Source organism: Pseudomonas uvaldensis (genome assembly GCF_021271205.1).
GTDB classification, from domain to species: domain Bacteria; phylum Pseudomonadota; class Gammaproteobacteria; order Pseudomonadales; family Pseudomonadaceae; genus Aquipseudomonas; species Aquipseudomonas uvaldensis.
In genome coordinates, this window is sequence record NZ_JAIWKS010000005.1 from 341,553 (window position 1) to 552,539 (window position 210,987).

A 210,987-nucleotide genomic window follows, 5' to 3' on the forward strand; every position below is an offset into this window, starting at 1 on the left:
GCGTCGAACGCAAGGCGCTGCACGCCTTCGACCAGGTGGCCGAGGACTGGGACCTGAACGACGGTATCTGGCGCGAACTGCTGGGCTGGGCCGCCAAGGTGCATGAAGTGGGCCTGGACATTGCCCACTATCATTATCACAAGCACGGCGCCTACCTGATCGAACACTCCGACCTGGCGGGTTTTTCCCGGGAAGACCAGCAAATGCTCGCCCTGCTGGTGCGTGGCCACCGGCGCAATATTCCCAAGGACAAGTTCACTGAGTTCGGCGATGACGGCATCAAGCTGATTCGCCTGTGCGTGTTGCTGCGTTTCGCAATCCTGTTCCACCACATCCGCGGCACCCAGGAAATGCCCCAGGTAGCTCTGCACGCCGACGGCGATCAACTGGATGTGATGTTTCCCGACGGCTGGCTGGAAGAAAACCAACTGACCCAGGCCGACTTCGCCCTGGAAGCGGAATGGCTGGCTCGTGTCGGGATCGTGCTGAATATCCACTGATCAGGCGGCGGTGAGAGTCTCCTGTGGCGAGGGAGCAGAGCCTGCCCCCTCCCGCAAACCTCTAGCGAACCGGCAGCACCGGGCTGCTCAAGCGCTCCAGCAAGGTCGCCTGGGCGCTGCGTGGGTTCTGGTTGCCTGTCGGCGTGTTACGGATGTAGCGGCCGTCCGATTGCAGGCTCCAACTGTGGGTATTGTCGGTGAGGTAGCTTTCCAGCTCTTTCTTCACCCGCAGGATCAGTTTCTTGCCCTCTACCGGGAAGCAGGTCTCGACGCGCTTGTCGAGGTTGCGCTCCATCCAGTCGGCGCTGGACAGGAACATCTGCTCCTCGCCACCATTCAGGAAGTAGAACACCCGCGTGTGTTCCAGGAAGCGGCCAATGATCGAGCGCACGTGGATGTTATGGGAAACCCCGGGGATGCCCGGGCGCAGGCAGCACATGCCACGCACCACCAGGTCGATGCGCACGCCCGACTGACTGGCCTTGTACAACGCACGGATGATTTTCGGATCGGTCAGCGAGTTGAACTTGGCAATGATGTGCGCCGGCTTGCCATCCAGGGCGAACTGGGTTTCCCGGGTGATCATGTCGAGCATGCCCTTTTTCAGGGTGAACGGCGCATGCATCAGTTTCTTCATGCGCAAGGTCTTGCCCATGCCGATCAACTGGCTGAACAGTTTGCCGACGTCTTCGCACAAGGCATCGTCGGACGTCAGCAGGCTGTAGTCGGTGTATAGACGGGCGTTGGCCGCGTGGTAGTTGCCGGTGCCCAGGTGGGCGTAACGCACAATCTCACCGGCCTCGCGCCGCAGGATGAGCATCATCTTGGCGTGGGTCTTGAAGCCGACCACGCCATAGATCACCACCGCGCCGGCCGCTTGCAGACGGCTGGCCAGTTGCAGGTTGGACTCTTCATCGAAGCGCGCCCGCAATTCGATCACCGCCGTGACCTCCTTGCCGTTTCGCGCCGCATCCACCAAGGCATCGACGATTTCCGAGTTGGCGCCGCTGCGGTACAGGGTCTGGCGCACCGCCAGGACGTGCGGGTCCTTGGCGGCCTGGCGCAGCAGGTCGACTACCGGAGTGAACGACTCGAACGGGTGCAACAGCAGGATGTCCTGCTTGCTGATCACGCTGAAAATGTTCTCGCTGTTTTGCAGCAATTTCGGGATCTGTGGCGTGAACGGCGAATATTGCAGTTCCGGATGACTGTCCAGGCCGGTGATGCTGAACAGACGGGTGAGGTTGACCGGGCCATTGACCTGGTACAGCTCGGTCTCATGCAGGTTGAACTGCTTGAGCAGGTAATCGGACAGATGTTTCGGGCAGGTGTCGGCCACTTCCAGGCGCACCGCATCGCCATAGCGCCGGGAGAACAGCTCACCGCGCAGGGCGCGGGCCAGGTCCTCGACGTCCTCGGTGTCCACCGACAGGTCGGCGTTACGCGTCAGGCGGAATTGGTAGCAACCCTTCACTTTCATGCCTTGGAACAGGTCATCGGCGTGGGCATGGATCATCGACGACAGGAATACATAGTTGTCGCCAGGGCCGCCGACGTCCTCCGGCACACGGATGATGCGCGGCAACAGGCGTGGCGCGGGGATGATCGCCAGACCGGAATCGCGACCGAAGGCATCGATGCCCTCCAGCTCGACGATGAAGTTCAGGCTCTTGTTGACCAGCAACGGAAACGGGTGAGTCGGGTCAAGGCCGATCGGCGTGATGATAGGCGCAATCTCGTCACGGAAATAGCGGCGCACCCAGGCCTTGAGCTTGGTGGTCCAATAGCGGCGACGAATGAAGCGCACCTGATGCTTTTCCAGCTCCGGCAACAGAATGTCGTTGAGGATCGCATACTGGCGGTCGACCTGGTCGTGAACCAGTTCGCTGATGCGCGCCAGGGCCTGATGGGGTTGCAGGCCGTCGGCGCCGGCCTGTTCGCGGGCGAAGGTGATCTGCTTCTTCAGGCCGGCGACGCGAATCTCGAAGAACTCATCGAGGTTGCTGGAAAAGATCAGCAGGAACTTCAGCCGCTCCAACAACGGATAAGACTCGTCCAGCGCCTGTTCCAGCACGCGGATGTTGAATTGCAGTTGCGACAACTCGCGATGGATGTACAGGCTGCTGTCATCCAGGTTGGGGATCGCAATCGCCGGAACCGGGGCTGGCTCGGTAGCCACCGGGGGAGCAGGCTCCAGCTCCGGTGGCGTCTCGTCGATTTGCTCGACCACGGGTTGAGCGTCTTTTACGGCAACTTCAGTGAGTCCTTCGGTATTCATCGCAAGTTCCTGGGAGGCTATTTCTGCTCTCGTAGCAATTGGGCAGCGCGCACGGCGAAGTAAGTCAGGATGCCATCAGCGCCGGCGCGTTTAAAAGCGGTCAAGGATTCGAGAATCACCCCTTCGCTCAACCAGCCGTTCTGGATCGCCGCCATGTGCATGGCGTACTCGCCGCTGACCTGGTAGACAAAGGTCGGCACTTTGAATTCGTCTTTGACCCGGCAGAGAATGTCGAGGTACGGCATGCCCGGCTTGACCATCACCATGTCGGCCCCTTCCGACAAGTCCGCCGCCACTTCGTGCAAGGCTTCCTGGCTGTTGGCAGGGTCCATCTGATAGGAGGCCTTGTTGGCCTTGCCCAGGTTCAGGGCCGAACCGACGGCATCGCGGAACGGACCGTAATAGGCGCTGGCGTACTTGGCCGAATAGGCCATGATCCGCACATTGACGTGACCCGCCACTTCAAGAGCTTCGCGGATCGCCTGGATGCGACCGTCCATCATGTCCGACGGCGCCACTACCTGGGCGCCGGCCTCGGCGTGGGACAGCGCCTGCTTGACCAGCGCATCGACCGTGACGTCGTTCTGCACATAGCCCTCTTCATCGAGGATGCCGTCCTGTCCGTGGGTGGTGAACGGATCCAGCGCAACGTCGGTGATTACACCCAACTCAGGGAAACGCTCGCGCAAGGCGCGGGTCGCTCGCTGGGCGATGCCCTCTGGATTCCAGGCTTCGGCGGCGTCCAGGGATTTGAGCGCCGGCGGCGTTACCGGGAACAACGCCAGCGCCGGAATCCCCAGCTCAACCCATTTGGCGGCTTCTTCGAGCAACAGATCGATGGTCAGGCGCTCCACGCCGGGCATCGACGTCACTGCTTCGCGACGGTTTTCACCGTCCAACACGAACACCGGCAGGATCAGGTCATTGGTGGTCAACACGTTTTCACGCACGAGCCGACGAGAGAACTCATCACGACGATTGCGACGCAGGCGGGTGGCGGGGAAAAGACGGTTGGCGGGGGTAAAGCTCACGGCAGACTCCTGAGCCCGCGCTGACGGGCAAGCGTGACAGTTATAAGCGGTCATTATGACGAACACATTACAGAAGTGTTGCGCCCGAGCGGCAATGTTCTGGACCTGTGACCCGTCGTCGCAGTTATTGTCGTTGTAGGAATTGTTCACGTCGAGACACATTTCGATACTTTCCTGAATGTGTCTGAAGGGTTAGGCTGCGCGTTCATTTCGCCAGCACCCAGACAATGCTCCAACAATTTCTACATGACTTCGGCTACCTGGCCCTGTTTATCGGCACGTTCTTCGAGGGTGAAACCATCCTCGTGCTCGCAGGCTTCCTGGCGTTCCGTGGCTACATGGACATCAACCTGGTGGTCGTCGTTGCATTCTGCGGCAGCTACGCGGGCGATCAGCTGTGGTATTTCCTGGGACGCAAGCATGGGCGCAAGCTACTGGCTCGCAAGCCCCGCTGGCAGTTGATGGGTGACCGCGCACTGGAGCACATTCGTCGGCATCCGGACATCTGGGTTCTGAGCTTTCGCTTCGTCTACGGCCTGCGCACGGTGATGCCGGTGGCTATCGGCCTCTCGGGCTATCCGCCGGGCCGCTACCTCTTGCTCAACGGCATTGGCGCAGCCATCTGGGCCACCGCGCTGGCCGCGGCGGCGTACCACTTCGGAGCCGCGCTCGAGACCATTCTGCCCAGCATCAAGAAATATGAACTGTGGGTGCTCGGCAGCCTGCTGGTGTTGGGTTTTGGACTGTGGCTGCGCCGCCGGCTAAAGAATGCCCGACTGGCCAGGAAAGTCCTCGAGGCCGAGCGGCTGGAGCAAGCCAGGTCGGGCGAACCTACGACACCCAGCGAGTGAGCCGGTTGCGGCAGCAATACAAGCCAATCCCGCTGAGCAGGCTGTAACAACGTACCCCGGCCCAGGCTATGGCGCTGAGCTGAGCGCTGGCCGGCCATAATCCGACCAGGGGCGCCAGCCATACCAAGGGCAGGTTCGAGGCCAACCGCAACAGCTCCAACCGCAACGCCCAAGGTCGATTCTCCAGGGCGACGCCCAGCACGAACACCCCGAACGCCACCGCCCCCCACCCCAACATCAAGGCGGCGACCGGCAAGCTGCTCTCCAGATTCATCAAATAACTGCCCAGCGCAATGTAGGCACAGAATTGCAGCGCCACGTACCACTGCTGGCGTACGTCCAGCGGCACCTCGAACTTGCGAAACCGGCTCAGGTCCGGTTTGTTCAGAGGATACTTCGCAGCGACGTCCGCCGGCCGCCAACCGGTGGGCATGAACCAGATCCGTAGCTTGTCCCACCACCGTTCGGCCCGCCGGGCGTCGGCCCACAGTTGGGCGTAGAACTGCAGGTTGGCCCACAAGGGATTCCAGCTGGCCAACGGTGTGGTCACGCCAAAAATCACCGGTTCATTCTCGTCTTCCTCCTGGAAGGTGCCGAACAGACGGTCCCAAATAATGAACACCCCTCCGTAGTTGCGATCCATATAGAGAAGGTTCTGCGCATGGTGGGCACGATGATTGGACGGCGTAACGAAGCACCACTCCAGCCAACCGAGCTTGGGAATGTGCTGGGTATGGACCCAGAACTGATACAGCAGATTCAGCGCCGCGACGCTGACGAACACCACCAGCGGGACACCCGACACGGCCAGTGGCAGGTAGAAAATCCAACTCAACAGGAACCCTGTACTGGTCTGGCGCAATGCGGTGGAGAGGTTGTAGTCCTCACTCTGGTGATGCACCGAATGGGCGGCCCAGAGAATGTTGCGTTCATGCCCCATGCGATGCAGCCAGTAGTAACAGAAGTCGTAGAACACAAAAGCCAGAACCCAGACCCAGGCCCGGTCGGCGGGCAATCGGAAAACGGCCAGGTGCTCCAGGGCGAAGGCATAGGTCACCAGGCCTACGCCCTTGGTCAACAACCCGGTGGTAGTAGACAGCACGCCGGTGCTGAGGCTGTTGATCGCATCAGCCACGCGGTAATGGCTGACACCACGCCAGCGATCGGCCAACAGTTCGACGGCAATCAACACGAAGAAGAACGGCACGGCATACAGAATGAAATTCATGATGCGACCCAGTCATGCGAGGCAGGGAGATAGTCGGCAGATTAGGTGTAGCGGCCCGATAACCCTATGGCAACGAGTGACAAATTAGTGGACATTTAACGCCATGAATCTGGAGAAAAGCCCATGAGCAAAAAAGTTGCAGTGATCCTTTCCGGCTGTGGCGTGTACGACGGCGCCGAGATCCATGAAAGCGTGATCACCTTGCTACGCCTCGACCAACGCGGCGCGCAGGTGCAGTGCTTTGCACCCAACATCGCCCAATTGCATGTGATCAATCACCTGACCGGTGAAGAGATGCCCGAAAGCCGAAACGTGCTGGTGGAGTCGGCCCGGATTGCCCGAGGCAACGTGAAGGATTTGCGCGAGGCCAGGGCCGAGGACTTCGATGCCTTGATCGTGCCCGGAGGCTTCGGGTCGGCGAAGAACCTGTCCAATTTTGCCGTCGAAGGCGCAGGCTGCACCGTCCAGCCAGAAGTCCTGGCGCTGGCCGAGGCCTTCGCCGAGGCCGGCAAACCAGTGGGGCTGATCTGTATTTCCCCTGCCCTGGCAGCGAAGATCTATGGTCCAGGCGTGATCTGCACCATCGGCACCGATACCGACACAGCCGCCGCGGTGACCAGAATGGGCGGCACCCATACAGATTGCCCAGTGACAGACATCGTCGAGGACACCGCTCGCAAACTGGTCAGCACCCCGGCCTACATGCTGGCGCAAAACATCAGCGAAGCGGCATCGGGCATCAACAAGCTGGTGGACCGTGTGCTGGAGCTGACCCACGAGAACGACGCCTGATACCGTCGCGTTCTCTGTGGGAGCGGGCTTGCTCGCTCCCACAAAGGTGATCAGAAAACCTGAGCCCGCCGCTTCTCCGCCACCCAGCTGCGCCCGTACAGCACCACAATCGCCACGATCGCGACCACCTGGGCCGCCAGCGAATAAGCGTCGGCGTGGATGCCCAACCAATCGAAATCGAAGAACGGCACCGGACGGGTCCCGAAGATCCCCGCCTCCTGCAATGCCTTCACGCCATGGCCGGCGAATACCACCGACAGCGCACACAGCAATGCCGCGTTGATGCTGAAGAACAGCGCCAATGGCAGACGCGCCGAACCGCGCAGGATCACCCAGGCCAACCCGACCAGCAGCACCAGCGCCGTCGCGCCTCCGGCCAGCACGGCGTTATGCCCGGCGGGGCCGGCCTGCAGCCATAGGGTTTCATAGAACAGGATCACTTCGAACAGCTCGCGGTAGACTGAGAAGAACGCCAGGACAGCGAAACCGAAGCGGCCACCACCGCCCACCAGGCTGCTCTTGATGTAGTCCTGCCAGGCCGCGGCGTGACGCCGGTCGTGCATCCAGACACCCAGCCACAACACCATCACACTGGCGAACAGCGCCGTTGCGCCTTCGAGCAGCTCACGCTGGGCACCGCTGACATCGATTACATAGGCAGCCAAGCCCCAGGTCGCCAGACCGGCGAGCAACGCCAGCCCCCAACCGACGTTGACGCTGCGAACCGCCGATTGCTGGCCGGTGTTGCGCAGGAATGCCAGGATGGCCGCCAGTACCAGAATCGCTTCCAGCCCCTCACGCAACAGGATCAGCAGGCCGGAAATGTAGCTCAGCGACCAGCTCAGGCCATCGCCGCCCAGCAAGCCCGCGGATTCCTCCAGCTTGGCCTTCGCCGCCGCCAGGCGCTGTTCGGCCTGCTCCACCGGCAGGCCGTCCTGCAAGGACTGACGGTAGGCCATCAAGGCTTTTTCCGTATCCTTGCGCACGTTTGCATCCACGTTATCCAGCGAGCTCTCCACCAGCTCGAAACCTTCCAGATAGGCGGCTACCGACAGGTCGTAGGCCTGGTCATGCTCACCGGCACGGTAGGCCGCGATGCTTTTATCCAAGGTGGCGGCAGTGTAGTCGAGCAATTGCGCCGGGCCGCGCTGGACCTGGGGCGGCTGGGCACGCTGGGCGCGGAAGGTGGCCGCAGCGGCTGGGCCTTGCGTCGCGAGGACTTCGGCCGGCGTCTGGCGAGCCAGGTCGGCGAGATTGAAGGTCTGCTCGCCCTTCGCGGCGGCCGGATCGGCACTGAAGCTGGCAATGTAGGTCGCCAGGTCCCAGCGCTGACGGTCGTCGAGCTGGTCGGCGAACGCCGGCATGTCGGTGCCTTCGACGCCCAGGCCGAGGGTGCTGTAGATGGCGTAGAGGCTCAGGTTGTCCAGGCGTTTGCTGTCGCGCAGGTTGGCGGGCGGCGGCTCCAGGCCGACACCGGCGGGGCCATCGCCAGCGCCGCTGTCGCCATGGCAAACCGAGCAGTTCTGAGCGTACAGCGGTGCCCCGCGCGCGGGGTCCGGGGTGATGACCGGTGCCTGGCTGACCTCATAGGCCACCGCCAGCCGGGCCCCCATCTGGCGGGCCATTCGGGCCACCTCGGCGCCATCCTGGCGTTGGCTGATCGCGTTACGCAGGGCGCCGATGCCCTGTGTCAGCTCGGCCTTTTCCGGCTTGGCCGGCAGCGCAACGACCAGCCCCTCCAGCACTTGGATGAATTCCAGTTGTTCGCGGTATTCGGACTCGTCGATGACCTTCCCCGCTTCCACCGTCGCCGGGTAATCCGCACCGATGTAGTCCAGCAGATGCAGCGCCTGTGGGGCGCCTTCAAGGGTGTCGGCCAGCAAATGGGGGCTACACAGGGCCAGCAATGGCAGTGCAAGCCAGCCCAGAAAACGAAGCGGGGCAATCATCAACAATTCTCAGTTGGAAATAAGAAGTAACACATTGTTCACGTCCACAGCCTTCGACTCAAGCGCCGATATGCATCGCTGATGCTTTTTCATCGGATCTTCATGCTTTGGAAGTGATGTCACAAAAACGGCATTTAGGAATTGAAAAGCCATTACATAGCCAACGGCCATGTTTATAATCCCGCCGCCTTCTCGATGTCCGAGGCAAAAAAAGCTCCTCCGAATGCGAGGAACCGACAGCGTTCCGACGCATGTCCGTGGATCGCCCCAGCCCGACCCGCACACCCGGCTGATACCTCAGGGAAGAATGTTTATGGCCTCCCGTGCCGTTTTCTCGGTCGCTCTCGGTGCGATCACCTTGCTGTCAGGCTGTTCGGTTTTCCGTAATTACGACAGCGAACTGGCCCAGACCAACCAACAGCTCGCCTCTGGCAACGTCGATGCGGCCCTGACCCTGCTGGAAAAAAACAACAGCAAGGACAAGGACCTGTTGTACTTCTTCGAAAAAGGCGAGTTGCTGCGCGCCAAGGGCGATCTGTCCGGCAGCCAGGCGGCCTGGACCAGCGCCGACCAGCAGGTCGGCCAATGGGAAGATGCGGTCAAGCTCGACACCGCCAAGTACGTGGCGCAATTCGGTAGCTTCCTGGTCAACGACAAGGTCCGGCGCTACGAAGGGTATGACTACGAAAAGGTCATGCTGACCACGCAGATGGCCCTGAACCTGCTGGCCGTGAATGACTTTGACGGCGCTCGGACCCAAATCAAGAAGACCCACGAACGCGAAGCGGTGATCGCCGATCTGCGGGACAAGCAGTACCTCAAGCGCGAAGAAGAGGCCGAGCAGCAAGGGGTCAGGACCGAGTACAAGGACCTGCAGGGCTATCCGGTGGCCAGTCTCGACGCCCCGGAAGTGGTCGGCCTCAAGAACAGCTATCAGAGCGCATTCAGCCATTATCTGGCCGGTTTCGTCTATGAGGCCCTGGGCGAGAAAAACCTGGCCGCACCGGGTTATCGCAAAGCCGCCGAGCTGCGTCCCAACACCCCGCTGCTGGAACAGGCATTGCTCAACCTCGACAAGCCTGCCGCAAAGAACGATGACAGCGACGTCCTGATCGTGGTGCAAAGTGGCCTGGCGCCGTCCCGTGATTCGATCCGCATCCCCCTGCCCCTGCCCATCAGCGGCAATGTCGTCATCACGCCATTGTCGTTCCCGGTGATCAAGCCCGACACGTCCACAGCTGCCTTCGCCCAGATCGGTGTCGACGGCCGGCAACTGGACCTGACCCAGCTCAACAGCACCACCGCCATGTCCCGCCGCGCCCTGCGCGATGACATGCCGGGCATCATCCTGCGCACCACCGTGCGGGCCATCACCCGTGGCGTGGCGCAAAAGCAGATCAACGAAACCAATCCGCTGGCCGGGCTGGCCGTGGGCCTCACCTCGGCCGTGCTCGAAGGTGCCGACACCCGTACCTGGCGCACCTTGCCGGACTACACCCAGGTGGTCCGCCTGCGCCTGAAGAAAGGCGAGCATGAAATCACCCTGCCAAGCGCGATAGGCGGCTCCGTGGTCAAGGTGGTCGTCGATCAGCGTTACCAGGTGGTCAGCCTGCGGGCCGTGGGCAATCAGGTCTTCGCCGGTGGCCTGGCCGCCCGGGTGATCCCGAGCGCCAACCCGACCGCCATCGCCAGCCTCAAGCAACCTTAAGAACGGAGTCTTGCTCACATGCGTTTAAAACTGATCGCCGTCGGCGCCCTGGCCTTGCTGGCCGGCTGCGCCACCCCGCCGCCACCGGAACCGGGCAGCGCTGCCAGCAAGGTCGTGGCCATGGGCAAAACCAAGAACATCGTGGTGGGCGCCATGCGCGTGGCGCGGGAAAACGGCTACATGACCGTCAACGTGCAGCTGAGTAATACCAGCTACAACAACAAGACGATGTACTACCGCTTCGCCTGGCTGGGACCTGAAGGTTTCCCTATCGCCGAGGAAGAAACCTGGAAAAGCCTGACGCTCTATGGCGAACAGACCAGCTTCCTGCCGGCCATCGCTCCGACACCCAAGGCCGTGGATTTCCGGTTGGAAATCAACACGCCTTGAGGGCAAGCCTGACTGGCACCGCGCACCGTTCCCTTTTTCAGTTTTGAGAGGCCCCACATGTTTCTACGCATTTCATCCCTCGCCCTCGCTGCCCTGCTGGTCAGCGGCTGCGCCAACAACTCCCCGGTATTGGGCAACAAGAACATCACCTACGGCGACACCAAGGCCGTGGAAACCGTGACCAACGAGTTCGGTTCCACCGACCTGCAGATGATCGCCGAATCCATGACCCGCTCCCTGGCCCAGTCCGGCATCCTGCAGGGCCGTCCCGTGGTCCAGGTTTATGATGTGAAGAACAAGACCAGCGAGTACATCGATACCCGCGAGATCACCACCAGCATCAAGACCCAGTTGATGAAGACCGGCGCGGCGCGCTTTGCCAGCGACAACAATGCCATGGACAGCCAGGTCGACCAGCTCAAGCTGCAGAACCAGAGCGGCCTGTACAAGAAGAGTACCGTGGCCAAGACCGGCAACATGATCGCCGCCAAGTACCGTCTCGAAGGCTCCATCAGTTCGATCGTCAAGCGCAGCAGCGACTACAAGGACGTCTTCTACAAATTCAGCCTGCAACTGATCGACGTCGAGAGCGGTCTGGCCGAGTGGATGGACGAGAAAGAAATCCGCAAGACCACGGAGCGCTGAGCCATGCGCACATGGATAGGCATCATGGCCCTGGCCTGTGCGTTCGGCGCGCAGGCGGCCCCGAAAGTCGCCGTCACCGACCTGGCGTATCAGGAGCGGGTGGAAGAATACATCCATACGGTTTCGGCCCAGAGCAACTTCCAGGCGGGCGCCTACAGCGCCAGTGCATCGTCGAGCTACGACGAGATGGAAGCCACCAGCAGCTATATCGAGCAGGGTGAACTGCGCAAGTTCACCGGTGACATCAAGGGTGAGATCCTGCGCAGCGGGATGTTCCAGCTGGTGCAAGGCACGCCCTACACCGCGTCGTCCAAGGGCGATGTCTATGACGTGATCAAGCGCATCAAGGCCGGCCACTTCAAGGGCGCCGACTACGTGCTCTTCGGCACCGTGTCGGACATCGACTTCACCCGCGACGTCAACGAACTGGCCAACACCGACAGCTACTCGGCGGTACTCGCCCTGACCCTGGTGGCCGACTTCAGCCTGATCAACACCAGGACCTTCGAGATCACCTCGGCGTTCACCGCCATGGGGGAAGGCCAGGACACCAAGCTGTTGAACCACCGGGACGTGCGCATCAGCCTGAATCGCCCACGGGTCGTGCGCGAGGTGTCCAAGGCGCTGGGCGAAGATGTGGCGCGGCAGATGAGCGAACAGCTCGGTGGCCCGAGCTACCAGCAACCCGGCGAGCCGGTGCAGCGCAATAACCTGCCCAGGGATAGCGCGCCGGTGATCCTGCGCTGAAGGTTCAGCGATCCCTTGTGGCGAGGGTATGTATCCCCTCGCCACAGGTTTCGTTCGGCTTTACACCGCCGCCTTGCGGATCGTCGCCAGCAAACCCGCCGCGCCGATGAACAACCCTGCAAAGGTCCGGTTCATCCGCCGTTGCTGCTTGGGCGTACGCAACAGGCGCAGAACCTTCGATGCCAGCCCGGTGTAGCCGGCCATGACGACAAGGTCGACGCAGATCATGGTCACGCCCAGGATCAGGTACTGCTTGACCAGGGGCGCATGAGGGTCGATGAACTGCGGCAGCACCGCCAACATGAAGACCAGGGCCTTGGGGTTGCTGATGTTGACCAGGAAACCGCGGAACACCAGCGCCATGGGGTTGCCGATAGGCCGCACCGCCGCGTCGTCGCTGATGTCGCCGGGGATGGCCCGCCACTGTTTGATGCCCAGGTAGACCAGGTAGGCAACGCCAAACCACTTGATGGCATAGAACGCCGTAGCCGACGCGGTGAGGATCGCGCCAACACCCGCGGCGACGATCACGATCTGCAAGGCCAGGCCCAATTGCAGGCCCAGGGCGTTCCAGTAGCCGCGCCAGAAACCGTACTGTAGACCGCTGGACATCGATGCAATGGCACCGGCGCCCGGCGACAGGCTGATCACCCAGCAAGCGGCGAAAAACGCCAGCCATGTTTCCAGCAGCATTGCACACCTCGGCTCAGATTCGTCTAAACGACTAAGCTAATGCGCCGGCGGGCAGTTGACCACCGCTTTTTATCACTCGGGGGGCTACTCGAGGAACCCGCCGACCGGAAACGCCTCGCTGCCACGCCAGCGACGGACCGAACGCTGGAAAAACAGGCTGTTGGGCACCTGGATCATGGAACTGCCGGTGCCGAGTTCCTCGGGCTCGATCAAGGTGGTGTACAGCAAGTTGATCGCCACCACCCGGCCCTTGATACCGGGTTTGTCGGTGGCCTCCACCAGCTCGACCACATCCCCCAGGCGAAACGGACCGACGGTGTAGATCAAGACAGCGCACAGCAGATTGGACAGCACGCTCCAAATGGCGAAGAACGCCACCGCCGCCACGGCGACAAACCCCGACAACGCCGTCCACAACACCGTGGCGGAGACGCCCAGGCGTTCGAGCACCACGAGCATCGCACTGCCCATGATCAACCAGCGCAGCACGCCGCGCAGGATGATCACCAGTTGCGGCGGAATGGGATAACGCTCGCCAAGGCCCGTGAGGGCACGCGCCACGAAACGCTGTGCGACGTAACCGGCCAGCAGGATCAACAGCACTTGTACGCCGAGCCAGATCGGCTCGATCCACATCACGGGTATGGGCATGGTCAACGCTTCCATCAGGAAAGCGCCTCCAGCTCCGCCTGCAGGGTTTCCAGCAACTCCAGGGCTTGCATCCACGCCTCCTCAAGCTCCGCTTCACGAATCTTCAACCGGGCCTGTTCGGCCAACAGATCGCGCAACTCATCCTTGCGCGCCGCTTCGTAGAGACCACTGTCGCCCAGGCTGGTTTCGATCTTCTGCAGTTTCTCGTGCACCTTGCCCAGCTCGGCCTCGAGCTTATCGGCCTCGCGCTTATGGGGCGCCAACTGTTGACGCAGCGCCGCCGCGGCCTGGCGCTGGGCTTTCTTGTCAGTCTTGTCCGGGTTCACCGGCGTGGTGCTGACCGGCGCGTTGCGCTGGCGGTATTCCACCAGCCAGCGCGCATAGTCTTCCAGGTCACCGTCGAATTCCTCGACCTTGCCATCGGCCACCAGGAAGAAATTATCCGTGGTGCTCTTGAGCAAATGCCGGTCGTGGGACACCACCAATACTGCACCGCTGAATTCCTGCAACGCCATGGTCAAGGCCAGGCGCATTTCCAGGTCCAGGTGGTTGGTCGGTTCGTCGAGCAACAACAGGTTCGGTCGTCCCCAGGCGATCAGCGCCAATGCCAGGCGGGCTTTTTCACCCCCGGAAAAATTCAGTACCGGCTCGTCGATGCGGCCACCCCGGAAGTCGAACCCACCGAGGAAATCACGCAAGGTCTGCTCGCGCTCGGTCGGTGCCAGGCGCTGCAAATGCAGCAAGGGGCTGGCCTTGGCATCGAGGGAGTCCAGCTGATGCTGGGCAAAGTAGCCAACCACGGTGTTCTCGCCACGGGTCAGGCGTCCGGCCAGGGGCTGAAGCTCGCCGGAGAGGTTCTTGATCAGGGTCGACTTACCGGCACCGTTGGGGCCCAGCAACCCGATCCGTGCACCCGGCGTCAGTTGCAATTTGACTTTCTCCAGCACGGTCTTGTCGCCATAGCCCAGGCGTGCGTCGGACAGGTCGATCAGCGGACTGGAAATCTTGGTGGATTCGCGGAACACGAAATCGAACGGTGAATCGACGTGGGCCGCGGAAAGCTCTTCCATGCGCTCCAACGCCTTGATCCGGCTCTGGGCCTGACGGGCCTTGGTGGCCTGGGCCTTGAAGCGGGCGATGTAACTTTCCATGTGCGCACGCTGCGCCTGCTGCTTTTCGTAGGCCTGCTGTTGCTGGGCCAGTCGCTCGGCACGGGCGCGCTCGAAAGCGGTGTAGCCGCCGCGATACAAGACCAGCTTGCGTTGGTCGACATGGGCCACATGATCCACCACGGCATCGAGGAAGTCGCGGTCGTGGGAAATCAGCAACAGCGTGCCCGGATAACTCTTGAGCCAGTCCTCGAGCCAGATGATGGCGTCGAGGTCCAGGTGGTTCGTCGGCTCGTCGAGCAACAGCAGATCCGAAGGGCACATCAAGGCCTGTGCCAGGTTCAGGCGCATCCGCCAGCCACCGGAAAAATCGCCGACCTGACGGTCCATCTGTTCGTTGGTAAAGCCCAGTCCCGCCAGCAATTTGCGCGCACGGGCGTCGGCGGTGTAGCCGTCGGCAGTGTCGAGCTCGGAATGCAGACGAGCCAGCGCGGCGCCGTCGTGGGCCGCTTCGGCGGCGGCCAGGTCCCGCTGGACCTGGCGAAGGCGCACGTCGCCATCGAGCACGTAATCCACCGCCAGCCGTTCGAGGGTATCGACCTCCTGGCGCATGTGGGCGATGCGCCAGTCGGCCGGCAGCGAGCAATCACCGGAGTCCGGGTGCAACTCGCCTCGCAACAAGGCGAACAGGCTCGATTTGCCGGCGCCGTTGGCACCGATGAGGCCAGCTTTGTGGCCGGCGTGCAGGGTCAGCTCGGCGTCTTCTAGCAGACGTTGCGGGCCACGCTGTAAAGTCAGGTTCTGAAGTCGGATCATAATGGCGGCGGAGTCTACCAGCTTCGCTCGCAACTGGCGCGAGTAGCACGATGTCCTCTGACCTGTGGAGTTTTTCCCTCGATCTCTATGCCAGGCCTGGTGTAGAGCAGGCATGCCTGACCCTGCAAAAAGCCGGTGCGAGCGTCTGCCTGCTGCTGTGTGGTTTATGGCTGGCGCAACGCGGTGTGGCTTGCAACGAACGAAGGCTGCTGCAACTTCAACAACTGGCCGACACCTGGGACATGGAAGTCATACAGCCTTTGCGGGCCCTTCGCACCCAATGGAAAGACCGTGCCCAGCAAGACACCGAACTCGATAATCTGCGCGAAGAAATCAAGAAGCTGGAGCTGGAGGCTGAACGGCAGCTATTGAAACGACTGGAAGCGGCGACCACGGATTGGCCTGGAGGACGACCGGTCGACGCCGAGCAATGGCTGCAAGGGTGGGTGGCGAGTACCGACCCATCACACGGCGACGCGCTGCATCTGTTGCGCGTCGCCGTGTCGGAGCCTGCGGTTTAAAACCTTAGGAAGCGCTGGTTGGGGTGCTGGTGGCCGGCGTCGTGGCGACAGTCGGGTTCACCGCCGGAGCAGGTGTGCTGGCGGATGGAGCGGGCGATGCAGCGGGTGCCGGCGACGGTGCCGCAGGCTTGGCCGCAGCGGTCGTTGGTTTTGCGGTGGCGGGTTTCTTCACAGCCGGTTTCGCGGCTGGCTTGGCGGCAGGCTTGGCAGCGGCCGGCTTCGCAGCAGCAGGCTTGGCAGCAGGTTTAGCCGCCGTTTTTGCAGGCGCTTTTGCAGTGGTCGGCTTGGCCGTCGATTTGGCAGCAGGCTTGGCTACGGCTGGCTTGGCTACGGCAGGTTTAGCCACAGCAGGTTTGGCAGCCGCTGTTTTTGCCGCCGCTGGCTTGGCGGCAGTTTTGGCAGCAACGGGTTTCGCGGCCGCTTTGACAGCTGGCTTGGCCGTGGTGGTTTTTGCTGCAGCAGGTTTGGCAGCAGCCACTTTGGCGGCAGGCTTGGCAGCGGGTTTAGCAGCCGGTTTGGCGACCGCTTTCACGGCCGGTTTTTTCGCAGCCGGTTTAGCTGCGCTGGCCGCGACAGGTTTTGCCACTGCCGGTTTGGCAGCAGGCTTGCTCGCTGCTTTGGCTGGCGCTTTCGCGGCAGGTTTGGCCGGTGTTTTAACCGCAGCAGGTTTAGCGGCCGGCTTTTTGGCCGATACAGCGACAGGCTTGGCAGCACGAAGGGTCAGTGCCTTGCCGGCAGCCTCTTGCACGCGACCGACACCCTGGGCCAGCTTCAGGCTTTCCTGGGCATCACGCTTGAGTTGCAAGATGTAGGCACGGGTTTCGGACTGACGATCCTTCAAGGCATCGAGCAGGTTTTCGAGTTCTTTGACGGCGTCCTTGGCCTTGGCCTGCGCCTTGGCCTTGCCGGCGGTGGCTGCTTCTTGCAGTTTGGTGCGGGACTTGTGCAGTTTTTCCTGCGCTTTGCCGCGTTGTTTTTCCAGTTTGGCGAGCAGTTTTTCAGCATCAGCCAGGGCTTGGGAGCAGGCATTTTCCAAATGCTCGAGCAGGCTGCCCGAGAGTTGTTGGAGCAAGTGCAACGGAGTATTTACAGGCTTCTTGGGGGCCGACATGGTTTACCTCCTGACTGACGTGAGTGCGGCTCATACTAGACCTCTGCTGCAACCGCCGCTAGGGCATGTTGACAGTACACAGGACGTTGCGTTGCAAGGGACGAAAAATCTTCTGAGCCACTGCCGGTACGATCCACTTGCACCGACATTCGCACTGGCATAATCCCTCGATTCGAGGCCGGAGAAAGTACACATGTTGCGTCACCTGTTTTTATGCTTGTGCATGGTCTGCACCACGACCCAGGCCGCCGATAAAACCAGCGCAAGCGATGCTCACGACCTGGCCTACAGCTTGGGCGCGAGCCTGGGTGAGCGTCTTCGCCAGGACGTACCCGATTTGCAGATCCAGGCGTTGGTGGAAGGTTTGCAGCATGCCTATCAGGGCAAGCCATTGGCCCTCAAGGATGAACGCATCGAACAGATCCTCGCCGAACACCAGGCACAACTGAGTCCTCAGTCGACGACACCGCAGGTCGAGGTCGCGCTGAAGACGGAACAGAAGTTTCTCAACGAAGAGAAGAACCGACCAGGCGTACAGCAATTGGCCGACGGCATCCTGCTGACCGAACTCAAGCCAGGCAACGGAGCAAAAGCCGGCCCTCACGGCAAGGTCCAGGTGTTGTACACGGGGCGGCTGCCCGACGGCACGGTATTCGATTCCAACCGCCAGGCTCAGTGGTTCAACCTCGACAGCGTGATCGACGGCTGGCGCAGTGCATTACCGCAAATGCCGGTAGGCGCGAAATGGCGATTGGTGATTCCTTCGACCCTGGCCTATGGCGCCGAAGGTGCCGGGGATGTGATCCCGCCGTTCACGCCACTGGTGTTTGAAATCGAGTTGCTGGGTGCGACGATCTGACGTTGGCGAAAACGAAAAACGGTGCGCAATGCGCACCGTTTTTTTATCGCCGCAGGGCTTTCAAGCCTGGACCGCGGCCTCTTCCTTATGGGCGTTGTGCAGCACTTCGATCAGGCAGTCTTCCAGCTCGAAACGTTCATGCAGCAGGCCACCCAATTCCTTGAATTTTTCCGCTACGCACTTGCCTTCATCGCACAGGTCATTGAAGGCCAGCAGCTTTTCGGTAATGACGTCGATGCGCGGATAGATCTGATCGGCGAGCTCCAGGCCACGTTTGTCGTTGAAGGCCTTGGCTTCGCTCGTCAGTTGTTCGTAGATCTCGAAATGGCCAGCGGAGACGTAGTCAACCAGCACACCGCAAAACTCTTGCAGCGGCTTGCGGCTTTCTCCCAGCGCCTCGGGCTTGTCGCCGAGCGCATCATAGGCCCGAACCAGTTCGTGACGCTCCTGCAACCAGCGGTCGATCAGCAGATGCACCCCACCCCAGCGTTCCTGAGCATTCTGACAACTTTCGAGCATGGCGATTTCTTCCCTTGTGAGTCATGCCCCTCGCAGCCTGCGTACACCTGACTCATGGCAAGCCGGACACAACATGATCGAACGGCACGATTCCAATGATACGTGCGGGCCAGATTATGCCCGCACGACAGCTGCTTCAAGGTACGCAGGAGATAAAGTTCATACAAGTGTTTAATCCCCGATCCGGGCCCATTGCGACGTCTTGCCGCCGAGCGGTCGGATCAGTGCATTCCAGACAAGGCGAAGTAGCAAGTAGGTCATGACGATGGACACGGCGAGAAAAAACAGCAGGCTCCATTCGGGAACGCTCAAGTCGAACAGTGTCCAGGTGATGCTTGCACAGTCGACCGCACCGTCGATGACGCGATGCACGGCGCTCCACCATGAATTCGATCCCTCCGTGCGGCTGAAGCAATCAGGCAGTAGCTCAGCCGAATGACTTTGCACCAGCACCTGGTGCCACGCCAATGTCATCGCCCCGGACACGAGAACCAGCCCCATGGCCCCGTAGATAATGCTGCCCGTTTGACCCGGACCGTGCACACAGGCCGTCAGGCAGTTTCCCAGGAACAACATCAGGCACAACCGCTGCAGGACACACAGGCTGCAAGGCGCCAGGCCGACCGCATATTCCAGATAGCTGGCGATGCCCAGGGCCAGGGCCGCAGCGATGGAAGCCATGAAAAACAAGAAGCGTGAGCAGGCCAAAGACATGGCGGTTCCGTAACAAAAAAGACAGGTAGTTACGGTAGAGGAAAGCCCTCGGGCCTTTCAAGGCAGGCCCGCGCAGACACTTCACCAAGGGTGTAGGGAATTCCCGACAGACGCGAGAGGATTCAGCGCAATCCTCTGTAGGACTTTGCTTAGAACACCCTTCGAGCCTTGAACCGGACCATTATTGGCAGCCAACCCCATGGTAACGCCCCACATTTGATTGCCGGCACTGTCCGCCCCGTCCTATCAGCCGGGCAAGGCCTGGGACGACGGCAATGGCGCAGCGAGCAGCCGTTCATCCAGCAAGCCCAGGCCCTCCTGGAACAACTGGTTGCTGCGCTCGGCATCCCCCAACTGCGCCAGCAGTCGCGCCAGTTCGGCACAGGCCTCCGGGTTGCGCTGGATCCGCAGGCTGCTTTCGAGATAATCCCTTGCCTTGCCCCACAAGCTGTTCTGCAGGCACAGGCGTCCCAGTGTCAGCAGAAGGCTGGAATCGGCCGGATGATCCTTGAGCCAGCCCTCGGCCGCCTGCAACTGCCGGATCGGGTCCTGGCCACGGACCAGTCCATACAGACGCGCCAAGTGGCTGTCATAGTGACGCTTGAGTGCCGTGCGCAACACTTCTTCAGCCTCGCCCTGGGCACCCAACTGTCGCAGTTGCTCGGCATAGGCCGCGATCAATGCCGACTCCTGGCGCTGCGCGGCGGTCAGCTGCTGCCAGGCACGGTTGAGCGATTGCAGGCCCATGCTGCCGTCTTCTTCGCGATGCGCCGCCAGGGAAAGATTTTCGCCCCAGGCCCGACGTTCCAGCTCCGCGAGTTCGGCCGCAGGCAAGACTTTGTCCTTGCGCAGCTCCGGCAACAGGCGAACCACCGCCGACCAGTCACCGCGCTGTTGATGCAGGCGCTGCAACTGGCGCAAGGTCTGGGCGTTGTGGGGATGACGATCGTGCATCGCTTGCAACGTGACCAGGGCTCCGTCGGTGTCGCCGCGATCCATCTGCAACTGAGCGTGAGTCAGCGCAATGGCGAGTTCGGCCTGGGGCTGACGCTCCAGGGCACGTTCGAGCAGGCTGTCGCTCTGCTCGTACAGTCCTTGTTCATTGGCCGCGCGAGCCGCGCCGAGGTAATACAGCAAGGGCTGGCGCTCGGCTTCGGCGGCACGATGCAAATGTCGCTGGGCACTGGCCCAACGCCCTTCGGCCAGGTCCAACTGACCGTGTTCGATCGCCACCTGCACACGACGACTGCGGTTACGCCGTGACCAAGGGTTGACCACGCCGCTGGACGTGGTCACCAGCCCGATCAACGCGCGCACGCACCACCACAGCAACCAGAGCACCATCACCAATGCCAGGGTGACCCACAGGCCGGCTTCGTAACGGAAGTTCTTGTAGGCCACCAGCACGTAACCCGAATGCTCGGCGATCGCGACGCCCAGCAAGGCGGCGGCAGCGATCACCACGAACAGAATCACGTAGAGGCGCTTCATGGCTTGGCCTCCTGTTCACCAGGCTTGGCCAGGGGTTTGATCGATTCTTCAACGGTGAGATTGCGACGTTCCAGGTAGGCCTGGACGCTGCTGAGGGCACCCGCCAGGTCCGGAGTGACCACGGTGACCGGTTGCCGGGACAGTTCCGCCACGCGCTCGAGCATGATCCTGCTCTGCGGGTTGTCCTGGTTGAAGTTGTTTCTGAGGACGTCACGAGCTTCGTCCAGCGCCTGGGTGTACACCGGCGCCTGACCGTTGAGGGCGGCCCATTGCGCCTGTTCCAGTGCCAGGCTCAAGGCCAGGCGTACCTGCATCAGGCTCTGCCCGGCCAAGAGCGGACGGACATTCTCGTCGGCATTGAAATCGATACGGATGTAGCGCGAAATCTGATCCCACCACTGAGCCCAGCGGCTGGCACCGTCGCCGTCGGCGGTCAACCCCAGCAGCGACTCGCCACGATCCTTGTACTCGGGTGCCAGTTCCGAAAGCTGCAGGACCTGGTCACGCAACGCACCCAGTTGCAGGAACAGCCCGGTCCGGTCTGGCTGCTCGGTGCTGCGCAACGCCGCAAGTGTCTTGGCCAGTTGTTCACGGGCGGCAAATGAGCCCGGGTCGTTTTGCTCGCGCAGGATCTCGTCTGCCCCTTGGACCAACGCCTGGGCGCTGCTGATGTCCTGCAAGGCGGAAAGGCGCAGGCTGGCCAGGCGCAACAGATGCTCGGCCTCAGCCAGGCGCCAGTCCTTGCGGCTGGCCCCCAGCACCGTTTCCAGTCGCTGGCTCAGATGCTGCTGGTCGCCCTGCAATTGGGCGACCAGACGCCGCCGCTCCTCCAGCTCTTCGGCCGCGGGCAACTGCGCAAGGCGTTCACTGAGACGCTGCTCGTTGAGCTTGAGATTCTGCGCCTGATCGTTCAGCGCCTGGACCTGGGCGAACTGCTGCTGATTATTGGCGTGCAGGTGACGGACCTGCCAGACGCCCCAGCCACCCACGGCGACACCGGCTGCGCCCAGCAACAAGGCGACAACGGCCAACCCGTTACCGCGACGCGGGGCCGTCGGTGCCGCAGGTTCAACCGGCGCATCGATGGCTGGTCGGTCTTTATCTTCTTTTGGCAAGGCTGTTTCGCTCACGTGTCCATCCTTTGCATTAGAAAACGGCACGGCTTGTTCCCGTAACGCCGCCAGCAAAGCCGAGGCGTTGGCGCCACGACAATCCACAACTGTTCGGGCGCCGGCGGCACGCGCCATCTCGGCAACCCTTGGGCTTGGAACGAATAACGGCAACCGCGCCAGGGCGGGCCACGCTTCGCCGGCCAAGCGATACAGATGCTCGAAGCTCTGCCCACTGCTGACCATCAGCGCGTTCAAGCGTTCCGCTTCGACTTTCTCCACCAACTCGCCGTCGCGATACCGAGGCAGGCTGCGTCGGTACAACTCCAGATAATCGACACTAGCACCTTGCTCACGCAAGCGCTCCGCCAGCAGACCACGCCCGCCTTCGCCACGCACGATCAAGACCCGCGGCCCAGGCCCGGCGAGAGCCTGACGCAGCTCAGGGAGTTCAAGCAACGCTTCGCTGTCGTCACCCTTGTCCGGGTAAGACACGGTGAGACCCGCATCGGCAAGGATTTGCCCGGTGGCGGCGCCCACGCTGAACCAGGGCTGCTCCGGGGGCTCTGGCCAATACTGGCGCAACCGTTCCACGCAGAGCCGGGCCGCCGGTTTGCTGACCACGATCACCGCACAATACTGGTCCAGCCGCTGGAGAATCTCCCGCTCGGAATCGGACGCAGGGAGCGGCTCGATAGTCAGCAGCGGCAAGCTGCTGGTAAATACTCCAGCATCCGCCAGCACCGCTGCCAGGGCCGACGACTCGTCCTCCGGCCGGGTCAGCAGCAGCCGCCAGCCCGTCACGCGTGGCCTGCCTCGCCGTAGACCTTCTTGAGGATGTCGTCGGCGCCCTGGCTCAACAAATCCTCGGCCACCCGCACACCCAAAGCTTCGGCATCGCCACGAGGTGCCCGCGCCTGGGAACTGAGCAACCGTCCACCATTGGGATCCCCCACAAGGCCACGCAACCACACCTGCTCACCTTCGAGCACGGCGTAGCAGGCAATCGGCACCTGGCAGCCACCGTTGAGGTGCTTGTTGAGGGCGCGCTCGGCGAATACACGGGTGGCAGTGTCTTCATGGTGCAAGGGCGCGAGCAAGGCATGGATCTCGCTGTCGGCGCTGCGGCATTCGATACCCACCGCCCCCTGTCCGCCGGCCGGCAAACTGTCCTCGACACTGATGGCCGAAGTGATGCGGTCCTCGAAGCCCAGGCGGATCAGGCCGGCGGCGGCCAGGATGATTGCGTCGTACTCGCCGGCATCGAGCTTGGCCAACCGCGTATTGACGTTGCCGCGCAGGAAGCGGATCTGCAGGTCCGGCCGACGGGTCAGCAACTGGGCCTGGCGACGCAGGCTGGACGTGCCGATCACACTCCCGGCTGGCAGTGCGTCCAGGCTGGCATAGGTATTGGAAACGAACGCATCGCGCGGATCTTCGCGCTCGCAGATACAGAACAGACCCAAGCCTTCAGGAAAATCCATGGGCACGTCTTTCATCGAGTGAACGGCGATATCCGCTTCGTTGTCCAGCAGCGCAGTTTCCAACTCCTTGACGAACAGGCCTTTGCCACCGATTTTCGACAGCGGCGAATCCAGCAACTTGTCTCCGCGACTGACCATGGGAACCAGCGTGACGATCAGGCCGGGATGGGCCGCTTCCAGGCGGGCTTTGACGTATTCGGCCTGCCACAGGGCCAAGGCGCTTTTACGGGTGGCGATGCGGATCTCGCGAGGGGACATGGATCAATCCGTACTGAAAAGATACGACGGATAATAACAGCTCAGCCAAATACGCTTTGACTTGAATCACGACCCCGGGGCCTCCCTGCCCGTCAATATCATGGAAAGGGAGCACCGGGACGCTCCGCACCGATGGTCAAAGCTGTTGCATCATCTTGCGTACGCCGGCCACATGTCGCCGGCTGACGATCAACGCATCGCCGTTCAAGCCTTTGAGAAACAGCTGGAAATGCCCCAGGGGCGTACGCTGCAGGCGCTCGATACGCTCGCGGGCCACGAGGGCGTTGCGGTGGATGCGCACGAAGCGCTCGCCGAACTCATCCTCGAGGGCCTTGAGTGGTTCGTCCAGCAGCACTTCGCCGCTCTCGTGGCGCAAAGTCACATATTTATGGTCGGCAATGAAGTAGACCACCTGATTCAACGGAATCAGCTCGATACCCTTGCGGGTCCGCGCACTGATGTGACTGCGTGGGCCGCTACCGCTTTCGGCGGCCGGACGGGTCAGCGCCGCCAGTTGACTCCGATTGGGCCGCTCGGCCTTGCGTAACGCGTCAAGCAATGCCTCGGACGCCACCGGCTTGACCAGGTAGCCCACGGCCCCGGCCTGCAATACCTCGGGTGGGAAGTCGTCCCGCGTGGTGCAGAACACCACCGCGGGTGGCGACTCTCGCTCGCACAGCTTCGCCGCGACCTGCAGGCCATCCAGGCCAGGCATGCGGATGTCGAGCAATACGATATCCGGCTTGTGGCTGTCGATAAGGGCCAGAGCCTCTTCGCCATTGGTGGCGCTCGGCTCCAGGACACTGTACCCCTCGAGTTCACCAACCATTCGGCTGAGGCGCTCGCGGGCCAGGGGTTCGTCATCAACGATCAGGACATTCATAGTGCGCTGGATTCCTGCGTGAGTCTCGCACAAGGATAGCGTAGACAGAGGCGATGACATCCGTCACCGCGATTCACGCTAAGACTCGTTCGAGGGCCAAAAAGTGCCGCGAGGCGGTTGCCTATCTTTACCAGCGCTTGCCGACCGATGCTCGGGGCCCGTTGTCGCACGGCGTCGCCGTAGGGATTATCAAGACTCGATCCGATCAATATGAGCACCTCCGCGTCTGGGTTCGTCCGATGCACCATGAGTAAAAAATCCGACGTCCTATCGTCCACTGTAGACGGTTGCCACGATGATATTGCTCAATTGGAAAATATCGTTGTGCAAACCCTGCGTCGCAAGTCCGGGCGTCATCGAAAAAACCTGCCGGACAGTGCCAGCGCCGGCGCCGGTAACCCTGTTATCATCCGTGGCAGCCTTAACCGCTACTTTTTCCACAGCCGATCACGAGCGAATTCATGAGCACTGACAAGACCAATCAGTCCTGGGGCGGCCGCTTCAGTGAACCCGTCGACGCTTTCGTCGCCCGCTTCACCGCCTCCGTCAACTTCGACCAGCGCCTGTATCGCCACGACATCATGGGTTCGATCGCCCACGCCACCATGCTGGCCAAGGTCGGCGTGCTGACCGATGCCGAGCGCGACAGCATCATCGATGGCCTGAAGACCATCCAGAGCGAGATCGAGGCCGGCCAATTCGACTGGCGCGTCGATCTCGAAGACGTGCACATGAACATCGAAGCACGCCTGACCGATCGCATCGGCGTGACCGGCAAGAAGCTGCACACCGGTCGCAGTCGCAACGACCAGGTGGCCACCGACATCCGTCTATGGCTGCGCGATGAAATCGACCTGATCCTGGCCGAGATCACCCGCCTGCAAAAAGGCCTGCTGGAACTGGCCGAGCGCGAAGCCGAAAGCATCATGCCCGGCTTCACCCACCTGCAGACAGCCCAACCGGTGACCTTCGGGCACCACATGCTGGCCTGGTTCGAGATGCTCAGCCGCGACTACGAACGCCTGGTCGATTGCCGCAAGCGCACCAACCGCATGCCCTTGGGCAGCGCTGCGCTGGCCGGCACCACTTACCCCATCGATCGTGAGTACACCGCACAGTTGCTGGGTTTCGACGCCGTGGGCGGCAACTCCCTGGATAACGTCTCGGATCGTGACTTCGCTATCGAGTTCTGCGCCGCCGCCGGTATCGCGATGATGCACCTGTCCCGGTTCTCCGAAGAGCTGGTGCTGTGGACCAGCGCGCAATTCCAGTTCATCGACCTGCCGGATCGCTTCTGCACCGGCAGTTCGATCATGCCGCAAAAGAAAAACCCCGACGTCCCGGAATTGGTCCGGGGCAAGAGCGGCCGCGTATTCGGCGCGCTGATGGGCCTGTTGACCCTGATGAAAGGCCAGCCACTGGCCTACAACAAGGACAACCAGGAAGACAAGGAACCGCTGTTCGACGCCGCCGACACCTTGCGCGACTCGCTGCGGGCCTTTGCCGACATGGTCCCGGCCATCAAGCCCAAGCATGCGGTGATGCGCGAAGCGGCCCTGCGCGGCTTCTCCACCGCCACCGACCTGGCGGACTACCTGGTTCGCCGTGGCCTGCCCTTCCGCGATTGCCATGAGATCGTCGGCCATGCCGTGAAGTACGGCGTGGACAATGGCAAGGACCTGGCCGAGATGAGCCTGGATGAACTGCGCCAGTTCAGCGATCAGATCGAGCAGGACGTATTTGCGGTACTGACCCTGGAAGGATCGGTCAATGCCCGTGACCACATCGGCGGCACGGCACCGGCACAGGTCAAGGCCGCCGTGGCGCGCGGCCAGGCGTTGCTCGCCAGCCGCTAAAAGCTGAAAAGCTTCACGAGCAAGCCCGCTCACACATTGGATCTGCGTCGGCTCATAGAGCCTGCATTTATGAAGATCTACTGTGGGAGCGAGCTTGCTCGCGAAGGCGTCCGCTCAGACGCTACAAATTCACTTCTTGGCCGCGACCATTGCCAAAAAACCCGGCATCGCCGCTTCCTTGTCCGCAGCGATCCGCTGCACGTTCGGGTTCGCCTCCAGCCGCTCCATCAGCGCCTTGGCCGCCGGCATGTCGGCCAGCAGGTCGATATCGAACAATTTCCTGCCCACTTGTAAGGCCAGCGAGACACTGTAGAGGAAATACAGATCGGCCAGACTCAAGCTATCGCCCGCCACATAGGGCGAGAACCTGCCGTGGCGACCGAGCGTGGCAAATCCCAGCAGCAACTCGGCCCGGGTCTTTTCCTTGATGGCATCGGGCACCGCCATGCCAAAAAACGCCTCAGCGTAGCAAGCCCGTCCCGGCAGCTCGATGTACAGTTCAATTTCCCTGCAGAGGGCCAGCACCTGGGCGCGCGCGAACGGCTCATCGGGCAACAGTGGCTTGCCTGGCTGGGTTTGTTCGATGTATTCGAGGATGACACTGGTTTCGTTGATAAACCCGTGTTCGGTTTTCAACACCGGCACCTTGCCGCGAGGGCTGACGGCGAGTACTTCGGGGGTCTGGTTGCCGTAGAACGGCACCTCTTCGAAGGGCAGGCCCTTCTCCAGCAGCGCCAGCTTGACCATGTTGTAATAATTACTGACAGAGAAACCGTAAAGCTCGAGCATTACAAATGCCTCCAGGCCGTGTGGGGTTGGCAGCCTTGCGTTATAGACCGCCCGCACATTTCTCGCCAGGAGCATCACGCTGCTGAATGCAGGTAGACTGGCGGCTTTCCTATCAGGAGCCTGCCATGAGCGAGCCAAACGACATCGACAACGACGAAGAAGAATTCGTCGAATCGACGCTGATCGAAGCCATCGAAAACCAGATCGAAAGCGGCAACCCGCCGGCGGCCAAGGCGACGTTCAACAAACTGACCCTGGTGAACTACGAACGCGAAGACATTCTCAACCTGATGGCCCATGTGCTGGCCTATGAGATTGATGCCATGCTCGAGGAAGATCGCCCGTTCGATACCCAATGGTACGAAACCGCATTGCGCGCCCTGCCCGAATTACCGCCGGAAAAGCGATGAATCCGATGGGGGAGCAAGGTGTGCTCCCCCGGTAAAATAAAAAAGCATGGCTCTGACACTGGACAGTTCGCCCGAGTGCGCTCAACTTAAGGGCGCTGTCGTCCAAATTCCTAGAAAGTCTGGAGTCCTTATGTCGCTTACCCCTGAGCTGGTTGCCGAACTGGAAATCCTTGCACTCTTCAACCTGGACAGTTCCCAGGAAGGCCTGAAAATTCATCAGACCGCTGCCCCCTCTGCCATCGCTGCTGCCAAGCGCCTGCACGAAAAAGACCTGATCACTCAGTCCGATGGCGGTTACCTGACCAGCCTGGGACGGGATGCCGCCGAGCATGTGCAAAGCCTGTTGACCATTCTCAACGTCGTATCGCAAGCCGCCTGATCGTCCTATCGCCCACGGAAATCCCCACATCGGGATTTCCGCAGGCGCATTGCGCGCCCATGTAAGAAATCTGACGTCAAAATCATATTTCAGCTTAAGAATTCCACAGCCCGGACGCTAAACTGCCATCACCTTCGATCTCCCACGTTCGACACCGCGAGCCGGTTTGAGCCGACATGACCCGCAATCACGAAATACGCCCAGACCTGGATGAGGGAATCGACCGCAAGGTCCTGAACCAGCTGCGCGCACGTTTTCTCAAGCTCAACACAATCCGGATGAATCGCGCCCTGGAAGGCCTGTCGCCTCGCCAGCAGAGCGTATTGACCTTGCTGCCATTGTTTTTCCACGTCAATCATCCCCTGTTGCCCGGCTACGTCTCGAGCAATACCCCGGCCGGGCTGTCGAACTACGAACCCGATGGCGATGTTCTCACCGAGGCCCAGCGGCTGACCCGCTCGTTTTCCTACAAGCCACGGCACGGCAGCAACCCGCCGCGCCCCATCCTCGGCCTGTTCCTGATGGGCAGCCTGGGCACACTTGCCCAGGCGGACCAGAGCGACATGGATGTGTGGGTCTGCCATGGACCTGACCTGAGCGACGACGAACTGGCGGAGTTGCGCAAGAAATGCCAGTTGCTGGAAGCCTGGGCCGCGACCCAGGGTGCCGAAGCCCACTTCTTCCTGATCGATCCGGCCCGGTTCGTGCGAGGCGAACGGGACACCCGGCTCAGTTCCGACGATTGCGGCACGACCCAGCACTACCTGCTGCTGGACGAGTTCTACCGCACCGCGATCTGGCTCGCCGGGCGTACGCCGATCTGGTGGTTGGTACCGGTCTATGAAGAAGACAACTATGAGCAATACACCCACACGTTGATCTCCAAGCGCTTCATCCGCGCGGACGAGACGCTGGACCTGGGGCACATGGCCTACATCCCACCCGGCGAGTTCATCGGGGCGGGGCTGTGGCAGTTGTTCAAGGGTATCGAGTCGCCGTACAAGTCCGTGCTCAAGCTGCTGCTGACCGAGGTCTACGCCAGCGAACACCCGGATGTCCAATGTTTGAGCCTGCGCTTCAAACAAGCGGTGTTCGCCAACCGCCTGGATCTGGAAGAATTGGACCCCTACGTGCTGGTCTATCGCCGCATCGAGGAATACCTCAACGCCCGTGGCGAACCCGAGCGTCTGGAACTGATCCGTCGTGCCCTCTATCTGAAGGTCAACCGCAAGCTCACCGGCCCGTCGCGCAGCAGCGGCTGGCAACGCACGCTTCTCGAGCGCCTGGCTGCCGAGTGGGGCTGGGATCAGCGCCAGCTCGCGCTGCTGGATAGCCGCAGCCAGTGGAAGGTGCGCCAGGTCAGCAACGAACGGCGTGCGCTGGTCAACGAGCTGACCTACAGCTATCGATTCCTGACTCAGTTCGCCCGTACCGAGAAGACCGTCAGCCTGATCAACAAACGGGACCTCAACGTCCTTGGCCGACGCCTGTATGCGGCGTTCGAACGCAAGGCCGACAAGGTCGAGTTCATCAACCCCGGCATCGCCCCGGACTTGGCCGAGGACACCCTGACGCTGGTCCAGTCGCCCAACAAGAAAGAGCCCGGGCAAAACCAGTGGGGTCTGTACAACGGCAACCTTAATGCCCTGGAGTGGGAGAACTTCGCGCCGATCAAGCGCAGCCGCGAACTGCTGGAACTGTTGACCTGGTGCCATCGCAACGGCGTGATCGATAGCAGCACGCGACTGGCGCTGCACCCTGGCGACAGTGACTTGAGCGAATTCGAGCTGTTCAATCTGCTGGGCAGCCTGCAACAGGCCATTGCCCTGCCCTTGGCCACGGTCGACGAAGAACAGCTGCTGCATGCCAGCGTGCCCAGCGAAGTGCTGATCCTGGTGAACGTCGGCGTCGACCCGCTCAAGCATCACCGCGACCTGAATATCCTGATGACCACCGAGCGCACCGACTCCCTGAGCTACGCCGGGGTCCGGGAGAACCTGGTGCTGACTCTCGATCAGGTCACGCTCAATAGTTGGAACGAAGTGCTGGTCAACCGCTTCGATAGTGAGCACGCCCTGCTCGATTGCCTGCGCGACTACCTCAACGACCTGCCCTCCGGGCAGCGCCAGCCACGCTTGCGGGTCCGCTGCTTCTGCCACAACCGTGCGCAATTCATCGCGCGGCGGGTCGAGGAAGTCATCGAAACGGCCCAGACTCTGCTGCTCAGCAACCTCAATCACCGTTACCTGCTGCAAGTCCAGCAGCACTACCATGTGCTGGAGCTGGTGCCTGGCCAGGTCAACCATGTGGCGCTGGCCAGCCTGTCGGCGCTGATGGATTACCTGGGCGAAGAGTTGACGGCGTACAGTCCGCTGTACCTGGATCCGATGGCCCTGGAAGACCACGACCTGGCGTTGATCCTGCCCACGGGCCAACCCGAGTGCCTCCAGGTGTTCTACCGGGTCAACGAAGATGAGGCTGACCTGTACGTACTCGATGAGCTCAACGCTCTTTGGCAACAACGCCTGCCCTATCACGACGAGCAAAGCCTGCTGGTGCCGCTGCAACGCTTCCTGCAATCGGTGTTGTACCGCCGTGACGCCCTGCTGTCGATGGACAGCGACCAGCCGTTGAACCTCGAAACCCTGTATTACCAGCTCCTGCCCTCAGGCAATGGCCGGGCGCGGCGGATCGAGGCGCGACAGGCCCCGCAGACACCGGTGAACAAGCCGTTCTACGACGTGCAGGCGATTATCGGTAAAGCCGCCCACGGCCAGGTCCACGTCACCCTGTATTGCAATCAGCAGGAGTTTTCGGAACTGGAACATGGCGACCAACTGTTCCGCGTGGTCGCCAGGGAAATCGTCGAGCAGCGTCGCGAGGCCGAACGCTATCGCTGCTATATCACCGACCTGGACCTTTCGGGCCTGGTGGGTGACGGGGCCTGCTCAAGCAATTTGTACCTGCGCTACAAGGCTGACCTGGAACGCGCCCTGAACGAGGCGCTGGCCCTGGTCTGAAATAGTCAGAGGTGGAAGTCGCCGCCCGCTTCAGGCTGGTATTCCACAGCCAGCAATGTCAACTTGAGGGTCTTGCCGCCCGGGGCCGGCCAGTCGATGTGCTGGCCAACCTTCAGGCCCAGCAGCGCACTGCCTACCGGCGCCAGGATCGATATTTTGCCTTCGTCGGCATTGGCATCCTGTGGATACACCAGGGTCAGGTGATAGTCCTTGCCACTGCTTTCCTCGCGACAATGCACACGCGAATTCATCGTCACGACGTCGGCGGGCACGTCTTCATGGCTCACCAGGGTGTCGGCGCGGTCCAGTTCGGTCTGCAACGCGATCACGCCCGGAAGCGTTTCATCCAGGCTGTCGATCAGACGCTCCAGACGCTGTACGTCCAGGCGAGTAAGGGTGATGGAAGGTGCGGTCATGATCCAGGCAGACTCCTTTCTTCTGCACGAAAAAAGCAAAACCCCGCCACAGGAAGACGGGGTTTTCACGGGCCTCGATGCGTTGAGGCGTAGCCGGACACTAACACAGCTCAATAAATAAACAAGCCGGAGCCCCAAGAGAACACCCCTACACCGTGTTCGCTGTGGGAGCGGGCTTGCTCGCGAAGACGGCGGTACAGCCAAGAACTTACTCAACTGACCCGCCGCATTCGCGAGCAAGCCCGCTCCCACAATGATTCAGGGGCAACATCTAGGTGCGATGCTTGCGCCTGAGCGCCTCGGCACAGATCGCCCGCCGCCGCGCATCATCGGCCGAGCGCCATTCGCGGATGTCGTCCACGTGGCGGAAGCAGCCCAGGCAGATTTTCTGCTCATTCAGCTTGCACACACTGGTGCACGGCGACGGCACGGCCGGGCTGACATTGCTGTAGAGCGGCTTGGGCGGTCGCACCGCAGCGGTCTGGGCCACGCCGTCACAGACCTTCGAAATCGAATTTCACTCCGGCCTGTGCCGCCACGATGCGCTCGAGCATTTCGCCCAGTTGCTCTTCGCTCTTGTCGCACAGCCAACGCTCGCTTTCCTCGTCGTAGTCGAAGTGGAAACCGCCGGACACTGCCGCCAGCCACAACTGCCGCAACGGCTCCTGGCGACTGAAAATCAGCTGGCTGCCATTTTCGAACTTGACGGTCAGCACACCGGCGGCGCTTTCCAGGTCGATGTCCAGTTCGCTCTCATCGAAGATGTCCTCCAACATTTGCTGGGTGGTATCGACCAGATCGTGGAAACGGGCTTCAGTCAAACTCATTGCGACAACCTCGAAAATGTCTGCTCATGCTCAAGCGCCGCAAGATACGGGCGCTTTCTGGCGATTGCAAAGGATATACCGATCGACGCCAACCGCGCCCGCCTGAGTCGATAACGTCCCCCAGGCCCGCCGGACGGGAGTCCCGTTGCATAGGCAAGCTGCCGGGTGGCCGGTATACTCCGGCGCAATTAACGCATTTTCAAGGATTTCGCCATGAAGCGCCTGATCTCTTCCCTTGCTGCGCTCGTCGCGGTTGCCTGCCTTGTGACAGCCTGCGGCCAGAAAGGTCCCCTGTATCTGCCTGATGAGAGCAAGTCCCCTGAAGAGCAGGCCAAGTCGTCGCAGTCCAAGTCCCACTCGCACGACACCCATTCCACCACCTACTAAGGGAACGCCATGGACGCTTTTAACTACCGTGGCGGGGAGCTGTTCGCGGAGGGGGTCGCCCTGTCTGCGATCGCCGAACGTTTCGGCACGCCGACCTATGTCTATTCCCGTGCCCATATCGAGGCCCAGTACCGGACCTTCGCCGACGCGCTCAGCGGCATGCCACACCTGGTGTGCTTTGCCGTGAAAGCCAACTCCAACCTGGGCGTGCTCAACGTCCTGGCACGCCTGGGCGCCGGTTTCGACATCGTCTCCGGTGGTGAGCTCGAACGCGTCCTGGCCGCCGGCGGCAGCGCCGACAAGATCGTGTTTTCCGGCGTCGGCAAGACCCGTGAAGACATGCGTCGCGCCCTGGAAGTCGGTGTGCACTGCTTCAACATCGAATCCACCGATGAGCTGGAACGCCTGCAAGTGGTCGCCGCCGAATTGGGCGTTCGCGCGCCGATCTCCCTGCGGGTGAACCCGGATGTGGATGCCGGCACCCACCCGTACATTTCCACCGGGCTCAAGGAAAACAAGTTCGGTATCGCCATCGCCGACGCCGAAGACGTGTACGTGCGCGCCGCGCAACTGCCGAACCTGGAAGTGCTGGGCGTCGATTGCCACATCGGCTCGCAGCTGACCACCCTGGAACCCTTCATCGATGCCCTCGACCGCCTGCTGGCCCTGGTCGACCGCCTCGGTGATTGCGGCATCTACCTGCGCCACATCGACCTGGGCGGCGGCGTCGGCGTGCGCTATCGCGACGAAGAACCGCCCCTGGTGGCCGACTACATCAAGACAGTGCGCGAACGCCTCGAAGGTCGCGACCTGGCGCTGATGTTCGAGCCGGGCCGCTACATCGTCGCCAACGCCGGTGTGCTGCTGACCCGGGTCGAATACCTCAAGCACACCGAGCACAAGGATTTCGCCATCGTCGACGCGGCCATGAACGACCTGATCCGCCCGGCGCTGTACCAGGCGTGGATGGACGTGACGGCGGTACGTCCTCGCGATACCGCCACGCGCAGCTACGATATCGTCGGACCGATCTGCGAAACCGGCGACTTCCTGGCCAAGAGCCGGGAGCTGGCGCTGAAAGAAGGGGATCTGCTGGCCGTGCATTCGGCCGGTGCCTATGGGTTTGTCATGAGCTCCAACTACAACACTCGCGGCCGCTGCGCCGAAGTGCTGGTAGACGGTGACCAGGCATTCGAAGTACGTCGCCGCGAGACGGTAGCCGAGTTGTTTGCCGGCGAAAGCCTGCTGCCGGAGTAAAACCATGCTGCTGCGTTTTACCAAGATGCACGGCCTGGGCAACGACTTCATGGTCCTCGACCTGGTCAGCCAGCACGCGCACATCCTGCCCAAGCATGCTAAGCAATGGGGCGACCGGCACACTGGTATCGGTTTCGACCAATTGCTGATCGTCGAGGCACCCACCAATCCGGATGTGGATTTCCGTTATCGGATCTTCAATGCCGACGGTTCGGAAGTGGAACAGTGCGGCAACGGTGCGCGCTGCTTCGCCCGTTTCGTGCTGGACAAGCGCCTGACCGCCAAACGGCGGATTCGCGTCGAGACCAAAAGCGGCATCATCGAGCTGGACGTGCGCAACGACGGCCAGATCGGCGTCAACATGGGCGCCCCGCGCCTGAAACCGGCGGACATTCCGTTCGAAGCACCCGCCCAGGCCTTGAGCTATCCGCTGGAGGTCGATGGCGTCACGGTGGAACTGGCGGCGGTGTCCATGGGTAACCCTCATGCGGTGCTGCGGGTCAGCGACATCAACAGCGCCCCGGTGCATGAGTTGGGACCGAAGATCGAGAACCACCCGCGCTTCCCTGCGCGAGTGAACGTCGGGTTCCTGCAAGTCATCGACCGCCACCGCGCGCAATTGCGTGTCTGGGAACGCGGTGCGGGGGAAACCCAGGCCTGCGGCACCGGCGCCTGTGCCGCTGCCGTCGCGGCGATCAGCCAGGGATGGATGGATTCACCCCTGTTGATCGACCTGCCCGGCGGGCGCTTGTCCATCGAATGGGCAGGTCCCGGCCAACCGGTGATGATGACCGGGCCGGCAGTACGCGTATACGAAGGACAAGTTCGTCTTTGAGTGAGTCAAACCCATGACCGACAAGCCACAGGTTCCAGTTCCGCAGCCCGACGAAACCCCGAGCCCGCTTCCGGACGCCGCGGCGGTGGCCGCTTACCTGGAGGCTCATCCGGACTTTTTCGTCGAGCGCGAAGAGTTGCTTTCAGTGATGCGCATCCCCCACCGGCGCGGCGATACTGTATCGCTGGTGGAGCATCAGATGAAGATCCTGCGCGAGCGCAACATTGAAATGCGCCATCGTCTCTCGCACCTGATGGATGTGGCCCGGGACAACGACCGACTGTTCGAAAAGACCCGTCGCCTGATACTGGCCCTGATGGACGCCAGTACCCTGGAAGATGTGGTGATGAGCGTCGAAGACAGCCTGCGACAGGATTTCCAGGTGCCTTTTGTCAGCCTGATCCTGTTTGGCGACAACGCTATGCCGGTCGGCCGCTGGGTGACCCATGCCGATGCGCAGACCGCCATCGGCGGCCTGCTCACGGAAAACAAGAGCGTCAGCGGCAGCCTGCGCGAGCATGAGCTGGACTTCCTCTTTGGCGAAGAACAACGCAAGCAGATTGGCTCCACCGCCGTCGTCGCCATCGCCCATCAGGGCGTGCACGGCGTGCTGGCCATCGCCAGTCGCGATCCCCAGCACTACAAGAGCTCGGTGGGCACGCTGTTCTTGAGCTACATCGCCGAAGTCACCGGCCGGGTACTGCCACGGGTTGCCGGTTCGCTGCGCTCGGTACGCTGATGATGGAGCGGCAGTTGGAGGCCTACTGCGAACACCTGCGCAGTGAGCGCCAAGTGTCGCCCCACACGTTGTCGGCCTATCGTCGCGACTTGGAAAAAGTGCTGGGCTGGTGCCAGAAGCAGAACGTCGGCAGTTGGCAGGCCTTGGACATCCAGCGCCTGCGCAGCCTGATCGCACGACTGCACCAGCAGGGACAATCTTCCCGCAGCCTGGCACGACTGTTGTCGGCAGTACGTGGCTTATACCACTACCTCAACCGCGAAGGCCTCTGCGACCACGATCCGGCCACTGGACTGGCACCGCCCAAGGGCGAGCGCCGGTTGCCGAAGACCCTCGACACCGACCGCGCCCTGCAACTGCTCGAAGGCGCGGTCGAGGATGACTTCCTGGCGCGACGGGACCAGGCGATTCTCGAACTGTTCTATTCCTCCGGCTTGCGACTTTCAGAGCTGACGGGCCTGAACCTGGAGCAACTGGACCTGGCCGATGGCATGGTCCAGGTGCTCGGCAAGGGCAGCAAGACACGCCTGCTGCCCATCGGCCGCAAGGCCCGGGAAGCCCTGGCGTTGTGGCTGCCGCTGCGGGCACTGGCCAACCCTGCCGACGACGCCGTCTTCGTCAGCCAACAGGGTCGGCGCCTCGGACCACGGGCCATCCAGATACGGGTCAAGGCCGCCGGCGAACGCGAACTGGGACAGAACCTGCATCCGCACATGCTCAGGCACTCCTTCGCCAGCCACGTGCTGGAATCTTCCCAGGACCTGCGTGCGGTCCAGGAGCTGCTCGGCCACTCGGACATCAAGACCACCCAGATCTACACTCATCTGGATTTCCAACACCTGGCGACGGTCTATGACAGTGCCCACCCCAGGGCCAAACGCATCAAGGGCGACGAATCATGACCATCGAGCTCATCACTTTCGACCTGGACGACACGCTGTGGGACACCGCCCCGGTGATCGCCAGCGCCGAAGCCGTCTTACGCCAATGGTTGACCGACAACGCACCGGATCTGGGTGGCGTGCCGGTGGAGCACCTGTGGGCGATCCGCGAACAAGTGCTGCGCGAGGAGCCGGACCTGAAGCACCGCATCAGTGCGCTGCGCCGGCGAGTGCTGTTCCGTGCGCTGCAAGAGGCAGGCTATGACCAGTGGCAGGCCTCTGGTCTGGCGGACCAGGCATTCGAGGCGTTCCTGCATGCGCGCCATCAATTGGAGGTCTTTCCGGAGGTGCAGCCCACCCTGGAAATCCTGGCCAATCACTTCTCCCTCGGCGTGGTCACCAATGGCAACGCCGACGTACGTCGCCTGGGGCTGGCGGACTATTTCAAGTTCGCCCTGTGTGCCGAAGACATCGGCGTCGCCAAGCCAGACGCCCGGTTGTTTCACGAAGCCCTGCAACGCGGCGGCGCCACCGCGAAAACCGCCGTGCACATTGGCGATCATCCGGGCGACGACATCGCCGGCGCTCAGCAGGCCGGCTTGCGGGCGGTGTGGTTCAACCCGGCGGGCAAGACCTGGGATGCCGAGCACAAACCGGATGCCGAGATTCGCAGCCTGACGGAACTGCCGGGGTTGCTGGCGGGGTGGCATAGCCAGTCCTGAGCCGGCAAACGCCACAGTTCTCTGTGGGAGCGGGCTTGCTCGCGAAAGCGCTGGGTCAGCCAGCTCATCTGCTGGATGTTGAAACGCCTTCGCGCGCAAGCCCGCTCCCACATGGACGGTGCACTGTCATGCGCCCATGAAAAAGCCCGCAGCGACGGCGGGCTTTTTCATGCAAGCAAAAAGCAGAAGCTCAGATAGGGCGGCTGCCGTACTTGTTGTCAGGCTTCTTGGGCGGATCGGCGACCACGTTGGCCTCCACTTCCTGCACCTTTCCGCCCCTGGCCAGGAACTCTTCCATGGCCTTGGCGAGCGCATCACGCTCCTTGTTCTTGGCCTCTACGCTCGGCAGCTCGTCGATCGACACTGCCGCTTTGGCCTTGCCCTTGGCAGGCACCGGGACATCGGCAACATCCTCATCGGCAACATCTTCAGCCGCCGCTTCCAGACCGTCTTCGGCCTCGTCTTCGTCACCGACTTCGAGGTCGTCGTTTTCCAGATCATCGTCGCTCATGTTCTACCTCATGACTTGCGAAAAGCAGATTAGTTATAGCCCAGCTTCGCCAACTGTCGAAGGCTGCCAGAAAAAATTCAACATCCGCCGGCAATCAGCGGTCATGCCCCTTCACCGTACAAGGTGGCGAGGACTTTACGAGCACCGCCATGATCACGGTGCTCGCCCAGATAAACACCTTGCCAGGTACCCAGTGCCAGTCGCCCGTCCGTTACCGGCAGGCTGACCTGACAACCCAGCACGCTGGCCTTGAAGTGCGCCGGGAGGTCGTCCAGGCCTTCGTCGTTGTGCTCATAACCGGCGGTTCCTTGTGGGATCAGCCGATTGAAAAATCGTTCGAAGTCTCGACGAACCGCCGGATCGGCGTTCTCGTTGATGGTCAACGAGGCCGAGGTATGCTGCAGCCACAGATGCAACAGACCGACGCGACACGCCCGGAGTTCAGGCAGACCGGCGAGCAACTCGTCCGTCACCAGATGAAAGCCCCTGGGCCTGGCCCGCAGGGTTATCAGCGTCTGTTGCCACATACAGATCTCCGCACGTTCGGCGCGCATTCTAGCGCGCTCTGGAAAAAAACAAAGAGCCTAATATTCCTCCTTCGATGTAAGCCTTTGGCGGTAGAAAAACCGTGTCGCTTACATGACAAAAGACGTCGGAAAAAACCGGGCCTTCTTCTGAGCAATGACAAACTGCGGACAAAAAAATGCCCGGCGAACCGGGCATAATTTTTTTGCGTGCGCTTACAGGTTGTAGCCACGCTCGTTGTGTTCGGCCAGGTCCAGGCCAACGGCTTCTTCTTCCTCGGAGACCCGCAGGCCCATGACGGCGTCCAGAACCTTGAGGATGATGAAGGTGACGATCGCCGTATAGATCACGGTGAAACCCACACCTTTGAATTGAATCCAGACCTGCGCACCGATATCGGTCACGGTGCCGAAGCCACCCAGGGCCGGTGCGGCGAACACACCGGTCAGGATCGCGCCGAGGATACCGCCGATACCATGCACGCCGAAGGCATCCAGGGAGTCGTCGTAGCCGAGCTTGCGCTTGAGGGTGGTCGCGCAGAAGAAGCACACCACGCCCGCCGCCAGGCCGATGACCAGGGCGCCCATAGGGCCCACGGTGCCGGCAGCCGGTGTGATCGCAACCAGACCCGCCACCACGCCCGAGGCGATGCCCAGTGCGCTTGGCTTGCCGTGGGTGATCCACTCGGCAAACATCCAGCCCAGCGCCGCCGCAGCGGTGGCGATCTGAGTCACCAGCATCGCCATGCCGGCCGTGCCGTTGGCGGCGACGGCGGAACCGGCGTTGAAGCCGAACCAGCCAACCCACAGCATGGCAGCGCCCATCAGGGTGTAACCCAGGTTATGCGGCGCCATCGGCGTGCTCGGGAAGCCTTTGCGCTTGCCCAGCACCAGGCACGCCACCAGTCCCGCGATACCGGCGTTGATGTGCACTACGGTGCCGCCGGCGAAGTCCAGCACGCCCCAGTCCCACATCAGGCCGCCGTTACCGGACCAGACCATATGCGCAATCGGCGCGTAGACCAGCGTGAACCACACCCCCATGAAGATCAGCATGGCGGAGAACTTCATCCGCTCGGCGAAGGCGCCGACGATCAGGGCCGGGGTGATGATGGCGAACGTCATCTGGAAAGTGATGAAGACCGCTTCAGGGAACAGCGCCGCCGGGCCGGTGATGCTGGCCGGGGTGACGCCCGCCAGGAACGCTTTGCCCAGGCCGCCGATGAAGGAGTTGAAATTGACGACGCCCTGCTCCATGCCAGTGGTATCGAACGCGATGCTGTAGCCATAGATGACCCACAGGATGCTGATCAGACCGGTAATGGCAAAGCACTGCATCATCACGGAAAGAAGGTTTTTCGACCGGACCATGCCGCCGTAAAACAGCGCCAGGCCAGGGATGGTCATGAACAGGACAAGAATCGTGGCAGTCAGCATCCAGGCGGTGTCGCCGGAATTCAGTACAGGGGCTGCCGCTTCTTCCGCCATGGCCAGGCCAGGCATTACGAAGGACAACAGGGCTCCTAGCCCTGCGAATTTACGCAGAGTCATATTGTTTTCTCCTGGGGCGTTGGGTTTGGCGGCTTAGATGGCGTCGGTATCGGTTTCGCCGGTACGGATGCGGATAGCCTGTTCCAGATTGACCACAAAGATCTTTCCATCACCGATCTTGCCGGTGTTGGCAGCCTTGGTGATGGCCTCGATGACCCGGTCCAGATCCTTGTCGTCGATGGCGACGTCGATCTTCACCTTGGGCAGGAAATCGACCACGTATTCCGCGCCGCGATACAGCTCGGTATGGCCTTTCTGCCGGCCGAAGCCCTTGACCTCGGTAACGGTAATGCCCTGCACGCCGATTTCGGACAGCGACTCGCGCACGTCGTCCAACTTGAACGGCTTGATGATGGCAGTGACTAGCTTCATGAAACTCTCTCCCGAATTGGTGGACTTGCCCCAGGAAAACAAACCCGACTCAAGTCTAAGCGCAGTGCCTGGCTTTGTAACGCATCGTCGGCCCAAGTTGCCCGACCGGCGCCAGTCAACCGTTCCTGACGAAGCTCCCCGCTTCGTCTGCTGCACTGCATTCGTCACAACGACTGCATCAGTGCATGGGTCATCAGCCACTAAGCAGAAACCTTGCCATCTGTGCCCAAACCCACTGATTTCAATCCCTTACCCGATTCGCCGACCTGCGCTGCACCACGAACCGCAGCGATACGCACAACAACAGTGCGACAGCGCCCGGCCCCGTGCGCGAAAAGCGTGCATCCGCACTCGTGAATTGACTATAGACACTGCGTGATACACTGCCTGCCATTGTTTTCAGGACACCTGACATGCTTGCGCCAAAAGACCTCCTCGACGCCCTGAGCGGCCACGCCTCCCGTCTACTCAGCGGCGATACCCCCCTGCCCAAGAGTGAAATCGAAAGCCAGTTCAAAGCGCTGCTGCAAAGCGGATTCAGCAAGCTGGACCTGGTTAGCCGGGAAGAATTCGACAGCCAGATGGTGGTTTTGGCGCGGACCCGGGCCCGGTTGGAGAGCCTGGAGGCGAAGGTGGCGGAGCTGGAAGCGCGATTGGCTCCAACGCAGGAATAAGCAGGCTCGGGATGCGCCTGGGATGTTTCAATGCGGTTTGTTCGAAGCGGACACCATCGGCAGCTCCAGCGCAAAAAGCGCTCCGAGTCCCGGCCCGTCGCTTTGTACCATCAGTTCACCGCCCATTTCATGGGCCGCCAGGATGCAGCTGTGCAAGCCGAAGCCATGGCCGTCGACCCGTGTCGTGAAACCATGCTCGAACACCCGGGTGAGATTGCCCATGGAAATGCCCTCGCCGTTGTCCTCGACCTCGACCCGCACTCGCTTGTCTTCAATGGCCTTGAGACGCAGGATGATCCGGGATGGTCGGTCCACGACCGGGTCGAGGGCCTGCTTGGCGTTATTGATCAGGTTGATCAAAATTTGCAGCACCTTGTGTTTATCCAGCGGCATCAGCGGGACATCGTCGAGCTCTTTGACCACCGTCACATGATGACGCGCCAGAGAGACATGGCAGATTCGCACCACATCCTCGATCAACTCTCGCAACGACCCCGGCTCCAACACACTTGAGTTGCCGGCATACGCCTGCTGAGTGGCGACGATTTCCTTGACGTGGTCGATGCTTTTGGTCAACTGCGCCAACTCATTGATCATGCTCTGCTGCTCGATTGCCAGCGACTCGGCGAGCTTGCCCAGGTACTCCGGCAGAGCCCGACCCTTTGGATCGCTGTTGAAGAAATCGCCCAGATCGTCGGAATGTTCCTTCATCAACTGGACGACCTTGGCGACCCCCTGCCCTTTGGACGTGTGCAATTTGTCGTACAAGACCTGGGCTGACACGTTAACGCTATTGAGCACGTTGCCCACGTTATGCAAGACGTTGGTGGCTATTTCCGCCATTCCGGCTCGGCGGGCGGTGGTGACCAGTTCGGCCTGGGCTTCGCGCAACTCGTCGTTGACCCTGGCCAATTGCTGGGGGCTGGGAATCTTCAGCGCCGCGGGTATCAGCCGGACCAGCAAAATAGCGGTGATCACCGAGGCAATGGCGGTGATGACCTTAACCAGCGCCGACAGCCAGTAGTAGGGTTGCCAGATGGTCAGGATTTCCATCACATGGCTGGTCCCGCAGGCCAGGATAAAGACGCCGAAAGCCGCCAGCATCCAGTCGAACGGAACGTCCTTGCGCTTGTGGATGAAGTAAAGAAGGGTGAAGGGAATGCTGATGTAGGAAAAAGTGATCAAGCCATCGGCGATGACATTGGTCCAGAGCAGGTCCGGACGCCACATGTAGCAGTGGCCATGAGGCATGAAGCGGTTGTCGGTCAACAGCGCCAGCAGATTGTCCATGGCCGCTTCCTCCCTGTGCCGTTTGTATACCGCCAATACCGGACTTTTTCAGTTTAGCAGAGGGGCCTGATCGCCCCCGCCGTATTCGAAACATCCTGCGAAAAATCGGCCATTCAATTACCGCTCCGGGGTCTTCCCTCACGACTACGCTTTGAACAGCCGCAGGACGCGGCCCTTTCTTCACTCAAGGAACGTTCCATGTCGCTCGCCATCGTCCACAGCCGCGCCCAGGTAGGGGTGGAGGCCCCTGCCGTTACCGTTGAGGTTCATCTGGCCAATGGTTTGCCATCGCTGACGATGGTCGGTTTGCCGGAAGCGGCTGTGAAGGAAAGCAAGGACCGGGTGCGCAGCGCGATCATCAACTCAGGGCTGAACTTCCCGGCGCGGCGCATCACCTTGAACCTGGCGCCCGCCGATCTACCGAAGGATGGCGGGCGGTTCGACCTGGCGATTGCCCTGGGGATCCTGGCAGCCAGTGTGCAAGTGCCGACCCTGACCCTCGACGACGTGGAATGCCTTGGTGAGCTGGCATTATCCGGCGCGGTGCGGCCGGTGCGCGGTGTCTTGCCCGCGGCGCTGGCGGCACGCAGGGCCGGGCGTACGCTGGTAGTCCCACGGGCAAATGCCGAGGAAGCCTGCCTGGCGTCGGGCCTGAAGGTCATCGCCGTGGATCATCTGCTCGAAGCCGTCGCGCACCTCAACAGCCATACGCCCATCGAACCTTTCGTTTCCAATGGGTTGCTCTCGGCCAGCAAGCCTTATCCAGACCTGAACGAAGTACAAGGCCAGGCCGGAGCCAAGCGCGCCTTGCTGATCGCTGCCGCCGGCGCTCATAACCTGCTGTTCAGCGGGCCTCCGGGAACCGGCAAGACCTTGCTGGCGAGCCGCCTGCCAGGGCTGTTGCCGCCATTGGCCGAGAGCGAGGCCCTGGAGGTCGCGGCGATTCAATCGGTCGCCAGTTGCGTGCCGTTGAGCCACTGGCCGCAACGGCCGTTTCGCCAGCCGCACCACTCGGCCTCCGGTCCAGCGCTGGTGGGCGGCGGGTCCAAACCGCAGCCAGGGGAAATCACCCTCGCTCACCATGGCGTGCTGTTTCTGGATGAACTGCCCGAATTTGACCGCAAGGTCCTGGAAGTGCTGAGGGAACCGTTGGAATCAGGTTACATCGTGGTGTCTCGCGCTCGTGACCGGGTGCGCTTTCCGGCACGTTTCCAACTGGTGGCGGCAATGAATCCGTGCCCCTGTGGATACCTGGGCGAGCCCACTGGCCGCTGCTCCTGCACGCCGGACATGGTGCAACGCTATCGCAACAAGTTGTCCGGCCCCTTGCTGGACCGTATCGACTTGCACCTGACCGTCTCCCGCGAAGCCACCGCACTCAATCCACGGAGCACACCGGGCGAGGATACGGCCACCGTCGCCGGACAGGTGGCCGAAGCCCGCGAGCGCCAGCAAAAACGCCAGGGTTGCGCCAACGCTTTTCTGGACCTGCCAGGTTTGCGCCGGTACTGCCATTTATCCACTCCTGACGAAACCTGGCTGGAAACGGCCTGCGAACGGCTGACCTTATCGCTGCGTGCAGCCCATCGCCTGCTCAAGGTCGCCCGAACATTGGCGGACCTGGAGCAAGCGGCAAGCATCCGGCGCGAGCACCTGGCCGAAGCGCTGCAATATCGGCCCGCTACACCATGATCCGGGTCATGGCTTGGTCAGATCCACCAGCGGCGTGTCGCGCACTTCGGTTTTCTGATCGTTCTGGATGGTATCGATGCGTTTGAGTGCTTTGTCCACGGCGCTCTTGTCCGCCAACAGGCTGTAATTGATCGTGAACCGCTTGTGCTCTTTCGGCCCGATAGTGGGGACCAGGCCCAAAGGCCGCTGGTACCGGCGGTTATAGGAAAAACTGGTGCCCGGCTCCAACCCGGTCACATATCCCTGGCCCTGGGTGTCGGTGTTTTTCCACAGGGAGAAGACCGGAAGCGTCGCGGTGTTGAAGCCCACCGACACGCCAAGGTTGCCGGCCTTGTTGTGCAATACAGTGAGTGTGTCGCCCTTGGCATCGGCGTATGGCACGACGTTGTAGACGGTTTCGTCGTAATCACGCGTTGGCCCCCGGTAGGTTTGCCAATCGCCCAGGTCGCCCTTGGCCTTGTCGTTGAAGGGCGACACCTGCTTGACCGGGGCAGCGAAACGCGCGCCCTGCTCCAGGAACGGCGTGCTGAAATTGCTGTGGTACAGCGCCTGGTATTCCTTCGGATAATCGCCATTGTTGGTCAACGTATCGTTGAGTGCGAAGGTCACACTGCCAGGCTCGGTGACCAGTTCGGTCTGCACCGAGAAGTCGACCTTCTTGAATGCCTGCTCCTTCAGCTCGCCGCGGAGCGTGATGGCGTAGGGCGGTTTTTCATCGATATGCAGGGTGACCTTGTTGGCCGGGATGTTGGCGGCGCGACCATGCAGGGTCAGCAGCTCACCATTGTCCATGCCCGGGTGGCCGACCCATTCGTAGCCACAACGGGTCACCAGTTCGTTGAAACCTTCGAGCCAACCCAGCCCACCGCGACCGTTGAGCTCGATAAAGGCCGGATTGACCACTTCCTTGACCGGCGAATCCCAGCCCATGCGCACGCTGCCCACCGAGGCCTGCAATACGTTCATGCCGCGGGTCGGGACTATCGAAAGCTTCAGGGTGCCGTTGTCGATGTCCACGATACTGACGCCCTCCTGCCGCCCGCCGTGCAGGGTGCGCATCGTCACGGAAAAGGGTTTGTCGGTTTTGACGCCAAGCTGCTGGCTGGTGATTTGCCAGGGTTGTGCGGCTTTGTCGGTGTCGAGCAGGACGTAGTCCCAGGCCATGGCGTGGGACGCGACGCCCAAGGCGCCGAGGGCAACAAAAAGTTTGAGTGGAGTCATGGGAGCAGCCTTCTTTTTGGAGTTGTGCGGATTTTATAGTCTTGCAGAAACGTTTCAGCAAGTAGAAAAACCGCAACCACCGCGAAAATGAAGGGGGGTAAGCGACTCGATAAAAGCGGCCCGGTTGGCGCGAGGCTGGCTGGCCTGCCGCTATCGCGAGCAGGGCTCGCACAGGGTTTGACTGAAAATCAACCGTCATCCCGTGGGAGTGAGCCTGCTCGCGATGAGACCCTTCTGCCGGCAGCAGAATGCCTCAGCGGAACCGATCGACTTCCTGACGCAGGTCCTGCGCCAGTTTTTCCAGTTCCTTGGCGGTAATCGCCAGGTTCGAGACCACTTCGCGTTGTTCACTGTTGGCCATGGCGATGCTCTGCAGGTTACTGCTCAACAAGGTCGCGGTACTGCTTTGTTCCTGGGTGGCGGTGGTAATCGCCGCGAACTGCTGGCCGGCCGAACGACTCTGCTCGTCGATGCGGGCCAGGGCCGAAGCCACGTTGGCGTTGCGCGACAAGCCTTCCTGCATCAACAGGTTGCCCTGTTCCATGGTACTGATGGCGTTGCCGGTTTCCTGCTGGATGCTGGTGATCATGCTGGAGATTTCGTCAGTGGCCTGACGGGTACGGGACGCCAGGCTACGGACTTCGTCAGCCACCACGGCGAAACCACGGCCCTGCTCACCCGCACGGGCGGCTTCGATGGCGGCGTTCAAGGCCAGCAGGTTGGTTTGTTCGGCAATGGACGTGATCACGCCCACGATGCCGCCGATTTCCTGGGAACGCTGGCCCAGCGTATTGATGACCGTGGCGGTACTGTTGAGCGCGCCGGCGATCTGCTCCAGGGACGACGAAGCTTCATCCATCGACGTGCGACCGATCTGGGTCTGTTGTGCGTTTTCCTGCGCCAGACGCTGGGTGTTACTCATGTTGTCGGCAATGTTCAACGACGTCGCACTGAACTCTTCCACCGCGCCGGCCATGCTGGTGATTTCGCCGGACTGCTGCTCCATCCCTTCGTACGCCCCGCTGGACAAGCCGGACAAGGCCTGGGCGCGGCTGTTGACTTCTTGGGAAGCCTTGCGGATGTGTTCGACCATGGTCGACAGCGCCTGGCTCATCTGGTTGAAGGCACGGGCCAGTTGACCGATTTCGTCATGGCTCGACACGTTCAGGCGGACGCTCAGATCACCGGCCCCCAAGGCTTCCGCCTGGCGTACCAGATCCCCAAGAGGCGCCAGTTTGCTGCGCAGCAGCCACATCGCCGCGCCAACGGCCAGCAGCATCGCCAGCAGGCTGCCAATGGCCAGTTGCGTGCCCACATTCCAGGTCACGGCGCTGATCTCGGCTTTCGGCATGCTCGCCACAACCGCCCATGGCCCGCCTTCGAACGCAACGGCGACGCTGTAGAACTCTTCGGCGGTGTCGTTCCAGAACACACCTTTGCCCGGCGTCTTTATCAGCTTCTGGGTCGTGGTGGCTGCCTGGTCCAGCGCCTGCACGCCGGCGGGTGGCACCAGCCATTTGTTTTGCTCATCCAGCAAAGCCAGCGAACCGGTCTGGCCAATGCGGAAGCGCTTGAGGTTTTCGAACTGCGCGTTCTGCGCATCGGTGTAATCGAACCCTACATACAGCGCGGCGATGATCTTGCCGCTGCTGTCGCGCACCGGGCTGTACTGGGTCATGTAGTAGCGCCCGAACAGCAAGGTGCGACCGATATAGCTCTGCCCAGCCATCAAGCGAGCATAGGCCGGGCTGGCATGGTCGAGCACCGTACCGATGGCGCGCGTACCGTCCTGCTTGCTGACCGAGGTGCTGACCCGGAAGAAATCATCGCCGTTGCGCACGAATACCGTGGCCGTTCCGGCGGTCATTTGTTTGAACTCGTCGACTTCGGTGAAATCGTTGTTCAACACCGTGCTGCCCAGGTTCAGGCTCGGGACCTGGACGCCCGCCACGGCAACCGGCTGGTCCGGGTGTACGCTGAGGCCAGCGCTGAAACGCTTTTCGAACAGGCCGGCCAACCGCTGGGTGCTTTCGCGCAGGGTGCCATGGAAAGTGCTGAGCTGGTCGGCTAACAAACGCGCTTCGCTGGCCAGGTGTTCTTCGCGGGTGGCCAGGTTGGCTGTATCCAGCGAACGCAAGGCAAAAACGGTACTACCGGAAATCACGACCGCCAGTATCACGGCGAGGGCAAGACCCAGCTGTGAGGCGATCCGGGCACGGGGTTGAGACATGACGGCTCCTGGACGAGTGACCGGATCATCCTGATCGAGTCGCACACTCGGCATTTTATTCGGGTGAATTTATCGGTAAGCCCTTTCTGGACGAAGGTTCCATGTGCACGAATTCGGCGGCAAAGCCAAATACTTGAGCGCCACGGGCGGATTAATATCAAGTAGCCATCAACTAGGCGTTTAACGATTCAGCCGAGGCGCTTTACCGCTGGTAATTGCATGGCCTTCACCTCACCCTGGAGAAAGTCACTGAGCCGACGCAAACGTTCACCTCCCGGCCGGGTTTTCGGCCAGACCAGGTAGTAATGCTCACCGCTGGCGACGGCTGTCGGCCATGGCAGGCTCAAACGCCCTTGGGCCACATCCTCGGCCACCATCAGCAAGTCGCCCATCGATACACCATAACCGCGAGCGGCCGCGATCATGCCCAGCTCCAGCGTATCGAACACCTGTCCACCCTTGAGCGAAACCTTGTCGGAAAGGCCCATGCATTCGAGCCACTTGCGCCAGTCCCGACGGTCTGGCGTTGGGTGCAGCAATTCCGTGCAGGCCAGCCGTCCAATGTCCCAGGGCTGATCGTTCAACAGGTTCGGCGCGCCTACCGGGATCAACTCTTCGGGAAAAAGCAGGCTCGCTTCCCAGTCTGCCGGGAAGTGCCCGTTGCTCAACAATACGGCGCAATCGAAAGGCTCGGTGTTGAAGTCCACCGAGTCGACATCCATCCACGCGCTGGTCAGTTGCACTTCATTGCCCGGCTGCAAATGGCGAAAGCGACTCAGGCGCGCCAGCAACCAACGCATGGTCAAGGTCGAGGGTGCCTTCATGCGCAGGATACCGTCCTCCCCGTGCAAGGTATGGCAGGCCCGTTCGAGCGCCATGAACCCCTCGCGCACGCCCGGCAGTAGCAGCCGCGCCGCTTCGGTCAGTTGCAGGTTGCGTCCACTGCGCTGGAACAGTCGGCAGGCAAAGTGCTCCTCAAGGGTACGGATATGGCGGCTGACCGCGCTTTGCGTAATCGACAATTCGTCCGCGGCCCGGGTAAACGAGCTGTACCGCGCCGCGGCTTCGAACGCCCGCAGTGCATATAAAGGAGGAAGACGACGCGCCATGGTGAAGCTCCGTAAGGTTGTCCACGCACCGTACCAGACATCCTGCATGAGTTTTAATCATGCCAGCGATCTTTTTTATCCTTTTGTGCAAAGCCCCGGAGACGCCGAGAATCGACGCTTTACTGCCTTTTCCAAACAGGGAGCGTGATGACCATGCAACATCCGGCGCGTACCGAACTCCGGGCCATTCTGCGGCTGGCGGGGCCGTTGATCGCCTCGCAGTTGGCGCACATGTTGATGGTCCTGACCGACACATTGATGATGGCGCGCCTGAGCCCCGAAGCCCTGGCCGGTGGTGGGCTGGGAGCGGCGTCTTATTCGTTTGTCTCGATTTTCTGCATCGGTGTGATCGCAGCCGTGGGCACTCTGGTTGCAATCCGCCAGGGCGCGGGCGATGTCGAGGGCGCTACCCGGCTGACCCAGGCCGGGTTATGGCTGGCCTGGCTGATGGCCCTGGTGGCGGGGTTACTGCTGTGGAACCTCAAACCCGTGCTGTTGATGTTCGGCCAGACCGAAACCAACGTGCTGTCCGCCGGGCAATTCCTGCTGGCCCTGCCATTCGCCCTGCCCGGCTACCTGAGTTTCATGGCCCTGCGCGGTTTCACCAGCGCCATTGGCCGGGCCACGCCGGTGATGGTGATCAGCCTGGGCGGCACCGTGGCCAACTTCCTGCTCAACTATGCGCTTATCACGGGCCTGTTCGGCCTGCCGAAACTGGGGCTGATGGGGATTGGCCTGGTGACGGCCATTGTCGCCAATTGCATGGCCCTGGTATTGGCGTGGCATATCCACAGGCACCCGGCCTACCACGCTTATCCATTGCTTGCAGGCCTGTCGCGACCCAATCGCCAATACCTCAAGGAACTGTGGCGCCTGGGCTTGCCGATTGGCGGCACCTATACCGTGGAGGTCGGCCTGTTTGCGTTCGCCGCGCTGTGCATGGGCACCATGGGCAGTACGCCGTTGGCGGCACACCAGATTGCCCTGCAAATCGTCTCGGTGGCGTTCATGGTCCCGGCGGGGATGTCGTATGCGATCACCATGCGCATCGGCCAACACTACGGCGCCGGGCAACTGCTCATGGCGAGACTGTCCGGACGGGTCGGTATCGGCTTCGGCGCGGCGGTGATGCTGGCATTCGCCATGGTGTTCTGGCTGTTGCCGAATCAGCTTATCGGTCTGTTTCTGGACCACAACGACCCAGCTTTCCGTGCGGTCATCGACCTGGCGGTGAGCCTGCTGGCGGTCGCGGCGTGGTTCGAGTTGTTCGATGGCACGCAGACCATCGCCATGGGCTGCATCCGTGGGCTGAAGGATGCCAAGACCACCTTCCTGGTGGGCCTGGGTTGTTATTGGCTGATCGGTGCACCGGCCGCGTGGTGGATGGCCTTTCACCTGAATTGGGGGCCGACCGGTGTCTGGTGGGGCCTGGCCCTGGGACTGGCGTGCGCGGCGGTGAGCCTGACACTGGCGTTCGAGGGGAAGATGGCGCGGATGATCAGGGCTGAGACTGGGCAGCGGGGTTTCGACACCGTCCAGATCGATTGAACATTCCCCTGCTCGCGATGGCGGTGTGCCTGCTACTTCAATGTTGACTGATAGGCCGCTATCGCGAGCAGGCTCGCTCCCACAGAAAACGGGGGGCCAGGTCAGGCCATGCCTTGCTGTGTCGACTTGCCATCGAGCATCAGGTACTCAACCAGATCAGGCAACGGCAACGGTTTACTGATCAGGTAACCCTGCACCTGATCGCAACCGAAGCCGCGCAGCAACGCCAGCTGCTCCGGGGTTTCCACGCCTTCGGCCACCACGTCCAGGTTCAGGTTGTGAGCCAGGTTGATCATCGCGTGTACCAGCTTGCGGTTCTCTTCACGCTGCTCCATGCCGCCGACAAAACTCTTGTCTATCTTGAGCAGGGCGATGGGCAGGCTGTTGAGGTGCACGAATGAGGAAAACCCGGTGCCGAAGTCGTCCAGGGAAAAACGTACCCCCAGGCGTCCCAGGGCGTCCATGGTCTGCTTGACCAACTCACTGCGGCGCATGACGGCGGTTTCGGTGAGTTCGAATTCAAGCCATTGAGCCTCCACACCGCGCTCGGCGATCAGTCGGCTCAAGGTCACCAGCAACTGACTGTCCTGGAACTGCCGGAACGACAGGTTGACCGCCATATGCAATGGCGCCAGGCCCCGCTCGCGCAGTGCCTGCATGTCCCGGAGCGCCCGGGAAATCACCCAGTAGCCCAGCGGCACAATCAACCCACTCTGTTCGGCCAGCGGCACGAATTCACTCGGCGGCAGCAACCCGCGCTCACCGTGGCGCCAGCGCACCAGGGCTTCGAGGCCGACAATACTGCCGCTATCGAGATCCAGTCGGGGTTGATAATGCAGTTCCAGCTCATCGCGCCGCAGTGCCCGGCGCAGTTCGCTCTCCAGGTCGGCGAGGCTACGGGCATTGCGGTTGATCCGCTCGTTGAAGATATGGAAGGTACAACCCTGAGTGCTCTTGGCCTGCTGCATTGCGATGTGGGCGTGCCACATCAGCGGATCGGCGCCAGCCTGGGCGCGAGCGTGGGCTATGCCCAGGCTGCAGCCGATCAGCAGGCTCTCACCGTCTACCCAATAAGGCTCGGCCATGGCTTGCGTGATGCGCTCGGCTATCCATTCGGCCCGTTGAGGCGCGCGGCGGGTGTCGATCAGCAAGGCAAACTCGTCGCCGCCCAGGCGCGCCAGCTGGTCGCCTGCCTCCAGCGATCCCTTGAGGCGCGACACCACTTGCAGGATCAAGCGGTCGCCAGCCTGATGGCCGAGGGCATCGTTGGCGTGGCGGAAGTTGTCCAGGTCCAGATGACCGAGCGCCAGGCCGCGACCGTCGTTTTCGGCCAGGCGCGCCGCCAGCAGGGTCTGGAAACCCTGGCGATTCGCGATGCCAGTCAAGGGGTCCTGTTCGGCCAGGCGCTGCAACGTATTTTCCAGCACACCGCGTTCGCGCACATGGCGCAGGCAACGGCGCAGGGTCGCGCTGTCGAGCATGTCTCGCACCAGCCAGTCGCTGGCGCCATCGGGTGGCGTCGCCGGTTCCTGTTCAAGCAGCAGGACAGTCGGCAGGCGGCAACGGCCGGGCGCCGGTTGCAATGCCGCGACGGTCAGCAGTACGGCATTGCGATTATCTTCGAACAGACTGCTGACCGACTCCCAGTCCGGGGCGCTGATCAGCACGACGGAGCCCGCCATGGGCGCCAGGCACTCGCGCAGTATCGCCGGCCATTCAGGCTCTTCGGCCAATAGCAGCAAACGCAAGGGTTCGACAGGCGTGGACAAGCTGACTCCCTAGACTCTGCAAGGTGGTAGGCGCCGGGCATTATGACCTGCCAATCGGCAATGACCAATGGCAATGGTTCTCAAATACAGGCTTCTAGTGAATTTTTCATCCAAAAATCGAACATTCCCTGCAAATCTGCCGCAAATTCCGGGTCGCGCCAGCAAAACGGCGATGTTCCCGCGATGGGACGTCACAAGTCGGACAAAGCAGCACAATTCGCTGAGCCTGTTAAAATGCCGGCCCATTTTCGCAAACGACTCCCTGACTCTGTCATGTCCCGACTCAATCCCCGGCAGCAAGAAGCCGTGAACTATGTCGGCGGCCCACTTTTGGTGCTCGCCGGTGCTGGCTCCGGCAAGACCAGTGTGATCACCCGCAAGATCGCCCATCTGATCCAGAATTGTGGCATCCGCGCCCAGTACATTGTCGCCATGACCTTCACCAACAAGGCCGCCCGGGAAATGAAGGAGCGAGTCGGCGGCCTGCTGCGCCCCGGCGAAGGCCGAGGCCTGACGGTCTGCACGTTCCACAACCTGGGCCTGAACATCATCCGCAAGGAACATGCGCGACTGGGCTACAAACCGGGCTTTTCGATTTTCGACGAGACCGACGTCAAGGCCCTGATGACCGACATCATGCAAAAGGAATACTCGGGCGACGACGGCGTGGACGAGATCAAGAACATGATCGGCGCCTGGAAAAACGACCTGATCCTGCCGCCCGAGGCCCTGGAAAACGCCCGCAACCCCAAAGAACAGACCGCCGCCATCGTCTACGCCCATTACCAGCGCACGCTCAAGGCCTTCAACGCGGTGGACTTCGACGACCTGATCCTGCTGCCGGTCAAGCTGTTCCAGGACCACGCCGACATCCTTGAAAAATGGCAGAACAGGGTCCGCTATCTGCTGGTGGACGAATACCAGGACACCAACGCCAGCCAGTATCTGCTGGTGAAGCTGCTGATCGGCAAACGCAACCAGTTCACCGTCGTGGGTGATGACGACCAGTCGATCTATGCCTGGCGCGGGGCGCGGCCGGAAAACCTCATGCTGCTCAAGGAAGACTATCCGTCGCTCAAGGTGGTGATGCTGGAGCAGAACTACCGTTCCACCAGCCGCATCCTGCGCTGTGCCAACGTGCTGATTTCCAACAACCCCCACGAGTTCGAAAAACAACTGTGGAGCGAGATGGGCCACGGCGACGAGATCCGAGTGATCCGCTGCCGCAACGAAGACGCCGAAGCCGAACGCGTCGCCATGGAAATCCTCAGCCTGCACCTGCGCACCGACCGACCGTACAGCGACTTTGCCATCCTGTATCGCGGCAACTACCAGGCCAAGCTGATCGAACTGAAGCTGCAGCACCATCAGATCCCTTATCGCCTGTCGGGCGGCAACAGCTTTTTCGGTCGCCAGGAAGTGAAAGACCTGATGGCCTACTTCCGCCTGATCGTGAACCCGGACGACGACAACGCCTTCCTGCGGGTGATCAACGTCCCGCGCCGGGAAATCGGTTCCACCACCCTGGAAAAACTTGGCAACTACGCCACCGAGCGCAAGATCTCGATGTACGCCGCCACCGATGAAATCGGCCTGGGCGAACACCTGGACAGCCGTTTCACCGATCGCCTGGCGCGCTTCAAGCGCTTCATGGACAAGGTACGCGAGCAGTGCGCCGGGGAAGACCCGATCTCGGCGCTGCGCAGCATGGTCATGGACATCGACTATGAAAACTGGCTGCGCACCAACAGCTCCAGCGACAAGGCCGCCGACTATCGCATGGGCAATGTCTGGTTCCTGATCGAAGCGTTGAAGAACACCCTGGAAAAAGACGAAGACGGCGACATGACGGTCGAGGACGCCATCGGCAAGCTGGTGCTGCGCGATATGCTCGAGCGCCAACAGGAAGAGGAAGAAGGTGCCGAAGGCGTGCAGATGATGACCCTTCACGCTTCCAAGGGACTGGAATTTCCCTACGTGTTCATCATGGGCATGGAAGAGGAAATCCTGCCCCACCGCTCCAGCATCGAAGCCGACACCATCGAAGAAGAACGGCGCCTGGCCTATGTCGGCATCACCCGGGCACGCCAGACACTGGCATTCACATTCGCCGCCAAGCGCAAGCAATACGGCGAGGTGATCGACTGCGCCCCGAGCCGCTTCCTCGACGAACTGCCGCCGGATGACCTGGCCTGGGAAGGCAACGACGACACGCCGACCGAAGTGAAGGCCGTGCGAGGCAACAACGCCCTGGCCGATATACGCGCGATGCTCAAACGCTAGAATCGATTTTTTCAACTGACCTCAGGCGTCGAAAGCGCCACCAAAGGAGGCTTCATGGAAGCCCTGCACCAGAAAATCCGTGAACAAGGCATCGTGCTTTCCGATCAGGTTCTGAAAGTCGACGCCTTCCTGAACCACCAGATCGACCCGCAGCTGATGAAGCTGATCGGCGACGAATTTGCCGCGCGGTTCAGGGATTCGGGCGTGACCAAGATCGTCACCATCGAAGCCTCGGGCATTGCCCCGGCGATCATGACCGGCCTGAACCTGGGCGTACCGGTGATCTTCGCCCGCAAGCAGCAATCCCTGACCCTGACGGAAAACCTGCTGTCGGCCACCGTGTATTCGTTCACCAAGAAAACCGAAAACACCGTAGCCATCAGCCCGCGCCACCTGACCAGCAGCGACCGCGTGCTGATCATCGATGACTTCCTGGCCAACGGTAAGGCGTCCCAGGCGCTGATCTCCATCATCAAGCAGGCAGGCGCAGCCGTGGCCGGACTGGGGATCGTGATCGAGAAATCCTTCCAGGGCGGTCGTGCTGAGCTGGATGCCCAAGGCTATCGCGTTGAATCGCTGGCGCGAGTGAAGTCGCTGGCGGGTGGGGTTGTGACCTTCATAGACTGACCGCACGCATTTCCCTGTGGGAGCGGGCTTGCTCGCGAATGCGGTGTGTCAGTTGAAATTACCTTATCTGACACACCGCATTCGCGAGCAAGCCCGCTCCCACAATGGAATGTGTTCGTCGTTACAGCGCCGTAGCCTTCAACCCCGCCAGCAGCAACCGCTGAGCCAATTCCTCTTTTAGCCCGTCCGGGCTCGCCAACTGCATCCGCTCCAGATGCTCGGGGTAGGCTCCGGGCTCCGGCGCATCGAGGGCAGCCTTGCCCAGTTCGAACATTTCGGTGAGCTTGAACTTGCTCTTGAGCCAATTCAACGCCCGCAAGAGATCGCGCTCTACCCCGTCGAAATCAGAGCCCAGCGGGTATTCGGGAAACAGGTTCGGATGCCGGGCCTGGATCGCCTGCAAACGTTGCGGGGTGTTGTCGGCGAAGCGTGGATCGAGACGGAAATCCCTGGGCAGCTTGCCTGCGTTCTGCGCCTGCTCGATCAGCCCCGGCTGGAAGCGTGAATCGCTGATGTTCAGCAACGCTTCGATCACGGCGGCGTCGGTCTTGCCCCGCAAGTCGGCGAGGCCGTACTCGGTGACCACGATGTCCCGCAAGTGCCGGGGGATCGTGCAGTGGCCGTACTCCCAGACAATGTTCGAGCTGACCTCGCCTCCCGCCTCGCGCCAACTGCGCAAGAGCAGAATCGAGCGTGCCCCCTCCAGCGCATGACCCTGGGCAACGAAGTTGTACTGCCCGCCCACGCCGCTGAGCACCCGTCCGTCTTCCAGTTGATCGGCCACCCCGGCGCCCAGCAAGGTCATGGTGAATACCGTGTTGATGAAACGCGCATCGATTCGTTGCAGGCGTTTGAGCTGTTCCTGGCCGTACAGCTCGTTGATGTAGCTGATGCGGGTCATGTTGAATTCGAGCCGCCTGCTTTGAGGCAATTCGTGCAAGCGCTCGTAGAAACTGCGCGGGCCCAGGAAGAAGCCACCGTGGATGCACACGCCGTCGGGCTGCGCCGCCTCATCGAGGGTGCCGGCGTTGGCCTGTTCCTGGGTCGTCACGTCGGGGTAGACCTTGCGGCGGATAATTCCGGCCTCGGCCAGCACCAGCAGGCCGTTGACGAACATTTCACTGCACCCATACAGACCTTTGGTAAACGGCTCGACGCCGCCCTCGCGCTCGATCAACTGCGCCCACTGGCTAAGGTTCAGGTCGGCCAGTAACGCCTGATAACCCAGATTATCCGCCTGGCGCGCCAGCAACGCGGCCGTCAACGCGTCCCCCATGGAGCCGATGCCGATCTGCAACGTGCCGCCGTCGCGCACCAGGGTGCTGGCATGCAGGCCGATGAAATGATCCTGGAACCCCACCGGCATGTTGGGCGTGGAAAACAGCGTGTGGCTGTCCTTCTCGTCGATCAGGAAATCAAAGTCATCGATGCCGATTTCCGCGTCCCCTGGCATGTAGGGCAAGTCGCTGTGAACCTGGCCCAGCATGAGGATGGTCTCCCCCGCCGCCCGCCGCTTGGCAATCATGGGCAGCAGGTCGAGCGTGATGTCGGGGTTGCAGCTCAGACTCAGGCGATCCGGGTGCTGCGGGTCGCTCGCCACCAGTTGCGCGATCAGGTTCAGGCCAGCGGCATTGATATCCCGGGCAGCGTGGCTGTAATTGCTGCTGACGTAGTCCTGCTGGGCCGAAGCGCTGTGCAGCAGGCTGCCAGGTTGCAGGAAGAACTGCTCGACCCGGATGTTGGAAGGCAGGCAGTCCCGATGCAGGTCGGCGAGATAATCCAGTTCAGGGTAGTCGCCAAAGACACGCTCGATGAAGGGCTCCAGGAAACGCTTCTGCAAACCATCGCCCAGGTTCGGCCGTCCCAGGCTCAGCGCCGTGTAGAGGGTCAGCTGCCGCTCCGGCAGTTGGGCGATGCGTCGGTAAAGCGCGTTGACGAACAGGTTGGGCTTGCCCAGCCCCAGGGGCATGCCAAGGTGAATGTGCGCCGGCAACCGCTCCAGCACCTCGTCCACCGCCTGTTCGATTGAACACAATTGCACCATCCGCCCCTCCGACCTGCTCCGTGAATGTGGGTTGGACCGAGATTGACGGGTCTTGGTTGCGATGAACAGCGTTTCAAAGCCGCAGGCACAAAAAAGCCGCTCGTAAGCGGCTTTTCCGGATGGATGCGGGCTGTTGGCTTTTACAGGCCAGACATCTTTTTGATGGCGCCCTTGAGCTCGTCTTCCGAGCAGTCGGCGCAAGTGCCTTTAGGCGGCATGGCATTGATACCGGAGATAGCTTTGGCCAGCAGGCCATCAACACCACCTTCTTTTTTTGCCCTTTCGCCCCAAGCTGCCGCGTCACCCACTTTCGGAGCGCCCAGCAACCCAGTGCCGTGGCATGCGTTGCAATGTTTTGTAATCACAGCGTCTGGCGTCTTGGCAGCACCACCAGCGCCACCAGCCGAAGCGGCGACTTCCATGCCCTTGCATTCTTTCCCCTGAACACAAACCTGGCCGACGGGTTCAAGACGCTTGGCGATTTCATCGTTGGGCGCCGCTTGAGCGCTCGCAGCCCATAGGGCCAATACGGTAGCTGGTGCAGCCAGCATTTTCATAATTAGGTTCACGCGTACACCCTCAATGGTGGCTAGTCACGCCTGCGGCCACGGTTTGCAGGCGGGCGCAAGTATAGCGGTAAGCCTGTCACACTGAAACAACCCTAAAGTCGCAAGGGTCTTGTTCGGCATGACCCGCTTACCCCCAGGCGCCTCTGCCATCCAGGCTCGGCGCCATGTTTCTTAGAAATTGGCCGGTGTGGCTGCGCTGATCAGTCGCGCCGGCGCATCGAACGGATTACGGAAACGGTGCGGCTTGGTGCTTTCGAAATAGTAGCTGTCACCCGCTTCGAGCACGAATGTCTCGGCACCCACCACCAGCTCCAACCGACCTTCCACCAGAATCCCGGTCTCCTCACCCTCATGGGTAAGCATCTCTTCACCGGTATCGGCGCCAGGCGGGTAGATCTCGTTAAGGAAGGCGATAGCCCGGCTCGGATGCGCCCTGCCCACCAGTTTCATGGTCACGGCGCCATCGGAGATGTCGATCAATTCGTTGGCTTTGTAGACGATCTGGGTCGGTTTCTCCTGAAGGATTTCTTCGGAAAAAAACTCGACCATGGACATGGGGATTCCGCCAAGGACCTTACGCAGCGAGCTGATCGAGGGGCTGACACTGTTTTTCTCGATCATGGAAATGGTGCTGTTGGTGACGCCCGCGCGCTTGGCGAGTTCACGCTGGGAAAGACCTTTGAGTTTACGAATGGCTTGCAGTCGTTCACCGACGTCCAATGCAGGAACCTCCAGGAAGTCAGGTTGTGGTGTAAGTGAGCGTTATCATGGCGACAGCGTTCAGTATTTACAACACCTTGGCCCGAATCCTGCGCAGTGAAGCGACCTCCGGTCAAGCCTGCTTCGTCTCAGCCCTCGGAATAGAGCCTTGGCACTCGTCGCAGGTTACAAAAAATCTGATAGGGAATCGTGCCGGCGGCCTTCGCGACGTCACTGGCAAGAACGTGCTTGCCCCAAAGCTCTACGCTCGAACCGAGGCCGGCGTGTGGCAGGTTCGTCAGATCGACACACAGCATGTCCATCGAAACCCGTCCGACCAGTTGACTGGGCTGTCCGTCTACCTGCACCGGCGTACCGGTCGGCGCCTGGCGTGGGTACCCATCGGCATACCCCATGGCAACCACCCCGACCCGGGTCGGTTGCGCGGTCACGAAGCGGGCGCCATATCCCACCGGCTCGCCGGCGGGTAATTCGCGCACGCTGATGATCTTCGACTCCAGTGTCATCACCGGTTGCAGGCGTGACGCCGTAGCCTGGGCTTCATCGAAGGGCGTCGCACCATACAGCATGATGCCCGGGCGCACCCAGTCGCTTGGAATCTGCGGCCATCCCAGAACTGCCGGTGAATTGCGCAGGCTCGTTTCCGCCACCAGGCCCTGGCGAGCCGCCTCGAACACCGCCAGTTGCTGGACGCTGCTGGAGTCGTGCAGCTCGTCGGCACGGGCGAAATGAGTCATCAACACTATCTTCGCCACCTTGCCGCTGGCCAGCAGTCGACGATAGGCGCCTTGATAGTCCGCAGGGTGCAATCCGACCCGATGCATTCCGGAATCAAGTTTGAGCCAGACGGTGATCGGCTTGCTCATCGCAGCCTTTTCGATTGCTTCGAGCTGCCACAAGGAATGCACGACGCACCACAGATCATGCTCGACGATCAGCGACAGCTCGTCGGCTTCGAAAAAACCTTCCAGCAACAGGATCGGTCCACGAATCCCGCCGGCCCGCAATTCCAGGGCTTCTTCGATGCAGGCCACGGCGAACCCATCGGCACTGTCCTGCAAGGCCTCGGCGCAACGTACCGCACCGTGCCCGTAGGCGTCGGCCTTGATGACCGCAAGGGCCTTGGCCCCCGTGACTTCGCGGGCCAGTTGGTAGTTATGACGCAGGGCTTGGAGATCGATCAGTGCACGAGCAGGACGCATGGCGGCAGACTTCTAATAGTCGGACAGGGTAAAAAACCGGCGCTGGCTGACGGCATGCACCATCAACAGCGCCGGGAGAGGGATTGATTCGATCGGTTTACGGCAGCGCGGCCACGACCGACAGTTCGATGAGGATTTCCGGTTCGCAAAGCCGGGCCTGCACTGTGGCTCGGGCCGGCGCGACACCTTGGGGCAGCCATTTGTCCCAGACGGCGTTCATGCCTGCGAAATCCGCCTCGATGTCTTTCAGGTAGATCGTCACCGACAGCAAGCGGCTCTTGTCGGTCCCGGCCAGGTCAAGCAGACGCTCGATATTGGCGAGGGTTTCGCGGGTCTGTTGTTCAATGCCGGCGCTCATGTCGTCGCCGACTTGCCCGGCCAGGTAAACGGTGCCGTTGTGCACCACAACCTGGCTCATGCGGTCATTGGTGAGCTGGCGCTGGATTGCCATGTTTCGCAGACTCCTGATGTTTGCTGCCATAACGGGAAATATCGAGACCTTCGGCGCTGATTTGTGGCTTTTTCCGAGCCATCAGGTCCGCCAGCAAACGACCGGAACCGCAGGCCATGGTCCAGCCGAGCGTGCCATGACCGGTATTCAGGAACAGGTTCCTGAACGGCGTGGCGCCAACGATCGGCGTACCGTCCGGGGTCGTCGGGCGCAAGCCGGTCCAGAAACTGGCCTGGGCCAGATCGCCGCCCCGAGGATATAGGTCGTTGACGATCATCTCCAGGGTTTCACGGCGACGCGGATTCAGCGACAGGTCGAAACCGGCGATTTCCGCCATGCCGCCCACACGGATGCGGTTGTCGAAACGGGTGATCGCTACCTTGTAGGTTTCGTCGAGGATGGTAGAGGTGGGCGCCATTGCCGGGTTGGTGATCGGCACGGTCAGGGAATACCCCTTGAGCGGGTAGACCGGGGCGCGGATACCGAGGGGTTTGAGCAATTGCGGCGAATAGCTGCCCAAGGCCAGGACGTAACGATCAGCAGTTTCCAGCTTGCCGTCGATCCAGACACCATTGATGCGGTCACCGGCAAAGTCCAGGCGCTGGATATCCTGGCCGAAGCGGAATTCCACACCGAGCTTGACGGCCATTTCCGCCAGGCGCGTGGTGAACATCTGGCAATCGCCGGTCTGGTCGTTGGGCAACCGCAGGGCGCCCGCCAGGATGTCGGTGACATTGGCCAGGGCCGGCTCGACCCGCGCGATGCCTTCGCGATCGAGGACTTCGAAGGGCACGCCGGACTCTTTCAGTACGGCGATGTCCTTCGCCGCGCCGTCGAGCTGAGCCTGTGTACGGAACAACTGTGTGGTACCCAGGCTACGGCCTTCGTAGGCAATGCCGGTTTCGGCGCGCAACTCGTCGAGACAGTCGCGGCTGTACTCCGACAGGCGCACCATGCGTTCCTTGTTGATGGCGTAACGACTGGCGGTGCAGTTGCGAAGCATCTGCGCCATCCACAGGTATTGGTCAATGTCGGCCGTGGCCTTGATGGCCAGCGGCGCATGACGTTGCAGCAGCCACTTGATGGCCTTGAGCGGCACGCCCGGAGCGGCCCACGGCGAGGCATAGCCCGGCGAAACCTGGCCGGCGTTGGCGAAGCTGGTTTCCATGGCGGGCGCCGGTTGACGGTCGACTACAACCACTTCAAATCCGGCCCGGGCCAGATAGTAGGCACTGACCGTGCCGATGACGCCGCTACCCAAGACCAGAACGCGCATTTTATGACCTCATCGCGGATAACCGCTGACGTTTGTTGTACACAGCTTTGATGCGCGCAGTTTAAAAAAGATCAGGCAGTGCTTTTCACTATATAAATGCCTATATTTGGCGAGAATTCTCGGCAAAAACCCTTTTCATGGAGGAGCATCCCCTGTGCGCACCAATACACAGACCAAACGCGAACTGGACAAGATCGACCGCAACATCCTGCGCATCCTCCAGGCCGACGGGCGGATCTCCTTCACCGAGCTGGGCGAAAAGGTCGGCCTGTCCACTACTCCTTGTACCGAGCGGGTGCGCCGCCTGGAGCGCGAAGGGATCATCATGGGTTATAACGCCCGGCTCAATCCCCAGCACCTGAAAGGCAGCCTGCTGGTATTTGTCGAAATCAGCCTCGACTACAAATCCGGCGATACTTTCGAAGAATTCCGACGCGCCGTACTGAAATTACCTCACGTTCTGGAGTGCCATCTGGTGTCGGGGGATTTTGACTACCTGGTAAAGGCACGGATTTCCGAGATGGCCTCCTACCGCAAGCTGCTGGGCGACATCCTGCTCAAGCTGCCCCACGTTCGTGAGTCCAAGAGTTATATCGTGATGGAAGAGGTGAAGGAGAGCCTGAACCTGCCGATTCCGGATTGAACCTGGTCGTTGCGGCGTCAGACCAATACCTGCCGATTGCAGGCCATGTACTCATGGATCTGCTGTTCGACCCGCGGATGGATCAGCTCCACCGGGCGCCGGCCATTGGGGCACGGCAAACTCGCCGTGGTGCCGAACAGCCGACAGATCAACGGTCGCTCGTCATAAACGGTGCAACCGTTCGGTCCCAAGTGCACGCAATCGAGCGCTTCCAGGGCGGCGTCCTGTTCGGCCCGGGTCTTGCGCGGCAGACGGGCCATTTCCTCGGGGGACGTGGTCACTGGCCCGCAGCAGTCATGGCACCCCGGCACACATTCGAACGACGGGATCTGCTGGCGCAGCGTGCGGATTTTTTGACTGTTGCAACTCATCGAAACGGCTACCAAGGCGAGACAGTCCGGGATTCTGCCTTAAAAAGCAGCGGGCCAGACAGCGCCGGCCGACCAATGTTGCCCACGAGCGAAGCCGCGGCTTATGCTTCGTAAAATTTCTCAAACATGACAATCAGGATTACGCACATGAACGCCCGTGTTCAGCAAGCTGTCCCGAGCCACGCACACGCCGCTTCCTATTACGCCGCCAGCAGCCTGCCACAACCGGATCATCCGGCGCTGCAAGGCGAGCGAGTGGCCGATGTCTGCGTGGTCGGCGGCGGATTCTCCGGGCTGAACACGGCCATCGAACTGGCCGAGCGCGGCCTGAACGTGGTGTTGCTGGAGGCCCACAGGATCGGTTGGGGCGCGAGCGGGCGTAACGGCGGCCAATTGATTCGAGGCGTCGGCCATGGCCTGGAGCAGTTCGCGCCGGTCATCGGTACCGAAGGCGTGCGTCAGATGAAACTCATGGGCCTGGAAGCGGTGGAAATCGTCCGACAACGCATCGAGCGTTTTCAGATCTCCTGTGACCTGACCTGGGGCTACTGCGACTTGGCCAACAAGCCCGCCGATCTGGAAGGCTTCGCCGAAGACGCCGAAGAGTTGCGCAGCCTGGGCTATCGCCACGCGACCCGACTGCTGCAAGCCCACGAAATGCACAGCGTGGTGGGCTCGGATCGCTACGTGGGGGGGCTGATCGACATGGGCTCCGGTCACCTGCACCCCTTGAATCTGGCCTTGGGCGAAGCCGACGCGGCGCAGCGACTGGGGGTCAGCCTGTTCGAGCAATCGGCGGTCACGCGTATCGATTACGGCCCGCAAGTGAAGGTGCACACCGAACATGGCTCGGTGCGTGCCAAGACCCTGGTACTGGGTTGCAACGCCTACCTCAACGGCCTCAACCAGGAGTTGAGCGGCAAAGTGCTGCCGGCCGGCAGTTACATCATCGCCACGGAGCCCCTGAGCGAGACCCTGGCCCACAGTTTATTGCCGCAAAACATGGCGGTCTGTGATCAGCGGGTGGCGCTGGACTACTATCGGCTTTCGGCGGACCGACGCCTGCTGTTCGGCGGCGCCTGCCATTATTCGGGCCGTGATCCGCAGGACATCGGCGCCTATATGCGTCCGAAGATGCTCAAGGTCTTCCCGCAACTGGCGGGCGTGAAAATCGATTATCAATGGGGTGGGATGATCGGCATCGGCGCCAATCGCCTGCCGCAAATCGGTCGACTCAAGGACCAACCCAATGTGTATTTCGCCCAGGCTTACTCCGGTCATGGCGTGAATGCCACGCACCTGGCCGGAAAACTACTGGCCGAAGCCATCAGTGGGCAGCACAGCGGCGGGTTCGACCTGTTCGCCAAGGTGCCCCACATCACGTTCCCTGGGGGCAAACACCTGCGTTCACCGCTGTTGGCGTTGGGGATGCTGTGGCACAGGCTGAAAGAGTTGGTCTGAAAGCTTGAGTGGCTCAGGGAGCTATCGCAGGCAAGGCTTGCCCGCGATAGCAGATTGATGACGACTTCACTTCAGAGCCGCCAGAACGGTTTCAACCCCTCCGCCCGCGCCTGCTCCCGGCTCAACCCGATATCCCGCAACTGTTCGGGTGTCAGCTCCAACAAGGCTTTGCGTGTATGCAGACGATGCCAGAACAGGCCCCAGCGGCCGAGGCAGGCAGGCGCATTGCGCGGCATGGCACTGCGCATCTCCTTTTCCTGCCCCGCCTCCAGTTCCTGACCGTGCAGCGTTAGCCGTACATCGCTCAAGCCGTTCATTTTCATCGCTCCTGTTTACATGGATAGCCAGAGCTTTCATGATGCGCGGACAGAAAAACTCAATACAGATTCAACCTGTTAATTTTAGAAGCATACAGATTCGGCTTTTTTTGCACTGAATCCTGTTTTTACCAACCAACTGTATCGGTACCTCATCGAGAGCACGCCATGACCCTCTACGTGAACCTCGCCGAATTGCTTGGCACCCGCATAGAACAGGGCTTCTATCGCCCCGGTGACCGGCTGCCGTCGGTACGGGCCTTGAGCGTGGAACACGGGGTCAGTCTGAGTACGGTGCAGCAGGCCTATCGAGTGCTCGAAGACAGCGGTCTGGCGATGCCGAAGCCCAAATCCGGCTATTTCGTGCCGGTCAGCCGCGAGTTGCCAGACCTGCCGGTGGTCGGCCGTCCCGCCCAACGACCGGTGGACATTTCCCAATGGGACCAGGTGCTGGAGCTGATACGCGCCGTGCCACGCAAGGATGTGGTGCAATTGGGGCGCGGCATGCCGGACGTCAACTCGCCGACCCTGAAACCGCTGCTGCGCAGCCTGGCTCAGATCAGCCGTCGCCAGGACATGCCCGGCCTGTATTACGACAACATCTATGGCAACCTCGCCCTGCGCGAACAGATCGCCCGCCTGTCGCTGGACTCCGGTTGCCAGTTGGGCCCGAGCGACTTGATCGTTACCACGGGTTGCCACGAAGCGCTGTCGGTCAGCATCCGCGCAACCTGCGAGCAGGGCGATATCGTGGCCGTGGATTCCCCCAGCTTTCATGGCGCCATGCAAACCCTCAAGGGCCTGGGCATGAAGGCTCTGGAAATTCCAACAGACCCGCTCACGGGCATCAGCCTGGACGCGCTGGAGCTGGCCCTGGAACAGTGGCCGATCAAGGCCATACAGTTGACGCCCAGTTGCAACAATCCCCTGGGCTATATCATGCCGGAGGCCAATAAACGCGCTCTGCTGACCTTGGCCCAGCGCTTCGACGTGGCGATTATCGAGGACGATGTGTATGGGGAATTGGCCTACACCTACCCGCGCCCTCGCACGATCAAGTCCTTCGACGAAGATGGCCGCGTCCTACTCTGCAGTTCTTTTTCCAAGACCCTGGCGCCGGGCCTGCGAGTAGGTTGGGTCGCTCCGGGCCGGTATCTGGAGCGAGTGCTGCACATGAAATACATCAGCACAGGCTCCACTGCCCCGCAACCGCAGATCGCCATCGCAGAATTCCTCAAAGGCGGACACTTCGAACCTCATTTGCGACGGATGCGTACGCAATATCAGCGTAATCGCGACGCCATGATCGACTGGGTCAGCCGCTATTTTCCGTCGGGCACCCGGGCCAGTCGTCCGCGAGGCAGCTTCATGCTGTGGATCGAGCTACCTGACGGTTTCGATACGCTGAAGCTCAACCGGGTCCTGCACGACCAAGGGGTGCAGGTTGCTGTTGGCAGTATTTTTTCGGCGTCGGGCAAGTACCGCAACTGCCTGCGGATGAACTACGCTGCCAAGCCAACGGCACAAATCGAGGAAGCTGTACGCAAGGTCGGTGCCGCTGCCGCTGCGTTGTTGAACGAAACCCAATGCAGCGACGTCTGAAGTTTACGCAGGGAAGCGGCATCAAAGCCGATCAATAACAACAAGCGGAACGTTCCTACGTGAGATCCAGTCCGATCCTGCCTGCGCTCCTGTTAATCGTCTCGCTGCTGGGTGGCTGCGCCAGCGTAGACATCACCCGCGAGCCTTCCCAGGCATTGCCGGCTTCCGACTCCTCCTTTGGCCGCTCGGTCCAGGCCCAGGCCGCTCCTCACGAAGGACGCTCGGGGTTTCGCCTGCTCTCCGACAGCACCGACGCCTTCACCGCCCGGGCCGAATTGATTCGTAACGCCCAGAGCAGCCTGGATCTGCAGTACTACATCGTTCATGACGGCATCAGCACACGCATGTTGGTGGACGAATTGCTCAAGGCCGCCGACCGGGGCGTACGGGTGCGGATCCTGCTGGACGACACCACCAGTGATGGCCAGGATCAGATCATCGCCACCCTCGCCGCCCATCCCCGCATCCAGATCCGCCTGTTCAACCCCCTCCACCTGGGACGCGCCACAGGCGTGACGCGCGGCCTCGGGCGCCTGTTCAACCTTTCGTTGCAGCACCGGCGGATGCATAACAAGCTCTGGCTGGCGGACAACAGCATGGCGATCGTCGGCGGACGCAACCTGGGTGACGAGTATTTCGACGCCGAACCCAACCTCAACTTCACGGACATCGACCTGCTCGGCGTCGGTCCCGTGGCGCAGCAGTTGGGGCACAGTTTCGACCAGTACTGGAATAGCGCCCTGAGCAAGCCGATCGAGCAATTCCTGTCCCATCGCCCCACCGCCAAGGAGCTGGATAACAGCCGCCTGCGCCTGCAAGAGTCTTTGGAGCAGACGCACAAGGAGAATCACGCGCTGTACCAGCAACTGACCACTTACAGGACCCAGCCGCGGCTGGACATCTGGCGCGATCAGTTGATCTGGGCCTGGAACCAGGCATTGTGGGACGCGCCCAGCAAAGTACTGGCGAAGGACGAACCGGACCCGCAACTGTTGCTGACCACCCAATTGGGCCCGGAGCTGACGGGCGTCAGCAAAGAGCTGATCATGATTTCAGCGTACTTCGTTCCCGGCCAACCGGGGCTGGTATACCTGACCAGCCGCGCCGACGCCGGGGTGTCAGTGAGCCTGCTGACCAACTCCCTGGACGCCACCGACGTGCCGGCGGTACACGGCGGCTACGCGCCTTATCGCAAGACGCTGCTGGAGCATGGCGTACGGCTGTTCGAATTGCGTCGCCAACCTGGCGACACCGGTGGCAGCAGCCCACATCTGTTCTATAGCAAATCCTACGGCGAATCGGATTCGAGCCTGCACAGCAAGGCGATCATTTTCGACGGACAGAAATCCTTCATCGGCTCGTTCAATTTCGACCCACGCTCAGTGTTGTGGAATACCGAAGTCGGCGTCCTGGTGGACAGCCCGGAACTGGCGGGCCAGGTGCGCGACCTGGCCTTGCAGGGCATGGCACCGCCCTTGAGTTATCAACCCCGACTGGAAGATGGCAAGTTGGTGTGGACCACCGAAGACAACGGCAAGCTGCACGATCTGGATCGCGAGCCGGGCAGTTGGTGGCGACGGTTCAATGCCTGGTTCGCCAACACCATCGGCCTGGAGCGGATGTTGTAAGGATCAGGCGGGCTGCGCCGCCCCGAATGCCCCTTGGCGCAACAACAGTATCACCAGCCCGAACGCCCCCACCGCCATGAACAAGGGCAGCGCGTGGCCACTGATCCACTGGCTGCCCGCCCCCGCCACCAGGGGACCGACCAGGCAGCCGATCCCCCATAACTGGGCGACATGGGCATTGGCACGCACCAGCGCATCATCGCGATAACGCTCGCCAATCAGAATCAACGACAACGTGAACAAGCCCCCCGCACTGGCACCAAACAGCACCCACAACGGCCAGATCAACAAGGTATCGATCAGCAGCGGAACCGCCAGGCTGGACAAGGTCAGCGCCACCGCACAGCCGGTGAACAGCGACCGACGCGACAAGTGATCGGCCAAGGCGCCTATGGGCAATTGCAACAGCGCATCGCCCACCACCACGGTACTGACCATCGCCAAGGCAATATCGGCACTGAAACCCTGGCGCAAGCAATAAACCGGCAACAGCGTCAGGATCATCGCCTCGAACGCTGCGAACAACGACACGGCCCAGGCGATGGCTGGCAAGCTCCGGCAAAATCCCCAGAGATCCATGAGCGTGACGCTGCTGGCCTCGCTGGTGGGCGCGCCGGTGCGACCGAGCAACAGCAACGGGGCGACCATCAACAGGCCAACGCCAACCCAGAAACCGTAGTCGTGATCCGTTCCCAGGGCACCGAGCAGCAACGGACCCGACAGTTGGCTCAGGGCGTAACTGCAGCCATACAGCGCCACCAACCGTCCTCGCCACTGCTCGATAACCAGTTGATTGATCCAGCTCTCACCCAGTATGAACACCAGGGTCAGGACCACACCGATCCCCAGCCGCAATACCAACCAGACCGGATAACTAGGCAACAATGCCAGCAATCCGATGGACACCGCCCCGCCCCAGAGGCACAGGCGCATCAACGCCGCCGTACCCAACCGCGCGGCCAGCCGACTCGACACCTTGGCCCCAAGCAGCACCCCGACAGCCGGCATGGCCGCCATCACGCCGATTGCAAACGCGCCATAACCCCAGCCTTCCAGACGCAGCGACACCAGCGGCATGCTCACGCCCAAGGCCAGCCCGACACTCAGGACGGACGCCAACACGGCGAAATAAGTCGCCCAACGCATTTCCACGCTCCTGTGGGTAATTACATTTCAAGCTTTACACAAAGCAAATGTGGGAGCGGGCTTGCTGGCGAAGGCGGAGTGTCAGTCAACTCAGTCGTTGAATGTGATACCGCTTTCGCGAGCAAGCCCGCTCCCACAAGGAGGATCCGTGTCGCAGCAGACTCTCGTCAGAGCTTGATCCAGGTCGCCTTCAACTCAGTGTATTTGTCGAACGCATGCAGCGACTTGTCACGGCCGTTACCCGATTGCTTGAAGCCACCGAACGGTGCGGTCATGTCGCCACCGTCGTACTGGTTCACCCACACGCTGCCAGCGCGCAAGGCCTTGGCGGTCAGGTGCGCCTTGGAGATGTCCCGGGTCCATACCGCCGCGGCCAGGCCATAGGGCGTGTCGTTGGCAATCTGGATGGCTTCTTCGGCGGTATCGAAAGCGATGACCGACAAGACCGGACCGAAAATCTCCTCCTGGGCGATTTTCATGGCATTGCTCACCCCATCGAAAATCGTCGGCTCGACGTAGGTACCGCCGGTTTCTTCCAGGATTCGCTTGCCGCCAGCCACCAACTTGGCGCCGTCGCTATGGCCTGCCTGGATGTAGGACAGCACGGTGTTCATTTGCTGGGTGTCGACCAGAGCGCCGACATTCGTCGCGGGGTCCAGCGGGTTACCAGGCTTCCAGCCCTTGAGGGCTTCGATTACCAATGGCAGGAAGGTGTCCTTGATGGAGCGTTCGACCAACAGGCGCGAGCCGGCGGTGCAGACTTCGCCCTGGTTGAAGGCGATGGCGCTGGCCGCGGCCTCGGCGGCAGCTTGCAGGTCCGGAGCGTCGGCGAACACGATGTTCGGGCTCTTGCCGCCAGCCTCCAGCCAGACGCGCTTCATATTGGACTCGCCGGAATAGATCATCAGTTGCTTGGCGATCTTGGTGGAACCGGTGAACACCAGCGTATCGACGTCCATGTGCAGCGCCAGGGCCTTGCCCACGGTGTGGCCGTAGCCAGGCAACACGTTCAGCACGCCTTTCGGAATGCCCGCCTCAACGGCCAGGGCTGCGATGCGGATGGCGGTGAGCGGCGATTTTTCCGACGGCTTGAGCACCACCGAGTTACCGGTGGACAGTGCCGGACCGAGCTTCCAGCAGGCCATCAACAGCGGAAAGTTCCACGGCACGATAGCCCCCACGACGCCCACCGGCTCGCGAGTCACCAGGCCCAATTGGTCGTGCGGGGTCGACGCCACTTCATCGTAGAGTTTGTCGATGGCCTCGCCGCTCCAGCTCAGTGCTTGCGCCGCACCGGGAACGTCAATGTTCAGCGAATCGCTGATGGGCTTGCCCATGTCCAGGGTTTCGAGCAGGGCCAGTTCCTCGGCGTGCTGCTTGAGCAGGCCCGCGAAACGAATCATGGTGGCTTTACGCTTGCTCGGTGCCAGGCGCGACCAGGCGCCGGAATTGAAGGTCGCACGGGCGTTCTCGACAGCACGCTGGGCATCGGCCACGTCGCAGCTGGCGATTTTGCCCAGCAGCCGGCCATCGACCGGGCTCAGGCAATCAAAGGTTTCACCGGACACCGCATCGGTGTATTCGCCGTTGATGAAGGCGCGACCCTCGATACGCAAATCGCGGGCGCGTTGTTCCCAGTCGGCACGAGTCAGGGTGGTCATGCGAGTGTCCTCCTCTTATTTGAGTACGAGCGCCGTGCGGTGCGCGGCGCTCAAGAATTCTGCCCGGCCAGCCTGTTTACGGAACAAGTTTTCGACCCAAGGCACCCGCCACCCTAAACCAGCCACCCCCTGTGTTTCAATATATTTGACACCAAGGCGGGAAACGGCCTTGCGATGTTCATTTTAATAAACATAGACTCGGGGCTTTCCAGGCATTCACCGGGGATTACGGATATGAGCATTCAGGACATCGTCGATTTCAGTCAGGCCACCACCACCGCCGACCGCTATCGCCCGGATCCGACCAAGGTTCTCAAGGGGGATCCCGAACAAGCCGTGTTCAACCACTACAACAGCCCCTGCGGACAAATGAACGCCGGCGTATGGGAAGGCGCGGTCGGCCAGTGGACAGTCAATTACACCGAGCATGAATACTGCGAAATCGTCCAGGGCGTTTCCGTGCTGCGCGACAGCGAGGGCAACGCCAAGACCTTGCGAGCGGGTGACCGTTTCGTGATTCCGGCGGGATTCAAGGGCACCTGGGAAGTGCTGGAGCCGTGCCGCAAGATTTATGTGGTGTTCGAGGAAAAGGCTTGAGAGTAAGGGCCGGCAGGTCTGGCCTCATCGCGAGCAGGCTCGCTCCCACAGGATCGTGGCCGGCCTGAAAAAAAAGGCCCGTATCTCTCGATACGGGCCTTTTTTGCAGAGGGAAAATCAATTACTTGATTTTGCCTTCCTTGTAGATCACGTGCTTGCGAACAACCGGATCATATTTCTTGATCTCGATTTTGTCCGGGGTAGTACGCTTGTTCTTGTCGGTAGTGTAGAAGTGACCAGTACCGGCGCTCGAGATCAAACGAATCAATTCACGCATGATTAGCTCCCTTAAACCTTGCCATCGCGGCGAAGTTCGGCCAGCACGACATCAATGCCGCGCTTGTCGATGATACGCATGCCCTTGGCAGATACGCGCAGACGTACAAAACGTTTCTCGGACTCAACCCAGAAGCGGTGATGCTGCAGGTTCGGCAGGAAACGACGACGGGTTTTGTTGTTTGCGTGGGAAATGTTATTCCCAGTCACCGGACCCTTACCGGTAACTTGACAGACTCTAGACATGCCTCAGCCCTCTAAAACCACATGCCCAACCCGGCATGGGTTGGCCGCTTAATCTCTCAGTCATTTGGCGCCAGGCGCCGCGTTTCTTTAAGGGTCTTACCGGCTACACCTACAGTGAAGGAACCGGGCCCCTAGAAAAGAGCGCTGCTTTATACCAGAAAGACCCAGGCACAACAACAGCCCGTTTGATTTGTCTTCCGGGGAAATCCTCGAACGACCGCTCCGGATAGCCGGTGCAAGGGCGGGCGCTATCCATGACCGCTCGTCGCTGAACCGGCGTTTTTATACCGTCGACCGGTTTCCAGCCATCGATACGGCGGCAAAGCGTGCCGGAAAAAGCAAAAAGGGGATAGTCATTTACCGGCGAGCCCACTAGGGTAGGCCTTTTCCAGACTGCACTCGCAGATGGGCCTTCGACCTGCACAAGGAAACTGCTCATGCGTCTCGCCGCCCTGTCACTGCTCCTCACTCCCCTGCTGGCCAGCCCACTGGCCCAGGCCGCTGCCCTGAGCGTCTGCACCGAGGCCAGCCCGGAAGGGTTCGATGTCGTCCAATATAATTCCCTGACGACCACCAACGCCTCTGCCGACGTGCTGATGAACCGATTGGTGGAATTCGACACCGCCAGCGGCAAAGTAGTCCCCGGCCTGGCCGAGCACTGGGAAGTCTCGCCCGATGGCTTGACCTATGTGTTCAAGTTGCGTCCAACGGTCAGGTTCCATCGCACCGAATACTTCACGCCACGTCGAGACTTGACAGCCGAGGACGTGAAATTCAGCTTCGAGCGCATGCTGGATCCGGCCAATCCCTGGCACAAAGTCGCGCAGAGCGGCTTCCCCCACGCCCAGTCCATGCAATTGCCGGCGCTGATCAAAAAGATCGACGCCCTGGACCCGCTGACCGTGCGCTTCACCCTCGATCACGCGGACTCGACCTTTCTGGCCACCCTGAGCATGGGTTTCGCCTCGATCTATTCGGCTGAGTACGCCGACCAACTGATGAAGGCCGGGACACCGGACAAGCTCAACAGCCAGCCCATCGGTACTGGCCCGTTCGTTTTCAATCGATTCCAGAAAGACGCATCGATCCGCTACAAGGCCAACGGCGACTATTTCGGCGGCAAGCCCTCGGTGGACCCGCTGATCTTCGCCATCACCCCGGATGCGAATGTGCGCTTGCAGAAATTGCGGCGCAATGAATGCCAGATTGCCCTGTCACCCAAGCCGCTGGACGTACAGGCCGCCAGACAGGAAGCCACGCTGAAAGTGGAGCAGACCGACGCCTTCATGACCGCGTTCGTGGCGATCAACAGCCAGCACCCACCGCTGGACAAGCCTGAAGTACGGCAAGCCATCAACCTCGCCTTCGACAAGAGCAGCTACCTCAAGACAGTCTTTGAAGGCACCGCCGAAGCGGCAGACGGTCCCTACCCACCCAACACCTGGAGCTACGCCAGGAATCTGCCCGGTTACGCCCATGACCCGGCCAAGGCCCGTGATCTGCTGGTCAAGGCCGGCTTGAAGGACGGCTTTCAAACAACGATCTGGACCCGCCCGTCCGGCAGCCTGCTGAATCCCAACCCCAGCCTTGGAGCGCAACTGCTGCAATCTGACCTGGCGGAAATCGGCATCCAGGCCGAAATCCGCGTGATCGAATGGGGCGAGCTGATCCGCCGCGCCAAAGCCGGTGAGCACGACCTGCTGTTCATGGGATGGGCCGGCGACAACGGCGACCCGGACAACTTCCTCACACCGCAATTCTCCTGCGCGGCGGTCAAGTCCGGCACCAACTTCGCCCGCTATTGCAACGCGGACCTGGACAAGCTGATCAGCGCCGGCAAGACCACGAGCGAACAAGGCGTGCGCACCAAGCTCTATGAGCAGGCCCAGGCGCAGATCCAGCAGCAAGCCCTTTGGCTCCCTCTGGCGCACCCGACCGCCTTTGCGCTGACCCGCAAGGAAGTCCAGGGTTATGCGGTCAGCCCGTTTGGACGCCAGGATTATTCCAAGGTCAGTCTCAAGTAACCTCCTGCCCACAGTCCCCCCTGTGGGAGCGGGCTTGCTCGCGAAAACGGTGGATCAGTTGAATGAATGTCGACTGACACACCGCCTTCGCGAGCAAGTCCGCTCCACAAAAGAGCTCCAGCGCATCGGACTTTGCTCACATCCACCCATACTCCGCCATCGACAACGGCTCCCCATCGCCGATGATGAAATGGTCGAGAACCCGTACGTCGATCAACTCCAATGCTTCCTGAAGCCGCTCGGTCAGTACCCGGTCGGCCTGGCTCGGTTCGGCGTTGCCGGAGGGATGGTTGTGGCACAGAATCAGCGCGGCGGCGTTATGGGCCAGGGCGCGCTTGACCACCTGCCGCGGATGAACACTGGCGTTGTCGATAGAACCGCGAAACAGCGCCTCGAATGTCAGTACCTGATGCCTGGAGTTGAGAAACAGGCAGCCAAACACCTCGTGAGGTTCGTGGCGAAGCATCGACTTCAGGTAATCACGGACCACATGGGGATTTTCCAGCGTCGTTCTTTGTCGGGCCCGTTCGGCCAGGTGACGACGACTCATTTCCTGAGCCGCTTGTAACTGGGCATATTTCGCCGGCCCCAGCCCCACATGGCTGCTGAACGTGACCTGATCGGCTTCGAGCAAAGCACGCAGACTGCCAAATTGGGTCAAGAGATGTCGCGCCAGATCAACCGCGCTTTTACCGGAGACGCCGGTTCGTAGAAAAATCGCCAACAACTCGGCGTCCGAGAGACTTCCCGCTCCCAACGCCAATAACCTTTCCCGCGGCCGCTCGGCTGCAGGCCAATCCCGAATGCTCATAGTCGCTCCCTGATCGTGGGCGCCGCTGTTCCATAGCGGTCGCTGTGATATCGTAGCCCATCTTTTTTGCAGGCGATTTGCACCCAGGCAGGCTGTTGCCCAGAGGTTCGCCTTGCACTGACCACTGAAATCGAAAGGCAGGCCTATGCAGCGGCTGTATCGGAAACGCATCGTTCTGGGCGTCGGCGGCGGCATTGCCGCCTATAAGAGCGCCGAGCTGGTTCGCAGGCTTATCGACCAGGGCGCGGAAGTGCGGGTCGTCATGACCCGTGGCGGCAGTGAATTCATCACGCCGCTGACCATGCAGGCCCTGTCCGGGCACCCGGTCCACCTGGACCTGCTCGATCCGGCGGCCGAAGCCGCCATGGGCCATATCGAACTGGCCAAATGGGCCGACCTGGTGTTGATCGCACCGGCCACGGCCGACCTGATCGCTCGCCTGGCCCAAGGCATCGCCGACGACCTGCTGACCACGCTGGTGCTCGCCACCGACGCCGTGGTCGCCGTCGCACCGGCCATGAACCAGGCCATGTGGCGCGACCCGGCCACCCAGGCCAACCTGCAATTACTCGAAAGCCGCGATCTGAAAGTCTTCGGCCCGGCGTCCGGCAGCCAGGCCTGCGGGGATGTCGGCATGGGGCGGATGCTCGAAGCGACCGATCTGGCTCAATGTGCCGCCGATTGCTTCCAGCGCCAGGCCCTGACCGGCAAGCACGTGCTGATCACCGCCGGGCCGACCCAGGAAAACATCGACCCGGTGCGCTACATCACCAACCACAGTTCGGGGAAAATGGGCTTCGCCCTGGCCGAAGCGGCTGTCGAGGCTGGGGCCCGGGTGACGCTGATCACCGGACCGGTGCACCTGCAGACGCCGGACCGGGTGACCCGCATCGACGTGGTCAGCGCACGGGACATGCTCGCGGCCTGCGAAGCGGCGATCCCCTGTGATTTGTTCATCGCCTCGGCTGCGGTGGCGGATTACCGTCCCGAAGTCGTCGCCCCGCATAAATTGAAGAAAGACCCTACGAGCGGCGACGGCCTGCTGCTACAAATGGTGCGCAATCCGGACATTCTGGCGACCATCGCCACCCGCCCCGACCGTCCCTTCAGTGTCGGCTTCGCCGCCGAAACCGAAAACCTGCTCGACTACGCCGCGCGCAAGCTCCAGGACAAGAACCTGGACCTGATCGTGGCCAACGACGTCGCCAACCCGAGCATCGGCTTCAACAGCGAAGAAAACGCCTGCAGCGTGATCGACCGCCAGTTGCACGCCACCCTTTTCGCCCAGACCAGCAAGGGCAAGATTGCCCGCCAACTGATCACTTTCATTGCCGAACGGCTGAACCAGGTTTAATTCATGCACGCTCTACAAGCCAAGATCCTCGACCCCCGCATCGGCACTGAATTTCCGCTGCCGCAGTACGCCACGCCGGGTTCCGCCGGCCTCGACCTGCGCGCAATGCTCAAGCAGGACACACTCCTGGAGCCGGGCCAGACTCTTCTGATCCCCACCGGCCTGTCGGTGTACATCGGTGACCCGGGCCTGGCCGCCCTGATCCTGCCGCGCTCGGGCCTGGGCCACAAACACGGCATCGTGCTGGGCAACCTGGTGGGCCTGATCGACTCTGACTACCAGGGCGAGTTGATGGTGTCGTGCTGGAACCGCGGACAAACCGCATTCAACATCGCCGTAGGCGAGCGTATCGCCCAATTGGTGCTGGTACCGGTGGTCCAGGCCCACTTCGAACTGGTGCAGGAGTTCGACGAGACCCAGCGCGGCGCAGGTGGTTTCGGCCATTCAGGCAGCCACTGACCCCGCCACTTCCAGCCGGACAGCCTGTCCGGCCGGTTAATTAAACTTCTGTTTCAGGGCAAAAAATGCGCAATGGCTTTCTGCTAGGTTTCCCATCCGGAATCAATGTATTAGGCGACCGAGGCCGGGATAACGCTGTCTCATGGCATTTTCCCACCACGAACTCTCTGTCAAAAACGCCGTCATACCCTTCAGCTTGAGCCTGCCGATGCTGAATGTCGGCCTGTCCAGTCACTTCCTTGATAGAGCGCCCCACCCATGAACACCCCAGCCGCAATTGCCCCGATCTTTCCTGAGAGCATTTTCCGCGCCTACGACATCCGTGGCGTGGTGCCGGAAACCCTGACCGCCGAAACCGCCTACTGGATCGGCCGCGCCATCGGCTCCCAGAGCCTGGCCCAGGGCGAACCGAACGTGTGCGTCGGTCGCGATGGCCGCCTGTCCGGCCCGGAACTGGTCGAACAATTGATCAAAGGCATTGCCGACAGCGGCTGCCATGTCAGCGACGTGGGCTTGGTCCCGACCCCGGCGCTGTACTACGCCGCCAACGTGCTGGCCGGCAAATCCGGCGTGATGCTCACCGGCAGCCACAACCCTTCGAACTACAACGGCTTCAAGATCGTCATCGCCGGCGACACCCTTGCCAACGAGCAGATCCAGGCCCTGCACACACGCCTCAAGACCAATGACCTGAGCAGCGGCAAGGGCAGCATCACCAAGGTCGATATCCTCGAGCGTTACAACGACGAAATCGTCAAGGACGTGAAACTGGCCCGTCGCCTGAAAGTGGTGGTCGACTGCGGCAACGGCGCGGCCGGCGTGATTGCCCCGCAACTGATCGAAGCCCTGAACTGCGAAGTCATTCCGCTGTTCTGCGACGTGGATGGCAACTTCCCCAACCACCATCCGGATCCGGGCAAGCTGGAAAACCTCGAAGACCTGATCGCCAAAGTCAAGGAAACCAACGCCGATCTGGGCCTGGCCTTCGACGGTGACGGCGACCGCGTTGGCGTAGTGACCAACACCGGCAGCGTCGTGTTCCCCGATCGCCTGCTGATGCTGTTCGCCAAGGACGTGGTGGCGCGCAACCCTGATGCTGAAATCATTTTCGACGTCAAATGCACCCGTCGCCTCGTGCCACTGATCAAGGAGTACGGCGGTCGCCCCCTGATGTGGAAGACCGGTCATTCGTTGATCAAGAAGAAAATGAAACAAAGCGGCGCCCTGCTGGCTGGCGAAATGAGCGGCCACATTTTCTTCAAGGAGCGCTGGTTCGGTTTCGACGACGGCATCTACAGCGCTGCGCGCCTGCTGGAAATCCTCAGCAAGGAAAAATCCACGGCCGAAGAGTTGTTCGCGACCTTCCCGAACGATATTTCCACGCCGGAAATCAATATCCATGTGACCGAAGAGAGCAAATTCAGCATCATTGATGCACTGCACGACGCTCAATGGGGCGAAGGGGCCGAACTGACCACCATCGACGGTGTGCGGGTCGACTATCCCCATGGCTGGGGCCTGGTTCGCGCCTCCAACACCACACCGGTGCTGGTGCTGCGCTTCGAGGCCGACAACGAAGCGGAACTGCAGCGCATCAAGGATGTGTTCCACACCCAACTCAAACGTGTTGCACCCGATCTGAAACTACCGTTCTGACTTTTTGAAGCTCCGGAGCCCTGAATGACCCTCGAACGCGAAGCCGCCACCAATACCGCCAAGGTTTTGTCCGAAGCGTTGCCTTATATCCGACGCTACGTCGGCAAGACCCTGGTGATCAAATACGGCGGCAACGCGATGGAAAGCGAGGAGCTCAAGACGGGCTTCGCCCGCGACATCGTGCTGATGAAGGCCGTGGGCATCAACCCGGTGGTGGTCCATGGCGGGGGCCCGCAGATCGGCGATCTGCTCAAGCGCCTGTCGATCGAAAGCCACTTCATCGATGGCATGCGGGTCACCGACGCGCAAACCATGGATGTGGTGGAAATGGTCCTGGGCGGCCAGGTCAACAAGGACATCGTCAACCTGATCAACCGTCATGGCGGCAGCGCCATCGGCCTGACCGGTAAAGATGCCGAGCTGATCCGGGCGAAAAAGCTCACCGTCACTCGCCAGACGCCGGAAATGACCCAACCGGAAATCATCGACATCGGTCATGTGGGCGAAGTAGTAGGCATCAACACCGACCTGCTGAACCTACTGGTCCAAGGCGACTTTATCCCGGTGATCGCGCCTATCGGCGTGGGTGCCAACGGCGAGTCGTACAACATCAACGCCGATCTGGTGGCCGGCAAGGTCGCTGAAGCACTGAAAGCCGAAAAGCTGATGCTGCTGACCAACATCGCCGGCCTCATGGACAAGTCGGGCAAAGTCCTGACCGGCCTGTCGACCCAGCAGGTCGATGACCTGATCGCCGACGGCACCATCTACGGCGGCATGCTGCCGAAGATTCGTTGCGCGCTCGAAGCGGTACAGGGCGGCGTTGGTAGTTCGCTGATCATCGATGGTCGAGTGCCGAATGCGATCCTGCTGGAGATCTTTACCGATACGGGTGTGGGTACGTTGATCAGCAATCGCAAGCGTCCTTAAGCGTCAATCCAAAAAAAGACCCCGCTCAACCTGGTTGAACGGGGTCTTTTTTTGCCTCCCCAGAGGGAGCGAGCCTTCAGACGCCAAACTGCGCCCGGTAGGCCTCCACCGCCGGCAGATGCTGCTTGAGCTGCGGATCATCGGCCAGGAACTCCAGCACCTGGTTCAACGAAACAATGCTGATCACCGGAATACCAAAATCACGCTCCACTTCCTGGATCGCCGACAGTTCGCCGTTACCGCGCTCCTGGCGGTTCAGGGCGATCAGCACACCGGCGGCCTTGGCACCTTCCTGTGAAGCGATGATCTGCATTACTTCGCGGATAGCGGTGCCGGCGGTGATCACGTCGTCGATGATCAGCACATCACCGGTCAATGGCGCGCCTACCAGGCTGCCGCCTTCGCCATGGGCCTTGGCTTCCTTGCGGTTGAAGCACCACGGCAGGTCGCGACCGTGTTGTTCGGCCAGGGCGACGGCGGTGGTAGCGGCCAGCGGGATGCCTTTGTAGGCCGGACCGAACAGCACATCGAACGGGATGCCGCTCTCGACGATGGCCGCTGCGTAGAAACGACCCAGTTGCGCCAGGGCGGAACCGCTGTTGAACAAGCCGGCATTGAAGAAGTACGGGCTGGTGCGCCCGGACTTGAGGGTGAACTCACCGAAGCGCAGAACGCCGCGATCGATGGCAAAACGAATGAAATCGCGTTGATACGCCTGCATGAAAAAAGCCTCAGATACCGCGGATTTAGCTAAATAGGTAGACGGCGTGTATCATACACGCACGTGATTTTTGGGGCCATTTATGCGGATCATCAGTGTGAACGTCAATGGTATTCAGGCTGCAGTGGAGCGTGGTTTGCTCAGTTGGCTGCAAGCACAGAATGCCGACGTCATCTGCCTGCAGGATACCCGTGCCTCCGCCTTTGAACTGGACGATGCAGCCTTCCAACTGGATGGTTACTTCCTTTATGCCTGCGATGCAGAAGTCCCCGCCCAGGGTGGCGTGGCTTTGTACTCGCGGCTGCAACCGAAGGCTGTCATCAACGGTCTCGGTTTCGAGACGGCGGACCGCTACGGGCGCTACCTGCAGGCCGATTTCGACAAGGTCAGCATCGCGACCTTACTGCTCCCTTCGGGGCAGAACGGCGATGAAGATTTGAATCAGAAATTCAAGTTGATGGACGACTTCGCCCGTTACCTTGATAAACAGCGACGCAAACGTCGCGAGTACATCTATTGTGGCTCGCTATACGTGGCGCAACAGAAGCTGGACATCAAGAACTGGCGCGACAGCCAGCAATCGCCTGGCTTCCTGGCGCCGGAGCGGGCGTGGATGGACGAGATCATCGGCAACATGGGCTATGTCGACGCCCTGCGCGAGGTCAGCCGTGAAGGCGATCAGTACAGCTGGTGGCCGGATAACGAACAGGCGGAGATGCTCAACCTCGGTTGGCGCTTCGACTACCAGTTGCTGACACCAGGCCTGCGCCGCTTCGTACGCAGCGCCCGGCTGCCGCGCCAGCCACGGTTCTCGCAGCACGCGCCGCTGATCGTGGACTACGACTGGACGCTGACGATCTGAGTGTCATCTTACAGCCACAAAAAAACCGACAGCGATGTCGGTTTTTTTGTGGCTGATCGCTTTACCCCTGTGGGAGCGAGCAGAGCTCGCTCCCACAGGGGTTATTCACTGATCGTTATTTGATCACCCGCCAGGTGAACGGATATCGGTACGGCTGCCCTTCATTGGCCTTGATCCCGGCGATGATGGTCAGCACCAGCGCACCGATGGCGATCAGCCCAAACAGGAAGAAGCCAATCACCACGATCATCAACAGGAAGCTGATGAGCGAGGCAATCGCCACCGTGATCTGGAAGTTCAGCGCTTCCTTGCCCTGGGCATCGACGAACGGGTCGGACTCACGCTTGACCTGCCAGAGCACCAGCGGCCCGATCAGCGTACCAAACGGAATCACGATGCCCAGCAAGGCGGACAGGTGGCAGAACATCGCCCACTGACGTGCCTCCTGGCTTGGCTTGGGCAGCAGGACTTGCTCATCACTCATGTCGCTCTCCTTGTCTGAAGCGTGAAACGATCAGTCGGCCAACGCGGCCTTTTGCAGTTCGAAAATCTCGCTCATGCCTTTCTTCGCCAGCTCCAGCATAGCGTTCAATTCTTCAGGCTGGAACGGTGCGCCTTCGGCGGTGCCCTGCACTTCGATGAAGCCGCCGGCACTGGTCATGACCACGTTCAGGTCGGTCTCGGCGGCGGAATCTTCCAGGTAGTCCAGGTCCAGTACCGGCTCGCCCTGGTACATGCCCACGGATACCGCGCCGATCATCTGTTTAAGCGGATCGCCGCCCTTCAGGCCGCCACGCTTCTTGATCACTTTCAAGGCATCGACCAGCGCGACCATGGCACCGGTGATGGACGCAGTGCGGGTACCGCCGTCGGCCTGGATCACGTCGCAATCGACATACAGCGTCACGTCGCCCAGCTTGGACATGTCCAGAGCGGCGCGCAGCGAACGGCCGATCAGGCGCTGGATTTCCAAGGTACGGCCACCCTGCTTGCCACGGCTGGCCTCGCGCTGGTTCCGCTCACCGGTGGCACGCGGCAGCATGCCGTATTCGGCGGTCAGCCAGCCTTGGCCCTGGCCCTTGAGGAACCGTGGCACGCCGTTTTCGACGCTGACGGTGCAGATGACCTTGGTGTCACCGAATTCGACCAGTACAGATCCCTCGGCGTGTTTGGTGTAGTTGCGGGTAATGCGGATCGAGCGAAGCTGATCGGCAGCGCGACCACTTGGACGTTTCATAGGGAACACCTGTACAGAGGACGGAAAACTGCCGGCATTATAGAGCCGTCGACCGGCAGAAGGCAGTTCTAAAAAACCGTTGCGACGAGCGAGGCCCCTCAAAGCCCCGCCCGACGGGCTGCAGCGCTTTGTCACAGGCCCGGTTTGGGGCCATGCGCCTCACTGCGCTACAATCCTGCGCCTTTGCTGCCCGTCGGCTTTTATTCATAGATTCCAGGCGCCACGACCACCGTCGTGCCCGACCTGCATTGCGAGGAACCCCCATGGTGCACAGCATGACCGCCTTCGCCCGCGTCGAAAAGGCCGGCACCCAAGGCACGCTGAGCTGGGAACTGCGCTCGGTCAACAGCCGTTACCTGGAGCCGCACCTGCGCCTGCCCGAGTCCTTCCGCGACCTGGAAGGCGGCGTGCGCGAAGCGCTGCGCCAGGGCCTGTCCCGGGGCAAACTGGAATGCACCCTGCGTTTCACCGAGGAAAATACCGGCAAAACCCTGCAAGTGGACCGCGAGCGCGCCGCGCAACTGGTGGCCGCCGCCGAAACCGTCGCCAGTCTGATCAAGCACCCCGCCGCCCTGAACCCGCTGGAAGTCCTGGCCTGGCCCGGCGTGCTGGTGGGTGACGCGAGCGACCCGCAGGCACTGAACGCCGAGGCACTGGCGCTGTTCAATCAGGGCCTCAAGGAACTCAAGGCGGGCCGTGAGCGCGAAGGCGCGGAACTGGCCCGGCTGATCAACGAGCGCCTGACGTCAATCGAAGAAGACGTGGCGACCTTGCGCGAGCTGGTCCCGCAGATGCTTGCCACCCAGCGCCAGAAAGTCCTCGATCGCTTCGCCGACATGAAGGCCGAGCTGGACCCGCAGCGCCTGGAACAGGAAATGGTCATGCTCGCGCAAAAGAGCGACGTGGCCGAAGAACTGGATCGTCTGAGCACCCACATCATCGAAGTCCGCCGGGTGCTCAAATCCGGTGGCGCGGCCGGCCGCCGCCTCGACTTCCTGATGCAGGAACTCAACCGCGAAGCCAATACACTGGGCTCCAAAGCCTTCGACCCGCGCAGCACCCAGGCTGCGGTCAACCTCAAGGTGTTGATCGAGCAGATGCGCGAACAAGTGCAGAACATTGAGTAAGGCTAACCCGACATGACCCACAGCACCGGCACCCTCTACATCATTTCCGCGCCCTCGGGCGCCGGCAAGACCAGCCTGGTCAAGGCCCTGATCGACGCCGAGCCGCAGATCCGCGTCTCGGTCTCGCACACCACCCGCGCCATGCGTCCAGGCGAAGTGAACGGGGTGAACTATCACTTCGTCGACCGCGAAGAATTCGTGAGGATGGCCGAACACGGCGACTTCCTGGAACGCGCCGAAGTCTTTGGCAACCTCTACGGCACCTCGCAAAGCCACCTGCAACAGACCCTGGACGAAGGCCATGACCTGATCCTGGAAATCGACTGGCAAGGCGCCGAGCAGGTGCGCAAGCTGATGCCCCAGGCCCGCTCGATCTTCATCCTGCCACCGAGCCAGCAGGCCTTGCGCCAGCGCCTGACCAACCGTGGCCAGGACAGCGACGAGATCATCGAAGGCCGGATGCGCGAAGCAGTCAGCGAAATGAGCCACTACGTGGACTACGATTACCTGATCATCAATGATGATTTCGCCCACGCACTGGACGACCTGAAAGCGATTTTCCGCGCCAATCAGCTGCAACAGAAACGCCAGCAGCAACGTTTCGGAAAATTATTGGCCGAACTGCTGGGCTGACCGGCCCTTCCCAAAACCGCTGCGACGGCTTTACATTGGTAGTCGCAGCGCGCCGAGGGGTTTGGTCAAAAAATCAGCGCTTCCCTAAACGCTGGTGTTTTTTTAAACTGTCGAGTCCGCTCGCCCAACCGGGCAGCGCGCATATTGCATTCGCTCCGAGGAATACCATGGCCCGCGTAACCGTTGAAGACTGCCTAGAACACGTGGAAAACCGCTTTGAGCTGGTCATGCTCTCTACCAAGCGGGCCCGTCAGCTGGCCACCGGTGGCAAAGAGCCGTTGGTCCAGTGGGAAAACGACAAGCCTACCGTGGTAGCGCTGCGTGAAATCGCCGAAGGCCTGATGAGCTACGAGTTCATCGCCAATGCTGAAATCGTTGAAGACGAACCGCTGTTCGCGGCGTTCGAGGACGAGTCCAACGAGGCGGTCTAAATCTATGCCTGGTCGACGTAGCACGGCGCGGGGTCACAGCAAACGGCAGGAGTCATCATCATGCCGAGCATAGACGCCCTCGCCGATCGCTTATCGGCCTACCTCGGCACGGACCAGGTCAATCTGGTCCGCCGAGCCTATTTCTACGCCGAACAAGCCCACGACGGCCAGCGCCGCCGCAGCGGCGAGGCGTACGTCACGCATCCCCTTGCGGTGGCGAATATCCTGGCCGACATGCACATGGACCATCAGAGCCTGATGGCCGCCATGCTCCATGACGTGATCGAAGACACCGGCATCGCCAAGGAAGCGCTGCAAGCGCAGTTCGGCGAGACCGTGGCCGAACTGGTCGACGGGGTCAGCAAACTGACCCAGATGAACTTCGAGACCAAGGCCGAGGCTCAGGCCGAAAACTTCCAGAAAATGGCCATGGCCATGGCCCGCGACATTCGCGTGATCCTGGTCAAGCTCGCCGACCGCCTCCACAACATGCGCACCCTGGAAGTACTGTCCGGTGAAAAACGCCGGCGCATCGCCAAGGAAACCCTGGAAATCTACGCGCCCATCGCCAACCGCCTGGGCATGCATGCGATTCGCATCGAGTTCGAAGACCTCGGCTTCAAGGCCATGCACCCGATGCGTTCGGCGCGGATCAACCAGGCCGTCAAGCGCGCCCGGGGCAACCGCAAGGAAATCGTCAACAAGATCGAAGAGTCGCTGAGCCACTGCCTGGCCATTGACGGCATCGAAGGCGAAGTCAGCGGCCGGCAGAAACACCTCTACGGCATCTACAAGAAAATGCGCGGCAAGCGTCGGGCCTTCAACGAGATCATGGACGTGTACGCGTTCCGGATCATCGTCGACAAGGTCGACACCTGCTATCGCGTGCTGGGTGCCGTACATAATTTGTACAAACCGCTGCCGGGGCGCTTCAAGGACTACATCGCGATACCCAAGGCCAACGGCTACCAATCGCTGCATACCACGTTGTTCGGCATGCACGGCGTCCCGATCGAGATCCAGATCCGCACCCGTGAAATGGAAGAGATGGCCAACAATGGCATCGCCGCCCATTGGCTCTACAAATCCAGCGGCGACGAACAGCCCAAGGGCACCCACGCCCGAGCGCGGCAGTGGGTCAAGGGCGTGCTGGAAATGCAGCAACGCGCCGGCAACTCGCTGGAATTCATCGAAAGCGTCAAGATCGACCTGTTCCCGGACGAGGTCTACGTCTTCACGCCCAAGGGCCGGATCATGGAACTGCCCAAGGGCTCCACGGCGGTGGACTTCGCCTACGCGGTGCACACCGACGTCGGCAACAGCTGCATCGCCTGTCGCATCAATCGTCGTCTGGCGCCGCTGTCCGAACCGCTGCAAAGCGGCTCCACGGTGGAAATCGTCAGCGCCCCCGGTGCGCGGCCGAACCCCGCCTGGCTCAACTTCGTGGTCACCGGCAAGGCCCGGACTCACATCCGCCACGCCCTGAAACTGCAACGTCGTTCCGAATCCATCAGCCTGGGCGAACGCCTGCTGAACAAAGTCCTCAACGGCTTCGACAGCTCCCTGGACAAGATCCCGGCCGAGCGCGTGCAGATCATGCTCACCGAGTACCGCCTCGAACTGGTCGAAGACCTGCTCGAAGACATCGGCCTGGGCAACCGCATGGCCTACGTCGTCGCCCGCCGCCTGCTCGGCGAAGGCGAACAGCTGCCAAGCCCCGAAGGCCCGCTGGCGATTCGCGGCACCGAGGGCCTGGTGCTCAGCTACGCCAAGTGCTGCACGCCGATTCCGGGCGACCCGATCGTCGGCCACCTGTCCGCCGGCAAGGGGATGGTGGTGCACCTGGAAAACTGCCGCAACATCAGCGAAATCCGCCACAACCCGGAAAAATGCATCCAGCTCTCCTGGGCCAAGGATGTCACCGGCGAATTCAACGTCGAGCTGCGGGTCGAGCTGGAACACCAGCGCGGCCTGATCGCCCTGCTGGCCAGCAGCGTCAACGCCGCCGACGGCAACATCGAGAAAATCAGCATGGACGAACGCGATGGCCGCATCAGCGTCGTCCAACTGGTGGTCAGCGTGCACGACCGCGTGCATCTGGCCCGCGTGATCAAGAAACTGCGCGCCCTGACCGGCGTCATCCGCATCACCCGCATGCGCGCGTAGCCCACCCACAACAAGGAGTCCTCATGACCAAGACCGTTATCACCAGCGACAAGGCCCCGGCCGCCATCGGCACCTACTCCCAGGCGATCAAGGCAGGCAACACCGTGTACATGTCGGGCCAGATCCCACTGGACCCGAAAACCATGGAGCTGGTGGAAGGCTTCGAAGCCCAGACCGTGCAAGTGTTCGAAAACCTCAAGGCCGTGGCCGAGGCAGCCGGTGGTTCGTTCAAGGACATCGTCAAGCTCAACATCTTCCTCACCGACCTGAGCCACTTCGCCAAGGTCAACGAGATCATGGGCAAGTACTTCGAACAGCCCTACCCTGCCCGCGCCGCCATCGGCGTGGCCGCCCTGCCCAAGGGTGCGCAGGTCGAGATGGATGCCATCCTGGTCATCGAGTAACAAGGCCGGCGCAGCATCCCCCGCTGCGCCGTTTTCGTTTTGAAAGGATTCCACCATGCGCAAAGCGCTTGCTCTCCCGCTGCTCGCCCTCTTCCTGGCCGGCTGCGCCAGCGACCCCGCCGACCGTGACATCAGCGGCACCTGGATCAACCAGGCCGCCATCGACGCTGCCGCCAAGGGCGGCCCACTGCGCGAAGCCCTGCAGGCCTATGGCCCGAACCTAGAATGGGACGTCAACACCCGAGCCGGTCAGGCGCGCTACACCAACGGCTTTGAAAACGTCGAAGGCAAGTTGCTGGGCGAAGAAGACGGCGCGTGGAAAGTCGATTTCTACGGCAGCTCGGCCAGCGAACTCCAGCGCGACGGCGACCAACTGAGCCAGACCGCCACCGAGAACGAACCCCAGCAAGTCTTCGACCGCGCCCAGGTCCAGGTACCGGAAGGCGCCCCTATCGGCGCCAGCTTCGAGCGAGCGCTGTATGCCGCCTACCTGGGTGGCACCTGGAACATCGTCGACGGCCCCGGCCAAGGCGCCAGCGTGCAGTTCCGACCCGACGGCCAGGTCAGCGGCCTCCCCGGCGCCGACCGCTACGCCCTCTGCCTGGCTGGCGACTGCGCCTCCATGAGCGGCGGCAACGACAACATCTGGCTGCAACAGAACGGCCACGGCAACACCTGGATCTTCGCCCGCAACGGCAAGACGCTGGAAATATTCCAGACTGTGAATGCAGCGCTGGCCGATGAAATGCCGTCGTTCACGCCGGGTAAGCGGCAGTGGGTGTTGGAAAAGCAGTAACCCGCAGGCGCTGAGCTTGCCCACAGGCCCGGCGCCATACCCCATCCTCGCCCCACCACACATCTACTGTGGGAGCGAGCCCTGCTCGCGATAGCGGTGGGTCAGCCGCCTCTCATTCCAAATCTGCTCCACCATCGTGAGCAAGCTCAGCTCCCAGAGACTGGCGCAACCTCTCTTACCAATCGTATCGCCACGATTAATGTGCGCAGCATCTCCTTAAAGCTCTCTGCCATTACATCAATGTCCTTTAGCGCACTGTTTTACAGAAAATTCCTACATTTCTGTTTTTATATTTTTGGCATTCTTCGCAACGAACATTCGACCAACGAATTTATTTATTAAAACTCTAACCGATTGATTAGAAATCCGAAATTTCTTACAGAAATCAGTCAGATTTTGATAATCAGAAACTATTTATAACTCGAAAAAAGCACCACACACCCTTAAGGCAATGAATGTCTTACGTAAATAAACTGTCCACCCAATACTTGATTCTCGCCAAGACTCCTGTCACCGAAGAGAGTTTCGTGGGTGCGGACGTGCGTTTTTCAAATGAATTTGAAGCGCTGGAGTGCGAATTGGGCAAAGCCCTGTCGGTGCATGAAACTGGCCAGGTGGATTGGTTAAAAGTCCTTGAACAGAGCGAGGCTCTGTTGCGCACCCAATCCAAAGACTTGCGGGTGGCGATCTGGCTGACATGGGCGCTGTACCAATGTGAGTCTTTCCCGGGTCTGCTGGCCGGCCTTTGTCTCGTGCGGCACCTGTGCCAAAACCATTGGTCGCAGATCCATCCCGCCAAGATCAGGACCCGTTCCGCCAGTATCCATTGGCTGCTGCCTCGCCTGGAACAGGCTCTGGGCGATGACGTAGCCATCAAAGAACAGTTGCCCTTATTCCGACAGTTGCTGGAACAACTTAAAAGCCTCGAGAGCATCTGCACAACCCATTTGGGAGATGAAGCTCCACTGCTATTGCCACTAAGCCGGCGGCTCGAGCATATGATCCGGCGTGCTACCGACGAGCCGTCCAAACCCGGCGCCATAGAGGCAGTAGCGACTCAGGTCAAACAAACTACCACTCAACTCCTCGCCCCCGTCGCGTCTATCGAGAACGAAAAAGAAGCCCAAAAAGTGTTGCGCGCCCAGCAGGAAAGCGCACGCACATTGTGCGCCTGGTGGCTCAGACAAAAAGCCACCGACATCCGCGCCCTGCGTCTGAATCGTGCTTTGCACTGGCTGGCCATCGATGCGCTACCCGAGCACGACGCCGGACAGATCACCCAGTTGCGCGGATTACCAGTAGCCAAACTCAAGGCTTATCAAGACAGCCTCCAACGAGGCAGCTTTGCGGATCTGTTGGTGGAGATCGAGGCTAGTCTGGCGAAGGCACCCTTCTGGCTCGACGGCCAGAGGTTCGCCTGGGAATGCCTGCAAGGACTGCACGCTGAAGCGGCGATGCTCGAGCTGGAGGTCCATTTCGCCTTGTTCATCCAGCGCTTGCCGGACGTTATCGAACTGCGCTGGCATGACGGCTCGCCATTTGCCGATCCAGATACGCGGGCGTGGATCGCTGCCCAGGTCATGCCTCACTTGCAGCGCGCCAGCGCCGCGCCCGGAATCGAAGCTGGCAGCCACCCTGCGCCTTGGGAGCAGGCGTTGGAAGAGGCCCAGTTGGTCCTACTCAGGGAGGGTCTCAGATCCGCCGTTCAATTGCTCAGGCAAGGCATGCAAACCGCCCAAGGCGCTCGCGAATGCTTTCTATGGCGGTTCGCGATGGCCCGGTTGTGCTTTTCAGCCAAAAAATACGAACTCGCCAAAGTCCAGCTCGAAGCCCTCGATCAAAGGCTACAGCACCCGGAGCTGAATGCCTGGGAGCCGGCGCTCGCCTTGCAGGTGTTGCATCTGCTTCACCACTGCTGCGAGTTGCTGCCTCAGAACCACCCCGTACGAGAGCGTAAGGAAGAGACTTTCCGAAGGTTGTGTCACTTGGACCTCGAACGGGTCATTGGATAGGCCTCCACCACCCCATTACAAGGAGAAAATCATGGCCAAAGAAGGCTCGGTAGCACCGAAGGAACGCATCAACGTTACTTTCAAGCCCGCCACTGGCGGCCCCAAGGAGGAAATTGAGCTGCCGCTGAAGCTGTTGGCGATCGGCGATTACACCCACCGCGAAGACGAACGCAAGTTCGAGGATCGAAAACCCATCAGCATCGACAAGATGACCTTCGACGAAGTCATGGCCAAGCAAGAGCTGAACCTGACCCTGAACGTACCGAACCGTCTCAGGGATGAAAGCGATACCGAGGAATTGACCGTTCAACTGCATCTGAACTCCATGAAGGATTTCAACCCTGCCAGCCTCGTCGAGCAACTGCCGGAACTCAAGCAACTGATGGGACTGCGTGAGGCCCTGGTGGCGCTCAAAGGGCCGCTGGGCAATGCACCGGCGTTTCGCAAGGCCATTGAAGACGTGCTGACCGATGAAGCATCCCGCAGTCGCGTCCTGGATGAGCTGGGCCTGAACGCCGCAGCAAAGGACGCTTGATTTCCACAGACAAGGAAGCCGCCACATGAGTACCCAGGCAACACAGCAACAGCATCAAAACAACGGTGAGTACGGCATTCTGGAAACCATCATTGCCCAGACCCGCCTGACGCCGGACGACGAAGCCTATGACATCGCCAAGCGCGGGGTATCGGCCTTCATCGAAGAATTGCTCAAGCCGCAGAACAGTGGTGAGCCGGTCAGGAAGGCCCTGGTGGATCGCATGATCGCCGAAATCGATGCCAAGCTCAGCCGCCAGGTGGACGAGATCCTCCATCATCCAGAGTTCCAGGCGTTGGAGGCAGCATGGCGTGGCTTGCAGTTGCTGGTCGATCGCACCAACTTCCGCGAGAACATCAAGATCGAAATGCTCAACATCTCCAAGAGCGATTTGCTGGAAGATTTCGAAGACTCCCCCGAGGTCATGCAGTCGGGCTTGTACAAACATATCTACACCGCTGAGTACGGCCAGTTTGGCGGACGGCCGGTAGGGGCGATCATCGCCAACTACTTCATGTCTCCCAGCTCGCCGGACGTGAAACTGATGCAGTACGTGGCCAGCGTGGCCTGCATGGCCCATGCGCCTTTCATCGCGGCGGCCGGGCCGAAGTTCTTTGGCCTGGAAAGCTTCACAGGCCTTCCGGATCTCAAGGACCTTAAAGACCACTTCGAAGGCCCGCAATTCGCCAAATGGCAAAGCTTCCGTCAATCCGAAGATGCTCGTTACGTCGGCTTGACCGTTCCACGCTTCCTGTTGCGCACGCCATACGATCCGGAAGAAAACCCGGTCAAGTCGTTCGTCTACAAGGAAATCGTCGCCAACAGCCACGAACACTACCTGTGGGGCAATACTGCCTACGCGTTTGGCACCCGACTGACCGACAGTTTCGCCAAATTCCGCTGGTGCCCCAACATCGTCGGCCCGCAAAGTGGAGGCGCGGTTGAAGACCTGCCGTTGCACCATTTCGAAAGCATGGGCGAAATCGAAACCAAGATTCCAACCGAAGTGCTGGTTTCCGACCGCCGTGAGTATGAGTTGGCCGAAGAAGGTTTCATCCCCCTGACCATGCGCAAGGGTAGCGATAACGCCGCGTTTTTCTCCGCCAGTTCCGTACAAAAGCCGAAGTACTTCGGTATCGGCGTCGAGGACAAGCACGCAGAGCTGAACTACAAGCTGGGCACCCAACTGCCGTACATGATGATCGTCAATCGCCTGGCCCATTACCTGAAGGTGTTGCAGCGTGAGCAACTGGGGTCTTGGAAAGAACGCACGGACCTGGAGCGCGAGCTCAACCACTGGATCCGCCAGTACGTGGCCGACCAGGAGAACCCGAGTGCCGAAGTCCGTGGTCGCCGTCCCTTGCGCGCGGCCAGGGTCGTCGTCAGCGATGTGGAAGGTGAACCGGGTTGGTACCGCGTCAGCCTTAACGTCCGCCCACACTTCAAGTACATGGGGGCCGATTTCACGCTGTCGCTGGTTGGCAAATTGGACAAGGCATAAGAACGGCCCATGACTTACGGAAGCCTTTTCGAACGCCTGGACGGTGTTAGCGAGAAACGGGCGGGCTTGGGCCGCGAGGCGTGTGTCATCGCATCCGTGGCGGCTCATCTGACCAGGATGCTCAGCACGCGAGCCGGTAGCGTACAAACGTCATCCGATTACGGTTTACCGGACCTCAATGACATGCGCCTGAGCTTGCATGACGCACAAGTCCAGGCCTGCCGGGCGATCAGGACGTTCATCGAGGCGCATGAGCCGCGCCTGGGCGACGTCCGCGTCGCTGCAACGCCGAGCAATACCAATCCGCTTTGCCTGTTCTTGACCATTGATGCTTCGCTGGTAATGGACGGTTCGAAGCGACAGATGAGTTTCTCCGTCTGCCTGGATGGCAACGGCCGGGCCAAGGTCAGTCAAGGATAGCCACACCGTGTCATTCAACCACTACTACCAGAGCGAACTGACCGCGCTTCGTCAGTTGGGACGGCGTTTTGCCGAGCGTAACCCGGCGTTGGCGCCGTTCCTTGGCCAAGCCGGACGGGATCCGGACGTGGAGAGGTTACTGGAGGGCTTTGCGTTCCTGACCGGACGTTTGCGTCAGAAGCTCGATGACCAATTGCCGGAGCTGAGCCATTCACTGATGCGCCTGTTGTGGCCTAACTACATGCGGCCACTACCGGCATTCAGCATTCTGCAATTTGCCCCTCTGAAACGCTCCGGCCCAGCCTTGCGGGTGGAACGCGATACCCCGGTTGAAAGCAAACCCATCCAAGAGATCCGTTGCCGTTTTCGCACCTGTTACCCGACCGATGTGCTCTCGCTGGATTTGACCGAGCTTGGCTTTTCGGTCAAGGGCGACAGCTCGGTGCTGAGCCTGCGCCTGGAGATGCAGTGCGACGGCCACCTGGGTGAATTGCAGTTGAGCCGTGTGCGCCTGCATTTTGCCGGTGAGCGGTACATCAGCCAGATGCTCTATCTCAGCCTGCTGCGTCATCTCAAGGTTATCGAACTCGTCCCACTGGACGCTGCTGGCAAGCCCATCAGTATGGCTGACGGTACGTCGATGTCCTTCGCAATCCCCGCCAACCGTGTCCAGCCGGTAGGGTTTGCCGAAGAGGAAGCCCTGATCCCCTATCCGATGAATACCTTTCGTGGCTATCGCTATCTTCAGGAATACTTCGCCTTCCAGGACAAGTTCCTGTTCGTCGACATCAACGGCCTGGACGCGCTCAATGCGCTGCCCCTGGCCAGCCTTGAACAGTTACGTGGCCTGGAACTGCGCTTCGACATTGGCAAGAGTGGCATCCAGCAGCTTCGCCCGACGCTGGATAACGTCAAGCTCCATTGCACACCCATCGTCAATTTGTTCAAGCACGACGCACAGCCGATCCGCCTTGATGGCAAACAGAACGAGTACCTGCTGCGGCCCGCCGATTACGACCAAGAGCAGTGCGACGTGTATTCGGTGCAAAGCGTTACCGGCTGGAATCCCGGAGGCTTGGGCTATCGCACCTATGTGCCATTCGAATCCTTCGAGCACGACCCAAGCTTCGATACATCCCAACCCCATCCTTACTACAGCATCCGCTTACGTCCATCGCTGCTGCACGATGGGCTGGACACGTACCTGGGCTTCGGCGCTCGGGACATCCAACCCCATGAAACGCTGTCGATCGAACTGATGTGCACCAACCAGAACCTGCCACATCGACTCAAGGTGGGTGACATCGACCAGCCCGGTGAAAAAAGCCCCGAATTGTTGACCTTTCGCAATATCGGTCCGGTCACCCGGAGTTTCGCGCCGCCACTTGGTCAGGACTTTCTCTGGAGGTTGATCAGCAACATGTCGCTCAACTATCTGTCGTTGGCGGATGTGAACGCACTCAAGGTGATTCTCGAAACCTATGATTTTCCGCGCTACCACGACGAACAGACAGAGCGAGCCAGCCAGTGTCTGCTGGACGGGCTCAAGTCGATCACGCACCAGCATGTCGACCGGCTACACCGGGGCCTGCCGGTTCGCGGCTTGCGAACCGAACTGACGATCGATCCGCAGGGGTACATCGGTGAAGGAGACCTGTTCGTTTTCGCTTCGGTCCTGAACGAGTTCTTTGCGCTTTATGTCAGCCTCAATTCGTACCACGAACTGCGAGTGAACAGCACACAAGGAGAGGTGTACCAATGGACGCCGCGCATGGGCCAGCAGCCGATTCTATAAGTACGCTGACGCAAAAAATACGCGAGTACTCGCTCTTCCAGGCAGTCCTGCTGACCATCGACCGGCTGCGTGAGGCACATCCGTTACTGAGCGATGATGATTTGTACGAGCTAGTGGAATTCCAGGCCAACCCGAGCCTGGGATTCGCGGCCAGTGACATCGAGCACGTGGAGTTTTTCGAAGAGCAGGGGCAGATGCGGGCACGCCTGCGCTTGAATCTGCTCAGTCTGGTAGGAGCGGGCTCCCCGTTACCGGCGTTCTATGCTGAACAAGCCCTTCATGAGGACGAGCGAGGCAATCCGACCCGGCACTTTCTCGACCTGTTCCATCATCGTCTCCAACGGCTGATGTTGCCGATCTGGCGCAAGTATCGCTACAGCGCCAGTTTTCGAAGCGGGGCTCGAGACGGCTTTTCCGAACAATTGTTTGCCCTGGTCGGCCTGGGAGGGGAAGAGATCCGCAAGGCCACCCAACTGAACTGGAAACGGCTGCTGCCCTACCTGGGGCTTTTGAGCCTACGGGCCCATTCGGCGGCACTGATCGAAGCTGTACTGCGCTACTACTTCAAGCACGCTCAGTTGAGCCTCGAACAATGCATCGAACGTCCGGTGAAGATCCTTCCCGAGCAGCTCAATGGCCTGGGAACCATCAACTGCCTGTTGAGCGAAGACTTGGTACTGGGCGAACAGGTGCGCGACCGCAGCGGCAAGTTCCGGATCCATATCCGGGAGCTGGGCTGGCAACGCTTCCACGACTTCCTGCCCATCGGTTCCGGATATCAGGCGCTCTGCGCGCTGGTGCGTTTCACCCTGCCGGCCCCTCTCGACTACGACATACGCCTGGTCCTGCGCCCACAGGAAATACGCGAATTACGCATTGGTAAACGGAACAACTGCCACCTGGGTTGGACCAGTTGGCTGGGCCAGGCAAGCGTCGACGGGGTCGTGACCCTGGGCAGCAAAAATCATTAGGGATAGATGAGATGACCAACGTAGACCTCCAGCAACTCATCCAGGCGCTGGACGCCGATACGAAAACCGACCTGGAACGCTCGGCAGAACAGTGCGTGGCCCGCGGAGCAGACAAGGTCTTGGTGGAAGATTTGTTGCTGGGCCTGCTGCAGCGACCGCAAGGGCTGCTCGCGCGTGCCTTGCAGGATGCTCGGATAGATCCAGACCAATTGAGCGCGATTCTACGACCAAAAGCTGAATCCCATGCCTCGCGCAATCCAGTCTTTGCGCCTGAACTGGTGCAATGGCTACAGGACGCGTTACGGGTGGCTCATCTCGAACTGAGTCAGCACGAGATCGGAGAAGCGGCCCTGATCCTGGCATTGCTGTGCAACCCTGTCCGCCACGCAGGCACGCCTTATCACACGCTTCTCACCCGATTGAATATCGACCGACTGAAAGGGTTCGTCCTGTCACGACAGGATCAACCAGTCGCCGTCCCGTCCATGCCACCGCATGACTCCCTACTGGAGCGTTTTACCCACAACCTGACCCAACAGGCCCGTGAAGGACAGCTTGATCCGGTGCTTTGCCGGGACGGCGAGATCGGGCAAATGATCGATATCCTGGTGCGTCGCCGCAAAAACAACCCGATCGCGGTGGGCGAAGCCGGGGTGGGCAAGACAGCCATCGTCGAAGGCCTGGCGTTGCGTATAGCGGCGGGAGAAGTGCCACCGGCGCTTGAGGGCGTCGAGCTGCTTTCGCTGGATATGGGCCTGTTGCAGGCCGGTGCCAGTATCAAGGGCGAATTCGAGCGGCGCCTCAAAGGTGTAATCGACGGGGTCAAGGCGTCCTCCCAATCCATCGTCCTGTTCATCGATGAAGCCCACACGCTGATCGGCGCAGGCAACAACGCCGGCGGCTCCGACGCAGCCAACCTGCTCAAGCCGGCCCTGGCCCGAGGCGAGCTTCGCACCATCGCCGCCACCACCTGGAGCGAGTACAAGAAATACTTCGAGAAGGACCCGGCCCTGGCCCGTCGTTTCCAGCCCGTGCAGTTGCACGAGCCGAGCGTCAGTGAAGCAGTCACCATCCTGCGTGGTCTGGCCCGGATCTATGAAAGCAGCCATGGCATCTATCTGCGAGACGACGCCGTAGTCACAGCAGCCCAACTGTCGGCACGCTACCTGACCGGGCGTCAACTGCCAGACAAGGCGGTTGATGTACTCGATACCGCGTGCGCCCGTGTGCGCATCAGCCTGGCCACCGCGCCGCAACGTCTTCAGCGACTGCGTGGCAACCTGGCCGAAGGCGAGCGCCAGCGCCAGGCGTTACGTCGTGATGCCGAGGCCGGCCTGTCGATCGATCTTCAGGAACTGGAGGCGCTGGATGCGCGGCTGGACACCACCGAACAAGAGCTCCAGACAGCAGAAGCCCGCTGGACAGAGCAGCGAATCCTTGCCGAACGCCTGTTGTCGCTCCGCCAGCAGTTGGCCGAGGCGCGGAAAACAGCGACCGATCAAGACCTGAACGTCGAGATTTTGCAATCGGCGCTGCACGAAACCCTGGGAGCCCTGACAAACGCACAAGCTCAGGAGCGCCTGGTCAGCTTCGAAGTCTGCCCACGACTGGTGGCCGAAGTGGTCAGTGCCTGGACCGGCGTACCGCTGGCGCAACTGGCACGGGAGCACAACGCAAGCATTGCGGACTTCGCCACCGACTTGCGCGCCCGAATCCGCGGACAAGAACAAGCCATACAGGCCCTCGACCGAGCAATGCGTGCCGCGGCCGCAGGACTCAACAAACCTGACGCCCCGGCAGGTGTCTTCCTGCTGGTAGGACCGAGCGGCACCGGCAAGACTGAAACGGCGCGGGCCCTCGCCGACCTGCTGTATGGCGGCGAGCGCTTCATCACCACCTTGAACATGGCTGAGTTTCAGGACAAACACACGATCTCCCGACTGATCGGCGCACCGCCAGGCTACGTTGGTTATGGCGAGGGCGGCATGCTCACCGAAGCCGTGCGGCAAAAGCCCTATTCGGTGGTGCTGCTCGATGAAGTGGAAAAAGCCGATCCGGAGGTTCTGAACCTGTTCTATCAGATATTCGACAAAGGTCTGGCCAACGACGGGGAAGGACGCGAAATAGATTTTCGCAACACGCTGATTCTGATGACATCGAACCTGGGGAGCGAGCGCATCAGCGAACTGTGTGAAAACGGCACGCAACCCAGTGCCGAGCATCTGGAAGAAATGATTCGCCCTCTGCTGGCCAGACATTTCAAGCCGGCGCTGCTGGCACGCATGCGCGTGGTGCCGTATTACCCGGTAAGCGGTCCGGTGCTGCACGAACTGGTGGAAATGAAGCTCGGTTGCCTGGGCGAACGCCTGCAATCGCGCCGCATGAGCTTCAGTTATTGCGAACGCCTGGTTGGGCACCTGGCAGAGCGGTGTACCCATAGTGACAGTGGTGCGCGGCTGGTCGACCAGTTGCTCGAGCGACACCTGATGCCGCTCGTGGCGGACCGCGTGCTCGCAGCCATGGCAATCGGCGAACGGTTGCGACATGTACACGCCACCCTCGATAACAACGCCCGCATCGCCTGCGAGTTCACCTGAGAATGGCCGCGATATTCGAGCAGATTTCTCAACCGTTGGCCTACGCCGAAGCCCTGTTGGCACAATTTGCAAGGCTCTCACGGGTGACAGATGCAGCGGCGTTGCTGGGGGAGTTTGTCAAGGGAGTGACGCAGCTCAGCGGTTGCGAGCTGGCGCAGTTGTACCTGCTCGATGCAACCCACACCCACTTGGAAATGCATACCGAATGCCTGGAAGGCCAATTGCTGTTCCGTGACCGGACCCGGTTGCCTTCCGATTACAACGGCGAACACCTGCTGCAATTCGCGCTGGGCCAGAATCGGGTGGTGCACCTCGACATGCTGAGTACAAGCCTGCACGAAACGGCCTTTCTGCCCACTCGGGCCACACCGTGGCAGTCGCTGCTCTGCGTGCCGCTCGCCAATGTGCAGGGTACGGTGGAAGGCCTGTTGCTCTGCGCCAGTGGCAGGCACATCGAGCTGCATGGATTGGCAACCTCTCTGGGTCAACTCGCAACCTTTGCGCTCAACCAAGTGCATTTGCTGCACCGCCCGCGCCATTCGGCCGACACAGCCCGCTGCGTCACCAGACACCTGCCCAGCCCCAACGGCTACGGCCTGATTGGCAAAAGCGCAGCGATGCGCCAGACCTGCGCCTTGATCAGCAAGGTGCTGCACAGCCCTTACACCGTCCTGCTGTGCGGCGAGACGGGCACGGGAAAGGAAGTGGTAGCACGGGCCATTCATGACAGCGGACCGCGGCGAACCAGGGCATTTATCGTGCAGAACTGCGCGGCGGTCCCTGAGAATCTGCTTGAAAGCGAGCTGTTCGGTTATCGCAAGGGCGCGTTCACCGGAGCCGACCGGGCTCGCCCCGGGCTGTTCGATGCAGCGGATGGCGGCACGCTGCTGCTCGATGAAATCGGCGACATGCCGTTGTCCCTTCAGGCCAAACTGCTGCGGGTTTTGCAGGAAGGTGAAATCCGTCCACTGGGGTCCAACGACACCCACAAGATCGACGTGCGCATCATTGCCGCCACTCACCGTGACCTGAAGCAGCTGGTGGAACACGGCAAGTTCCGCGAAGACCTGTATTACCGCCTCGCACAGTTTCCGATCCAACTTCCGGCGCTTCGTCAACGCGAAGGAGACATCACCGAATTGGCGCGGCATTTTGCCGACAAGGCTTGCCGCTTCTTGCAACTTGACCCCGTGCATTGGTCCGATGCCGCCCTCGACCATCTGGCCGCCTACGGTTTCCCCGGCAACGTCCGCGAACTCAAAGGCGTCGTGGAACGGGCGGTGTTGTTGTGCGAGGACGGCGAGCTGCTGGTCGAGCATTTTGCGTTGCACATCGAGCCCCTGCCCGATCGCAACCGCCTCAACCTGCGCGAGCGTCTGGAGCAGATCGAACGTAGCCTGCTGATCGATTGCCTGCGCAAGAACGCTGGTAACCAGACACTTGCCGCCCGTGAACTCGGCCTACCACGTCGCACCCTGCTCTATCGTCTCGGGCGCCTGAAGATTCGTCCGAGGGACTTCGATGACTGATCCCTTGCCCCCCTCAGCGCCCCACTTTTCAACCCCTGGAGACCTTCTGATGCCTGGCTTTTCCTGGCAAATCGTGCTGCTGACCTTCGTCGTGTCATTCGGCCTCTGCGGCTGCGGCGGCAACTACAAAATCAACGACAACGATTACCGGCCTCTGGGCGATCCCCAGGCGATCAATCGCGGTAAATGACTGCAAGGAGTATCGATGGAACTGGTTCTTGAAGTACTGAACGCCAGGCAATTCATTGCAGCACCGCTGTGTCGCAAGCGATTCGGACCGGCGGGCGGCGTGCTGGGGCGGGGCGAGGGGTGTGACTGGGTCATCCCCGACCGCCAGCGCCTGCTTTCGAAGCGCCACGCGCAGATCAGCACACGCGAAAATGCATTCTTCCTGACCGACACCAGCGGCAACGGCGTGTGCCATCGCGACAGCGGGGCGCGCCTGCCCAAAGGCGAGCCAGTGCGTATCCAGGACGGAGATGTCTATCTCATGGGCGATTTCGAGATCCTGGCGCGACTGGTATCCGGCCGTTCGAACACCATTGAAGCGGGCCGGCCATTGTCGACAGGCACCTTGATTCCCGACGATGCCTTTTTGCATCTCGACCCACTGAAGATGCTGGATCAGGAGGCCCGTGGATATGCACACACAGACGATCTGATAAATCCCACAGCCATGCCGGCAAGGCACTGTGAATGGTCAGATTCTGCATCTATCGACAGGGAAAACCTGCTGTTGCCCGAACTGGTGGAAGCCCCAGACGAGGCGATGCCAGGGCCTTTACCACTAGACGCTGCGTTCGATCATCCAGCCGATGAGTTCTGGGAGCGCTTCGGCATCGCGTTGGGCATGGACCTTGGAAACCTGGACAACAAAGCCCGCGAGACCCTGGCAATCGACGCGGCGCGATTAATCGGGAAAAGCCTGCGGCTGGGCCACGACTTTACAGAGGCCTACGACGAGCAGGTTCGCTCGATTTCCGTCCGGCACTCCGACCACCATGGATGACTCTCATGTTTCACTGCACCCAGTTTTTCCCCAAAACCCTGATGGCGCTTGCTTCACCGCTCATACTGGCCAGTTGTGCCGCGCTGTCTCCCTTCTCAACGATGACCAAGCTCGACCTGACACTGACGGCCAGCGACCAACTCAACCCAGACCTCAATGGGCGCCCATCGCCTGTGGTGTTGCGGATGTTTGAGCTCAAACATCCGGTAGCGTTCGAGAATGCCGACTTCTTCAGTCTCTATGAACGCCCCAGGGAAACCCTGTCGCCAGACCTGATCGCCAGCGAAGAACTGGAACTTCGCCCAGGTGAAACCGTTGTACTCAAGCTCGATATCGCGGGGGGCGGTCGTTACGTCGGCCTACTCGCCGCCTACCGCGATCTGCCCCATGCCCAATGGCGCTACACACTACCAGTCGCCCCGGCGCACATCACTGAAGCCAGTCTTATTCTCGACCAGGACGGGATCACCCCTGCCATCGAACGGTTGGCTGGGGTAAATGCCCGATGAGTCACGACAAGGTCATCTGGCAGGAGGGCATGCTGCTGCGGCCTCAGCATTTGCAGCACAACGATCGATACATCGATCATCAGTTGAAATTCCGGACCCGCTTCCTGGCATGTTACGCCTGGGGATTCCTGGCGCTGGACATCGATGCCCAATTTCTCAATATGGGCCAGGTAGTGGTCAGCCGGGCCTCGGGCGTCCTGCCGGATGGCAGCCTTTTCGAGTTGAGCAGCACCGCCGACCCCCTGGCCCTGGCAGTCCCCTCCAATACCCGCAACGCCTCTATCTATCTCGCACTGCCGTTGTTGACCGGGAACCACATCGAGTCCCGTCGCCCGGAGCAATCCGACGTGCTGGCACGGTATACCACCTATGAAACACAGGTGGTGGACTCCAACGCAGTCCATGCTTCCAGCAGCCAGATCAGCTGTGGTCGTCCGGACCTGCGCCTGTTGCTGGGCGAGCAGCAGAGCGACCAGGCATTCGTGAAACTCAAGCTCTGCGAAGTGCTCGACGCCACTTCCGACGGTGTAATCCGACTGGATCCCGACTTTGTCCCGACCTTCATCCAGGCCGGCTCATCCAACTACTTGCTGTCGTGCCTCAAGGAGGTCATCGGCATGCTGGCGCACCGGGGCAACAGCCTTGCCGAGCGGATTCGCGCCCATGGCAGCGCCGGCGGGACGCAAGTCGGCGACTTCATGATGCTGCAATTGATCAACCGCACCGAGCTGGTGTTGCGCCATGACCTGGACCTGGAACAACTGCATCCCGAAAGGCTATATCGCACGCTGCTGGCCCTGCTGGGCGAGCTGGCGACATTCGCCAGTGAGAAACGACCGGCGTTCAGTCACCCCTACCGCCACAACGACCAGGGTGGCTGTTTTCGCAACCTGATGCAGGCAATCCGTCAAATGCTCTCGATGGTACTCGAGCAACATGCTATCGAACTGCCGTTGCAGGCGCGCCAATACGGAATCAGGGTCTCGCCGATTACCGATCCGTCACTGATGGACTCGGCTTCGTTCGTACTGGCAGCCAGTGCCCAGTGCGACGGAGAAGTACTGCGCCGACGCTTGCCGTCACAACTCAAGGTCGCTCCGGTGGAACAGATCCGCCAGTGGGTGAATCTGCACTTGCCGGGTATCAGGATCAGACCCTTGCCCGTGGCGCCACGGCAGATCGCATTTCATGCCAACAAAGCCTATTTCATCCTCGAACTCACTCCCGAAAACCTGGCCCGACTCAAGCGTTCCGCAGGTTTCGCATTCCATGTTTCTGGAGACTTCACCGAGCTTGAGCTGAACTTCTGGGCCATCAGGAACTGACGAAATGAATAAGGAATATCCCCAGGACGAAACCACCGTCCTGCTCGACCATCACGGACAACGCCCCGCTTCGCAGCCCCTGACCGACGCGACCATGCCGCCGCGGATTGAGCAGTTGCAAGCGCGCATGGTCTACGCCGCGCATCTGCCACCAACGCAGGCGCCCAGCGTGAGCATCAATCCATTGGTTGCGGCAGCCTCAGGGTTGCTATCGCAAATGGTGCGTCTCAAGCAGAGCCGTGATCGTCAGGACTTGCAAACCCTCAAGCGAGAATTGACCTGGGATCTGGAGCAATTCGAAGCCCGTGCTTCGCACCAGGGTGTGGAGAACAGTCAACTGATCGCTGCACGCTACGTCCTTTGCACAGTCCTTGATGAAGCAGTGGTCACCACGTCATGGGGGCACGGGAGCGGCTGGTCGCAAATGAGCCTGCTCAGCACCTTCCACAACGAAACCTTCGGCGGCGAGAAGGTATTCCAGCTCATCGATCGCTTGTCGAAAGATCCCGTCAAGCACTTGCCGATGCTCGAATTGCTTTACCTGTGCCTGTCCCTCGGTTTCGAAGGCAAATACCGGATCCAGGTACGCGGGGTACTGGAACTCGAAGACATCCGCAACACCCTCTACAGACAGATCCGGCAGGTCCGCGGTGAAGTGCCTCGCGAGCTCTCGCCTCACTGGGAAGGCCTCGAAGGTGAACGTCGCCCCCCGATACGCATTGTTCCGGCCTGGACGGTGGCGATCATTACGATGGTCTGCCTGGCCGTGATGTATTCGAGCTTTGCCTGGGTGCTGGGTGAGCACCGCGAAAGTGTACTGCAACGTTATCAACCGCTGGAGTCGGCCACCGCTCAGCCGCTGCCTTGAACAGGGATGTGTCATGAAACTGCTTTTCACGAGAATCGGCGCCTGGGTGCGCCAGACCTGGGTCTGGACGCTGTTGCTGGTCATGGGCACGACGCTGCTGGTGTGGTTCGTCGGGCCACTGCTGGCGATCGATGACTACAAATTCTGGGCGAGCCCGACAGCACGCTTGCTGAGCGTGTGCGCATTGTTGCTGGGTTGGGGATTGGGGATCGTCTTCGTCAACAGTCGTGCCGCCGCGAGAGGCCCAGACCAGGAAGCCGGCATCGCCCCGCAGCAGCTTCTGCGTCAAACCCGCATGGATGATGAGCGACGCCAATTGCATGCGCACTTCAAGGAGGCGATAAAGACGGCAAGCCTGCACTCGGGCCAAAGCGGGCGTCGGAGCAACGATCTGCCTTGGTACTTGCTGATCGGACCACCCCACAGCGGCAAGACCAGTCTGCTGGCCTGCTCGGGCTTCGAACGTATTATCGACCGGTCTGGAAACGATACGTCGGGGCCCCGCCATTGCAACTGGTATGTTTCCGATCAGGCGGTACTGGTCGATACCGCTGGCCGTTACCTGACACAAACGGATGCCGAGGTCGACGGCCGTGCCTGGGACGTGCTCCTCGACCGGCTGCGCAAACATCGTCGTCAGCGCCCGCTGAGCGGCGTGCTGGTGACGGTGCCGGTCGAGATCCTGCGGTACGCAAGTGAGGATGAGATCGTCACCCTGGCCTGCCAGATTCGCGGTCGATTGCAGGAGACGCAACGGCGACTGCATAGCGAAGTACCGACATACCTGGTGCTGAGCAAGACGGACAGCGTGCCGGGTTTCAACGAGTTCTTCGACTCGCTGACGCGCGAGGAAAGTGATCAGGTGCTGGGGGCAAGTTTCGGCCGGAATCAGCGCCGTACCGACGCGTCCGTGCTGCGAGACGAACTTGAAGCGCTGCTCCACCGGCTCAATGGCCAAGTGATCCTGCGCATGCACCTGGAACGGGACCTGCAGCGTCGCAGCCGCGTTCTGGATTTTCCTCACCAACTCGGCCTGATCAGCACCAACCTGTGCCTGTTAATGGAGAAGACCTTCACCGGTCACACGGGTCTGCTACGAGGGTTCTACCTGACCAGTGCCCAGCCGAACCCGGCCACGGGCTCAAGCGCCGGAGGCAATGCCACCCTCCACCGCATCGAGTCGGATGCATGCTCGCGGTTTATCCAACCCTTGCTCAATCGGGTGATTTTCCCGGAAGCCAATCTGGCTGGCCCCAATCAGCGCGAGCGCAGCCACGTCCAATGGAGCCAGCGCGCTTTGTACCTTGGGGCCCTGGCAGTCCTGGGTCTGTTCGGGCTGGCATGGGCCAGCGGTTTCGCAGCCAATCAAGAACGTCTGGATCTGCTGCGTACGCTGTCGCAACGCTGGGATCAGCAGCACGTGCTCCTGACGCCGGAGGATGATCTGGCCGCCGTCCTCGCATCCCTCGATACCCGTTTCGAAGCCAGCCAGGTTTTCCCTGCCCAGGAAGAGGTACCGCTGCATGAACGCGTCGGCCTGTACCAAGGCGAAAAGAGTCGCCCGGTCGTCGTCGATGCCTATCGAAAAGCCTTGCAGGAGCAATTGCTGCCCCGGGTCGCTCAGATGCTGGAAGGACACATCCGCGACAATTTGAATAACCGTGAGCACTTGCTCAACGGGCTTCGGGCCTACTTGATGCTGAACCTGCACGAGCGGCGCGATGCACCGTGGCTCAAGGATCGGCTGGCCCGCGATTGGTCCGTGCGCTACGCCGCAGACACGGCACTGCAGGACGGCCTGAATGCGCATCTCGAACGTCTGCTGGCGTTGCCATTCACCCACGGGCTCGACGAACCACTGGTGGCTCAGGCACGGGAGGCCCTGCGCAGCGAGTCGCTGGCCGTCGTGGTTTATCGAATGCTGAGCGAGCAGGCCCGTCATTTGCCGCCATATCGGCTCAGCCAGTACCTGGGCCCGCAGGGCTCGCGACTGCTTGGCACCGATCAGGTGATTCCCGGCTTCTACACGCGTCAGGGTTACGAACAGTACTTTTCGGTCCAGGGCACGGCATTGGTGACTGAGCTGCTGCGCGACAACTGGGTGTTGGGTGAAGGCACCGGCCTCAGCGGCAGGGACTTGCGTCGTCTGATGATCGAACTGGAGCGGCTGTATTTCAGCGACTACGCCGACCATTGGAGCGAAGCAGTCGGGCAAGTCTCCCCGCAACCGCTCAGTGACACCCGCGAAGGCGCCGACCAACTGGCGGGATTGACTTCGGCCCACTCGCCGATCCTGCACATGCTGGTACAGGTTCGCGAGAACACACGGATACAGACCGTTGCCGAACGCATCAACGGCGTGACGCCAGCCGTCGCCAATCTGGGAACAGCAGCCCAATTGGCCGCCGTTACTCGAACAATAACTGGCTCCGACAGCTTGCCAGACACCCCGCTGAAATCCCTGCAGCGGCGTTTTGAGCACCTGCATCGACTGCTCGAAGACGACGGTAGCCCTTCCGCAGACCTGGCCCAGACCTTTCGAACCCTCGACGAGGTGCAATCGCAACTGGCAAACCTGGCCCGGGCCAGCACGCCGGAGCAGGCCGCGTTCGAACTGGCGAGGAGCCGCATGGCCGGCAAGCGCGATGCGTTGGGCAACCTGCATGATGCGTCCACCCGCCTACCGCGTCCGATCGGCACGTGGTTCAGCGGGCTGGCCGAAGACAGCTGGCGCCTGGTGCTCAACGATGCATACCGCTTTTTGAACCAGCGCTACCAGAGCGAGCTGTACAGTTTCTACGGCAAGGCGATCAACAAGCGGTATCCGTTCAACGCTCATAGCACCAGTGATGTGGCGCTTAACGATTTCAGGGAGTTCTTCAAGGACCAGGGCATCGTCGATCGATTCGTTGAGCGTTACCTCCAGCCGTTCGTCAGCGGCACGCCGGGACATTATCGGCTTCGCGGCATCGACGGCCAGAGCTTGCCGATGTCGAGGGCATTTCTGGATCAGATCGCAACCGCGCACACCATCCGCCAGAGCTTTTTCGCTGAAAACCCGGCCGAACCGCAGGTGCATTTCAAGCTCGAGCCATACACCCTCGACCCGGTGGTGAGCCGTTCCGAATTCCGTTTCGGTGACAACGTGCTCGAGTACCGTCATGGCCCCATCCTGCCCGTGGCGTTTACCTGGCCGAGCGATGGGCATAACGGTCGAGCCTCCCTGCTGTTGGACAGATTGGTTGAACGCGGAGTGGGTATCGAGAAAAACACCGGGCCGTGGTCGCTGTTCCGTCTGTTCGACCTGATGCAGACCGAGTACCTGACTGGACGCGACGTGCGGGTACTCAAGGCGGAGCTGGGTGGCCTGCGGGCGAACTACCTGTTGACGAGCCAGCGCACGCCGAACCCGTTCGACATGAGCGTACTGCGCACCTTCCGCCTGCCGGTGCAGCTTTGAAGATGGGAGCCTGGTGCAGCGCCGCCCGTACCGACCCTGGCAAACATCGACGCCGCAATGAGGACGCCTTTCTCGACGGACCATGCCGGGGGTTGTGGGCCGTCGCCGATGGGATGGGCGGACACTGGGGCGGCGATATCGCCAGCCAGTTGATCGTGGCAAACCTGGCGGCGCTGCCACCGTACCCGGACCTGAACGAGCGCTCAAAAGCCGTTCGCCAGTGCCTGCGCTGGACCAACCGACGGCTCAGCCAGGAACTGACCCTCACCAAGGGGCGGCCTCCCGGCATCATCGGCAGCACCGTGGTGGCGCTGCTCCTGCAAGGCAACCGTGCCGCCTGCATCTGGGCAGGCGACAGCCGCTGCTACCTCTGGCGAGGACGGCAGTTGTACCAGCTGTCCAAGGACCATTCGCTGCAACAGCAGCTGATCGACGAACAACGCATCAGCCACGACGAGGCCGGCGCCCATCCTGCCGCCAAGGCGTTGACTCGCGCGGTGGGCGCGGCGCCAGAGCTGACGCTTGGGGTGCTGGAGCTGGACGTTCGGCCCGGTGACACGTTTTTGTTGTGCAGCGACGGCTTGTATCAAGGGTTGGGCAGTGCAACCCTGGGACATGCCTTGAACCTGGCCTCACCACGCCTCGCGCTGGAGCGTCTTTTCGAGCATGCTCTGCGCGGTGCGGCGGTGGATAACCTGACCGCCGTGGTCGTTCGGCAATGAGCCCGCCCCACAGCTACCTCACCTTTGCCAGCGCTTCGGCGGTGGCAACACCACGCCAACGCGACCTCATGGAAATGCCGGACATACTCTCGGGACGCTATCGCCTGGAAGGCCTGCTCGGCGCGGGCGGCATGGGCGTCGTCTACCGTGCGAGGGATCTGTTGCACGAACAGTACAGCGATCCCGATCCGTACATCGCGCTGAAAATGCACAACGAAGCACTGGATGAATCCCCCGACGCCAGCGCCCTGCTCTACAACGAATTCGCTCTGACCCGGCGCTTGCATCATCCCAACGTACTGCGTCCGTACACCTTCGAAGTGGATACAGCCCAAGGGCGAGCGTTCATCACCATGGACCTGATGCGCGGCCTGACCCTGGACAAGCTGCTCTGCGAGCGCCCCCTCGGCTTGCCCTGGCGCGAACTGAAAACGATCGCCGTGCCGCTGCTCGACGCCCTGGCGTACGCCCACAGCCAGCACACCCTGCATGGCGACGTGAAGCCAAGCAACGTGATGCTGAGCGAAGCAGGGTTGCGTTTGTTCGACTTCGGCCTTGGCCTTGCCACGGAGGGCCCACTGAAGGACCTGCCCCACCTCAACCGCAACCACTTCAACGCCTGGACCCCGGGCTACACCGCCCCCGAACTGCTTGAAGGTGCGCCCCTTTCCGCGGGTGCCGATGTCTATGCCGCAGCCTGTGTACTGTATGAACTGGCGAGCGGTCAGCATCCGTTTCGGCGCTTGCCTTCCGAGGCGGTACACGGGGCTCGGTTGGAGCGCTCACTCAAGGCCCCAGGCAACCTGCCCAGCCGTTGCTGGCGAGCGCTAAGAACGGCGCTGGCGGGTGACCCGGAACGGCGAGGTATTGGGGCGGTTCAGTTGCGTGATGCCTTGAGTGATGTTTCGTTTTGGTGGTGAGGGGAGCAGAAGCAAAGCTACTCTGGGGAACAATTGTGGGAACAGACTAGGCATTTCGTCGGTTAAAAGCCTTGCAATTACGATCCTTTGTGCCTGATCTAATTCAGCGCCTCTCGTCTACTGATCCTCAATCCAATCAGCTGTCAGCGATCACGGCCTTATGAACGTTAGCAGGCAATCGCTTACGCTTGGAAAAGGGGACAGATTCTAGAAAATAAATCTGTCCCCTTTTTCCGGTGCCAGATAGAAATCCAGGGCACGCTTGGCGGCGTCGTCGAGCTTCTTGGCGTTGATGCCGTCGGCGTAAGGGGAAGACGGATCGGCTTTCGGCGGGTTCGGGGTTATTTTGAACATTTGTATTTCCTCTAGTAGGCCGCAACCGTCTCGCTACTAAACGAAATGGAGGCAGCTGTGCGCAAGTTAGTAGACCGGTGAAATACATAAAGCCCGGCGCGCCCGAGGACGCCATGCGCACAACCACCATCGAGTACAGGCGAATGCCTGACTGAAGAGACTTGTGCAACCGTCATGTATTTCCCGGGCTACTAAACCCGACCACTGATGAGCAGTGGCAGGAAGACAATAGAATCCAGGGACAAGGCGCACAAGCCGGCGGATTCTGGCGTAGTTGTAGGCAAAGGCGCAAGGAGACGTGGCTGTGTGGAGGCGTGCCGGTAAGGATATGGCGAACCCCGAATCACCTCGTTTGCCCTGCATCACGACAGCACTTTGTTTTATGTTTGTCGGATGACGTCGCCCGCTTGGCAGCGGCGCGCCCCGACACCTCCCTCAGGAAGAGAAAACATGCTGTTCAAAACCGACGACGAACTGATCGCCGAGCGTTACTTCCGCTCCTCCCAGGACATTGGCGCCTTGTTTGGCATCAGCGCTGGCTTTACCTGTCTGCAATTCCCCGATCCGCGGCCCTTCGCGATGATCGTCACCGCGCTGTTTTTTCTCTGGGGTTATCTGTCGGGGGATAGCTACCGGCGTGTCGCGAAAGCCTATCTGAAGCAGTATCCAGGGCCCTTGGGCGGCATCCGGTTTGCGTTTACCAAGCTTCCCCTCGTGGTGCTCTGCCTGGGGTTTCTCTCGCTGATCATGATGGGCGCCGTGACCGCCGAACGTATTTCAGCGTGGGGACGGTTCTTGCCGCCGTCGCCTTTCTGAGCAATGACGCCTGGTTGAAACCCTTGAGAGCATTTCTACCCCGGGCTTTGGCCCACACGGACTAGGCTTGGGATGAACTCCAACGAAACCTCCTGTTCCGTATCTTCAAAGCGCAGGTCGTTTACCTCCATGTGCAGAGGCATTGATGGGATACCGTAAGCCCAGCTTGAAAATCGCAGCCGCCGCGGCGGTGATCATCATGAGCTTCAATGCCGCCGTTGCGCCGCTGTGCCTGTCCTGGGTGGGGCAGACCCAACGTGACCGTCAGTTGGTCGAGGACCAACTGACCTCCCTTCGTGGCTTGCTCGAACTGGTGGTGGATGCTGAAACCGGGCAGCGCGGCTACATCATCACCGGCGATGACCGTTTTCTGCAGCCTTACTACGCCACCATGACCAATCTGCCCGAAGGACTGCGCACGCTCGAAGCGCTGTACGCCACCGATCCGGCGCAAGAACAACAAGCCGTCCAGGGCATACGGGCCCTGGTGGACGAGAAGATGGCGAACCTGGCCGAGACCATCAAGCTGCGCCGTGACAAAGGCTACGACGCGGCCATGCAAGTGGTGATGCAGGGCGTCGGCAAGGGGCTGACGGACCGCATCAGGGAAAGCATCGCCACCCAGGTCAAAGGCGAAATGGATGAAGTCCTGCAGCTCGATCAGCAACTGGTGCAAAAAGCCCTGTTGGCCGTTGCCTTTTCCCTGTCGAGCACTTTGCTCACGCTGGTGCTGCTGGCCTGGCTTTTCCTGAGGATGCGTGAAGCTATACGCCAGACCGAAAACTCGGCTTTGGAGGCGTCCCAGGAGTCGAGTCGTGTCGAAGCGGGCATGGTATTGCTGCGAAAACGCAACAGGGAAATCTCGCTACTCGGAGAAATGTCCCAACTGCTGCAGACCGAAATGACCCTGGCCGAAGGCCTGAAAGTCACTGCGGAATATTGCAATCATCTGCTGGCGGGAACCGCAGGCTCCGTTTATCTGTACGGCCATGCAGCCGATCTGTTCGAGCTGGCCGGTGAATGGGGGGATGGACAACCCGCCTCCCCGACCATCATCCCCCACGAATGCTGGGGCCTGCGGCGTGGCAATGCCCACCATGGTGTGCTCGGCCAGCCACTGATTTCCTGCGAGCATTACTCGCCGCTGGACCCAGCCTCCGAGCGCAACCAGTCCAACCTCTGCCTTCCGCTCATCGCCTACGGCGAAGTGATGGGGATGTTCTACATTCGCAAGCTTGCCGAGGCCGGTAGCCAGGAAGCTTTCAGCGAGACGGAAATGGAGATCGCCAAGTCGATTTCCGAGCAGGTCGCGCTGGCCTTGTCCAACGTCAAGCTGCGCAATGCGCTGCATGACAAGTCGATCCGCGACCCACTGACCGGGCTGTTCAACCGCCGTTATATGGAGGAAACCCTCAACCGGGAGATGGCCCGGGCACAACGCATGGAGTCGCCGTTGAGTGTGGTCATGCTGGACCTCGATCACTTCAAGCAGATCAACGACATGCATGGCCACGCTGTCGGCGATGCCGTGCTGCGTTCAGTGGCGAATCTGCTGAAACAGTCGCTACGGGCTTCGGACGTGGCCTGTCGGTATGGCGGCGAGGAGCTCATGCTCATCCTTCCCAACTGCACCAGCGAGCACGCCGTGCAGAAGGCACAACAGCTGTGCGATTCGGTGCGTGCGTTGATCATCACCGAGGCCGGCAAGGCCATCTCGGTCACGGCCTCGTTTGGCGTGGCCTCGACGGGCATCGGTCATTTCGATGCGGCGGAGCTGGTTGGGATGGCAGACAAGGCGCTTTACCAGGCCAAGGAGACGGGGCGCGACCGGGTTGTTTTGCAAGCCTGCCGCCCCGAGGCGGCTGCAAGCCCGGTGCACCCGCAGGTGCCCTGAGCACAGCCGCACCCACCGCAGGCTGACGGATCAGCAGCGCCCTTCCAGAATCGCCGCATACCCCTCGCGAAAGCTCGGATAACGCGGCGACCAGCCCAGGGCCTTGGCCCGGGCGTTGCTGCAACGCTTGCTGCCGGCGCGACGGACGCTGGCGTTTTCGGCCCATTGGGTGACGCCCATGTACTCGCGCAGCCAGGCCACCACGTCGGCCAGGGCGGCGGGAGCATCATCGACGCCGATGTAGCAGTCGTCCAGGGACTTGCCCTGTCGATCGGCCTTGAGCAGGTGCGCCAGCAGGCCGGCGGCGTCGTCGGCGTGGATGCGGTTGGCGTACAGGGGCGGGTCTTCCACGACGCTGTAGCCTTGGCGCACTTGGCTGAGCAGCCATTCGCGACCGGGGCCGTAGATGCCGGTCAGGCGCACACGGCTGGCCGGGATGCCGCTGTCGAGGGCCACTTGTTCGGCTTCGAGCATCAGCCGGCCGGAGTAGCCGCCGGCCACGGTGGGCGAGGTTTCGTCGACCCACTCCCCCGCCTTTTGCCCATAGACGCTGCTGCTGGAGACAAACAGCAACCGCTTGGGCTGCTGGCCGTGCTGCTTCAGCCAGCCCAACACATGTTGTAACCCTTCTACATAAGCCGCGCGGTAACCCGCTTCGTCGTGTTCGGTGGCGGCGGCGCTGTACACCAGATAATCCAGCGGCCCGGTGGGCCAATCAGCCGGGCGTTGCTCGCTGAACAGATCACCCGCGACCCCCACGACACCGGCCGGCAGGCTAGAAACCGTACGGCGCAAGCCATACACCTGCCATTGCTCGGCCACCAACTGACTGGCCAGACGGCCGCCGATATCACCGCAACCGGCGATCAAAACAGAAGGCGCGGACATCGAAAACTCCTCGGGTAAAGCTGCAGACTAGCCCTCGTTGGGGACGAGCGGCTAGCAATGCTGGAAAAAAAGATACTCTATTACTTCTGTTAACAAGAATTACTTGCAATAATGCTCGCCAATTTTGTTCTCGGCCCACGAGGCCTGGAAGAACATCAACCGTCTTTTTCTCTCAGGTCCGGCCAGCATGAAACACTCTCTATCCTCCGCTTCGCCAACCAACCGACCTCGCGCCTGGAGCGCCGTGGCAGCGCTGTTGTTCAGCCTGCTATTGGCACCTGCCGTCGCGTTCGCCGATGCACAGACGCCTGTCACCACCCCGGCCACCGCGCCAGCGGCCACCCAGTCGCCTGCCGAGGCGACTGCTCCGGTTGCAACGCCGGTCGCCGCCGACCCGGCTCAGGCTGTCGAAGCCACTGCCGCCGACGCTCCGCAGGTGCTCGAGGCAGACAACACGTTGGGCATGGCGCACGACCTGTCCCCGTGGGGCATGTACCAGAACGCCGATGTCATCGTGAAGGCCGTGATGATCGGCCTGGCCATCGCCTCGATCATCACCTGGACCATCTGGATCGCCAAGGGCTTCGAGCTGCTGGGGGCCAAACGTCGCCTGCGCGGTGAGATCGCCGCCCTGAAAAAAGCCGCCACCCTCAAGGAAGCCAGCGCCTCCGCGGCGAAGGAAGGCACCCTCGCCAACCTGCTGGTGCACGACGCGCTCGAAGAGATGCGTCTGTCGGCCAACAGCCGGGAGAAGGAAGGCATCAAGGAACGCGTGAGCTTCCGCCTCGAGCGCCTGGTGGCGGCCTGCGGTCGCAACATGAGCAGCGGCACCGGCGTACTCGCCACCATCGGTTCTACCGCGCCGTTCGTGGGCCTGTTCGGCACAGTGTGGGGCATCATGAACAGCTTCATCGGGATCGCCAAGACCCAGACCACCAACCTCGCCGTCGTCGCTCCCGGCATCGCCGAAGCCTTGCTGGCGACCGCGCTGGGCCTGGTCGCCGCGATCCCGGCGGTGGTCATCTACAACGTATTCGCCCGCTCCATTGCCGGCTACAAGGCCCAGGTGTCCGACGCCTCGGCCGAAGTCCTGCTGCTGGTCAGCCGCGACCTCGACCACCTGCCGTCCGAGCGTGGCTCGCAACCGCACATGGTGAAAGTGGGGTAATCGGCCATGGGCCTGCATTTGAAAGAAGGCGCAGACGACGATCTGGCCGAGAACCACGAGATCAACGTCACGCCGTTCATCGACGTGATGCTGGTGCTGTTGATCATCTTCATGGTGGCCGCCCCGCTCGCCACCGTGGACATCAAGGTTGACCTCCCGGCGTCGACGGCCAAGCCTTCGCCCCGGCCGGAGAAACCGATGTTCCTGAGCGTCAAGGCCGACCAGCGCCTGTTTCTGGGCGAAGAAGAGGTCAAGGCCGAAAGCCTCGGCGCGGCCCTCGACGCCAAGACCCAGGGCAAGAAGGACACGACGATCTTCTTCCAGGCCGACAAGGGCGTGGACTATGGCGACCTGATGAGCGTGATGGACGCTCTGCGCAGCGCTGGCTACCTGAAGGTCGGTCTGGTCGGACTCGAGACGGCGCCGAAGAAATGATCACGACGCGCCAAAAGCTGACGCGTTACAGCGGTAGCCTGGCCCTGGTGCTGGGCGTGCATGCGCTCGCCATTGCGCTGGCGCTGAACTGGACGACACGGCCGCCCATCGAACTGCCACCGCAGGCGATGATGGTCGAACTGGCACCGGTTCCCGCCCCACCGCCGCCGGCGCCGCCTAAAGTCGTCACACCGCCGAAACCACCGGAGCCGGTCGAAGAGCTGCCGTTGCCCAAGCTCGCCGAAGCGCCAAAGCCGGAAATTGCCATACCCAAGCCGGTCAAGCCCAAGCCCAAGCCTCAACCGCCCAAGCCCAAGCCGGTGGAAGAGAAGAAGCCGGAGCCGCCAAAGGAACAACCTTCGGAGCAAAAGCCGAGCGACAGCCAGCCGACCCAGGCCCCGACGGAAAAATCCGCGCAACCGGCTCCTGGTCCATCGCCTGCGCAGTTGGCCGCCAAGGCCAGTTGGCAAGGCACACTGCTGGCGCACCTGGGCAAGTACAAGAATTACCCGGCCAGCGCCCGAGCGCGGGGTAAGGAAGGCTTGAACCGCCTGCGGTTCGTGGTGGATGCCGAGGGCAATGTGTTGTCGTTCGAGCTGGTGGGCAAGTCCGGCAATGCCGATCTGGATCGGGCCACGCTGGAGATGATCCGCAAGGCCCAACCGCTGCCCAAGCCACCGGCCGACATGCTGACCAACGGCTCCATCGAAATTGTTGCGCCGTTTGTGTATTCCATCGATAAGCGCAGGCGCTGATATTGCAAGCCCCTGTAACCGGGGCTTGTGACTTTGTGGCGAGGGGCTTTACCCCCTCGCCACAAATTGTTTCTTTCGCCACCGTCCCATATTGCCCGGTGTCCTACCGCCCCCGCAGTCTGATAACGTGCGTCTATCGATTGCAGCCGGTATGCTTGGCTCGCAACTTCACGGACGCTCGCCATGACCCTCACAGAATTACGCTACATCGTCACCCTCGCCCAAGAGCAGCACTTCGGCCACGCGGCCGAGCGCTGCCATGTCAGCCAGCCGACGCTGTCGGTGGGCGTGAAAAAGCTCGAAGACGAACTCGGTGTGCTGATTTTCGAGCGCAGCAAGAGCGCCGTGCGCCTGACCCCGGTGGGTGAAGGCATCGTGGCCCAGGCGCAGAAGGTGCTGGAGCAGGCCCAGGGCATCCGCGAACTGGCCCAGGCGGGCAAGAACCAGCTGACCGCCCCGCTCAAGGTCGGTGCGATCTACACCGTCGGCCCGTACCTGTTCCCCCACCTGATTCCGCAACTGCACCGGGTCGCCCCGCAGATGCCGTTGTACATCGAAGAAAACTTTACCCACGTGCTGCGCGACAAGCTGCGCAACGGCGAGTTGGACGCGATCATCATCGCCCTGCCCTTCAACGAAGCCGACGTGCTGACGCTGCCGCTCTACGACGAGCCGTTCTACGTATTGATGCCGGCCCAGCACCCCTGGACCCAGAAAAAAACCATCGACGCCGGCCTGCTCAACGACAAAAGCCTGTTACTGCTGGGCGAAGGCCACTGCTTCCGCGACCAGGTGCTCGAAGCCTGCCCCACCCTGACCAAGGGCGGTGAAGGCGCCAAGCACACCACGGTGGAATCCAGTTCCCTGGAAACCATTCGCCATATGGTCGCCTCGGGCCTGGGCATTTCGATCCTGCCGTTGTCGGCGGTGGACAGCCATCACTATGCCCCCGGCGTGATCGAAGTCCGCCCGATGTCGGCCCCCGTGCCGTTCCGCACCGTCGCCATTGCCTGGCGCGCCAGCTTCCCGCGACCCAAGGCCATCGAGATCCTCGCTGACTCGATCCGCCTGTGCTCCGTGGCCAAGCCGCCCGCCGCCAAGTAAGCCGCTGCCATGACGGAGCTGTCCAAGGTACCGGTCACGACGCTCAAGGGCGTGGGCGAGGCCATGGCCGAGAAACTGGCCAGGGTCGGCCTGGAAAACCTTCAGGACGTGCTGTTCCACCTGCCCCTGCGCTATCAGGACCGCACCCGCGTGGTGCCCATCGGCCATTTGCGACCGGGGCAGGACGCGGTGATCGAGGGCACCGTCAGCGGCGCCGATGTGGTCATGGGCCGCCGCCGCAGCCTGGTAGTGCGCCTGCAGGACGGCACGGGTGGGCTCAGCCTGCGTTTCTATCATTTCAGCAATGCCCAGAAGGAAGGCCTCAAGCGCGGCACCCGTGTGCGCTGCTATGGCGAAGCGCGGCCCGGTGCTTCGGGGTTGGAGATCTATCACCCGGAGTACCGCGCCATCACAGGTGACGAACCGCCGCCGGTGGACGAAACCCTGACCCCGGTCTATCCCCTGACCGAAGGCCTGACCCAACAGCGCCTGCGCCAGCTCTGCCAACAAGCCCTGACCCTGCTGGGCCCCAGCAGCCTGCCTGACTGGCTGCCCACCGAACTGGCACGGGACTACCAATTGGCCCCGCTGGCCGACGCGATCCGCTACCTGCACCATCCGCCCGCCGATGCCGATGTCGAGGAGCTGGCCCTGGGTCATCACTGGGCCCAGCACCGGCTGGCCTTCGAAGAACTGCTGACCCATCAACTGTCCCAGCAACGCTTGCGCGAAAGCCTGCGCTCGCTGCGTGCCCCGGCCATGCCCAAGGCCCGGGACCTGCCCGCCCGCTACCTGGCAAACCTGGGCTTTACACCAACGGGCGCCCAGCAACGGGTCGGCAATGAAATCGCCTACGACCTGAGCCAGCCCGAGCCGATGCTGCGGCTGATTCAGGGTGACGTGGGGGCCGGCAAGACCGTGGTCGCCGCCCTCGCCGCGCTCCAGGCCCTGGAGGCGGGTTATCAGGTGGCGTTGATGGCCCCGACCGAGATTCTGGCCGAACAGCATTTCATCACCTTCCAGCGCTGGCTCGAACCGCTGGGCATCGAGGTCGCCTGGCTGGCCGGCAAGCTCAAGGGCAAGAACCGCACTGCCGCCCTGACGCAGATCGCCGAGGGCGCGCCGATGGTGGTGGGCACCCATGCGCTGTTCCAGGATGAAGTGCAGTTCAAGAACCTGGCGCTGGTGATCATCGACGAACAACACCGCTTCGGCGTGCAACAGCGCCTGGCCCTGCGGCAAAAAGGCGTGGGTGGGCGGATGTGTCCGCACCAGTTGATCATGACCGCCACGCCGATCCCGCGGACCCTGGCCATGAGCGCCTACGCCGACCTCGACACCTCGATCCTCGACGAACTGCCCCCCGGCCGTACGCCGGTCAATACCGTGCTGGTCACCGACACCCGCCGGATGGAAGTGATCGAACGGGTGCGCAGCGCCTGCGCCGAGGGGCGACAGGCCTATTGGGTGTGCACGCTGATCGAAGAATCGGAAGAATTGACCTGCCAGGCGGCGCAAACCACCTATGAAGACCTCAGCGCTGCCCTCGGTGAGTTGAAGGTCGGGTTGATCCACGGCCGCATGAAACCCGCCGAGAAAGCCGCCGTCATGGCCGAATTCAAGGCCGGCGCCTTGCAGTTGCTGGTCGCCACCACGGTCATCGAAGTGGGGGTGGACGTGCCGAACGCCAGCCTGATGATCATCGAAAACCCCGAGCGCCTGGGCCTGGCGCAGTTGCACCAACTACGCGGCCGAGTCGGTCGGGGCAGCGCGGCCAGCCATTGCGTGCTGTTGTATCACCCGCCACTGTCGCAGATCGGTCGCCAGCGCCTGGGCATCATGCGCGAAACCAACGACGGCTTCGTCATCGCCGAAAAAGACCTCGAGTTGCGCGGCCCCGGCGAAATGCTCGGCACGCGCCAGACCGGTCTGCTTCAATTCAAGGTAGCCGACCTGATGCGCGACGCTGATCTGCTGCCTGCGGTACGCGACGCCGCCCAGGCTCTGCTGGAACGCTGGCCGGACCACGTCAGCCCGTTACTGGATCGCTGGCTGCGGCATGGGCAGCAATACGGCCAAGTGTGAGCACTCTCTCAGTTTCAGGGCCCACCCGCCCGGCAAGCTGGTTATACTGCTCAACTTGTAGGAAAACGGATACAGACCATGACTGAAGCTGCCCTCGCCCCCGAAATCCCGCACGCTCCGTCTGTTATTCGGCAGTTGCTCGAGAAATCAGGCATCGCCTTTGACGAAGTGCTCGACCGACCGGGCCTGAACCCTGCCCGCAAGGTGCAGGCCGTTCTGGTACATGATGCCGTCGGTGCGCTCATGGTGCTGTTTCCGCAAAACCAGCTACTGGACCTCAACCGCCTGGCCGAACTCACCGGCCGCAAGCTCACGGCGGTGTCGACCGAGAAGTTGGAACGCATGCTTGGCAAACACAGCCTGACCATGCTGCCAGGCCTACCCGCACTCACCAGCTCCCCATGCCTGTATGAAGAAAGCCTGTTGCGCGAGCCCAAGCTGCTGATCAACTCGGGCGAATCAGGGGTGCTGCTGGAAGTCACCAGCGAAGCCTTCAAGGCCATGCTCACCAAGGCCAGCGCCGCCACCTTCGGCGAAGCCCTGAGCAACATCACCCCGAACCTGGACCGCCCGCACGACGACCGCGCGGAAATCACCCAGGCGGTGCAAGCCTTCACGGCACGGCGCATCCAGCAACGGCTGGAAGAAACCATCGAGATTCCGCCGCTGGCCGAAACTGCTCAAAAAATCATCAAACTGCGGGTCGATCCGGACGCCACCATCGATGACATCACGGGCGTCGTCGAAACCGATCCGGCCCTGGCCGCGCAAGTAGTGAGCTGGGCCGCCTCGCCCTACTACGCCTCGCCGGGCAAGATCCGTTCGGTGGAGGACGCCATCGTCCGCGTGTTGGGCTTCGACCTGGTGATCAACCTGGCGCTGGGCCTGGCCCTGGGCAAGACCCTGAGCCTGCCCAAAGACCATCCGCAACACACCACGCCGTACTGGCAGCAATCGATCTACACCGCTGCCGTCATCGAAGGCCTGACTCGCGCCATGCCCCGTGCCCAGCGCCCGGAAGGCGGCCTGACGTACCTGTCCGGCCTGCTGCACAACTTCGGCTACCTGCTGCTGGCCCACGTCTTCCCGCCGCACTTCTCGCTGATGTGCCGGCATCTGGAAGTCAACCCGCACCTGTGCCACAGCTACGTGGAACAACACCTGCTGGGCATCAGCCGCGAGCAGATCGGCTCATGGCTGATGCGCTATTGGGACATGCCCGATGAGTTGGCCACCGCGCTGCGCTTCCAGCACGACCCGCACTACGACGGCGAATACGCCGCCTACCCGAACCTGGTATGCCTGGCCGTGCGTCTGCTGCGTGCCCGGGGCATCGGCTCCGGTCCCGACGAAGAAATCCCGGATACGTTGCTCGAACGCGTGGGGCTGACGCGGGAGAAAGCCAACGATGTGGTGCACAAGGTACTGGAAGCCGAGGTGCTGCTACGGGAATTGGCTTCGCAGTTTCATGGCTGAATAGACCCATCAGGCCATTGCAGGTGGGTGAAGCTCCTGTGGCGAGGGGATTTATCCTCTCGCCCAGAGTAAGCGCTAGGCTTTTGGTTTTTTGGGCTTCAGATATTTGGTCAACCCCTGAAACCAGATCACCAGCCCCGGGTTGCCCTTGATCTGAATCGACTTGTCCTGGATGCCGTTCATAAACGCCAGCTGTTTGTTCTTGGCCTGCATCGTGGCGAAGCCGTAGGCAGCGTCCTTGAAGGCGATGGCGAAGGCCGGGGTCGGGTGGGTGCCGGACTGGCTGGTGATGCGCTGGTCTTTCACGATGAAATGCCGGGCGATTTTTGCGTCCAGGGTTTGCAGTTGGAACACCAGATCCTTGTCGCCCAATTGCTGCTGGAACGCCGGGTTGGTCCGGCTGGCCTTGCCCATCAACAACCCCAGCATCCACAACAGGAAACGAAATTTCATCGGCACAGCCTCGTAAGAAAGATGATTGGCCGGGGCAGTTTAGCGATTCTTTGGCGGAACGCCATCATCTGAACGCTTTAGCGGAAGATGAGCAGTATTTCCTGCATGATGACTGCCAAGTCACGTTTTCCCAGCATGACCGTTTCCCTTCAGCTCCCTCGGAGATTTCCTTCAAAACGCCGGGCTGTCCATGAACTAGGCAGGGCTTCCGAGCGCCGCTAACCTCTGTTCGTCATCGCAAAAAACGGTGACACGGACGTGCAAGTCCGGGTAAAAGAACGCCCCAACAATGTCACCAGCCATTCAACGAGCATTCGTGCCTGTGTTTTATGGCGGCTGTGTGCGGGAGACTCTAGCGGTCTGCCGAGGTTTGGGCGATTTACTCGGTCTTGCACACTCGCACACAGCTGCCACCCTTCATCGCGTGCAAGCGAGCCAGGGCGGCCTTAGATTGAAGTGGAAGCCCAAGCCATGTTCAAAGTAACGCCTAATCCACCGCCAAGCGGTCACAAATCCCGCGTCGAAGCTCTCGAAGAAAAGAAACTCGAAGAAGCCGCCACCCGCGCCCTCGACTACTACTTAAAACCCCGACCTTCCCCACCTCCCGAGCCCGACAAGAATCAGCTGTTCATCGTCGCCCCTCATGTCGACACCGAAACCCTGCTGGCCAACGCTTCCGAAGACCTGCAATCGATCAGCACCATCGCCGCCGACCTGGCCGACGACGTCGACGACTCCCGCCGCAGCATAGCCCTGGCGATCAGCCGCATGGCCGATGGGGTTCAGTTGTTGGTAGAGCGGGCGCTGGATCGTCTGGAAGGGCAGGAGGCAGCGGTGCTGAGAGGCAAGGGATAAGTCAGCCAGCCTTGATGCAAGCCGGGCCGCCGCCATCGCGAGCAGGCTCGCTCCCACAGTGGATTGGTGTACACCCGAAAGAGACAAGGCTTTGGCTCTGGCTTTGGCTTTGGCTTTGGCTTTGGCTTTGGCTTTGGCTTTTGATCTTGGACGCCCCATTAACCACAAGGGCCGAACGCAGGCATTGTGGAGTGGGCATCCCGGCATGGATGCCGGGATAGCCGCGCTGGGCCATGGATGGCCCTTCGCGGCGGGCCCACGGAGCAATGCCGGAGTGAGGGAACACCTCGCCGTGGCGAGGTGCCCAGTGGTGGGGCCAGCGTTCTTTGCTTACTTTCTTTGGCGTTTGAAAGAAAGTAAGTCGCCGTCAGGGCGAAACCCTAAGCAGCCGTTACCGCAGCAACGGATATGTACTCGACCCCAAAAAACCGGCCAACCGCAAGGCCGCCTTCGCGAGCAAGCCCGCTCCCACAGATTTTTCATGCGGTGATCACACCAGCAAAGGCATGATCACCCACCCATCAATCAAACATTCGGGCAAGGCACCGGTGCCCAGTCGCCCAGGTCCGGGTTTTTGCACATGCTGTTGACCTGGCTGGTGCCGGCGCTGGCGACTTGTTTGCTTTCATCCTGCTTGGCCTTGGCGGTCTGCAGGGTTTTCTCGGTGGTCACCGCTTCTTTCGGCACGGTTGGCAGCACTGGCGGCTTTTTCGCAGGCTTGACGGGTTTCTTGGTCTTGGAGGTGGTGGTCGCCACGACCGGGGTGGTCTCGGCGGTCGCCACGGTCACCACGTCGGTGCGCTGCACGCCCACTTGCTGCAGGTCTTTTTCATAGGCCTGGGTGTAGTTGTTCAGGTCTTCCGAAGCCTTGCCGTTGACCGCGACGATCAGGTCGTTGGACTCTTTCAGGCCGGCGACGATTTCTGCCAGGCGCTTGCGACCTTCGGTGTCGTTGACGGTCTTGGCCTTGCGGTCGGCAACCAGTTTGGTGAACGCGCTCTGGTAGCACTGCTGCGAAGCCTTGGCGTACGCGGTGCTGCGGTCGATGTCGGTAACGCTTTTGTTGACGTCGGCGGCATAGGACGCGATGCGCTGGTTGTCATCGGCGATCTGCTTCTGGCGCTCGGTGTAGTAACCGGCGGCGCCGCCCGCCAGGGCACCGCCCGCCGCGCCGATGGCGGCGTTGCGGCCACGGTCTTCCTTGTCGGCGGTCAGGGCGCCCAGCAGCGCGCCACCGACGGCACCGACAGCGGCACCGGTGATGACCGACTTGGTCATGTTCCCCTCGGTGGCCCGCAGGTGCTGCACCGGCTCGTAGCAGTTGGGGTAGTACTCGACCTTGGTGCTCGATGCGACCTTGGACGTCGGCGACGTAGCGCAGCCGGTCAGGACGGTGCTGAAGCCGACCGCGACCATCAGCAAATGACGCTTGGAAACCGAAGCAAAAGGTTTACGGGAGAAAAGCATAGTTGTGTTCTCTTTTAAGTTTTGACCAGCTCAGCACGGCCCGACGCCGCCTGAGTTCCCTCCAAGCTTGCTGGCAATGAACGCTCAAGACCGCTGGGCGCTCGTTGCCAGCAATTCCTTCAATATCGCCGCCGGGTCGGCTCGTTTTTGCTGACGATATTCCCCGACATGACGAACGAATAACGTGGCGCGCGCCACCAGGCTCTTGCCCAGTACCGGCTTGCGCTCCATCTCCTCCTTGATGCGTTGAAACTGCGCCTGAATCACGGCATCGGTGTAGCGCGTGCCGGTTGCCAGGTTATCGATGTAAATCGCTACCGCGCCGTCCAGCGCACTGCGGCCGTTGTCGATGGCCGTGGCGAACAGCTGGGCGCTGGCGTCGTCCTTGGCATCCACCGCCGCCTGATGGCTGCGCTGCAAATTGGTCAGGCGGATGTTGTAGTTGTTGACGGTCTCGGCCACCAGGGCCGCCGACTGGATCAGGTTGCCCGCCGCTTCCTCGCGCTGCTGGGCGATGAGCGAGACGTTGCGCTTGAGCTCTTCGTTGACCAGCCCCAGTTCGGCTTGCAGGCGCGGATCGACGCTGGCGGCGATGATGCTGTCCAGGCGTTTGGTGGGGTCCTGGGCGTCGTCGATGGCGTCGGTCAGGGACGCGAGGCGACCTTCTTTCTGCCATTGGGCGAACAGCTCCTTGTAGCGCGAGCGCGGCGCCGACAACGCACCGACCGCCACGCGGAACCCAGTGGTTTCATTGCTTTGTTCGGTACCGTCAGCCGCGAACAGCGGGTACTCCCGGCGCATGCCGGTGAACAGCGTGCCCTCGCCTTCCAGGTAATTGCCGCCCTTGACCACGAAGCCGCCGTAGGCGCCCTGGCGGCGTCCGGAATGCACCAGTTGGAACGACTCCTGGACCATTTCGGCGGCGTTGCCGATCACGTCGAACAGGCCGATGGGGTTCGGCAACTTGGTGCCAATGGGCATCAGCCGCGCCGCCTGGCCGGTGCCGCCGGCCACTTGGTTGAAGACGGCCCAATCACCCAGCGGCCCATCGCTTTCGCTGCCTTCGACGCGCCGGGGAAACAGCCGCCCTTCCAGGTCCTGGCGGCTGACGGCCTGCCCGCCACGGGCGGCGAACTCCCACTCCACTTCGGTGGGCAGGCGCACGAAGCCCAACCCGCCGTCTTCGGCAGAGGTGCCGCGACCACTCACCGGCAGCAGGTCCTTGTGGTATTTCATCAGCCAGGCGCTGTACACCGCCGAGAAACGCTCCGCCTCGAACTTGGACAGTTTCACCTTGGGCAGACGCCCGGCCATGCCCTGGGGCAACTCGGCCAGCAGGGCTTCGCAGGCCGGTGCCGGTTCGCCGCTGGCGAGGGACTGTGCCTGGGCCATGACCTGCGCGTACTGGCGGGCGGTGACTTCGTATTTGCCGATGAAGTACAGCATCGGCTTGAGTGGCGTCTGGGCGTCGGTCTTGGGCATCAACGGAGTGATGGTCTTGCTCCAATCCTTGGGCAGATCCTTGAGGGTGAACTGGCCGTTGATGAAGTCGCGCCGGTAACCGGAGATGAATGACTGCTGGTAGCCGGCCTCGCCTTCGCTGAAGGGGTAGCCGAGGCTGATCTCGCGGTCGTCCAGGGTGCCCTGGGCGAGGATGTAGACGTAACGAAACACCATTTGCCCCTCACAGGGTAGTGGCAGGCTGACGTCGTCCGGCAACGGCTTGGGGTTGTCCAGCTTGTCAGTGCCTTCATCGGCATACACAAGGCTGGCCAGACTCAGCGCCACGGCGGCGCTCAATAACTTATACATCGCGAATTCCTTCAGACGCCTGGATACGCGCCACCCGCCAGCCGCCACAAGCCGCTGCCAGGGCGCTGACGCCGAGCACGGCCACCAGGGCCAGGGTGTAATGACGCACCAGCAGATGGCTGGCGTATTCGCCTGGCATCTGCGCAAATAAATAATTGAGACCCGACTGCGCCAGGCCATACAGGCCGGCACTGAGCACGGCCGCCAGCGTGGCGCTGTAGAGCGCCTGCAACACCACGAACAGCAACAGCGCGGCGGTGGATACGCCCAACAGGCGCAACACCGACAGTTCCCGGCGCTTGCGCTCGACCGCCGCCAGCGCGCCGGCAAAGATCGCCGCGAAGGCACCGGCCAGGGCCAACCCGGCGATGATCCAGAACACGATCGACAGATTGCGGCTCAGCGATTGCACCTGTGCGATGGTCTGGGCCTGGGTGGATACCAGCAGATTTTGCCCCGCGAAATACTGCCGCAACGGCTCTACATCACCGAGGCTGCGCGCATACAAACGAAACGCTGGATAGACCCGTTGCCCGGCCACGCCCACCCCATCGCCGGGCCAGCCGAACGCCGGCACGGCGCGACCGTCGCGGTAATCCTCGGCGGCCTCCAGCAAAGCCAGCGGCGCGAACAGACCGTCCCGGGCAAAGGCTTCCAGCGGCAGTACGTGCAGCACCTGGACCCGCGTGCGCTGGGCCTCGCTGCGACCGGCCACCTGCCGGCCGAAACTGGCCTGCAACCAATCGCCCGCCTTGACGCCAAGCTTCTCGGCGGCGGTCTGGCTGAGCACCACCTGATCCAGCCCTTGGGGCAACGGCAGGTGTTCGAGCAGAGGGTCGTTGGTGGCCGTGGGGATCATCTCGACGGTGAGCGCCGACGCAGCGCTGTTCAAATCCGCCGTCGCGGCGATCTGCCGGGTGCGCGGCAAGGCGAAGGCCACATCGCCGCGCCGGCCCAGCTGCTCGATGAATTGCGCGCTGAACCGACCGCCGCCCAGGGGGATGATTTCCCGGGTAGCCGGGTCGTTCTGCAGGCGTTCGGTCAGGCTGGTGACCAGGCCGAATTTCAGCCCGAACAGCACCAGCAAGGGCGCCACCACGGCCACCAGCGCCAACACCGAGCAGGCCGACAGCCACGCATCGTTGCGGTAATCCTGCCAGGCCAGGGAAGCCACCAGCGCGCCGCGCATCAGCAAGCCTCCCCGAGGGTCGCGGTGACGCCGCCGTCGGCATCGCGGCGGCAACCGATGCGCCGCACTTGCAAACCACTGGCCCGGGCCAGGGCTTCATCGTGGGTGGCGACGACGCAGCACACGCCGCTGTCGCGGGCCTGCGCCACCAGCAAGTGCATGACCCGCTCGGCGTTCAGCGGATCGAGGGCGGCGGTCGGCTCATCGGCCAGCAGCAGACGCGGGCCATGGGCCAGGGCGCGGGCGCAACTGACCCGTTGGCGCTGGCCCACAGAGAGGTCCGCCGGTTTCTTGTCCAGTTGATCGGCAATGTCCAATTGTCCGGCCAGGCGCATCACGCTGCCGTCATCCTTCAAGCCCAGCAGTTTGCGCGACAACTCGATGTTGCCGCGTACGTCCAGGAAGCCCAGCAGGCCACCGGTTTGCAGAACATACCCCAGGTGACGGCTGCGCAGCTCGGCCAAGGTGTCCTGTTGCGACCCACGCCACAGTTTGGCGATGTCCAACGACGTGTCGCCGGGGGCAAAGTCGAACTGCCCGGCCTGGTCCGGCGCCAACACCAGGGCCAGCATATCCAGCAACGTGCTCTTGCCACAGCCGCTGGGACCGACCAGCGCCAGTTGTTCGCCGGCACGCAGGTGCAGCCGTGGAACCACCAGGCTGTAGCGCTGGCTGCCGGCGCCCCGGCTTTTGTGCACGGCATTCATCGTCAGCATCATGGCAACGTCGACAGTGGAACGCGGTACAGGGCATCGCCCGGCTCGGCGTCGCCGAAGCGCACCCAGTTGGCGAGGTCGTTGTGGAAGGTTTCATAGAGGCGGATTTTCGACTCCAGCTCATCGATGAAGTCTTCCTGCTCGGCCACACTCAAGGACAGCCACAGGTCCTGGGTCATGTTCAGCGACTTACTGCGGTACGGCAGCCCTTCCAGGTATTCGCCGAGAATCCCGCCATCGGCGAGGTTGGCGCCCTTGCGCAGGGCCGATGGGTCGCGGCTCATGTAGGCACTGGCGCTGGCGATTTCCTGGAAGAAATCCTTGGGCGAGCTTTGGGTCTTGCGGGCCGCGTCGACGATCAGCTTCAACGATTGCTGCAGGTCGTTGAGTTGCAGCTTGGTCAGCATCACGCACACCTGGAACGCCGGCAGCGCCGGGTTGGTCAGGTCACGGTCGGCGGTCCACGCGCTGACCAGTTGCGGCGCCTGGCTGGCGGTCTTGCGGCCGAGGAAATCCATGTGCATCGCGTAGCCCACGGCCGCCGACTTGTCGGCCAGGCTCGGCGCGGCGCCCAGCGCCGGAACGCTTTGCGGTTTGTTGCTGCGCACCTGATGCACCAGATCCGCAAACACCGAGCCGATCTCGTCCACCCGCTCACCGAGCTTGCGCACATCGGCGCCCGGCACCGGAATGTACAGGTCACCGATCTGTGGGTTGGCGTCGGCGGTCAGGGTGCGGTATTGGCTCTGGGCACCGGCGTGGGTCTTCTTGCCGGCGTCGCTGAGCAAGTGCAAGGCGTAGATCTTGATCTGCTTGCCCAGGGCCGCCTGACGCACTTCGGCTTCGTTCATCTGGGTGGCGGCAAACGGGTCGTTCTTGCGCAGGGCGCCGGCGTCGGTGATCAGCAGGATCAGGCGCCCGCCATAGCCGGACCAGTCCATGCCCTCCACCGCTTCCATCACGCCGGCAAACGCGTCTTCGTTGAACGAATGGCTCGACACGGTGGAGGCCTTGACCTGCCGTGCGAGGTCCAGGAAGCGTTGCGGGTCGCGACCCTGTTCCAGAGTGATCAGGGTCTTGGCGACGTATTCCAGGCCTGGAGTTTTCTTGACGCTGCTGCGGAAACCCACCAGGCCGAAGCTGACGCTGTCCAGTTCGCCACGCTCGGCAATGCGGGTCTGCAGTTCGTGAACCACGTCGCGCACCTGATCGATGTAGGGCTGCATGGACACGGTGGTGTCCACCACCAGCACCACGGCGGTACGGAACGCATCGGCGTTGGCGGTCAGGATCGGTGTGTTGTTGGACGCGGCCCGAGGCGTGTTGCCGGGGTCGATGGAGGCCACGTTCAACAACTGCACGGGCTGGCCGTTCTCGTCGAAGCTCTCGCGCGAATCGAAGATCGGCAACAGGTAGAACTGGTTCTGCGGCACGGCGCTGGCCGCCGGTTCCAGGGCCAGCACCTGCTGGTTGTCCGCCGGGTTCTGTTGGGCCTTGCGCAGCACATTCTTGGCGTTGGAAGGATTAGCCAGCAGCTTTTCCACTTCGCCGGGCTGGCGCAGGAACATCACCGGCGCCCGGCCTGAGCGTTCGGTGAACTTGAGCACCAGGCTCTGCTTCCAGTCGCTGACCTGAGCGGCCGGCAACCAGCCGTCGCTGCGCCCATCGGTGGCAGCGCCGACGCGCACCCACGGGCTGCCGTTGACATCTTTGCGCTGGTACACGTAGAGCACGGAAAACGCCGGCAGGGCCTTGCCGGGCGCGGCACCCGGTTCATCGGCGAGCGTCGCCCCCGGTTTGCTGAGCACCCGCTGGAACAGGGTTTTCTTGCCGGCCATCAACAGCGGACGCTGGCCGCCATCGGCCTGGGTCGCCACGGGCGGATTCACCGGCGGCGACACGGGAGGCTGGGCCGGCGTGGTATCGGGGGTTTTCACCGGCGGCGCGTCAGGCGTCTTCACCGGTGGCTTGGTCGATGAGGTCGATGCTATCGGCGTCTTCGTGTCTTTTTTGCCGGAGTCGCCGGACAGCCACCAATAACCCGCCCCACCCAACGCCAGCGCCACGGCCACCGCAACGGCGGCGAGGGCAAATACCGGGGGCTTGCGCGACGGCGCAACGACCGGTCGCGGAGGTGGGCTCACCGGTGGCGGGGTTGGCCGGGGTTGCGATTGCGGCTGCGCCGGACCGCTCGGGATGTCGATGGACATCGGCGTCAGGCCCGCCAGGTCATCGGCCTTCGCAATGGGCGGGACGGGAATCGACATGGGCCGGATCAGCGTCGCTTCGGAGTCCTGGGGCAGGTTATCCAGCGCCCGCAACAACGCCGCCGCATCCGGGAAGCGCTCCGCCGGGTCCTTCGCCAGCAACTTGCGCAGCACGTCCTGGTAGCGGCCGTGGTGCACCGGCAATTCCGGCAGTGGTTCGGTCAGGTGGGCCAGGGCCGTGGACAGTGCGTCGTTGCCGGTATAGGGCAGTTTGCCGACGAGGATTTCGTAGAGCACGACACCCAGCGCATACAGGTCGGCACGACCGTCGATGTCCTGGCCGCGTGCCTGTTCCGGGCTCATGTAGCTGGGGGTGCCGACGGCAAAACCGGCCTGGGTGAACTGGGTCCGGTCGTCCAGGGACTTGGCGATGCCGAAGTCCGAGAGCACCGCCGTGCCATCGGCGCGGAACAGGATGTTGGCCGGTTTCACGTCGCGGTGCACCAGTCCCAGGCCATGGGCGTAACCCAGGGCCGAGGCGATCTGGCGGATGTAGATCAGGCCCTGCTCCGGCGACAGGCCCGCGGCGATGCGCTCCTTGAGCGTGCCGTTGGGCAGGTACTCCATCGCCATGTAATACAGCTCACCGACGTTGCCGATGTCATGGATGGTGACCGTGTGCGGATGCGACAGGCGCGCCAGGGTCTTGCCCTCGCGCAGGAAGCGCTCGCAGAACGTCGGGTCGGCGGCCAGCGCGGCGGCCATGACTTTCAGCGCGACCTTGCGCTCCAGGGACCGCTGGGTCGCCAGGTAGACGCTCGCCATGGCGCCTTCGCCGATCTCCCCTTCGATGTCGTAGCCGGGGATCTGGATGTTCATGACAGAGTTCATGCCGGCACCTTCACGACCACTACGGTGATGTTGTCCGGCGCGCCGCGCATCAGCCCCAGGGACACCAGGCTGCTGGCGATTTCGCCGGGTTCGTCGTGGTTGAGTACTTCGCGGATTTCATCGTCTTCGACGGTCTTGGTCAGCCCGTCGCTGCACAACAGGTAGCTGTCGCCGGGCACCAGCAACAACTCGACCATCGCCAGCTTCAACTGCGCCTCGACCCCGATGGCCCGGGTGACGATATTGGCCCGTGGATGCACTCGGGCCTCGGCTTCGCTGAGCAGACCACTGTCCTGCAGGTCCTGAACGTAGCTGTGGTCACGGGAGATACTTTCCAGCACCCCGTCGCGCAGACGGTACAAACGACTGTCGCCGGCCCACAGGCACATGCCGCGCAGATCACGGGTGGCGAGCACCACGACGGTGCTGCCCATCATGGTCACGCCACGGTTGGCGGTTTCCTCGCGCACGGCAGCGTTGACTCGCAGCAGGTCGGTTTGCAACGCCGCGACGTATTCGTCCAGCGAGCGGCCCAAGGCAATGCCGCGCAAGCTATCGACGATCAGGCTGCTGACGTAATCGCCTGCCGCGTGCCCGCCCATGCCATCGGCGACTACCCACAAACCGTTTTCCGGCAGGTCCAGGCAAGCGTCTTCGTTGACCTGACGGACCATGCCGACATGGCTCTTGCTTGCAGACTTGAATGCTTTCCCAGCACTTGGACGCATCTACACAACACCTTCTTGGCCGAGCAAAAATTGCGCAAAATCAGCGGCAGCCGGCAACCCCTGGCACCGCATCAAACCGGGCGCGATGCGCTCCGATCCCTGGCCCCACCACAGGCTCATGCCTTCGCAGGACGACTCGGCGAGCGCGCTCATGCGCGTCTGCGGGTCGGTGGCGTCGAAGCGATGCAGGCTGGCGAAGCGGCTGCTGGGGGTGCGCGACCGATACAACGGGCTGCCGAGGTTTTCCAGTTCCGCGCCGAAGGCCTCGAAACTGGCCTCCACGTTCAGGGTACTCAGGAGCAGGTTCTCCACCCGCTCGAACCACTCGTCCGCGCCACCCACCACGGACGCAGGGTCCGCGTCGGGCTCCAGCAGCACCGCCACCGTCAGCGGGAAATACCGGCCGACCCGGTCGATGCTCGGCATCACCACGCCCACGGCGGCGTCCGGACCACAGACACCGGGGGCGACCAAAAAGCGCCACAACGGGCTGACCAGATACGCATCCAGCCAACGCTCGCCAAGGCTGGTCTGGCTGGCAAGCAGACCCGCCGCCAGCCAGGAATCCCACGGCGCGATGAAACTCTGGGGCAAACCACGGCTGACGAAGTCCCCGCGGCTGGCCAACTTTCCATAGAAGCCCGGTGTACTCATAGCCGCTCCGGCAGGCTGAATCCACTGAGCACACGGCTCTTGAACGGGTTGAAAGCGCTGTTGGCCCGCAGTTCGTACGAGGCACTGGCGTTATCGACCCGCAACCGCAGGTTGAAGCGGTCCGGCGAATTGCCGGCGGTCAGGTCCGATTGCTCCAGCAGCCGGAACCACGCCCATGGGCCATCCAGGGTGATGCCGGAACGGCCACTGGACGACGGCGGCATGATCGAGATGCGCACCACGCCGATGCTGCCGGGGTTGGGCCACTGCATGGCGGTCGGGCGACTCGGGCCGTGGTCGTAGCTCAGTTGCTGGCCGTCCAGGTCGAGCAGGAACTGGGTGATGGTCGAATCCATCGCCACCGGTTTGAGCTCGAAGCGCACCATCGGCTGGGTGCCGCCGGAACGGAAGAACGCATCGCGAATGGCGGCGGCGCGCTGGAAGGTTTGCAGCACGCCGGGAGAAATGCCCAGCTTCTGCGCAGCGCCCGGCTGCCAACGCCAGGTCGGCGTCGAGGTGTCGACGTAGGGTTGCAGGTATTTGCGGAAGTAGTTGTCCATCACCCCGCCGACGCCGAAGAACTGACCGAAGTCATCGAGGGTTGCATCCCGTGCACTGCCCGGCGACATCGGATAACGCCCGGCCAGGGATTGGCGATAAATGTTCACCACCTCGCTGGTCCAGGCGGCGTTCAGTTGATTGCGCACCCCGCCCATCATGGTGTTGGTGGTGGAGTTGACCACCGACTTGACCAGCCCCTGAACCAACGGTGGCTGGCGCTCGGCGTTGAGACTGACCCGGGTGGCAGCAGCGGCCGCCTGGTTCTTGGCCTCGCCGAGCAAGGCATCGCCACTGGCGCCGACCATGGCGCTGACCTGCACGTACAGCGCGTTCATGTCGGCCAACAGGCCATCGATGGCCGCCGGTTCGCCTTCGTTCTTGTTGACGATGCTGTTGAGCTCGGCGAAGTGCGCGGTGATCGGATCGTCGCTTTGCGCAGGCGCGTTTGGCGTCGCCTGTTCCTGGCCGAGCAGGCTGCCCAGGCGCTCCTTGAGCTTATCCACCCCGCCTTCTGCCGGCGCGCCTTGGGCGGCCAGCAGGCGTTCGTCCTGTTGCAGGTCGGTTTCCTTCGCCACCGCCACCAGCAGTTTTTTCAACGGCGAGGTCGGCCCGGAAATCACCCGCAGCACGTCAGCGGCCTGGGCCACGCTGGTGATCGGCACGAAGTCGATGTCGGCGAGCAAGGCGTCCCATTGGCGCTGGTAGTCCTGGAAGTACAGGCGGCGCACATCGGCGGCCAGGCTGGCGACGTTCTGTTGGTCGGCCTGTTCATGGCCCAGCACCCATTGCTCTTCGGCCAGGGTGCCGGTCTGGCTCAGGCTGGCGAGCAGAAAGCCCTGGCGGTACCCCTTGACGGTGAAGAACCCGCTCAACGGCTCGCCCAGCGGCTTGCCGCTCTTGCGGCTGAACACCAGCGCGGCGTCACGCCCGGCGGCCTCGTTGATGCGGAAGTCCGGGATGCCTTCGGGTAATTTCTGGCGCTTGATGCGGTCGTAGACACGCTGGGCCACGGGCAGTTGTTGCAGTTGCCGGCGCAGGTCTTCGATCAGCCGAGGGTCCAGCCGTGCGGTAGGCGGACGACGCTCGAACAGTGATTGCAGATGCTCAGTCAGGGCCAGACGCTGTTCGGCCGGCAGATCACGGGGCAGGCTGCGGTCCCAGTCCAGGGCAATCCAGGCCTTGATGAAGTCGGCGTCGTAATGCTCGGTGTCGGCGAGCATCAGGTAGGCCTTCAAGCCTTCGTAGAGGAAATCCGAATTGCCGCCGCTGTGCAGTTGCTCTTCGATGCGCGTCAGCAGGCGGGGGGCGAACACGGCGATCAGCAGCTTGCGATAGACGCTGCCGGACTCGGCTTCGAGCATGTCGCCCTGGTACAAGCCCAGGCCTTCTGCCCAACTCGGTGCATCGTCGGCCAGGTGTTTCACGGCGTTGAGCAGTGGCAACACCGCGAGCACGTCGCGTTGCGCCGGGCTGAGGTTCTGCACGGTCTGGCCCAGCGGCGCGACCTTCTGGTCGACCTGAGCGATGTACGCCTGATTGGCACGGTAACTGACCCACCACAACGAGCCGACCACCAGCACCAGGACCACGGTGGAGGCCAACACGCCCCGGGCGATCCACTTGCGCCGACGCTCGACCTTGGGGTCGACGCCCACCAGCCCGCGTTCGGCAAAGGCCACGGCGGTGAACAGTTTTTCGATGAAGTAGCTGCGCCCGGTGCCGGTCTGGCGCGCCAGGTGCTGGCGGTCCAGGTTCATGCTCTGGGCCATGGCGCCGATCAAGCGGTCGATCGGGCTGCCTTCCTGGGTGCCGCTGGTGAAATACACGCCACGCAGCAACACGCGTTCTTCGAAAGCGTTGGGTTTGAATACGCCTTCGAGGAAGCTTTGCAGGCAGTCCTTCAGGGCACCGAACTGCTGTGGGAAACCGTAGATCAGGTCGCGCCGCGCCGGGTCGCGTTCCTGTTGCAGGCGCTCCACCAGACGGTCGTTGAGACGCTGTTCCAGGCCGGCGAATTCGCTTTGCAGGTGCGCCAGCGGGCTGTCGTTGCTCTTGCCATCGTCGAGGGCGAAGGTCATGCCCCAGACCTGGGCGCGCTCTTCCTTGCTCAAGGTGTCGAAAAACTCCATGAACCCCGGCACCAGGTCGAGCTTGGTGAGCATCAGGTAGACCGGGAAGCGCACGCCCAGTTGGGTGTACAGCTCCTGGATCCGCAGCCGGATCGCGGCGGCATGGGCGGCGCGCTCGGCGTCGCTGCCCAGCAGCAGGTCGGACAGGCTGATGGCGATGAACGCACCGTCGATGGGGCGCCGGGCGCGCTGTTTCTTCAACAGTCCCAGAAAGCCCAGCCACGCCGCCTTGTCGACGGTCGCGTCGCTGTCCTGGGTGGTGTAGCGGCCAGCGGTGTCGAGCAACACGGCCTGATCGGTAAACCACCAGTCGCAATTGCGCGTGCCGCCGACACCGCGCACCGCACCGGCGCCCAACTGGGCTGCCAGCGGGAAGTGCAGCCCGGAATTGACCAGCGCAGTGGTCTTGCCCGAGCCCGGCGGGCCGATGATCACGTACCACGGCAGTTCGTAGAGGTTACGGCGCTCGTCACCCCCGAGCTTGGCTTTCTTGAGCAGCGCCAGGGCTTCGTCCATGCGCTGGCGCAGGGTTTCCAACTCTTCGGCGGTGGCAATGCTGGTGGGGTCCGGCGGGGTTTGCTCGGCCAGGCTGCGCATGACCTCGGCGGCTTGCCGGCGGGCCTGGATGACGCGGAACACCCGGTAGGCGATCCACACCGCGAACACCAGGATGATCAATGCCCAGCGTCGGCCCTCCGGCACCAGCCAGTCCAACAGCGGGCCAACGAACCAGATGATCAGGCTCAGGGCGATCAGCCCCAGCAACGGGATGACCCAGCGGATCATAAAACTGAAAAACGCTTTCACTCGACCCCCTCCGCCAATACTGTGATTTCAACCCGGCGATTGCGCGCGCGGCCTTCCGTGGTGGCATTGGAAGCCAGTGGTTCGGTGTCGCTGCGACCTTCGGCGCTGAAGCGCTCGGGCTGGCCGGTCTTGGCCGCAAGAATCTGCAGCACCGACTGGGCCCGCGCCTCGGACAGCGCCCAGTTGGACGGGAACCGCAGCGTGGCGATCGGACGGTTGTCGCTGTGGCCGGTGACCAGCACCTGGCCCTTGACCTTGCGCACCGCGTCGGCGATGCGCAGCATCAGCGGTTGGAAATCGTCCTTGATGCTGGCGCTACCGGAGGCGAACAGTTCATCGCCACGGATGGTCACCACGGAACGGTCGACGGCATCTTCCACCGCGATCCGCCCGGCCCTGATTTCATCGGCTAGGAAACCGGCCAGGCGTGGCCGCTCGATCACTTTCGGCTGCACCACGGGACGGTCGATGGCCTGCACCGGGATTTCCCCCAGGGCATGGATGTTCTTGAACACCGGCTCTGCATCGGAGGCCAGCTTCATGCGCAGGCCGAACAACAGCGCCAACAGCAACGCGGCGCCAATGGCCACGGCGATCCAGGGCGGCATGAATTGGGCCAGCCGATCCCGAGCCACGGTGACGCCACGCCAATGGGGCGACAGCTCGCGCTCGTAGTCGCCACGGGCGCTGCGGATCACCGCGCTGGTGCGCTCGCGCAAGGCTTCCAGTTGGCTGCGACCGTCGTTCATCACCCGATAGCGCCCTTCGAAGCCCAGGCACATGCACAGGTACAACAGTTCCAGCAGGTACAAGCGTTCCCGCGGGCTTTGCAGGCAATGCTCCAGTAACTGGAACACCTTCTCGCCGCCCCAGGCTTCGTTGTGCACGGTGATCAACAGGCTCTGCTTGCCCCAATCGCTGGTGCCGCCCCACGGAGTGCTCAACACGGCCTCGTCCAGGGCGGTGCACAAGGCGTAGCGGGCCAGCAGTACGTCATTGCGCACCACGCCGGCGGCTTCGGCGCGCTCTTCGAACTGGCGCAGGTAAGCCAGCAGTTGCGCCCGCAGGCTGGCTGGCGCCGGGTGGGCGATGGTGTTGCGCAGGCGCGTCAACAACGCCAGCAACGGGCCGGCGGCGCTCTCCAGTGGATTGAGGCCCTGGGCCTTGCCGGTCAGGACCGGCGCGGCCGGCATCGACAGCGGCGCGGACGCCGGCGCCGGTGCGGGACGCCCGGCATCCGGACGGAAGGGATCGGCGCCACGACCACCGGGCGTCGGCATGAACTGGGTACGATCATCGTTGCTCATGGCGAATTATCCTCGGATCGCCCAGAAGGCCAGGTTCAGCCCAGGGAACTGGCCGGCGATGTGGAACGCGAAACCGCCAGAGTTGCTCAGCTGTTTCCAGTGGTCACTGCCCCGGTCGAGTTCGTAGTAAGTGGAACCGGCGTGGTACGGCAACTGCCGTGGCGCCACCGGCAACGGCAGCAGGCCGATGCCCGGCAGCTGCAGGTTGACCAAATCACGGATGTGCTCCACCGAACCGACCTTGCTCTGCTGCCCGAAGCGGCCGCGCAGGGTTTCGGCAGGCACATCGGCGCGCACCACGAGGATGAAGCTGGCGCTGTCGAGCAGGGTCTTGTCGGCCAGCATCGCCACGTGGATGCCGTAGGCTTTCTCGACAATCGGGATCGGGGTCGCCTTGCTGTCGATCAGCATCGACAAGGCTTCACGCAAGGCTTGCATCACCGGCGTGAAACTCAGCACCAGGTCATCGTGCTGGTACTGCGGGTATTCCTGCGGTCGTCGTCCGGACGCCGTGAAGGTGGAGAATTCCCCGGCCAGCGCCACCAGTTCGCTGTAGAACCGCTCGGGGTGCAGCGGGCTCAACTGGCTCAAGTGCTGGACCAGCGGTTGGGCGCGGTTGACCAATTGCAGCAGCATGAAGTCGGCGATTTCCGAAGCACCGCCGGCACCGGAAGCCACTACGCGTCCGGCCAGGGCTTCGCCGCGCTGGTGCAGCAGGCCCAGCAGTTCACTGCGGAACGCGGCCAGCGGTTTGGAAGCGGCCACATCCAGCACGGGCGGGATGTAGCTGTCGTCGAGCACCAGGGCGCGGTCGGCGCGTTTTTCTTTGATGCGCACCACACCGACGGCAGCGTAGTCGCCGATGCCATCCTGGGCCGTCAGCAGGCGCAAGGCCCTCGACCCCAAGGCCACCGGCGCACGGTTCTCGAACGGCGCGTTGTCGTCGCGCACCTCGCACACCTGGCTCACGTAGCGGGCCGCGCCGAGCTCTTCGCCTTCATCGACGGTGTCACGGGCACCGGCACGCTTGAGCGGCAGGGCCAGGTACACCAGGCCATCGCGCAGGTCGTCCTCGACGTTCAACGGCGTCGGCGCCACGTCGTCCTGGGGAATGTTGAAGGGCGTGCCGTCCGGCAACAGGCCCCGCGCCGAAATGATCGCCAGCTTGCCTTGGGCCAGCAGGCCCTGGTCGATCAGCAATTCGGAGAAACCCCAGGCGCCGGCCGATAAAGGGCGGCTGCGGGCGTCGATGAGGTTTTCCAGGTAACGGTCATGCTGCTGGAAGTGCTGCGTTCCAATGAACATGCCTTCCGACCAGACCACACGATTGTTCCAGGACATGGGGGCTCCGATTGCTTATTGGGCAGGGCTGGATGGGGGAACGACGACGTCGCTGCGCACGGCGCGCACGTCGAGGCTGATCTGGTATTCGGTGTACTGGCGCGCCGGGACATTCAACACCGTGCGCCACTGCGACCGGTCCAGCTCGCGATAGCCCACCAGGATGCCGATGAACCGGGTCGACGGATCGAGATCGCGTTGCAGGCTCAGTTGCTGATCGGGGTGGACCAGCACTTCGTCCTGGTCGATCAGGTCGGCGCCCAAGGTCGCCTGGGCCCGTTCGGCCAGGGCGAAGTAATCGGCACGGCCGAAGGTGGCGGCGTTCTTCAGTTCGAAAATACGCACCCGGACCGGGGCCGGCTGGCCAGTGGCGCCGGGGTTGAGGCCGGCTATGGAATGAAAATGCAACTCGACGGCGGCGGTATCGGCCTCAGCCTCCTCGGGCTGGGTTTTGGCCGTGTCCTTGGCGCACGCGGTCAACAGAAGCGCGGTGGCGACTGCGAAGAAAAACCTGGGAATCATCCTGCGTCCTCAATGACGTTTGAGCTATCCGTTGTTTGATTGATGGAGGGTTATGGGCGTCGTTCAGCGACGTCGCTGTCGTGTGCTGTGCTCTTCGTAGGCACGGCTGAATTCTCGACCGAACAGGTCCTGGAAATCCTCCTGGGCTTCCCGGGAAATATTGCTGTAGAGCTCAGTAAACTGCTGCCAGTACTGGGCCTGACGCGAGCCGCTGAATATAGTCGACAACCCGCCGGGCTTGCCCATGCGCTCTTCCAATTGCGTCGGCTCGAAACGCGCCAGCAGATGTTTGATGGCCGCCTCCACGCCGGCCATGACGGCCAGTTGGTGGGCGCGCAGGTCGTCGAAGCTGTCGCGCACGGCGGCGTCCGGCGCCATGAACGCCTGGTTGCCATGACGCAACAGCAACAACAGCGCTTCGTCGACGTTGGGGGCGAATTTCAGCGGATTGTTTTCTACTGGCTGGATCATCGTTTGCTGAATGCGGAACTCACCCTTGAGGCTGCTGCGGGCCCGCAAGACATCGATCAGGCCCTCGACCATCAGCCGGTAGCTGCGGCCGATGTTTTCCATCTGTGCCTCGGCCTGCGCCTTGTCCAGACGCAACTGATCCAGCCCGGCGCCGCGCAGGAAGGCTTGCAGCAGATCGGGTTCGCCGGCATCGACCGGCCGGGCAGGCGCGACGGGTGGCTCGACCCGGGAGACCGGCGGCTCACGAGGCGGCGCGGGTTCAGCCGGCAGGTTGGGCTCCAGCACTCTGATCTCATGTGCGTTGAAATCAGGCACCGCAATTTCGGGCACGGGGATTTCAGCGGCCGGTATTGGCGGTACCGGGATCGAGACGGGCTCGACCACGGGCATTGACGTGACAGGAGGCGGTGCGACGGGCGCAGGCTTGTCACTGAACAGGTCCCAATCTTCCGGAATCACCGGGGCAGCCGTCATCGCCACAGGTTCGACCACGGGCGGTGGGCTGGGACGCGGCACCGGCGTCGGCGGGCGGAAATCGTGCTGTTGAGCCGGTACGTGATCAGGCTGGGTTGCCGGAGGGACACTCGGCGGTGTGAGGAAATCGAACAGGTCGGGCATCGTGTCCATGGCCGACACGCCTTGGAATTGCGCTGGCGATACAGCGGGGATCGACTGAGGTGTATTCACGGCGGCGCTCTGGCGCCCCATCAACGCTTCAAAGCTGCTCGGTGCTTCTGCGAAGGGGTTGCTGTCAGTGACCGGCAGGTTGAAATCGACGCGCGCCTGGATCTCGTAATCACCAATACGGATAATTTCGCCATCCTGCAGCAGCTCGCTGTTGCCTTTACGCAGGCGAACACCGGCCTTGACCAATTCCACGCCATTAGTGCTGTTATCGGTTAAGTAATATCGCCCGTCTCTGCATTGAATGACGCAATGTTTACCGGACACCAGGCGCTCGGGGTCTGGTAATACCCAGTCATTATCGGAATTGCGGCCAATTGCCATCACCCCTTGATCCAGTGTCTTCTCAGAACACTGGCCGGGGGTAATCTTGTGATAACTAGTGATAGTCAAACACAGCGGCATCTCGCCTCCTTGCTGAACACTTCTTATACATCGTCGCGCTCGGGCGAATCGAGGGCATTTCGTCCCGACGACCGCCGTCCAAAACCCTGGGAAACAGCCACGAAACGGCTTTTTGCCAGCATGATGGCTGATATTAACCGGCCTGCATGACAAAAAGCCTGTCCCGGCACCCTTCTCGACCCGCCAGTCGTACGGGTTGTTAAGCGCCTCACAACTGTAACAGACCGGAAATAGCTTACCTTGACAAGCGATAAGTACTACACCAAAAATGCACAACTTCTTGAATATGAGTGATGGCACTTTAAGATCATTCAGCATCTAAACGGCCATTACCCTCAGGAATATGCAAAGTTTGATGCGCGATTCCACCCGGAACTTGCGTATGCACGGCCCGACTGTCATTCAGCGGGCGATAGGGAGATCGATCCAAGTGGATGTGCCTTTGTTGCTCGCCGCCGTTTCCGCGACCTCACCTTGCGGTGAAGACCTGGAATATGACGCGGACTTTTTGCGCCTGGAGCGTGAATCCCGAGGCCAGCCCGAACGCAGCATGGGCGACTCGATCCTTCCTGCCGAACCCCCTGAGTGGCGCAGCATCCAGCAGCAGAGCCTGGACTTGTTGCAGCGCAGCAAAGACCTGCGAATCACCCATTTCCTGCTACAGAGTTCTCTGGCCCTGGAAGGCATTCCGGGGCTGGCGCGCGTACTGACGTTGATCAGCGAACTGCTCAAGCAATACTGGGCCGATCTGCATCCACGCCTGGACGCCGATGACGACAATGACCCCACGGTACGCATCAACGCCCTCACCGGCCTGACGTCCGATGTCACTATCCGACTGTTGCGCGAGAGCATTCTCGTCCGTTCGCGCGCCTTCGGTACGATCACCCTGCGCGCCGCCGCCAACGCCAGTGGCCTGCAAAGTTTCGCCGACGAAAGCCTCGGCTCCGAACAACTCGCCGGAGCGCTGCTCGACAGCGATCCCGAGCAACTGGAAAACACCCGGGCGGCCCTGCAGGAGGCCCGCAACGCCGCCGAAGCCATCGAGCAGCAGGTCAGCGATCAGGTCGGTTCCGCCCAGGGCGTGGACCTTGGCCCGCTGAAACAACCCCTGAAGATGGCCTTGCAGATTCTCGGTCAGTCCGGCCAGCAGAGCGGCGACAGTACCCTTTCCGATGCTGTCTCCAGCGACAGCTCCCCGTCGACTCAACACGCCGATGCGCCGAGCGCGCCGCGCAACACCGGCACAAGCACTGTCAGCGGTGAAATCAACAACCGCGACGACGTGTTGCGTAGCCTGGACCGGGTTCTCGCTTACTACACCCGTCATGAGCCCTCCAGCCCCCTGCCGGTGCTGTTGAATCGGGCCAAGCTTCTGGTTAACGCCGACTTCGCGACCATCGTGCGTAACCTGATTCCCGACGGCATGAGTCAATTTGAAAACCTGCGCGGCCCAGACAGCGAATAAAAGCGAGCGGATCACGCAGTCACGTCACCGGTACCGCCGGATGACGCCAACACCGTCGCTCAAGCGACCAGGAGCAGCAACGTGGCGAAGCAAAGTTCTCAGAAGTTCATCGCGCGCAACCGCGCGCCTCGAGTGCAGATCGAGTACGACGTCGAGCTCTACGGCGCCGAGAAAAAGGTCCAGTTGCCCTTCGTCATGGGGGTTATGGCTGACCTCGCCGGCAAGCCCGCCGAGCCTCTGGCACCCGTGGCCGATCGCAAGTTCCTCGAGATCGATGTCGACAATTTCGACTCGCGCCTCAAGGCCATGCAACCGCGCGTAGCCTTCCATGTACCCAACGAATTGACCGGCGAAGGCAACCTGAGCCTGGACCTGACTTTCGAAAGCATGGACGACTTCAGCCCGGCGGCCGTGGCCCGCAAGGTCGACTCGCTGAACAAATTGCTCGAAGCGCGCACCCAACTGGCCAACCTGCTGACCTACATGGACGGCAAGACCGGTGCCGAAGAAATCATCATGAAGGCGATCAAGGACCCAGCGCTGTTGCAGGCCCTGGCGAGCGCGCCGAAGCCAGCACAGGATCAATGACATGACTGACAATACAGCCCGCGAAGGCGCCCAGAACCTGGGCGCGACACAAGAAACCAGCGAGTTCGCGTCCCTGCTGCTGCAAGAATTCAAGCCCAAGACCGAGCGCGCCCGCGAAGCGGTGGAAACCGCCGTGCGCACTCTGGCCGAGCAGGCCCTGGCGCAGACCGACCTGGTGTCCAACGACGCCATCAAGTCGATCGAATCGATCATCGCCGCCATCGACGCCAAGCTCACCGCCCAGGTCAACCAGATCATCCACCACCCGGACTTCCAACAGCTGGAAAGCGCCTGGCGTGGTCTGCACTACCTGGTCAACAACACCGAGACCGATGAGCAGCTCAAGATCCGCGTGCTCAACATCTCCAAGACCGACCTGCACAAGACCCTGAAGAAGTTCAAGGGCACCGCGTGGGACCAGAGCCCGATCTTCAAGAAGATGTACGAAGAAGAATACGGCCAGTTCGGCGGCGAACCTTATGGCTGCCTGGTAGGCGACTACTACTTCGACCAGTCGCCACCGGACGTGGAACTGCTGGGCGAGCTGTCGAAAGTCTGCGCCGCCATGCACGCTCCGTTCATCTCCGCGGCATCGCCGACCGTGATGGGCATGGGCTCGTGGCAGGAACTGTCGAACCCACGCGACCTGACCAAGATCTTCACCACTCCGGAATATGCCGGCTGGCGCTCGCTGCGTGAGTCGGAAGACTCGCGCTACATCGGTCTGACCATGCCGCGCTTCCTGGCGCGCCTGCCGTATGGCGCCAAGACCGACCCGGTGGAAGCCTTCGCTTTCGAAGAAAACACCGACGGCGCCGACAGCTCCAAGTACACCTGGGCCAACGCCGCCTACGCGATGGCGGTGAACATCAACCGCTCGTTCAAACACTTCGGCTGGTGCTCGCGCATCCGTGGCGTGGAATCGGGCGGTGAAGTGGAGAACCTGCCGGCCCACACGTTCCCTACCGATGACGGTGGCGTGGACATGAAGTGCCCGACCGAAATCGCCATTTCGGACCGCCGTGAAGCGGAACTGGCGAAGAACGGCTTCATGCCGCTGCTGCACAAGAAGAACACCGACTTCGCCGCGTTCATCGGCGCCCAGTCGCTGCAGAAACCGGCCGAATACGACGATCCGGACGCCACCGCCAACGCCAACCTGGCCGCACGTCTGCCGTACCTGTTCGCCACCTGCCGTTTCGCCCACTACTTGAAGTGCATCGTGCGCGACAAGATCGGCTCCTTCAAAGAGAAGGACGAGATGCAGCGCTGGTTGCAGGACTGGATCCTCAACTACGTCGACGGTGACCCGGCGCACTCCACCGAAACCACCAAGGCCCAGCACCCACTGGCGGCGGCCGAAGTGATCGTCGAAGAAGTCGAAGGCAACCCGGGGTACTACAACTCCAAGTTCTATCTGCGCCCGCACTACCAGCTCGAAGGGCTGACCGTGTCGCTGCGCCTGGTATCGAAACTGCCTTCGGCCAAGGGCGCGTAAACAGAGGTTTTGTTGGAGAGGGCTCGCTCCTGTGTGGGAGCGGGCTTGCTCGCGAATACGGTCGATCAGCCAACATTGATGTCGACTGACCCGACGTATTCGCGAGCAAGCCCGCTCCCACAGGTTCTGTGTCCTGACTGACATTCAAATAGATTTCGCAAGGTCAGCGTCAACCAAACAATGTGGTTAGAAACCACACAGGGAGAAAACATGGCTGTTGATATTTTCATCAAGATCGGCGACATCAAGGGCGAGTCCATGGACAAGGCCCACAAGGACGAGATCGACGTCCTGAACTGGAGCTGGGGCATGTCCCAGTCCGGCAACATGCACATGGGCAGTGGCGGTGGCGCGGGCAAGGTGAACATCCAGGACCTGTCGTTGACCAAGTACGTCGACAAGGCCTCGCCAAACCTGATGATGCACTGCGCCAGCGGCAAGCACGTCGACAAGGTCAAGCTGACCGTGCGCAAGGCCGGCGGCGAGAGCCAGGTCGAGTACATGATCATCAACCTGGAAGAAGTGCTGATCACGTCCCTGAGCACCGGCGGCTCGGGCAGCGATGACCGCCTGACCGAAAACGTCACCCTGAACTTCGCCAAGGTGCTGGTGGACTACCAGCCGCAGAAAGCCGACGGCACCAAGGAAGGCGGCCCGGTCAAGTTCGGCTGGAACGTGCGTCAGAACGTCAAGGTGTAATCGAACACGCCCCCGGTGCCACGCGCCGGGGGTGTTTGGTACTTGCTCGAATCCAATCCTCTACAGCGCGGTATCTGAGTCATGGCCAAGCCTTCGTTTATCAATTTGTGGAACAGCTATCCGCCCTACCCGTCGGCGACGCCGGCCTGCGACGGCCCCTGGATCAATCAGTGCGCCATTCGCATGAGTATCGCCTTGTGTGGCGAACGGACGTTGCCAGTCAACTCCTCGACTTATACGCTCGACCCTCGATGCGCGCATGGGCACGCCCGTGGCGCGGAGTCACTAGCGAACTGGTTATGGAAAAAAAGCCAGCTCGGCCCACCCAAGATCTACACCAACAGCGTGGCTGACCGTACGACGCTGATGGGCAAGACCGGCATCATTTTCTTCAAGGATTGCTACCAGCAAAGCAGCGATACGGCCGGTCGACCTACCGGCGACCACATTGACCTGTGGAACCGTGGCCTGACCAAGAGTGGAGACTTGTTCGCGAGGTCCAAGGCCGTCTGGTTCTGGGAGCTTACCTGATGCGCAGCCCAATGTTCCTTTCGGCGCTGACGGCAAGCTTCGTCAGCCTGAGTGCATGCGCCGGGCAGGACACAGACGCTGTTGCCGCGCCGACCCAGGCAGTTTTCGTCGGACAGCCGATAAGTCTGGTCAATGATCAAGGTCGCTGCACACTTGTCAAACCTGACCAGAGCCGCCTGACACTCGATATGGAATGGCCTTGCCAGTTCAGCCTGGGTTCCGATAAGCAGTTGCGCGTGGAAATGTTCAATCAAGTTCCGATCTTCACCGTTGAACGCAGCGAGCATATGCCAGCCCCCAGCCGCGATTGTCTGACCAAACTCCAGGCGGTGCGCCAGATCAAGGGAACGATGGAAGTCTCGCAAGTGAGCCAGTTCGCCTCCTGCGGGCCGGGTCACTGGGACCAGAAAATGTACGTGGCGCCCTTTACGTGGTAACCGAAATCGCCACCCGCGATCGCCTGCAACCGTCCCTGCTGGACCGGTTGACCGACGACGATCCGACCAACCCCAAGGAAAGTGCCGACAAGCGCGTGCTGTCGCTCACCCAACTGAAAGCCTCGGTGCTGCGTGACCTGGCGTGGCTGCTCAACACCACCTGCTTGCTCGGCCACGACGCCACGTTGCATACCCCGGCGGGGACGTCGGTGGTGAATTTCGGACTGCCGGCACTGGCCGGCAACAGCGCGTCGAACGTTGACGTCCCGGCCCTCGAAGCACTGATCCACCAGGCCATCGCCACGTACGAACCGCGGATCCTGCGCCACACCCTGCGGGTGCGGGCCAGGGCGACGGCGGAAATGAACCACAACGCCCTGAGCTTCGAAATCGAAGGCGACCTGTGGGCCCAGCCGGTGCCCCTGCGCCTGATGCTGCAAACCGACCTGGACCTGGAAACCGGCCATGTGCGGGTGGTCAACGCCGACCAGCGGAGGCGCTCATGAATCCGCGCCTGCTGGAGTTGTACAACCAGGAATTGCACCACGTGCGCGAAAGCGCGGCGGAGTTCGCCAAGGAATACCCCAAGATCGCCAGTCGGCTGACGTTGTCCGGAATGGACTGTGCCGACCCGTACGTCGAGCGCCTGCTCGAAGGCTTCGCCTACCTGACGGCCCGAGTGCAGCTCAAGCTCGATGCCGAATACCCGACTTTCACCCACAACCTGCTGGAAATCGCCTACCCGCATTACCTGGCGCCCACGCCGTCGATGACCGTGGTGCAGATGCAGGCCGATCCGGATGAAGGTTCGCTGAGCAGCGGCTTCGAGCTGCCTCGCGACAGCGTGCTGCGGGCGGCACTGGGACGGGAAACCCAGACCTGCTGCGAGTACCGCACCACCCATGCGGTGACGTTGTGGCCGTTGCAAGTCAGCCAGGCCGAGTATTTCGGCAACCCGTCCACCGTGCTCGGGCGCCTGGCCGCCAGCGAGCCGAAGGCCAAGGCCGGCCTGCGCCTGACCCTGCGCACCGGTGCCGAACTGCCGTTCAACAGCCTGGCCCTGGACAACCTGCCGCTGTACCTCAGCGGCGCCGACGAACAGCCTTTCCGCCTGTATGAACAATTGCTGGGCAACGCCTGCGCGGTGTTCGCCCGCCAGCCCGGCGGCAACTGGGTAGAACGCCTGCCACAGGACGCGCTGCGGTCCCGTGGCTTCGACGATGCGGATGCGGCACTTCCGGTGGTGCCACGGGCCTTCCAGGGCTATCGCCTGCTGCAGGAATACTTTGCCCTGCCCCAGCGCTTCCTGTTTGTCGACTTCACCCAGCTCAGCCGAGCGGTCAAGCGCTGCGACGGTCAGGAGTTGGAATTGATCGTGCTGTTCGACCGCCACGATCCGAGCCTGGAAGGCAGCGTCGGCGTTTCGCAGTTCCTGCCGTTCTGCACCCCGGCCATCAACCTGTTTCCCAAGCGCCTGGATCGCATCCACCTGTCGGAACGGGTCAACGAACACCACGTGATCGCCGACCGCACCCGGCCGATGGATTTCGAAGTGCACTCACTGAGTACCCTCACCGGCCACGGTACCGGGCCGGAGCAACCGTTCCTGCCGTTCTACGCGGTGCGCGACCCGTCCCGTTATGGCCGTGACCTGGCGTACTACAGCGTGCGCCGAGAGCCGCGGGTATTGTCCAGCGATCAGCGACGCAACGGTCCGCGTTCGACCTACGTCGGCAGCGAAACCTTCGTCAGCCTGGTGGACAGCCACCAGGCTCCCTACCGCCACGACCTGCGCCAACTGGGCGTGACGGCGCTGTGCACCAACCGCGACCTGCCGCTGTTCATGAGCGTGGGCAACGGCAAGACCGACTTCACCCTGGCCGACAGCGCGCCGGTCGGGGCCGTGCGCTGCGTGGCCGGCCCAAGCCGCCCACGGGCCAGTCACGCTCACGATGCCAAGGCCTGGCGGCTGATCAGCCAGTTGTCGTTGAACTACCTGTCCCTGAGCGAGCAAGGCCAGGGCGCCGCGGCGCTTCGCGAACTGCTGCGCCTGTATGGCGACAACAACGACGCGGCGCTGCAATTGCAGATCGAAGGTCTGCGGGAAGTCAGCAGCAAGGCCTGCACCCGACGCCTGCCAATGCCCGGCCCAATCGTGTTCGGTCGCGGCCTGGAGATCACCCTGGAATTCGATGAAAACGCGTTTCGCGGCACCGGCGTGTTCCTGCTCGGCGCCGTGTTCGAACGCTTCCTGGCACGCTACGTGTCGATCAACAGTTTTACCGAGACGGTGATCCGTACCACCGAACGCGGCGAGATCATGCGATGGAAAGCCAAGCCCGGACGTCGTCCGACCCTGTGAGTACCCTGGACGCCATGCGCCAGGAGCCCTGGGAATATGACTTCTTCCAGGCCTTGCGGCGTATCGAATGCGAATCTCCCGAGCTGCCGCGCCTGGGCCATTCCGTGCGCCTGGCCGATGACCCGCTGCGCCTGGGGCAACAGCCCGAATGCACCTTCGCCCCGGCCACCCTCGCGTCGGTACAACCGGGTGCCGACGGCACGCCGGCGCGCCTGGAGCAGTTCTTCTTCGGCCTCGGTGGCCCCAACGGCCCGATGCCGTTGCACATCACCGAATATGTGCGCGAACGCCAGCGCAACCACGCCGACAGCACCAGCAAGCGTTTTCTCGACGTGTTTCATCATCGCCTGCTCAGCCTGTTTTACCGGGCCTGGGCTGAAGCGCGACCGACCGTCAGCCACGACCGACCGGATGATGATTATTGGTCGGCGCGCCTGGCCGCCCTCAGTGGCCGCGGCATGCCTAGCCTGCTCAATCAAGGCCTGATTCCGGACACGGCTAAGCTGCACTACAGCGGCCACCTGTCGGCACAGACCCGCTACCCGGACGGTTTGAAGGCGATTCTCAGCGAGTACTTCGGTCTGCCGGTGGAGATCGAGGAATACGTCGGCCAATGGCTGGAACTGCCCGAGCGCAGCCGCGTAGGCGTCAGCGCCAACCAGTTGGGCACCGACTTTTGCCTAGGCCGCTATGTGTGGGATCGCCAGCACAAATTCCGCATTCGCCTGGGGCCGCTCAAGCTCGTCGACTACATGGGCATGCTCCCCGGCCAACAGCCGTTCAACGAGCTGGTGGCCTGGGTCGCCGAATACCTGGGGCACGAACTGGACTGGGACCTGAACCTGGTCCTGGAACAGCCCGAAGTCCCGGCGCTGCAGCTCAACGGTCGCTTCCGCCTGGGGTTCAATACCTGGCTGGGCCGGCCCGAAACCGATGCCAACGATTTAATACTGGCCCGGCATTACGCCGAACAGGCCAACACCTCACAGACCTCAAGGAGCCATGAGCATGGGTGAAATCAGTCGCGCCGCGTTGTTCGGCAAACTCAACAGCGTGGCTTACAAAGCCATCGAAGCCGCCACCGTGTTCTGCAAGTTGCGCGGTAACCCCTATGTGGAACTGGCCCACTGGTTTCACCAGTTGCTGCAGTTGCAGGACTCGGACCTGCACCGCATCATCCGCCAGTTCAACGTCGAGCCGGCGCGCCTGGCCCGCGACCTGACCGATGCCCTGGACCGCCTGCCACGCGGCTCGACGTCGATCACCGACCTGTCGTCCCACGTGGAAGAAGCCGTAGAACGCGGCTGGGTCTACGGCAGCCTGATGTTCGGTGAAAGCCAGGTGCGCACCGGTTATCTGGTGATCGGTATCCTCAAGACTCCGAGCCTGCGCCACGCGCTGCTGGGCTTGTCATCGGAGTTCGACAAGGTCAAGGTCGAGACCCTGAGCGAGCGTTTCGACGAGTACATCGGCGACTCGCCGGAAAACGCCCTGACCGCCAGCGACGGTTTCAACGCCGGCAGCGTGCCCGGCGAAGCCAGCGGTGCCATGGCCCCCAGCGCCATGGGCAAACAGGAAGCGCTCAAGCGCTTCACCGTCGACCTGACCGAACAGGCCCGCAGCGGCAAGCTCGACCCGATCGTCGGCCGCGACGAAGAGATCCGCCAGTTGGTGGACATCCTTATGCGTCGCCGGCAAAACAACCCGATCCTCACCGGCGAAGCCGGCGTGGGCAAGACCGCCGTGGTCGAAGGCTTCGCCCTGCGCATCGTCGCCGGCGACGTGCCGCCGTCCCTCAAGGACGTGGAACTGCGCAGCCTCGACGTCGGCCTGTTGCAGGCCGGCGCGAGCATGAAAGGCGAATTCGAACAGCGCCTGCGCCAAGTCATCGAAGACGTCCAGGCCTCGCCGAAACCGATCATTCTGTTTATCGACGAAGCCCACACGCTGGTGGGTGCCGGTGGCGCCGCCGGCACCGGTGACGCGGCCAACCTGCTCAAGCCGGCCCTGGCCCGTGGCACCCTGCGCACAGTGGCCGCAACCACTTGGGCCGAGTACAAGAAGCACATCGAAAAAGACCCGGCGCTGACCCGCCGTTTCCAAGTGGTGCAAGTCGCAGAGCCGTCGGAAGACAAGGCGCTGCTGATGATGCGCGGCGTGGCCTCGACCATGGAACAGCACCACCAGGTGCAAATCCTCGACGAAGCCCTGGAAGCCTCGGTCAAGCTGTCCCATCGCTACATTCCGGCGCGCCAGTTGCCGGACAAATCCGTGAGCCTGCTGGACACCGCCTGCGCCCGCGTCGCCATCAGCCTACACGCCGTGCCGGCCGAGGTGGATGACAGCCGTCGGCGCATCGAAGCGCTGGAAACCGAACTGCAGATCATCGCGCGCGAGCATGCCATCGGCGTGGTCATCGGCACTCGCCAGACCCAGACTGAAAGCCTGCTCAGCGCCGAGCGCGAGCGTCTGGCCGAACTGGAAAGCCGCTGGGCCGAAGAGAAAGCCCTGGTGGACGAACTGCTCGCCACCCGCGCCACCCTGCGCGAGCGCGTCGGCGTGGTGGACAGCGAAGCCGCCAGCGAAGCTTCCGACAACGAAAGCCACGCTCTGCGCGAGCAACTGGTGGATCTGCAACAGCGCCTGACGGCCCTGCAAGGCGAGACCCCGCTGATCCTGCCGACCGTGGATTACCAGGCCGTGGCGTCGGTAGTCGCCGACTGGACCGGTATCCCGGTGGGCCGCATGGCCCGCAACGAACTGGAAACCGTGCTTAACCTCGACCAGCACCTGAAAAAACGCATCATCGGCCAGGACCATGCCTTGCAGATGATCGCCAAGCGCATCCAGACCTCACGCGCCGGCCTGGACAACCCGAGCAAGCCGATCGGGGTATTCATGCTCGCCGGCACCTCCGGCGTGGGCAAGACCGAAACCGCCCTGGCCCTGGCCGAAGCCATGTATGGCGGCGAGCAAAACGTCATCACCATCAACATGAGCGAGTTCCAGGAAGCCCATACCGTGTCCACCCTCAAGGGCGCGCCACCGGGCTACATCGGCTACGGCGAAGGCGGCGTGCTGACCGAAGCGGTGCGGCGCAAACCCTACAGCGTGGTGTTGCTGGACGAAGTGGAAAAAGCCCACCCGGACGTGCACGAAATCTTCTTCCAGGTGTTCGACAAAGGCGTGATGGAGGACGGCGAAGGCCGGGTGATCGACTTCAAGAACACCTTGATCCTGCTGACCACCAACGCTGGCACCGAGTTGATCGCCGACGTCTGCAAGGACCCGCAAAACGTGCCTGAGCCGGAAGAAATCGCCAAGGCCCTGCGCCAGCCGCTGCTGGAAATTTTCCCGCCGGCGCTGCTGGGTCGCCTGGTGACGATTCCGTACTATCCGCTCAGCGACGAGATGCTCAAGGCCATCACCCGCCTGCAGCTCAACCGCATCAAGAAGCGCGTGGAAAACACCCACAAAGTGGCGTTCGACTACGACGACGCGGTGATCGACCTGATCGTCTCCCGTTGCACCGAGACCGAAAGCGGCGGTCGCATGATCGACGCCATCCTGACCAACAGCCTGCTGCCGGACATGAGCCGTGAATTCCTGACGCGCATGCTTGAAGGCAAGGCGCTGGCGGGCGTACGGATCCGTGCGGTGGACAACGAATTGCAATACGATTTCAGCGACGCGGCCTAGCGACGGGAAGAAGACGATCAATGTGGGAGCGGGCTTGCCCGCGAATGCAATCTGTCAGCGACATCACAGTCGACTGACACACCGCTTTCGCGAGCAAGCCCGCTCCCACAAGTCGATCCGGTTCCGGCAGTTAAAACGCGACGCAGTCCCTACAACGACGAGATAACCGATGTTATTCAACCAAGCCTCACGCCTGGCCAAAATCACCAGCCCCCTGGGGCCCGAGGTGCTGCTGCTCAAGGACATGGGCGGCGGTGAAGAGTTAGGAAGGCTGTTCAACTATGAGTTGCAGTTGCACTCGCTGGACAACGCCATCGACCTCAACCAGGTGCTCGGCAAGCCCATGTGCGTGAGCATGCAGCTGGACGGCGGTGGCGAGCGGCATTTCCACGGCATCGTGGCCCGCTTCAGCCAGAACGTCGACCAGGGCCAGTTCGCCAGTTACCAAGCCACGCTGCGGCCCTGGCTGTGGTTGCTGACCCGGACCTCCGATTGCCGGATCTTCCAGAACCTGACCATCCCGCAGATTATCAAGCAGGTGTTCCGCGACCTGGGCTTCTCGGATTTCGAGGACGCCCTGAGCCGCCCCTATCGCGAGTGGGAATACTGCGTGCAGTATCGCGAGACCAGCTTCGATTTCGTCAGCCGCCTGATGGAACAGGAAGGAATCTATTACTTCTTCCGCCACGAACAGGGCCGTCATGTGCTGGTGCTGGCGGACGCCTACGGCGCCCACGCCAAGGCGCCCGGGTACGAATCGGTGCCCTACTACCCGAAGAATGACCAGCATCGCGAACGCGATCACATTAACGGTTGGCACCTGGCCCAGGAAGTCCAGCCCGGCTCCCTGGAGCTCAACGACTATGACTTCCAGCGCCCCAGCGCCCGCATCGATGTGCGCTCGGCCATGCCGCGCCCGCACGCCGCCGGCGACTATCCGCTATACGACTATCCCGGCACCTACGTGCAAAGCGCAGACGGCGAACACTACGCCCGCACCCGTATCGAAGCCTTGCAGACCCAGCATGAACAAGTCGAGCTGGCCGGCAACGCCCGGGGCCTGGGCTCGGGGCATCTGTTCAGCCTGACCGGCTTCAACCGCCAGGACCAGAATCGCGAATACCTGATCGTTGGCGCTCGTTACTACCTTTCCCAGGAAAGCGGCGAAACCAGTGTCGGCACCCCTTCGGCCCAGTTCGAAAGCAGCCTGACCTGCATCGACGCCCAGCAAAGCTATCGCCCGTTGCCCATCACCCACCGCCCCGTCGTCAAAGGGCCGCAAACCGCGCTGGTGGTCGGTCCCAAGGGCGAGGAAATCTGGACCGACCAGTATGGCCGGGTGAAGGTGCATTTCTATTGGGACCGTCACGACCAGTCCAACGAGAACAGCTCGTGCTGGATTCGCGTGTCGCAGGCCTGGGCCGGGAAAAACTGGGGCTCGATGCAGATCCCGCGCATCGGTCAGGAAGTGATCGTCAGCTTCCTGGAAGGCGACCCCGACCGCCCGATCATCACCGGTCGCGTCTACAACGCCGAACAGACCGTACCCTACGACCTGCCCGCCAATGCAACTCAGAGCGGTATGAAAAGCCGTTCGAGCAAGGGCGGCACGCCTGCGAATTTCAACGAAATCCGCATGGAAGACAAAAAGGGCGCCGAGCAGTTGTACATCCATGCCGAGCGCAACCAGGACATTGTGGTCGAGGTGGATGAAAGCCATTCGGTGGGCAACGACCGCAACAAGAGCATCGGCCACAACGAGACGGTGACTATCGGCAACAACCGCCTGCGCATCGTCAAGCAAGAGGACATCCTGTCCGTAGGCCAGCGCAAGACCGACAGCATCAGCCAGAGCTATGTGATCGAGGTGGGCGAAAACCTGCGCCTGGTGTGCGGTGAAAGCATCCTGGAGCTCAACGCCAGCGGCCAGATCAACCTGACGGGCGTGCAGATCAGTTTCTATGCCAGCGGCGATGCCGAGTTCAACACCGGCGGCGTGCTGCACCTGAACAACGGCGGCGGCCCCGGCGCCACGCCTGATGGTCAGGGCGTGAAAGCCAGCATCGACGCCAACATCAAGGCCGCGTTCCCGTCGTCCAAGGGCTAATTCCGAGATCCATGCGCCATGACTTACCGCATCAATGAGTTCCAGTTCCAGTTGCCGCCCGGCGAATTGCTCGACGCGACGATCAACATCCTCAAGTTCCCTGAGCTGGGCACCTCGTTGATCGTCAGCCGCAGCCTGCTGGCTGAAGGCGAAACCCTGCAAAGCAACCTCGACGCCCAGTTGGCGCGCCTGGAAAAACAGGTCCAGGACCTGCGCTGCCAACCCGGCTTCGCCGTGCGCCTGGGGCCCCACCAGGACGTCGAAGGCATCGAGCTGCGCAGCCAGTTCAACAAGGGCACTGAAAAGGTCTTCCAGTACCAACTGGCCCTGGTCCTGCCCGGTACTCGCAAGCTGCTGGCGCTGAGTTATGTGAAAGCCGAAAAGCTCGGCGATGCCGAAGCCGCGCATTGGGCGACGATCAAGGGCTCACTGGTGTTCGACACCCTGGCCTGAGCACCTCGTTGGATCCTGCGCTACAACCCAAGCGGCGCTTGCAAGTAGAGTAATGCCCGATGATATTTCGCAGCGCGTTCCAGATCCTTGTCGCGCACCACGGGCAGTCGGGTGAGGTCGAGGTTGTCACGGATGTCCGCGATCTTCACTTTGGTCGCCAGCGGATTGGGGCGAATCCGGGCAATGAACTGTTCGTACGATTCGCCCGGGCGCTTGCTCAGGCAATCGATAGCGATCACGGCCGTCTCCGGAATACCGAGCGAGCGCAACTCATCGAGGGTGACATCGCCGTCTTCGACCACATCGTGAAGCAAGCTGACCAGCTGTTCTTCAAGCCCCTCGAACGCCATCATCAGGCGCAGGGGGTGAAGAATGTAGGGTTTGCCCGCTTTGTCCACCTGGCCCGCGTGGACCCGTGCAGCCAGGGCGATTGCAGCATCCAGAATGCTCATCGGCGCTCGAAGCCTTTCTCGTATTCTTCTTTGGAAATCTCACGGCCGTACAAGATTGCATCGTTGTACAGCCGGTTATCCGCCGGTACTGGCCGGTCGCTTTCAGCCGCTCCGTAGAATTTCACGAAGACTGTTTTGGTGCGATGGTCCCAGCGGTAGGTCACCTCCTCGAAGTCGTAATCCAGAAACACATCCCGGCTCGCGAAGGCGCTCAGATCCTTAATTCCCACCGTTCCCCCTTATCGCGTCGTAATAGGCTTTACTCTTATCCGCAATAGCTTGCGCCTCCGGGCTGGCCTTGTCCAAGACCCGGAAGTCCTCGTAATACTTATGACCCAGCCCTCCAGGTACCCCGGTTTTAGCGGCAACGGCATTATAGGTGTCGTCCCCCAGCAGTGCCCGAGCCAGCGGTTCCGGCTCTTTGGCATAGATCATTTCCGGCGAGTTCACCTGGATTTCCCCCGGTATGCCCGCACGGGTTGGCAAGGTCGAGTTAACGCCGCTATAGCCCATTTCATTGGTGGCGCCTTCAATGACCTTCACGTTCGCGCCTCGCTTGCCAAGCTCCGTCGCAACGGCGCTGATCTGGTCGGACTCGACGATGATCGTGTTGCGTGCCAGGTCCTTGATCCGGGTCGCATCCCCACCGTAATCGTTATCGATTTTCTGTCGGGCACGCGCCTCGGATTTGATCGGTGCCTTGGCGACCTTGCCTCCATACTGGGCAGCGATCTCATCGGCGACGGCATCGATTTCCGCTTTGGCTGCCGGTGCCTTTGCGTAAACCTCTTCAAACGTCTTGGGCGTCTTGGGCGGGGTGGCTGGCTTGCCCAGCTTCGCCAACTTCGGCCCTATGCCCAGCAAAGCCATCCCCGCCACACCCTGCAACAGGTCGCGATAACCCGGCCCCAGGCGATCGCCCAGCTCGCCCAGCAGGGCCATGCCGCCCATCGCAGCGGCACCTATGGCAACGGCGGTGGCCAGGGCAGCGGCCCCTGCCATGGCGGCCAATACCAGTGCAGCCCCCGCGGCCAGCATCCCCAACGCTTCGAGACCGGTGTGCAACCAGCCTTCGAGGTCGAGCACAAACGCCACGGACACCGTGGGCCCGCCAATGAACGTATTGGAACTGCCGGTCTTGATGTGCGCGCCGCACACCATCTTGCTCTGCAAGCGCGCGGCCGGCTTGCCGTTGATGAAGACGGTGGCGCTGCCTTCGGCGATCAACACCGGGAACGGCCAGATCGGATGGTTCATGGGCAAGCCGGTGCAGCCGGCCGCCGTGTCCATGCCAGCGCGCATCGCATTGCGCCGGTTGATCTGGACATTCAGGCTGCCCATGATCAACGCGCCCGTCGTGGGCTCGGGCAGGTTGAAAATCGTGTTCAGGCCCTTGAGGATCTGGAACATCGACAGGCCGCCAGCGGCAATCGAACCGGCCATGATCGCCAACGCCACGCCACCGGTCGCCACGGTGGCCGCCACCACCGCGGCACCGATCAACGCCCCCGCGACGGCGCCCGCCACCATCGCGGCGACACCAAAACCGTGGGCTATTTCATCGCCAAGACGCGCAGCGGCCAGCATATCCATTGCGTTGTGATCTTCCCGGAGTGATCAAGCGGTCTGAGGCAGGACCTTAAAGGAATGCATCGCCGCCTTCCAGGCCGGCTCGTGGTGGACCAGGTCGTTCGGCGTGGTCGTCAGCGTGGTGATCAACCCCACGGGCTGGCGGTCGATGAACACCTGGCGCAGCATCAACTCGCGACCCTCGCGTTGCCAGCTGTAATCGAGCAGCACGGCGGCATAGCCATGGAGCAAGAAGTCCCAACGCTTGATCAGGTTGAAACCGGGCAATTGCTGTTCGGCGCTCGCCAATTGCTGGGCCACGTAGTCATCGAACGGCGTGTCGCCCCGGCTCGGGTCACGGCTGATGACGAAACTGGCTTCCTTGGCACCGCCCACGGCAGGCAACTTGAAGATATTGATGCTCTGGTCATGCCAGCTGTCAGGAATATCGAGATCGGCTTCTTGAAGGCGATAGAGCGTCATGATTCGGATCGTTTCCAGGCAAAAGAGAGGCTTTGGCAAGCGGCAGATCTTCAAGCAATGGATGGTAACAATCAAGGCACCCAGGCGAGTCATTTTCCGGGCCATGACCCCCGTCTCACTTTGCATCGCCTTTGCGCACGATCACTCGTAAGCACCGCGTCGTCCTGGCATCGTATGCCCTGTCCAAGGCTAAGATGGGCACATACTCTATCAAAGGGAAGCAGGCGCGATGCCACCTGGTTTTGATCCGCTGATCCATATCGATTGGAAAACCCCGGGCGGCGAGCTGCTTGCGCTGTTCCAACATTACTACCCCGATATCGACGTCTTTTCCGGCCCGCCTTTCGAAGCGCTGTTGGATGAGCTTGCCAACGAAATGCCGGAGGTCTGTTTCCAGGCGCTGGCAGGCGTCCTCACGCGCCAGGGTTACGATCTCTGGAACCTGGACGCCGGTGGCGATGATTATCGACCGGTCATTGTTGCGGCCGATCAGCGCGAGGCGTTTGCCAGCCATTGGCAGGACCGTGCCGCGGAACTGCCCCTCAGCCCGACGTTGATCGAGCCGCCCACGCCTGCCCCCTCAAATCGCAAGAAAACCAAGCCCAGACGCAGCAAGCTCAATTGGCTGCAGGACGTGCATGACTATCCCGGCCCCACCTATGTCCATGAATACAACTACCGCAACGGTTGGGCTGCCGTCACCGAGCAGGACGACGATCAGTGGTTGTGCTTTCTGATCGATTACAACCCCTGGCCACCCACCGAACAGGACATGCTCGAACACCGCAACGACAGGGTCGATGGCGCCGATCTGACGCTCATCGATGCCAGTGCTCAAGGCAGCGTCTGGAAACGACGGGTCAAAAAAGGCGACTACAGCTCGGAGGATCGCTATCAGTACGAAATCCGCCAAGGCGAGACTGTCCGCGCCTTCGGCCCCTGCGGGATGGAATGGCCAGAGTTCGAACAGCCCTGCGTAGTGCTCGACGATGAACTATTCGAACGCCAGCGCCTTTACCAGCCAGAGCCTTTGACGCGTATCTGGCGGATCACGGCCCATGGCAGTGAAGTGATCTTCGAACACCCGGATGAACTCACCCTCCTGCCCATCGGGTCACGCCGCTTGCTGTTCATGCAGCACAACGGGCCGGCGTGCTGGATCTGGCATCAGGACACCGGGCAGCCCGCCCTGCCCGCCAAACCAATGCCAGTGGTTGATGGCTATACCCTGAGGGCTTCGAGCGCGTACCTGGGGGGCGATGAAGTCCTGTTGTTCAGCGAAGACAAGCGACCCAACCTCGAAGACCCGCGCTTTCACGAGACGGTGCTGTTGGCGTGGCGCTTCAACGTGGTAACCGGGACCGCAACGAAGGCGGTGCTGGACGGCTTCGGCAGCGAGCTGCGCCAGGACACGCGCCTGCTCGTCACGCAACCCAAGCAGGTGATCACGCTGCGTACGTTTCACGGCAAGATCCATGTGTCCCGCGGACATGGCGATTGGTGGGTCTGGAATTACGAGACCCAGACATTCGGCTCCCACACCCTGGCCTGGTTCTGGAACCAGAGCAGCCATCAGGTGCTGAAGCTGTCTTCCCAGGATATCCGGCGCATCAAACCGCAGATTCGTTATTTGCCGACGCAGGATCGCTACCTGGCGTTCGAAACGGAGTTCGTCGCCCGGCTGCCATCGTTCACCGACATGCTTGACGACAAGGGCTGCGATCTCCTGGTTTTCGATTGACGCGAGCGGTGGGCATCAAAATAAAAAAGGGTACCCGATTTACCGGCGTACCCTTTTTACTACCCTTTTTTCCTCTGAACGAGGGCCCCGGGGCAATGATTAATTCACCTGATCCTTCAGTTTCTTGCCCGGTTTGAATGCAACGGTATTGCTGGCCTTGATTTTCACTGGCTCACCGGTTTGCGGGTTCTTGCCGGTGCGGGCGCCGCGGTGGCGTTGCAGGAAGGTGCCGAAACCTACGAGGGTAACGCTGTCCTTGCGGTGCAGGGCGCCGGTGATTTCTTCGAGGACGGCGTTGAGGACCCGGTTGGCCTGTTCCTTGGTGAGGTCTGCTTTTTCCGCGATGGCGGCGGCGAGTTCTGGTTTACGCATGAATGAAGCCCCTTTGACGATTTTTTGTTGTTATGTCTGGACTGGTCTCATGGGAACAGCCCCTAAGGCACCGCAGGCTCTACTCTGCGGCAGACCGGAGTGAGGATGGCACGGGGCCGAGGACGACGCCAGTACCCGAGCGACCTTTGCGAGACCAAAAGTAGGGTTTTTGCGACAGAACGACCAGTATTTACGCCAACAAGGGCGGAAGTTCCTTGTTCAGCGCCAGTTTCTCCATCACCGCCGCACCGGTCAGGGCATAGCCCAGCAGGTTACCTTGGGCATCGCGACACAACGCCTTGATGTCGCTGCCCTGCCCTTCTACACGCCACTCACCTTCGCGCCCCCGTGGTGGAGGCGAGACCACCAATGGACACACGGGCGTCTTGACGGTGATCGGCATCGGGCCATAGCTGACGGCGGTCGGGTTGCCGGCCAGGGTCTGGGCCAGGGCACGAGCGCAGCTCATCAACGGCATGACGTACAACAGGTTCAAGCCATCGACCTCGGCGCAATCGCCCAAGGCGTAGATATTGGCATGGGAAGTCTTCAGGTGACGGTCAACCACCACACCGCGATTGACCACCAGACCCGCCGCGGCCGCCAGATCGATGCGCGGACGCAAGCCGATGGCCGAAACCACCAGGTCGCAGGCAATCACTTGCCCATCGGACAGGTGCGCCTCCAGCCCGTCGGCCACCCGTTGCAGGCGGTTGAGCACCGGCCCCAGGTGGAAGCGCGCCCCGAGGCTTTCCAGGCCGGCCTGCACTGCCGTGGCAGCGGCCGGGTGCAGCAGCGTCGGCATGACTTGCTCGCACGGCGCCACCAGGTGCACTTCGTAGCCACCGAGGATCAGATCGTTGGCGAATTCGCAACCGATCAGGCCGGCACCGAGCAGCAGGACACGGCGCTTGCCGACGGCCGCCGCTCGAAAGCGCGCATAGTCTTCCAGGTCATTGATGGGAAAGATCAGGTCAGCGGCATCACCCTGCACTGGCACGCGCACGGTTTCGGCACCCCAGGCCAGGATCAGGTCGCGGTAGTTCACCGCTTCCTCACCGATCCACAAGCGCTTGTGACCCGGGTCGATGCCGCTGATGCGGGTGTGGGTCCGTACCTCGGCCTTCAGTTGCTCGGCCATGGCCCCCGGCTCGGCCATGCTCAGGCCATCGGCGTCCTTGTTTTTACCAAAGCCCGTGGAGAGCATCGGCTTGGAATAAGAGCGACCATCGTCGGCGGTAATCAGCAGCAACGGGGTGTCGCTGTCGAGCTTGCGAAACTCCCTGGCGAGGTTGTAGCCGGCCAGGCCGGTACCGACGATGACGACAGGTGCGCTCATGTTGCTCTCCTTTTCAAGAAATGATCAGTTGATTTCGATCATTTCAAAATCCATTTTGCCCACACCGCAGTCCGGGCAAAGCCAGTCTGCCGGCACGTCTTCCCAGCGCGTACCAGGGGCGATGCCATCATCCGGCCAACCCTCGGCTTCGTTGTAGATCAGGCCGCAGACGATACATTGCCACTTCTTCATTCGGGTACTTCCTCAGGTGTCAGGCATTTGCCGGCATGCTTGGGTCATTTTGCAGCTGCCCTTCCGGCTCAGGGCGTTTTGTACTGATCGATCGCGACAGATGCAAGCATGATCGGCGCGACGTGGGCCGGGCCAGGCAAAACCGCCGGTCGACATGGTAAGCTCGCGGCCTCCTTTGCTGCCAATCCAGACCCCCGTGCCGCATACAAATTCGATATTTCCTACACTTCAATGGCGGCCCCGGCACTTGCTGTCGCCCCGTCCCGATGCCTGCGTGCTCGACTGGCTGTTCGACGAAGGCTCCCTGACCCGGCGCCTCACGCGTTTGTCCAATGAGCGCTTCAGCATAACGCCGGTCTTCGAAGGCTGGCAGCCGTTGCGCGCCGACGAATGTGTCGCACTGGACCTGCCGGAAGGCAGCGAAGGCTGGGTGCGCGAAGTGTACCTGCGCGGTCATGGCGAGCCCTGGGTGTTCGCCCGCAGCGTGGCGGCGCGCAGCGCGTTGCAGGGTGACGGCTTGCAGCTGGATGAATTGGGCAGCCGCTCCCTGGGAGAGCTGCTGTTTTGCGACCAGGCGTTCCAGCGCGGCGACATCGAGGTCTGCCATTACCCCGAGCCGTGGCTGCCGGTGGAAATACGCGCCCCTGAGCTGTGGGGTCGGCGTTCACGCTTCGACCGCGGCACGTTGAGCGTGCTGGTGGCGGAAATCTTTCTGCCGCGCCTGTGGAGTGTCGCCCGCGCCTATTCGGAGACTTGCTGATGTACCTGCAACTGCTCAAATCCCTGAATCGCCTGAACCCACGGGCCTGGGACTTCCTGCAACTGACCCGCATGGACAAGCCCATCGGTATTTATCTGCTGCTGTGGCCGACCCTGTGGGCGCTGTGGATTGCCGGTGAGGGATCGCCCTCCCTTGCCAACATCGTGATCTTCGTCCTCGGTGTGGTGCTGACCCGGGCGGGCGGTTGTGTCATTAACGATTGGGCCGACCGCAAGGTGGACGGCCACGTCAAGCGCACCGAACAACGCCCACTGGTGAGCGGCAAGATCAGCTCGAAAGAAGCGCTGGTGTTTTTCGCCGTCCTGATGGCCGTGAGTTTCCTGCTGGTGCTGTGCACCAATGCGCCGACCATCCTGCTGTCCCTCGGTGGGCTGGCACTGGCCTGCACTTATCCGTTCATGAAGCGCTATACCTATTACCCACAAGTGGTGCTGGGCGCGGCGTTCTCCTGGGGCATGCCGATGGCGTTCACCGCCGAAACCGGCCACCTGCCGGCGGCCGCCTGGCTGCTGTACATCGCCAACCTGCTCTGGACGGTGGGTTACGACACTTACTACGCGATGACCGACCGCGACGACGACTTGCGGATCGGCGTGAAATCCACGGCGATCCTGTTCGGCGATGCCGACCGGGTGATCATCCTGACGTTGCAGGGCCTGGCACTGGGCTGCCTGCTGTTGGCCGGAGCGAAATTCCAGCTGGGCGGCTGGTTCCACCTGGGGCTGGTGGCCGCCGCCGCGTGTTTTGCCTGGGAGTTCTGGTACACCCGTGGCAAGGACCGGATGCGCTGCTTCAAGGCGTTTTTGCACAACCACTGGGCCGGGCTGGCGATTTTCGTGGGGATTGTGCTGGATTATGCGTTGCGCTGATCCAGCGGTGAATATGGGGCTCATGAAAACCTTTGTGGCGAGAGACTTGCTCCCTCGCCACAGAAGCGTCTTCCCGTCAGTCAGCCTTGACGACGTGCCAAACGCCGCCTTTACCGTCACCGGTCGGCTTCTCTCCCTTCTTGTCCATGGCGTAGGTGTAGATCGGCTTGCCTTCGTAGGCCCATTGTTGCTTGCCATCTTCGCGGGTGATCAACGTCCACTCGCCCACGGGCTCGGCGCCATTGTCAGCCATCAGCGGCGGCCAGTTCTTGGCGCATTGGTCGTTGCACATCGATTTGCCGCCCGAGTCTTTATCAAACGTATAAAGCGCCATGCCCCCGTGGTCCGTCAGCACATGGTGCTTTTGATCGACCATCGCCGGCTCAGCCGCATACGCCATCGCCGGCAACGCCAGGGCAGCCATGAGCGCCAGCGCCTTGGTGGTTTGGGTGAAGTAAGTCATGGAAACCTTCTTTTGTGGTTGTCAGGATTCGGACTGAAAAGCTTAGTCCAGGATCCGTTTCGCTGCCGGAAGGCGGAATATCTGTCACACGACTGCAATAATTCCGTTATCTAATGCGGCGCAAGACAGTTAAATGACAAGAGGATTACCCCATGGTTGGCAGGAGCATTCTGATCGTCGACGACGAGGCGCCCATCCGCGAGATGATCGCCGTTGCGTTGGAGATGGCCGGCTATGACTGCATGGAAGCAGAAAACTCTCAACAGGCCCACGCGATCATCATCGACCGCAAGCCCGACCTGATCCTGCTGGACTGGATGCTGCCCGGCACGTCCGGCATCGAGCTGGCGCGACGCCTCAAGCGCGACGAGCTGACGGGTGACATTCCGATCATCATGCTCACCGCCAAGGGCGAAGAGGACAACAAGATCCAGGGTCTGGAAGTCGGCGCCGACGACTACATCACTAAACCTTTCTCCCCACGGGAGCTGGTGGCACGCCTGAAGGCCGTGCTGCGTCGCGCGGGTCCCACCGATGGCGAAGCGCCGATCGAAGTCGGCGGCCTGCTGCTCGACCCGATCAGCCATCGGGTGACCATCGACGGCAAGCCCGCCGAGATGGGCCCTACCGAATACCGCCTGTTGCAGTTCTTCATGACCCACCAGGAGCGCGCCTACACTCGCGGGCAATTGCTGGATCAAGTCTGGGGCGGCAACGTCTATGTCGAGGAGCGGACCGTGGATGTGCACATCCGCCGTCTGCGCAAGGCCCTCGGCGACGCCTACGAGAATCTGGTACAAACCGTGCGTGGCACCGGTTATCGTTTTTCGACGAAGGCCTGATCCGAGCCCTTACCGCCCGACAAGCTGACAAGGACGCACCTTCAATTGAATCAAAACTGGCATGGCACCCTGATTCGCCACATGTTGTTGCTGGTGACCGGCTGTCTGGTGATCGGCCTGATCAGCGGTTATTACGGCTGGAGCCTGGCTGCGGGCCTGGGGCTTTACCTGGCCTGGACCCTGAAACAATTGTTGCGCCTGCATGAATGGCTGCGCCTGCACCAACCCGACGAAGCCCCACCCGACGGCTATGGCTTGTGGGGCGAGGTCTTCGACAGCATTTATCACTTGCAACGACGCGACCAACGCGTTCGCGGCCGCTTGCAAGCGGTGATCGACCGGGTCCAGGAGTCCACCGCCGCGCTGAAAGACGCGGTGATCATGCTCGACAGCGAGGGCAACCTGGAGTGGTGGAACCGCGCTGCCGAAACCCTGCTGGGCCTCAAAACCCCTCAGGACAGCGGACAGCCAGTGACCAACCTGGTACGCCACCCACGCTTCAAGGAATACTTCGAGCAGGCCAATTATGCCGAGCCGCTGGAAATCCCCTCGCCCACCAACGACCGGCTGCGCATCCAGCTGTACATCACCCGCTACGGCAACAACGAGCACCTGATGCTGGTGCGGGACGTGACGCGCATCCATCAGCTGGAACAGATGCGCAAGGACTTCATTGCCAACGTGTCCCACGAACTGCGCACCCCGTTGACGGTGATCTGCGGTTACCTGGAAACCCTGCTCGACAACGTCGAGGAAGTGAACCCGCGCTGGAGCCGCGCCCTGCAACAGATGCAGCAGCAAGGCGGACGCATGCAGACACTGCTCAATGACTTGCTGTTGCTGGCGAAGCTGGAGGCGACCGATTACCCGTCGGACAATCAGCCAGTGGCCATTGACGATCTGCTGCAAATCATCAGCGAAGATGCCCGGGAGTTGTCCGGTCCCAAGCAACAGACCATCACCCTGGAAGCCGACCCGACAGTCCAGCTCAAGGGCAGCGAAGCAGAACTGCGCAGCGCGTTTTCCAACCTGGTGTTCAACGCGGTGAAATACACGCCGGAGCAAGGCCGGATCCACATCCGCTGGTGGGGTGACATGCAGGGCGCGCACCTGAGCGTGCAGGATTCGGGCATCGGCATCGACAGCAAACACCTGCCGCGCCTGACCGAACGCTTCTACCGCGTCGACTCCAGCCGCAACTCCAATACCGGCGGCACGGGACTGGGCCTGGCCATCGTCAAACACGTGCTGTTGCGTCATCGCGCACGCATGGAAATCAGCAGCGTGCCCGGCCATGGCAGTACGTTCACCTGCCATTTCGCACCGGCGCAGGTGGTGCGTGCGCGGCTCACCAACCCCGCCGATTGAGCCGCCCCCCTAGGCAATCGCCGAGTCAGCCGCTACATTGGCTGACTCGCGCCTGCTTTTCCAGGCACTCTGTTTTCACCCCTTAAGCACACATGGAACCCGCAAAACCCCATCATGGACCCTTCCCCTGGCTTGTCCCTCGTCACACTCTTCGCCGAATTCGGCATGATCCTTTTTGCTTTTGTCCTGGTCCTGCTCAACGGCTTTTTCGTTGCGGCGGAGTTCGCCATGGTCAAGCTGCGTTCGACCCGGGTCGAAGCCATCGCCGATCAGAACGGCTGGCGCGGGCATATCCTGCGCACGGTTCACAGTCAGCTCGACGCTTACCTGTCTGCTTGCCAATTGGGCATCACCCTCGCCTCCCTGGGCCTGGGCTGGGTGGGTGAACCCGCGTTCGCCCACCTTCTCGAACCGCTGCTGGGCGCGGTCGGCGTCCAGTCGCCGGAAGTGATCAGGGCCGTTTCGTTCTTCACCGCGTTCTTCATCATTTCCTACCTGCACATCGTGGTCGGTGAGCTGGCGCCCAAATCCTGGGCCATCCGCAAACCCGAGCTGTTGTCGCTGTGGACGGCGGTGCCGCTGTACCTGTTCTACTGGCTGATGTACCCGGCGATCTACCTGCTCAACGCCAGCGCCAACGCCATCCTGCGTATCGCCGGCCAGGGCGAGCCCGGCCCTCATCACGAGCACCATTACAGCCGTGAAGAATTGAAACTGATCCTGCACTCCAGCCGGGGCCAGGATCCGAGCGACCAAGGCATGCGCGTGCTGGCCTCGGCCGTGGAAATGGGCGAGCTGGAAGTGGTGGATTGGGCCAATTCCCGGGAAGACCTGGTGACGCTGGAATTCAACGCGCCCCTCAAGGAAATCCTGGCGATGTTCCGCCGTCACAAATTCAGCCGCTACCCGGTGTACGACAGCGAGCGCCAGGAATTCGTAGGCCTGCTGCACATCAAGGACCTGTTGCTGGAACTGGCGGCCCTGGACCACATTCCCGAGTCGTTCAACCTGGCCGAGCTGACCCGGCCCCTGGAGCGCGTGTCGCGGCACATGCCGCTGTCGCAACTGCTGGAGCAGTTCCGCAAGGGTGGTTCGCACTTCGCCGTGGTGGAAGAGGCCGACGGTAACATCATCGGCTACCTGACCATGGAAGACGTGCTGGAAGTGCTGGTGGGCGATATCCAGGACGAGCACCGCAAGGCCGAGCGCGGCATCCTGGCCTATCAGCCGGGCAAGTTGCTGGTACGCGGGGACACGCCGCTGTTCAAGGTCGAGCGCCTGTTGGGGATCGACCTGGACCACATCGAGGCCGAAACATTGGCGGGATTGGTCTACGAAACCCTTAATCGGGTGCCGGAAGAGGAAGAAGTGCTGGAGGTCGAAGGCCTGCGGATCATCATCAAAAAGATGAAAGGACCGAAGATCATTCTGGCGAAGGTGTTGATGGTCGATTGAGTCGTTGACTCAGGATTGGCGTCGGTCCCATCGCGAGCAGGCTCGCTCCCACAGGGGCCTGCGGTGAACACGAATCTGATGTCCACGGAAGATCAACTGTGAGAGCGAGCCTGCTCGCGATGACGTCGCCCGAACGCCCCGTCACTGCTTGCCCACCGCAAAGTTGGGCAACTCCCCTACCGGCTGGTCGAACTGGTAGGGAATCGACACCAGCCCCAACCCGGTATTGCGCTGCACCACGAAGTGCAGGTGAGGGCCGGTGCTGTTGCCGGTGTTGCCCGACAACGCCAGCGGCGTGCCCACCACCACCCGTTGGCCTTCCCGTACGCTCACCGAGCCTTTCTGCAGGTGCAGGTACACGCCCATGGTCCCGTCGTCATGCAGTATCCGCACGAAGTTGCCCGAGGGGTCGTCGCCTCGGCCGGTCTGCTGGTTTTCCGTCTTGATCACCACACCGCCCCGCGCCGCGATGATCGGCGTGCCTTCGGGCATGGCGATGTCCATCGCGTAGCGGCTTTTCGGGCCGTAATGGCTGTACTGACCGTTGGCGCCCTGGCTCAGGCGAAACGGCCCGCCACGCCACGGTAGCGGATAGCGGTAGGCTTGCGCCGTACCGGCGGGGTCGCCCAGGGAATACTCGAACCTGGGGGTGTATACCAGCGGCTTTCCGGGCTGCGAGGCCGTGAGCAGCGCCAGGCGCAGGTTGCTGCGCGCCGGCAGGACCCGCCGAATCGGCCGGCTCGGCGCCCCGCTCACATTGCTCAACCCGGTGAAACTCAACTCGATCTCCACCGGCGCGTACAAATCGTTGCGCACGAACACCGCATCGGCGCCTTTCTGCTTCTTGATATCGAGAAACACCTGACGCTCCAGGTGCTCGACCATGCGATCACGGAACACGAAGACCTGGGCCCCCTTGCTGGGACGATCGCTATAGGAAACGACGCCATTGGCATCGGTGGACTTGTAGATTGTCATGCCCGCGGCCGAGGTGGAGGCCAGGACAAGACCACAGGCGAACAACAAGGGCACGAGCATGAGGTAAGGATTCTGTCGAAAAATGAAGGCCTGCACAGCAGACTAGCAGCTGGGATGGACCAGCGTATTCGACGGATGTTTCAAATCGGCAAGGTATTGGCGCTGAATTCGCTGGCCTCTTCGCGAGCAAGCCCGCTCTCACACAGGATCTCAAGTGTTTGGAAGATCGAATGTGGGAGCGGGCTTGCTCGCGAAGACGGATTCAAGAGCGCCGCTGAATCAAGCGCCCGGTACGAAGTGCTTCTGCGCCGTGCCGCGGGCGATCAGGCGGGAGATGTAGTCGAGTTTCTGCGGGTCTTTGTCGACGAAACGGAAGGTCAGTTGCAGCCATTCACTGTCCGGCGTCTGCTCGTGGGCGACGATGGCGTGCAAGTAGCCGTTGAGGCGTGCGGTTTCGGCGTTGTCGCCCTGCTCCATGTCCAGCACGGAGCTTTCAAGCACCTGCGGCAGGGTGTCGGTGCGTTTGACCACCAGCAGCGCTTCCTTGAGGCTCAGGGCCTTGATCACGCATTGCTGGGTGCCGCTGGACAGGCGCAACTGGCCCTGGCCACGGTTGCCGGCCGGTGCGGAGGCGGCGGGCGCCTTGACAGGCGGGCTGTTGAGCAAGCCACGGGCCGGGGCGGCCGCTGGGGCTGGAGCGGCCGCAGCAGCGGTAGGGGCTGCGGCGGCTGGTCTGGCGGCGGCTGGTGCAGGCGCGGCGGCGGCCACCGGAGCGGCCTTGCCACCCGTCAGAGCACTGAGGGAGTCATTGGCAAACGCCGAATTCATCTTGGTCGGGGCGCTGTTCATCAGGGTGTCGAGCTTGCCGACCTTGTGCAGGGCCTGCTTGACCTTGGTCAGCAGTTGTTCGTTGGTGAAGGGCTTGCTGACGTAGCCGGAAACGCCGGCCTGGATCGCCTGGACCACGTTCTCCTTGTCGCCACGGCTGGTGACCATCACGAACGGCATGCCCTTGAGGTTGTCCTGCTGACGGCACCAGGTCAGCAGTTCCAGGCCGGACATTTCCGGCATCTCCCAATCGCACAGCACCAGGTCGAATGCCTCGCGAGCCAGCAGTGCCTGGGCTTTCTTGCCGTTCACCGCGTCTTCGATACGCACGCCCGGGAAGTAGTTGCGCAGGCACTTCTTCACCAGGTCACGAATGAACGAAGCATCGTCCACGACCAACACACTGACCTTACTCATCCAGATACACCTCTAAAAAATCCCGGCAAGCATACCGCTTTTACTGATGGCATATTGCCAAAAACCGTCAGTCACGCCGGGACTTTTCGTTCGCGGGGTGCTGCTTTCGATTAAAAAGGCCTGCAAAAAAAAGCCCGACCAGAAGGCCGGGCGCTTTTCTTGGGCAATCTTACTTATCGTCAGATTCACCCGGAACATTAGCGGTTTCGGACGGGGTGCCCTCAACTTCTTCCTTCATTCGTTTGAGCCCCATGTGCCGCACATCGGTGCCACGCACGAGATAGATCACAAGTTCGGAGATGTTGCGCGCATGATCGCCAATACGCTCCAGGGAACGCAGCACCCAGATGATGCTGAGCACCCGGGAGATCGAACGCGGGTCTTCCATCATGTAGGTCGCCAGCTCACGAAGCGCTGTCTTGTATTCACGGTCGATGATCTTGTCGTACTGCGCTACCGACAAGGCCAGGTCGGCATCGAAGCGGGCGAAGGCGTCCAGGGCATCACGTACCATGTTACGCACCTGGTCACCGATGTGACGAACCTCGACGTAACCGCGCGGCGCTTCGCCTTCTTCGCACAATTGGATGGCACGACGAGCGATCTTGGTGGCTTCGTCGCCGATCCGCTCAAGATCGATCACCGATTTGGAGATGCTGATGATCAGGCGCAGATCGGAAGCCGCTGGTTGCCGACGGGCCAGAATGCGCAAGCATTCTTCATCGATGTTGCGCTCCATCTGATTGATCTGGTCGTCGATCTCGCGAACCTGCTGGGCCAGACCGGAATCGGCCTCGATCAGCGCTGTCACCGCGTCGTTGACCTGCTTTTCCACCAGCCCGCCCATGGCCAGCAGATGGCTACGCACTTCTTCCAGCTCGGCGTTGAACTGGGCGGAAATGTGGTGAGTAAGGCCTTCCTTCGAAATCATCTTGTTCGCTCCGCGAAAGTTGCAAGCTTCAAGCTGCAAGCTTCAAGCAGTTAAATGTTGATTCTGTATCGCATCTGCCGCTTGAGGCTGCGGCTTGCAGCGGCCTCGACTAGCCATAACGACCGGTGATGTAGTCTTCGGTCTGCTTCTTGGCCGGATTGGTGAACAGCGTATCGGTGTCGCCGAATTCCACCAGTTTGCCCATGTACATGAACGCGGTGTAATCGGAAACCCGTGCCGCCTGCTGCATGTTGTGGGTCACGATGACGATGGTGAACTTGGACTTGAGCTCGTAGATCAGCTCTTCGACCTTCAGCGTCGAGATCGGGTCCAGGGCCGAGCAAGGTTCGTCGAGCAACAGGACTTCCGGTTCCACGGCGATGGTACGGGCGATCACCAGGCGCTGCTGCTGACCACCGGACAGGCCCAGGGCCGAGTCATGCAGGCGATCCTTGACCTCATCCCACAATGCCGCGCCCTTGAGGGCCCACTCCACGGCCTCGTCGAGAATGCGCTTCTTGTTGATGCCCTGGATGCGCAAGCCGTAGACCACGTTCTCGTAGATGGTTTTCGGGAACGGGTTGGGCTTCTGGAACACCATGCCCACGCGACGGCGCAGCTCGGCCACGTCCTCACCCTTGCGATAGATATTGTTGCCGTAGAGGTTGATCTCGCCTTCGACGCGGCAACCGTCCACCAGGTCGTTCATGCGGTTGAAGGTGCGCAGCAAGGTGGACTTGCCGCAGCCCGACGGGCCGATGAACGCGGTCACGCGTTGTTTCGGGATGTTCAGGCTGACGTCGTACAGCGCCTGCTTTTGACCATAGAACAGATTCAGGCCGGGTACTTCGATGGCAACGGTTTCGTCTGCCAGGTTCAGGCTCTGCTTGTCGCGGCCCAGGGCCGACATGTTGATACCGTGTGTATGTGCTTCGTGTTGCATGGGAGGCTCCCTGTGCTAACAAATTCGGTTCGGTTGTGTGGGAGCGAGCCTGCTCGCGATCCAGGCGACTCGGTTTGGCTGTGCACCGAGGTGATGCCATCGCGAGCAGGCTCGCTCCCACAGAAAATCAGTGAAATCAGCTATCGAGTGCTTTGTATTTTTCCCGCAGGTGGTTACGGATCCACACCGCCGAGAGGTTCAATATGGCAATCACCAGCACCAACAGCAGGGCTGTGGCGTAGACCAGTGGCCGCGCCGCTTCGACGTTCGGGCTTTGGAAGCCCACGTCATAGATGTGGAAGCCCAGGTGCATGATCTTCTGATCCAGGTGAATGTAGGGGTAGTTGCCATCCAGTGGCAGCGACGGCGCCAGTTTCACCACGCCCACCAGCATCAGCGGCGCCACTTCACCGGCGGCGCGGGCGACGGCGAGGATCATGCCGGTCATCATCGCCGGGCTCGCCATCGGCAGCACGATCTTCCACAGGGTCTCGGCCTTGGTCGCACCGAGGGCCAGGGAGCCTTCGCGCACGGTCCGCGGGATCCGCGCCAAGCCTTCTTCGGTGGCGACGATCACCACCGGCACCGCCAGCAGCGCCAGGGTCAGAGACGCCCAGAGCAGGCCTGGGGTGCCGAAGGTCGGCGCCGGCAGGGCTTCCGGGAAGAACAGACGGTCGACCGAGCCCCCCAGCACATAGACGAAGAAGCCCAGGCCGAACACGCCGTAGACAATGGCCGGTACGCCGGCCAAGTTGTTCACCGCGATGCGGATCAGGCGGGTCATCGGGCCCTGGCGGGCGTATTCGCGCAGGTAAACCGCCGCCAGCACGCCGAACGGGGTCACGATCATCGCCATGATCAGGGTCATCATCACCGTACCGAAGATCGCCGGGAAGATCCCGCCTTCGGTGTTGGCTTCACGCGGGTCGTCGCTGAGGAATTCCCAGACCTTGCTGAAATAGAAACCCAGCTTGGTAAAGGTACCCATGGCGTTCGGCTGGAAAGCATGCACCACCTTGCCGATTTCGATCTCCACTTCCTTGCCGTTGGCATCGCGGGCAGTCAGGCTGTCGCGGTTGAACTGCGCGTGCAGGTCGGCCAGGCGCGTTTCGATTTCCTTGTACCGCGCGTCGAGCTCGGCGCGTTCACTGGCGAGGTCGGCCTGGGCGGCGGCGTCGAGCTTGCCGTCCAGTTCCAGTTTGCGACCATGCAGACGGATGCGCTCCAAACCGGCGTTGATCGCGCCGATGTCGCTTTTTTCCAGGGTCTTGAGCTCGGCGGCGAGCTGATTGACCCGCGCAATGCGCGCCTGCAACTGCGGCCAGGCGGCCTCGCCTTCGGCCACGACCTTGCCTTGTTCCTTGACGTTGACCAGGTAACCATAGAAGTTACCCCATTCACGGCGCTCAAGCGCCATCAGCTCCGGTGGTGTGGTCTGGTTGGTCAGCCAGTCGCCGACGATCCAGGTGAAGTCAGTGCCGTTCAGGTCCCGGTTGCCAACCTTGATCAGCTCACGGGTCATGAACTCGGGGCCCTCATCAGGCACCGGCAAGCCAGCGCTTTTCAGGCGCTCGCGGGGCACTTCTTCTTTCTGCACCACTTCGCCGACCACCAGGTGCGCGGGCATGCCCGGAACGTTGTAGTTGGCGTGGATAAGGTCCGCCGGCCAGAAATGACCCAGGCCGCGCACGGCAATCACTGCCAGCAGGCCAATGGTCATGATGACTGCGATGGACACCGCGCCACCGCTGATCCAGACGCCGGGGGCGCCGCTCTTGAACCATCCTTTCAGGGAGTGCTGTTTCACAGACTTCTACCTTTCTTAAAGCGACGAATATTTCTTGCGCAGACGCTGACGGATCAGCTCGGCGAGGGTGTTCATGATGAAGGTGAACAACAGCAGCACCAGCGCCGACAGGAACAGCACGCGGTAATGGCTGCCGCCGACTTCCGATTCCGGCATCTCCACCGCCACGTTGGCCGCCAGGGTGCGCAGGCCTTCGAACAGGTTCATTTCCATGACCGGCGTGTTGCCGGTGGCCATCAGCACGATCATGGTCTCGCCCACCGCACGGCCCATGCCGATCATCAGCGCCGAGAAAATGCCCGGGCTGGCGGTGAGGATCACCACGCGGGTCATGGTCTGCCACGGGGTGGCACCCAGGGCCAGGGAGCCCAGGGTCAGGCCACGGGGGACACTGAACACGGCGTCTTCGGCGATGGAGTAGATGTTCGGGATGACTGCAAAGCCCATCGCCAGGCCGACCACGAGGGCGTTGCGCTGGTCGTAGGTGATGCCCAGGTCATGGGAGATCCACATGCGCATGTCGCCGCCGAAGAACCAGGCTTCCATGTACGGACTCATGTACAGCGAGAGCCAGCCCACGAAGATGATCACCGGGATCAGCAGCGCGCTTTCCCAGCCGTCCGGCACTTTCAGGCGAATCGACTCGGGCAGGCGGCTGAAGGTGAAGCCGGCCACCAGGATGCCGATGGGCAGCAACATCAACAGACTGAAGATACCCGGCAGATGCCCTTCGACGTACGGCGCCAGGAACAGGCCGGCGAAGAAGCCGAGAATCACCGTTGGCATCGCTTCCATCAACTCGATCACCGGTTTGACCTTGCGACGCATACCCGGAGCCATGAAGTAAGCGGTGTAGATCGCGGCGGCAACGGCCAGCGGCGCGGCCAGCAGCATTGCGTAGAACGCGGCCTTGAGCGTACCGAAGGTCAGCGGCGAAAGGCTCAGCTTGGGCTCGAAGTCGGTGTTGGCGGCGGTCGATTGCCAGACGTACTTGGGCTCGTCGTAGTTCTCGTACCAGACCTTGCTCCACAGCGCGCTCCAGGACACTTCCGGGTGCGGGTTGTCCAGCGTCAACGGTTGCAGCTTGCCGCCCTGCTCCACGATCAGCCGGTTGGCCCGTGGTGACATGCCGAACACGCCTTGTCCGTCCACCACCTGATCCACCAGCAAGGTGCGGTGGGCAGTGCTGTGGAACACACCGAGCTTGCCAGCCGCGTCGAGAGCGACGAAGCCCTTGCGGCGTTCCTCGGCAGTGATTTCGACGATGGGTGTGTTGCCCATCTGGAAGGAGCGGATCTGCTTCAGGCGCTGCTCGCCATCCGCATCGCGGGCCATGAACCACTGGGACAGCCCACCCTTGGAGTCACCCATGATCAGCGAGATCCCGCCCACCAATTGGGTGGCGGCGGTGATCTGGGCATCGGCGTTTTCCAGCAGTTTGTAACGACCGTTGAGACTCTTGTCCCGTAGGCTGAACACGTCGGCCTGGGCCCGGCCGTTGACCACGTACAGCCACTGCTGGCGCGGGTCGACGAAGATGTTTTTCACCGGTTCGGTCATCTGCGGCAGCTCGATGCGGGTCTGCTCGCTGGTGACTTCACCGGTCATCATGTTTTCTTCACTGGTGACCGACAACACATGCAGCTGTGCGCCGCTGGAACCGGCGATCAGCAGCGTCGAATCGGTGGCGTTGAGGCTGATATGCTCCAGGGGCGCACCCTGCTCATTCAACGCGATCGGCGTTTCGCCATAGGGGTACTCAACGGCCGGGGTGATGGTTTTCTTGCCGTCCGGGTAGCTGACCTTATAGGTATGACGGAACACCAGGGCCTGGCCATTGGACAGGCCGATCGCCACTAGCGGGCTGCCGGGCTGGTCTTCACCAATGGACGTCACGCTGGCACCGGCCGGAAGCGGCAGGTCGACACGGCGCAGTTCCGCACCGCCGTCGATGTTGTAGAACAGTGCCTGGCCCTTGTCGGATACCCGCATGGCGACCTGGTTCTGCTCTTCGATGGAGATCATCAACGGCTTGCCGGCGTCTTGCATCCAGGCCGGAGTGATCGAATCCTTGGAAGTCAGCTCCGCGCCCTGGAACAGGGGCATCACCACGTAGCCAAGGAAGAAGAAAATCAACGTAATGGCCGCCAGAACGGCCAGACCACCGACCAAAACGTACCAGCGGGTCAGGCGATCCTTGAGCGCACGGAGATGGCGCTTGCGTTGAAGCTCAGGCGTATTGAAATCAATGCGCTTGGGAGGGGAAGTCGTAGTCATGGTGGAATTGGCCAGATCATTCATGCGCACACCCTAGCGATCCTGTATGACAGAAAGATGACAATGCAGTGACGCAACAAATCCGCCGCCCGTGGGTACCGGCAGCGGAGAGGAATTTGGACTGTGGGGGCCAACCCTGCCCCCACAGCAATCCGGGCACTGGCCCGGACTCAGAGATTACTTCTTGGCGACGTTGCCGCCTTCCGACAGACCCAGGTCAGCCAGTGCCTTGGCGGCAACCTTGGCAGGTACCGGGATGTAGCCGTCCTTGACCACGACTTCCTGGCCTTGCTTGGACAGGATCAGCTTCACGAACTCGGCTTCCAGCGGAGCCAGAGGCTTGTTCGGTGCCTTGTTGACGTAGACGTAGAGGAAACGCGACAGCGGGTATTTGCCGTTCAGGGCGTTTTCTTCGGTGTCCTCGATGAACTCGCCACCTTCTTTCTTGGCCAGGGCAACGGTTTTCACGCTGGCGGTCTTGTAGCCAATGCCCGAATAGCCGATGCCGTTAAGCGAGCTGCTGATCGATTGCACAACCGAAGCCGAACCAGGTTGTTCGTTGACGTTTGGCTTGTAGTCGCCTTTGCACAGGGCTTCTTCCTTGAAGTAGCCATAGGTGCCGGATACCGAGTTACGACCGAACAACTGGACCGGCTTGTTGGCCAGGTCACCGGTCACACCCAGGTCGCCCCAGGTCTTGACGTCAGCCTTGGCACCGCACAGGCGGGTGGACGAGAAGATGGCATCGACCTGAGCCATGGTCAGATGCTTGATCGGGTTGTCCTTGTGCACGAATACCGCCAGGGCGTCCACGGCCACCGGAATAGCGGTAGGCTTGTAGCCGTATTTCTGCTCGAAGGCCTGCAGTTCGTTGTCCTTCATCTTGCGGCTCATCGGGCCCAGGTTGGCGGTGCCTTCGGTGAGTGCGGGCGGCGCGGTGGAGGAACCGGCGGCTTGGATCTGGATGTTTACGTTCGGGTATTCTTTCTTGTAGTTCTCGGCCCACAAGGTCATCAGGTTGGCCAGGGTATCGGAGCCGACGCTGGAGAGGTTGCCCGACACACCAGTGGTCTTGGTGTAGCTCGGGATCGCAGGGTCAACAGCGGCAACCGCGTTGGCAGTCGCAACGCCAGCAGCGACAAACGTCATTGCCGCCATCAAACGCTTCAGTTTCATGCCTTACTCCTAGCAGATAGGGTGTGTTAAGTCGGCCAAGTATCAGCAAGCCGTGTGAACACTCTATGGCTGAAATATGACAATTGGATGAAAGGCCAGTATTGAGTTTTGCAGGCTGATTCGCGGTGCCCCCCAATCGCGAGCAGGCGCGCTCCCACAGGGTTTGGCGGTGCGCACAGAACCAGTGTGGGAGCGAGCCTGCTCGCGATGAGGCCGGTGAAGCCGATGAAGACCCGGCTCTAGCGCCCCTTCTTCCAGAGATAAGCGCCCACCACTATCCCCATCCCGCACAGCGCCGCCACGTAATACGCCGGCCCCATCGAGCTTTCCTTGAGCAGCAGGCTGACAATCATCGGCGTCAGGCCGCCAAAGATCGCGTAGGCGACGTTGTAGGAGAACGACAGGCCGCTGAATCGCACGACCGGCGGGAAGGCCTTGACCATGACATACGGAACCGCGCCGATGGTACCCACCAGCAGACCGGTCAGGGCATACAGGGGGAAGAGCCAGTCGGGATGGTCGGCCAGACTGTGGTAGAAGGTCCAGGAGCTGGCCAGCAGCGCGGCGCTACCGAACACGAAGACGCGGCCCGCACCGAAACGATCCGCCAGGGCGCCGGCCAGGATGCAGCCTACGCTCAGCAGCACAATCGCCACGCTGTTGGATTGCAACGCCGTGGTCGGTGCGAAGTGATAAACCGTCTGCAGAACGGTGGGGGTCATCAGGATCAACACCACGATGGCGGCGGACAACAACCAGGTCAGCAGCATTGAAATAATGATGGCCCCCCGGTGATCGCGCAGCACGGCGCGCAACGGCACTTCTTCAGCCAGGGCCTTGCGCAGTTGCAGTTCGGCGAACACCGGGGTTTCGTGCAGCCACTGGCGCAGGTACACCGAGAAGAGGCCGAACACGCCGCCCAACAGGAACGGAATGCGCCAAGCGTACTCCGCCACTTCCACGGGCGTATAAAGGCTGTTGATGGCGGTGGCCACCAGCGACCCCAGCAGGATCCCCGCCGTCAGGCCGGAAGTGAGGGTACCGCAGGCATAGCCGATATGGCGTGCCGGAACGTGTTCGGAAACGAATACCCAGGCACCCGGCACTTCACCGCCGATGGCAGCCCCCTGGATCACCCGCATCAACAGCAGCAGGATCGGCGCCCACATGCCGATCTGCGCATAAGTGGGCAACAGGCCCATGATCAGGGTGGGCACGGCCATCATGAAGATGCTCAGCGTGAACATCTTCTTGCGCCCCAGCAGGTCGCCGAAGTGCGCCATGATGATTCCGCCCAGCGGCCTCGCCAGGTAACCGGCGGCGAAAATGCCGAACGTTTGCATCAGGCGCAGCCACTCGGGCATTTCGGCGGGAAAGAACAATTTGCCGACCACGGTGGCAAAAAACACGAAAATGATGAAATCGTAGAACTCCAGCGCACCGCCCAGGGCGGAAAGCGAGAGGGTCTTGTAGTCGTTGCGTGTCAGCGGACGGGCGGGTTGCGCGGGGGTTGCCGTGCTCGAAGGCGCAGTGGTCATGGCGGGGGCTTCTCTTATAGTCGGTTCTGCAACCCGTCAATACGGGTTGGAGCGGTTCGGCACGATAGCAAATTGTTCGAAAAAGCACATAGAGGTGCATTATTGATAGTCGAAATCGGAACCGGGTGGTCGTCTCGACGCCTATCGCCCGATATACTCCCAGGCTTGCGACACTCTGTAAGGGGTTGCTGTGCGAAAACGTCGTTGGGGGCGTCATGAAGAACCAGCCGGTTTCGCAGAGTATCCCTTTGGCACGCCTTTACGAAAAACGTGACGAACGCAGGTTCGGGCTGAATCGTTTTTTACAAAGACGGCTATTCACCTGAAGTACACGACAGAGTTACGGGTCAGAGGCACCCCCGGCATGATAGAGCTCGAACAAGAAGATCCAATCCCGCAAGGCGACCTGGCGCTGCAAATCACCGCCCTTCCTCGCGACACTAACGGTTTCGGCGATATTTTCGGCGGCTGGCTGGTGTCCCAGATGGACCTGGCCGGCACGGCCATGGCCAGTCGAGTGGCCGGCGGGCGCGTGGCGACCGTGGCGATCGATCGCATGGCGTTCCTGGTGCCGGTGGCGGTGGGTGCACAGCTGTCCTTCTACACCCAGACGCTGGAAATCGGCCGCAGCTCGATCCAGATGATGGTCGAGGTCTGGAGCGACGATCCGCTGTCCAGCGAGTGGCGCAAGGTGACCGAAGCGGTGTTCGTGTTCGTCGCCATCGATGGCAGTGGCCGCACCCGTTCGGTTCCACCCCGCGCACGTTAAACATGGCGGCCGTTTTGCGGTCCATTGCAGTTCCTTGTTCCCGAGCGAGATTTGCAGCATGCCTACGCCCAATGTCGAAGCCGTCAAACTGGATGAACTCAATGGATGGCGCATTCGCCATGGCCAGGCCGAGTTGCTGGTGGCCCAACAAGGCGCGCATATCCTCAGCTATCAAGTGGACGGCCAGCCTCCGCTGATCTGGCTCAATGACCAGGCGACCTTCAAAGCCGGCAAGAGCATCCGCGCCGGCGTGCCGGTGTGCTGGCCCTGGTTCGGCAACCTGACCCGCAACCCCGACAGCGTCCAGGCCATGCGCGTGAGTAACGAACCGGCCACGGCCCACGGCCTGGTGCGCGCGATGGATTGGCAATTGCAGGGCATCGAAGCCGAGGGCGAACGCCTGAAGGTGGAATTCGTGCTGCCCTACCCCGTAAACGGCCTGGCCGGCTGGCCTCATCAGGTGGACCTGACGCTGACCATCGTGATGGACGAGCAACTGCATATCAGCCTCACCAGCCATAACCGTGGCAGCGAAACCGTCAGCCTCAGCCAGGCGCTGCACAGCTATTTCGCGGTCAGCGACGTGCGCAACGTACACGTCGAAGGCGTAGACGGCTTGAGCTATATCGAAACCCTGGACGACTGGAAAACCGTCATCCAGGCCGGCGACCTGCACTTTACCGGCGAGACCGACCGCATCTACCTCGGCACTCCACCGACACTGAGCATCGTCGACCCGCATTGGTCGCGACGGATCGAACTGACCAGCAGCGGCTCACGTTCGGCCGTCATCTGGAACCCCTGGACCGAACGGGCCAAGGCCTTCAGCGACATGGCCGACGACGGCTGGCAACGCATGCTGTGCATCGAGACGGCGAATGTGATGGATGACGTGGTGACGCTGCTACCGCAAGCCAGTCATACCTTGGGCGTGAGTATCGGTAGCAAGCCGCTCTAACCGACACTACAAAAAACCTGTGGGAGCGGGCTTGCTCGCGAAGGCGGTGGCTCAGTTGAAAGAATGTAGACTGACACGCCGCCTTCGCGAGCAAGCCCGCTCCCACAGGGGATTTATGTCCGGCCAAGCGGGCCGCTACAAATCCGCCTCCTGCACCACCCTCACCTTCTCCGCATCCAGCGCATACGCCGCGCTCGCCAGGTCGTTGTCGACCTTTTCGATCTTCAGCATGCCGGTCACCCACAACGGCGTGTAGATGTCGTCCAGCTTCAGCCCCTTGGGATAACGCACCAGCACCAACTGGTTGGGTGGCGGTGGCGGGACATGGATGCAGGCACCGGGGTAAGGCACCAGGAAGAACAGCGTGCTATGGCCCTTGGCATCGGTTTCCAACGGCACCGGATAACCGCCGATGCGAATGTGTTTGTCGTTCATCGACGCCACGGTCTTGGTCGAATACATCACCGCAGGCAAGCCTTTGCTCTGCTTCAGGCCGCCTTTCTGGGTGAAGGTGCCATTGGCTTCAGGGGAGTTGTGGTCGATTTCGGGCATCGCCTCGAGGGCTTTCTGGTCCGACTTGGGCATCAGTTCGAGCCAGTCGGTTTCCGGCAGTTCGGCGGCATGGGCAAGGCCGCTGCCCAATAGAAGAAGGGTTAACACTAGACGGCGCATGAAAAGGCTCGGCAATGGAAATGGTCAGTGAAACGCCGGGCATTCTAGCTCTCTCTGCGCGCCTCGCAGAGAGAGCCATCAGCATTCTGAGTCAGTTTCTTTTGATCAGGCCGTAGATCACCAGCAATACGATCGCGCCCACCAGGGCACCGATGAAGCCGGCGGCTTCACCCGCCTGATAGATGCCCAAGGCCTGGCCGCCATATGTGGCTGCCAACGAACCGCCAATACCGAGCAGGATGGTCATGATCCAGCCCATGCTGTCATCACCCGGTTTCAGGAAGCGCGCCAGTAGGCCAACGATCAAGCCGATAAAGATGGTTCCGATGATTCCCATGGCATTTCCTCTTTTGAGTAGGAGCTATGCCAAAGCCTAGTCAGGCTTTGGCACCTTGCCATGAGAGAATCCAGCCGACGAATGGTTCCAATAATGTTTCGGATTATTGCTCGGCGATCAGCGTCTCAACCTTGATAATCTGCTGGGCCAGCGTGGCCCGATCAGCGCAGCGCAAGTTGGCGTGGCCGACCTTGCGCCCGGCCTTGAAGGCCTTGCCATAGTGATGCAAATGGCAATCGGCGATGGCCAGGACCTTCTCGGTGTCCGGCACCTTGCCGATGAAGTTGAGCATGGCGCTTTCACCGACCTTGGCGGTCGAGCCCAGCGGCAGCCCGGCTACCGCCCGCAGGTGGTTTTCGAACTGGCTGCACTCGGCGCCTTCGGTGGTCCAGTGGCCGGAGTTATGCACCCGAGGAGCGATTTCGTTGGCCTTGAGGCCGCCGTCCACTTCAAAGAACTCGAATGCCATCACGCCCACGTAATCCAGCTGCTTGAGCACCCGGCTGGAGTAATCCTCGGCCAGGGCCTGGAGCGGGTGGTCGGTGCTGGCGACAGACAGCTTGAGAATGCCGTCCTTGTGGGTGTTGTGCACCAGCGGGTAGAAACGGATTTCACCGTCGCGGGCACGCACGGCGATCAGCGAGACTTCACCGGTGAACGGCACGAAGCCTTCCAGCAGGCAGCCCACGCTGCCCAGCTCGGCGAACGTGCCGGCCACGTCCTCGGGGTTGCGCAGGACTTTCTGGCCCTTGCCGTCATAACCCAGGGTACGGGTCTTGAGCACGGCCGGCAGGCCAATGGACGCAACGGCGGCTTCCAGGTCGGCCTGGGACTGGATGTCGGCGAAGGCCGGGGTCGGGATGCCCAGGTCCTTGAACATGTTCTTTTCGAACCAGCGATCCCGGGCGATTCGCAAGGCTTCGGCGCTCGGGTAGACCGGAACGAACTGGGACAGGAAAGCAACGGTTTCGGCCGGGACGCTTTCGAATTCGAAGGTCACCAGATCGACTTCATCGGCCAGTTGGCGCAGGTGATCCTGGTCGCCGTAGTCGGCCCGCAGGTGCTCGCCCAATGCAGCGGCACAGGCGTCCGGCGCCGGGTCCAGGAAAGCGAAGTTCATCCCCAGGGGCGTACCCGCCAGGGCCAACATGCGGCCCAACTGGCCGCCACCGATTACACCGATCTTCATTCGTCAACCACCTCAGGCAATGCGCGGGTCTGGATTGTCCAGGACGCTGTCTGTCTGCTCAGCGCGGAATTTCTTCAACACGGTATGGAATTGCGGGTGCTTGGCGCCCAGGATGCTCGCCGACAGCAGGGCCGCGTTGATCGCGCCAGCCTTGCCGATGGCCAGGGTCGCGACCGGGATGCCGGCCGGCATCTGTACGATGGACAACAACGAGTCGACACCCGAGAGCATCGACGACTGCACCGGTACGCCCAGCACCGGCAGGTGGGTCTTGGCCGCACACATGCCCGGCAGATGAGCCGCGCCACCGGCACCGGCGATAATCACCTCGATGCCACGGGCCTCGGCTTCTTCGGCGTACTGGAACAGCAGGTCCGGGGTGCGGTGGGCAGAGACCACTTTCACCTCATAGGGGATGCCGAGCTTTTCCAGCATATCGGCGGTGTGGCTAAGGGTGGACCAATCGGACTTGGAGCCCATGATCACGCCAACCAGTGCACTCATCGTCGTGCCTCTTCTCTCTGGGCGCCCGCGGGCGCGTCAAAAAACAACAAGCCACGCGGGAAACCGGCGTGGCTTGTTGTACGAATAATGGCCGATCTGGACCGGCCGAAGGCCGCGCAGTATACCGCAATGAAGCAGATAAACAGCCCCCGTCGCGACCATCTGTCATTTGCAGTTAAACAGCAGTTTTATTGACCGGCGGGTCAGCGAAAGCACACCGCAAAATTCCCTATGTGGGAGATTCTATGTTGCAGGGCAACCCTGCAACATCGATGCAGGCTGACCCACCGCTATCGCGAGCAAGCTCGCTCCCACAGGGGTTATGTGTCGTTATCAAGAATGGGCGACGCCCTGCGCTACCCCGCCCTCGAGCTTGCGCCACAACAACCGTACATTGGCCTTGCGCACCAGGGCGCAGCGGTACAGGCGGATCTCCAGGGGGACGTGCCATTGCGCACCGCCACAGATCACCAGTTCGCCCCGGGCGAGCTCGGCGCGCACGCTCAATTGCGGTACCCAGGCGATGCCCAGGCCTTCCAGCGCCATGCTCTTGAGGCTGTCGGCCATGGCTGTCTCATAGACGGTGGTGAAACGCAGCGCACGCTGGCGCAGCAACTGGTTCACCGAGCGACCGAGGAATGCCCCGGCGCTGTAGGCCAGCAACGGCACGCTGGCCTCGCCTTCGAGATCGAACATCGGCTTGCCGTCGGCGCCAGCGGCACACACCGGCAGCATTTCGGTCTGGCCCAGGTGCAGCGACGGAAAGATCTCCGGGTCCATCTGCATGGCCGAATCCGGGTCGTAGAACGCCAGCATCAGGTCGCAGCCCCCTTCGCGCAAGGCATGCACGGCATCGCCCACGTTGGTGGCCACCAGCCGCGTGGCGATGTTCATGCCTTCGTTGCGCAGTTGCGCGATCCAGCGTGGAAAGAAGCCCAGCGCCAGGGAGTGAGCGGCCGCCACCTGGATCACCTCGCCTTGCCCGCCTTCCAGGTGATGCAAATGACGCAGCACCTCGCCCAGTTGCTCCACCACCGTGCGCGCGGTCACCAGGAATAACTGCCCCGCCGCCGTCAGCTCGACCGGTGTGCGAGAGCGATTGACCAGCGTCAGCCCCAGCGCCGCCTCGAGGCTGCGGATGCGTCGGCTGAAGGCCGGTTGCGTCACGAAGCGACGCTCAGCCGCCTGGGAGAAACTGCGGGTAGCGGCCAGGGCACTGAAGTCCTCGAGCCATTTGCTTTCAAGATTCATCACTCCTCCCGACCCACGCACCAAAACAGGTCACACGTTCGCCGCCCACGCGACGTCACACCGGCATTATGCCGAATATGCATAGGGCAGTGTTTAACAGCATTGGCCCTAATTTTCTCGAAGGCCTAGCATCCCCAGCGTTCCGGCTCAGACCGGGTCCTTATCGAGATGATTTCCGTCATGTCCTCCGCTGCATCTTTCCGCACAGAAAAAGACCTGCTTGGCGTACTCGAAGTACCAGCGCAAGCGTACTACGGCATCCAGACCCTGCGAGCGGTGAACAACTTCCGTCTCTCGGGCGTTCCGATTTCGCATTACCCGAAACTGGTGGTCGGTCTGGCCATGGTCAAGCAAGCCGCCGCTGACGCCAACCGCGAGCTGGGCCAACTCAGCGAAGCCAAGCACGCAGCCATCAGCGAAGCCTGTGCACGATTGATCCGCGGTGATTTCCACGAAGAATTCGTGGTGGACATGATCCAGGGCGGCGCTGGCACGTCGACCAACATGAACGCCAACGAGGTGATCGCCAACATCGCGCTGGAGGCCATGGGCCACCAGAAGGGCGAGTACCAGTACCTGCACCCCAACAACGATGTGAACATGGCGCAGTCCACCAACGACGCCTACCCGACCGCGATCCGTCTGGGTCTGCTGTTGGGCCACGATGCGTTGCTGGCCAGCCTCGAAAGCCTGATCCAGGCATTCGCCGCCAAAGGCGAAGAATTCAGCCACGTCCTGAAAATGGGCCGCACCCAGCTGCAAGACGCCGTGCCGATGACCCTCGGCCAGGAATTCCGTGCCTTCGCCACGACTCTGGGCGAAGACCTGGCGCGCCTGAAAACCCTGGCGCCCGAACTGCTCACCGAAGTGAACCTGGGCGGCACCGCCATCGGCACCGGCATCAACGCCGACCCACGCTATCAGGCCCTGGCCGTACAGCGCCTGGCGACCATCAGCGGCCAGCCGCTGGTTCCGGCCGCCGACCTGATCGAAGCCACCTCCGACATGGGCGCCTTCGTGCTGTTCTCCGGCATGCTCAAGCGTACCGCGGTCAAGCTGTCGAAGATCTGCAACGACCTGCGTCTGTTGTCCAGCGGACCGCGTACCGGCATCAATGAAATCAACCTGCCGGCCCGCCAGCCAGGCAGCTCTATCATGCCCGGCAAGGTCAACCCGGTGATCCCGGAAGCGGTCAACCAAGTGGCGTTCCAGATTATCGGCAACGACCTGGCCCTGACCATGGCGGCCGAAGGTGGCCAACTGCAACTGAACGTGATGGAACCGCTGATCGCCTTCAAGATCTTCGACTCGATCCGCCTGCTGCAACGGGCTATGGACATGTTGCGCGAACACTGCATCGTGGGCATCACCGCCAACGAAGCGCGCTGCCGTGAGCTGGTCGAGCACTCGATCGGCCTGGTCACCGCCCTGAACCCCTATATCGGCTATGAGAACGCCACCCGTATTGCCCGCGTCGCGCTGGAAAGCGGCCGCGGCGTGCTGGAACTGGTGCGCGAGGAAGGCCTGCTCGACGAGGCGATGCTCGACGACATCCTGCGCCCCGAAAACATGATTGCCCCGCGTCTGGTTCCGCTCAAAGCGTGATCGACGCGACCATTGCTCACCAGGTCGAGGGACTAGACACCTCTCACCTTTTGAGGGCTTGGGGATTTTCCCCAAGCCCTTTTTTTAATTGATAGCGAAAGGATGACCGAACCTGTAGGACCGAGACCACTCGTGATAAACGACGCCGCGCTGCCGTTGTAACCCGCGCCGTCAGCCATCATGGGCCGACTCGCCCCACAAGAACCTGACCGAAAGGCCAGGCAACTAAAGAGGCTGTTTCGTCGGACGCACCACAACTGTGCAGACGGGCACCGCACTGATAGGTATAGTGCCGCCCCTCTCGCATGCGAGGTCGTAAACAAGCGCCCCTTAAAACATGCGAACCCGAACTAATAACAACCCGCGAAATGGACCGGGACGAAACATCGCTTGACCTGCCTGGCCGCCTGTCGGCCGTCGTAACACGATGTTTCCAGCGGCCAGTATTTGCTTAAACAAAAAACAGCGAGGAATAATCCATGCTCGAAGTCATCAACGACTTCCTTTCAGGGAAAGTGCTGATCCTGCTTATTGTGGGACTCGGTGGCTACTTCACGATCCGCTCGCGCTTCGTCCAGTTCCGCCATTTCGGCCACATGTTCAGTGTCTTCAAAGAGTCCCTTCACGGCCAGGCTGGCCAGCTGAGCTCGTTCCAGGCCCTGATGCTGAGCCTCGCCGGCCGCGTCGGCGCCGGTAACATCGCCGGTGTCGGTATCGCCGTAACCCTCGGCGGCCCGGGCGCCGTGTTCTGGATGTGGGTCACCGCACTGGTGGGCATGTCCAGCAGCTTCTTCGAATGCACCCTGGCCCAGGTCTACAAGCGCGCCGACGGCGACGGCCTGTACCGTGGGGGCCCGGCCTACTACATCCAGCACGGCCTGAAGCTGAAAGGCATGGCGGTGGTGTTCTCCATCCTGCTGCTGGTCACCTACGGCTTCGCCTTCATCGGCCTGCAGTCCTACACCGTGACCCACTCGCTGCAGAACGCCTTTGCCTTCGACCCAAGCCACACCGGTATCGTCCTGGCGGTGCTGCTGGCCATCACCTTCATCGGCGGCATCAAACGCATCGCCGCGGTGTCCGACCTGCTGGTACCGGTCAAGACCCTGGCCTATATCGGCGTGACCCTGTACGTGATCGGCACCCAGATCGAATACGTGCCAGCCATGCTGGAAACCATCTTCAAGAGCGCCTTCGGCCTCGACCCAGCCTTCGGCGGCCTGCTCGGCAGCGCCATCGTGATGGGCGTGAAGCGTGGCGTGTTCGCCAACGAAGCAGGCCTGGGCAGTGCGCCGAACGTCGCCGCCGTGGCCGCCGTGAAACACCCGGGCGCCCAGGGCGTGGTCCAAGCCTTCAGTGTGTTCCTCGACACCTTCGTGATCTGCACCTGCACCGCGCTGCTGATCCTGCTGTCGGGCTTCTACACCCCGGGCTTCGAAGGTGACGGCATCGTCCTGACCCAGAACTCGCTGGCCGCCGTGGTCGGTGACTGGGGTCGCGTGTTCGTCAGCGTCGCGCTGTCGCTGTTCGTCTTCACCTGCATCCTCTATAACTACTACCTGGGCGAGAACAGCCTGCAGTTCCTCAGCCGCAACCGCGCCGTGCTGATGATTTTCCGCGGCCTGGTGCTGGCGCTGGTGGTATGGGGTTCGATGCAGGACCTTTCGACCGTGTTCGCCTTCGCCGACATCACCATGACCTGCCTGGCCTTCGTTAACTTGATGGCCCTGGCCATGTTGTTCAAGGTCGGCCTGCGCGTGATGCGCGACTACGACGAGCAGCGCCGCGCCGGCGTCAAGCAGCCAGTGTTCGACTCCAGCAAATTCACCGACCTGGACCTGGACCCGAAGGCCTGGCCGACCAGCCCAAGCCAATCGGCTCCACGCGAGCAAGGCGCAGCCCAGGGCACGCCTGCCACGCAACGCTGATCGCCCTGGCGGGTGGCTCCCCGCCACCCGCCGCGACAGACCGCAACGAGTGGCGTCCTGCCACTCGACGTGACACACCTTGCGCACGCAGGCATGCTGGGCGCAAGGTGCATTCGTCCAGGAGACCCATCAATGAAATCCGCCTCTTACCCTGCCGCGCAGCACGTCATGGTGCTCTACACCGGCGGCACCATTGGCATGCAGGCCAGTGCCCACGGCCTGGCCCCGGCTTCCGGTTTCGAAGCGCGGATGCGCGACTACCTGCACAGCCAACCCGAACTCGTCGTCCCACAATGGCGTTTCAGGGAAATGTCGCCGCTGATCGACAGCGCCAACATGACCCCGGCTTACTGGCAACAACTGCGCGAAGCAGTGGTTGACGCGGTGGACGTCCAAGGCTGCGACAGCGTGCTGATCCTGCACGGCACCGATACCCTGGCCTACAGCGCCGCAGCGATGAGCTTCCAGTTGCTGGGCCTGCACGCCCGCGTCTGTTTCACCGGCTCCATGCTGCCGGCCGGCGTGACCGACAGCGACGCCTGGGAAAACCTCAGCGGCGCGCTGGTTGCCCTCGGCCAAGGCCTGGCGCCGGGCGTGCATTTGTACTTCCATGGCGAATTGCTGGCGCCGACCCGTTGCGCCAAGGTGCGCAGCTTCGGTCGTCATCCGTTCAAGCGCCTGGAGCGCCAGGGCGGTGGCGTGAAAGCCTCGTCCTTGCCAGCGCAGCTGGATTATCGCCAGCCGAAGCAATTGGCCAACGTAGCGGCGCTGCCGCTGTTTCCCGGTATCAGTGCCGAGATCCTCGACGGCCTGCTCGGCAGTGGCATCCAGGGTTTGGTATTGGAATGCTACGGCAGCGGCACCGGCCCAAGCGACAATCCGGCCTTCCTCGCCAGCCTCCAGCGGGCGCGGGACAACGGCGTGGTGGTCGTGGCGGTGACGCAATGCCATGAAGGTGGCGTGGAGCTGGACGTGTACGAGGCCGGCAGTCGTCTGCGCGGTGTCGGCGTGCTGTCCGGCGGCGGCATGACCCGCGAGGCGGCGTTCGGCAAGCTGCAAGCGTTGATCGGCGCCGGGCTGGCCGTGGAAGACGTCCGCCGGCTGGTTGAGCTGGATCTGTGCGGTGAGCTGAGCTGAACCCTGCAAACCGGTGAGGCGCGAGCGTGCCCCCGCCTCACACCGCTACACCGAGAGAAACAACGCCTTGGCGGCGGCGCTGCCGATGTCGGCGCGCCAGATCCTCTCAACCGCCTGGCCGGCTTTCTGCTGGGCTTTCTGGAACTCAAGGCCCCGCCCACCCTGCTCGTACGTCTTCAGGTGAGCCTTGGTAAAGGCATCCGCTGCCGCATCCTGCTTCAGATAATGGAAATGCGCGAACCACAGCACGCGGTTGTTGCGCCTCTCGCGAATCTCGTAGACCTGCAGGAAGTCGTTGCCTTTATTGTCTGAAATATCCACCCGGCCACCGGCCTTGCGGATACTGATCTCCTGCTCCTGCAACAAATACTCCACCGCGCCAACGTTGGGCAGCTTTGCCTTGGTCATCGCGATGCGGGTGGTTCGCCCCAACTCCCGCAGACGCCTGGCACCGGCTCTCAGATCCTTGATCAACATTCGCGGGGCCTGGTCACCCAGTGCCTGCGTCAACTGCTCGATCTCCTCGGCACAGCGCTCGAACTCGGTTGCCTTGCCGACGATGAGATCCTCAACATCGATAGGCGGACGCTCACTTCTGGACAACCAACCGGCGTCAGACATTTGTTGATCAAGAGTGCCCAGCAGATCGCGCCCCTTCTTCTCCAGGCTCTTGAGTTTTTTTGCGGCACGGACGCTCAGCCCACCCGCGCCACCGAGCAATCGCGGGCTGTGTCCCAGACTCCAGCGACCTTGCCCATCCTGTTCAAGCCAGGGACCGGTTCGCGCCGGGTGGGCGGCGTCGATGATCACCACCCCCTCAAGCCGGCGTGACACTCGATACCACTGGCCTTCGACCTGGGCAAACCACAGGCTGCCCCGTCGATAGAGCCCCTGGTATTCACCCGAAACCACCAAGCCTTGCAATGTGGAAGGAGCCGCCAGTTTGAAGGTGTCGAGACTGGTCAGTTCAGGGGCGCAAAACCGGGCACGAGGGCTCGACCAGCCATAGACCAGCCGCGCCTTCGCCCCGTAAGGGTTGGCGGAAGCAGATGATGCCGGCTCTTTGATGATTGCGTTACCCGGCGGGACAACCGGAGCCTCAGCCTCGGTCACTGGCCGTTCCTCCAATCGGCTGATCGCTCCCCGGCGTGAACCTCCATGCACCAATACCAGCGCCAGGCTCATCAGCACCTCGGCCAAGGCTTCCCCGGTGTTTTCCACCCCCTCGCTGTCGACGAACTCATCAAGCCGCTCCGTGAGCTGGGCCAACAGGCCGATCATCACTACAGGCCCCTCCAACAGCGGCAGCAACAGGTTGAACGCTACCCAGCCAAACTGCGTGAAACTGTCCCAACGCGCCTGCGAGTCGGACACCGAGGCCCGTTTGGCCTGTTCGATCAACGCCTGGGCGCACGCCTTGTACAGGGCGCCGGCAATATCGCCCTGGATCAGCTCCGTGCCGAGCAATGCGGGCTCAGGAGTCCGGGGAGAGGTGACGTCGGACAGCAGCACCCGGCCGATGTGCGGCTCCTGGAAACCGCCGTTGGCGTAGATCCGCCGTGCAGAAGGCCCGAGCCCGGCGAGCACGCTGCCTTGCAACGCGCCGACATCCTTGATGGCGTCAAAAAGCGCGGCACGGGAAGCGAACTCCATCAAGGGCGCGGACGATGCAGGCCGATAAAGGACATGAGGCCCGTGACCGGCATCCCTGGGACCGATCACAAACATGTTGCCGACCACGTCGGGCGTCGCATTGGCCTCCGTCAGGAAGGCCAAGGGCCTGACGACCGGTTCATGCCCGGCCGCGAAATCGATGAAAGCCCTTGGCTGGAATACCGCAACGACGGAGCGATAAGCCTGATCCGTCAGACTCTTCTTGATCTTCAGCTCCAGTGCCAACAACGGCAACAGGATGCCGAGGCGGTCGCCAAAGGCCTGCTGCCTGCGAGCCGAATCCAAAGGATCGTCCAGCAGCTTGCGTCGCAGCAGCTCGGGGTAGTGTTGGCCAATGTCGGCTCGCGAGGTCAGGTCCCGCAGGTACTCATAAGTCATCCAGGCGGGGGGATTGCCCCCCTGATAGGTGATTTTCGATTGAACCCGGGGAAAGGCGCCAAGATTCTTGATCGCCATTTCGGAAAACGTCCGGGTTTGCGCTTCACTGCGGCGGGGCGGAAATGGCGGATCGACGATCTCGAAGGAGGAATTGCTCACTCGAGACAAGGTCACTTCAATTTCGCTCACTGAGATATCGCTGCGCGCGGGATCATCCTCCAGCATCTTTTCCTTTAGCGCCTGGCCGGCAAACTCGAGGATGCTCGGAATACCCGTCATGAATGACGCCTGCCTTCGATGTTGGGCCGCCAGCGATGACAGCAATCGACTGTAGGCGCTACGATCCGCCAACGGTGCGCTCTTCAGCCAGGCAGGAAGCACATCCTGGAATGTCGACAGCCTGGCCTCATGCCCCGAGCGAAAGGCCCCCAGCAATGTACTGGGGCTGGAAACCTGTGCCACTTCGCGCTCAAGACTGGCCGTATCGGGATAAACCGAGGGCTTGATCCCGGCAAGCAGCTGCAACTGACGCTCCAGGAGACAGAGGGTCAAGGCGTCGAAGATGTCCTGCTCGGGTGTGTAGTTCCTCAGCTTCGAGTCCGCCGCGCGGCGCGCACCGAACCAGGACGCCTCCATCGCCGCCACCGAACCGAACACCTCGATACCGCCCGACAACGTGTAGAGCAAAGCGACTTCTCGTCCATTCATCTGACGTGTCATGGCCAATACCAACACGTCCTCCGCATGGGGAACGTCGCTGTCTCCCTCATAGACAAACGTAACGTAGGCTCGGGTGGTGCCCTGCCCTTTGGCCTGTTGTCGCAGCCCCTGCTCCGGATAATCGAGGACGGCCTGAACGGTGGCGTGTTCTTCGCCCATCAGCGCCGAAGCAGCCTGTTGCAATTGCGCCTTGAACAGATCGGACAGTTGTCGCCAGACGCTGGGGGTGCCCGTGCTCCAGAAATCCACCAGGTGCTGTTGGTAGGACTCAATCAGCAAGGAGGCCGATTCATCGAGCATCTGCTGGAGCTCACCCAAGGGGACCTTTTCGCCTTGGGGCGTCTCCGCACCAGGGAATTTCGCAAGAAAGCTGCCTTGGCTGAACGTCCTGACACCCACACCCCGACAGCGCTCGAGCAGTACCTCGGTCAACTCATGGGTGTTGTATCCCACTTTGTGCGGTTGGCCGCCCTCCAGGCGCCATTGAGGTTCAAGGATCACGGCCGTTGCAGCGGCAGGCGCCAACGCGGGGTCGTGCTCGGCGAGTATTTCTCGAAGCGTCGTCCGTGCGACATCCATCAGTGAAGGCCGTGATGCGAACAGCAGGTGCACACTCAAGGCCAGCGAGGTGATCTCGCCATCGGTTCGCAGGGGGCGTGGCAAGCTTGCGACCGAAGGGGCCGGGTTTGAAATCGACATGGTTGTTCCCAGTGGCAGGTAACGTGTAGAAATCTGCGACCTGCGTAAAACGCGAGCCGCAACCGTTACCGGCTAGCGTAAACAGCCCTTTACGGCGTTGTGCGGTATTGGGTTATCGCTTTGCCCGGCATACAACTTGCTCGCTATACAGCGTCCCAAGGCCGGAAAACAACATGCTTCATTCCCACCTCACTACGCTAAACGCCGTCTCTCTGGTGCTCGATGCTTTCAAGCACGAAGGCCTGCCGAGCGAGGCGCTGTTGGCCGGCAGCGGCATCAGCACGGCGGACCTGGACCGGGCCGACACCCGCATCACCACCAATCAGGAAATGCAGGTTTGCGTCAACGCCGTGGCCCGCAAGCATGACATCGGCCTGGACCTCGGTCTGCGCATGCACGTGTCGTCCTACGGCATGCTCGGTTATGCGCTGCTCACCAGTGCCACCTTAGGTGACGCTTTGCGCCTGGCGCTGCGTTATCCGGCGCTATTGGGAACACTCTTCGACCTGAAACTGGACGACGACGGCCAGCACGTCTGGTTCAGCGCCAGCGACTACCGGGAAAACCCGGCCCTGGCGGCGTTCAACGCCGAATTCTGCATGGTCTCTCTGCGGGTCACCTGTAACGACCTGCTCGGCCATGTCTTGCCACTGCGCAGCGCACGCTTCCAGCACCCGGCGCCCGATTATCAGGCACGCTATGCCGCACACTTCGATTGCCCGGTACGTTTCGACGCCATCGACAATGCCTTTGCCTTCGACCGGCATTGGCTTGACCAGCCTTTGCCATTGGCCGACCCCGTCACCCACCACGCCATGGTCGAACGCTGCCGCAAGCAGAACATCGAGTTCACCGGACGCCAGGCCTGGCTGGAACGGATCCGCCAACTGCTCAACGTCCAGCTGGAAGCCGCCCCCGGCCTGGAAGGCCTGGCCGAACAGATGAACTGCTCGGCACGCACCCTGCGCCGACACCTCAAGGACTGCGGCTGCAGCTACCAGGAGCTGCTGGATGAACTGCGCTTCGAACGGGCCAAGCAAATGCTGTGCGAAGACCAACTGCCGATCCACCGAATCGCCGAAAAGCTGGGCTTCAGCGAAACCGCGAGCTTCCGTCATGCCTTCGTGCGCTGGAGTGGTGTAGCGCCGAGTCAGTTCCGTCCCTGAGCCGCTGTCGTCGGCAAGCCACACCGGCTATGGAGGCTATGTGGGGAGTTGCCTTGCTCCCACAGGTAAGCGCTTTCGTCCTGACCGCCGTACCTCCGTCAAGCCACACATCCTTGCGCCTTTGCCTACAACTACGCCAGAATCCGCCGGCTTGTGCGCCTTGCCCCCGGACTCTATCGTTTTCCTGCCACTGCCCATCAGTGGTCGGGTTTAGTAGCCCGTGGTTCTCGGTAAGATGTATGAGTCTCCATCCAAGCAGGTCCACCCTGTGCTTGATGGTGGCTGTACGCAGGGCGCTTCGGCGCGCCGGCAATGCTGAGCTCCCCGGTCTACTAACCTGCGTACAGCCGCCACCCTTCTTTTAGTAGGGAAGAGGTTGCGGCTAAACCAAGGAGTTCTCAGCAAATGTTCAAAATAACCCCAAACCCTCCAGAGGCAGACCCCTCCTCACCTTACCTGGACGGCCTAAACGCAAAAAAGCTCGACGACGACGCCAAACGTACCTTGGACTTCTATCTGTTACCCAAACAGAAAAAACCTAAAGCCGGTACTCAGCCGGGCCAGCTATTTACCGTCATAGAAGACATCGACAACGAATGCCTGCTCGCCAACCTCAGCGAAACCCTGACATCGGCTGATGCGATGGTCAATGACTTGGCATTCGAACTGGACGGCTCGCGACGTCATGTTGCCCTTGGCATTCAGCAACTGATCGAACTCAGTTCATTGCTGGCGAACCGGGCGCTGGAAAATGTCGATCCGCGATAGCGGACAGCTTTTCCAGACAGAAACCCGGCGCGTTGCGTCGGGTCTGCTTCATTTTTTTGGTTGTAAGCCACCCAGCCCAGCGGTTCCAACGCTCCTTTTTCCGTTTACGCCATGTGTAAAGGAACACCACAGGTGCACGGTGTGACGATCATCGTATTCGCCGAAACCAGGGATTGAGAAATTGGCAAGACACACACAGCGAAAATTTGAGGAGTGGAGGGCTTATGCCAGTGCAGCCCGTATTGCTTCTAACGAGTTACTAGCATTGCTGGGAGGAGATTCAATAGGTCCTGAGCCCACGAACGCGCTTGATTTCGCACTGGTGCGATTCGGAGGCATCGACGCCGTCGCCCTCGAACAGTTCGATCTGTGGGAATCAGAATATGGCTTCCCTTGGCATGACTCACCAGGGGTCATTAAAAACGATGCCCGGCATTTCGATCTCGCGCTGTGGTATGGAGATTTGTTATGCGGCCTATGCTTTGCCACACCCAGCGGCAAACGTACCTTGGTACGGATCAAGCTACTGGAAGGGCATCCTAAACGGGAAAATGGCCAGCATCCCTTGAAGGGAAGAGTCATCGAACTCTGCATATTCGCCGTTATCCAGTACTGCAAGATCATCGGCGCAGACTACATTGAAATCGATAAACCATTACCCGGAGCAGTCCCGGTATATATCGAGAACGAGTTCAGGATGGTGAACGGTACCCTTGTATTGACCCTTGATGCGTAATAGCATCACTTTAGAGGTGATCGAAAAATGAGCAAATTGAAAGCAACCCAAAGCGGTAAAGCCGGCAAACACAAAGGGCAAGGCACTTTCCGAGGCTCATTTGTGCACGGCCTGCGAAAAGCTCGTGTCACTACTTCAATGGACCTGCGAATGCTCGACCGTATCCGGCGTGGTTCGTCCGACGAGCCAGACGGTGCACTCGCTGGTTCGCATCAGGTCAAACTTTCGGCTAGTGCATAGAATCATGGCCGATTGTGAATACGGCGGCCAACTGGTTGCCTTTTTTATCTGCCGTACCTCTCTACCCAGTTAATCTGGCCCACGTATTTTTTTATTCACTTCCGCGCCGATCCGTCCAAAACAAGGACAATTTACGGTCAAACCTTTTGGCCATTCTGATCCCCTTTTGGCCTCTCCTGCCGTTCTCTGAAACGCCGCCCGCCGCAAGACTGTAAGCAACCGGATCAGCCCTGCGGAGGACAAAAATGCTGACGATCTACTCGGACGATCATCACCTGCACCACGGCCGTTGCGAAATCATGGATGGGCAATTGATGCCCTGCTTCGAAATGCCTTCCCGGGCCGATCATGTACTGGAGCGGGTGAAGGCCCGGGCACTGGGTCCGGTGCAAGCGCCACAGGACTTCGGCCTAGCACCGATCCAACGCATCCACACCCCGGCCTATCTGGCGTTCTTTAAGGGTGCCTGGGATCGCTGGGCCGAATACCACCGCGACGGCGACTTGTTGCCCTATACATGGCCGGCGAGGACCCTGCGCACGATCATCCCGGCCAGCTTGCACGGCCAGCTCGGCTATTACAGCTTCGACGGCGGCGCGCCGATCACCGCTGGCACTTGGCAGGCAGCCTACAGCGCCGCTCAGGTCGCCCTCACCGCCCAGGCCGACATCCAGCGCGGCGCCCGCAGCGCCTTTGCCTTGTGCCGGCCGCCGGGGCATCACGCCGCCAGCGATTTGATGGGCGGCTATTGCTACCTCAACAACGCAGCCATCGCCGCCCAGGCGTTTCTCGATCAGGGTCACGAGAAGGTGGCGATCCTCGATGTGGATTACCACCACGGCAATGGCACCCAATCGATTTTCTATGAGCGCAGCGACGTGTTGTTCGCCTCGATCCACGGCCACCCGGAGGCCGAGTTTCCGTTCTTCCTGGGATACGCGGATGAGCGCGGCGAAGGGGTCGGGGAAGGTTTCAACTTCAACTATCCTCTACCGGCCGGTTCAGGCTGGGACACCTGGAGCGCCGCCCTGGAACAGGCGTGTGACGAAGTCCAGCGCTACGACGCCGATGTGATCGTCGTCTCTCTGGGCGTGGACACTTTCAAGGACGACCCGATTTCCCAATTCAAGCTCGACAGCCCGGATTACCTGGCGATGGGCAAGCGCATCGCCGCGCTCGGCAAGCCGACGCTGTTCGTGATGGAAGGCGGCTATGCGGTGGCCGAAATCGGCATCAATGCGGTGAACGTTCTCGAAGGTTTTCAAAGCGCCCAATGAGGAAAACAAGCATGAGCAGACTCAAGCGTTTGATGGTCCCCGCCCTTTGCACCGCGCTGCTTTGCGGTGCTGTCCAGGCTGAAGAGCGCACCTTGCGCGTCTACAACTGGTTCGACTACATCACGCCCAAGGCCCTGGAAGATTTCAAGGCGCAGAACAGCCAGGTCAAGCTGGTCTACGACATCTTCGACACCAACGAGGCCCTGGAAGCCAAATTGTTGACCGGTAATTCGGGCTACGACGTCGTGGTACCGTCCAACGTATTCCTCGCCAAGCAGATCGAAGCCGGAGTATTCCAACCGCTGGACCGTAGTAAATTGCCGAACTGGAACCACCTCGATCCCAAGCTGATGAAGCTGATCGAGGCCAACGATCCGGGCAACAAATTTGCCGTGCCCTACATGTACGGCACCATTCTGATCGGCTTCAATCCGGACAAGGTCAAGGCAGCCCTGGGCGACAACGCGCCGGTGGACAGCTGGGATCTGATCTTCAAGGAAGAGAACATCAGCAAGCTCAAGCAATGCGGCGTGGCGCTGCTGGATTCGCCTTCGGAAATCCTGCCCCTGGCCTTGCAGCACCTGGGTCTGGACCCCAACAGCAAGAAGCCGGCGGACTATGCCAAGGCCGAAGCGCTGTTGATGAAGATCCGCCCGCATATCACCTATTTCCACTCCTCCAAGTACATGGCTGACATCGCCAATGGCGACATCTGCGTGGCGGTGGGCTATTCCGGCAGTTTCTCCCAGGCGGCCAACCGGGCCAAGGATGCCAAGAACGGTGTGACCGTGGACATGCGCCTGCCCAAGGAAGGCGCACCGATCTGGTTCGACATGCTCGCCATTCCCAAAGGAGCGAAGAACCCAGACGACGCCTATACCTTCATCAACTATCTGTTGCAGCCGCAGGTGATCGCCCCGGTCAGCGATTTCGTCGGCTATCCGAACCCGAACAAGGACGCCACGGAAATGGTCGATCCGGCGATCCGCGGCAACCCCAACCTGTACCCGACCGAGACCGCCATGGCCACGCTCTACACCCTGCAACCCTTGCCCAGGGATGCCGAGCGCGCACGGACCCGGGCCTGGACGCGGATCAAATCCGGACAGTAATCCACTGCGGCATATACATAGTTACCACCTTCCCTGTCTCGCCCACTCCTAGCATGGGCTCCCCGAAGCATCTGGCTTCGGGGATTGGATGCATCGCGAGACAGGGAGACTCGAATGGCACGAACCTTAAGAACAACCGCGCAATCCACGCCTGAAGCCAGCCTCAGGGATGCTGTACTCAACCAATTGCTGGCCGGTCCTACCTCTCCGGAAGTTGCTGCCGTACTTTTGCGCAAAGCCCTCAAGAGACTCTATCCGGCACTGGACCTCGACCCACACAACACCGTCGTCGGGGAGCCAAACTGGGAAATTGTCGATGGCGAAATCGTGGAACGCCCCACACGCTATGAAACCCTGAGCAGCATGGTGGCCGAACGGGTGGGCGAAAACGAATCGACCATGTTGGTCGAGGGTCTGCATTATCTGACGCAACTGCCGCTGACTACGCCCGAAGTACATCTGCCAGTGCGCATCGGGCAGATCGGCAACATGATCAACGAGCTGGTGCCCACCATGTTGTCCGCCAGCCAGGAACAGCAACTGGCGTACTGGAACGCCTCGCTCGGTGCATCCGGGCCGCGCTGGCATGAACTTTCCCGCACATTGCGCAAGCTTTGGGACGTCAGGCAGGTCAAGGGCTGGACCGCGACCGAATGCGTCATGGCGAGATTGCTTTACCTTTACCCCGACCAGCAGGATCGCAAGGCGCACGACCGCTTTGACACTCACGCGTATTTGATCGACATCGATGAGGTCAACGGCGACGAGGCAACTCGCGTAAACGAAAATTCGATCATGGTGCTAAGCGGCAAAATAGACGGCCAGGAAGTCATCCTGACCTACTCGCTGCGCAACGGCTACGAGAAATTCGACTCACAACATGCGCTGGGGCAATCCCTGCCCGCTCACCTGGGGACCGGCGTGCGCAGGAAAATCCAATGGCGGCTCTACGAACCCGACGGCAATATCTTCGACCACAAGGCCTGTGGATTGATCGCCATGCAGGTCCAGATCATTGGTTCGCCCGGGTTTCTGCAACGGTTCATACCGAGCGAAACCGAGCAGTCCTCTTCCGATGAATTGGACGTGGATAACGATCCGACCGAAGACTGGTTCCAGAAGCAGATACCCGACTGGTTGAAAGCCGCATCGGTATCAGACCAGATCCTGTTCGCCCAACACATGAAAAGCCTCTCGGCACTGAGCAGTGCCCATGCAGGCAAGACCTATCTGGACGATATTCCATCCATCAAGCGCTATACGTTGACGGCCCTGAAGCAGCAAATGCAATCGGAACATGCCGACGCCTCGACACTGGACCTGGAAAAAATACAGGTCCAGATCCGCAGTCTGGTCGCCTGGGGCACCTTCATTGTGCCGGGGAAATTTGAAACCGCCCGGTTCAGCCTGGTGGAGTTGGCCTTGCAGAACCTGATGGCGCTGCCTCCAGGCGATAAAACGGTCCGATCAGTCGATGGCACCGCCCTGCCCAAGTGGATGTCGGTCGACTATCTCGAAAAGCTCATTGCCCAAGTCGATATCGGTCGTGCCTATCCCGAGCTGATCAAGAGCAAATTGCTCGCCGATCCGACAGAGTCAAGCCGTCGCCAGAGCCTTTTCACCTCCCAACTGCACGTCCAGCTCCCCCTGCTCGCGCTGGAAAGCAAGATCCGTGGAATCGGGAACATCGATGAACGGGGCTACCGGTATGTATGCGCCCTGATGGAGCCCGAGAAAACCGATCACAAGATCGACGGGCAGACCATCGTGATACGCAAGCTTGCGTTCGTCTCCGAGCAGAGGGGTTCAGAGGACGTCGTGACCAATATGTTCGTGATCGGGCCCGAAAGCCCGGATGCCGGTCCCTGCCTGCTGTACCGGCCGCTGCTCGAACCGCAGCTTTGTCAGTATCCATCGTTCAGCAACCTGATCTATGCCATCAAGCAAACCGCGTCCCTGCGCCAATCGGTATTGGCCTGGTTACCCGACGGCGTGCGTGAAAACTACAGCCGATACGTTTTTTCAGGCCCGCTGCCCTCCCCCTGGACCATTATCGATTTTGTGACCGATCCTTTTTCGGCATGGGCCAATAGTGCCCCTATCAGGCTGAGTGAAAACACCCTGGGCGCGGATTTCCTGCCACAGTTGTTCAAGGCAAACGCCAATGCCCTGGCCGAGCTGGCCGATCGTCAATCGATTTCCAATAGCGAACACCGTTGGCAGACCTTCAAGCAAGCTGGCTGGTTGATTTTCAACCTGGCGCTGCCCTACCTGGGTTCGGCCGTCGGCACCGCCGCCTGGTTCTGGCAGATCCTCGACGACGTCGAATCCCTGACCCAGGACGACGAAACATCCAACAGCCAAGCCACATGGGAAGCCTTTGTCGACTTGCTGCTGAACATGGCAATGGCTATCACTGCCTATGCCATCGCCCACGCCAGGGAAGGTAAGCGTGGCCGTCGATCGACAGCGTCGGAGGTGGTGATCGAACTGGAGGATCTGAAAAAAATCGATCTGGTCATCGAAAAACGCCCAACGCTCAAGGGTAACGAACAGTTACCCGAACACTACGCCGTCATTCATTCCAGCGGTGCCTTGATCAGCAAATCGGGGCAAGGCGTGAAACTCCTCGAAACCTTCCGTATCGACAAACCCGAGAAACTGGAGCAACCCGAGACCGAAGGCGCGCTCAAAGGCCTCTATCCACGAGGCGAGGACTGGTACACACAAGTGGCGCATACCTGGTTCAAGGTCGCGGTGGAGGATGATCGGGTTTTCATTGTCGACGAGGCCAATCCTGCCCGTATCGGCCCAGCCTTGATGGCTGACACACATGGAAAATGGCATGTCGACACACGACTGCGTTTGCGTGGCCTCGGATCCAAAGGCGCCAGGCGGGCAGTCCTCGCCGAAGCAAAACGCCTCAGCACGCAACTGCTGTCGGAGCTGAACCGAATCGAGAACAGTAAACCGCAGAACCAGAAGCTCCTGACGATGAACGCCGAGGAGATGAACAAGGCTTCGGGCTCTGCCAAGGAAAGCAAGCGCGACGTGTACCTCAGCACCTTGAAGACGCAACGTGAAAGCTACGACGAAGCGCTGAGGATATTGACTGAATGGCCTGTTTTCCAGGCAAGGCCCGACGCCCCCCAGGCCAGGCTGGGCTACCTGAACGCACAGATCAATTTCACGTTCGAGGAAATAGACGCGCTGAACGAGCGATTTACCCCAGCCCTGAGAAAAGCCATGGACATGACCACCGCCGGTGTCGAAAGCCTGGAACAGGAACACATAGACGCTGCCGACAACATGATCCGAGTGGGCGACGACATGATCGAGCGCCTGGATTACATGGAGACCCGTTTTGCCAGGCTCAAGAAACTGGGCCGCGAAGGCTTTGAATTTCTGCGCCAGCACCGCGGAAAAATGCCCGCCTACGGAAGTGATGCGATCCGGCTTATCCAATTGGACATGTACCGGCATCTTTGCCTGTCACTCGACAGCGTCAGCACCATGCCCGAGGGCTGGGCGGACTTGAACCAGGTGGTCGATAACGTCACGGTCGCCTTCCAGAGCTTGCACGATGCCGTTGAAGAGCGCAGCGTGATACGCCTCGACGAGCAGATCGACGCCTATGGCAGCCTGACGGAACAGTTCTCTGCCATCGAAGAGCATCTGGAATATATTGCCAGTGAGTACAAGGACAGCGTTCGGCTGGCTGATCTCAACCGACTGGTCAAGCAAATCGGCCAGCTCAAGCGGCGAACACTGCATCATCTGGCCCAGGCGCTGGACGAAAGAAGCAACCGACGGACTACGGGCGCCGCCTATGAGAAGCGTCCGAGGCCGAGAAAAAGATTCATCAGGGCGCGATTCTGGGGCCTGGTCAGTGGCGAACCTCGCTTGACGAAGCTGAAGGAGGAAACGGATTGGGTCGACGTCAAACACCCGTTTTCCGAGAAGATCATCGCCACGTTCCATCGCAAGGAGAGCGGCGAATGGGTGCCCCACGTCAATGCCGACGTCCCGCCGGCCAGCATGCCGTCGGTCGTTCCCCCCCTTAAAACCAGCGTGACGAAGGGCAAGGCGTTGATCAACGGCTTGACGGCATTCAAGGTGCAAGTCGCGGAAAACCTGCAGAAACCCTCGCGCTCGCCGGCTGGTCTCGGCGTGATCCTGAACGCCCATGCCAGCCGGATGGAGAAAGTCGGCGCCGCGATCACCAAAGCACTGGACTCGACTTCGAACGAAACGGTGGACGTCTCAGCCGAGGACCGGCGTATCGCCCAATCCACGAGCGCAGACCTCAAGAAGGCCGCGAAGGCTCTGTATGACGAGGGGTTTGCAGCCGTGCTCAAGGTCATCAAACAACGTCCACCCACCATGAGCAGCGTTACTTGGCTCAAGAGCCGGAACCAGATTTCCATCAGCAAGCAAAAAAGCCGACAACGTATCAAGGGCCCCTTGTATGGTTACCTGGACAGGTATGAGATCAAGGACCTGAAAGAAAACAAAACCCTCTGGTTTGCGGACTTCCACTATTCGACCGATTGGGTACCGGCTCACGCTTTCCTGTCTGCACGCTTGAAGACGCCGGAACAGGTCAACCTGGGCAAAGCCGCCGATGTGACCAACGACCTCAACCAGCATCAACTGATCGACCATTACCGTAGCGAGATCGCCGTAGATCAAGCCATAGAAGTGTTTTTTCCCAAACGACCAGCATAACCCCGAGCACTGGGCGTCCCTTGGTGCTCAGTGTTCAACCGTCCCCGTTCCATGCCCTGTCCAGGCTCGCCAGTGCCGCGTCGATCGCCACTGGCGGGACGGCCGCAAACCCCAGCACGAGCCCGGCACGCACGTTCGACGCCGGTGTGGTGGGCAGCCAATAACTGCTCAGTCCATTGATTTCGACACCTGCGCGAGTCGCTTGGTCGATCAGTTCACGCTCGCGCTCGACACTGTCCACCGGCACCGTGACATGCAGCCCGGCCACGACCGTGGGCAAGGTTCCGACACCTTCTATAGCCTTCGGCCACCCCGCAAGCAACGCATCGCGCCGCGCCAACGCGGCCCGTCGCATGCGCCGGATGTGCCGCTGGAAATGCCCGGCCGCCATGAATTCGGCCATCACCGCCTGGGTGCTGACTTCCGAATGGCGCACGTCCACCGCACGGCGACGGGCGAAGGCGTCCACCAGACCCGGTGGTAACACCAGATAGCCCAGTCGCAAGGCCGGGAATGCGACTTTGCCGAATGTCCCGACATACAGGACACGTCCCTGGCGATCCAGTGCCGCCAGCGGAGCCAGCGGCGCGCCGCTGTAGCGGTATTCGCCGTCATAGTCGTCCTCGACGATCCAGCCGTCGTTGCGTTCGGCCCAGGCCAGCAGCTCCAGCCGCCGGGCCAGGCTCATGACGACACCGAGCGGATACTGGTGGGACGGGGTGACGTACGCCAGCCGACAGTTGCTCAACGTACCGAGCGCTGCGCAATCCAGCCCCTCGTTGTCCACAGGCACTCCGCGCACTTCGGCGCCGGCGACCGAAAACGCATGCCCGGCGGCGCGATAGCCAGGGTTTTCCACAGCGACAATGTCACCAGGATCCACCAACAGCTGTGCACAAAGGCTGATGCCCTGTTGGGCCCCACTGGTGATCACAATTTGTTCAGCCGTGCAGTGCAAGCCCCGAGAGCTTCGCAAGTACGCGGCAATCAGACTGCGCAAACGTGCGTCGCCCTGGGAGTCGCCATAACACAACTGCTGCAGATCCGGTTTGCGCCAGAAAGCCGCGTTCAGCTTGGCCCAGACGTCGAAGGGAAACAGATCGAAGGCCGGTACGCCGACCCGGAATGCCCGGGGAGGTCCACTGGGCGGCGGGTTCAGATGATGCTTTTCGACCCGTTCCAAGCCACCGCTGTGGATAACTTTACTGACGGGCGCCACTGGCAGATCGAGCCAATCCAGAGAGGTTTTTGTGGATAAACCTGGGGATAAGCCTGTAGAAAACCCTGTGGATACTTTTGTGGATATGTTTTTCAAGGGCAACGCCAATGAAGACAGCGTTGCCACATAAGTGCCGTCCCCCACTCGCCCTTCGATGAAACCCTCGGCATAGAGCTGATCGTAGGCCCGTACCACGCTATTGCGCGATATCGACAGCGCCGCCGCCAGATCGCGGCTGGCCGGCAGGCGCGTACCACTGGCCAAGCGCCCGTCCAACACCCGCGAACGCAAGGCTTGGTAAAGCTGACGACTCAGCCCGTGGCGCCGGTCCAGCTCGATTCCGGCGGGATTGAAGGACAGCGGCGGCACCGCATTGGTCATCACAGCACCCTCAAAATGGTCCGATTGAATTTGCTGAAAGTGGCTCTTACAACAGACCAATAGCCTGCCTAGGATGTACGCATTCGCCAAGGAAAATCGCCATGTACAACCCCAAAGCCTTTGCCGTTGAAGAGTTGACCCAACTGCATCACATGATCGGCGAATGCCGCCTGGCCGTATTGGTTACCCAAGGCGAGCTGGGTTTGCAGGCCAGTCACTTGCCCCTGTTGCTGGACCCGCAGCAAGGTCCCAACGGTACCCTGTACGGGCACCTGGCCCGGGCCAACCCACAATGGCGCGACCTGGAAGCCGGCGCCGAGGCATTGGTGATATTCGCCGGGGCCGACGCCTACGTCAGCCCCGCGTTCTACCCCGGCAAAGCCGAGCACGGCAAAGTCGTGCCGACCTGGAACTACCTGGCCGTGCATGCCTACGGCACCGCCGAAGTCTTCAGCGACGCCCATCGCTTGCGCAACCTGGTAAGTGCCCTCACCGACCGTCACGAAGCCGGCCGCGCCCAGCCGTGGAAAGTCGATGATGCGCCGCCCGACTACATCGACAGCATGCTCAAGGCCATCGTCGGCTTCGCCTTGCCGATCCAGCGCCTGGAAGGCAAACGCAAGCTCAGCCAGAACCGCACCCCTGCCGATGCAGCCGGGGTGCGCAACGGGCTCGCCGCCAGTCCCACCCCACAGGACCAGGCCCTCGCACGCCTGATGCCTGTCCCATCGACCGAGGAATGAAGATGAGCCAACTCAGGATCCGCTTAGTCACCGCTGCCGATCACGTCGCCTGGCTGCCATTGTGGCAGGCCTACCTGCGGTTCTATAAGACCGAACTGCCGGACGCGGTCACCCAAAGCACTTGGCAACGCCTGCTCGATGACCGCGAGCCGACCCACGGCGCGCTCGCCTGGGACGGCGATGTTGCGGTAGGCCTGGTGCATTTCATTTACCACCGCTCGAACTGGAGCATCGAGAACTCCTGCTACCTGCAGGACCTGCTGGTGACCGAAAAAAGCCGGGGCACCGGGATCGGTCGCCAGCTCATCGAATTCGTCTACGCCACCGCCAAGGCCGACGGGTGCTGCAAGGTCCATTGGCTGACCCACGAGACCAATGCAACGGCGATCCAGCTTTATGAACGCATCGCCGAACGCCCAGGCTTCATTCAATTTCGCCAAGCCCTTTAGGAGCACAGCATGTCGATTTCACTCGCCGATTGGAAAGGTGTCCCGGCGCCGTCCACCCGGCTGATCGAAGGCCGTTTCATCCGCTTGGAGAAGCTTGATCCGGCGCGCCATGGTGACGGTCTCTGGCAAGCCCTGGAAGGCCCCGGCGCCGATCCGAAGCTGTGGGACTACCTGCCTTATGGTCCCTTCCCGGAGCGCAAGGCTTTCGACGCGTGGCTGGACAACCACGCCGCCAACACCGACCCCTATTTCTTCACCGTGATCGACCGCGCCAGTGGCGATGTGCAGGGTATCCTCAGCCTGATGTCCATCGTACCGGCCCAGGGTCGCATCGAGATTGGCCATGTGACCTTTGGTGCGCCGATGCAGCGCTCGCCGAAAAGCACCGAAGCGGTCTACCTGTTGGCCAAAGAGGCTTTCGCCCTGGGTTATCGGCGTCTGGAATGGAAGTGCAACAACGCCAACGCCCGCTCCAGATACGCGGCCGAACGGCTGGGCTTCACCTTCGAAGGGGTGTTCCGCCAGCACATGGTGGTCAAGGGACAGAACCGCGACACGGCCTGGTATTCGATGCTCGACTCGGAATGGCCGGCGATTGGCGCGGGGTTCGAACGATGGTTGAGCGAGGAGAACCAGAGCGAGGGTGGGCAGGTGCGCAGTCTGGTGGAGTGCCGGACGCAGGTAGTTGACTGAAGGTCCGTCATCGCGAGCAGGGCTCGCGATGGCGACACTTCAGCCACCACAAACCAATAGCACTTACTCAGACTTGGGCTTCATCTCACCAATCTGCTTCAGCGAATCGGGAGTGACACCACGCCTTGCGTATTGCCAGGCCCAGTCCGGGATGGTCAAGTGGCTCTCCACATACACCGCAAAATCCAGACGGCTATGGCCCAGGCGGTTGGTGGGGAAATCAAAATTGTAGAGATACTGCTGGGCCCGGCGTTGGCCGACGGAGAGCAGGCGCTGCATGATCTGGTTGGCGCGGAACTCTTCCGGTCCAAGGGCGCTTCTCAAGGCAAGGGCCAGATGCAGCTCGGAATTCAGTACCCTGGGTTCGGCCAGTGCACGTCGAATGGTGGCGTCGCTGAAATATGGCCCGATCAGGTCGGCCCAGATCTGACCGGCATAGTCCCTGCGCAGTTTCTGCAAGGAGCTCCAGAGATTTGGCGTATCGAATAACAACGCAACCCTGCTATTGGACGGAAGCTGTCCCGGGAAGCTGAACAGTTTGCCGACCGCAGGTATATCGTTGTCCATTATGTTGCCCCAGGCACCTCCCAGAAACACCAGGAAATCTGCCAGCTCTTCTTGTCGCGTGACGATACTTTGCAGGTTCCGGTCGTCGAACAACTGCATCCAGTCGATATTGATGTTTTCTGTGCGCTGCAACTCGCTATGGCGGCTGCTGGCATACTCGGCAATGAGCTGGTACCGCAAGTCGGACAGAGCGGGATTACGTAACCACCTGGCCACTTCACTGACGCGCAACAGGCCGCCCAGGTTATGCGCGATGACCGGCGACCGCAGGAGTAGATTCGCCCGCCTCAGCAAGTCGGGGAAACGCCCGAGGGCCGTCCTGAGCAAATCAACGGTCCGCTCGGCTGTGTCCGTGTAGATAAAATGATCGAACAGCTCAGACGTCTCCTCGACGTACCTGCCGGCATCGGCCAGCAGTAGGTCACTGGCATCATCCAGATCATCGCGGTTGACCAGGTAAGCTCCGTCGAGCAGCGCTTCCAACTGATCCTCGTCCAGATGACCGTGCAGCGCTTCCTCATGCAGAACGTAGGCCGAACTGTTGTTGGGATGATGATCTATCAGTTGTCTGGCGGTGACGCCATATTCCAGCAGGATGTGCGCCACATCGTTGGAAATCAGCAAGAACTGATCATTAAGCAGTTGCTGCACCAGCTGATGCTCGACAGGACCTATCAGGAGGTCTTCGAACAGCTGCTTCATGGCCTGTCTTTCTTCTCCGGAGTACGGCACGTTGATGCTGGGCGCCAATCTGGCCGGAGGCCGCTGCGACAATAAGCGCCCGACCTGCTGGAGAATTTCCGGCGGCAATCGGGTGCCAGGATCTGCGGTGATCGCCGTACGCACTGAGCTGTTTGCATGTAGGTCCAGGTAACGCAAGGTCGGCTGGAAAAGACGATGGGGATTGGGCGCGCCATAAACGATCCGGGTCAGGTCGAGCATCGCCGCCTGGCCCAACAAGTTATCCAGCGAGGGCGCGTTCTCGAAGAGCGCTTCTTGAGCTCGGGTGGGGGGTGGTGCGACGTAGTGCCCGATATGAGGATTGCCATCAACATAGTCGGCCACTTCGTTTCGCAAGCCTTGCATCGAAAATGCGTCCTGGGCCTGCCCTTCGTTCAGCCCGCGGGTGACGGCATTGAAAAAACAATCGCCATCACCTGGGATTTCCACAACTTTACCTCCCAACTCCAGGCTGTAATGGTGCTGGGTCATGCGAACCAGGACGATATCCGTATCCGTCCTGTCGGGATGGTTTTCCATCGGATAGATGGTTTCTTCCTGCCCGGAAGTAAAGCGCACCTCCCAGACGTGTTCAGGCGATTGCCTGTTGATGATCAGCAGGCTGCGGTTTTGCGGCCAACTGGGCAGGCGCGTCATGATCGACGGAATCAGGTCCATCAGCTGGTTGTTCCAGGTGCCGGGTGTACGGATCTGCGCGGAGAGGCCGGAGGACGAAATGGCCGCTATCTTGGGTTTCGACGGCCCCGGCTGCGGAGCCGGATCACCCGGTCGCTTTCCACCGCCGCGGCCGAAGCCCACTGCACGCCATTCCCCATCGGACATCCGCGCCACGGTACTGCGCATCACCCCGCTGGAACGGATATCCAGCCCCGTCATCGGGTTGACGAGGGTGGCCTCGGTTGTATCCAGCCTCGTGTGGTCATGCACACGGAACACCGTGCCGTCGGGTTGCCGCACGTACACCGGACGCGCCGTCACATTACCGGTAGCTGCATTGCTGACCGTTGCGCGGTAGAACCCCCGGGCGTCGGCGGTCAGCCCGCGTATCACCGATGCATCCGTCACGGCATAAGGGCCATAGATCGCTGCGTCCAGGGGAAGTCCGGCCAGGGCTTCGTCCTGGCTCTGGCGGGCGGTCACCGCCCGAAAAAAGGACTGCCCGCGAGTGGATACGGCCGCGCCTCGGGTCAGGCGCCATCCGCCATGGTTCGCCACGGCATGCACGAATGCCAGGGTCTTCAGGTTCAGCGGGATAGCCCCGGTCCGGTAAATCAGCAAGCCGGTCTTGATAGCGCTCTTGAGCATCTGGAAACCCGGTGCCAGGAACATACCGGCCAGTTCCATGACGATCTCGATCACCATCTGTCCCAGCCTGCCATAGGTTTGATGGCGGACATTGCGATTGCTGTTGGAGCGGTGATCGGCATGGGCACTGTGGAAATTCACGTGGGCCCGATGGAGCACTTCAAGCAGATCACCGGCAATCAACGCGCCGCGGATCAGCGGGCGTCCGCCTTGTTGGCCCAAGGTCCGCTTTATCTGTACCGGGTCATTCGTGGAAATGCGTGAGCGGAAATACGCCTGCCAGTCCTCCCGTGGCAACAGCTCGGCAACCCCATCGCTCAGGTCAGCGAACTCATGGAAATCCTCGCCCTCGGGACTGTCGGGAAAATAAACGCCCACGGTGCCCTTGATCTGCGGCCCTTCTTGATCGGAAAACACCAGCACTCCATTGATGCTGACTGCATTGCCCATTCGGACGTGCTGGCCGCCGGCGGCCATGCTGCCGCCCAGAACCAGACCATGGACATGCACCGTGCGCCCCATGACCGGGGGGCGCGCCTCGGCCGATGGCGAGCGCAGGACAGCGTCCAGCCAGAGGGCAAGTTTTTTCGTCGATTTCGGTGGGCTGAAAGCCTTGTCGAGCACTCGGGTCTTGAACACGGCGTCGCCCTTGAGCGATGCCTCATGCCCCTTGAATTTCAGATTCGCCAGATACGCGGTCTGCCAGGCCTTCTTGTAGGCCGGTTTATTCATTTCTTCCCTGAGCATGGCCTCATAACTTCCACCGGCATCGATGCTCGTCACCATCCTGGCCAGTTCTCTCCCGCTCAGCGTGACGAAATAACCGTTGGCCGGGTTCCGTATACGCTCGCCGTCCGAATCGACGATGTAGACACTCAGCACCTCCCTCATGGCGTTCGGGTACTGGGATGGTCGCAGGTTATCCAATACCAACTGGGTCAGGCTGGTAACACGGGACTGCCTCGGGTTTGCCCTTTTGCCATAGAAAAATGTGACCATGGACTGATCCGGATCGGGATCTATATCCGGGTGCACGGTGGTCTGCAGGTACTGCCTGATCTTCTGGCGAGTGAACAGCGGCAAAGTCTTGATATCGCTGCTCGCCAACGTAAAGGCAGCCTCCAGTGCCCGCAATTCCAGACTGCGGTAATGGGATCTCTGGGAAGAACTCGCCGCTTTGAAAAAATCGGGGCGATTGTCTTCCACCAGCGCCTCCTGGCGGACAGCCAAGGGCCCGGCAAGGGACAACATGGGCAGCTCGAGCGCATCGTCCACACCCAGGACGAAGGCGGGCAAGCTGAGCAATCCGGTTGCCGGAGCACTCAGATAGGCGTCCAGTGCGGTGCTTTGCCAGCGCAGCAGGTCATCGGCCGCTGTTTCGAAGACGTGCCCTGACAATTCAGAGGAAATATCCCTGATCTTGCGCTTTTGTCCCTCGAAGAGGGGGTCTGTCTTCTGGATCAGTTCCTGGACGGTGCGGAACCTTTGTATCCCGCCTTCCAGTGAATACAGGAACAAGAAAGGCTGATCGGCCCGTTTGATCACCATTGCACCCGGCCATTTACGGGGCGTCGCGGCACCCATGTCGAGCATGACGGCGTAGGCATGGGGAATGGGCGCCCGCAGCAGGCGGTTTCGGTCCGCCATGGCAGGATGGGTCGTGATGAGGTCCAGCAGACGATCTTCGTCGTTGCGAAGGTTGCGCTCACTCTGGGTCAGTTGAAGGGTCGGATCCCGATCAGCCTTGTATAGATCGAACAGATACAGGAAGCGCCGGCCCAACAAATGAGCCAGCGCCGCTTCTGCCGTGGAGGGGGGTGGCGTATCGAGTACGGCCCCTACGCTTTTGTTCGCACGAAACGCGATAAGGTCATCGAGGAACTGGCGCTTGAGGCTTTCGTCAGTTACCGGCTGAGCGATGTAGAAGACCGATTCCATGGTCGCTGCGGTCCTCTGATCCAAGGGGCTGGCCAGCAGGCTGTCGGCTTCTTCCACCGCATCCGGACGAGCGAAGAACCCCACGCCAGCGACTGTGTAGGTGGGCGGTGTATCCGATGCCAGGCAGCTCAGCAGGACATCGGTAAAGCGTTGCGAGGAAATCAGCGAACGCTGCCCCGTCGAGTCGACGGTGAAGTGATTCACGTAACAGTGATCCGGGTCCATTTGCTGGAGTGCCGTTGCATGGAATTTTCCTTCGGGGATCCTGGCCTTGATCCTGCTCACCAGCAGGTTCTTGAGTACCGTGTCGAACGTTGGAAGCGCGGCGAACAATCGGGCCAGCTTCACCTGATTGGCATCCAGGAGACCCAGTTGTCGCAGTTGCTCTTTTTCACGGGCGCCGAGCAAATTGCCCTGGGCATCCACTTCAGTGACAACGGGTTGTCCGATGCCCTGGTAACCGGGCGCAATGCCGGCTCGCAATTGCTGCAGGACCTCTTGCGAGAGGGCTTTACCATGGGCGCGTAGCGACGAGTAGTCCAGGGCCATGTGACTTCGGTGGGGATAGACCCAGCCGTCGCGGGGCGAAGAGGCGGAAGAAGAGGCCCGGCTTTGATGAGCCGCCAGGAAGCCTTGGGTGACGGCGCTGCGCAATGGAACCCAGGCGGTTTTCCGCTCGGCGGCCGAATCGATGGTCGTCACTTCCTGGTAAGTGACTTGAACCTGCGCGTCACCGGTCAGGCCCCATTGACCGAGCCATTGATCGGCGAATGTATGCGGCTGAAAACGAATACCGTTGGGTAACAGGCTGATGGGTTTCAAGGAGAGGTCCCGGTTGTTGTTGAGGAACCGGGAACCTATCGCCTCGTTCGATCAGCGATGACATACATATGTATCGCGACGGCGGCGAAGTGTAAGCCGCCATGTCTTCTAAAGGGTTCAGGCCAGCTTTTGCGCCAACACTGCAATGTGCTCCGGCCCGATCCCGCAGCAACCGCCCAAGTGGCTCGCGCCGCGCTTCTGCCAGTCGGCGGCCCACTGGAGGTAACCCGGCGGATCGAGGTCGTCGCGCAATGGATCCAGGCCGTCGTTGGCCGTCGCTTCCTTCGGTTGTGGAGGGAATGCATTGGCATAGGCACCGATGTGGATCTTCACACCCAGGCGTTCGAAGGTTTCCCGCGCGGCATCGATCGCAGCGCCGATGACCTCCGGCTGGCTGCAGTTGAACAGCAGCGCTTCCACGCCCAGTTCCACCGCCACCACCGCCGCATCCGCCACTGGCTCCCCGGAACGCAGGCGCGGCACTTCGTCGGTGTCTTCATCCTTCAAGGTAAACGATAGCCAGAACGGTTTTCCGTCGCTTGGCAAGCCGGCGTGAATCGCCTTCGCTTCGACCGTCGAGCTTTGGGTTTCGGCCAGCCACAGATCGACATGGGGGGCCAGTCCGGTCACCAGAGGCGCGAGCAATTCGCCGGCGCGGGACGCATCGAACAGATCGGGCCGGTAGGACCCGAACAAGGGTGGCAAGGACCCTGCCACCCGTACCGCCTTGCCGGACGCCTGAACGGCCCGCCGCGCCAGCTCTCCGGCCAGCGCCGCCAATGCCTGGCCCTCCTCGGCGAAACGCGCTTCGCCGATATGAAACGGCACCACCGCGTAGCTGTTGCTGGTGATGACGTTGGCGCCGCTGGCGATATAAGCCGCGTGCACGTCCTCAACCGCTTGGGGCGCTTCACTCAGGGCCAGCGCCGACCACTCGGGCTGTCGGAACGGCGCGCCCCGGCGTTGCAGTTCGCGGCCCATGCCGCCATCCAGAATGACTGTCTTTGCTGAGCCCATATGCGATTCACTCATAAGCTTATGAAAATAACTCACTACCGGAGCCGTTCTTATAACTATTTAATACGCACTCTTTAGTTAACCACAACCTGTATTTTCAGCCAGGGGCCTTACATGAAACTTCAACCACTGCTGGCCCTCGGCCTGACACTGCTGGCCGCCACATCGCAAGCGTTCGCCGGTGCAACGCTGGACCGCATCGAACAGAAAAAGGAACTGGTCGGCGTCCTGATGGAAAGCTACCCGCCCTTTTCGTTCTTGAACGAGCAGAACCAACTTGATGGGTTCGATGTGGACGTGGCCAAGGCGGTGGCGCAGAAACTCGGCGTGAAATTGCGCCTGGAAACGCCGTCCTGGGACGTGATCGCCGCCGGGCATTGGAGCGGTCGCTACGACATCTGCATCTGCTCCATGACCCCGAGCAAGGCGCGCGCCGAAGTCTTCGACTTCCCGGTGCAGTACTACGCTTCGCCGGCGGTGATCGTGGTCAACGCCAAGGACGACAGCATCCAGGGCGCCAAGGACCTGAGCGGCAAGAAAGTCGGCCTGACCAGCGCCTCCAGCTACGAGAGCTACCTGAACAAGAACCTGGTGATTGAAGGCGCTGAAGACACTCAGTTGAGCTACCCCTTCGAAAACGTGCAAATCGCGCCTTACGACACCGACAACGTGGCCTTTCAGGACTTGGGCCTGGGCGCCGGGGTACGACTGGACGCGGTACTGACCAACCTGGTGACCGCCCAGCCACGCCTGACCGAAGACAAGCGCTTCAAGCTGGCGGGCGAGCCTTTGTATTCCGAACCGAACTCGGTAGCCATCGAAAAGGGCGATGCACAGTGGGACAGCAAGGTGCGTGAAGTCTTCGCGCAGTTGAAACAGGACGGTACCTTGAGCAAACTCTCGCAAAAATGGATCGGCGCCGACATCACCCAATGACCTCTTTCCCGTCCCCTTCCGAGCCACCGCAAGCGGTGGCTCAGTCGCGCCTGCAGAAAATCTTCGGCTTTCGCACACGGCTGTACCTGACCTGGGTCGCCATGCTGGTGCTGTTCGCGAGTTTTTTCCTGACCTTCGATCTGAAGTTCTCCATCATCCTCGATAAGCTGCCAAACCTGGTCGGCCTGCACCTGGCACCGAATGGATTTCTGCAAGGGGCGGCGCTCACCCTGTTCCTGTGCCTGTGTTCGATCATCGCTTCGTCACTGCTGGGCTTCGCAGCCGCCCTGGCAAGGTTATCCAGCAGCGCCGTGGCGTTCGGCATTGCCAGCTTCTACGCATCGTTCTTCCGTGGCACCCCGCTGCTGATCCAGATCCTCTTGATCTACCTCGGCCTGCCACAACTGGGCGTGGTTCCCGGCGCAATCGCCGCCGGCGTGATCGCCCTGTCGCTGAACTACGGCGCCTACCTGAGTGAAATCTTCCGCGCCGGCATTCTCGGCGTGCCTCATGGACAGCGCGAAGCCTCCCTGGCCCTGGGCCTGAGCGACACCGTAATCTTCTGGCGCGTTACCCTGCCCCAGGCCATGCGCACCATCATCCCGCCGACCACCAACCAATTCATCTCCATGCTCAAGGACTCGTCCCTGATCTCGGTGATGGGCGTCTGGGAGGTGATGTTTCTGGCGCAGTCTTATGGCCGCTCCAGCTACCGCTACATCGAAATGCTCACCACGGCGGCAATCATCTACTGGCTGATGTCCATCGCCCTGGAGCTGATCCAGGCGCGGATGGAGCGACATTATGGGAAGGCATATCTCAAGCGGAGTTGAAGATTCCCAGGCGGTCAAACAGACAGGTCCGATCAGGCTGTAGGGCAACGCCTCACGTCATGGAAGTCAACGGGCGATGACGTGAGCACACTTCGACCCAACCTACGCATCGCATCCCTCATGTCCCGCCAGAAACGAGGAAACCACCGGCATCACGCCCAGGGTTGGAATTTCTAAAGTGCGGCTTCTTCCCATGAGAGGCCACATTCGATGCCTACCCAACACTTATATCCGCCTCAACACCTTGCCCTGGCGGTTGCTCTGGTACTCGGCTTCGCCGACATTTCCCTGGCCCAGCCGCCCGCCGATCTCTCCACGACCGCTGCGCAGAAAGAGCGCCTCGAAGCGATCGCAAACGCTGCCGACACCAAGCGCACCCATGCGAAAAAACCGCGTAAGGGCGACGCGATATGGAACAAGTCCAACGACCTCGTGATCATCAGCGCAGGCGGAAAGTTTCCTGGAGTCCTGGACGGAGGCGGTGGAGCCAATGTCCTGCGCTTGGATGCCGCCAAGTACCCCCACTTGGATAAAGCGATTAACTTCGAGGCGTTGCATGTCACAAGTGGCAACTGGACGCACACCGGCGATTTCGATGGTTGGAGCGTGATCGAGCCCGACACCACGCTGCTCAATACCGGCCGGATACAGGGTCAGGTCGGGGTCCTCGGCGGGTTCGACAATCAAGGGACCGTGACGCACGGCGTGGCCATCGAGTCCGGTGCCCGGATGACGAATTCGGGCACGGTGAGCGGCCGTGTCGATGTGCATGAAAAGGCCTGGTTCGGTGGCAACGGCACAGTGGGAGATCTGCATGTGGCGGGGCAGCTGGAAGTCGGTCCAACGACTGGCGCCCCCTCGGTGATGAGGGATTTCTCATTGTCGGAAACCGCAGTGCTGGTCTACGGCCTCAATCCTGCCGGGGACAGCGCCACGATCAATGTCGAAGGCACCGCAGCGCTCAAAAACGCAACGTTAAAGATCGATGCCGCACCGGGGGAATACCTCGACTCCCGCGAACACACCGTTATCAAGGCTTCCAGGGTCGAGGGTGAATTCGGAAACGTCGTCAATGAGCTTGCCTACATGACCGCGACGCCCCGTTACGAGGCGACACAGGTGAATCTGATCTACGCCCGCAACGACGTTCCGCTCGACGCGGCCGCAACGTCCGATAATGGTCGGGAATTCGCGGCGAACGCCAGAGAACCGCAAGCTATCCCAGCACCGGAGCCCAAGTCGGTGCAGACGCCGGCCGTCGCACAGGCACCTGACGACAAAACGAGAGTACCTGTACCGATACCCAAACCCGCCGAGCCCCCCATCAAAGCCCCCGCCGCGCAAGTAGCCGTCAGGCAGCCACGCGCCGCTCAACCCGTTGCCAAGCCCAACGCCGCCATCACCGCCCTGCTGGGCAGCAACCGAATCGTCGCCGCCGATGCCATCGATCAACTGACCGGCTCTCCCACGGCAGACCTGGCCAATGCCACCCTGAACAGCATCGCCCCGATCAGCACCGGCATGCTTTCGGCCATGGGCCGACAAACGCCGGGAAGCGCGTCCCCCGACGGTCAGGTCTGGGTCCAGGCCATCGGCAACAGCGGAGTGGTTGGCAGGCAATGGGAAAGCGAGGCCCTGAAACATTCGACAAAGGGCCTGATGTTGGGGACCGATTGGGCTGTCAGTCCTGAATGGCGCCTGGGAATCATCGGCAGCAAGACGCAAACACGTCTGGACGGTTATCGATTCGACGGCGAACTCGACAGTTGGTACCTGGGCGCCTACGCCTTGCGTCAGGGCGGGCCATGGGCCCTGCGCCTGGGCGCCGTTTATGGCGACCATGATGGCAGCACCAAGCGCCACGTGGCTTTCAACGGTTTCACTGATCGTCTCAAGGGGCGTTACGATGCCAACACCCAGCAGGTGTTCGGGCAAATCGGCTACAACCTGGGTAGCGCCCCTCTGGTGGTCGAACCCTATGCCCTCCTGGGTTACCAACGCTATGAACGCGACCGCTATACGGAAAAAGGTGGCGACGCGGCATTGAAGGTCGACGGCCAGACCCAGGACTATTACAACAGCACCCTGGGCCTGCGCCTCGCCCGTGTCTTTGCCCTTGATCAGGGCGTGCAGTTGACACCCCGCCTCAACGTCGGTTGGAAACACATCTACGGCGATGTGACGGGCAGCGCCCGCCAGAGCCTGGTAGCCGGGGGAGATGCCTATACAGTTGAAGGTACCGAGCTGGATCGTGACAGCTTGCTTCTCGAAGCAGGACTGGACCTGACGGTCTCGCCACGGCATACGCTAGGGGTGGGTTACAGCGGTGAAACGGGTAACGACAACCGCAGCCATGCCTTGATGGGACAATGGCGGATGATGTTCTGACCCATTGTGGGAGCGAGCCT

The 210,987-nt window shown here is 61.5% G+C and carries 183 protein-coding genes and 3 pseudogenes (1 of these 186 cut by a window edge); 101 read left to right on the plus strand and 85 right to left on the minus strand.

From position 1 onward, the window contains the following. Positions 1 to 500, plus strand: partial view of an exopolyphosphatase gene (ppx, locus tag LCU97_RS13950; protein WP_053148471.1) — the 3' end only. The gene continues 1,003 nt to the left of window position 1, outside the view; only the last 500 of its 1,503 coding nucleotides appear in the window; its start codon lies beyond the left edge, outside the window; it ends in the stop codon at positions 498 to 500. Positions 501 to 561: 61 nt separating this feature from the next. Here ppx and ppk1 read toward each other — a convergent pair whose 3' ends face one another. Next, the gene (ppk1, locus tag LCU97_RS13955) at positions 562 to 2,778 is read right to left on the minus strand and encodes a polyphosphate kinase 1 (RefSeq protein ID WP_053148474.1); all 2,217 of its coding nucleotides are present in this window, start codon (positions 2,776 to 2,778) and stop codon (positions 562 to 564) included. A gap of 17 nt (positions 2,779 to 2,795) precedes the next feature. Beyond that, a complete protein-coding gene (gene hemB, locus LCU97_RS13960) occupies positions 2,796 to 3,809 on the minus strand; it encodes a porphobilinogen synthase (protein ID WP_053148477.1) in 1,014 nt (337 codons plus the stop codon). A gap of 227 nt (positions 3,810 to 4,036) precedes the next feature. Between hemB and LCU97_RS13965 the strand changes: the two genes are divergently transcribed. Continuing rightward, entirely contained in the window at positions 4,037 to 4,660 is a 624-nt protein-coding gene (locus LCU97_RS13965) for a DedA family protein (RefSeq protein ID WP_053148480.1), read from the plus strand. On the opposite strand, the gene LCU97_RS13970 is transcribed toward LCU97_RS13965, so the two are convergent. Beyond that, complete coding sequence (locus LCU97_RS13970) at positions 4,641 to 5,888, minus strand: sterol desaturase family protein (protein WP_232776841.1); 1,248 nt, start codon at positions 5,886 to 5,888, stop codon at positions 4,641 to 4,643. The genes LCU97_RS13965 and LCU97_RS13970 overlap by 20 nt on opposite strands. Before the next feature lie 123 nt (positions 5,889 to 6,011). On the opposite strand from LCU97_RS13970, the gene elbB reads away from it, so the two are divergent. Next, a complete protein-coding gene (elbB, locus tag LCU97_RS13975; protein ID WP_053148486.1) occupies positions 6,012 to 6,680 on the plus strand; it encodes an isoprenoid biosynthesis glyoxalase ElbB in 669 nt (222 codons plus the stop codon). A gap of 50 nt (positions 6,681 to 6,730) precedes the next feature. Here the strand turns inward: elbB and LCU97_RS13980 are convergent, their stop codons facing one another. Beyond that, the gene (locus tag LCU97_RS13980) at positions 6,731 to 8,629 is read right to left on the minus strand and encodes a cytochrome c/FTR1 family iron permease (protein WP_053148490.1); all 1,899 of its coding nucleotides are present in this window, start codon (positions 8,627 to 8,629) and stop codon (positions 6,731 to 6,733) included. A gap of 313 nt (positions 8,630 to 8,942) precedes the next feature. Here LCU97_RS13980 and LCU97_RS13985 point away from each other — a divergent pair, with 313 nt between their 5' ends. Genes LCU97_RS13985 through LCU97_RS14000 form a run of 4 tightly spaced genes read left to right on the plus strand, consistent with a single transcriptional unit; the run spans position 8,943 to position 12,119 of the window. Continuing rightward, on the plus strand, positions 8,943 to 10,337 hold the full coding sequence (locus LCU97_RS13985) for a COG3014 family protein (protein WP_053148492.1): 1,395 nt from the start codon (positions 8,943 to 8,945) through the stop codon (positions 10,335 to 10,337). An 18-nt stretch (positions 10,338 to 10,355) separates the two neighbouring features. Continuing rightward, entirely contained in the window at positions 10,356 to 10,727 is a 372-nt protein-coding gene (locus LCU97_RS13990) for a YcfL family protein (RefSeq protein ID WP_003206754.1), read from the plus strand. Between the two features lie 57 nt (positions 10,728 to 10,784). Then, entirely contained in the window at positions 10,785 to 11,372 is a 588-nt protein-coding gene (gene lpoB / locus LCU97_RS13995) for a penicillin-binding protein activator LpoB (RefSeq protein WP_053148495.1), read from the plus strand. Positions 11,373 to 11,375: 3 nt separating this feature from the next. Next, positions 11,376 to 12,119: a hypothetical protein gene (locus tag LCU97_RS14000; protein ID WP_053148498.1), complete on the plus strand. Its 744-nt coding sequence runs from the start codon at positions 11,376 to 11,378 to the stop codon at positions 12,117 to 12,119. Between the two features lie 60 nt (positions 12,120 to 12,179). Here LCU97_RS14000 and rhtB read toward each other — a convergent pair whose 3' ends face one another. The 3 genes from rhtB to LCU97_RS14015 form a co-directional block, all read right to left on the minus strand. After that, positions 12,180 to 12,812, minus strand: coding sequence for a homoserine/homoserine lactone efflux protein (gene rhtB, locus LCU97_RS14005; protein WP_232776844.1), 633 nt, complete (start codon positions 12,810 to 12,812; stop codon positions 12,180 to 12,182). 84 nt (positions 12,813 to 12,896) lie between these two features. Further along, positions 12,897 to 13,478 carry a mechanosensitive ion channel family protein gene (locus LCU97_RS14010; protein WP_053148508.1) on the minus strand — a complete coding sequence of 194 codons (582 nt, stop codon included), beginning with the start codon at positions 13,476 to 13,478 and terminating at the stop codon, positions 12,897 to 12,899. Then, positions 13,478 to 15,388 (minus strand): ATP-binding cassette domain-containing protein, encoded by a 1,911-nt coding sequence (locus tag LCU97_RS14015; protein WP_232776846.1) that lies wholly within the window; start codon positions 15,386 to 15,388, stop codon positions 13,478 to 13,480. Before LCU97_RS14015 ends, LCU97_RS14010 begins: the two co-directional genes overlap by 1 nt. A 50-nt stretch (positions 15,389 to 15,438) precedes the next feature. Here LCU97_RS14015 and LCU97_RS14020 point away from each other — a divergent pair, with 50 nt between their 5' ends. Continuing rightward, entirely contained in the window at positions 15,439 to 15,909 is a 471-nt protein-coding gene (locus LCU97_RS14020; protein WP_232776848.1) for a TIGR02444 family protein, read from the plus strand. Positions 15,910 to 15,913: 4 nt separating this feature from the next. On the opposite strand, the gene LCU97_RS14025 is transcribed toward LCU97_RS14020, so the two are convergent. After that, entirely contained in the window at positions 15,914 to 17,020 is a 1,107-nt protein-coding gene (locus tag LCU97_RS14025) for an AlgP family protein (RefSeq protein ID WP_232776849.1), read from the minus strand. Between the two features lie 193 nt (positions 17,021 to 17,213). Between LCU97_RS14025 and LCU97_RS14030 the strand changes: the two genes are divergently transcribed. After that, entirely contained in the window at positions 17,214 to 17,879 is a 666-nt protein-coding gene (locus LCU97_RS14030; protein WP_232776850.1) for an FKBP-type peptidyl-prolyl cis-trans isomerase, read from the plus strand. 60 nt (positions 17,880 to 17,939) lie between these two features. Here LCU97_RS14030 and LCU97_RS14035 read toward each other — a convergent pair whose 3' ends face one another. From LCU97_RS14035 to LCU97_RS26850, 8 genes and pseudogenes are all read right to left on the minus strand, one after another. Continuing rightward, positions 17,940 to 18,398, minus strand: coding sequence for an Rsd/AlgQ family anti-sigma factor (locus LCU97_RS14035; RefSeq protein WP_053148521.1), 459 nt, complete (start codon positions 18,396 to 18,398; stop codon positions 17,940 to 17,942). A gap of 171 nt (positions 18,399 to 18,569) precedes the next feature. Then, positions 18,570 to 19,112: a disulfide bond formation protein B gene (locus tag LCU97_RS14040; RefSeq protein ID WP_053148524.1), complete on the minus strand. Its 543-nt coding sequence runs from the start codon at positions 19,110 to 19,112 to the stop codon at positions 18,570 to 18,572. A gap of 246 nt (positions 19,113 to 19,358) precedes the next feature. After that, positions 19,359 to 20,603: a heme biosynthesis protein HemY gene (locus tag LCU97_RS14045; protein ID WP_053148527.1), complete on the minus strand. Its 1,245-nt coding sequence runs from the start codon at positions 20,601 to 20,603 to the stop codon at positions 19,359 to 19,361. Next, a complete protein-coding gene (locus tag LCU97_RS14050) occupies positions 20,600 to 21,733 on the minus strand; it encodes a uroporphyrinogen-III C-methyltransferase (RefSeq protein ID WP_232776975.1) in 1,134 nt (377 codons plus the stop codon). The genes LCU97_RS14045 and LCU97_RS14050 overlap by 4 nt, the downstream gene beginning before the upstream one ends. A 36-nt stretch (positions 21,734 to 21,769) precedes the next feature. After that, positions 21,770 to 22,516: pseudogene (locus LCU97_RS14055) on the minus strand (uroporphyrinogen-III synthase); the annotation flags it as partial. After that, on the minus strand, positions 22,513 to 23,454 hold the full coding sequence (gene hemC, locus LCU97_RS14060; RefSeq protein ID WP_232776851.1) for a hydroxymethylbilane synthase: 942 nt from the start codon (positions 23,452 to 23,454) through the stop codon (positions 22,513 to 22,515). The pseudogene LCU97_RS14055 and the gene hemC, both read right to left, overlap by 4 nt. Before the next feature lie 136 nt (positions 23,455 to 23,590). Next, entirely contained in the window at positions 23,591 to 24,337 is a 747-nt protein-coding gene (locus LCU97_RS14065) for a LytR/AlgR family response regulator transcription factor (protein ID WP_053148533.1), read from the minus strand. Then, a pseudogene (locus LCU97_RS26850) lies at positions 24,334 to 24,480 on the minus strand (sensor histidine kinase); the annotation flags it as partial. The pseudogene LCU97_RS26850 and the gene LCU97_RS14065, both read right to left, overlap by 4 nt. A 318-nt stretch (positions 24,481 to 24,798) precedes the next feature. On the opposite strand from LCU97_RS26850, the gene argH reads away from it, so the two are divergent. Beyond that, complete coding sequence (gene argH, locus LCU97_RS14075; protein WP_053148539.1) at positions 24,799 to 26,193, plus strand: argininosuccinate lyase; 1,395 nt, start codon at positions 24,799 to 24,801, stop codon at positions 26,191 to 26,193. A gap of 129 nt (positions 26,194 to 26,322) precedes the next feature. Here the strand turns inward: argH and LCU97_RS14080 are convergent, their stop codons facing one another. Beyond that, a complete protein-coding gene (locus tag LCU97_RS14080; protein ID WP_053148542.1) occupies positions 26,323 to 26,982 on the minus strand; it encodes a glutathione S-transferase family protein in 660 nt (219 codons plus the stop codon). A 125-nt stretch (positions 26,983 to 27,107) separates the two neighbouring features. Between LCU97_RS14080 and LCU97_RS14085 the strand changes: the two genes are divergently transcribed. The 3 genes from LCU97_RS14085 to LCU97_RS14095 all read left to right on the plus strand — a co-directional run bounded on the left by LCU97_RS14085 (position 27,108) and on the right by LCU97_RS14095 (position 30,791). Further along, entirely contained in the window at positions 27,108 to 27,392 is a 285-nt protein-coding gene (locus LCU97_RS14085; protein WP_053148545.1) for a hypothetical protein, read from the plus strand. Positions 27,393 to 27,522: 130 nt separating this feature from the next. Then, the gene (locus LCU97_RS14090; RefSeq protein WP_232776852.1) at positions 27,523 to 27,771 is read left to right on the plus strand and encodes a TIGR02647 family protein; all 249 of its coding nucleotides are present in this window, start codon (positions 27,523 to 27,525) and stop codon (positions 27,769 to 27,771) included. Between the two features lie 176 nt (positions 27,772 to 27,947). Beyond that, positions 27,948 to 30,791 (plus strand): class I adenylate cyclase, encoded by a 2,844-nt coding sequence (locus LCU97_RS14095; RefSeq protein WP_232776853.1) that lies wholly within the window; start codon positions 27,948 to 27,950, stop codon positions 30,789 to 30,791. 5 nt (positions 30,792 to 30,796) lie between these two features. Here the strand turns inward: LCU97_RS14095 and rnk are convergent, their stop codons facing one another. The 3 genes from rnk to cyaY all read right to left on the minus strand — a co-directional run bounded on the left by rnk (position 30,797) and on the right by cyaY (position 32,034). Next, a complete protein-coding gene (rnk, locus tag LCU97_RS14100; protein WP_053148552.1) occupies positions 30,797 to 31,207 on the minus strand; it encodes a nucleoside diphosphate kinase regulator in 411 nt (136 codons plus the stop codon). A gap of 271 nt (positions 31,208 to 31,478) precedes the next feature. Beyond that, on the minus strand, positions 31,479 to 31,697 hold the full coding sequence (locus tag LCU97_RS14105; protein WP_232776854.1) for a DUF1289 domain-containing protein: 219 nt from the start codon (positions 31,695 to 31,697) through the stop codon (positions 31,479 to 31,481). A gap of 4 nt (positions 31,698 to 31,701) precedes the next feature. Further along, positions 31,702 to 32,034 carry an iron donor protein CyaY gene (gene cyaY / locus LCU97_RS14110; protein ID WP_053148559.1) on the minus strand — a complete coding sequence of 111 codons (333 nt, stop codon included), beginning with the start codon at positions 32,032 to 32,034 and terminating at the stop codon, positions 31,702 to 31,704. 213 nt (positions 32,035 to 32,247) lie between these two features. Here cyaY and lptM point away from each other — a divergent pair, with 213 nt between their 5' ends. Genes lptM through LCU97_RS14140 form a run of 6 tightly spaced genes read left to right on the plus strand, consistent with a single transcriptional unit; the run spans position 32,248 to position 36,855 of the window. Further along, complete coding sequence (gene lptM, locus LCU97_RS14115) at positions 32,248 to 32,421, plus strand: LPS translocon maturation chaperone LptM (RefSeq protein ID WP_082339676.1); 174 nt, start codon at positions 32,248 to 32,250, stop codon at positions 32,419 to 32,421. 9 nt (positions 32,422 to 32,430) lie between these two features. After that, on the plus strand, positions 32,431 to 33,678 hold the full coding sequence (gene lysA, locus LCU97_RS14120; RefSeq protein ID WP_232776855.1) for a diaminopimelate decarboxylase: 1,248 nt from the start codon (positions 32,431 to 32,433) through the stop codon (positions 33,676 to 33,678). A 4-nt stretch (positions 33,679 to 33,682) separates the two neighbouring features. Beyond that, the gene (gene dapF, locus LCU97_RS14125; protein WP_053148565.1) at positions 33,683 to 34,513 is read left to right on the plus strand and encodes a diaminopimelate epimerase; all 831 of its coding nucleotides are present in this window, start codon (positions 33,683 to 33,685) and stop codon (positions 34,511 to 34,513) included. 13 nt (positions 34,514 to 34,526) lie between these two features. Further along, a complete protein-coding gene (locus LCU97_RS14130) occupies positions 34,527 to 35,252 on the plus strand; it encodes a DUF484 family protein (RefSeq protein ID WP_232776857.1) in 726 nt (241 codons plus the stop codon). 2 nt (positions 35,253 to 35,254) lie between these two features. Further along, positions 35,255 to 36,154, plus strand: a complete 900-nt coding sequence (xerC, locus tag LCU97_RS14135) for a tyrosine recombinase XerC (protein WP_053148570.1) — start codon at positions 35,255 to 35,257, stop codon at positions 36,152 to 36,154. Continuing rightward, the gene (locus tag LCU97_RS14140) at positions 36,151 to 36,855 is read left to right on the plus strand and encodes an HAD family hydrolase (protein ID WP_232776858.1); all 705 of its coding nucleotides are present in this window, start codon (positions 36,151 to 36,153) and stop codon (positions 36,853 to 36,855) included. Before xerC ends, LCU97_RS14140 begins: the two co-directional genes overlap by 4 nt. 190 nt (positions 36,856 to 37,045) lie before the next feature. Here the strand turns inward: LCU97_RS14140 and sutA are convergent, their stop codons facing one another. From sutA to glnK, 4 genes are all read right to left on the minus strand, one after another. Further along, positions 37,046 to 37,366 carry a transcriptional regulator SutA gene (gene sutA / locus LCU97_RS14145; RefSeq protein ID WP_053148577.1) on the minus strand — a complete coding sequence of 107 codons (321 nt, stop codon included), beginning with the start codon at positions 37,364 to 37,366 and terminating at the stop codon, positions 37,046 to 37,048. Between the two features lie 101 nt (positions 37,367 to 37,467). Then, the gene (locus LCU97_RS14150; protein WP_053149682.1) at positions 37,468 to 37,893 is read right to left on the minus strand and encodes a secondary thiamine-phosphate synthase enzyme YjbQ; all 426 of its coding nucleotides are present in this window, start codon (positions 37,891 to 37,893) and stop codon (positions 37,468 to 37,470) included. Positions 37,894 to 38,106: 213 nt separating this feature from the next. Then, a complete protein-coding gene (locus tag LCU97_RS14155; RefSeq protein ID WP_053148580.1) occupies positions 38,107 to 39,441 on the minus strand; it encodes an ammonium transporter in 1,335 nt (444 codons plus the stop codon). Positions 39,442 to 39,474: 33 nt separating this feature from the next. Further along, complete coding sequence (glnK, locus tag LCU97_RS14160; RefSeq protein ID WP_002555808.1) at positions 39,475 to 39,813, minus strand: P-II family nitrogen regulator; 339 nt, start codon at positions 39,811 to 39,813, stop codon at positions 39,475 to 39,477. Between the two features lie 413 nt (positions 39,814 to 40,226). On the opposite strand from glnK, the gene LCU97_RS14165 reads away from it, so the two are divergent. Further along, a complete protein-coding gene (locus LCU97_RS14165; protein WP_053148583.1) occupies positions 40,227 to 40,487 on the plus strand; it encodes an accessory factor UbiK family protein in 261 nt (86 codons plus the stop codon). A 27-nt stretch (positions 40,488 to 40,514) separates the two neighbouring features. Here the strand turns inward: LCU97_RS14165 and LCU97_RS14170 are convergent, their stop codons facing one another. Next, positions 40,515 to 41,777 carry a sensor histidine kinase gene (locus LCU97_RS14170; RefSeq protein ID WP_232776860.1) on the minus strand — a complete coding sequence of 421 codons (1,263 nt, stop codon included), beginning with the start codon at positions 41,775 to 41,777 and terminating at the stop codon, positions 40,515 to 40,517. Between the two features lie 198 nt (positions 41,778 to 41,975). Here LCU97_RS14170 and LCU97_RS14175 point away from each other — a divergent pair, with 198 nt between their 5' ends. Further along, positions 41,976 to 43,469 (plus strand): YifB family Mg chelatase-like AAA ATPase, encoded by a 1,494-nt coding sequence (locus LCU97_RS14175; RefSeq protein WP_232776863.1) that lies wholly within the window; start codon positions 41,976 to 41,978, stop codon positions 43,467 to 43,469. Positions 43,470 to 43,475: 6 nt separating this feature from the next. Here LCU97_RS14175 and LCU97_RS14180 read toward each other — a convergent pair whose 3' ends face one another. The 3 genes from LCU97_RS14180 to LCU97_RS14190 form a co-directional block, all read right to left on the minus strand. Beyond that, positions 43,476 to 44,690 (minus strand): aldose 1-epimerase family protein, encoded by a 1,215-nt coding sequence (locus tag LCU97_RS14180; protein WP_232776866.1) that lies wholly within the window; start codon positions 44,688 to 44,690, stop codon positions 43,476 to 43,478. Between the two features lie 253 nt (positions 44,691 to 44,943). After that, entirely contained in the window at positions 44,944 to 46,920 is a 1,977-nt protein-coding gene (locus LCU97_RS26985; RefSeq protein ID WP_053148593.1) for a methyl-accepting chemotaxis protein, read from the minus strand. A 188-nt stretch (positions 46,921 to 47,108) separates the two neighbouring features. Next, entirely contained in the window at positions 47,109 to 48,029 is a 921-nt protein-coding gene (locus LCU97_RS14190; protein WP_232776869.1) for a LysR substrate-binding domain-containing protein, read from the minus strand. Between the two features lie 147 nt (positions 48,030 to 48,176). Between LCU97_RS14190 and LCU97_RS14195 the strand changes: the two genes are divergently transcribed. After that, positions 48,177 to 49,577: a NorM family multidrug efflux MATE transporter gene (locus LCU97_RS14195; protein WP_232776872.1), complete on the plus strand. Its 1,401-nt coding sequence runs from the start codon at positions 48,177 to 48,179 to the stop codon at positions 49,575 to 49,577. Positions 49,578 to 49,678: 101 nt separating this feature from the next. Here the strand turns inward: LCU97_RS14195 and LCU97_RS14200 are convergent, their stop codons facing one another. Then, positions 49,679 to 51,346 (minus strand): putative bifunctional diguanylate cyclase/phosphodiesterase, encoded by a 1,668-nt coding sequence (locus LCU97_RS14200; protein ID WP_232776874.1) that lies wholly within the window; start codon positions 51,344 to 51,346, stop codon positions 49,679 to 49,681. A 273-nt stretch (positions 51,347 to 51,619) separates the two neighbouring features. On the opposite strand from LCU97_RS14200, the gene rep reads away from it, so the two are divergent. Next, positions 51,620 to 53,629 carry a DNA helicase Rep gene (gene rep / locus LCU97_RS14205; RefSeq protein WP_053148604.1) on the plus strand — a complete coding sequence of 670 codons (2,010 nt, stop codon included), beginning with the start codon at positions 51,620 to 51,622 and terminating at the stop codon, positions 53,627 to 53,629. Between the two features lie 54 nt (positions 53,630 to 53,683). Further along, entirely contained in the window at positions 53,684 to 54,256 is a 573-nt protein-coding gene (locus LCU97_RS14210; protein ID WP_232776875.1) for a xanthine phosphoribosyltransferase, read from the plus strand. 121 nt (positions 54,257 to 54,377) lie between these two features. On the opposite strand, the gene LCU97_RS14215 is transcribed toward LCU97_RS14210, so the two are convergent. The 6 genes from LCU97_RS14215 to dadA form a co-directional block, all read right to left on the minus strand. Continuing rightward, entirely contained in the window at positions 54,378 to 56,300 is a 1,923-nt protein-coding gene (locus LCU97_RS14215; protein ID WP_232776878.1) for an acetyl-CoA hydrolase/transferase C-terminal domain-containing protein, read from the minus strand. Positions 56,301 to 56,440: 140 nt separating this feature from the next. Further along, positions 56,441 to 56,857, minus strand: coding sequence for a c-type cytochrome (locus LCU97_RS14220; RefSeq protein WP_232776977.1), 417 nt, complete (start codon positions 56,855 to 56,857; stop codon positions 56,441 to 56,443). Positions 56,858 to 57,040: 183 nt separating this feature from the next. Next, a complete protein-coding gene (locus LCU97_RS14225) occupies positions 57,041 to 57,589 on the minus strand; it encodes a cupin domain-containing protein (RefSeq protein WP_053148616.1) in 549 nt (182 codons plus the stop codon). Positions 57,590 to 57,717: 128 nt separating this feature from the next. Further along, positions 57,718 to 58,791, minus strand: coding sequence for an alanine racemase (alr, locus tag LCU97_RS14230; RefSeq protein WP_053148620.1), 1,074 nt, complete (start codon positions 58,789 to 58,791; stop codon positions 57,718 to 57,720). A 97-nt stretch (positions 58,792 to 58,888) separates the two neighbouring features. Continuing rightward, the gene (locus tag LCU97_RS14235) at positions 58,889 to 59,242 is read right to left on the minus strand and encodes a RidA family protein (protein ID WP_053148623.1); all 354 of its coding nucleotides are present in this window, start codon (positions 59,240 to 59,242) and stop codon (positions 58,889 to 58,891) included. Beyond that, complete coding sequence (dadA, locus tag LCU97_RS14240) at positions 59,214 to 60,518, minus strand: D-amino acid dehydrogenase (protein WP_053148626.1); 1,305 nt, start codon at positions 60,516 to 60,518, stop codon at positions 59,214 to 59,216. The genes LCU97_RS14235 and dadA overlap by 29 nt, the downstream gene beginning before the upstream one ends. A 154-nt stretch (positions 60,519 to 60,672) precedes the next feature. On the opposite strand from dadA, the gene LCU97_RS14245 reads away from it, so the two are divergent. Next, the gene (locus LCU97_RS14245; protein ID WP_003206849.1) at positions 60,673 to 61,161 is read left to right on the plus strand and encodes an Lrp/AsnC ligand binding domain-containing protein; all 489 of its coding nucleotides are present in this window, start codon (positions 60,673 to 60,675) and stop codon (positions 61,159 to 61,161) included. 17 nt (positions 61,162 to 61,178) lie between these two features. Here the strand turns inward: LCU97_RS14245 and LCU97_RS14250 are convergent, their stop codons facing one another. Beyond that, positions 61,179 to 61,532, minus strand: coding sequence for a YkgJ family cysteine cluster protein (locus tag LCU97_RS14250; RefSeq protein WP_053148629.1), 354 nt, complete (start codon positions 61,530 to 61,532; stop codon positions 61,179 to 61,181). A 147-nt stretch (positions 61,533 to 61,679) separates the two neighbouring features. On the opposite strand from LCU97_RS14250, the gene LCU97_RS14255 reads away from it, so the two are divergent. Further along, positions 61,680 to 62,993 carry an NAD(P)/FAD-dependent oxidoreductase gene (locus LCU97_RS14255; protein ID WP_053148632.1) on the plus strand — a complete coding sequence of 438 codons (1,314 nt, stop codon included), beginning with the start codon at positions 61,680 to 61,682 and terminating at the stop codon, positions 62,991 to 62,993. A 71-nt stretch (positions 62,994 to 63,064) separates the two neighbouring features. On the opposite strand, the gene LCU97_RS14260 is transcribed toward LCU97_RS14255, so the two are convergent. Beyond that, positions 63,065 to 63,310, minus strand: coding sequence for a DUF1127 domain-containing protein (locus LCU97_RS14260; protein ID WP_053148635.1), 246 nt, complete (start codon positions 63,308 to 63,310; stop codon positions 63,065 to 63,067). 168 nt (positions 63,311 to 63,478) lie between these two features. Between LCU97_RS14260 and LCU97_RS14265 the strand changes: the two genes are divergently transcribed. Both LCU97_RS14265 and LCU97_RS14270 read left to right on the plus strand, forming a co-directional pair. Beyond that, entirely contained in the window at positions 63,479 to 64,912 is a 1,434-nt protein-coding gene (locus LCU97_RS14265) for an aminotransferase-like domain-containing protein (RefSeq protein WP_053148637.1), read from the plus strand. Between the two features lie 59 nt (positions 64,913 to 64,971). Continuing rightward, positions 64,972 to 66,540, plus strand: a complete 1,569-nt coding sequence (locus tag LCU97_RS14270) for a phospholipase D family protein (RefSeq protein ID WP_232776880.1) — start codon at positions 64,972 to 64,974, stop codon at positions 66,538 to 66,540. A 3-nt stretch (positions 66,541 to 66,543) separates the two neighbouring features. Here the strand turns inward: LCU97_RS14270 and LCU97_RS14275 are convergent, their stop codons facing one another. Together LCU97_RS14275 and LCU97_RS14280 are read right to left on the minus strand one after the other, a co-directional pair. Continuing rightward, positions 66,544 to 67,686, minus strand: coding sequence for an MFS transporter (locus LCU97_RS14275; RefSeq protein ID WP_232776882.1), 1,143 nt, complete (start codon positions 67,684 to 67,686; stop codon positions 66,544 to 66,546). Between the two features lie 167 nt (positions 67,687 to 67,853). Further along, a complete protein-coding gene (locus LCU97_RS14280; protein ID WP_053148645.1) occupies positions 67,854 to 69,347 on the minus strand; it encodes an aldehyde dehydrogenase in 1,494 nt (497 codons plus the stop codon). Positions 69,348 to 69,581: 234 nt separating this feature from the next. Between LCU97_RS14280 and LCU97_RS14285 the strand changes: the two genes are divergently transcribed. Beyond that, complete coding sequence (locus tag LCU97_RS14285) at positions 69,582 to 69,944, plus strand: cupin domain-containing protein (protein WP_053148648.1); 363 nt, start codon at positions 69,582 to 69,584, stop codon at positions 69,942 to 69,944. A 121-nt stretch (positions 69,945 to 70,065) separates the two neighbouring features. Here the strand turns inward: LCU97_RS14285 and rpmG are convergent, their stop codons facing one another. Then, positions 70,066 to 70,221 carry a 50S ribosomal protein L33 gene (gene rpmG, locus LCU97_RS14290; protein WP_003177274.1) on the minus strand — a complete coding sequence of 52 codons (156 nt, stop codon included), beginning with the start codon at positions 70,219 to 70,221 and terminating at the stop codon, positions 70,066 to 70,068. A gap of 11 nt (positions 70,222 to 70,232) precedes the next feature. Further along, positions 70,233 to 70,466, minus strand: coding sequence for a 50S ribosomal protein L28 (rpmB, locus tag LCU97_RS14295; RefSeq protein ID WP_007921114.1), 234 nt, complete (start codon positions 70,464 to 70,466; stop codon positions 70,233 to 70,235). A gap of 437 nt (positions 70,467 to 70,903) precedes the next feature. Between rpmB and LCU97_RS14300 the strand changes: the two genes are divergently transcribed. Further along, positions 70,904 to 72,490, plus strand: a complete 1,587-nt coding sequence (locus tag LCU97_RS14300) for an ABC transporter substrate-binding protein (protein WP_053148651.1) — start codon at positions 70,904 to 70,906, stop codon at positions 72,488 to 72,490. Between the two features lie 136 nt (positions 72,491 to 72,626). On the opposite strand, the gene radC is transcribed toward LCU97_RS14300, so the two are convergent. Beyond that, positions 72,627 to 73,301: a RadC family protein gene (gene radC / locus LCU97_RS14305; RefSeq protein WP_053148654.1), complete on the minus strand. Its 675-nt coding sequence runs from the start codon at positions 73,299 to 73,301 to the stop codon at positions 72,627 to 72,629. Between the two features lie 145 nt (positions 73,302 to 73,446). Between radC and coaBC the strand changes: the two genes are divergently transcribed. The 4 genes and pseudogenes from coaBC to argB all read left to right on the plus strand — a co-directional run bounded on the left by coaBC (position 73,447) and on the right by argB (position 77,700). Beyond that, positions 73,447 to 74,655: a bifunctional phosphopantothenoylcysteine decarboxylase/phosphopantothenate--cysteine ligase CoaBC gene (gene coaBC / locus LCU97_RS14310; protein WP_053148657.1), complete on the plus strand. Its 1,209-nt coding sequence runs from the start codon at positions 73,447 to 73,449 to the stop codon at positions 74,653 to 74,655. 3 nt (positions 74,656 to 74,658) lie between these two features. Then, on the plus strand, positions 74,659 to 75,114 hold the full coding sequence (gene dut, locus LCU97_RS14315; protein WP_053148660.1) for a dUTP diphosphatase: 456 nt from the start codon (positions 74,659 to 74,661) through the stop codon (positions 75,112 to 75,114). 252 nt (positions 75,115 to 75,366) lie between these two features. Then, positions 75,367 to 76,770, plus strand: a pseudogene (locus LCU97_RS14320) (phosphomannomutase/phosphoglucomutase); the annotation flags it as partial. Positions 76,771 to 76,794: 24 nt separating this feature from the next. Further along, a complete protein-coding gene (gene argB / locus LCU97_RS14325; RefSeq protein ID WP_053148666.1) occupies positions 76,795 to 77,700 on the plus strand; it encodes an acetylglutamate kinase in 906 nt (301 codons plus the stop codon). Positions 77,701 to 77,776: 76 nt separating this feature from the next. Here argB and pyrE read toward each other — a convergent pair whose 3' ends face one another. Beyond that, positions 77,777 to 78,421, minus strand: a complete 645-nt coding sequence (gene pyrE, locus LCU97_RS14330; protein WP_053148669.1) for an orotate phosphoribosyltransferase — start codon at positions 78,419 to 78,421, stop codon at positions 77,777 to 77,779. An 82-nt stretch (positions 78,422 to 78,503) separates the two neighbouring features. Here pyrE and LCU97_RS14335 point away from each other — a divergent pair, with 82 nt between their 5' ends. Further along, on the plus strand, positions 78,504 to 79,283 hold the full coding sequence (locus LCU97_RS14335; protein WP_013694557.1) for an exodeoxyribonuclease III: 780 nt from the start codon (positions 78,504 to 78,506) through the stop codon (positions 79,281 to 79,283). 115 nt (positions 79,284 to 79,398) lie between these two features. Here LCU97_RS14335 and LCU97_RS14340 read toward each other — a convergent pair whose 3' ends face one another. Both LCU97_RS14340 and rph read right to left on the minus strand, forming a co-directional pair. Then, complete coding sequence (locus tag LCU97_RS14340) at positions 79,399 to 79,767, minus strand: DUF4870 domain-containing protein (protein ID WP_053148672.1); 369 nt, start codon at positions 79,765 to 79,767, stop codon at positions 79,399 to 79,401. 30 nt (positions 79,768 to 79,797) lie between these two features. Continuing rightward, entirely contained in the window at positions 79,798 to 80,520 is a 723-nt protein-coding gene (gene rph, locus LCU97_RS14345) for a ribonuclease PH (protein ID WP_024780256.1), read from the minus strand. A gap of 263 nt (positions 80,521 to 80,783) precedes the next feature. On the opposite strand from rph, the gene LCU97_RS14350 reads away from it, so the two are divergent. From LCU97_RS14350 to LCU97_RS14455, 22 genes are all read left to right on the plus strand, one after another. Beyond that, positions 80,784 to 81,647, plus strand: coding sequence for a YicC/YloC family endoribonuclease (locus LCU97_RS14350; protein ID WP_232776884.1), 864 nt, complete (start codon positions 80,784 to 80,786; stop codon positions 81,645 to 81,647). Positions 81,648 to 81,659: 12 nt separating this feature from the next. Continuing rightward, complete coding sequence (gene gmk / locus LCU97_RS14355; RefSeq protein WP_053148679.1) at positions 81,660 to 82,280, plus strand: guanylate kinase; 621 nt, start codon at positions 81,660 to 81,662, stop codon at positions 82,278 to 82,280. A gap of 167 nt (positions 82,281 to 82,447) precedes the next feature. Next, entirely contained in the window at positions 82,448 to 82,711 is a 264-nt protein-coding gene (rpoZ, locus tag LCU97_RS14360) for a DNA-directed RNA polymerase subunit omega (protein WP_003177259.1), read from the plus strand. A gap of 60 nt (positions 82,712 to 82,771) precedes the next feature. Then, positions 82,772 to 84,877 (plus strand): bifunctional GTP diphosphokinase/guanosine-3',5'-bis pyrophosphate 3'-pyrophosphohydrolase, encoded by a 2,106-nt coding sequence (gene spoT / locus LCU97_RS14365; RefSeq protein WP_053148682.1) that lies wholly within the window; start codon positions 82,772 to 82,774, stop codon positions 84,875 to 84,877. Between the two features lie 23 nt (positions 84,878 to 84,900). After that, positions 84,901 to 85,281, plus strand: a complete 381-nt coding sequence (locus tag LCU97_RS14370; protein WP_024780260.1) for a RidA family protein — start codon at positions 84,901 to 84,903, stop codon at positions 85,279 to 85,281. A gap of 55 nt (positions 85,282 to 85,336) precedes the next feature. After that, complete coding sequence (locus LCU97_RS14375; RefSeq protein ID WP_232776886.1) at positions 85,337 to 86,077, plus strand: hypothetical protein; 741 nt, start codon at positions 85,337 to 85,339, stop codon at positions 86,075 to 86,077. A 455-nt stretch (positions 86,078 to 86,532) separates the two neighbouring features. Next, on the plus strand, positions 86,533 to 88,089 hold the full coding sequence (tssA, locus tag LCU97_RS14380) for a type VI secretion system protein TssA (RefSeq protein ID WP_232776888.1): 1,557 nt from the start codon (positions 86,533 to 86,535) through the stop codon (positions 88,087 to 88,089). A gap of 31 nt (positions 88,090 to 88,120) precedes the next feature. Next, entirely contained in the window at positions 88,121 to 88,624 is a 504-nt protein-coding gene (gene tssB, locus LCU97_RS14385) for a type VI secretion system contractile sheath small subunit (protein WP_232776890.1), read from the plus strand. A 25-nt stretch (positions 88,625 to 88,649) separates the two neighbouring features. Beyond that, positions 88,650 to 90,125 (plus strand): type VI secretion system contractile sheath large subunit, encoded by a 1,476-nt coding sequence (gene tssC, locus LCU97_RS14390; protein WP_053148697.1) that lies wholly within the window; start codon positions 88,650 to 88,652, stop codon positions 90,123 to 90,125. A gap of 9 nt (positions 90,126 to 90,134) precedes the next feature. Continuing rightward, positions 90,135 to 90,545: a type VI secretion system baseplate subunit TssE gene (tssE, locus tag LCU97_RS14395; RefSeq protein ID WP_053148701.1), complete on the plus strand. Its 411-nt coding sequence runs from the start codon at positions 90,135 to 90,137 to the stop codon at positions 90,543 to 90,545. Between the two features lie 7 nt (positions 90,546 to 90,552). Further along, positions 90,553 to 92,340 carry a type VI secretion system baseplate subunit TssF gene (gene tssF / locus LCU97_RS14400; protein WP_232776892.1) on the plus strand — a complete coding sequence of 596 codons (1,788 nt, stop codon included), beginning with the start codon at positions 90,553 to 90,555 and terminating at the stop codon, positions 92,338 to 92,340. After that, entirely contained in the window at positions 92,304 to 93,311 is a 1,008-nt protein-coding gene (tssG, locus tag LCU97_RS14405; RefSeq protein WP_053148711.1) for a type VI secretion system baseplate subunit TssG, read from the plus strand. The genes tssF (LCU97_RS14400) and tssG (LCU97_RS14405) overlap by 37 nt, the downstream gene beginning before the upstream one ends. Before the next feature lie 11 nt (positions 93,312 to 93,322). Then, positions 93,323 to 95,908 carry a type VI secretion system ATPase TssH gene (tssH, locus tag LCU97_RS14410; protein WP_232776895.1) on the plus strand — a complete coding sequence of 862 codons (2,586 nt, stop codon included), beginning with the start codon at positions 93,323 to 93,325 and terminating at the stop codon, positions 95,906 to 95,908. Positions 95,909 to 95,919: 11 nt separating this feature from the next. Continuing rightward, positions 95,920 to 97,437: a sigma-54 interaction domain-containing protein gene (locus LCU97_RS14415; protein WP_232776979.1), complete on the plus strand. Its 1,518-nt coding sequence runs from the start codon at positions 95,920 to 95,922 to the stop codon at positions 97,435 to 97,437. A 49-nt stretch (positions 97,438 to 97,486) separates the two neighbouring features. Beyond that, positions 97,487 to 97,627 (plus strand): hypothetical protein, encoded by a 141-nt coding sequence (locus tag LCU97_RS14420; RefSeq protein WP_053148717.1) that lies wholly within the window; start codon positions 97,487 to 97,489, stop codon positions 97,625 to 97,627. Between the two features lie 15 nt (positions 97,628 to 97,642). Further along, positions 97,643 to 98,446 (plus strand): type VI secretion system-associated FHA domain protein TagH, encoded by an 804-nt coding sequence (gene tagH / locus LCU97_RS14425; protein ID WP_232776898.1) that lies wholly within the window; start codon positions 97,643 to 97,645, stop codon positions 98,444 to 98,446. A 5-nt stretch (positions 98,447 to 98,451) separates the two neighbouring features. Beyond that, positions 98,452 to 98,955, plus strand: a complete 504-nt coding sequence (gene tssJ, locus LCU97_RS14430) for a type VI secretion system lipoprotein TssJ (protein WP_053148722.1) — start codon at positions 98,452 to 98,454, stop codon at positions 98,953 to 98,955. After that, positions 98,952 to 100,280: a type VI secretion system baseplate subunit TssK gene (tssK, locus tag LCU97_RS14435; protein ID WP_232776900.1), complete on the plus strand. Its 1,329-nt coding sequence runs from the start codon at positions 98,952 to 98,954 to the stop codon at positions 100,278 to 100,280. The genes tssJ (LCU97_RS14430) and tssK (LCU97_RS14435) overlap by 4 nt, the downstream gene beginning before the upstream one ends. Positions 100,281 to 100,284: 4 nt before the next feature. Next, the gene (gene icmH / locus LCU97_RS14440) at positions 100,285 to 101,148 is read left to right on the plus strand and encodes a type IVB secretion system protein IcmH/DotU (RefSeq protein ID WP_232776903.1); all 864 of its coding nucleotides are present in this window, start codon (positions 100,285 to 100,287) and stop codon (positions 101,146 to 101,148) included. 13 nt (positions 101,149 to 101,161) lie between these two features. Next, positions 101,162 to 104,608, plus strand: coding sequence for a type VI secretion system membrane subunit TssM (gene tssM / locus LCU97_RS14445; protein ID WP_232776907.1), 3,447 nt, complete (start codon positions 101,162 to 101,164; stop codon positions 104,606 to 104,608). A gap of 2 nt (positions 104,609 to 104,610) precedes the next feature. Further along, the gene (locus LCU97_RS14450; RefSeq protein WP_232776909.1) at positions 104,611 to 105,330 is read left to right on the plus strand and encodes a PP2C family protein-serine/threonine phosphatase; all 720 of its coding nucleotides are present in this window, start codon (positions 104,611 to 104,613) and stop codon (positions 105,328 to 105,330) included. After that, entirely contained in the window at positions 105,327 to 106,250 is a 924-nt protein-coding gene (locus LCU97_RS14455) for a serine/threonine-protein kinase (protein WP_232776911.1), read from the plus strand. Before LCU97_RS14450 ends, LCU97_RS14455 begins: the two co-directional genes overlap by 4 nt. A gap of 207 nt (positions 106,251 to 106,457) precedes the next feature. On the opposite strand, the gene LCU97_RS14460 is transcribed toward LCU97_RS14455, so the two are convergent. After that, positions 106,458 to 106,604, minus strand: coding sequence for a hypothetical protein (locus LCU97_RS14460; RefSeq protein WP_156315915.1), 147 nt, complete (start codon positions 106,602 to 106,604; stop codon positions 106,458 to 106,460). A 450-nt stretch (positions 106,605 to 107,054) separates the two neighbouring features. Between LCU97_RS14460 and LCU97_RS14465 the strand changes: the two genes are divergently transcribed. Both LCU97_RS14465 and LCU97_RS14470 read left to right on the plus strand, forming a co-directional pair. After that, a complete protein-coding gene (locus LCU97_RS14465; protein ID WP_053148740.1) occupies positions 107,055 to 107,420 on the plus strand; it encodes a hypothetical protein in 366 nt (121 codons plus the stop codon). A 145-nt stretch (positions 107,421 to 107,565) separates the two neighbouring features. Continuing rightward, positions 107,566 to 109,314 (plus strand): diguanylate cyclase, encoded by a 1,749-nt coding sequence (locus tag LCU97_RS14470; protein WP_232776914.1) that lies wholly within the window; start codon positions 107,566 to 107,568, stop codon positions 109,312 to 109,314. 30 nt (positions 109,315 to 109,344) lie between these two features. On the opposite strand, the gene LCU97_RS14475 is transcribed toward LCU97_RS14470, so the two are convergent. After that, positions 109,345 to 110,202, minus strand: coding sequence for an NAD-dependent epimerase/dehydratase family protein (locus LCU97_RS14475; RefSeq protein WP_232776915.1), 858 nt, complete (start codon positions 110,200 to 110,202; stop codon positions 109,345 to 109,347). 187 nt (positions 110,203 to 110,389) lie between these two features. On the opposite strand from LCU97_RS14475, the gene exbB reads away from it, so the two are divergent. The 6 genes from exbB to LCU97_RS14505 all read left to right on the plus strand — a co-directional run bounded on the left by exbB (position 110,390) and on the right by LCU97_RS14505 (position 117,225). Then, positions 110,390 to 111,370, plus strand: a complete 981-nt coding sequence (exbB, locus tag LCU97_RS14480; protein ID WP_053148748.1) for a tonB-system energizer ExbB — start codon at positions 110,390 to 110,392, stop codon at positions 111,368 to 111,370. A 6-nt stretch (positions 111,371 to 111,376) separates the two neighbouring features. Then, positions 111,377 to 111,805 carry a TonB system transport protein ExbD gene (exbD, locus tag LCU97_RS14485; RefSeq protein ID WP_053148751.1) on the plus strand — a complete coding sequence of 143 codons (429 nt, stop codon included), beginning with the start codon at positions 111,377 to 111,379 and terminating at the stop codon, positions 111,803 to 111,805. Beyond that, entirely contained in the window at positions 111,802 to 112,560 is a 759-nt protein-coding gene (locus tag LCU97_RS14490) for an energy transducer TonB family protein (protein WP_232776917.1), read from the plus strand. The genes exbD and LCU97_RS14490 overlap by 4 nt, the downstream gene beginning before the upstream one ends. Positions 112,561 to 112,743: 183 nt before the next feature. Further along, positions 112,744 to 113,664 (plus strand): hydrogen peroxide-inducible genes activator, encoded by a 921-nt coding sequence (locus LCU97_RS14495; protein ID WP_053148756.1) that lies wholly within the window; start codon positions 112,744 to 112,746, stop codon positions 113,662 to 113,664. A 9-nt stretch (positions 113,665 to 113,673) separates the two neighbouring features. Beyond that, a complete protein-coding gene (gene recG, locus LCU97_RS14500) occupies positions 113,674 to 115,749 on the plus strand; it encodes an ATP-dependent DNA helicase RecG (RefSeq protein WP_053148759.1) in 2,076 nt (691 codons plus the stop codon). Between the two features lie 78 nt (positions 115,750 to 115,827). Further along, on the plus strand, positions 115,828 to 117,225 hold the full coding sequence (locus LCU97_RS14505) for an aminoacyl-tRNA deacylase and HDOD domain-containing protein (protein WP_053148762.1): 1,398 nt from the start codon (positions 115,828 to 115,830) through the stop codon (positions 117,223 to 117,225). 75 nt (positions 117,226 to 117,300) lie between these two features. Here LCU97_RS14505 and LCU97_RS14510 read toward each other — a convergent pair whose 3' ends face one another. Continuing rightward, positions 117,301 to 117,678, minus strand: coding sequence for a hypothetical protein (locus tag LCU97_RS14510; protein ID WP_053148765.1), 378 nt, complete (start codon positions 117,676 to 117,678; stop codon positions 117,301 to 117,303). Between the two features lie 471 nt (positions 117,679 to 118,149). Between LCU97_RS14510 and LCU97_RS14515 the strand changes: the two genes are divergently transcribed. Beyond that, entirely contained in the window at positions 118,150 to 118,533 is a 384-nt protein-coding gene (locus tag LCU97_RS14515; protein WP_053148768.1) for a DUF6124 family protein, read from the plus strand. 525 nt (positions 118,534 to 119,058) lie between these two features. Here LCU97_RS14515 and tagQ read toward each other — a convergent pair. The 12 genes from tagQ to tagH (LCU97_RS14575) form a co-directional block, all read right to left on the minus strand. Next, the gene (gene tagQ / locus LCU97_RS14520; RefSeq protein WP_053148770.1) at positions 119,059 to 120,000 is read right to left on the minus strand and encodes a type VI secretion system-associated lipoprotein TagQ; all 942 of its coding nucleotides are present in this window, start codon (positions 119,998 to 120,000) and stop codon (positions 119,059 to 119,061) included. Between the two features lie 84 nt (positions 120,001 to 120,084). Next, a complete protein-coding gene (locus tag LCU97_RS14525; RefSeq protein ID WP_232776920.1) occupies positions 120,085 to 121,812 on the minus strand; it encodes a formylglycine-generating enzyme family protein in 1,728 nt (575 codons plus the stop codon). Further along, positions 121,805 to 123,001, minus strand: a complete 1,197-nt coding sequence (locus LCU97_RS14530) for an ABC transporter permease (RefSeq protein WP_232776923.1) — start codon at positions 122,999 to 123,001, stop codon at positions 121,805 to 121,807. The genes LCU97_RS14525 and LCU97_RS14530 overlap by 8 nt, the downstream gene beginning before the upstream one ends. Beyond that, the gene (locus tag LCU97_RS14535) at positions 123,001 to 123,717 is read right to left on the minus strand and encodes an ABC transporter ATP-binding protein (RefSeq protein ID WP_269802943.1); all 717 of its coding nucleotides are present in this window, start codon (positions 123,715 to 123,717) and stop codon (positions 123,001 to 123,003) included. Before LCU97_RS14535 ends, LCU97_RS14530 begins: the two co-directional genes overlap by 1 nt. Next, complete coding sequence (locus LCU97_RS14540; protein ID WP_269802928.1) at positions 123,717 to 126,815, minus strand: serine/threonine-protein kinase; 3,099 nt, start codon at positions 126,813 to 126,815, stop codon at positions 123,717 to 123,719. Before LCU97_RS14540 ends, LCU97_RS14535 begins: the two co-directional genes overlap by 1 nt. After that, on the minus strand, positions 126,812 to 127,543 hold the full coding sequence (locus tag LCU97_RS14545; RefSeq protein WP_053148789.1) for a PP2C family protein-serine/threonine phosphatase: 732 nt from the start codon (positions 127,541 to 127,543) through the stop codon (positions 126,812 to 126,814). The genes LCU97_RS14540 and LCU97_RS14545 overlap by 4 nt, the downstream gene beginning before the upstream one ends. Continuing rightward, complete coding sequence (tagF, locus tag LCU97_RS14550; protein ID WP_232776927.1) at positions 127,544 to 128,197, minus strand: type VI secretion system-associated protein TagF; 654 nt, start codon at positions 128,195 to 128,197, stop codon at positions 127,544 to 127,546. It abuts the gene before it with no gap. Beyond that, a complete protein-coding gene (gene tssM, locus LCU97_RS14555) occupies positions 128,194 to 131,694 on the minus strand; it encodes a type VI secretion system membrane subunit TssM (RefSeq protein ID WP_232776929.1) in 3,501 nt (1,166 codons plus the stop codon). Before tssM (LCU97_RS14555) ends, tagF begins: the two co-directional genes overlap by 4 nt. After that, the gene (locus tag LCU97_RS14560) at positions 131,691 to 133,001 is read right to left on the minus strand and encodes a DotU family type VI secretion system protein (RefSeq protein ID WP_053148797.1); all 1,311 of its coding nucleotides are present in this window, start codon (positions 132,999 to 133,001) and stop codon (positions 131,691 to 131,693) included. The genes tssM (LCU97_RS14555) and LCU97_RS14560 overlap by 4 nt, the downstream gene beginning before the upstream one ends. Before the next feature lie 6 nt (positions 133,002 to 133,007). Further along, entirely contained in the window at positions 133,008 to 134,342 is a 1,335-nt protein-coding gene (gene tssK / locus LCU97_RS14565; RefSeq protein ID WP_232776931.1) for a type VI secretion system baseplate subunit TssK, read from the minus strand. A 15-nt stretch (positions 134,343 to 134,357) separates the two neighbouring features. Further along, positions 134,358 to 134,864 carry a type VI secretion system lipoprotein TssJ gene (gene tssJ, locus LCU97_RS14570; RefSeq protein ID WP_232776933.1) on the minus strand — a complete coding sequence of 169 codons (507 nt, stop codon included), beginning with the start codon at positions 134,862 to 134,864 and terminating at the stop codon, positions 134,358 to 134,360. Between the two features lie 63 nt (positions 134,865 to 134,927). Next, positions 134,928 to 136,424: a type VI secretion system-associated FHA domain protein TagH gene (gene tagH, locus LCU97_RS14575; protein WP_053148806.1), complete on the minus strand. Its 1,497-nt coding sequence runs from the start codon at positions 136,422 to 136,424 to the stop codon at positions 134,928 to 134,930. Positions 136,425 to 136,854: 430 nt separating this feature from the next. Here tagH (LCU97_RS14575) and tssA (LCU97_RS14580) point away from each other — a divergent pair, with 430 nt between their 5' ends. The 12 genes from tssA (LCU97_RS14580) (at position 136,855) to LCU97_RS14635 (ending at position 150,266) form a co-directional block, all read left to right on the plus strand. Next, entirely contained in the window at positions 136,855 to 137,892 is a 1,038-nt protein-coding gene (gene tssA / locus LCU97_RS14580; protein WP_232776934.1) for a type VI secretion system protein TssA, read from the plus strand. 81 nt (positions 137,893 to 137,973) lie between these two features. Beyond that, positions 137,974 to 138,480 (plus strand): type VI secretion system contractile sheath small subunit, encoded by a 507-nt coding sequence (gene tssB / locus LCU97_RS14585; protein WP_003177230.1) that lies wholly within the window; start codon positions 137,974 to 137,976, stop codon positions 138,478 to 138,480. 1 nt (position 138,481) lies between these two features. Further along, entirely contained in the window at positions 138,482 to 139,978 is a 1,497-nt protein-coding gene (tssC, locus tag LCU97_RS14590; RefSeq protein WP_072390825.1) for a type VI secretion system contractile sheath large subunit, read from the plus strand. Positions 139,979 to 140,188: 210 nt separating this feature from the next. Next, complete coding sequence (locus LCU97_RS14595) at positions 140,189 to 140,677, plus strand: Hcp family type VI secretion system effector (protein WP_053148816.1); 489 nt, start codon at positions 140,189 to 140,191, stop codon at positions 140,675 to 140,677. Positions 140,678 to 140,758: 81 nt separating this feature from the next. Next, the gene (locus LCU97_RS14600; protein ID WP_053148820.1) at positions 140,759 to 141,208 is read left to right on the plus strand and encodes a type VI secretion system amidase effector protein Tae4; all 450 of its coding nucleotides are present in this window, start codon (positions 140,759 to 140,761) and stop codon (positions 141,206 to 141,208) included. Between the two features lie 11 nt (positions 141,209 to 141,219). After that, positions 141,220 to 141,645 (plus strand): hypothetical protein, encoded by a 426-nt coding sequence (locus LCU97_RS14605; protein ID WP_232776935.1) that lies wholly within the window; start codon positions 141,220 to 141,222, stop codon positions 141,643 to 141,645. Beyond that, on the plus strand, positions 141,639 to 142,151 hold the full coding sequence (gene tssE, locus LCU97_RS14610; RefSeq protein WP_053148829.1) for a type VI secretion system baseplate subunit TssE: 513 nt from the start codon (positions 141,639 to 141,641) through the stop codon (positions 142,149 to 142,151). Before LCU97_RS14605 ends, tssE (LCU97_RS14610) begins: the two co-directional genes overlap by 7 nt. Next, a complete protein-coding gene (tssF, locus tag LCU97_RS14615; protein WP_232776936.1) occupies positions 142,148 to 144,007 on the plus strand; it encodes a type VI secretion system baseplate subunit TssF in 1,860 nt (619 codons plus the stop codon). Before tssE (LCU97_RS14610) ends, tssF (LCU97_RS14615) begins: the two co-directional genes overlap by 4 nt. Continuing rightward, positions 143,971 to 145,023 (plus strand): type VI secretion system baseplate subunit TssG, encoded by a 1,053-nt coding sequence (gene tssG, locus LCU97_RS14620; RefSeq protein ID WP_053148835.1) that lies wholly within the window; start codon positions 143,971 to 143,973, stop codon positions 145,021 to 145,023. The genes tssF (LCU97_RS14615) and tssG (LCU97_RS14620) overlap by 37 nt, the downstream gene beginning before the upstream one ends. After that, complete coding sequence (tssH, locus tag LCU97_RS14625; protein WP_053148838.1) at positions 145,016 to 147,706, plus strand: type VI secretion system ATPase TssH; 2,691 nt, start codon at positions 145,016 to 145,018, stop codon at positions 147,704 to 147,706. Before tssG (LCU97_RS14620) ends, tssH (LCU97_RS14625) begins: the two co-directional genes overlap by 8 nt. Positions 147,707 to 147,875: 169 nt before the next feature. Continuing rightward, a complete protein-coding gene (locus LCU97_RS14630) occupies positions 147,876 to 149,813 on the plus strand; it encodes a type VI secretion system Vgr family protein (RefSeq protein ID WP_053148841.1) in 1,938 nt (645 codons plus the stop codon). Positions 149,814 to 149,831: 18 nt separating this feature from the next. Next, complete coding sequence (locus LCU97_RS14635; protein ID WP_232776937.1) at positions 149,832 to 150,266, plus strand: DcrB-related protein; 435 nt, start codon at positions 149,832 to 149,834, stop codon at positions 150,264 to 150,266. Between the two features lie 20 nt (positions 150,267 to 150,286). Here the strand turns inward: LCU97_RS14635 and LCU97_RS14640 are convergent, their stop codons facing one another. From LCU97_RS14640 to LCU97_RS14655, 4 genes are read right to left on the minus strand one after another with little or no spacing between them, the layout of a single operon-like run. Next, positions 150,287 to 150,718 carry a GTP pyrophosphokinase gene (locus tag LCU97_RS14640; RefSeq protein ID WP_232776938.1) on the minus strand — a complete coding sequence of 144 codons (432 nt, stop codon included), beginning with the start codon at positions 150,716 to 150,718 and terminating at the stop codon, positions 150,287 to 150,289. Then, entirely contained in the window at positions 150,715 to 150,948 is a 234-nt protein-coding gene (locus LCU97_RS14645; protein ID WP_053148849.1) for a hypothetical protein, read from the minus strand. The genes LCU97_RS14640 and LCU97_RS14645 overlap by 4 nt, the downstream gene beginning before the upstream one ends. Beyond that, on the minus strand, positions 150,938 to 152,311 hold the full coding sequence (locus LCU97_RS14650; RefSeq protein ID WP_232776941.1) for a PAAR domain-containing protein: 1,374 nt from the start codon (positions 152,309 to 152,311) through the stop codon (positions 150,938 to 150,940). Before LCU97_RS14650 ends, LCU97_RS14645 begins: the two co-directional genes overlap by 11 nt. Before the next feature lie 24 nt (positions 152,312 to 152,335). Further along, entirely contained in the window at positions 152,336 to 152,770 is a 435-nt protein-coding gene (locus tag LCU97_RS14655) for a DcrB-related protein (protein WP_232776942.1), read from the minus strand. Between the two features lie 229 nt (positions 152,771 to 152,999). On the opposite strand from LCU97_RS14655, the gene LCU97_RS14660 reads away from it, so the two are divergent. Next, positions 153,000 to 154,511: a hypothetical protein gene (locus LCU97_RS14660; RefSeq protein ID WP_232776945.1), complete on the plus strand. Its 1,512-nt coding sequence runs from the start codon at positions 153,000 to 153,002 to the stop codon at positions 154,509 to 154,511. 99 nt (positions 154,512 to 154,610) lie between these two features. On the opposite strand, the gene LCU97_RS14665 is transcribed toward LCU97_RS14660, so the two are convergent. The 3 genes from LCU97_RS14665 to LCU97_RS14675 all read right to left on the minus strand — a co-directional run bounded on the left by LCU97_RS14665 (position 154,611) and on the right by LCU97_RS14675 (position 156,414). Further along, positions 154,611 to 154,883, minus strand: a complete 273-nt coding sequence (locus LCU97_RS14665; RefSeq protein WP_232776948.1) for an HU family DNA-binding protein — start codon at positions 154,881 to 154,883, stop codon at positions 154,611 to 154,613. A 190-nt stretch (positions 154,884 to 155,073) separates the two neighbouring features. After that, entirely contained in the window at positions 155,074 to 156,222 is a 1,149-nt protein-coding gene (locus tag LCU97_RS14670) for an NAD(P)/FAD-dependent oxidoreductase (RefSeq protein ID WP_053148864.1), read from the minus strand. Between the two features lie 24 nt (positions 156,223 to 156,246). Further along, positions 156,247 to 156,414 (minus strand): rubredoxin, encoded by a 168-nt coding sequence (locus tag LCU97_RS14675; protein ID WP_053148867.1) that lies wholly within the window; start codon positions 156,412 to 156,414, stop codon positions 156,247 to 156,249. Positions 156,415 to 156,610: 196 nt separating this feature from the next. Between LCU97_RS14675 and LCU97_RS14680 the strand changes: the two genes are divergently transcribed. Continuing rightward, a complete protein-coding gene (locus tag LCU97_RS14680; RefSeq protein ID WP_232776951.1) occupies positions 156,611 to 157,174 on the plus strand; it encodes a chorismate--pyruvate lyase family protein in 564 nt (187 codons plus the stop codon). Beyond that, a complete protein-coding gene (gene ubiA, locus LCU97_RS14685; protein ID WP_053148871.1) occupies positions 157,174 to 158,064 on the plus strand; it encodes a 4-hydroxybenzoate octaprenyltransferase in 891 nt (296 codons plus the stop codon). Before LCU97_RS14680 ends, ubiA begins: the two co-directional genes overlap by 1 nt. Before the next feature lie 76 nt (positions 158,065 to 158,140). Here ubiA and LCU97_RS14690 read toward each other — a convergent pair whose 3' ends face one another. Beyond that, the gene (locus LCU97_RS14690) at positions 158,141 to 158,527 is read right to left on the minus strand and encodes a COG4315 family predicted lipoprotein (protein WP_053148874.1); all 387 of its coding nucleotides are present in this window, start codon (positions 158,525 to 158,527) and stop codon (positions 158,141 to 158,143) included. A gap of 152 nt (positions 158,528 to 158,679) precedes the next feature. On the opposite strand from LCU97_RS14690, the gene phoB reads away from it, so the two are divergent. From phoB to LCU97_RS14705, 3 genes are all read left to right on the plus strand, one after another. Next, entirely contained in the window at positions 158,680 to 159,369 is a 690-nt protein-coding gene (gene phoB, locus LCU97_RS14695; RefSeq protein WP_053148877.1) for a phosphate regulon transcriptional regulator PhoB, read from the plus strand. Positions 159,370 to 159,450: 81 nt separating this feature from the next. After that, on the plus strand, positions 159,451 to 160,737 hold the full coding sequence (phoR, locus tag LCU97_RS14700) for a phosphate regulon sensor histidine kinase PhoR (RefSeq protein WP_232776983.1): 1,287 nt from the start codon (positions 159,451 to 159,453) through the stop codon (positions 160,735 to 160,737). A gap of 114 nt (positions 160,738 to 160,851) precedes the next feature. Next, positions 160,852 to 162,192: a hemolysin family protein gene (locus tag LCU97_RS14705; protein ID WP_232776953.1), complete on the plus strand. Its 1,341-nt coding sequence runs from the start codon at positions 160,852 to 160,854 to the stop codon at positions 162,190 to 162,192. Positions 162,193 to 162,333: 141 nt separating this feature from the next. Here the strand turns inward: LCU97_RS14705 and LCU97_RS14710 are convergent, their stop codons facing one another. From LCU97_RS14710 to LCU97_RS14745, 8 genes are all read right to left on the minus strand, one after another. Continuing rightward, the gene (locus LCU97_RS14710) at positions 162,334 to 163,230 is read right to left on the minus strand and encodes a peptidoglycan DD-metalloendopeptidase family protein (RefSeq protein ID WP_053148884.1); all 897 of its coding nucleotides are present in this window, start codon (positions 163,228 to 163,230) and stop codon (positions 162,334 to 162,336) included. A 219-nt stretch (positions 163,231 to 163,449) separates the two neighbouring features. Continuing rightward, positions 163,450 to 164,415: a response regulator gene (locus LCU97_RS14715; protein WP_232776955.1), complete on the minus strand. Its 966-nt coding sequence runs from the start codon at positions 164,413 to 164,415 to the stop codon at positions 163,450 to 163,452. Between the two features lie 169 nt (positions 164,416 to 164,584). Further along, positions 164,585 to 165,346, minus strand: a complete 762-nt coding sequence (gene phoU, locus LCU97_RS14720; RefSeq protein WP_053148890.1) for a phosphate signaling complex protein PhoU — start codon at positions 165,344 to 165,346, stop codon at positions 164,585 to 164,587. A gap of 109 nt (positions 165,347 to 165,455) precedes the next feature. Next, entirely contained in the window at positions 165,456 to 166,289 is an 834-nt protein-coding gene (gene pstB / locus LCU97_RS14725) for a phosphate ABC transporter ATP-binding protein PstB (RefSeq protein WP_053148894.1), read from the minus strand. Positions 166,290 to 166,425: 136 nt separating this feature from the next. Beyond that, the gene (pstA, locus tag LCU97_RS14730; protein ID WP_053148897.1) at positions 166,426 to 168,096 is read right to left on the minus strand and encodes a phosphate ABC transporter permease PstA; all 1,671 of its coding nucleotides are present in this window, start codon (positions 168,094 to 168,096) and stop codon (positions 166,426 to 166,428) included. Positions 168,097 to 168,111: 15 nt separating this feature from the next. Next, positions 168,112 to 170,145, minus strand: coding sequence for an ABC transporter permease subunit (locus LCU97_RS14735; RefSeq protein WP_232776984.1), 2,034 nt, complete (start codon positions 170,143 to 170,145; stop codon positions 168,112 to 168,114). A 405-nt stretch (positions 170,146 to 170,550) separates the two neighbouring features. Next, positions 170,551 to 171,549: a phosphate ABC transporter substrate-binding protein PstS gene (locus LCU97_RS14740; RefSeq protein WP_053148904.1), complete on the minus strand. Its 999-nt coding sequence runs from the start codon at positions 171,547 to 171,549 to the stop codon at positions 170,551 to 170,553. 239 nt (positions 171,550 to 171,788) lie between these two features. Further along, positions 171,789 to 173,087 (minus strand): MFS transporter, encoded by a 1,299-nt coding sequence (locus LCU97_RS14745; protein ID WP_053148907.1) that lies wholly within the window; start codon positions 173,085 to 173,087, stop codon positions 171,789 to 171,791. A 364-nt stretch (positions 173,088 to 173,451) separates the two neighbouring features. Between LCU97_RS14745 and LCU97_RS14750 the strand changes: the two genes are divergently transcribed. Together LCU97_RS14750 and LCU97_RS14755 are read left to right on the plus strand one after the other, a co-directional pair. Continuing rightward, entirely contained in the window at positions 173,452 to 173,856 is a 405-nt protein-coding gene (locus LCU97_RS14750; protein ID WP_024777863.1) for an acyl-CoA thioesterase, read from the plus strand. Between the two features lie 58 nt (positions 173,857 to 173,914). Beyond that, positions 173,915 to 174,814 carry a D-hexose-6-phosphate mutarotase gene (locus tag LCU97_RS14755; RefSeq protein WP_232776956.1) on the plus strand — a complete coding sequence of 300 codons (900 nt, stop codon included), beginning with the start codon at positions 173,915 to 173,917 and terminating at the stop codon, positions 174,812 to 174,814. A gap of 135 nt (positions 174,815 to 174,949) precedes the next feature. Here LCU97_RS14755 and LCU97_RS14760 read toward each other — a convergent pair whose 3' ends face one another. The 5 genes from LCU97_RS14760 to LCU97_RS14780 all read right to left on the minus strand — a co-directional run bounded on the left by LCU97_RS14760 (position 174,950) and on the right by LCU97_RS14780 (position 178,767). Beyond that, on the minus strand, positions 174,950 to 175,486 hold the full coding sequence (locus LCU97_RS14760) for a DUF3299 domain-containing protein (protein WP_053148912.1): 537 nt from the start codon (positions 175,484 to 175,486) through the stop codon (positions 174,950 to 174,952). A 91-nt stretch (positions 175,487 to 175,577) separates the two neighbouring features. Continuing rightward, complete coding sequence (locus LCU97_RS14765; RefSeq protein ID WP_053148915.1) at positions 175,578 to 175,823, minus strand: GlsB/YeaQ/YmgE family stress response membrane protein; 246 nt, start codon at positions 175,821 to 175,823, stop codon at positions 175,578 to 175,580. Positions 175,824 to 175,926: 103 nt separating this feature from the next. Beyond that, the gene (locus tag LCU97_RS14770; RefSeq protein WP_053148918.1) at positions 175,927 to 177,012 is read right to left on the minus strand and encodes a 5-(carboxyamino)imidazole ribonucleotide synthase; all 1,086 of its coding nucleotides are present in this window, start codon (positions 177,010 to 177,012) and stop codon (positions 175,927 to 175,929) included. 12 nt (positions 177,013 to 177,024) lie between these two features. Then, entirely contained in the window at positions 177,025 to 177,516 is a 492-nt protein-coding gene (purE, locus tag LCU97_RS14775; protein WP_003196369.1) for a 5-(carboxyamino)imidazole ribonucleotide mutase, read from the minus strand. 333 nt (positions 177,517 to 177,849) lie between these two features. Further along, entirely contained in the window at positions 177,850 to 178,767 is a 918-nt protein-coding gene (locus LCU97_RS14780) for a LysR substrate-binding domain-containing protein (RefSeq protein ID WP_053148921.1), read from the minus strand. Positions 178,768 to 178,947: 180 nt separating this feature from the next. Here LCU97_RS14780 and aspA point away from each other — a divergent pair, with 180 nt between their 5' ends. From aspA to LCU97_RS14795, 3 genes are all read left to right on the plus strand, one after another. Beyond that, on the plus strand, positions 178,948 to 180,372 hold the full coding sequence (gene aspA, locus LCU97_RS14785) for an aspartate ammonia-lyase (protein WP_053148924.1): 1,425 nt from the start codon (positions 178,948 to 178,950) through the stop codon (positions 180,370 to 180,372). 479 nt (positions 180,373 to 180,851) lie between these two features. After that, entirely contained in the window at positions 180,852 to 182,300 is a 1,449-nt protein-coding gene (locus LCU97_RS14790; protein WP_053148927.1) for an alanine/glycine:cation symporter family protein, read from the plus strand. A 132-nt stretch (positions 182,301 to 182,432) separates the two neighbouring features. Beyond that, entirely contained in the window at positions 182,433 to 183,437 is a 1,005-nt protein-coding gene (locus LCU97_RS14795; protein ID WP_053148930.1) for an asparaginase, read from the plus strand. A gap of 45 nt (positions 183,438 to 183,482) precedes the next feature. On the opposite strand, the gene LCU97_RS14800 is transcribed toward LCU97_RS14795, so the two are convergent. Beyond that, positions 183,483 to 186,908, minus strand: a complete 3,426-nt coding sequence (locus tag LCU97_RS14800; RefSeq protein ID WP_232776957.1) for a dermonecrotic toxin domain-containing protein — start codon at positions 186,906 to 186,908, stop codon at positions 183,483 to 183,485. A 173-nt stretch (positions 186,909 to 187,081) separates the two neighbouring features. Between LCU97_RS14800 and LCU97_RS14805 the strand changes: the two genes are divergently transcribed. From LCU97_RS14805 to LCU97_RS14830, 6 genes are all read left to right on the plus strand, one after another. Continuing rightward, entirely contained in the window at positions 187,082 to 188,074 is a 993-nt protein-coding gene (locus tag LCU97_RS14805; protein WP_232776958.1) for an AraC family transcriptional regulator, read from the plus strand. 405 nt (positions 188,075 to 188,479) lie between these two features. After that, the gene (locus LCU97_RS14810) at positions 188,480 to 188,842 is read left to right on the plus strand and encodes a DUF6124 family protein (protein WP_232776959.1); all 363 of its coding nucleotides are present in this window, start codon (positions 188,480 to 188,482) and stop codon (positions 188,840 to 188,842) included. A 181-nt stretch (positions 188,843 to 189,023) separates the two neighbouring features. After that, positions 189,024 to 189,578, plus strand: coding sequence for a hypothetical protein (locus LCU97_RS14815; RefSeq protein WP_232776961.1), 555 nt, complete (start codon positions 189,024 to 189,026; stop codon positions 189,576 to 189,578). A 485-nt stretch (positions 189,579 to 190,063) separates the two neighbouring features. Further along, positions 190,064 to 191,095, plus strand: coding sequence for a histone deacetylase family protein (locus LCU97_RS14820; protein WP_232776962.1), 1,032 nt, complete (start codon positions 190,064 to 190,066; stop codon positions 191,093 to 191,095). Between the two features lie 11 nt (positions 191,096 to 191,106). Beyond that, positions 191,107 to 192,207, plus strand: coding sequence for a polyamine ABC transporter substrate-binding protein (locus tag LCU97_RS14825; RefSeq protein WP_232776963.1), 1,101 nt, complete (start codon positions 191,107 to 191,109; stop codon positions 192,205 to 192,207). A 114-nt stretch (positions 192,208 to 192,321) separates the two neighbouring features. Continuing rightward, positions 192,322 to 196,935 carry a dermonecrotic toxin domain-containing protein gene (locus LCU97_RS14830; RefSeq protein ID WP_232776965.1) on the plus strand — a complete coding sequence of 1,538 codons (4,614 nt, stop codon included), beginning with the start codon at positions 192,322 to 192,324 and terminating at the stop codon, positions 196,933 to 196,935. Positions 196,936 to 196,969: 34 nt separating this feature from the next. Here the strand turns inward: LCU97_RS14830 and pdxR are convergent, their stop codons facing one another. After that, positions 196,970 to 198,535, minus strand: a complete 1,566-nt coding sequence (pdxR, locus tag LCU97_RS14835) for a MocR-like pyridoxine biosynthesis transcription factor PdxR (protein ID WP_232776966.1) — start codon at positions 198,533 to 198,535, stop codon at positions 196,970 to 196,972. Positions 198,536 to 198,636: 101 nt separating this feature from the next. Here pdxR and LCU97_RS14840 point away from each other — a divergent pair, with 101 nt between their 5' ends. From LCU97_RS14840 to LCU97_RS14850, 3 genes are read left to right on the plus strand one after another with little or no spacing between them, the layout of a single operon-like run. Then, complete coding sequence (locus tag LCU97_RS14840) at positions 198,637 to 199,278, plus strand: FMN-binding negative transcriptional regulator (protein ID WP_232776967.1); 642 nt, start codon at positions 198,637 to 198,639, stop codon at positions 199,276 to 199,278. Between the two features lie 2 nt (positions 199,279 to 199,280). Continuing rightward, a complete protein-coding gene (locus tag LCU97_RS14845; RefSeq protein WP_053148961.1) occupies positions 199,281 to 199,727 on the plus strand; it encodes a GNAT family N-acetyltransferase in 447 nt (148 codons plus the stop codon). A gap of 9 nt (positions 199,728 to 199,736) precedes the next feature. After that, entirely contained in the window at positions 199,737 to 200,420 is a 684-nt protein-coding gene (locus LCU97_RS14850) for a GNAT family N-acetyltransferase (protein ID WP_053148964.1), read from the plus strand. Positions 200,421 to 200,483: 63 nt separating this feature from the next. Here LCU97_RS14850 and LCU97_RS14855 read toward each other — a convergent pair whose 3' ends face one another. Further along, on the minus strand, positions 200,484 to 205,793 hold the full coding sequence (locus LCU97_RS14855) for an OTU domain-containing protein (protein WP_232776968.1): 5,310 nt from the start codon (positions 205,791 to 205,793) through the stop codon (positions 200,484 to 200,486). 117 nt (positions 205,794 to 205,910) lie between these two features. Beyond that, on the minus strand, positions 205,911 to 206,810 hold the full coding sequence (locus tag LCU97_RS14860; RefSeq protein WP_232776969.1) for a homocysteine S-methyltransferase family protein: 900 nt from the start codon (positions 206,808 to 206,810) through the stop codon (positions 205,911 to 205,913). Positions 206,811 to 206,924: 114 nt separating this feature from the next. On the opposite strand from LCU97_RS14860, the gene LCU97_RS14865 reads away from it, so the two are divergent. From LCU97_RS14865 to LCU97_RS14875, 3 genes are all read left to right on the plus strand, one after another. Continuing rightward, on the plus strand, positions 206,925 to 207,746 hold the full coding sequence (locus LCU97_RS14865) for an ABC transporter substrate-binding protein (RefSeq protein ID WP_053148972.1): 822 nt from the start codon (positions 206,925 to 206,927) through the stop codon (positions 207,744 to 207,746). Beyond that, positions 207,743 to 208,579 (plus strand): amino acid ABC transporter permease, encoded by an 837-nt coding sequence (locus LCU97_RS14870; RefSeq protein WP_053148975.1) that lies wholly within the window; start codon positions 207,743 to 207,745, stop codon positions 208,577 to 208,579. Before LCU97_RS14865 ends, LCU97_RS14870 begins: the two co-directional genes overlap by 4 nt. Positions 208,580 to 208,789: 210 nt before the next feature. After that, positions 208,790 to 210,967 carry an autotransporter domain-containing protein gene (locus tag LCU97_RS14875; protein ID WP_232776970.1) on the plus strand — a complete coding sequence of 726 codons (2,178 nt, stop codon included), beginning with the start codon at positions 208,790 to 208,792 and terminating at the stop codon, positions 210,965 to 210,967. Positions 210,968 to 210,987: the final 20 nt, after the last annotated feature.

Excerpts from the sequence above, each read along its gene's own strand:
- ppk1 (WP_053148474.1), bottom strand. The coding sequence starts at position 2,778 with ATGAATACCGAAGGACTCACTGAAGTTGCCGTAAAAGACGCTCAACCC.
- LCU97_RS13965 (WP_053148480.1), top strand. The coding sequence starts at position 4,037 with ATGCTCCAACAATTTCTACATGACTTCGGCTACCTGGCCCTGTTTATC.
- LCU97_RS13970 (WP_232776841.1), bottom strand. The coding sequence starts at position 5,888 with ATGAATTTCATTCTGTATGCCGTGCCGTTCTTCTTCGTGTTGATTGCC.
- elbB (WP_053148486.1), top strand. The coding sequence starts at position 6,012 with ATGAGCAAAAAAGTTGCAGTGATCCTTTCCGGCTGTGGCGTGTACGAC.
- LCU97_RS13980 (WP_053148490.1), bottom strand. The coding sequence starts at position 8,629 with ATGATTGCCCCGCTTCGTTTTCTGGGCTGGCTTGCACTGCCATTGCTG.
- LCU97_RS13985 (WP_053148492.1), top strand. The coding sequence starts at position 8,943 with ATGGCCTCCCGTGCCGTTTTCTCGGTCGCTCTCGGTGCGATCACCTTG.
- LCU97_RS13990 (WP_003206754.1), top strand. The coding sequence starts at position 10,356 with ATGCGTTTAAAACTGATCGCCGTCGGCGCCCTGGCCTTGCTGGCCGGC.
- lpoB (WP_053148495.1), top strand. The coding sequence starts at position 10,785 with ATGTTTCTACGCATTTCATCCCTCGCCCTCGCTGCCCTGCTGGTCAGC.
- LCU97_RS14000 (WP_053148498.1), top strand. The coding sequence starts at position 11,376 with ATGCGCACATGGATAGGCATCATGGCCCTGGCCTGTGCGTTCGGCGCG.
- rhtB (WP_232776844.1), bottom strand. The coding sequence starts at position 12,812 with ATGCTGCTGGAAACATGGCTGGCGTTTTTCGCCGCTTGCTGGGTGATC.
- LCU97_RS14010 (WP_053148508.1), bottom strand. The coding sequence starts at position 13,478 with ATGGAAGCGTTGACCATGCCCATACCCGTGATGTGGATCGAGCCGATC.
- LCU97_RS14015 (WP_232776846.1), bottom strand. The coding sequence starts at position 15,388 with ATGATCCGACTTCAGAACCTGACTTTACAGCGTGGCCCGCAACGTCTG.
- LCU97_RS14020 (WP_232776848.1), top strand. The coding sequence starts at position 15,439 with ATGTCCTCTGACCTGTGGAGTTTTTCCCTCGATCTCTATGCCAGGCCT.
- LCU97_RS14025 (WP_232776849.1), bottom strand. The coding sequence starts at position 17,020 with ATGTCGGCCCCCAAGAAGCCTGTAAATACTCCGTTGCACTTGCTCCAA.
- LCU97_RS14030 (WP_232776850.1), top strand. The coding sequence starts at position 17,214 with ATGTTGCGTCACCTGTTTTTATGCTTGTGCATGGTCTGCACCACGACC.
- LCU97_RS14035 (WP_053148521.1), bottom strand. The coding sequence starts at position 18,398 with ATGCTCGAAAGTTGTCAGAATGCTCAGGAACGCTGGGGTGGGGTGCAT.
- LCU97_RS14040 (WP_053148524.1), bottom strand. The coding sequence starts at position 19,112 with ATGTCTTTGGCCTGCTCACGCTTCTTGTTTTTCATGGCTTCCATCGCT.
- LCU97_RS14045 (WP_053148527.1), bottom strand. The coding sequence starts at position 20,603 with ATGAAGCGCCTCTACGTGATTCTGTTCGTGGTGATCGCTGCCGCCGCC.
- hemC (WP_232776851.1), bottom strand. The coding sequence starts at position 23,454 with ATGTCCCCTCGCGAGATCCGCATCGCCACCCGTAAAAGCGCCTTGGCC.
- LCU97_RS14065 (WP_053148533.1), bottom strand. The coding sequence starts at position 24,337 with ATGAATGTCCTGATCGTTGATGACGAACCCCTGGCCCGCGAGCGCCTC.
- argH (WP_053148539.1), top strand. The coding sequence starts at position 24,799 with ATGAGCACTGACAAGACCAATCAGTCCTGGGGCGGCCGCTTCAGTGAA.
- LCU97_RS14080 (WP_053148542.1), bottom strand. The coding sequence starts at position 26,982 with ATGCTCGAGCTTTACGGTTTCTCTGTCAGTAATTATTACAACATGGTC.
- LCU97_RS14085 (WP_053148545.1), top strand. The coding sequence starts at position 27,108 with ATGAGCGAGCCAAACGACATCGACAACGACGAAGAAGAATTCGTCGAA.
- LCU97_RS14090 (WP_232776852.1), top strand. The coding sequence starts at position 27,523 with ATGTCGCTTACCCCTGAGCTGGTTGCCGAACTGGAAATCCTTGCACTC.
- LCU97_RS14095 (WP_232776853.1), top strand. The coding sequence starts at position 27,948 with ATGACCCGCAATCACGAAATACGCCCAGACCTGGATGAGGGAATCGAC.
- rnk (WP_053148552.1), bottom strand. The coding sequence starts at position 31,207 with ATGACCGCACCTTCCATCACCCTTACTCGCCTGGACGTACAGCGTCTG.
- cyaY (WP_053148559.1), bottom strand. The coding sequence starts at position 32,034 with ATGAGTTTGACTGAAGCCCGTTTCCACGATCTGGTCGATACCACCCAG.
- lptM (WP_082339676.1), top strand. The coding sequence starts at position 32,248 with ATGAAGCGCCTGATCTCTTCCCTTGCTGCGCTCGTCGCGGTTGCCTGC.
- lysA (WP_232776855.1), top strand. The coding sequence starts at position 32,431 with ATGGACGCTTTTAACTACCGTGGCGGGGAGCTGTTCGCGGAGGGGGTC.
- dapF (WP_053148565.1), top strand. The coding sequence starts at position 33,683 with ATGCTGCTGCGTTTTACCAAGATGCACGGCCTGGGCAACGACTTCATG.
- LCU97_RS14130 (WP_232776857.1), top strand. The coding sequence starts at position 34,527 with ATGACCGACAAGCCACAGGTTCCAGTTCCGCAGCCCGACGAAACCCCG.
- xerC (WP_053148570.1), top strand. The coding sequence starts at position 35,255 with ATGGAGCGGCAGTTGGAGGCCTACTGCGAACACCTGCGCAGTGAGCGC.
- LCU97_RS14140 (WP_232776858.1), top strand. The coding sequence starts at position 36,151 with ATGACCATCGAGCTCATCACTTTCGACCTGGACGACACGCTGTGGGAC.
- sutA (WP_053148577.1), bottom strand. The coding sequence starts at position 37,366 with ATGAGCGACGATGATCTGGAAAACGACGACCTCGAAGTCGGTGACGAA.
- LCU97_RS14150 (WP_053149682.1), bottom strand. The coding sequence starts at position 37,893 with ATGTGGCAACAGACGCTGATAACCCTGCGGGCCAGGCCCAGGGGCTTT.
- LCU97_RS14155 (WP_053148580.1), bottom strand. The coding sequence starts at position 39,441 with ATGACTCTGCGTAAATTCGCAGGGCTAGGAGCCCTGTTGTCCTTCGTA.
- glnK (WP_002555808.1), bottom strand. The coding sequence starts at position 39,813 with ATGAAGCTAGTCACTGCCATCATCAAGCCGTTCAAGTTGGACGACGTG.
- LCU97_RS14165 (WP_053148583.1), top strand. The coding sequence starts at position 40,227 with ATGCTTGCGCCAAAAGACCTCCTCGACGCCCTGAGCGGCCACGCCTCC.
- LCU97_RS14170 (WP_232776860.1), bottom strand. The coding sequence starts at position 41,777 with ATGGACAATCTGCTGGCGCTGTTGACCGACAACCGCTTCATGCCTCAT.
- LCU97_RS14175 (WP_232776863.1), top strand. The coding sequence starts at position 41,976 with ATGTCGCTCGCCATCGTCCACAGCCGCGCCCAGGTAGGGGTGGAGGCC.
- LCU97_RS14180 (WP_232776866.1), bottom strand. The coding sequence starts at position 44,690 with ATGACTCCACTCAAACTTTTTGTTGCCCTCGGCGCCTTGGGCGTCGCG.
- LCU97_RS26985 (WP_053148593.1), bottom strand. The coding sequence starts at position 46,920 with ATGTCTCAACCCCGTGCCCGGATCGCCTCACAGCTGGGTCTTGCCCTC.
- LCU97_RS14190 (WP_232776869.1), bottom strand. The coding sequence starts at position 48,029 with ATGGCGCGTCGTCTTCCTCCTTTATATGCACTGCGGGCGTTCGAAGCC.
- LCU97_RS14195 (WP_232776872.1), top strand. The coding sequence starts at position 48,177 with ATGACCATGCAACATCCGGCGCGTACCGAACTCCGGGCCATTCTGCGG.
- rep (WP_053148604.1), top strand. The coding sequence starts at position 51,620 with ATGTCCCGACTCAATCCCCGGCAGCAAGAAGCCGTGAACTATGTCGGC.
- LCU97_RS14210 (WP_232776875.1), top strand. The coding sequence starts at position 53,684 with ATGGAAGCCCTGCACCAGAAAATCCGTGAACAAGGCATCGTGCTTTCC.
- LCU97_RS14215 (WP_232776878.1), bottom strand. The coding sequence starts at position 56,300 with ATGGTGCAATTGTGTTCAATCGAACAGGCGGTGGACGAGGTGCTGGAG.
- LCU97_RS14220 (WP_232776977.1), bottom strand. The coding sequence starts at position 56,857 with ATGAAAATGCTGGCTGCACCAGCTACCGTATTGGCCCTATGGGCTGCG.
- alr (WP_053148620.1), bottom strand. The coding sequence starts at position 58,791 with ATGCGTCCTGCTCGTGCACTGATCGATCTCCAAGCCCTGCGTCATAAC.
- LCU97_RS14235 (WP_053148623.1), bottom strand. The coding sequence starts at position 59,242 with ATGGCAATCCAGCGCCAGCTCACCAATGACCGCATGAGCCAGGTTGTG.
- dadA (WP_053148626.1), bottom strand. The coding sequence starts at position 60,518 with ATGCGCGTTCTGGTCTTGGGTAGCGGCGTCATCGGCACGGTCAGTGCC.
- LCU97_RS14250 (WP_053148629.1), bottom strand. The coding sequence starts at position 61,532 with ATGAGTTGCAACAGTCAAAAAATCCGCACGCTGCGCCAGCAGATCCCG.
- LCU97_RS14255 (WP_053148632.1), top strand. The coding sequence starts at position 61,680 with ATGAACGCCCGTGTTCAGCAAGCTGTCCCGAGCCACGCACACGCCGCT.
- LCU97_RS14260 (WP_053148635.1), bottom strand. The coding sequence starts at position 63,310 with ATGAACGGCTTGAGCGATGTACGGCTAACGCTGCACGGTCAGGAACTG.
- LCU97_RS14265 (WP_053148637.1), top strand. The coding sequence starts at position 63,479 with ATGACCCTCTACGTGAACCTCGCCGAATTGCTTGGCACCCGCATAGAA.
- LCU97_RS14275 (WP_232776882.1), bottom strand. The coding sequence starts at position 67,686 with ATGCGTTGGGCGACTTATTTCGCCGTGTTGGCGTCCGTCCTGAGTGTC.
- LCU97_RS14280 (WP_053148645.1), bottom strand. The coding sequence starts at position 69,347 with ATGACCACCCTGACTCGTGCCGACTGGGAACAACGCGCCCGCGATTTG.
- LCU97_RS14285 (WP_053148648.1), top strand. The coding sequence starts at position 69,582 with ATGAGCATTCAGGACATCGTCGATTTCAGTCAGGCCACCACCACCGCC.
- rpmG (WP_003177274.1), bottom strand. The coding sequence starts at position 70,221 with ATGCGTGAATTGATTCGTTTGATCTCGAGCGCCGGTACTGGTCACTTC.
- rpmB (WP_007921114.1), bottom strand. The coding sequence starts at position 70,466 with ATGTCTAGAGTCTGTCAAGTTACCGGTAAGGGTCCGGTGACTGGGAAT.
- LCU97_RS14300 (WP_053148651.1), top strand. The coding sequence starts at position 70,904 with ATGCGTCTCGCCGCCCTGTCACTGCTCCTCACTCCCCTGCTGGCCAGC.
- radC (WP_053148654.1), bottom strand. The coding sequence starts at position 73,301 with ATGAGCATTCGGGATTGGCCTGCAGCCGAGCGGCCGCGGGAAAGGTTA.
- coaBC (WP_053148657.1), top strand. The coding sequence starts at position 73,447 with ATGCAGCGGCTGTATCGGAAACGCATCGTTCTGGGCGTCGGCGGCGGC.
- dut (WP_053148660.1), top strand. The coding sequence starts at position 74,659 with ATGCACGCTCTACAAGCCAAGATCCTCGACCCCCGCATCGGCACTGAA.
- argB (WP_053148666.1), top strand. The coding sequence starts at position 76,795 with ATGACCCTCGAACGCGAAGCCGCCACCAATACCGCCAAGGTTTTGTCC.
- pyrE (WP_053148669.1), bottom strand. The coding sequence starts at position 78,421 with ATGCAGGCGTATCAACGCGATTTCATTCGTTTTGCCATCGATCGCGGC.
- LCU97_RS14335 (WP_013694557.1), top strand. The coding sequence starts at position 78,504 with ATGCGGATCATCAGTGTGAACGTCAATGGTATTCAGGCTGCAGTGGAG.
- LCU97_RS14340 (WP_053148672.1), bottom strand. The coding sequence starts at position 79,767 with ATGAGTGATGAGCAAGTCCTGCTGCCCAAGCCAAGCCAGGAGGCACGT.
- rph (WP_024780256.1), bottom strand. The coding sequence starts at position 80,520 with ATGAAACGTCCAAGTGGTCGCGCTGCCGATCAGCTTCGCTCGATCCGC.
- LCU97_RS14350 (WP_232776884.1), top strand. The coding sequence starts at position 80,784 with ATGGTGCACAGCATGACCGCCTTCGCCCGCGTCGAAAAGGCCGGCACC.
- gmk (WP_053148679.1), top strand. The coding sequence starts at position 81,660 with ATGACCCACAGCACCGGCACCCTCTACATCATTTCCGCGCCCTCGGGC.
- rpoZ (WP_003177259.1), top strand. The coding sequence starts at position 82,448 with ATGGCCCGCGTAACCGTTGAAGACTGCCTAGAACACGTGGAAAACCGC.
- spoT (WP_053148682.1), top strand. The coding sequence starts at position 82,772 with ATGCCGAGCATAGACGCCCTCGCCGATCGCTTATCGGCCTACCTCGGC.
- LCU97_RS14370 (WP_024780260.1), top strand. The coding sequence starts at position 84,901 with ATGACCAAGACCGTTATCACCAGCGACAAGGCCCCGGCCGCCATCGGC.
- LCU97_RS14375 (WP_232776886.1), top strand. The coding sequence starts at position 85,337 with ATGCGCAAAGCGCTTGCTCTCCCGCTGCTCGCCCTCTTCCTGGCCGGC.
- tssA (WP_232776888.1), top strand. The coding sequence starts at position 86,533 with ATGTCTTACGTAAATAAACTGTCCACCCAATACTTGATTCTCGCCAAG.
- tssB (WP_232776890.1), top strand. The coding sequence starts at position 88,121 with ATGGCCAAAGAAGGCTCGGTAGCACCGAAGGAACGCATCAACGTTACT.
- tssC (WP_053148697.1), top strand. The coding sequence starts at position 88,650 with ATGAGTACCCAGGCAACACAGCAACAGCATCAAAACAACGGTGAGTAC.
- tssE (WP_053148701.1), top strand. The coding sequence starts at position 90,135 with ATGACTTACGGAAGCCTTTTCGAACGCCTGGACGGTGTTAGCGAGAAA.
- tssG (WP_053148711.1), top strand. The coding sequence starts at position 92,304 with ATGGACGCCGCGCATGGGCCAGCAGCCGATTCTATAAGTACGCTGACG.
- tssH (WP_232776895.1), top strand. The coding sequence starts at position 93,323 with ATGACCAACGTAGACCTCCAGCAACTCATCCAGGCGCTGGACGCCGAT.
- LCU97_RS14420 (WP_053148717.1), top strand. The coding sequence starts at position 97,487 with ATGCCTGGCTTTTCCTGGCAAATCGTGCTGCTGACCTTCGTCGTGTCA.
- tagH (WP_232776898.1), top strand. The coding sequence starts at position 97,643 with ATGGAACTGGTTCTTGAAGTACTGAACGCCAGGCAATTCATTGCAGCA.
- tssJ (WP_053148722.1), top strand. The coding sequence starts at position 98,452 with ATGTTTCACTGCACCCAGTTTTTCCCCAAAACCCTGATGGCGCTTGCT.
- tssK (WP_232776900.1), top strand. The coding sequence starts at position 98,952 with ATGAGTCACGACAAGGTCATCTGGCAGGAGGGCATGCTGCTGCGGCCT.
- icmH (WP_232776903.1), top strand. The coding sequence starts at position 100,285 with ATGAATAAGGAATATCCCCAGGACGAAACCACCGTCCTGCTCGACCAT.
- tssM (WP_232776907.1), top strand. The coding sequence starts at position 101,162 with ATGAAACTGCTTTTCACGAGAATCGGCGCCTGGGTGCGCCAGACCTGG.
- LCU97_RS14450 (WP_232776909.1), top strand. The coding sequence starts at position 104,611 with ATGGGAGCCTGGTGCAGCGCCGCCCGTACCGACCCTGGCAAACATCGA.
- LCU97_RS14455 (WP_232776911.1), top strand. The coding sequence starts at position 105,327 with ATGAGCCCGCCCCACAGCTACCTCACCTTTGCCAGCGCTTCGGCGGTG.
- LCU97_RS14460 (WP_156315915.1), bottom strand. The coding sequence starts at position 106,604 with ATGTTCAAAATAACCCCGAACCCGCCGAAAGCCGATCCGTCTTCCCCT.
- LCU97_RS14465 (WP_053148740.1), top strand. The coding sequence starts at position 107,055 with ATGCTGTTCAAAACCGACGACGAACTGATCGCCGAGCGTTACTTCCGC.
- LCU97_RS14470 (WP_232776914.1), top strand. The coding sequence starts at position 107,566 with ATGGGATACCGTAAGCCCAGCTTGAAAATCGCAGCCGCCGCGGCGGTG.
- LCU97_RS14475 (WP_232776915.1), bottom strand. The coding sequence starts at position 110,202 with ATGTCCGCGCCTTCTGTTTTGATCGCCGGTTGCGGTGATATCGGCGGC.
- exbB (WP_053148748.1), top strand. The coding sequence starts at position 110,390 with ATGAAACACTCTCTATCCTCCGCTTCGCCAACCAACCGACCTCGCGCC.
- exbD (WP_053148751.1), top strand. The coding sequence starts at position 111,377 with ATGGGCCTGCATTTGAAAGAAGGCGCAGACGACGATCTGGCCGAGAAC.
- LCU97_RS14490 (WP_232776917.1), top strand. The coding sequence starts at position 111,802 with ATGATCACGACGCGCCAAAAGCTGACGCGTTACAGCGGTAGCCTGGCC.
- LCU97_RS14495 (WP_053148756.1), top strand. The coding sequence starts at position 112,744 with ATGACCCTCACAGAATTACGCTACATCGTCACCCTCGCCCAAGAGCAG.
- recG (WP_053148759.1), top strand. The coding sequence starts at position 113,674 with ATGACGGAGCTGTCCAAGGTACCGGTCACGACGCTCAAGGGCGTGGGC.
- LCU97_RS14505 (WP_053148762.1), top strand. The coding sequence starts at position 115,828 with ATGACTGAAGCTGCCCTCGCCCCCGAAATCCCGCACGCTCCGTCTGTT.
- LCU97_RS14510 (WP_053148765.1), bottom strand. The coding sequence starts at position 117,678 with ATGAAATTTCGTTTCCTGTTGTGGATGCTGGGGTTGTTGATGGGCAAG.
- LCU97_RS14515 (WP_053148768.1), top strand. The coding sequence starts at position 118,150 with ATGTTCAAAGTAACGCCTAATCCACCGCCAAGCGGTCACAAATCCCGC.
- tagQ (WP_053148770.1), bottom strand. The coding sequence starts at position 120,000 with ATGCTTTTCTCCCGTAAACCTTTTGCTTCGGTTTCCAAGCGTCATTTG.
- LCU97_RS14525 (WP_232776920.1), bottom strand. The coding sequence starts at position 121,812 with ATGTATAAGTTATTGAGCGCCGCCGTGGCGCTGAGTCTGGCCAGCCTT.
- LCU97_RS14530 (WP_232776923.1), bottom strand. The coding sequence starts at position 123,001 with ATGCGCGGCGCGCTGGTGGCTTCCCTGGCCTGGCAGGATTACCGCAAC.
- LCU97_RS14535 (WP_269802943.1), bottom strand. The coding sequence starts at position 123,717 with ATGCTGACGATGAATGCCGTGCACAAAAGCCGGGGCGCCGGCAGCCAG.
- LCU97_RS14540 (WP_269802928.1), bottom strand. The coding sequence starts at position 126,815 with ATGAACTCTGTCATGAACATCCAGATCCCCGGCTACGACATCGAAGGG.
- LCU97_RS14545 (WP_053148789.1), bottom strand. The coding sequence starts at position 127,543 with ATGCGTCCAAGTGCTGGGAAAGCATTCAAGTCTGCAAGCAAGAGCCAT.
- tagF (WP_232776927.1), bottom strand. The coding sequence starts at position 128,197 with ATGAGTACACCGGGCTTCTATGGAAAGTTGGCCAGCCGCGGGGACTTC.
- LCU97_RS14560 (WP_053148797.1), bottom strand. The coding sequence starts at position 133,001 with ATGAGCAACGATGATCGTACCCAGTTCATGCCGACGCCCGGTGGTCGT.
- tssK (WP_232776931.1), bottom strand. The coding sequence starts at position 134,342 with ATGTCCTGGAACAATCGTGTGGTCTGGTCGGAAGGCATGTTCATTGGA.
- tssJ (WP_232776933.1), bottom strand. The coding sequence starts at position 134,864 with ATGATTCCCAGGTTTTTCTTCGCAGTCGCCACCGCGCTTCTGTTGACC.
- tagH (WP_053148806.1), bottom strand. The coding sequence starts at position 136,424 with ATGCCGCTGTGTTTGACTATCACTAGTTATCACAAGATTACCCCCGGC.
- tssC (WP_072390825.1), top strand. The coding sequence starts at position 138,482 with ATGACTGACAATACAGCCCGCGAAGGCGCCCAGAACCTGGGCGCGACA.
- LCU97_RS14595 (WP_053148816.1), top strand. The coding sequence starts at position 140,189 with ATGGCTGTTGATATTTTCATCAAGATCGGCGACATCAAGGGCGAGTCC.
- LCU97_RS14600 (WP_053148820.1), top strand. The coding sequence starts at position 140,759 with ATGGCCAAGCCTTCGTTTATCAATTTGTGGAACAGCTATCCGCCCTAC.
- LCU97_RS14605 (WP_232776935.1), top strand. The coding sequence starts at position 141,220 with ATGTTCCTTTCGGCGCTGACGGCAAGCTTCGTCAGCCTGAGTGCATGC.
- tssF (WP_232776936.1), top strand. The coding sequence starts at position 142,148 with ATGAATCCGCGCCTGCTGGAGTTGTACAACCAGGAATTGCACCACGTG.
- tssG (WP_053148835.1), top strand. The coding sequence starts at position 143,971 with ATGGAAAGCCAAGCCCGGACGTCGTCCGACCCTGTGAGTACCCTGGAC.
- tssH (WP_053148838.1), top strand. The coding sequence starts at position 145,016 with ATGGGTGAAATCAGTCGCGCCGCGTTGTTCGGCAAACTCAACAGCGTG.
- LCU97_RS14630 (WP_053148841.1), top strand. The coding sequence starts at position 147,876 with ATGTTATTCAACCAAGCCTCACGCCTGGCCAAAATCACCAGCCCCCTG.
- LCU97_RS14635 (WP_232776937.1), top strand. The coding sequence starts at position 149,832 with ATGACTTACCGCATCAATGAGTTCCAGTTCCAGTTGCCGCCCGGCGAA.
- LCU97_RS14640 (WP_232776938.1), bottom strand. The coding sequence starts at position 150,718 with ATGAGCATTCTGGATGCTGCAATCGCCCTGGCTGCACGGGTCCACGCG.
- LCU97_RS14650 (WP_232776941.1), bottom strand. The coding sequence starts at position 152,311 with ATGGATATGCTGGCCGCTGCGCGTCTTGGCGATGAAATAGCCCACGGT.
- LCU97_RS14655 (WP_232776942.1), bottom strand. The coding sequence starts at position 152,770 with ATGACGCTCTATCGCCTTCAAGAAGCCGATCTCGATATTCCTGACAGC.
- LCU97_RS14660 (WP_232776945.1), top strand. The coding sequence starts at position 153,000 with ATGCCACCTGGTTTTGATCCGCTGATCCATATCGATTGGAAAACCCCG.
- LCU97_RS14665 (WP_232776948.1), bottom strand. The coding sequence starts at position 154,883 with ATGCGTAAACCAGAACTCGCCGCCGCCATCGCGGAAAAAGCAGACCTC.
- LCU97_RS14670 (WP_053148864.1), bottom strand. The coding sequence starts at position 156,222 with ATGAGCGCACCTGTCGTCATCGTCGGTACCGGCCTGGCCGGCTACAAC.
- LCU97_RS14675 (WP_053148867.1), bottom strand. The coding sequence starts at position 156,414 with ATGAAGAAGTGGCAATGTATCGTCTGCGGCCTGATCTACAACGAAGCC.
- ubiA (WP_053148871.1), top strand. The coding sequence starts at position 157,174 with ATGTACCTGCAACTGCTCAAATCCCTGAATCGCCTGAACCCACGGGCC.
- LCU97_RS14690 (WP_053148874.1), bottom strand. The coding sequence starts at position 158,527 with ATGACTTACTTCACCCAAACCACCAAGGCGCTGGCGCTCATGGCTGCC.
- phoB (WP_053148877.1), top strand. The coding sequence starts at position 158,680 with ATGGTTGGCAGGAGCATTCTGATCGTCGACGACGAGGCGCCCATCCGC.
- phoR (WP_232776983.1), top strand. The coding sequence starts at position 159,451 with ATGTTGTTGCTGGTGACCGGCTGTCTGGTGATCGGCCTGATCAGCGGT.
- LCU97_RS14705 (WP_232776953.1), top strand. The coding sequence starts at position 160,852 with ATGGACCCTTCCCCTGGCTTGTCCCTCGTCACACTCTTCGCCGAATTC.
- LCU97_RS14710 (WP_053148884.1), bottom strand. The coding sequence starts at position 163,230 with ATGCTCGTGCCCTTGTTGTTCGCCTGTGGTCTTGTCCTGGCCTCCACC.
- LCU97_RS14715 (WP_232776955.1), bottom strand. The coding sequence starts at position 164,415 with ATGAGTAAGGTCAGTGTGTTGGTCGTGGACGATGCTTCGTTCATTCGT.
- phoU (WP_053148890.1), bottom strand. The coding sequence starts at position 165,346 with ATGATTTCGAAGGAAGGCCTTACTCACCACATTTCCGCCCAGTTCAAC.
- pstB (WP_053148894.1), bottom strand. The coding sequence starts at position 166,289 with ATGCAACACGAAGCACATACACACGGTATCAACATGTCGGCCCTGGGC.
- LCU97_RS14735 (WP_232776984.1), bottom strand. The coding sequence starts at position 170,145 with ATGCAAGACGCCGGCAAGCCGTTGATGATCTCCATCGAAGAGCAGAAC.
- LCU97_RS14740 (WP_053148904.1), bottom strand. The coding sequence starts at position 171,549 with ATGAAACTGAAGCGTTTGATGGCGGCAATGACGTTTGTCGCTGCTGGC.
- LCU97_RS14745 (WP_053148907.1), bottom strand. The coding sequence starts at position 173,087 with ATGACCACTGCGCCTTCGAGCACGGCAACCCCCGCGCAACCCGCCCGT.
- LCU97_RS14750 (WP_024777863.1), top strand. The coding sequence starts at position 173,452 with ATGATAGAGCTCGAACAAGAAGATCCAATCCCGCAAGGCGACCTGGCG.
- LCU97_RS14755 (WP_232776956.1), top strand. The coding sequence starts at position 173,915 with ATGCCTACGCCCAATGTCGAAGCCGTCAAACTGGATGAACTCAATGGA.
- LCU97_RS14760 (WP_053148912.1), bottom strand. The coding sequence starts at position 175,486 with ATGCGCCGTCTAGTGTTAACCCTTCTTCTATTGGGCAGCGGCCTTGCC.
- LCU97_RS14765 (WP_053148915.1), bottom strand. The coding sequence starts at position 175,823 with ATGGGAATCATCGGAACCATCTTTATCGGCTTGATCGTTGGCCTACTG.
- LCU97_RS14770 (WP_053148918.1), bottom strand. The coding sequence starts at position 177,012 with ATGAAGATCGGTGTAATCGGTGGCGGCCAGTTGGGCCGCATGTTGGCC.
- purE (WP_003196369.1), bottom strand. The coding sequence starts at position 177,516 with ATGAGTGCACTGGTTGGCGTGATCATGGGCTCCAAGTCCGATTGGTCC.
- LCU97_RS14780 (WP_053148921.1), bottom strand. The coding sequence starts at position 178,767 with ATGAATCTTGAAAGCAAATGGCTCGAGGACTTCAGTGCCCTGGCCGCT.
- aspA (WP_053148924.1), top strand. The coding sequence starts at position 178,948 with ATGTCCTCCGCTGCATCTTTCCGCACAGAAAAAGACCTGCTTGGCGTA.
- LCU97_RS14790 (WP_053148927.1), top strand. The coding sequence starts at position 180,852 with ATGCTCGAAGTCATCAACGACTTCCTTTCAGGGAAAGTGCTGATCCTG.
- LCU97_RS14795 (WP_053148930.1), top strand. The coding sequence starts at position 182,433 with ATGAAATCCGCCTCTTACCCTGCCGCGCAGCACGTCATGGTGCTCTAC.
- LCU97_RS14800 (WP_232776957.1), bottom strand. The coding sequence starts at position 186,908 with ATGTCGATTTCAAACCCGGCCCCTTCGGTCGCAAGCTTGCCACGCCCC.
- LCU97_RS14805 (WP_232776958.1), top strand. The coding sequence starts at position 187,082 with ATGCTTCATTCCCACCTCACTACGCTAAACGCCGTCTCTCTGGTGCTC.
- LCU97_RS14810 (WP_232776959.1), top strand. The coding sequence starts at position 188,480 with ATGTTCAAAATAACCCCAAACCCTCCAGAGGCAGACCCCTCCTCACCT.
- LCU97_RS14820 (WP_232776962.1), top strand. The coding sequence starts at position 190,064 with ATGCTGACGATCTACTCGGACGATCATCACCTGCACCACGGCCGTTGC.
- LCU97_RS14825 (WP_232776963.1), top strand. The coding sequence starts at position 191,107 with ATGAGCAGACTCAAGCGTTTGATGGTCCCCGCCCTTTGCACCGCGCTG.
- LCU97_RS14830 (WP_232776965.1), top strand. The coding sequence starts at position 192,322 with ATGGCACGAACCTTAAGAACAACCGCGCAATCCACGCCTGAAGCCAGC.
- pdxR (WP_232776966.1), bottom strand. The coding sequence starts at position 198,535 with ATGACCAATGCGGTGCCGCCGCTGTCCTTCAATCCCGCCGGAATCGAG.
- LCU97_RS14840 (WP_232776967.1), top strand. The coding sequence starts at position 198,637 with ATGTACAACCCCAAAGCCTTTGCCGTTGAAGAGTTGACCCAACTGCAT.
- LCU97_RS14845 (WP_053148961.1), top strand. The coding sequence starts at position 199,281 with ATGAGCCAACTCAGGATCCGCTTAGTCACCGCTGCCGATCACGTCGCC.
- LCU97_RS14850 (WP_053148964.1), top strand. The coding sequence starts at position 199,737 with ATGTCGATTTCACTCGCCGATTGGAAAGGTGTCCCGGCGCCGTCCACC.
- LCU97_RS14860 (WP_232776969.1), bottom strand. The coding sequence starts at position 206,810 with ATGGGCTCAGCAAAGACAGTCATTCTGGATGGCGGCATGGGCCGCGAA.
- LCU97_RS14865 (WP_053148972.1), top strand. The coding sequence starts at position 206,925 with ATGAAACTTCAACCACTGCTGGCCCTCGGCCTGACACTGCTGGCCGCC.
- LCU97_RS14870 (WP_053148975.1), top strand. The coding sequence starts at position 207,743 with ATGACCTCTTTCCCGTCCCCTTCCGAGCCACCGCAAGCGGTGGCTCAG.
- LCU97_RS14875 (WP_232776970.1), top strand. The coding sequence starts at position 208,790 with ATGCCTACCCAACACTTATATCCGCCTCAACACCTTGCCCTGGCGGTT.